197 protein-coding genes, 5 tRNA genes, 3 pseudogenes and 2 other annotated features (1 of these 207 cut by a window edge) are annotated in these 230,686 nt (G+C 47.6%); of the genes and pseudogenes, 62 read left to right on the top strand and 143 right to left on the bottom strand.

Annotated features, from left to right (window positions below; all coding sequences use genetic code 11):
- Positions 1 to 202 (top strand): annotated as a pseudogene (locus tag GVI43_RS00005) (IS4 family transposase); the annotation flags it as partial.
- 82 nt (positions 203 to 284) lie between these two features.
- Here GVI43_RS00005 and GVI43_RS00010 read toward each other — a convergent pair.
- Both GVI43_RS00010 and dbpA read right to left on the bottom strand, forming a co-directional pair.
- A complete protein-coding gene (locus GVI43_RS00010) occupies positions 285 to 575 on the bottom strand; it encodes a putative quinol monooxygenase (RefSeq protein ID WP_159564155.1) in 291 nt (96 codons plus the stop codon).
- 217 nt (positions 576 to 792) lie between these two features.
- Positions 793 to 2,178, bottom strand: a complete 1,386-nt coding sequence (gene dbpA / locus GVI43_RS00015) for an ATP-dependent RNA helicase DbpA (protein WP_159564157.1) — start codon at positions 2,176 to 2,178, stop codon at positions 793 to 795.
- A gap of 291 nt (positions 2,179 to 2,469) precedes the next feature.
- Positions 2,470 to 2,573: a sequence feature (Trp leader region), on the top strand.
- 55 nt (positions 2,574 to 2,628) lie between these two features.
- On the opposite strand from dbpA, the gene GVI43_RS00020 reads away from it, so the two are divergent.
- Genes GVI43_RS00020 through trpA form a run of 6 tightly spaced genes read left to right on the top strand, consistent with a single transcriptional unit; the run spans position 2,629 to position 9,200 of the window.
- Positions 2,629 to 4,191: an anthranilate synthase component 1 gene (locus GVI43_RS00020; RefSeq protein ID WP_159564159.1), complete on the top strand. Its 1,563-nt coding sequence runs from the start codon at positions 2,629 to 2,631 to the stop codon at positions 4,189 to 4,191.
- A complete protein-coding gene (locus tag GVI43_RS00025; RefSeq protein WP_159564161.1) occupies positions 4,191 to 4,775 on the top strand; it encodes a glutamine amidotransferase-related protein in 585 nt (194 codons plus the stop codon). The genes GVI43_RS00020 and GVI43_RS00025 overlap by 1 nt, the downstream gene beginning before the upstream one ends.
- A 10-nt stretch (positions 4,776 to 4,785) precedes the next feature.
- On the top strand, positions 4,786 to 5,784 hold the full coding sequence (gene trpD, locus GVI43_RS00030) for an anthranilate phosphoribosyltransferase (RefSeq protein WP_159565031.1): 999 nt from the start codon (positions 4,786 to 4,788) through the stop codon (positions 5,782 to 5,784).
- Positions 5,785 to 5,787: 3 nt separating this feature from the next.
- Positions 5,788 to 7,152 carry a bifunctional indole-3-glycerol-phosphate synthase TrpC/phosphoribosylanthranilate isomerase TrpF gene (gene trpCF / locus GVI43_RS00035; protein WP_159565033.1) on the top strand — a complete coding sequence of 455 codons (1,365 nt, stop codon included), beginning with the start codon at positions 5,788 to 5,790 and terminating at the stop codon, positions 7,150 to 7,152.
- A gap of 51 nt (positions 7,153 to 7,203) precedes the next feature.
- Positions 7,204 to 8,394 carry a tryptophan synthase subunit beta gene (gene trpB, locus GVI43_RS00040; RefSeq protein WP_159564163.1) on the top strand — a complete coding sequence of 397 codons (1,191 nt, stop codon included), beginning with the start codon at positions 7,204 to 7,206 and terminating at the stop codon, positions 8,392 to 8,394.
- A complete protein-coding gene (trpA, locus tag GVI43_RS00045) occupies positions 8,394 to 9,200 on the top strand; it encodes a tryptophan synthase subunit alpha (protein ID WP_159564165.1) in 807 nt (268 codons plus the stop codon). Before trpB ends, trpA begins: the two co-directional genes overlap by 1 nt.
- Positions 9,201 to 9,598: 398 nt before the next feature.
- Here trpA and phoR read toward each other — a convergent pair whose 3' ends face one another.
- Together phoR and phoB are read right to left on the bottom strand one after the other, a co-directional pair.
- Positions 9,599 to 10,894, bottom strand: a complete 1,296-nt coding sequence (gene phoR, locus GVI43_RS00050; protein WP_159564167.1) for a phosphate regulon sensor histidine kinase PhoR — start codon at positions 10,892 to 10,894, stop codon at positions 9,599 to 9,601.
- A 24-nt stretch (positions 10,895 to 10,918) separates the two neighbouring features.
- Entirely contained in the window at positions 10,919 to 11,608 is a 690-nt protein-coding gene (phoB, locus tag GVI43_RS00055) for a phosphate regulon transcriptional regulator PhoB (protein WP_159564169.1), read from the bottom strand.
- 241 nt (positions 11,609 to 11,849) lie between these two features.
- Between phoB and sbcD the strand changes: the two genes are divergently transcribed.
- Both sbcD and GVI43_RS00065 read left to right on the top strand, forming a co-directional pair.
- On the top strand, positions 11,850 to 13,109 hold the full coding sequence (sbcD, locus tag GVI43_RS00060) for an exonuclease subunit SbcD (RefSeq protein WP_159564171.1): 1,260 nt from the start codon (positions 11,850 to 11,852) through the stop codon (positions 13,107 to 13,109).
- Entirely contained in the window at positions 13,106 to 16,798 is a 3,693-nt protein-coding gene (locus GVI43_RS00065; RefSeq protein WP_159564173.1) for an SbcC/MukB-like Walker B domain-containing protein, read from the top strand. The genes sbcD and GVI43_RS00065 overlap by 4 nt, the downstream gene beginning before the upstream one ends.
- A gap of 113 nt (positions 16,799 to 16,911) precedes the next feature.
- On the opposite strand, the pseudogene GVI43_RS00070 reads toward GVI43_RS00065, so the two are convergent.
- Positions 16,912 to 17,075 (bottom strand): annotated as a pseudogene (locus GVI43_RS00070) (nucleotidyl transferase AbiEii/AbiGii toxin family protein); the annotation flags it as partial.
- Positions 17,075 to 17,842, bottom strand: a complete 768-nt coding sequence (locus GVI43_RS00075; RefSeq protein ID WP_159564175.1) for a type IV toxin-antitoxin system AbiEi family antitoxin — start codon at positions 17,840 to 17,842, stop codon at positions 17,075 to 17,077. The pseudogene GVI43_RS00070 and the gene GVI43_RS00075, both read right to left, overlap by 1 nt.
- Positions 17,843 to 18,404: 562 nt before the next feature.
- Here GVI43_RS00075 and GVI43_RS00080 point away from each other — a divergent pair.
- Complete coding sequence (locus tag GVI43_RS00080; protein ID WP_159564177.1) at positions 18,405 to 18,584, top strand: hypothetical protein; 180 nt, start codon at positions 18,405 to 18,407, stop codon at positions 18,582 to 18,584.
- Positions 18,581 to 18,856 (top strand): helix-turn-helix domain-containing protein, encoded by a 276-nt coding sequence (locus tag GVI43_RS00085; RefSeq protein ID WP_159564179.1) that lies wholly within the window; start codon positions 18,581 to 18,583, stop codon positions 18,854 to 18,856. The genes GVI43_RS00080 and GVI43_RS00085 overlap by 4 nt, the downstream gene beginning before the upstream one ends.
- Before the next feature lie 90 nt (positions 18,857 to 18,946).
- Here GVI43_RS00085 and ppsA read toward each other — a convergent pair whose 3' ends face one another.
- The gene (gene ppsA / locus GVI43_RS00090) at positions 18,947 to 21,328 is read right to left on the bottom strand and encodes a phosphoenolpyruvate synthase (RefSeq protein ID WP_159564181.1); all 2,382 of its coding nucleotides are present in this window, start codon (positions 21,326 to 21,328) and stop codon (positions 18,947 to 18,949) included.
- A gap of 322 nt (positions 21,329 to 21,650) precedes the next feature.
- Between ppsA and ppsR the strand changes: the two genes are divergently transcribed.
- The gene (ppsR, locus tag GVI43_RS00095; protein ID WP_159564183.1) at positions 21,651 to 22,472 is read left to right on the top strand and encodes a posphoenolpyruvate synthetase regulatory kinase/phosphorylase PpsR; all 822 of its coding nucleotides are present in this window, start codon (positions 21,651 to 21,653) and stop codon (positions 22,470 to 22,472) included.
- Between the two features lie 204 nt (positions 22,473 to 22,676).
- Positions 22,677 to 23,723 (top strand): 3-deoxy-7-phosphoheptulonate synthase, encoded by a 1,047-nt coding sequence (locus GVI43_RS00100; RefSeq protein WP_159564185.1) that lies wholly within the window; start codon positions 22,677 to 22,679, stop codon positions 23,721 to 23,723.
- Positions 23,724 to 24,057: 334 nt separating this feature from the next.
- Here the strand turns inward: GVI43_RS00100 and GVI43_RS00105 are convergent, their stop codons facing one another.
- From GVI43_RS00105 to GVI43_RS00125, 5 genes are all read right to left on the bottom strand, one after another.
- The gene (locus GVI43_RS00105; protein WP_159564187.1) at positions 24,058 to 24,789 is read right to left on the bottom strand and encodes an AbiTii domain-containing protein; all 732 of its coding nucleotides are present in this window, start codon (positions 24,787 to 24,789) and stop codon (positions 24,058 to 24,060) included.
- A gap of 888 nt (positions 24,790 to 25,677) precedes the next feature.
- Entirely contained in the window at positions 25,678 to 26,694 is a 1,017-nt protein-coding gene (gene lplA / locus GVI43_RS00110; protein ID WP_159564189.1) for a lipoate--protein ligase, read from the bottom strand.
- 85 nt (positions 26,695 to 26,779) lie between these two features.
- On the bottom strand, positions 26,780 to 27,175 hold the full coding sequence (locus GVI43_RS00115) for a VOC family protein (RefSeq protein WP_159564191.1): 396 nt from the start codon (positions 27,173 to 27,175) through the stop codon (positions 26,780 to 26,782).
- 93 nt (positions 27,176 to 27,268) lie between these two features.
- A complete protein-coding gene (locus tag GVI43_RS00120) occupies positions 27,269 to 27,958 on the bottom strand; it encodes a helix-turn-helix transcriptional regulator (RefSeq protein WP_159564193.1) in 690 nt (229 codons plus the stop codon).
- A 31-nt stretch (positions 27,959 to 27,989) separates the two neighbouring features.
- Positions 27,990 to 28,454 carry a C40 family peptidase gene (locus GVI43_RS00125; protein ID WP_159564195.1) on the bottom strand — a complete coding sequence of 155 codons (465 nt, stop codon included), beginning with the start codon at positions 28,452 to 28,454 and terminating at the stop codon, positions 27,990 to 27,992.
- Between the two features lie 320 nt (positions 28,455 to 28,774).
- On the opposite strand from GVI43_RS00125, the gene ltaE reads away from it, so the two are divergent.
- Entirely contained in the window at positions 28,775 to 29,830 is a 1,056-nt protein-coding gene (gene ltaE / locus GVI43_RS00130; RefSeq protein WP_159564197.1) for a low-specificity L-threonine aldolase, read from the top strand.
- Positions 29,831 to 29,958: 128 nt separating this feature from the next.
- Here ltaE and tssE read toward each other — a convergent pair whose 3' ends face one another.
- The 33 genes from tssE to cydH all read right to left on the bottom strand — a co-directional run bounded on the left by tssE (position 29,959) and on the right by cydH (position 70,578).
- Entirely contained in the window at positions 29,959 to 30,372 is a 414-nt protein-coding gene (gene tssE, locus GVI43_RS00135; protein ID WP_159564198.1) for a type VI secretion system baseplate subunit TssE, read from the bottom strand.
- 45 nt (positions 30,373 to 30,417) lie between these two features.
- Positions 30,418 to 30,963: a type VI secretion system lipoprotein TssJ gene (tssJ, locus tag GVI43_RS00140; protein ID WP_159564200.1), complete on the bottom strand. Its 546-nt coding sequence runs from the start codon at positions 30,961 to 30,963 to the stop codon at positions 30,418 to 30,420.
- 10 nt (positions 30,964 to 30,973) lie between these two features.
- Positions 30,974 to 31,942, bottom strand: a complete 969-nt coding sequence (tssG, locus tag GVI43_RS00145) for a type VI secretion system baseplate subunit TssG (protein WP_246201379.1) — start codon at positions 31,940 to 31,942, stop codon at positions 30,974 to 30,976.
- Positions 31,943 to 31,971: 29 nt separating this feature from the next.
- Positions 31,972 to 33,738, bottom strand: a complete 1,767-nt coding sequence (tssF, locus tag GVI43_RS00150) for a type VI secretion system baseplate subunit TssF (protein WP_159564204.1) — start codon at positions 33,736 to 33,738, stop codon at positions 31,972 to 31,974.
- Between the two features lie 456 nt (positions 33,739 to 34,194).
- Positions 34,195 to 35,772: a type VI secretion system protein TssA gene (tssA, locus tag GVI43_RS00155; protein ID WP_159564206.1), complete on the bottom strand. Its 1,578-nt coding sequence runs from the start codon at positions 35,770 to 35,772 to the stop codon at positions 34,195 to 34,197.
- Complete coding sequence (locus tag GVI43_RS00160; RefSeq protein ID WP_159564208.1) at positions 35,762 to 39,355, bottom strand: ImcF-related family protein; 3,594 nt, start codon at positions 39,353 to 39,355, stop codon at positions 35,762 to 35,764. The genes tssA and GVI43_RS00160 overlap by 11 nt, the downstream gene beginning before the upstream one ends.
- A 32-nt stretch (positions 39,356 to 39,387) precedes the next feature.
- Positions 39,388 to 40,572 (bottom strand): hypothetical protein, encoded by a 1,185-nt coding sequence (locus GVI43_RS00165; RefSeq protein ID WP_159564210.1) that lies wholly within the window; start codon positions 40,570 to 40,572, stop codon positions 39,388 to 39,390.
- Positions 40,573 to 40,621: 49 nt separating this feature from the next.
- Positions 40,622 to 40,885 (bottom strand): PAAR domain-containing protein, encoded by a 264-nt coding sequence (locus tag GVI43_RS00170; protein WP_159564212.1) that lies wholly within the window; start codon positions 40,883 to 40,885, stop codon positions 40,622 to 40,624.
- A gap of 269 nt (positions 40,886 to 41,154) precedes the next feature.
- The gene (locus GVI43_RS00175) at positions 41,155 to 42,138 is read right to left on the bottom strand and encodes a DUF6708 domain-containing protein (protein WP_159564214.1); all 984 of its coding nucleotides are present in this window, start codon (positions 42,136 to 42,138) and stop codon (positions 41,155 to 41,157) included.
- Positions 42,135 to 44,816: a T6SS effector BTH_I2691 family protein gene (locus tag GVI43_RS00180; protein WP_159564216.1), complete on the bottom strand. Its 2,682-nt coding sequence runs from the start codon at positions 44,814 to 44,816 to the stop codon at positions 42,135 to 42,137. Before GVI43_RS00180 ends, GVI43_RS00175 begins: the two co-directional genes overlap by 4 nt.
- 1 nt (position 44,817) lies before the next feature.
- A complete protein-coding gene (locus GVI43_RS00185; protein WP_159564218.1) occupies positions 44,818 to 45,690 on the bottom strand; it encodes a DUF4123 domain-containing protein in 873 nt (290 codons plus the stop codon).
- Between the two features lie 11 nt (positions 45,691 to 45,701).
- On the bottom strand, positions 45,702 to 48,803 hold the full coding sequence (locus tag GVI43_RS00190; RefSeq protein WP_159564220.1) for a type VI secretion system tip protein VgrG: 3,102 nt from the start codon (positions 48,801 to 48,803) through the stop codon (positions 45,702 to 45,704).
- 4 nt (positions 48,804 to 48,807) lie between these two features.
- The gene (gene tssH, locus GVI43_RS00195; RefSeq protein WP_159564222.1) at positions 48,808 to 51,552 is read right to left on the bottom strand and encodes a type VI secretion system ATPase TssH; all 2,745 of its coding nucleotides are present in this window, start codon (positions 51,550 to 51,552) and stop codon (positions 48,808 to 48,810) included.
- A gap of 182 nt (positions 51,553 to 51,734) precedes the next feature.
- Positions 51,735 to 52,223, bottom strand: a complete 489-nt coding sequence (locus GVI43_RS00200) for an Hcp family type VI secretion system effector (protein ID WP_159564224.1) — start codon at positions 52,221 to 52,223, stop codon at positions 51,735 to 51,737.
- A gap of 206 nt (positions 52,224 to 52,429) precedes the next feature.
- Positions 52,430 to 53,341: an OmpA family protein gene (locus GVI43_RS00205; RefSeq protein WP_159564226.1), complete on the bottom strand. Its 912-nt coding sequence runs from the start codon at positions 53,339 to 53,341 to the stop codon at positions 52,430 to 52,432.
- Positions 53,230 to 54,129, bottom strand: a complete 900-nt coding sequence (locus GVI43_RS00210; RefSeq protein ID WP_159564228.1) for a hypothetical protein — start codon at positions 54,127 to 54,129, stop codon at positions 53,230 to 53,232. Before GVI43_RS00210 ends, GVI43_RS00205 begins: the two co-directional genes overlap by 112 nt.
- 80 nt (positions 54,130 to 54,209) lie before the next feature.
- The gene (tssL, locus tag GVI43_RS00215) at positions 54,210 to 54,863 is read right to left on the bottom strand and encodes a type VI secretion system protein TssL, short form (protein WP_159564230.1); all 654 of its coding nucleotides are present in this window, start codon (positions 54,861 to 54,863) and stop codon (positions 54,210 to 54,212) included.
- Positions 54,860 to 56,212 carry a type VI secretion system baseplate subunit TssK gene (gene tssK, locus GVI43_RS00220; RefSeq protein WP_159564232.1) on the bottom strand — a complete coding sequence of 451 codons (1,353 nt, stop codon included), beginning with the start codon at positions 56,210 to 56,212 and terminating at the stop codon, positions 54,860 to 54,862. The genes tssL and tssK overlap by 4 nt, the downstream gene beginning before the upstream one ends.
- A gap of 147 nt (positions 56,213 to 56,359) precedes the next feature.
- The gene (gene tssC / locus GVI43_RS00225) at positions 56,360 to 57,895 is read right to left on the bottom strand and encodes a type VI secretion system contractile sheath large subunit (RefSeq protein ID WP_159564234.1); all 1,536 of its coding nucleotides are present in this window, start codon (positions 57,893 to 57,895) and stop codon (positions 56,360 to 56,362) included.
- Positions 57,896 to 57,935: 40 nt separating this feature from the next.
- On the bottom strand, positions 57,936 to 58,448 hold the full coding sequence (tssB, locus tag GVI43_RS00230; RefSeq protein WP_170324298.1) for a type VI secretion system contractile sheath small subunit: 513 nt from the start codon (positions 58,446 to 58,448) through the stop codon (positions 57,936 to 57,938).
- Positions 58,449 to 59,241: 793 nt separating this feature from the next.
- Positions 59,242 to 60,000, bottom strand: coding sequence for a vitamin B12 ABC transporter ATP-binding protein BtuD (gene btuD, locus GVI43_RS00235; RefSeq protein WP_159564236.1), 759 nt, complete (start codon positions 59,998 to 60,000; stop codon positions 59,242 to 59,244).
- Complete coding sequence (gene btuC, locus GVI43_RS00240) at positions 59,984 to 60,985, bottom strand: vitamin B12 ABC transporter permease BtuC (protein WP_159564246.1); 1,002 nt, start codon at positions 60,983 to 60,985, stop codon at positions 59,984 to 59,986. Before btuC ends, btuD begins: the two co-directional genes overlap by 17 nt.
- Positions 60,986 to 61,080: 95 nt before the next feature.
- Entirely contained in the window at positions 61,081 to 61,377 is a 297-nt protein-coding gene (gene ihfA / locus GVI43_RS00245) for an integration host factor subunit alpha (RefSeq protein ID WP_159564248.1), read from the bottom strand.
- A gap of 4 nt (positions 61,378 to 61,381) precedes the next feature.
- Positions 61,382 to 63,769 (bottom strand): phenylalanine--tRNA ligase subunit beta, encoded by a 2,388-nt coding sequence (pheT, locus tag GVI43_RS00250; RefSeq protein WP_159564250.1) that lies wholly within the window; start codon positions 63,767 to 63,769, stop codon positions 61,382 to 61,384.
- A 16-nt stretch (positions 63,770 to 63,785) separates the two neighbouring features.
- Positions 63,786 to 64,769 (bottom strand): phenylalanine--tRNA ligase subunit alpha, encoded by a 984-nt coding sequence (gene pheS / locus GVI43_RS00255; protein ID WP_159564252.1) that lies wholly within the window; start codon positions 64,767 to 64,769, stop codon positions 63,786 to 63,788.
- A 169-nt stretch (positions 64,770 to 64,938) separates the two neighbouring features.
- Positions 64,939 to 65,062: a sequence feature (Phe leader region), on the bottom strand.
- A complete protein-coding gene (gene pheM, locus GVI43_RS16000; RefSeq protein ID WP_159565037.1) occupies positions 65,014 to 65,058 on the bottom strand; it encodes a pheST operon leader peptide PheM in 45 nt (14 codons plus the stop codon). It overlaps the preceding feature by 45 nt.
- A gap of 144 nt (positions 65,063 to 65,206) precedes the next feature.
- Complete coding sequence (gene rplT, locus GVI43_RS00265; RefSeq protein WP_029095033.1) at positions 65,207 to 65,563, bottom strand: 50S ribosomal protein L20; 357 nt, start codon at positions 65,561 to 65,563, stop codon at positions 65,207 to 65,209.
- Positions 65,564 to 65,597: 34 nt separating this feature from the next.
- Positions 65,598 to 65,795: a 50S ribosomal protein L35 gene (rpmI, locus tag GVI43_RS00270; RefSeq protein ID WP_029095034.1), complete on the bottom strand. Its 198-nt coding sequence runs from the start codon at positions 65,793 to 65,795 to the stop codon at positions 65,598 to 65,600.
- Between the two features lie 99 nt (positions 65,796 to 65,894).
- A complete protein-coding gene (gene infC / locus GVI43_RS00275) occupies positions 65,895 to 66,437 on the bottom strand; it encodes a translation initiation factor IF-3 (RefSeq protein WP_071605873.1) in 543 nt (180 codons plus the stop codon).
- Positions 66,438 to 66,440: 3 nt separating this feature from the next.
- The gene (gene thrS / locus GVI43_RS00280) at positions 66,441 to 68,369 is read right to left on the bottom strand and encodes a threonine--tRNA ligase (protein WP_159564254.1); all 1,929 of its coding nucleotides are present in this window, start codon (positions 68,367 to 68,369) and stop codon (positions 66,441 to 66,443) included.
- Between the two features lie 347 nt (positions 68,370 to 68,716).
- The gene (locus GVI43_RS00285; protein WP_159564256.1) at positions 68,717 to 69,586 is read right to left on the bottom strand and encodes a fructosamine kinase family protein; all 870 of its coding nucleotides are present in this window, start codon (positions 69,584 to 69,586) and stop codon (positions 68,717 to 68,719) included.
- Positions 69,587 to 69,808: 222 nt separating this feature from the next.
- Positions 69,809 to 70,354: a YniB family protein gene (locus GVI43_RS00290; RefSeq protein ID WP_159564258.1), complete on the bottom strand. Its 546-nt coding sequence runs from the start codon at positions 70,352 to 70,354 to the stop codon at positions 69,809 to 69,811.
- Positions 70,355 to 70,488: 134 nt separating this feature from the next.
- A complete protein-coding gene (gene cydH, locus GVI43_RS16005) occupies positions 70,489 to 70,578 on the bottom strand; it encodes a cytochrome bd-I oxidase subunit CydH (RefSeq protein WP_159564260.1) in 90 nt (29 codons plus the stop codon).
- Positions 70,579 to 70,824: 246 nt separating this feature from the next.
- On the opposite strand from cydH, the gene purR reads away from it, so the two are divergent.
- Positions 70,825 to 71,841 carry an HTH-type transcriptional repressor PurR gene (gene purR, locus GVI43_RS00300; protein WP_159564262.1) on the top strand — a complete coding sequence of 339 codons (1,017 nt, stop codon included), beginning with the start codon at positions 70,825 to 70,827 and terminating at the stop codon, positions 71,839 to 71,841.
- 71 nt (positions 71,842 to 71,912) lie between these two features.
- On the opposite strand, the gene htpX is transcribed toward purR, so the two are convergent.
- The 9 genes from htpX to pgpB form a co-directional block, all read right to left on the bottom strand.
- On the bottom strand, positions 71,913 to 72,788 hold the full coding sequence (htpX, locus tag GVI43_RS00305; protein ID WP_159564264.1) for a protease HtpX: 876 nt from the start codon (positions 72,786 to 72,788) through the stop codon (positions 71,913 to 71,915).
- 252 nt (positions 72,789 to 73,040) lie between these two features.
- The gene (gene prc, locus GVI43_RS00310) at positions 73,041 to 75,077 is read right to left on the bottom strand and encodes a carboxy terminal-processing peptidase (protein WP_159564266.1); all 2,037 of its coding nucleotides are present in this window, start codon (positions 75,075 to 75,077) and stop codon (positions 73,041 to 73,043) included.
- 19 nt (positions 75,078 to 75,096) lie between these two features.
- Positions 75,097 to 75,783, bottom strand: a complete 687-nt coding sequence (gene proQ, locus GVI43_RS00315; RefSeq protein ID WP_159564268.1) for an RNA chaperone ProQ — start codon at positions 75,781 to 75,783, stop codon at positions 75,097 to 75,099.
- A 128-nt stretch (positions 75,784 to 75,911) separates the two neighbouring features.
- Positions 75,912 to 76,376 carry a GAF domain-containing protein gene (locus tag GVI43_RS00320; protein WP_159564270.1) on the bottom strand — a complete coding sequence of 155 codons (465 nt, stop codon included), beginning with the start codon at positions 76,374 to 76,376 and terminating at the stop codon, positions 75,912 to 75,914.
- 92 nt (positions 76,377 to 76,468) lie between these two features.
- Positions 76,469 to 76,795, bottom strand: a complete 327-nt coding sequence (gene yciH / locus GVI43_RS00325) for a stress response translation initiation inhibitor YciH (protein WP_159564272.1) — start codon at positions 76,793 to 76,795, stop codon at positions 76,469 to 76,471.
- A 6-nt stretch (positions 76,796 to 76,801) separates the two neighbouring features.
- Positions 76,802 to 77,509 (bottom strand): orotidine-5'-phosphate decarboxylase, encoded by a 708-nt coding sequence (gene pyrF, locus GVI43_RS00330; RefSeq protein ID WP_159564274.1) that lies wholly within the window; start codon positions 77,507 to 77,509, stop codon positions 76,802 to 76,804.
- Positions 77,510 to 77,568: 59 nt separating this feature from the next.
- Entirely contained in the window at positions 77,569 to 78,738 is a 1,170-nt protein-coding gene (gene lapB, locus GVI43_RS00335) for a lipopolysaccharide assembly protein LapB (RefSeq protein WP_159564276.1), read from the bottom strand.
- Between the two features lie 6 nt (positions 78,739 to 78,744).
- A complete protein-coding gene (locus tag GVI43_RS00340; protein WP_159564278.1) occupies positions 78,745 to 79,056 on the bottom strand; it encodes a LapA family protein in 312 nt (103 codons plus the stop codon).
- Positions 79,057 to 79,248: 192 nt separating this feature from the next.
- A complete protein-coding gene (gene pgpB, locus GVI43_RS00345; protein WP_159564280.1) occupies positions 79,249 to 79,989 on the bottom strand; it encodes a phosphatidylglycerophosphatase B in 741 nt (246 codons plus the stop codon).
- A 241-nt stretch (positions 79,990 to 80,230) separates the two neighbouring features.
- Here pgpB and ribA point away from each other — a divergent pair, with 241 nt between their 5' ends.
- A complete protein-coding gene (gene ribA, locus GVI43_RS00350) occupies positions 80,231 to 80,821 on the top strand; it encodes a GTP cyclohydrolase II (RefSeq protein ID WP_159564282.1) in 591 nt (196 codons plus the stop codon).
- Positions 80,822 to 80,858: 37 nt separating this feature from the next.
- Here the strand turns inward: ribA and cysB are convergent, their stop codons facing one another.
- Entirely contained in the window at positions 80,859 to 81,833 is a 975-nt protein-coding gene (gene cysB / locus GVI43_RS00355) for an HTH-type transcriptional regulator CysB (protein WP_159564284.1), read from the bottom strand.
- Between the two features lie 227 nt (positions 81,834 to 82,060).
- Positions 82,061 to 84,664, bottom strand: a complete 2,604-nt coding sequence (gene topA, locus GVI43_RS00360; RefSeq protein ID WP_159564286.1) for a type I DNA topoisomerase — start codon at positions 84,662 to 84,664, stop codon at positions 82,061 to 82,063.
- A gap of 388 nt (positions 84,665 to 85,052) precedes the next feature.
- Between topA and GVI43_RS00365 the strand changes: the two genes are divergently transcribed.
- The gene (locus tag GVI43_RS00365; RefSeq protein ID WP_159564288.1) at positions 85,053 to 85,304 is read left to right on the top strand and encodes a YciN family protein; all 252 of its coding nucleotides are present in this window, start codon (positions 85,053 to 85,055) and stop codon (positions 85,302 to 85,304) included.
- Positions 85,305 to 85,512: 208 nt separating this feature from the next.
- Here GVI43_RS00365 and sohB read toward each other — a convergent pair whose 3' ends face one another.
- Positions 85,513 to 86,559, bottom strand: coding sequence for a protease SohB (gene sohB, locus GVI43_RS00370; protein WP_159564290.1), 1,047 nt, complete (start codon positions 86,557 to 86,559; stop codon positions 85,513 to 85,515).
- 143 nt (positions 86,560 to 86,702) lie between these two features.
- Here sohB and GVI43_RS00375 point away from each other — a divergent pair, with 143 nt between their 5' ends.
- Positions 86,703 to 87,461, top strand: coding sequence for a YciK family oxidoreductase (locus tag GVI43_RS00375; RefSeq protein WP_159564292.1), 759 nt, complete (start codon positions 86,703 to 86,705; stop codon positions 87,459 to 87,461).
- Between the two features lie 218 nt (positions 87,462 to 87,679).
- Positions 87,680 to 88,063 (top strand): hypothetical protein, encoded by a 384-nt coding sequence (locus tag GVI43_RS00380; protein WP_159564294.1) that lies wholly within the window; start codon positions 87,680 to 87,682, stop codon positions 88,061 to 88,063.
- Between the two features lie 270 nt (positions 88,064 to 88,333).
- On the opposite strand, the gene GVI43_RS00385 is transcribed toward GVI43_RS00380, so the two are convergent.
- From GVI43_RS00385 to rnm, 14 genes are all read right to left on the bottom strand, one after another.
- On the bottom strand, positions 88,334 to 89,605 hold the full coding sequence (locus tag GVI43_RS00385; RefSeq protein WP_159564296.1) for an amidohydrolase: 1,272 nt from the start codon (positions 89,603 to 89,605) through the stop codon (positions 88,334 to 88,336).
- 21 nt (positions 89,606 to 89,626) lie between these two features.
- Positions 89,627 to 90,931: a C4-dicarboxylate transporter DcuC gene (dcuC, locus tag GVI43_RS00390; RefSeq protein ID WP_159564298.1), complete on the bottom strand. Its 1,305-nt coding sequence runs from the start codon at positions 90,929 to 90,931 to the stop codon at positions 89,627 to 89,629.
- 636 nt (positions 90,932 to 91,567) lie between these two features.
- On the bottom strand, positions 91,568 to 93,508 hold the full coding sequence (locus GVI43_RS00395) for a BglG family transcription antiterminator (RefSeq protein WP_159564300.1): 1,941 nt from the start codon (positions 93,506 to 93,508) through the stop codon (positions 91,568 to 91,570).
- 192 nt (positions 93,509 to 93,700) lie between these two features.
- The gene (gene dagF / locus GVI43_RS00400; RefSeq protein ID WP_159564302.1) at positions 93,701 to 94,441 is read right to left on the bottom strand and encodes a 2-dehydro-3-deoxy-phosphogluconate aldolase; all 741 of its coding nucleotides are present in this window, start codon (positions 94,439 to 94,441) and stop codon (positions 93,701 to 93,703) included.
- A gap of 3 nt (positions 94,442 to 94,444) precedes the next feature.
- Positions 94,445 to 95,557: a DgaE family pyridoxal phosphate-dependent ammonia lyase gene (locus GVI43_RS00405; RefSeq protein ID WP_159564304.1), complete on the bottom strand. Its 1,113-nt coding sequence runs from the start codon at positions 95,555 to 95,557 to the stop codon at positions 94,445 to 94,447.
- The gene (locus GVI43_RS00410; protein ID WP_159564306.1) at positions 95,541 to 96,680 is read right to left on the bottom strand and encodes an amidohydrolase/deacetylase family metallohydrolase; all 1,140 of its coding nucleotides are present in this window, start codon (positions 96,678 to 96,680) and stop codon (positions 95,541 to 95,543) included. Before GVI43_RS00410 ends, GVI43_RS00405 begins: the two co-directional genes overlap by 17 nt.
- A gap of 47 nt (positions 96,681 to 96,727) precedes the next feature.
- Positions 96,728 to 97,384, bottom strand: coding sequence for a DUF4310 family protein (locus GVI43_RS00415; RefSeq protein ID WP_170324304.1), 657 nt, complete (start codon positions 97,382 to 97,384; stop codon positions 96,728 to 96,730).
- 83 nt (positions 97,385 to 97,467) lie between these two features.
- Entirely contained in the window at positions 97,468 to 98,265 is a 798-nt protein-coding gene (locus tag GVI43_RS00420) for a DUF4311 domain-containing protein (RefSeq protein WP_159565041.1), read from the bottom strand.
- A 33-nt stretch (positions 98,266 to 98,298) separates the two neighbouring features.
- Positions 98,299 to 98,595 carry a DUF4312 family protein gene (locus tag GVI43_RS00425; protein ID WP_159564308.1) on the bottom strand — a complete coding sequence of 99 codons (297 nt, stop codon included), beginning with the start codon at positions 98,593 to 98,595 and terminating at the stop codon, positions 98,299 to 98,301.
- The gene (locus tag GVI43_RS00430) at positions 98,595 to 98,960 is read right to left on the bottom strand and encodes an SFCGS family glycine-rich protein (RefSeq protein ID WP_159564310.1); all 366 of its coding nucleotides are present in this window, start codon (positions 98,958 to 98,960) and stop codon (positions 98,595 to 98,597) included. The genes GVI43_RS00425 and GVI43_RS00430 overlap by 1 nt, the downstream gene beginning before the upstream one ends.
- Positions 98,961 to 98,976: 16 nt before the next feature.
- Positions 98,977 to 99,315 carry a transcriptional antiterminator gene (locus GVI43_RS00435; RefSeq protein ID WP_159564312.1) on the bottom strand — a complete coding sequence of 113 codons (339 nt, stop codon included), beginning with the start codon at positions 99,313 to 99,315 and terminating at the stop codon, positions 98,977 to 98,979.
- Between the two features lie 392 nt (positions 99,316 to 99,707).
- A complete protein-coding gene (rluB, locus tag GVI43_RS00440; protein WP_159564314.1) occupies positions 99,708 to 100,592 on the bottom strand; it encodes a 23S rRNA pseudouridine(2605) synthase RluB in 885 nt (294 codons plus the stop codon).
- Between the two features lie 106 nt (positions 100,593 to 100,698).
- Positions 100,699 to 101,319, bottom strand: coding sequence for an L-threonylcarbamoyladenylate synthase (locus GVI43_RS00445; RefSeq protein ID WP_159564316.1), 621 nt, complete (start codon positions 101,317 to 101,319; stop codon positions 100,699 to 100,701).
- 84 nt (positions 101,320 to 101,403) lie between these two features.
- Positions 101,404 to 102,249, bottom strand: a complete 846-nt coding sequence (gene rnm / locus GVI43_RS00450; RefSeq protein ID WP_159565043.1) for an RNase RNM — start codon at positions 102,247 to 102,249, stop codon at positions 101,404 to 101,406.
- A 681-nt stretch (positions 102,250 to 102,930) separates the two neighbouring features.
- Between rnm and GVI43_RS00455 the strand changes: the two genes are divergently transcribed.
- A complete protein-coding gene (locus GVI43_RS00455) occupies positions 102,931 to 104,055 on the top strand; it encodes a ribosomal protein uL16 3-hydroxylase (RefSeq protein ID WP_159564318.1) in 1,125 nt (374 codons plus the stop codon).
- Positions 104,056 to 104,152: 97 nt separating this feature from the next.
- On the opposite strand, the gene dppF is transcribed toward GVI43_RS00455, so the two are convergent.
- The 6 genes from dppF to pepT (GVI43_RS00485) all read right to left on the bottom strand — a co-directional run bounded on the left by dppF (position 104,153) and on the right by pepT (GVI43_RS00485) (position 111,633).
- Positions 104,153 to 105,169, bottom strand: a complete 1,017-nt coding sequence (gene dppF / locus GVI43_RS00460; RefSeq protein ID WP_159564320.1) for a dipeptide ABC transporter ATP-binding subunit DppF — start codon at positions 105,167 to 105,169, stop codon at positions 104,153 to 104,155.
- Complete coding sequence (gene dppD, locus GVI43_RS00465; RefSeq protein ID WP_159564322.1) at positions 105,166 to 106,146, bottom strand: dipeptide ABC transporter ATP-binding protein; 981 nt, start codon at positions 106,144 to 106,146, stop codon at positions 105,166 to 105,168. The genes dppF and dppD overlap by 4 nt, the downstream gene beginning before the upstream one ends.
- Positions 106,147 to 106,158: 12 nt before the next feature.
- Positions 106,159 to 107,049 (bottom strand): dipeptide ABC transporter permease DppC, encoded by an 891-nt coding sequence (gene dppC / locus GVI43_RS00470; protein ID WP_159564324.1) that lies wholly within the window; start codon positions 107,047 to 107,049, stop codon positions 106,159 to 106,161.
- Between the two features lie 10 nt (positions 107,050 to 107,059).
- Entirely contained in the window at positions 107,060 to 108,079 is a 1,020-nt protein-coding gene (dppB, locus tag GVI43_RS00475) for a dipeptide ABC transporter permease DppB (RefSeq protein WP_159565045.1), read from the bottom strand.
- Positions 108,080 to 108,318: 239 nt separating this feature from the next.
- Positions 108,319 to 109,911, bottom strand: a complete 1,593-nt coding sequence (dppA, locus tag GVI43_RS00480; protein WP_159564326.1) for a dipeptide ABC transporter periplasmic-binding protein DppA — start codon at positions 109,909 to 109,911, stop codon at positions 108,319 to 108,321.
- Positions 109,912 to 110,394: 483 nt separating this feature from the next.
- Positions 110,395 to 111,633 carry a peptidase T gene (gene pepT / locus GVI43_RS00485; RefSeq protein WP_159564328.1) on the bottom strand — a complete coding sequence of 413 codons (1,239 nt, stop codon included), beginning with the start codon at positions 111,631 to 111,633 and terminating at the stop codon, positions 110,395 to 110,397.
- Positions 111,634 to 112,004: 371 nt separating this feature from the next.
- Here pepT (GVI43_RS00485) and potA point away from each other — a divergent pair, with 371 nt between their 5' ends.
- From potA to GVI43_RS00515, 6 genes are all read left to right on the top strand, one after another.
- Positions 112,005 to 113,117, top strand: coding sequence for a spermidine/putrescine ABC transporter ATP-binding protein PotA (potA, locus tag GVI43_RS00490; RefSeq protein WP_159564330.1), 1,113 nt, complete (start codon positions 112,005 to 112,007; stop codon positions 113,115 to 113,117).
- A complete protein-coding gene (potB, locus tag GVI43_RS00495; RefSeq protein WP_159564332.1) occupies positions 113,104 to 113,976 on the top strand; it encodes a spermidine/putrescine ABC transporter permease PotB in 873 nt (290 codons plus the stop codon). The genes potA and potB overlap by 14 nt, the downstream gene beginning before the upstream one ends.
- Positions 113,973 to 114,749 carry a spermidine/putrescine ABC transporter permease PotC gene (gene potC / locus GVI43_RS00500; RefSeq protein WP_159564334.1) on the top strand — a complete coding sequence of 259 codons (777 nt, stop codon included), beginning with the start codon at positions 113,973 to 113,975 and terminating at the stop codon, positions 114,747 to 114,749. Before potB ends, potC begins: the two co-directional genes overlap by 4 nt.
- Before the next feature lie 77 nt (positions 114,750 to 114,826).
- Positions 114,827 to 115,867 carry an extracellular solute-binding protein gene (locus tag GVI43_RS00505; RefSeq protein WP_159564336.1) on the top strand — a complete coding sequence of 347 codons (1,041 nt, stop codon included), beginning with the start codon at positions 114,827 to 114,829 and terminating at the stop codon, positions 115,865 to 115,867.
- 502 nt (positions 115,868 to 116,369) lie between these two features.
- Positions 116,370 to 117,611, top strand: coding sequence for a Zn-dependent hydrolase (locus tag GVI43_RS00510; RefSeq protein ID WP_159564338.1), 1,242 nt, complete (start codon positions 116,370 to 116,372; stop codon positions 117,609 to 117,611).
- A 482-nt stretch (positions 117,612 to 118,093) separates the two neighbouring features.
- Entirely contained in the window at positions 118,094 to 118,276 is a 183-nt protein-coding gene (locus GVI43_RS00515; protein WP_159564340.1) for a hypothetical protein, read from the top strand.
- 143 nt (positions 118,277 to 118,419) lie between these two features.
- Here the strand turns inward: GVI43_RS00515 and GVI43_RS00520 are convergent, their stop codons facing one another.
- From GVI43_RS00520 to lolC, 8 genes are all read right to left on the bottom strand, one after another.
- Positions 118,420 to 120,540 carry a peptidase domain-containing ABC transporter gene (locus tag GVI43_RS00520; protein WP_159564342.1) on the bottom strand — a complete coding sequence of 707 codons (2,121 nt, stop codon included), beginning with the start codon at positions 120,538 to 120,540 and terminating at the stop codon, positions 118,420 to 118,422.
- Entirely contained in the window at positions 120,533 to 121,831 is a 1,299-nt protein-coding gene (locus GVI43_RS00525; RefSeq protein ID WP_159564344.1) for an HlyD family secretion protein, read from the bottom strand. The genes GVI43_RS00520 and GVI43_RS00525 overlap by 8 nt, the downstream gene beginning before the upstream one ends.
- A 127-nt stretch (positions 121,832 to 121,958) precedes the next feature.
- Complete coding sequence (locus tag GVI43_RS00530; RefSeq protein ID WP_159564346.1) at positions 121,959 to 122,192, bottom strand: hypothetical protein; 234 nt, start codon at positions 122,190 to 122,192, stop codon at positions 121,959 to 121,961.
- A 250-nt stretch (positions 122,193 to 122,442) separates the two neighbouring features.
- A complete protein-coding gene (gene cobB / locus GVI43_RS00535) occupies positions 122,443 to 123,273 on the bottom strand; it encodes a Sir2 family NAD+-dependent deacetylase (RefSeq protein WP_159564348.1) in 831 nt (276 codons plus the stop codon).
- Positions 123,274 to 123,389: 116 nt separating this feature from the next.
- Entirely contained in the window at positions 123,390 to 124,301 is a 912-nt protein-coding gene (nagK, locus tag GVI43_RS00540) for an N-acetylglucosamine kinase (RefSeq protein ID WP_159564350.1), read from the bottom strand.
- A 43-nt stretch (positions 124,302 to 124,344) separates the two neighbouring features.
- Positions 124,345 to 125,598 (bottom strand): lipoprotein-releasing ABC transporter permease subunit LolE, encoded by a 1,254-nt coding sequence (gene lolE / locus GVI43_RS00545; RefSeq protein ID WP_159564352.1) that lies wholly within the window; start codon positions 125,596 to 125,598, stop codon positions 124,345 to 124,347.
- Complete coding sequence (lolD, locus tag GVI43_RS00550) at positions 125,598 to 126,302, bottom strand: lipoprotein-releasing ABC transporter ATP-binding protein LolD (RefSeq protein WP_159564354.1); 705 nt, start codon at positions 126,300 to 126,302, stop codon at positions 125,598 to 125,600. Before lolD ends, lolE begins: the two co-directional genes overlap by 1 nt.
- Complete coding sequence (lolC, locus tag GVI43_RS00555; RefSeq protein WP_159564356.1) at positions 126,295 to 127,497, bottom strand: lipoprotein-releasing ABC transporter permease subunit LolC; 1,203 nt, start codon at positions 127,495 to 127,497, stop codon at positions 126,295 to 126,297. The genes lolD and lolC overlap by 8 nt, the downstream gene beginning before the upstream one ends.
- Before the next feature lie 451 nt (positions 127,498 to 127,948).
- On the opposite strand from lolC, the gene mfd reads away from it, so the two are divergent.
- A complete protein-coding gene (gene mfd, locus GVI43_RS00560; protein WP_159564358.1) occupies positions 127,949 to 131,395 on the top strand; it encodes a transcription-repair coupling factor in 3,447 nt (1,148 codons plus the stop codon).
- A gap of 423 nt (positions 131,396 to 131,818) precedes the next feature.
- Here mfd and GVI43_RS00565 read toward each other — a convergent pair whose 3' ends face one another.
- From GVI43_RS00565 to GVI43_RS00595, 7 genes are all read right to left on the bottom strand, one after another.
- Complete coding sequence (locus tag GVI43_RS00565) at positions 131,819 to 133,123, bottom strand: NAD(P)/FAD-dependent oxidoreductase (protein ID WP_159564360.1); 1,305 nt, start codon at positions 133,121 to 133,123, stop codon at positions 131,819 to 131,821.
- Positions 133,124 to 133,364: 241 nt separating this feature from the next.
- Entirely contained in the window at positions 133,365 to 133,904 is a 540-nt protein-coding gene (gene ycfP / locus GVI43_RS00570) for an alpha/beta hydrolase YcfP (protein ID WP_159564361.1), read from the bottom strand.
- A 78-nt stretch (positions 133,905 to 133,982) separates the two neighbouring features.
- Complete coding sequence (gene nagZ, locus GVI43_RS00575; protein WP_211959057.1) at positions 133,983 to 135,026, bottom strand: beta-N-acetylhexosaminidase; 1,044 nt, start codon at positions 135,024 to 135,026, stop codon at positions 133,983 to 133,985.
- A gap of 115 nt (positions 135,027 to 135,141) precedes the next feature.
- On the bottom strand, positions 135,142 to 135,996 hold the full coding sequence (locus GVI43_RS00580; RefSeq protein WP_159564365.1) for a phosphotransferase: 855 nt from the start codon (positions 135,994 to 135,996) through the stop codon (positions 135,142 to 135,144).
- Positions 135,983 to 136,558, bottom strand: a complete 576-nt coding sequence (gene lpoB / locus GVI43_RS00585; RefSeq protein WP_159564367.1) for a penicillin-binding protein activator LpoB — start codon at positions 136,556 to 136,558, stop codon at positions 135,983 to 135,985. The genes GVI43_RS00580 and lpoB overlap by 14 nt, the downstream gene beginning before the upstream one ends.
- Before the next feature lie 33 nt (positions 136,559 to 136,591).
- A complete protein-coding gene (hinT, locus tag GVI43_RS00590) occupies positions 136,592 to 136,942 on the bottom strand; it encodes a purine nucleoside phosphoramidase (RefSeq protein WP_159564369.1) in 351 nt (116 codons plus the stop codon).
- A gap of 104 nt (positions 136,943 to 137,046) precedes the next feature.
- The gene (locus GVI43_RS00595) at positions 137,047 to 137,199 is read right to left on the bottom strand and encodes a hypothetical protein (RefSeq protein WP_159564371.1); all 153 of its coding nucleotides are present in this window, start codon (positions 137,197 to 137,199) and stop codon (positions 137,047 to 137,049) included.
- A gap of 272 nt (positions 137,200 to 137,471) precedes the next feature.
- Between GVI43_RS00595 and GVI43_RS15940 the strand changes: the two genes are divergently transcribed.
- Complete coding sequence (locus GVI43_RS15940) at positions 137,472 to 137,594, top strand: hypothetical protein (RefSeq protein ID WP_281350964.1); 123 nt, start codon at positions 137,472 to 137,474, stop codon at positions 137,592 to 137,594.
- Positions 137,595 to 137,770: 176 nt separating this feature from the next.
- On the top strand, positions 137,771 to 138,001 hold the full coding sequence (locus tag GVI43_RS00600) for a DNA polymerase III subunit theta (protein WP_159564373.1): 231 nt from the start codon (positions 137,771 to 137,773) through the stop codon (positions 137,999 to 138,001).
- A gap of 52 nt (positions 138,002 to 138,053) precedes the next feature.
- On the opposite strand, the gene GVI43_RS00605 is transcribed toward GVI43_RS00600, so the two are convergent.
- The 9 genes and pseudogenes from GVI43_RS00605 to icd all read right to left on the bottom strand — a co-directional run bounded on the left by GVI43_RS00605 (position 138,054) and on the right by icd (position 144,479).
- Positions 138,054 to 138,470 carry a hypothetical protein gene (locus GVI43_RS00605; RefSeq protein ID WP_159564375.1) on the bottom strand — a complete coding sequence of 139 codons (417 nt, stop codon included), beginning with the start codon at positions 138,468 to 138,470 and terminating at the stop codon, positions 138,054 to 138,056.
- A gap of 274 nt (positions 138,471 to 138,744) precedes the next feature.
- A complete protein-coding gene (locus tag GVI43_RS00610) occupies positions 138,745 to 139,173 on the bottom strand; it encodes a universal stress protein (RefSeq protein ID WP_159564377.1) in 429 nt (142 codons plus the stop codon).
- A 134-nt stretch (positions 139,174 to 139,307) separates the two neighbouring features.
- On the bottom strand, positions 139,308 to 140,114 hold the full coding sequence (locus GVI43_RS00615) for a sulfite exporter TauE/SafE family protein (protein ID WP_159564379.1): 807 nt from the start codon (positions 140,112 to 140,114) through the stop codon (positions 139,308 to 139,310).
- Between the two features lie 372 nt (positions 140,115 to 140,486).
- Positions 140,487 to 141,146 (bottom strand): metal-binding protein ZinT, encoded by a 660-nt coding sequence (zinT, locus tag GVI43_RS00620; RefSeq protein ID WP_159564381.1) that lies wholly within the window; start codon positions 141,144 to 141,146, stop codon positions 140,487 to 140,489.
- Between the two features lie 95 nt (positions 141,147 to 141,241).
- Positions 141,242 to 141,433 (bottom strand): annotated as a pseudogene (locus tag GVI43_RS15825) (hypothetical protein); the annotation flags it as partial.
- A gap of 144 nt (positions 141,434 to 141,577) precedes the next feature.
- Entirely contained in the window at positions 141,578 to 141,859 is a 282-nt protein-coding gene (locus GVI43_RS00630) for a hypothetical protein (protein WP_159564383.1), read from the bottom strand.
- Positions 141,771 to 142,082, bottom strand: coding sequence for a hypothetical protein (locus tag GVI43_RS00635; protein WP_159564385.1), 312 nt, complete (start codon positions 142,080 to 142,082; stop codon positions 141,771 to 141,773). Before GVI43_RS00635 ends, GVI43_RS00630 begins: the two co-directional genes overlap by 89 nt.
- Positions 142,083 to 142,415: 333 nt before the next feature.
- Complete coding sequence (locus GVI43_RS00640) at positions 142,416 to 142,901, bottom strand: anti-virulence regulator CigR family protein (RefSeq protein WP_159565047.1); 486 nt, start codon at positions 142,899 to 142,901, stop codon at positions 142,416 to 142,418.
- A 324-nt stretch (positions 142,902 to 143,225) separates the two neighbouring features.
- Entirely contained in the window at positions 143,226 to 144,479 is a 1,254-nt protein-coding gene (icd, locus tag GVI43_RS00645; protein WP_159564387.1) for an NADP-dependent isocitrate dehydrogenase, read from the bottom strand.
- A gap of 131 nt (positions 144,480 to 144,610) precedes the next feature.
- Here icd and rluE point away from each other — a divergent pair, with 131 nt between their 5' ends.
- From rluE to purB, 5 genes are all read left to right on the top strand, one after another.
- Entirely contained in the window at positions 144,611 to 145,231 is a 621-nt protein-coding gene (gene rluE / locus GVI43_RS00650) for a 23S rRNA pseudouridine(2457) synthase RluE (protein ID WP_159564389.1), read from the top strand.
- Positions 145,224 to 145,694, top strand: a complete 471-nt coding sequence (locus GVI43_RS00655) for an NUDIX hydrolase (RefSeq protein ID WP_159564391.1) — start codon at positions 145,224 to 145,226, stop codon at positions 145,692 to 145,694. Before rluE ends, GVI43_RS00655 begins: the two co-directional genes overlap by 8 nt.
- A gap of 105 nt (positions 145,695 to 145,799) precedes the next feature.
- Positions 145,800 to 146,903 carry a tRNA 2-thiouridine(34) synthase MnmA gene (gene mnmA / locus GVI43_RS00660; RefSeq protein ID WP_159564393.1) on the top strand — a complete coding sequence of 368 codons (1,104 nt, stop codon included), beginning with the start codon at positions 145,800 to 145,802 and terminating at the stop codon, positions 146,901 to 146,903.
- Positions 146,904 to 146,905: 2 nt separating this feature from the next.
- A complete protein-coding gene (gene hflD / locus GVI43_RS00665) occupies positions 146,906 to 147,529 on the top strand; it encodes a high frequency lysogenization protein HflD (protein WP_159564395.1) in 624 nt (207 codons plus the stop codon).
- A 26-nt stretch (positions 147,530 to 147,555) separates the two neighbouring features.
- Positions 147,556 to 148,926 carry an adenylosuccinate lyase gene (gene purB, locus GVI43_RS00670; RefSeq protein ID WP_159564397.1) on the top strand — a complete coding sequence of 457 codons (1,371 nt, stop codon included), beginning with the start codon at positions 147,556 to 147,558 and terminating at the stop codon, positions 148,924 to 148,926.
- A gap of 71 nt (positions 148,927 to 148,997) precedes the next feature.
- Here the strand turns inward: purB and dcuC (GVI43_RS00675) are convergent, their stop codons facing one another.
- Together dcuC (GVI43_RS00675) and pepT (GVI43_RS00680) are read right to left on the bottom strand one after the other, a co-directional pair.
- Positions 148,998 to 150,389, bottom strand: a complete 1,392-nt coding sequence (dcuC, locus tag GVI43_RS00675; RefSeq protein ID WP_159564399.1) for a C4-dicarboxylate transporter DcuC — start codon at positions 150,387 to 150,389, stop codon at positions 148,998 to 149,000.
- Complete coding sequence (gene pepT / locus GVI43_RS00680) at positions 150,386 to 151,639, bottom strand: peptidase T (RefSeq protein ID WP_159564401.1); 1,254 nt, start codon at positions 151,637 to 151,639, stop codon at positions 150,386 to 150,388. Before pepT (GVI43_RS00680) ends, dcuC (GVI43_RS00675) begins: the two co-directional genes overlap by 4 nt.
- 455 nt (positions 151,640 to 152,094) lie before the next feature.
- Here pepT (GVI43_RS00680) and GVI43_RS00685 point away from each other — a divergent pair, with 455 nt between their 5' ends.
- Entirely contained in the window at positions 152,095 to 152,751 is a 657-nt protein-coding gene (locus tag GVI43_RS00685) for a DedA family protein (protein ID WP_159564403.1), read from the top strand.
- A gap of 44 nt (positions 152,752 to 152,795) precedes the next feature.
- Here GVI43_RS00685 and GVI43_RS00690 read toward each other — a convergent pair whose 3' ends face one another.
- From GVI43_RS00690 to tusE, 11 genes are all read right to left on the bottom strand, one after another.
- Positions 152,796 to 153,047 (bottom strand): hypothetical protein, encoded by a 252-nt coding sequence (locus GVI43_RS00690; protein WP_159564405.1) that lies wholly within the window; start codon positions 153,045 to 153,047, stop codon positions 152,796 to 152,798.
- A gap of 199 nt (positions 153,048 to 153,246) precedes the next feature.
- Positions 153,247 to 153,477 carry a hypothetical protein gene (locus tag GVI43_RS00695; protein ID WP_159564407.1) on the bottom strand — a complete coding sequence of 77 codons (231 nt, stop codon included), beginning with the start codon at positions 153,475 to 153,477 and terminating at the stop codon, positions 153,247 to 153,249.
- Positions 153,478 to 153,770: 293 nt separating this feature from the next.
- Positions 153,771 to 153,857 (bottom strand) — tRNA-Leu (locus tag GVI43_RS00700).
- A gap of 11 nt (positions 153,858 to 153,868) precedes the next feature.
- Positions 153,869 to 153,942: transfer RNA gene (locus GVI43_RS00705), tRNA-Cys, on the bottom strand.
- A gap of 31 nt (positions 153,943 to 153,973) precedes the next feature.
- A tRNA-Gly gene (locus GVI43_RS00710) sits at positions 153,974 to 154,049 on the bottom strand.
- 157 nt (positions 154,050 to 154,206) lie between these two features.
- A complete protein-coding gene (pgsA, locus tag GVI43_RS00715) occupies positions 154,207 to 154,761 on the bottom strand; it encodes a CDP-diacylglycerol--glycerol-3-phosphate 3-phosphatidyltransferase (RefSeq protein ID WP_159564409.1) in 555 nt (184 codons plus the stop codon).
- Positions 154,762 to 154,825: 64 nt separating this feature from the next.
- The gene (gene uvrC, locus GVI43_RS00720; RefSeq protein ID WP_159564411.1) at positions 154,826 to 156,658 is read right to left on the bottom strand and encodes an excinuclease ABC subunit UvrC; all 1,833 of its coding nucleotides are present in this window, start codon (positions 156,656 to 156,658) and stop codon (positions 154,826 to 154,828) included.
- On the bottom strand, positions 156,651 to 157,307 hold the full coding sequence (uvrY, locus tag GVI43_RS00725) for a UvrY/SirA/GacA family response regulator transcription factor (protein WP_159564413.1): 657 nt from the start codon (positions 157,305 to 157,307) through the stop codon (positions 156,651 to 156,653). The genes uvrC and uvrY overlap by 8 nt, the downstream gene beginning before the upstream one ends.
- Before the next feature lie 593 nt (positions 157,308 to 157,900).
- Complete coding sequence (locus GVI43_RS00730) at positions 157,901 to 158,629, bottom strand: phage N-6-adenine-methyltransferase (RefSeq protein ID WP_246201382.1); 729 nt, start codon at positions 158,627 to 158,629, stop codon at positions 157,901 to 157,903.
- A gap of 1,190 nt (positions 158,630 to 159,819) precedes the next feature.
- Complete coding sequence (gene hspQ, locus GVI43_RS00735; RefSeq protein ID WP_159564415.1) at positions 159,820 to 160,137, bottom strand: heat shock protein HspQ; 318 nt, start codon at positions 160,135 to 160,137, stop codon at positions 159,820 to 159,822.
- Positions 160,138 to 160,251: 114 nt separating this feature from the next.
- A complete protein-coding gene (tusE, locus tag GVI43_RS00740) occupies positions 160,252 to 160,581 on the bottom strand; it encodes a sulfurtransferase TusE (protein ID WP_159564417.1) in 330 nt (109 codons plus the stop codon).
- Positions 160,582 to 160,789: 208 nt separating this feature from the next.
- On the opposite strand from tusE, the gene GVI43_RS00745 reads away from it, so the two are divergent.
- Positions 160,790 to 160,877: transfer RNA gene (locus tag GVI43_RS00745), tRNA-Ser, on the top strand.
- 950 nt (positions 160,878 to 161,827) lie between these two features.
- On the opposite strand, the gene GVI43_RS00750 is transcribed toward GVI43_RS00745, so the two are convergent.
- From GVI43_RS00750 to GVI43_RS00790, 9 genes are all read right to left on the bottom strand, one after another.
- The gene (locus GVI43_RS00750) at positions 161,828 to 162,694 is read right to left on the bottom strand and encodes a winged helix-turn-helix domain-containing protein (protein WP_343032119.1); all 867 of its coding nucleotides are present in this window, start codon (positions 162,692 to 162,694) and stop codon (positions 161,828 to 161,830) included.
- A 542-nt stretch (positions 162,695 to 163,236) separates the two neighbouring features.
- Positions 163,237 to 165,303, bottom strand: coding sequence for an ATP-binding cassette domain-containing protein (locus tag GVI43_RS00755; protein WP_159564421.1), 2,067 nt, complete (start codon positions 165,301 to 165,303; stop codon positions 163,237 to 163,239).
- Positions 165,304 to 165,337: 34 nt separating this feature from the next.
- On the bottom strand, positions 165,338 to 169,405 hold the full coding sequence (locus GVI43_RS00760) for a beta strand repeat-containing protein (RefSeq protein WP_159564423.1): 4,068 nt from the start codon (positions 169,403 to 169,405) through the stop codon (positions 165,338 to 165,340).
- 48 nt (positions 169,406 to 169,453) lie between these two features.
- The gene (locus tag GVI43_RS00765) at positions 169,454 to 173,521 is read right to left on the bottom strand and encodes a beta strand repeat-containing protein (RefSeq protein WP_159564425.1); all 4,068 of its coding nucleotides are present in this window, start codon (positions 173,519 to 173,521) and stop codon (positions 169,454 to 169,456) included.
- Between the two features lie 37 nt (positions 173,522 to 173,558).
- Positions 173,559 to 174,827, bottom strand: a complete 1,269-nt coding sequence (locus GVI43_RS00770; protein ID WP_159564427.1) for an HlyD family type I secretion periplasmic adaptor subunit — start codon at positions 174,825 to 174,827, stop codon at positions 173,559 to 173,561.
- On the bottom strand, positions 174,824 to 175,321 hold the full coding sequence (locus tag GVI43_RS00775; protein ID WP_159564429.1) for a hypothetical protein: 498 nt from the start codon (positions 175,319 to 175,321) through the stop codon (positions 174,824 to 174,826). Before GVI43_RS00775 ends, GVI43_RS00770 begins: the two co-directional genes overlap by 4 nt.
- A 15-nt stretch (positions 175,322 to 175,336) precedes the next feature.
- Complete coding sequence (locus GVI43_RS00780) at positions 175,337 to 176,821, bottom strand: TolC family protein (protein ID WP_159564431.1); 1,485 nt, start codon at positions 176,819 to 176,821, stop codon at positions 175,337 to 175,339.
- Positions 176,822 to 176,925: 104 nt separating this feature from the next.
- A complete protein-coding gene (locus GVI43_RS00785) occupies positions 176,926 to 178,506 on the bottom strand; it encodes a MotA/TolQ/ExbB proton channel family protein (protein ID WP_159564433.1) in 1,581 nt (526 codons plus the stop codon).
- A gap of 698 nt (positions 178,507 to 179,204) precedes the next feature.
- Complete coding sequence (locus tag GVI43_RS00790; RefSeq protein WP_159564435.1) at positions 179,205 to 179,624, bottom strand: CoA-binding protein; 420 nt, start codon at positions 179,622 to 179,624, stop codon at positions 179,205 to 179,207.
- 195 nt (positions 179,625 to 179,819) lie between these two features.
- Here GVI43_RS00790 and GVI43_RS00795 point away from each other — a divergent pair, with 195 nt between their 5' ends.
- The gene (locus GVI43_RS00795; RefSeq protein ID WP_159564437.1) at positions 179,820 to 180,278 is read left to right on the top strand and encodes a methylglyoxal synthase; all 459 of its coding nucleotides are present in this window, start codon (positions 179,820 to 179,822) and stop codon (positions 180,276 to 180,278) included.
- A 48-nt stretch (positions 180,279 to 180,326) separates the two neighbouring features.
- Here GVI43_RS00795 and helD read toward each other — a convergent pair whose 3' ends face one another.
- The gene (gene helD, locus GVI43_RS00800) at positions 180,327 to 182,381 is read right to left on the bottom strand and encodes a DNA helicase IV (protein ID WP_159564439.1); all 2,055 of its coding nucleotides are present in this window, start codon (positions 182,379 to 182,381) and stop codon (positions 180,327 to 180,329) included.
- A 211-nt stretch (positions 182,382 to 182,592) separates the two neighbouring features.
- Here helD and GVI43_RS00805 point away from each other — a divergent pair, with 211 nt between their 5' ends.
- Together GVI43_RS00805 and yccS are read left to right on the top strand one after the other, a co-directional pair.
- Positions 182,593 to 183,045, top strand: a complete 453-nt coding sequence (locus GVI43_RS00805; RefSeq protein WP_159564441.1) for a YccF domain-containing protein — start codon at positions 182,593 to 182,595, stop codon at positions 183,043 to 183,045.
- A 128-nt stretch (positions 183,046 to 183,173) separates the two neighbouring features.
- A complete protein-coding gene (yccS, locus tag GVI43_RS00810; protein WP_159564443.1) occupies positions 183,174 to 185,363 on the top strand; it encodes a YccS family putative transporter in 2,190 nt (729 codons plus the stop codon).
- Positions 185,364 to 185,374: 11 nt separating this feature from the next.
- Here yccS and GVI43_RS00815 read toward each other — a convergent pair whose 3' ends face one another.
- Complete coding sequence (locus GVI43_RS00815; RefSeq protein ID WP_159564445.1) at positions 185,375 to 185,986, bottom strand: TfoX/Sxy family DNA transformation protein; 612 nt, start codon at positions 185,984 to 185,986, stop codon at positions 185,375 to 185,377.
- Between the two features lie 211 nt (positions 185,987 to 186,197).
- On the opposite strand from GVI43_RS00815, the gene sulA reads away from it, so the two are divergent.
- Positions 186,198 to 186,698, top strand: a complete 501-nt coding sequence (gene sulA / locus GVI43_RS00820; RefSeq protein ID WP_159564447.1) for an SOS-induced cell division inhibitor SulA — start codon at positions 186,198 to 186,200, stop codon at positions 186,696 to 186,698.
- 823 nt (positions 186,699 to 187,521) lie between these two features.
- Positions 187,522 to 188,604, top strand: a complete 1,083-nt coding sequence (ompA, locus tag GVI43_RS00825; RefSeq protein ID WP_159564449.1) for a porin OmpA — start codon at positions 187,522 to 187,524, stop codon at positions 188,602 to 188,604.
- A 105-nt stretch (positions 188,605 to 188,709) separates the two neighbouring features.
- Here ompA and matP read toward each other — a convergent pair whose 3' ends face one another.
- The gene (gene matP / locus GVI43_RS00830; protein WP_159564451.1) at positions 188,710 to 189,168 is read right to left on the bottom strand and encodes a macrodomain Ter protein MatP; all 459 of its coding nucleotides are present in this window, start codon (positions 189,166 to 189,168) and stop codon (positions 188,710 to 188,712) included.
- A 198-nt stretch (positions 189,169 to 189,366) separates the two neighbouring features.
- Here matP and GVI43_RS00835 point away from each other — a divergent pair, with 198 nt between their 5' ends.
- From GVI43_RS00835 to ppx, 4 genes are all read left to right on the top strand, one after another.
- Positions 189,367 to 191,118 carry an AAA family ATPase gene (locus tag GVI43_RS00835; protein ID WP_170324299.1) on the top strand — a complete coding sequence of 584 codons (1,752 nt, stop codon included), beginning with the start codon at positions 189,367 to 189,369 and terminating at the stop codon, positions 191,116 to 191,118.
- 99 nt (positions 191,119 to 191,217) lie between these two features.
- On the top strand, positions 191,218 to 191,736 hold the full coding sequence (gene fabA / locus GVI43_RS00840) for a bifunctional 3-hydroxydecanoyl-ACP dehydratase/trans-2-decenoyl-ACP isomerase (protein ID WP_159564455.1): 519 nt from the start codon (positions 191,218 to 191,220) through the stop codon (positions 191,734 to 191,736).
- A gap of 233 nt (positions 191,737 to 191,969) precedes the next feature.
- The gene (gene ppk1 / locus GVI43_RS00845; protein ID WP_159564457.1) at positions 191,970 to 194,063 is read left to right on the top strand and encodes a polyphosphate kinase 1; all 2,094 of its coding nucleotides are present in this window, start codon (positions 191,970 to 191,972) and stop codon (positions 194,061 to 194,063) included.
- A gap of 8 nt (positions 194,064 to 194,071) precedes the next feature.
- The gene (ppx, locus tag GVI43_RS00850) at positions 194,072 to 195,604 is read left to right on the top strand and encodes an exopolyphosphatase (RefSeq protein ID WP_159564459.1); all 1,533 of its coding nucleotides are present in this window, start codon (positions 194,072 to 194,074) and stop codon (positions 195,602 to 195,604) included.
- A 105-nt stretch (positions 195,605 to 195,709) separates the two neighbouring features.
- Here the strand turns inward: ppx and ompW are convergent, their stop codons facing one another.
- On the bottom strand, positions 195,710 to 196,360 hold the full coding sequence (ompW, locus tag GVI43_RS00855) for an outer membrane protein OmpW (RefSeq protein ID WP_159564461.1): 651 nt from the start codon (positions 196,358 to 196,360) through the stop codon (positions 195,710 to 195,712).
- 394 nt (positions 196,361 to 196,754) lie between these two features.
- On the opposite strand from ompW, the gene GVI43_RS00860 reads away from it, so the two are divergent.
- Positions 196,755 to 197,522 (top strand): YciC family protein, encoded by a 768-nt coding sequence (locus GVI43_RS00860; protein WP_159564463.1) that lies wholly within the window; start codon positions 196,755 to 196,757, stop codon positions 197,520 to 197,522.
- Between the two features lie 71 nt (positions 197,523 to 197,593).
- On the opposite strand, the gene GVI43_RS00865 is transcribed toward GVI43_RS00860, so the two are convergent.
- Positions 197,594 to 199,291, bottom strand: a complete 1,698-nt coding sequence (locus GVI43_RS00865; RefSeq protein WP_159564465.1) for a SulP family inorganic anion transporter — start codon at positions 199,289 to 199,291, stop codon at positions 197,594 to 197,596.
- Between the two features lie 370 nt (positions 199,292 to 199,661).
- On the opposite strand from GVI43_RS00865, the gene GVI43_RS00870 reads away from it, so the two are divergent.
- Both GVI43_RS00870 and yciA read left to right on the top strand, forming a co-directional pair.
- Positions 199,662 to 200,237: a septation protein A gene (locus GVI43_RS00870; protein WP_159564467.1), complete on the top strand. Its 576-nt coding sequence runs from the start codon at positions 199,662 to 199,664 to the stop codon at positions 200,235 to 200,237.
- Between the two features lie 177 nt (positions 200,238 to 200,414).
- Entirely contained in the window at positions 200,415 to 200,834 is a 420-nt protein-coding gene (gene yciA / locus GVI43_RS00875) for an acyl-CoA thioester hydrolase YciA (protein WP_159564469.1), read from the top strand.
- Between the two features lie 67 nt (positions 200,835 to 200,901).
- Here the strand turns inward: yciA and GVI43_RS00880 are convergent, their stop codons facing one another.
- Positions 200,902 to 201,558, bottom strand: coding sequence for a TonB family protein (locus tag GVI43_RS00880; RefSeq protein ID WP_159564471.1), 657 nt, complete (start codon positions 201,556 to 201,558; stop codon positions 200,902 to 200,904).
- A 331-nt stretch (positions 201,559 to 201,889) separates the two neighbouring features.
- Between GVI43_RS00880 and GVI43_RS00885 the strand changes: the two genes are divergently transcribed.
- A complete protein-coding gene (locus GVI43_RS00885) occupies positions 201,890 to 202,186 on the top strand; it encodes a YciI family protein (RefSeq protein ID WP_159564473.1) in 297 nt (98 codons plus the stop codon).
- A gap of 65 nt (positions 202,187 to 202,251) precedes the next feature.
- Here the strand turns inward: GVI43_RS00885 and GVI43_RS00890 are convergent, their stop codons facing one another.
- Complete coding sequence (locus GVI43_RS00890) at positions 202,252 to 202,431, bottom strand: YciY family protein (protein ID WP_159564475.1); 180 nt, start codon at positions 202,429 to 202,431, stop codon at positions 202,252 to 202,254.
- A 198-nt stretch (positions 202,432 to 202,629) separates the two neighbouring features.
- Here GVI43_RS00890 and cls point away from each other — a divergent pair, with 198 nt between their 5' ends.
- The gene (gene cls, locus GVI43_RS00895) at positions 202,630 to 204,090 is read left to right on the top strand and encodes a cardiolipin synthase (RefSeq protein WP_159564477.1); all 1,461 of its coding nucleotides are present in this window, start codon (positions 202,630 to 202,632) and stop codon (positions 204,088 to 204,090) included.
- A 50-nt stretch (positions 204,091 to 204,140) separates the two neighbouring features.
- Positions 204,141 to 204,470: an HI1450 family dsDNA-mimic protein gene (locus GVI43_RS00900; RefSeq protein WP_211959062.1), complete on the top strand. Its 330-nt coding sequence runs from the start codon at positions 204,141 to 204,143 to the stop codon at positions 204,468 to 204,470.
- Between the two features lie 94 nt (positions 204,471 to 204,564).
- Here GVI43_RS00900 and GVI43_RS00905 read toward each other — a convergent pair whose 3' ends face one another.
- Positions 204,565 to 205,212 (bottom strand): YchE family NAAT transporter, encoded by a 648-nt coding sequence (locus GVI43_RS00905; RefSeq protein ID WP_159564481.1) that lies wholly within the window; start codon positions 205,210 to 205,212, stop codon positions 204,565 to 204,567.
- A gap of 472 nt (positions 205,213 to 205,684) precedes the next feature.
- Here GVI43_RS00905 and adhE point away from each other — a divergent pair, with 472 nt between their 5' ends.
- Together adhE and hns are read left to right on the top strand one after the other, a co-directional pair.
- Entirely contained in the window at positions 205,685 to 208,357 is a 2,673-nt protein-coding gene (gene adhE, locus GVI43_RS00910) for a bifunctional acetaldehyde-CoA/alcohol dehydrogenase (protein WP_159564483.1), read from the top strand.
- A 1,103-nt stretch (positions 208,358 to 209,460) separates the two neighbouring features.
- Positions 209,461 to 209,868, top strand: coding sequence for a histone-like nucleoid-structuring protein H-NS (gene hns, locus GVI43_RS00915; RefSeq protein WP_159564485.1), 408 nt, complete (start codon positions 209,461 to 209,463; stop codon positions 209,866 to 209,868).
- Positions 209,869 to 210,190: 322 nt separating this feature from the next.
- On the opposite strand, the gene GVI43_RS00920 is transcribed toward hns, so the two are convergent.
- From GVI43_RS00920 to rssB, 4 genes are all read right to left on the bottom strand, one after another.
- A complete protein-coding gene (locus tag GVI43_RS00920) occupies positions 210,191 to 211,195 on the bottom strand; it encodes an NAD-dependent epimerase (RefSeq protein WP_159564487.1) in 1,005 nt (334 codons plus the stop codon).
- Positions 211,196 to 211,203: 8 nt separating this feature from the next.
- Entirely contained in the window at positions 211,204 to 212,547 is a 1,344-nt protein-coding gene (locus GVI43_RS00925; protein ID WP_159564489.1) for a UDP-glucose dehydrogenase family protein, read from the bottom strand.
- Between the two features lie 33 nt (positions 212,548 to 212,580).
- The gene (gene galU / locus GVI43_RS00930) at positions 212,581 to 213,498 is read right to left on the bottom strand and encodes a UTP--glucose-1-phosphate uridylyltransferase GalU (RefSeq protein WP_159564491.1); all 918 of its coding nucleotides are present in this window, start codon (positions 213,496 to 213,498) and stop codon (positions 212,581 to 212,583) included.
- A 242-nt stretch (positions 213,499 to 213,740) separates the two neighbouring features.
- Positions 213,741 to 214,751, bottom strand: coding sequence for a two-component system response regulator RssB (gene rssB, locus GVI43_RS00935; RefSeq protein WP_159564493.1), 1,011 nt, complete (start codon positions 214,749 to 214,751; stop codon positions 213,741 to 213,743).
- Positions 214,752 to 214,948: 197 nt separating this feature from the next.
- On the opposite strand from rssB, the gene GVI43_RS00940 reads away from it, so the two are divergent.
- The 6 genes from GVI43_RS00940 (at position 214,949) to GVI43_RS00965 (ending at position 218,852) form a co-directional block, all read left to right on the top strand.
- Positions 214,949 to 215,416: a YchJ family metal-binding protein gene (locus GVI43_RS00940; protein ID WP_159564495.1), complete on the top strand. Its 468-nt coding sequence runs from the start codon at positions 214,949 to 214,951 to the stop codon at positions 215,414 to 215,416.
- An 82-nt stretch (positions 215,417 to 215,498) separates the two neighbouring features.
- A complete protein-coding gene (purU, locus tag GVI43_RS00945; RefSeq protein ID WP_159564497.1) occupies positions 215,499 to 216,332 on the top strand; it encodes a formyltetrahydrofolate deformylase in 834 nt (277 codons plus the stop codon).
- 197 nt (positions 216,333 to 216,529) lie between these two features.
- Positions 216,530 to 216,614 (top strand) — tRNA-Tyr (locus GVI43_RS00950).
- 185 nt (positions 216,615 to 216,799) lie between these two features.
- Complete coding sequence (locus GVI43_RS00955) at positions 216,800 to 217,372, top strand: LOG family protein (RefSeq protein WP_159564499.1); 573 nt, start codon at positions 216,800 to 216,802, stop codon at positions 217,370 to 217,372.
- A gap of 171 nt (positions 217,373 to 217,543) precedes the next feature.
- On the top strand, positions 217,544 to 218,350 hold the full coding sequence (xthA, locus tag GVI43_RS00960; RefSeq protein WP_159564501.1) for an exodeoxyribonuclease III: 807 nt from the start codon (positions 217,544 to 217,546) through the stop codon (positions 218,348 to 218,350).
- A gap of 79 nt (positions 218,351 to 218,429) precedes the next feature.
- On the top strand, positions 218,430 to 218,852 hold the full coding sequence (locus GVI43_RS00965) for a pyrimidine (deoxy)nucleoside triphosphate diphosphatase (RefSeq protein ID WP_159564503.1): 423 nt from the start codon (positions 218,430 to 218,432) through the stop codon (positions 218,850 to 218,852).
- Positions 218,853 to 218,868: 16 nt separating this feature from the next.
- Here the strand turns inward: GVI43_RS00965 and GVI43_RS00970 are convergent, their stop codons facing one another.
- The 4 genes from GVI43_RS00970 to GVI43_RS00985 form a co-directional block, all read right to left on the bottom strand.
- Positions 218,869 to 220,809 (bottom strand): DNA topoisomerase III, encoded by a 1,941-nt coding sequence (locus GVI43_RS00970; protein ID WP_170324300.1) that lies wholly within the window; start codon positions 220,807 to 220,809, stop codon positions 218,869 to 218,871.
- On the bottom strand, positions 220,809 to 221,933 hold the full coding sequence (gene mnmH / locus GVI43_RS00975; protein ID WP_159564505.1) for a tRNA 2-selenouridine(34) synthase MnmH: 1,125 nt from the start codon (positions 221,931 to 221,933) through the stop codon (positions 220,809 to 220,811). The genes GVI43_RS00970 and mnmH overlap by 1 nt, the downstream gene beginning before the upstream one ends.
- A complete protein-coding gene (gene selD / locus GVI43_RS00980) occupies positions 221,933 to 222,976 on the bottom strand; it encodes a selenide, water dikinase SelD (protein ID WP_159564507.1) in 1,044 nt (347 codons plus the stop codon). Before selD ends, mnmH begins: the two co-directional genes overlap by 1 nt.
- A 269-nt stretch (positions 222,977 to 223,245) precedes the next feature.
- Positions 223,246 to 223,794 carry an NAD(P)H nitroreductase gene (locus GVI43_RS00985; protein ID WP_159564509.1) on the bottom strand — a complete coding sequence of 183 codons (549 nt, stop codon included), beginning with the start codon at positions 223,792 to 223,794 and terminating at the stop codon, positions 223,246 to 223,248.
- A gap of 171 nt (positions 223,795 to 223,965) precedes the next feature.
- On the opposite strand from GVI43_RS00985, the gene sppA reads away from it, so the two are divergent.
- Complete coding sequence (gene sppA, locus GVI43_RS00990) at positions 223,966 to 225,822, top strand: signal peptide peptidase SppA (RefSeq protein WP_159564511.1); 1,857 nt, start codon at positions 223,966 to 223,968, stop codon at positions 225,820 to 225,822.
- 212 nt (positions 225,823 to 226,034) lie between these two features.
- Here sppA and msrB read toward each other — a convergent pair whose 3' ends face one another.
- Positions 226,035 to 226,442, bottom strand: a complete 408-nt coding sequence (gene msrB, locus GVI43_RS00995; RefSeq protein WP_159564513.1) for a peptide-methionine (R)-S-oxide reductase MsrB — start codon at positions 226,440 to 226,442, stop codon at positions 226,035 to 226,037.
- 362 nt (positions 226,443 to 226,804) lie between these two features.
- Between msrB and gapA the strand changes: the two genes are divergently transcribed.
- Positions 226,805 to 227,800, top strand: coding sequence for a glyceraldehyde-3-phosphate dehydrogenase (gene gapA / locus GVI43_RS01000; protein WP_159564515.1), 996 nt, complete (start codon positions 226,805 to 226,807; stop codon positions 227,798 to 227,800).
- A gap of 111 nt (positions 227,801 to 227,911) precedes the next feature.
- A complete protein-coding gene (locus GVI43_RS01005) occupies positions 227,912 to 228,793 on the top strand; it encodes a D-hexose-6-phosphate mutarotase (RefSeq protein WP_159564517.1) in 882 nt (293 codons plus the stop codon).
- A 94-nt stretch (positions 228,794 to 228,887) separates the two neighbouring features.
- Here the strand turns inward: GVI43_RS01005 and GVI43_RS01010 are convergent, their stop codons facing one another.
- The 3 genes from GVI43_RS01010 to pqiB all read right to left on the bottom strand — a co-directional run.
- Entirely contained in the window at positions 228,888 to 229,643 is a 756-nt protein-coding gene (locus GVI43_RS01010; protein WP_159564519.1) for a MipA/OmpV family protein, read from the bottom strand.
- A gap of 71 nt (positions 229,644 to 229,714) precedes the next feature.
- The gene (gene pqiC / locus GVI43_RS01015) at positions 229,715 to 230,275 is read right to left on the bottom strand and encodes a membrane integrity-associated transporter subunit PqiC (protein ID WP_159564521.1); all 561 of its coding nucleotides are present in this window, start codon (positions 230,273 to 230,275) and stop codon (positions 229,715 to 229,717) included.
- Positions 230,272 to 230,686 carry the 3' end of an intermembrane transport protein PqiB gene (gene pqiB, locus GVI43_RS01020; RefSeq protein ID WP_170324306.1) on the bottom strand. 1,217 nt of this gene lie beyond the right edge of the window, so the window shows 415 of its 1,632 coding nt (coding positions 1,218–1,632); its start codon lies off the right edge, out of view; the stop codon is at positions 230,272 to 230,274. Before pqiB ends, pqiC begins: the two co-directional genes overlap by 4 nt.

Consider the following 230,686-nt stretch of genomic DNA (forward strand, 5'->3'; position numbering starts at 1 on the left):
TGGGATGGTGATGCGGATGCTGATGACGTTACAGGGTGCGTCACCGGGCCGTATCCCTGAGTTGATGCGGGATCTGGAGAGTATGGGAAAAATGGTGAAGCTGCCGGTACGAAGAGAAAGGGCCTTTCCGAGAGTGGTGAAGGAAAGGCCGCATAAATATGGCAAAGCTAGGAACAAAAAAGCCAGTCAGTTGCTTAACTGACTGGCATTACCGCTTAATAGGCGGGTTTTTTTATGCTGCGTAGTGCTACATAAGTACAGTAAAAGTACCGTAAACGTGGTTATCAGTAAATCTTGGCCATTAAATTAATCGCCAGAGAATCTACTTTTCCATCGGCAAACTGACCAAATGCCACAAAGTGTGCAGACTGGTTATGCGCATCCACAATCGCCTGAGACGCCCAGCGCTCAATAAAAACGTAAACTAGCGGGTTTTGGTTATCCTGATGAAGATCGTACTGCAGGCACCCTTTCTCAGCCCTGCTGCTATCAACCAGCTTTTTGAGTTCGCTCACTAATGCCGTCTGATAAGCCGACTTTACCGTTAGCGTTGCAACGATAGTTATTTCATTCATACAACAATCCTTATGTTTGTCACTGAATACCAAAGTACATGGTATGAGAGCCGGACATTAATTGATAGTTGAAATAGAAGAAAACCGATCGGGCGAGAAGTTACATTATTGACCGGATGGATTGATCGAAAGAATTGATCGGAGATAGCGCTCAGAAACTACCGCAGCTGGCCGTTCAGGCCATAGGCTACGGTAGATTATTCAATCAGAAGGTAAACTACTTAATTAACCAAACGCGGTAATTTTTACCTTTAATTTTTCCGCTGCGTAAACGTTCAAGCGCCGTTTTGGCACTTTTCCGACGAATAGCCACATAGGCCTGAGTATCGAACAACGCAATCTTACCCACTTCGGCGGCGGTCAATCCGGCATCGCCGGTTAATGCCCCCAGAAGATCGCCCGGGCGAATTTTTGCCTTACGCCCACCGTCAATATTCAGCGTCAGCATATCAGAAACGATGGTAGTGATTTCAACGTTCGCCATGGTTTTCGGATCTTTCCAGTCCGGCGACTCAGATAAATAATCTTCAATAGCATGAGCGCGCTGCAGTTCATTCACGGTACAAAAACTGATCGCCATCCCTTCTAGCCCGGCCCGACCGGTACGGCCAATACGGTGAACGTAAACTTCAGGATCAAAAGGTAGTTCAAAGTTGACAACCAACGGCAGCTCTTTAATATCCAGCCCCCGGGCCGCCACGTCAGTCGCCACCAGAATTCGACAGCTTTGGTTAGCAAACTGAACCAGAACCCGCTCGCGATCGCGCTGTTCCAGATCGCCATGCAAAGCCAATACGCTGCTACCCGCGTTGCTCAGCGTATCGGCAATCTCTTGGCAGTCGCGCTTAGTGTTAGAGAACACCACGCAAGACATCGGCTGGTAATGAGAAAGCAGCTTTTGCAGCAGGGTAATTCGATCGTTTTTAGCCACTTCGAAAAACTGCTGTTCAATATGAATTCTGTCATCCGCCGTTTCAACGCTTACCCGCTCAGGCGAACGCTGAACGCGCGCGCTCATCTTTTCAATGTCTACCGGATAGGTAGCGGAAAACAGCAGAGTCTGGCGCGCTTCTGGGGTACGAGCAATAATGTCATTCACTTCGTCAGAGAACCCCATATCCAGCATTCTGTCGGCTTCATCCAGCACCAGAATACTGAGATCGTCCAGCGCAAGATTACCTTTACGTAAATGATCCTGAATACGCCCCGGAGTTCCTACAATGATATGGGCCGGATGCGCCAGAGAATCAACCTGTAGCCCCATCGGCTGGCCGCCGCATAGGGTCAGAACCTTAATGTTTTGAGTGAAGCGGGCAAGACGACGAACCTCTTTGCTCACCTGATCGGCCAACTCGCGCGTCGGGCATAGAATCAGCGCCTGAGTGCGAAACACGTTAACCTGAATCGCGGCCAGCACGCCAATGCCAAACGCCGCCGTTTTACCACTACCGGTTTTAGCCTGCGCCACCACGTCCTTCCCCTGTAAAATCAAAGGAAGCGACGCTGACTGAATCGGCGTCATTTGCGCATAACCTAGTTCATTCAGATTAGCGATTTGTTCTTCAGGCAGCGGTAAATTAGCAAATGATAATGTTGGGCTCACGGGCAGGCTCTTTAGCAGAAAATGGATAGGCTGACGCAGCGCGCCAAACGAGTTCAAATCATACCAGATTTACCTTATTCGAAGGCATATTAGTTTCTTGGTTATCCGCATTAATGCCCGCGACGCGCAGTTTTTTACCGGAACCAATAAAATTTCTACCTTTTTTCATATTATTCCCATCAAAATAGTTGACACCAATCCATTAAACTAGTTAACTAGTACACAGATTCAGCAACGCATAATGCAACATCAGACAGAGGCTATATCATGACGAACGCAAACATCGTTTCAATTTGTTGGTGGCAACTCCTCCCTTAGCGGGCGGCCTACTTGCACCAATTTGTCATCTGATAAAGCAAATAGCCAATAAGCCCGCACTTAGCGGGCTTTTTAATGCATGAACAGCGTGCAAATAAAAAAATAATACTGACATAAATGGCGTAAATACCGATGCAAACACTCAAACCAACGCTACAGCTACTCACCGCACAAACGCCTTACCGCAGCGATCCGACGGCAATCTTTGCTCAGCTCTGCCACGATCGCCCTGCGACGTTGCTGCTGGAATCTGCCGAAGTCGACAGTAAACAAAACTTAAAAAGTTTACTGGTCATCGACAGTGCACTGCGCATTTCTGCCGAAGGCCGCAGGGTAACGCTACGCGCCCTCACCCAGAACGGTAATGCTCTGCTATCTCTGCTAGATAAGCGCATGCCGGCAGAGGTTGAAAACCATATTTCCGACCGCCAACGCCTGCTGGTTTACCCTCAGATTAACGGCATGCAGGATGAAGATGCCCGCCTGAAGTCAACGTCGGTATTTGACTCTCTGCGCCAGCTATTGGCGCTAGTGACCGTTCCGGAAGATCGGCGTGAAGCCATGCTGCTGGGCGGCCTATTCGCCTATGATTTAGTGGCCGGATTTGAAGATTTACCTGAGCTAATCAACGACAGACACTGCCCGGACTTCTGTTTTTATCTGGCCGAAACCTTACTGATTCTCGATCATCAAAATGGCATTTCCCGCCTACAGGCCAGCCTGTTTACGCCCGACGCATCGGAGCAGCAGCGTCTGGAAAATCGACTGGTGCAATTACAGCATCAGTTAGGACACGCGGCTTCAACCATTAGCGCGTCGACGTTAGAAGACATGGTGCTGAACTGTGACCGCAGCGATGAAGAGTACGGCAACATTGTGCGTGAGCTACAGCAGGCCATCCGTCAGGGCGACATTTTTCAGGTGGTTCCGTCGCGTCGTTTCACCCTGCCTTGCCCGTCTCCGCTGGCCGCCTACCAAACGCTGAAAGAAAACAACCCAAGCCCCTATATGTTTTTTATGCAAGATGAGGCTTTTACCCTGTTCGGCGCATCGCCGGAAAGCGCCCTGAAATATTCAGCCGATAGCCGCCAGATCGAAATCTATCCGATTGCGGGAACCCGCCCAAGAGGCCGCAATGCAGACGGCTCATTAGATAAAGATCTCGACAGCCGCTTTGAACTGGATATGCGTACCGACCATAAAGAGCTGGCTGAACACATTATGCTGGTCGATTTGGCCCGTAACGATCTGGCGCGCATCTGCCAAGCCGGTAGCCGCTACGTGGCCGACCTGACAAAGGTAGACCGCTACTCATTCGTCATGCATTTGGTTTCCCGCGTGGTGGGCACGTTAAGAAGCGATCTGGACGCCCTGCACGCCTATCAGGCCTGTATGAACATGGGCACCTTAAGCGGTGCGCCAAAGGTTAAAGCCATGCAGCTCATCGCCCAATATGAAGGCATACGCCGCGGCAGCTACGGCGGCGCGGTTGGCTATTTCACCGCTCATGGCGATCTGGACACCTGCATTGTTATCCGCTCCGCCTACGTGGAAGACGGCATTGCCACCATTCAGGCCGGAGCCGGCGTAGTTTTAGATTCAAATCCACAGGCCGAAGCCGACGAAACCCGCAATAAAGCCAGAGCCGTATTACGGGCCATTGCCACAGCCCATCAGGCAAAGGAGATTTTCTAATGGCGGAGATTCTACTACTCGACAACGTCGACTCATTTACCTACAACCTGGTCGATCAGCTACGCTCTAGCGGACATAGCGTAACGATTTACCGCAATACGTTGCCCGCTGAGCTGATTATTCAGCAAATTAACCGCATGAATAAACCGGTACTGATGCTGTCGCCGGGTCCGGGAAAACCGTCTGAAGCGGGCTGTATGCCGGAACTGCTGGCATCGTTATTAGGAAAGCTGCCGATTATCGGAATTTGTCTGGGCCATCAGGCCATCGTTCAGGCCTACGGCGGCAATGTGGGTCAGGCGGGCGAAATTCTACACGGCAAATCATCACCCATTACCCACGACGGCCTCGGGATGTTTGACGGTTTACCTTCACCGCTGCCGGTTGCCCGCTACCACTCACTGGTGGGTACCGACGTCCCGGCCGAGCTTACGGTTAACGCCCATTACAACAATATGGTGATGGCGGTTCGCCACGATAGCCACCGGGTTTGCGGCTTTCAGTTTCATCCGGAATCCATTCTTACCACTCAGGGCGCGCGTTTATTAAACCAAACGCTGTCATGGGCTTTGGCGAACCAATAAGGAAACTATGATGCAATCGATTCTTAATAAGCTGTACCGTGCCGAATCATTGACTCAGTTGGAGAGCCAAACGCTGTTTAGCAGCATTGCACGCGGTGAGCTAGAGCCATCGCAGCTGGCCGCCGCGCTGATCAGCATGAAGGTACGCGGAGAAACGCCCGACGAAATCGCCGGTGCCGCTAACGCATTTTTAGCCGATGCGCAGCCATTCCCTCGCCCTGATTACGATTTTGCCGATATCGTTGGCACCGGCGGAGACGGCACTAACAGCATTAACATCTCAACGGCCAGCGCCTTTGTCGCCGCCAGCTGTGGCATCAGTATTGCAAAACACGGTAACCGCAGCGTCTCTAGCCGTTCTGGCTCATCAGACCTGCTGGCGGCCATGGGAATCAAACTGGATATGCCGGCAGCGCTTTCCCGCCAGGCGCTCGACGACTTGGGCGTATGCTTTTTGTTTGCGCCACAGTACCACTCCGGATTCCGACACGCGATACCGGTTCGCCAACAGCTCAAAACCCGTACGCTGTTCAACGTACTGGGCCCGCTCATTAATCCGGCTCGCCCTCAAAAAGCCCTGATCGGCGTATATAGCCCTGAACTAGTCGTTCCGATTGCCGAAACGCTCAGCGTGTTAGGCTATAAGCACGCGGCGGTGGTTCACGGCGGCGGCATGGATGAAGTGGCCATTCACGCGCCAACTCAGGTCGCTGAGCTGCGTGATGGTAAGATTGAGTGCTATCAGCTGACCCATAAAGATTTTAGCTTACGCCAGTACGCTCTGTCTGACCTTGAAGGCGGATCGCCGGAAGAAAATCGTGACATTTTATCGCGCTTGCTACAAGGTAAAGGGGAACAGGCTCACGCCACTGCCGTCGCCGCTAACGTGGCTTTACTACTGCGGTTGTTCGGCCAAGATGACCTACGGATTAACGCACAGCGCGCGATGGACGTCATTTACAGCGGCGTCGCATTCGATCGGGTAACGGCTCTGGCCGCAAGAGGATAAATGATGCAAGAAACGGTTTTAACGCGCATTGTTCAAGACAAACGGCTTTGGGTTACTGCGCGTAAACAGCAGCAACCGCTGGCAAGCTTTCGCCATAGCGTAGTTGCCAGTGAACGCAGTTTTTATCAGGCGCTCACTAGTGATAAAGCGGTGTTTATTCTAGAGTGCAAAAAAGCCTCTCCGTCTAAAGGATTAATTCGCCATAACTTTGATCCAAGGGCGATTGCCGAAAGCTACCGGGACTTTGCCTCGGTAATTTCAGTATTAACCGATGAAAAATACTTTCAGGGTAGCTTCGATTACCTAACGCTGGTCAGTAATCAGGTCCATCAACCGGTGTTATGTAAAGACTTTATTATCGACCCGTATCAGATTTATCTGGCCCGCTTCTACCATGCTGACGCCGTTCTGCTGATGCTATCGGTACTGGATGACGAAGAGTATGTAGCACTGGCCGAGGTTGCCAATTCATTGAACATGGGCGTATTGACCGAAGTCAGCAATGAAAGCGAGCTTGAACGTGCGATAGCCCTTCAGGCCCGAGTGGTCGGTATTAATAACCGCGACCTACGGGACTTATCCATCGATCTTAATCGAACCCGAACCATGGCACCGAGGTTATCGGCGTCCACCATTGTTATCAGTGAATCAGGTATTCATCACTACGGCCAAATCCGTGAACTTAGCCAGTATGCTAACGGCTTCCTGATCGGCAGCGCCCTGATGTCTGAGCCTGAGTTAGATCTGGCTGTCAGGCGGGTTATTCTGGGTGAAAACAAAGTGTGCGGCCTGACTCGCGCTGAAGATGCCGCTGCCGCCTATCAAGCCGGTGCGGTGTATGGCGGGCTAATTTTTGTCGGTAAATCACCGCGTTATATCAACCTGGCTCAGGCACAAAAAGTGATTGCCGGTGCGCCGTTACGCTGGGTTGGCGTATTCAGCAACGCCCAACGCGAAACCGTCTGCCTAACGGTAGAAAAGCTTCATCTGTTTGCCGTTCAGCTGCACGGCAACGAAGACCCCACCTACGTTGCCGACCTGCGGGCGCATCTGCCCGAAGGCTGTCAAATATGGAAAGCGCACAGCGTTGAGGGCGAGTTACCCGAGCTAAACGATTCAAACATCGACCGCTACCTGTTAGATAACGGTGCTGGCGGCAGCGGCCAAAGCTTTGACTGGCAAATGGCTAAAGATAAAACCGTTGGTAACATGATGCTAGCCGGTGGTTTAAACCCTGACAACGTAGGTCAGGCGGCCAAGCTGGGCTATAAAGGCCTCGATTTTAACTCCGGCGTTGAAAGCGCTGCCGGAGTAAAAGATATCGTTAAGATTAATTCAGTATTCAGCACCTTACGTAGCTATATGTAACTATTAATCACATGCTAATAATGACTAATATCGAAAACAAGGGAATTTGAAATGACATTGCTTAACCCCTACTTTGGTGAATTTGGTGGAATGTATGTACCCCAAATTTTAATCCCGGCGTTAAATCAGTTAGAAGAAGCGTTTGTCAGCGCTCAGCGTGACCCAGCGTTTCACCGTGAGTTTCAGGACTTACTGGTCAACTATGCTGGCCGCCCCACGCCGCTGACCCTATGCCGCAATCTGACTGCCGGAACCAAAACCAAACTTTACCTTAAGCGTGAAGACCTGCTGCACGGCGGCGCACATAAAACCAATCAGGTTTTGGGTCAGGCGCTACTGGCCAAACGTATGGGAAAAACCGAAATTATTGCCGAGACCGGAGCCGGTCAGCATGGCGTAGCTTCCGCGCTGGCCTGTGCGCTGCTCGGGCTAAAATGCCGTATCTATATGGGTGCCAAAGACGTGCAGCGCCAGTCGCCAAACGTATTCAGAATGCGCCTGATGGGGGCGGAAGTGATCCCGGTTCATAGCGGTTCATCGACTCTGAAAGATGCCTGTAATGAAGCCCTGCGCGACTGGTCGGCCAACTATGCCACGGCGCACTATATGCTCGGCACCGCCGCAGGCCCGCATCCGTTCCCGACCATCGTGCGCGAATTCCAACGCATGATAGGCGAAGAAACCAAGTCGCAAATGAAACAGCGCGAAGACTGCCTGCCGGATGCGGTCATTGCCTGTATTGGCGGCGGTTCCAACGCCATTGGCATGTTTGCCGACTTTATCGACGAACCTTCGGTCAGACTGATCGGCGTCGAACCGGCCGGGCTAGGCATTGAAAGCGGCCAGCACGGCGCACCGTTAATGCACGGCCGGGTGGGTATCTATTTCGGTATGAAGTCGCCGATGATGCAAACCAGCGAAGGCCAAATTGAAGAGTCTTACTCCATCTCTGCCGGTCTGGACTTCCCGTCCGTAGGCCCTCAGCACGCCCATCTGCACAGCATTGGTCGCGCTGAGTACGTTTCTATTACCGATGACGAAGCGCTCGACGCCTTCCAGCTATTATCCCGCCAAGAAGGCATTATACCGGCGCTGGAATCCGCTCACGCGCTGGCCTATGCGCTGAAAATTATCGCGGCTGAACCAGAAAAAGAGCAGATCCTAGTGGTTAATCTGTCAGGGCGCGGCGATAAAGATATTTTTACGGTTCACGATATTTTAAAACAGCGGGGAGAAATCTGATGGAACGTTATCAACAGCTATTTGATCGCCTTAAAGCCAACGGTGAAGGCGCTTTTGTTCCGTTCGTTACCTTAGGCGATCCTAACCCTGAGCTCTCGCTGCAAATCATCGATGCGCTGGTTGAAGGCGGTGCTGACGCCCTTGAAATCGGCATTCCGTTTTCAGATCCGCTGGCAGACGGCCCAACCATACAGGCAGCAGCGCTAAGAGCATTCTCGGCCGGAGTGACGCCGTCACTTTGCTTTGAGCTGCTGGCTAAAATTCGGCAAAAGCATCCGCAAATCCCAATCGGATTACTGATGTACGCCAATCTGGTGTTTTCCCGCGGAATCGATGAGTTCTATGCGCTGTGCGCCAAGGTTGGCGTAGATTCAGTACTGATCGCGGACGTTCCCCTTGAAGAGTCCGCGCCCTATCGTCTGGCCGCCCAGCGCCACGGAATTTCGCCGATCTTTATTTGCCCGCCAAACGCCGACGACGAGCTAATTCGCCAAATAGCCTCCTACGGCCGAGGCTATACCTACCTGCTGTCCCGCGCTGGCGTAACCGGCGCAGAAAATCGCGCTATTCAGTCGCTTGAGCATCTGGTGACCAAGCTACGGGATTATAACGCCGCCCCGGCCATTCAAGGCTTCGGCATTTCTGAACCATCGCAGGTTAAAGCCACGCTGGCCAGCGGCGCAGCCGGCGCTATTTCAGGCTCAGCGGTGGTTAAGATTATCGAACAGAACTATCAGCAACCAAAAATCATGTTGGAAAAACTGACCGAGTTTGTTCGCAATATGAAGGCCGCGACCAAGAAGTAACTCGAGGGTTATTTTGATTAACGCTGGAACGGCCCGCAGGATTAAACTGTGGGCCGTTTTATTGAGCAAAAAAAGAATTAGAGACTCTAGATAAGAATTGTAAAGAATTCGGTCGTTAAATGTTCATCGTTTCCATAACCTACGTAACTCACGACCGACAAGGAGGCGTAAGCGCGCCTCCTTGACCTGCGCCTCCGCACGGGAACTCAGGTCGCTTAAGCGACTTCCCGCCACAAAAAATTAGTCTTAACGCACCGACAGAGAGCCGCTCCCGGCGTCGCTCTGCCTTTCGCAGCATCCATGCTGCTCATACTAACTAATTTTTTATGTCGGCTGAGTTCAAGTGCTCATTGGATAGGTCAAGGGCTACTGACCCAATAAATAATAACCAAAAAACCTTACCATTTCCCAATCACCAACCCCTCTGGCAAAACAAATCTAAACTCGCTGCCCTTGCCCGGCTGGCTGGTAATATTCAAATGAGAATCATGGTGATTCAGCGCGTGTTTAACAATCGCTAAGCCTAAACCACTACCGCCGGTTTTACTCGAGCGCGACGGGTCAACGCGATAGAAACGTTCGGTAAGGTGAGCAATATGCTCGCTTTCAATGCCGGGGCCATTATCACTAACGCTAAATAACGCCCCTTTCGCCGTCCTTTTCCAGACAACGTTAATAACCGTCCCTTCGGGGGTGTGATTAATAGCGTTATACACCAGATTAGACATCGCGCTGTACAGCTGTTCCTGATTGCCCAGTACCTGAAGATGCGGATCGGTATCAAAGTGGATTTGCTGCTTACCGGCGCTAAGAATTAATGCTTCGTGGGATAAAATCTCTAATTGAGCCGGTACGTTAACCGTCTCAGTTAGCAAATAGCGAGGAGCAGCTTCAATGCGTGATAAAACCAGCAACTGGTTCACCAAACGGCTCATTCTCTCGGTTTGCCCCTGCATACTGTCTAAGGCTTTCTGTTGAATCGCCGGGCTGACCTCTTCTTCAGCCCCCAACATCTCGAGATACCCCTGAAGCACGGTTAACGGCGTTTTTAACTCGTGGCTGACGTTGGTAAAGAACTTGCGCCGAACCTCTTCCAGCTGGCGAACCTGCGACACGTCGCGGGCGGAGATCAGCATCAGCCCTTCATCATAGGGCATCACCCGAAACTCAATATAGCAACCGTTATTAAACTGTAGCGTAAGCGGTTCGCTGAAGGCCTTCTTATTGATAAACGCGGCAAACTGAGGGTAACGGATAAGATTAAGAATTTGCTGGCCGCTATCTTCCGGCCAGCGAAAGCCCAGCATTTGCTGAGCTAAACGGTTACACCAAAAGATATGACCGCTTTCGGTGCTCAACACCACCGCATCGGGCAACGACTCCGCACCGCTGCGAAAGCGTTTAATGAGCGAAGCCAGCTCGCGGCGACGCTGCCGGTTACGCTGTTGCATCTGACGCAGGCCGTAAAACAGCGGCTCCCAGCTACCCCAGCCCTGCGGCGGCATAATGCTGCGATCGAGCCACAGCCAGTGGGAGAGCTTAAGTAAATTGTAAAAATGCCAGAGTAATGCGCTCAATACCGATATCAGCAATAGCAATGCCAAATGGCCGATAAAAAGGCTTAAGATCAACGCAGGAAGACAAAATAACAACAGCTCGACGACTATTCGTTTCCATGACAGGCGTTCTAACACAAGGGAATCCCTAAGTTGATGCGCTTAAAAACGCGTTGAAAAACGATAGCCGGAGCCCCGAACGGTTTGCAGCATTTTGTCATATCCGCCGACCTCAAGAGACTTACGCAACCGCCGGATAAACACGTCTACCGTACGATCTTCAACATAAACGTTGGTTCCCCAAACCTGATTCAATAGCTGCTCACGGCTATACACCCGCTCAGGATGGCTCATAAAGAAGTGCAGCAGCTTATATTCAGTTGGCCCCATATCTAAAGGCTGCTGGTCAGCCATCACCCGATGGGAGGACGGATCCAATATTAGCCCGTTGAAGCTCAGCAATTCATGTTCAATAACCGGAGAGCTACGGCGCAGCACCGCGTTGATTCTAGCAACCAGCTCTTTGGGGGAAAACGGCTTAGTCACATAGTCATCAGCGCCAGACTCCAGACCGTTAACCCGATCGTCTTCCTCACTGCGTGCGGTCAACATCACTATGGGAATTTGCCGCGTCAGGGCTTCTCGTTTAATGCTTTTAATAAACTGAATGCCGGAACCGCCCGGTAGCATCCAGTCCAGTAAAATAAGGTCGGGAAACGGCTCGGTTAATCGCGTTTGTGCGCTGTGAATATCCGCGGCTTGCGCCACGTCAAAACCATTTTGTTCAAGTACCAGAGAAATCATTTCCCGAATAGGTGCTTCATCCTCAACCACCAGTATGCGTTTCATCATGCGGGCTCGCCCCCTGTCATTTCAATAGTTCGCCGGTAGTATGCGACAGATATATGACATTTTTATTACGTTACCAATTTTTCCAACCAATTGAAAAACTATATCAAAAAATTATTCAGGCCGTAGCCAACGCAACGGCGGCGTGGAAACTGTCACGGGCATAAGTTGATTGGTCCTGACCCGCTTACCTGCGTATAATTACCCATCCTGACAACTCGCCGTTTGCTGGCAAAGAGGCACTATGCGCATCATCCACACGTCCGACTGGCATCTTGGTCAATATTTTTTCACCAAAAGCCGGGCGGCGGAACATCAGGCTTTTCTTAGCTGGCTAACGCTTCAGGTAGAGCAACATCAGGTTGATGCCATTATCGTCGCCGGCGACATCTTTGACACCACGTCGCCTCCCAGCTACGCGCGCGAACTGTATAATCAGTTTATTGTCCGCTTACAAAAAACCGGCTGTCAGTTAGTTATCTTAGGCGGTAATCATGATTCTGTCGCTACCTTGAATGAATCCCGAGAGCTGTTAACCTATCTAAATACGCAGGTGATCGCCAGCGTATTAGAACAGCCACAGCGACAGGTTATTGTCTTGAACAACCGTCAGGGAGAACCGGCCGCCATTTTGTGTGCCATTCCGTTCATTCGCACTCGTGACATTGTCACAAGTCAGGCAGGCCAATCGGTCAGCGAGAAGCACCACGCGTTACAGCAGGCCATTGCTGACCATTACCAACAAATTTATCAATTAGCGCTGGATACCCGCCGGGCCTACTCTCAGCCGCTGCCAATTATTGCCACTGGCCACTTAACCACCGTTGGCGCATCAACCTCTGATTCAGTTCGCGAGATCTACATCGGTACGCTAGACGCCTTCCCGGCGCAGGCCTTTCCCCCAGCCGATTATATTGCGCTGGGCCATATTCATCGCCCGCAGACGGTGGCTAAATCAGAACATATTCGCTATTCCGGCTCGCCGATCGCACTAAGCTTTGACGAAGCCGGGCAACAGAAAAGCGTGGTACTGGCTGAGTTCCAGCAGGACAATCTGGCGGCGGTCACCCTGCTCGCCGTGCCTGAATTTCAGCCGATGAGGCTGATTAAAGGTGATATCAAACAGATAGAAACCGAACTCGCCGCCTTTGCTCACTATCAGGGCGAGCGCCCGGTGTGGCTGGATATCGAAGTGGTTTCTCAACACTATTTAAACGACGTTCAGCGCCAAATCCAGCAATGGGCCGAACCGTTGCCGGTTGAAGTGGTGCTATTGCGGCGCAGCAAAGATTCATCACACCGGTCGATTCAACGACAGGCGCGGGAAACGCTGGCAGAGCTGACGGTTAACGACGTCTTTGAACGCCGCCTTGCGCTGGATGAACCCCAGAGCGACGACGACAGGCAACGCCAGCACCGAATAAAGCATCTATTTCTTAATCTGGTCGATAGCGTGGCTAATGATGCTGAAAGCACCGATAAAACCGGAGGCTTAGCCCAATGAAAATTCTCAGCCTGCGTTTAAAAAATATCAACTCGCTGAAAGGCGAATGGAAAATCGATTTCACCCAAGAACCCTTCTGCGATAGCGGCCTGTTTGCCATAACCGGCGCCACCGGCGCGGGTAAAACCACCCTGCTGGACGCCGTCTGTCTGGCGCTCTACCATAAAACCCCGCGCCTCAACGTATCGCCAACCCATAACGAACTGATGACCCACCACACCGCCGAATCGCTGGCCGAAGTGGAGTTTGAAGTGAAAGGTACCGGATACCGGGCGTTCTGGAGCCAGCGCAAAGCCAAAGGCAGCGCTGAGGGCAACCTGCAGGCCCCGAAGGTTGAGCTGGCCTACTTAAGCGACGGCAAAATTATTACCGACAAAGTGAAAGACAAGATCGAACACATCGCTAAAATCACCGGCCTTGATTTCAGTCGTTTCACTAAGTCAATGATGCTGTCTCAGGGGGAGTTTGCCGCCTTTCTTAACGCGGAACCCAATGAACGGGCAGAGCTGCTGGAAGAGCTAACCGGCACCGAAATCTACGGGCTGGTTTCCGAACGGGTATTTCAGGCGCATAAAGAGGCTAAAGCGCAGCTCGACGGGCTATACGCCCAGCTCGGTGGCGTACGGCTGCTAACCGACGACGACAGGTTAGCGATGGAGCTTCAGGTTAACCAACTACTGGCTCAGGAAACCGAGCTCGGTCGGCAAATAGCCCAATTACAGGTAAATCAGCATTGGCTAGAGAAGCGCAGTGAATACGCGCAGGCCGCACAGCGCAACCAACGGCAGTTAAATCAGGCCCAACAGCAGCTTGAACAACACCAAAGCTCACTGGAAACGCTAACCCAAAGCCTACCTGCCGAAAAACTTCGCCCGATGTATACAGAGCTGGTCCGACTACGCCAAGAACAGGTCGACATCGACCGCGATCTGCAACAAACCGCCAATAGCCAAACCGTACTGGAGCAAGAGGTTAAACAGCGTTCAGACCAGTACCAGTTAACCATGCAGCAACGGGACCAGCAGCGTAAAGCCGATGAACAAACGGAAACGCTGATGGACAAACAGGTTGCGCCATTAGACTTACAGATTAGCCGCAGGCAGCAAGATCACCGGCGGCTGGCGGCAGAACAAACCGCGCTCCAACAGCAGCTCAGCGTTCAGCGCCAGTCCTGCGATTTAGCCCGTAAACAGCATGCGGATTTACTGGCACAGCAGGCCGCTCTTGAAGACTTCTTTAACTCACATCAGCAGCGTCAAGGCTTAGGCGAAAACCTGCCGCTCTGGCAGCAACAGTTATCTCAGCTAGACCAACAGCGCCCGGCCCTTACCGCGCTACAGGCTCAAATAGCCCAGCACCATCAACGGCTGGCACGGCTCAATTTAGAGCTATCTCAGGCAACCGAGAGCCAGACTCAAGCACAAGCGGAAATCAGCAGCCTACAACAGGCCTTTAAGCTGGCTGATGAGCAACACGCTCAACGGCTCAATCAGCAAGATTTAACCGAACTGAAACGCCAGCGCGATAGCTTTATTGAACGCCGCGACGACCATCAAAGCTTAATGTTGCTACATCAACGCTATCTGGAAGCCGATAAAACCCGGATTACCCAGATAAAACAGCTGTCCGAACTATCATCCACCCTTAAGCAATTGAATGCTGACCAGTTGCTAAAGCGTAAGCAGTATGCGGATAAAAAACAGCATTTAGCCGACCTCAAAAAGCTGTATGAACAGGAAAAGTTAATCGTTGGCTTTGAACAACAAAGAGCCCAGCTCCAGCCCGACACGCCCTGCCCGCTGTGCGGCTCAACGCAGCACCCGCTGTTAACTGAATATCAGGCCGTTAAGCCATCGGACACCGAGCTACGGTTAAAGCAGTTAGAGGCCGAAACCGCCCAAATGCACGACGACGGCACGGAACAAGGCAGCCGGATAAAGCTACTCACAGAACAAAACGACCGGTTGCAGCAAGATATCGAACTCGGGCAACGCCAAATTACCCAGCTAACCGAACAGTGGCAGCAGCTTTGCCAACGCTTAGAACTGCCGTTGAGCATTCACGAGAGCCAGCAGGTTAACGCCTATACTGAAGCCCTCCGCCTGCAAGAGCAGCAAATCAACCAGCGCGTTACCGAACTGGAACAGTCTGAAAAAGCCTGGCTACAGGCCAAAGAACGGCTCAACCAGCGCCAATCGGCCTTAAGTGAAAGCGGCCAAAGGCTAACGCTGTTAACTCAGAACATCACCCATCTTCAACAGAATATTGAACAGACTGAACGTGCGCTTGAAACCCAGCAGCAAAGCTATCAATCATTAGCGTCAGACTTACGGTCAGCGCTGGCGCTACAGGGGCTTATGCTGCCGGAAGCGGAGCAACACGACCCATGGTTAAATGCCAGAAAGCAAGAGTGGAGCCACTGGCAAACCCAGCTTGCCGAACGGCAGCGGCTCGAACAGCAGCTTTCACAGCTCAACGCCGTAATGGCCGCCGATCAGGCCCGGCTAGACAGCATTAGCACTCAGGTAAAGGAGTTAGACGATCGGGCTGCGCTGTGCCAGAGCGAACTGGCTCAGATTTCGTTACAACGTCACGATATCTTTGGCGATCGGCAAATTGAAATGGTTCAGCAGCAAATGCGACAACGGCGCCAGCTATTAGAGCAGCAGCTGTCTGACGGCCAGAAAGTTTGGATGGAAGCAAACGACCGCCTCACCGCCTTGGTCGCCCAACGCGCCACCCTGACTCAACAGTCACGGAGTAAGCAACGGGCGCGGTTAGACTGCGAAAACCAGTTTACTCTGGCGTTACAGACCACCCCGTTTGCCGATGAAGCGGCCTTCACCGCCGCCCTGCTGACCGAAGAGCAACGGCAACGGCTTACTGAGCTAAAAGAACGGCTGACAACTGAACTCACCCGGGCACAAACTCTACTGACCGAAGCCCAAAATAGCCTGAATCAGCACGTGGCAAACCCGCCGTCAGAGCTACTGATTGAAACGCCGGTAGACGAGCTGATTCAACGTTTAGCGTCGTTGAATTCAGCGCTGAAAGACAACGGAATACGTCAGGGTGAAATCCGCCAACAGCAGGAAAGCGACCGCCGTAATCAGCAAAGCCAGCAAGAGATGATTGCCAACATTGCCCGACATCAGCAGGATGTCGACGATCTGGCCTACCTCAATAATTTAATTGGCTCCAGCGACGGCGCTAAGTTCCGCAAATTTGCTCAGGGGCTCACGCTGGATCATCTGGTTTACTTAGCCAACGACCAACTCGCCCGGCTCCACGGCCGCTATTTATTACAGCGAAAAGAGAGCGAAACCCTTGAACTTCAGGTGGTTGACACCTGGCAGGCCGATAATATTCGCGATACCCGAACCCTTTCCGGCGGTGAAAGTTTTCTGGTGAGTCTGGCGTTAGCACTGGCGCTGTCCGATCTGGTCAGCCATAAAACCAGCATTGACTCGCTGTTTCTTGATGAAGGCTTTGGCACATTAGACGCTGAAACGCTGGACATCGCCCTCGACGCCCTCGACAACCTCAACGCCAGCGGTAAAACGATTGGCGTGATTAGCCATATTGATGCCATGAAAGAACGGATCCCGGTACAGATCCGGGTGAAAAAGATAAACGGGTTGGGGATTAGTAAGCTGGATGACCGGTATAAGGTCAGCGTGCGCGAGTAAGGGGCGTTATCTCGTTGAAAAACCGGAGCCAGTCGTTGACCTCGACCTTAATTATGTTAATAACTTTCCAGAACGGCCTTAAGCTTTTCATTCTGCTCATGCCAAGCATCGGGATTATCTTTGGTAAGATCGATATCAACGGACAACCTTGGCATATCACGCAAAAAGAGATTTATTGCGTTGCGGTGCCTCCATGCAGGGCAAAGCACCCTTCTTTCGCCACTTCTGGCAAAACGTCTAAAAGCAGCTGAACCTGCTTTTTATAAGCGTCGTTCATTATGCCAAGCCCAGTTCTTTAGGCACGGTTATCTGGTATTTAGAGATATATACCCCCCCATCAACAATGGCCCGCTTTCCCGTTCCCAAATCAATATTTTGCATAGCAATGTGGTTAAGCCATTCGTGGCCAGCTTTTTCAGCTAAATACAGGAATAACCGTTTTACTTTCACGGAAGAGCAGCTTTCCAGCAGGGGTTGAACCGTTGCAGGTCGTAAATTATTTAACCCCTCCATAAGTTCATACACTTCTATCAGAGGTTGGCTATTGGGGGCCAGATATAGGCACTCCATAATGGCACGAGCCGGGCTGGATACTTTTACGGTGAAACCCTTATGCGCTATCTCCACAAGGCCGAGCTCCGCAGGAAGGAAGCTGGATAATTTACAATCTATGTTTATGCCCCACTGATGCTTATCAAACCATGTGGGTAGCTTTTCCCCAGGGGTTCCGAACAACAAGGCCTTTTTCTCCGCAAGTCCCAGATAATGGGCCTTCCCTTGTAACGACAGGGCAGTTTTTGCCCCCGGATGTATAGACAATCCCAACTGTGACTGCAGGGCATAGATCCCGCCAAGGTAATCAACCCGATCGCCGTTACGGATCAGTGCACCCGTTCCAATCGAATTAAACCATTGGCTTTCTTTATATTTTTTCTGCAAATCAAGGCTATATCCCTGTTTCGTTAACCACGAGGAAGTAAGCGCAATCCCAGAAGGGAGAGCGCTTAACAGGGTGTTTATTTTTGATAGTTTTTCAGTACTCATAGCACCTTTATGGATATTTTTTTAAACCCGACCAGCATGACTGGTTTAAATTATTTACTTTTTAGGTACCAATAGTACCTTTATATGAATATTATTCAACCACAGGCAATGAATAAAACAACTTTAGTTTGCGATCGCGGCGTAACCCCTACCGAGCCGAATTAAACTCATCCTTATCTCAACTTTTTAACTGGGTATCTACCAGTAATATTCAAGCGTTCTAATACGGCAATCTGTTCTTGGTTCACCTTTTCTGCGATCCATTTCCAGAATTTCAAATTTTTTCTCTGTAACTCGGGTCATTTAATTGACCCGTTCGCTGTCTATCCATACTGTGGTTGTGCGCAATTATATCTGCGTAAATAGCGAAACCCCGCAGTGCGAGAACACTAACGGGGTTTCTGACCAACAAGTTACAAGAAGAGGTAACTCATGGCTGTAATAGAGCATACGCAATCTCGCCCTCAATTTGTACCGGGAATTTTATCGAATAGTCGATCCGCCTCGAAGAATTTGTATTTAATGTCAGTCTGTGACTCTCGGTTTATGGGAGGAATACCCCATGTTTAAACTCATCGACAGTGTACGGATAAATACAATAGAACTGGCGGAACAATGCCTTGCGCTGGCCAATGCCTTAGCGAGCATTGAACACCCGGCGCTAAACGAGTCACTGACATTCATACCGCAGGAAAAGCAGCGTGTACTGTTGTCTCTGCTCGGTGCAGGAGGTGGAGAATGACCATTCAACCCGACTGGCACACCGCCGATATCATCGCCGCACTGCGTAAAAAAGGCACCACGTTAGCCGCCGTCTCGCGCTTAGCCGGGCTGAGTTCATCTACGCTGGCGAATGCGCTATCGCGCCCTTGGCCCAAGGGTGAATCACTGATAGCCGACGCAATAAACGTGCACCCATCGGAGATATGGCCTAGCCGCTATTACGACCCGGTAACGGGTAAACCGAAAGAAAGAAAAATACGAGCAGCCATAGCAGATCAATATCTGGGCTAACCTCACATTCAATGATTAGAAAAGCCACAGAAAATCACTCTTCTGTGGCTTTTTCTATCAACAATAAAACCTGTTTATCATAAAACCTATCTATGCCGTTTTTGCCGCCAGCGCTACCCAGGTTTTAATCACGGTATCGGGATTCAGCGAGATACTGTCGATCCCCTGCTCCATCAGCCATACGGCGAAGTCTTCGTGGTCTGAAGGCCCCTGACCGCAAATACCAACGTATTTACCCTGCGCCTTCGCCGCTTTAATCGACATCGCCAGCAGGGCTTTAACCGCGTCATTGCGCTCATCAAACAGCGCCGAGACTACGCCGGAGTCGCGATCCAGCCCCAGCGTTAGCTGAGTCATATCGTTAGAGCCGATAGAGAAGCCGTCAAAGTACTCGAGAAACTGCTCGGCTAGCAGCGCATTCGATGGGATCTCGCACATCATAATCACCTTCAGGCCGTCTTTACCGCGCTTCAGCCCTTCGTGCTCCAACTGTGCGATAACCGCTTTAGCCTGATCCACGGTACGAACAAACGGGATCATAATTTCAACGTTGGTTAAGCCCATCTCATTGCGCACCCGCTTAACCGCTTCGCACTCCAGCGCAAAGCAGGCTTTAAAATCGTCGGATACATAACGACCGGCACCGCGAAAGCCTAACATCGGGTTTTCTTCGTGAGGTTCATAACGGCTTCCCCCCACCAGATTGGCGTATTCATTGGACTTAAAGTCAGACAGCCGAACGATAACCCGCTTAGGCCAGAAGGCCGCCGCCAGCGTAGCGATACCTTCGGACAGGCGACCAACGTAGAACTCAACCGGATCGTTATAGCCGGTCATCAGCTCGCGAATTTCCTGTTGAACGCTCTCGTCCTGCAGGTCGAACTCCAGCAACGCTCGAGGGTGAACGCCAATCATGCGGTTGATAATAAATTCTAAACGGGCCAGACCAACCCCTTCGTTCGGCAGGCGGGCAAAGTCAAACGCCCTGTCAGGGTTGCCGACGTTCATCATAATCTTCAGCGGGATATCAGGCAGTAAAGCGAGCTGGGAGCTTTGAACGTTGAAATCGAGAATATCCTGATAGATAAAGCCAGTATCGCCTTCAGCACAGGAAACCGTTACGTTTTGCCCTTCGTGCAGCAGGTCTGTGGCATTACCGCAGCCGACCACCGCCGGAATGCCCAGCTCACGGGCAATAATCGCCGCGTGGCAGGTACGCCCGCCGCGGTTGGTAACAATGGCCGATGCCCGTTTCATGATCGGCTCCCAGTCTGGATCGGTCATGTCGGTGACCAGCACGTCGCCCGGCAGAATGCGATCCATTTGGCTGAGATCGGTAATCACTTTAACCGGCCCGGCTCCAATACGGTGGCCGATCGCCCGTCCTTCGGTCAGAACGGTGCCCCGGTTGGTCAAGAGGTAGCGTTCCATCACCTGTTCGTTAGAACGCACGGTTTCAGGCCGCGCCTGAACGATATACAGCTTACCGGTGTGGCCGTCTTTGGCCCATTCGATATCCATCGGGCGACCGTAGTGCTGTTCAATCAGCAACGCCTGACGGGCCAGCTGTTGGATCTCATCGTCATTCAGGCTGAACTGCTTACGGCAGGCTTCGGGCACGTCTTCAATACACACCTGTTTGCCGTGTTCCCGACTGTCGGAATAGACCATGCGAATTTTTTTAGAGCCAATGGTGCGGCGCACAATCGCCGGGCGGTTATTCAGCAGCGTCGGCTTATGCACGTAGAACTCATCAGGGTTAACCGCGCCCTGCACCACCATTTCGCCTAAACCGTAGGCTGAGGTGATAAATACCACCTGATCAAAGCCCGATTCGGTATCAATGGTAAACATCACGCCGGCGGCGGCCAGATCAGAGCGCACCATGCGCTGAATACCGGCAGACAGCGCAACGCCGCGGTGGTCATAGCCCTGATGGACGCGGTAAGAAATCGCCCGGTCGTTAAACAGCGAAGCAAACACGTGCTTCACCGCCACCATCACCGCATCGATACCCTGAACGTTAAGAAAGGTCTCCTGCTGACCGGCAAAGGAAGCATCGGGCATATCTTCTGCGGTTGCGGAAGACCGGACGGCAAATGAAGCGCCAATATTACCTTCAGAAAGCTGCTGATAGGCCTCACTGATAGCCTGCTCCAGCTCGGGCTGGAATGGCGTATTAATAATCCACCCACGAATCTGAGCCCCGGCGTCGGCCAGCGCGTTGATATCATCAACGTCAATCCTGTCGAGCAATTGATATATCTTCTGGTTGACGCCGCTTTGCTCCAGAAAATCATTAAACGCCTGAGCCGTGGTGGCAAAACCATTAGGGACGGACACGCCCAGTTCAGTCAGATTAGCGATCATTTCGCCCAAAGAAGCATTTTTGCCCCCGACGCGATCAACATCATTCATTCCCAGTTGGTTATACCAAACGACGCTATGTTGAGGACTATTTATATCAGGCATTTGTCATGTTCCATTAATTGAGTTAATCAAACGGAAAGCGTTGTGTCTCAGGTCACATAAACCTGTACATTCGGCAGCTTACACAGCAATCATGCGCTTATGAAATGGTTAATCGTTTCCGCATTTAAACTTAGTTTTCCAGAGCTTATCAATGCGCTACCTTGTTCGTAATCGCGCTTTTTATGCGCTATGTTAATCAGTCAGCGCCGATAGATTTAGCGGTTAGCTATATCTTTAAATATAGTTAAATATAGTTAAAAATAGAAAAGACAGAATCACTTGGCTTGATTCTCACGTTTTACACGTTGAAAGGAGTATGTGAATGGAACGTACCGTTTTTTTTATTTCTGACGGAACCGCAATTACCGCCGAAGTGTTGGGCCATGCGGTGTTATCTCAGTTTCCGATTTCGTTAAACCAATTCACCATTCCTTTTGTTGAAAATGTAGAAAAGGCCAGAGAGGTTCGCCAGCACATTGATGAGCTGTATCAGCAAACCCAGCTCAAACCGCTGGTGTTCTACTCCATCGTTTCGGCCGACGTTCGCGAGGTTATTGAGCAAAGTCAGGGCTATTGCCAGAATATCGTTCATACCTTAGTGGCCCCGTTACAAAAGGAATTGGGTATCGACCCGATGCCTGCCGCTCACCGTATACACGGTCTGACTGCCAATAACTTAGTGAAGTACGATGCCCGTATCGCTGCCATTGACTACACGTTGGCCCACGATGACGGCATTTCGCTGCGTAATCTCGAAGAAGCTCAGGTAATCTTGTTAGGCGTTTCCCGCTGCGGAAAAACCCCCACCAGCCTCTATTTAGCCATGCAGTTCGGCGTTCGGGCGGCTAACTACCCGTTTACCGCCGACGATATGGATAACATTCAGCTACCGGCAGCGCTAAAACCGTTCCAGAATAAGCTGTTCGGCTTGAGCATTGACCCTGAGCGCCTGTCGGCAATTCGCCAAGAACGCCGCGAAAACAGCCGCTATGCCTCACTGCGCCAGTGTCGGATGGAACTGGCTGAAGTCGAAGCCCTGTACCGTAAAAACAACATCCGCTTTATCAACACCACCAACTACTCCGTTGAGGAGATTTCAACTAAGCTGTTGGATACCTTAGGCATGAATCGTCGCATGTACTAGTTCAAGAGTATTTCTCTCTAAAAATGGGATCCGGCAATAACATCTCTCGCTTAGCGCCGGTTCCAGCAAATGATGTTGTCTATTTACTGAAATGCAGTGAATTAGTGGCTTCAGCTATTTGCAAGCGAATATCTTTCCGTTATTGTTATGCCCATCACTTCCCGGTATATCACCGCAGCGAAGACCCAGATTTAGAGAATTAACATGAACAAAACTGATGAGCTCAGGACCTCGCTGATCGACAGCCTGGTAACGCCTGCGCAGCTGGCACAGCTGTTTCCGCTTACCGCTGAAATCAGTGCCAACATTACCCATTCGCGTAAACGCATAGAAAATATCCTTCACGGTGAAGACCGCCGGCTGTTAGTGATTGTCGGCCCCTGCTCTATTCACGATGTTGACGCCGCGCTTGATTATGCCGAACGGTTGAACACCCTGCGCGTGCGCTATCAGGATCGGTTAGAAATTGTTATGCGCACCTATTTTGAGAAGCCGCGCACCGTGGTGGGATGGAAAGGCATGATCGCCGATCCGCACCTCGACAGTTCATTTCAGGTCAATCAAGGGCTACAGCTGGCCCGCGAACTATTGCTGAAAATCAATCGGTTAGGCTTATCGACGGCGACCGAGTTTCTGGATATGGTGATCGGTCAATATATTGCCGATCTGATCGGCTGGGGTGCCATCGGGGCACGTACCACCGAGAGCCAGATCCACCGGGAAATGGCCTCGGCCCTGTCGTGCCCGGTCGGGTTTAAAAACGGCACCGATGGCAATACCAAAATTGCTATCGATGCCATTCGCGCCGCCCGATCCAGCCATATGTTCCTGTCGCCGGATAAGTCAGGCCAAATGAGCATTTACCGCACCGGCGGTAACCCCTACGCCCATATTATTATGCGCGGCGGCAAAACGCCGAATTACCATGAGTCAGACATTGCAACCGCCTGCGATAATCTGCGCCAGTTCGAGCTGCCGGAGCACTTGGTGGTGGACTTTAGCCACGGTAACTGTCAGAAGCTGCATCGCCGCCAGCTAGACGTGTGCGAGAACGTTTGTCAGCAAATCAAGGCGGGTTCAAGAGCGGTGGTTGGCGTGATGGCAGAGAGTTTTATCGTTGAAGGCACTCAAAAGCTGCATCCGGAACAGCCCCTGACCTACGGCCAGTCGATTACCGACCCCTGTTTGGGATGGGCCGATACCGAGAGCATGCTGTTTAGTTTAGCTAATGCGGTGGATAGCCGATTTTAAATAATCTTCAGGTAAGAATTATTAGTCAAGGGTGAGCATAAGAGAATGCGTTACTCTTGACTAATTAAAACATTTTAATACTTGCTATAAATTGTAGTAATCACAATGAAGCTATGAAGCAGATAGAATCTGACAGACACCGATAAAGATGAGCTAGTACACATTATCTATTCTCAAGGTAGCTTGTGATCAACTTAGCAATTACGCCGACTGCCACTACTCCACTAACTTTTAAGCCCCCCTGCATAGCCTTTGTTGAAATTTTTCCAATCCAGTCAGAAATACTCTGACTAAATCCTTTATCTGTCAGTGGTTGTTCACTGGATTCAATTGCCTAATTCAATTCATTAATTTCATCATTACTTACTCCGATCTTTTTTAATTCATCATTGAGCACGTCAAATGATCCCACAGACATTGTGTTCTCTTGTATAACATCACCACCAGTGGATGAAGCCAGCACACCATTATTGTTGATAACGGCACCATTGAAATTGTTTTTGAACACCATGTTTGCTATCTCTTTTTCTCTGAATGAAAAATTTACACCTTTGCCAAGTATTTCCTGCTTTTCCAAATCAAGCGACCAAGTAAGAATTCTTCCTCGCACCGTGGCAAGAATGCCACTTAATGACACAGAACTAAACCGCCAACAAATCTTAAATCTGGAGCGAGAATTATTACCAGCATAGAGTATTTCTTGTAGCCCATCAGGCATACGGACTTCCAGCCCACCGGAATCAACCACATGCTTCTCAACATTAGAGATGGACTCTTGTATATAGACGGTTGTGAATTCATATACAAGATTTGCAGGCATATTCCCAAAATTGATAGGAATCCACCCAACAAAGGGGTTAAATGCCTGAGGCTGGCAACTAAATTTTCTATACGGAGGAACCTGAGCGCGTGAGGGATATCCCTCGGACTCAAACTCAATCCATTCAGTTATATCTTCCAAACCTAACTTAGCAGCGACCAGCTTAGCCTTCATTAATAAGCTATTAATACTGGTAGAATCGTCAATTGCTTCGGCTTGAAGCTTGTGTGCGAGTGATTTAGTCACTTAATTAAAATCTCTGCGATAGCTACATGAAAATATAATACATCCTTTGGCAAAATTTTTTCATTAGTAATTTCAGTAAGAAAGTAAATTCTCGATTGCATGGTGATGAAACTTAGCATTTTAGATAAGTAGTTAGCCCTATAGACCAAATTAACAAACTTCATCCTATAATATTTGAGTTCCCACATCGATTAGAATTAATGGCCTGAAGATAATTATTTAAATCAGCATTAGTTTACTCAACAAAAATACGCTCACCCCGACAGGCATCTTTTATGATTGCGCTGTGCTATTTTATATTAGTTCACTCTTCTTTTGCTTTTAGTCCATTAGTTTTATCGGAAACATTCAACATAGTTGATATCACTGGAATAGAAAAAACAATAAAAAATAATAAGTTAGATGTGAAACTCGTATAAATAGCCATATCGACACTTAGCCTACTTGATATGCTCTCTATTTTAAGCAAAAAATGAGATAAAAGAATAAAAGTCAAGGAGGAAAGCCAATAGTGAGCATAAGATAAAAAGATACAACAGAAAAGAAAGGTGCAATTACATTTTGTGTTTTTCCTTACAAATCTAAAACTACTATAATATTCACTGAGAATAGACTGAATTTCTTTATTTCTTATGATGAATAGTAAAATAGAGAAAGAAAAACACATTAATATAGTGAATATATTCTGGACTTTAACAACAAATGGCAAATCTGGATAATAAGTATAGAAACTATAAGCAAAATTAATCACCCCAGCCATAGATATCAAAAATAGTAAGCTTCTAACTGTAAATGCGTTCACTTTCATATTATTTCTGCTCCAAGTCCATGTGTTCCTATTGTGATATCTCCCCCCGCGACTGCGGAGGCGCTGTTTTAGACGCGGAGCTAGCGCACAACTCCAGCGATCCAACATCCTAATTCTTTAAGCTCTTTTTGCTGTTCAGGATAACCGGCAATCAAACTCTCGCACTGTTGTTTCAGCGCATCACTATGATAAATACAGCCGATCAAATTCTTCTCCAGTTGCTCTAACGGGGCCGGGTTCAGGCTGTCGGTAAAGATCTGGCTACGGGTGATATGGCCTTTTTCTACGTCAAAGTGAATCTCTAGGCCGCCCCAGACGAAGCGCTGGTCTAATAAATGGCTAAAGGCCGGGGCCTGTCCGAAGTTCCACTCCCAGCTGCTCTGGCGGGCAAAGGTTTCAACAAAATTGGGTAAATCCGGTAAGGCATCAGGAGAGATAATCTCAGCCGTCGTTTGCTCACCGTAATGGTCAAAAAAGGATTTAGTGACAGCGTCACAGATTGCACTATGGCTGATTCCCGGCAATAGCTCACTTAGATTAGCCACCCTACCGCGCACCGAGGTAATTCCCTTGGCCTGAAGCTTTTTGGCATCGGGGTTAAGATAATCAGCTAAACGAGTCAGATCGGCATCAAGCAACAGCGTTCCGTGATGAAACCCTCGGTCCATGGTCTCTTTATAGGCTGAACCGGATACTTTTCTCTCGCCTTCTGGCGTGGCTACCACCAAATCGTTTCGCCCCGATGCATTGGCATTGACCCCAAGCGCCTTTAGCGCATTAACCACAATCGAGGTAGACACGGTTTTATCGTATTCCGGCTTACCGGCCATAAAGGTAAAGCAGGTATTGCCCAAGTCGTGAAACACCGCGCCGCCGCCGCTGCTGCGACGGGCCAGCTTGATGCCGTCTTGATCCATTCGCCGGGTATTACACTCTTTCCATGGATTCTGAGCCCGCCCGATAACCACGGTATCCGCATTGCGCCATAAAAACAGCACTCGCTGAGTTGCCGGCATTTGGCGGAAAATACACTCTTCAACTGCGAGGTTGAACCAGGGATCGTAAGAATCAGAAATCAAAAGGCGCAGCGAAGACATAGGCAATCAATCCGGTTGGAACGAATGGCTGGATATTAGCATAAATGGGCGCTTAAACTCGCCCATTTGCGTTGTCCGAGACCTGCTACTGGCAATATCTAGGGTTATTCATGCATTCAGGCATTGAAAATACGCGTAAACGATGGCCGTCAGGATCGGTGGCGGTAAAGGTGTAGCCACATTCCTTATGCTGCGGTTGCTGAATAATAGTGATGCCCTTGCTGCTCCAGCGCTGATGGTATTCATCGACTATCGAGTCAGACTCAACCGAAATAGCATATTCACCGCTGGCGGTAATCTGCCCGACCTTTGGTTCCACGGTATGCTTAGACCATAAGGCCATCATTGCGCCGGATGACAGGCTGAACATCACAAAGGTCGGCGATGATTCCACCACCGTCAGCCCGAGCAGCTCCTGATAAAAATCTTTGCTGGCCGTTGGGTTATCAACATAAAGAATAAATAGGCTAGGTTGTGACATGATGTTCTCCTTGAAATTAATATGCGTATCAGGCCGTCCTGATAGCGAAGAGATTAAGTCAACGGAGTGACAGTTTTTGTCAGTAGGATGTCATCACTGGCGGGAGATTTTATTTTGCTGGTACCATTGGTTTAACAGCTGCTGACGACGGCGCGGATAAGGTTCAGCCGTTACTATCATGCTTTCAATGCGATCGATTCTGAAATGGCGGATATCATTTCTTAGCTCACACCAGCCAACGACGACCCTCACACTGTCAAAAAATCCAATGGCAAACGGCCAGATCGTACGCTCTGTCTGCCGAAGGTCTCTATCGGCGTATCGGATAATGAGCTTATATTCAGACTCTATCGCCTGCCGGATTTCAAGAATTTGCTCCAGATAAAGCCTGTCCGACTCTGTCGGGCCTATCAATAGCGGAGACTCTTCTAATCGATAGCGTAATTCAGGGGTAACCACGGCCGAGATCTTGGCTAACGCTTGGCGTGCCCCTTCTGCCAGTTCAACGTCTGCCCGTTCTGAAACCCAACGGGCACCGAGCACCAGCGCTTCTATTTCATCGGGGGTAAACATCAGGGGCGGTAAAACAAACCCGGCACGCAGTACGTAGCCCAGCCCCGCTTCGCCCTCAATTGGCGCGCCCTGAGCCTGCAGGCTACGGATATCACGGTAGAGCGTACGCAGACTGATGCCCAGTTTAGCGGCAAGATCGACGCCGCTCACCGGATAACGGTGGCAGCGCAGTAGCTGGAGTAGTTCAAGCAGGCGTTCAGAACGGGACAATGCCGGTTTCCTTAAGGTTAAGCCAACCGGCTTATAAACGACGGGATTGCCAGTAAGCACTCTTCCAATACGGGCTATCGAGCGATGAGATCATCACCCCTTTACTGGTTGATGCGTGTAAAAAAGCGCCGTCAGCGTCATATACGCCAACATGTAGGCCATTCTCCCCGCTCCCGGTTTTAAAAAACACTAAATCCCCCGGCATCAGCTCATCACGAGAGACTTTTGCACCAAGCTCAGCCTGAAGCTTGGTGGTACGCGGGAGATTAATATTAAACTTGTCGTGAAAGGTGCGATAAACAAAGCCGGAACAGTCAACGCCGTTGCGGGCCAGACCACCATAGCGGTAAGGCGTTCCGCGCCATTCACGATGCTGCTCTTTTAGCTGAGCCAGAACAAATATAGGATCCGACAGTTTGCCGGTCGGCGGCGGCGCGTGGCTGGAACAACCGGCAAGCACCAGTAATGCCAGCATCAATAAGTAACGTAAATGCATTGCTCCGCTCATCTCCACGCTTTATGCACACAATGGCTAATAATTAGCCTAAATATCGGGGGAATACAATATATCTATGGTGGATATCTGTGATATGGGCGATATTTTGGATGATTAAGGTTTTTTATTCAATGAATTGATGATTTCATCGGCCACATCCTGTGGCAATACAGTACAAAAAAACGACCGTTATTCTTAACGTTTAGAGACGAATAGTTGACTATGGATATCCTTTATTTGATATAAAGAATACGACTCATATAAACAGATAACCGCCTTATACCACTGTGCGGTTTTACAATAATAAGGTACCCGCCAATATGATAGACCTACGAAGCGATACAGTAACCCAACCGAGCAAAGCCATGCGCCAAGCTATGGCTGATGCCGCCGTTGGCGATGATGTTTATGGTGACGATCCCAGCATTAACCAGCTAGAGCAAGAAGCAGCAGCGCTTTCAGGTAAAGAAGCGGCGCTGTTTTTACCCTCCGGTACGCAGGCCAATCTGGTTGCCCTGCTGACCCACTGCCAGCGCGGCGAGGAGTACATCGTCGGGCAAAAGGCCCACAACTATATGTATGAAGCCGGCGGCGCAGCGGTATTGGGCAGTATCCAGCCTCAGCCTATCGAAGCCGCTGCCGACGGCACGCTACCGCTCGACGTGGTTGCCAGCGTAATCAAGCCGGACGATATCCATTTTGCCCGCACCCGCCTGCTGTGCCTAGAAAACACCCACAACGGCAAAGTGCTGCCGCTGGACTACCTGCATCAGGCATGGGCTTTCACCCGCAAGAAAAATCTGGCGCTGCACGTTGACGGAGCCCGCATCTTCAACGCCGCAATAGCCATGAAAGTCCCGTTAACCACCCTGACTCAGTACTGCGATACGCTGACTATCTGCCTGTCGAAAGGTCTGGGAGCTCCGGTCGGCTCACTGCTGTGCGGCAGCGCGGAATATATAAAACAGGCACGGCGCTGGCGTAAAATGGTCGGCGGCGGAATGCGTCAGGCCGGAATTCTGGCCCAGGGCGCCATTTATGCCCTGCACCATAACGTAGAACGCCTGCGCGAAGACCACGACAATGCCCAATGGCTAGCCGAACAGCTCGCATCATTAGGCATAGAAATTCAGGCTCCGGGAGCCCAAACCAACATACTATTCCTGCGGCTTCCGGCCAACGAAGCCAGCCAGCTAGGCCCGTGGATGAAACAACGCGGAATTTTAATCAACGCTGGCCCGGTTACCCGTTTAGTAACGCACCTCAACGTTTCTCGTGAAGAGCTACAGCGAGTAGTGGATTTATGGCGGGAGTTTAAAGGCAGAATTGCCACTCCGGGGAGTGGTGATGGGGGTTCGAAGACGATTTACGGGTAAAATATTAGCGTTAAAAAGCCTGAGGGGAATGCCTCGGGCTTTCAATCATTCTCCCATTTTAATGGAGAACACGTACTGCCGTGGCCTGCTTAGATGCTCGTAGCTTTTTACGCTTACTCAATCAATACCTACCGCGCCGTCCAGCGCCGTAACACCGCCCGGCCTTCGGGCATAAAGTAGGTGCCGTAACGGACCAGGCCGACTTCTTTCAGGTGGCAGGTGAGCATATAGTGCAGGATCATATCTTTGTCGCCCGGCTCAAGCGTGAGCTCCACGCCCAGCAGGCGGGGTTCATATTTCAGCAGGGTGTGTTGAATGGCCCGCATCAGCGTGTGGGCTGAGGAAGGCAGTTCCTGATAAATCAGGCTCATATCCGGCAGGCCGTAGTCGGGCAGGTATTTTATCGCACCGGCCCGGCTATTGAGGATGCGCTGGATATTATCCATCACGCTAAGAATGGTCTGGGTTTGTTCGTTGACTTCATCCAGCTCAATGCCGGACTTAAAGGTTCCCATCAGGGTTTCGTACAGCGAGGGGCCCATCGGTCGGTCTCCTTATCCTATTTCTCAGCGTCTATTTCTTAGCGCTTATTTCTCAGGCACTAGCCCAATGGCTGAGTGGTTAGCTATCAGTAACCTTGGCTTATCGGCATCCAGTTCATCGCGCTTAATCACCACTTTCCAGCCGCCTTCATCAAGGTTTGGGGTACGAAATAGCGTGACGATACCAACAAAGCGGGCTTCTTTATGCATCGGTACATCGAGTGAAACCGCCGATGCCGGATGTAGCACCACTTCGCTGGTCGATAGCCAGTCGCCGCCCAGCGCTTTCTGATCGTCTTCCAGCAGTTGCTGATAGGTGGCATTGTCAAAATTCTCGATTTTGCCCAGCTGATAAACCCGGATAACCACCGAAGACGGCGCATCGCCATCGCCGGGGTTTAACTGCGCCCGGGCGGCGAAGTCCAGATGAAGCGTTTTAATATCTTTAATAAAAATCGCCTTGGCGGCGTCCACGGTGCTCTCTTTCGCCGACTGAATAACCCCACAGCCGCTGAGTAAGCCCATAAGAAGAAACACACCGACTTTCAGTGAGGTCATTGCTTTGTTTTTATGTTGTTGATTCATCATCATTCTTTTTTCCCTATCCGGCTTTTAAGCCCACATAACGACCAAGATTAACCACGATCGCCCGCCGTTGCTTTTCGGCCTGATCCATCGCCAGAACGGCGGTTAAACCTAAACGAACTCTGGAAGCGCCAAGCTGTGCACGGGGCAGCAGCGAACGTTTAACTTTCATATTGATACAGGCATCAAACCGATACCCCAGATAAGCGCGCAGCAGTGCCATCAGGTCGGCATGTATCGACTCTCCGGGCAGTAATCCCTCAACCTGTTGGATATCGGTCGGCGAGATGGTGACCTGTACCGTGCTGTTGCTGTCTTTAAAACGCCGACCAAGAATAGCGCTGCGCTGTAGGCTGATTTTTTCATACTTGGTTAGCCTTGCTGGCTGTTCAAGGTTCACCCACTGAGGATAGAATTCGTTGATTTCCACTTTGGCACCGGGCAGCAATAAATTCACCACGCCGGTTAGGCCATCGCCGGTACGGGTGCGCTGAGTGATCGGCCCCATCAGGGCTAAGAATCGCGACGGCGGCGCAGCAATCTGTTCGCTGGCGCCTTCAATGCCAAAACCGGCTAAGCCAAGCAGGCATTTGGACACCGGATCGCTGCCGCCTTCGCGAAACCCGGCCGGATAGTAGTATTTCAGCCAGATGCGGTAGTACTGAGTCATCACCCGATGGTTGAAGATATCCAGAAAGCTTTTCAGCGCCTCATGCCCTTCCTGACGCTGAACGATATCATCCAGCCAAGCGTAAGGCAGAACCGCATCAACGCCGTACAATCCTAAAAAAGTGGTGCGTACCGTTGGCGGCCGTTCGGGAAATTCATCGTTCCACTCGACCCGCTTCATTTCACTGGACGGGAAACCCATATCCGGCACCGGGCAAAAGCGGATCGGATCGGTGGCCGGCGTTTCTGACTGACCCAGCGGCGGTAATTCAGGGTGTTGTTGCTCAATATATTGGCAAAAGCGGTAAAAGTTCATTCGCGGCACTTGCCGGAACAATCCCTCCATTAAAGGGGAGAACGTACTATTTTGCTGTCTGTCCATTTTAAACGTTTCCCAGTAGGTAAAAGCACCAGCGTCAGACGGGTAAAGAGATTGAGGTCGGCATACAGGGCAAAGAACTGGTGCAACAGCTCACCGAACAGCGTGATATCGCCTTCCCCTGAAAACAGGTGAGAATTCAGCGTAACTTCAATTTCTACGCCGCGCTCCAGCATGCCTTTAACCATGCGTTGCACCGGATGGTGTTTCACGTCGGCAATGCCTTCAAGGCGGCGGCGGTTAAGCTCATTGTCAGTCCAGTCGTACAGCGCCAGCGTGCCGCGCAGCACTTCAGCGTTCATCAATGACAGGTAGTTCGGTGCCAGATGAGACAGCACCCGCCAATGGAAACGGTCGTTAACCGGCGGATAGCACGGCAGCGTAGGCGCACACAGGTTACGCACCGACACCACGCCGGTTTGGCCGTCGCAAATCTGATTAATCGATGCGTTGCGCAGCGCTTTGCGCGGCAGCATTCCGTTAGTGCCGGTAATGCGCAACGAGAGGGTTTCGTCGTACACCTCTTCTGCCCGCTCCCACACTTGGCCACCGAGGATTAGCCAGGTGTCATGCAGCCCCGATGCGCCCCGGCGAACCCGGGTGTGATAATAACGTTCGGGAGCATCGTGACGCAGCATTCCGCCGCGGTGGCGAAAGCTGGTAAACGGCACGTAAACCGCCCGGCCGGTACGGCTGATCGACTGCACCGCATCGACTGAATAAATCTCAATATGACCGTCTTGCTGAAGCAGCGGGCGAAGCAGGTATTCGCTGTCGAGCTGGTTAACCCTGACCGGATCGGCTTCCAGCGGAAACAGATTAATTACCGGCGTACAGTGCAGGCGAATGTTTTCTGCGCTAAACGGTAAATCATTCTGCCAGGCTTCGCTTAGCACCAGTTCAAGCTCAAACGCCCCGACGTCCTGAGGCATTTGATTTAGGTTCAGCCCTTCTAAATCAATAAACATGAATTTTTCGCGAAAGCTGAAATACTCCAGCAGAAGCTGGTAGCCGCCAAAGGCGTTGTCCGGCTTAAGCCAGAGGCGTTCATCGGCTGAAAAACCGGCCGGGGTTATCCTGCCGTTAAAGGGGATAGCCGCCCCATCGTTATGGCCCGGGAAGCGGATTTTCATACCGGCAATCTGGCGGGTCATGGCCCGGTATAGGGCCGATGAAATCGGCGTGTCGGCGTTCAGATACAGGCGTAGCTTAGAGATATCCATTTGCTTCCAGTCCGCCATCGGGCCGAAATCAAATCGCATATAGATAACCGAACGCCCGTCCTGCTGACTGCGAATACCGGCTTTGGTGATTTTTAGCGGTTGAAGCTCAACGGTTTGGGTGGTCTGGTATTTACAGCGGGTTCTGGCTGGCCCAATCGGCCCGGACTGCACGCCAAAGCCCGGTTCTACCACCTCTTTACGCGCCAGCGTGCTGTGGTCAGGCGACAGCTCCACAATCGACAGCGAAGGAATAATGCGTAAATAGTGAGGCCACAGCAGGCTGACCACCCCTTCGGTCAGCTCGGGTAGGTCATCGTCCAGCTTCTGGCGCAGTTTGCCCATCAGGAAAGCAAAGCCTTCAAACAGGCGTTCAACGTAAGGGTCCCGATCGCCGACCCGGTCGAGGTTTAACATCCCGGCACGGTCAGGATGAACCTGAGCAAATTCTTTCCCCGCTTCTCGCAGGTAACGCATTTCAGATTCGTAATAGCGTTTAATCAGATCGTCCATTATTCGGGTGTCCGTTAGCCTGTAGTGACAGGCGAAGTAATAAAATGAATAACATAATTGACTAATTCAGGCTTCAGCAAAACTTCTGTGTATTCGGTCAAATTGATTATTGAGTCTGTTTCGTCCGCATAGAGAACATTGGAATATAGCCGCTACTGAGCGGCCAAAGGGAAGGTATTGACCTTAGCTTTTGACCCTAACCCCGAGCATAACGAATGTTGCCGAAGCCATCAGGAAGATAGCACGAGCAGCATGGATGATGCTGGAGGTGCGTTAAGTCTTCCTGATGGCTGAGGTTGCCGCAGCAATGCTGCGGTCAACGTGTCGTAGCGAGGCCGGGGAGGTGCAAGAGGGGGTCGGCACCCCTTCTTGCTCGGCCGCGTGCAATGTGGTCTATTCGACCGATTTACTTCTAGCGGACGAAAATCACACCAAAGTTAATTCAGTAACTAGTTACTAAAACGCCAATGCCCGCGCCGGAGACAGCACCGTCAGCTCCTCCAACAACCGCTCAGCCTCTTTACCCAACCCCTCTTTATCGGCATCTTTCAGCATCGCTTTCTGCTGAAGCATTTTTAACAGCCGAGCTTTCACGTCAAACACCAGATCCGGCTCCCAGCCAACCAGCCGGTAGCTATCGCAGCGGCCGTTCAGAGCCTTAAGCAGGCGGATCGCCACGTCTTTCTGCCCGTGCTGTTCAGCCAAACGCGCCATCAGCATACGGTGCAGATAGTGCTGGCGATCGGTCACAATGGCGGGTAACGCGTTGAGCCAGTTAAATGCCGCTTCCAGCCCGTCGCGCCCGGCTATTTCGGTCGCCTGTTGTTCCATTTCGCCCCAGTTATTGCCGCCGTCTACCGGGATCGGCGCCAGATCGTCACCCTCATCTAAGCGACGCATGGTGGCTGAGGTGGCAATCCACGACAGGGTTTCATCATCGGCAAACGGCGTACCGTCGCTGTAGGTCAAGCGCTCAATGCCTTTAAGCCTGTCGAGCATGAGTGCCACGTCGGTCAGGCACACTTCCTGCCACGCCGAATACGGCGCACCGGCATTGACCATTGCATCACAGGCGTAGCGCTGAAGGTCAAACCAGAAGTGGTTGGCCGCTTCAGAAAACGCCCGCTCAACCTGCTCCAGCAGTTCAAGCCAGTTATGCTGAAGCCACAGGCGATTCAGATGCTGTTTCAGTTCAACCCGCGGCGGCATGAGCCGGGTTAAGTATTTGGCATCGTGAGGCGGCAGCGCCGTAACCGTGTCCCAACGAACGCTGCGCAGCAGGCGCACTGAGGCTAAATGGCCGTCGGGCTTTTCGCGTAAAAAAGCGGCCATCTGGCGCGCCTGATCGAGCACTTCACGCAGCGAACGAACTTCGTCTCGTTTAGCACCCATGGCCGATAGCGCAGGCGCAGTCGTTTGGGAAGCTGGCGCAGACGGCAAGGGTTCCGGCTCCGGGCTTTCGAGCTTCGTCTCAAAAAAACGCGCCAGCCCCTGCAGGTCCGGGCGGGCATTCTCCGGCCACTGATTGGTGTATTTCAGCATCAGAGACAGCGCAGAAATTGAACGCTCAAAGTCCTCGTGCTGGAACCCTTCCTGAGCTTCCAGCAGATCGAGAAACTTTCTGCTGGCCAGCCACTCAACGGCGGACTTTTTACTTTCCACCCGCTTAGGAAAAAGGTCCTCACCGTAGCGGGCAACCAGACCGGCCATCAGCTCAAGGCCGTCGGCCAGACCTTTAGTACCGTCAAGGCGCAAGCGCGCCCAGGCATAATAAGAGGCAACGCGGATATCTTTGGTGCGCCCATACAGCAGCCCTTCGCTGATAGCCACAATCTGAACGGCATCGATACCGGATAGCTTTGCGATCTCCTCTTTAATCATCTGGAAGTCATCGTCATAGCCGGGATCGGCACCCGTCGGGTTATCGTCTTCAATCGGCTCCAGCCACGCCTGCCAATGTTGCTTGATCCGTCTGTTGACGCCTTCTTGTGGATTACGTTGGCCGAACAGAGTTTGTAATAAATTAGTTAGCATCGAGTTCCCCTCTCATCATCTTCATCGGCTCCACTTTTACTGGCTCACTAACCGGTACGGGGTCAGGCGTGGCTACTGCCGCCGTTATCGGCTCCGCTTCTTTTTTAGCGGCTCCGGCCTTCACCGGCCTGACCGTTGACGCATCGGCGGTTGACGCCGGTTGTTTACGTATGGTTAGCGCAGGCGCGGTCTCTGGTTTAACCGGTTCAACGCTATCATCGGCAACATGTGCCGCGGGCGTTGTCGGTGCGTTATCTGGGGATGACGTGGTTTCAAACACCGAGCCCGGCAAAGAAAAACCTTTTAGCTTCAGCAGTTCCAGCGGCCCGGCGTTAGTCTGGGAACGCAGCACATAGTTCAGCTTACGGCCGTCTTCGGCCTCCCAGCTAACCCAGTAGCGGCTGCTGTCAAGCTGCTTCACCGCGGCTTGCTCCAGCAGGCGGATCCAGCCCCAACTGCCTTTCGGGCTATCATACAGGCGCATGCCGGTTTCGGCGGTGCTCCAGCTAAGCTGAGCCCCCGGCGTATAGGTTTCTCCCGGCCAGATCATGGTTTTCCATGTTTCCATCTGGTTAAAGTAAACCAGCGACTGGCCGTCGATCGTCAGCTCGCTTTTAACCACCAGATTGCTTGGCCGGGCCATCAGTTCGAAGCCCATTCCCGCGTCGCCGTTGGCATACAGCATGCCCGATACCCGGCTTAGCTGATTGAGCGCAGCAATAAACTGTGGGTTAAAGGTTAGCCCCTGTGAGTTCAGCGGATCGGCAACCCAGATATCCCCTTGCTTGTGTAGGATCCCGCCAAGCTGGGAAGTGACAAAGCGTTCAATCATGCCGCTGTCAGGCCGCAGGAAGCGCCCCAGCTCCGGCAGTGACGCATCGTTACCGGTAGCTTTAAACGGATAACGACCGTTAAACGCCCGGTACCATGGGTCGGCAATGCTTTCGCGCCATGCGTTATTAAAGCTCATAGCGGCCGGTTCCAGCACCGCCTGCCACGCCTGTTCCAGCGGTTTAACAAACAGGTTACTGCCAAAACCGGCCCACTCTTCGCCCATACCGGCGGCAATCAGGCTGCCGTAGTCGCGGGTATCGGTCAGGTCAATGGCTTTACCTTCAAATACCGTTTTTGCCAGCGCCTGAGTCATGGCCTGCGGATCCGGTGCGGCGGTGATTTGCTGTAGCTTTAAACGCACGCGGGTTACGCGGGTTAAATAGGTTTGCAGGCTCAAGGTACTGTCGCCGGACTCCTGCGGGGTACCCTGAACAATGCGTAACACCGGGCCGAACGTCTGGTCTAGCGGGCCTTTTGGCGTGTCGTCATCCATCGGAATGGCGTCGAGCTTTTTGGCCTTGCTGCCAAACACTTCTTTGGCTGACGTGACCAGCGTTTCAGCCAGTGCTTTACCCTTCTGTGCCGTTTGCCCTTGGTACTTAACGGTATTCATCAGGGCGATTAACGGTGACTGACGGGCGTCGGATAACAGCGTAAGTTGGTCGATAACGTCAGAGATCGACTCTGCCCGCTGCCAGCTGATGCCGTTAAGGAAGTTCAGCCACGCCGCGCTGTAGTCGGTAAAGTAGCGGTCGGTTAAACGCGTCTGGAGCATCTCCGGTGAGATGTCGCCGCCAATCTGTTTTCCGCTGTCGGTCAGCACCCAGTCGATCTCTTCACGGCGGTTTTTCGCCGCTTTTTCGATCTCTTTCTCGACCATGCCTTCCCAGGCTTCGCGAGTGAATATGCCGGGGATCTCTTGATCGGTAGTAAACAGCGTGCGGCTGTCCATGCCGTTGAGCACCTGCTCTAACGACAGGTTGCCATAGTTTTGAGCAACCCGTTTAAGAATGCCCTGATAAATCGCCGTTTCGGCATTTTGCATACCGATTTGGTTGATCAGCACCTGACGGGCATCGGTTACCAGCCCTCTGTCAGGCTTGAGCACCCACTCCGGATGGCGCGACAGGTTATACGCATAAAACTGCATCAGTTCCGGACCGGCGCTGTGCCAGATCCCCTCAGAGACGGTAGCCGGCGGCGTTTTATTATTCTCGACTAAAATTTTAGTCAGCAGCGGCGCGTCCACTTTGTCGGGCCGAGACAGCATCAGATAGGCTTTTAAGCGGTCATAGCCCTCTTTCGCCAGCGCGGCACGCTCAGGGTTATTCGGTGACATTTGAACCAGTACGGTCAATTTATCGGATAAGTCGGCCACCAACGGCGTTTGAATATTCTGCTGATTGGCTTTGTGGTAATACGGCCACAGGGAGGTCAGCAGTTTGTCGTTCTGATTGAGCCCAAAGCGTAAGTACCACGGGCTGCCGTGTTCGACCCGATACTGTAGCTGAGAGATTTGCTGTTTAAACGCCTGCTGGCGGGTTAAGCGCTCGGACATGGTGGCTTTAAAGTCGTTGCTCTGCTTAGCCAAGCCTTCAGCGGACGAGATCAAACTGCGGTTGCCAATATAAGAGACCACGCTGCCCAGCCCAAATAGCACAATCACCCCCAGCGCAACGCCGGTGGCGGTGTTCACCCACTGCACGCCGATGCCGCGGCCTTTGGCAACGCGGCTGTCATCTATCACGGTTTGCCACGCGCTGGTCGGCAGGAAGGCGCGATCGGCTAGGGTTTCTGGTCGGGTAACCTGCGGGCTAAAAATCAGCCCACGCAGTTGATTCCCGCCCTGCGCGGTTAAAAAGGCCGGTAGCCAGCCTCTTAAACGCGGAATATCGCGCTGGCTCAGGTCTTGCGCCAGCTGCAGTAAAAATGCATGTTTGTTATTGACCATCACCTGATGCATACCAAAGTCGGTGGTGTTCTTCACGAGCGACAGTAAAGATTGCATCAGGGCTTCAGGGTGAGGCTTGGCGGGAAAAATCGTCCCGACCGGCTGCTCTTCCCGATCGGACTGATCCCATTTAGAATCACGAATATCCAGCAGGTACAGCGGCGCGGCCCAGCCCAGTATTTTATTGCGGGCATGCATTTGCCACAGGGTCTTATCCTGCAGGGCTTTCTGTTCTTTCGACGGTTCGTAATAGCTTGGCGAAACTACCCACACCTGTGCATCTATCGGCTTACGCCAGCGCAGTTTACGCAGGGACGTTAGCCAGTTTTCATCCAGCACGGATTTACTCGAGCCACCCCAGATCAATAGCGCATCGTTACCAATTTGCCAGCCTTGGGCGATAAGACCGGGGGCGACTTTCTCGACTTCGTTAGACTCGCCGGTGACGAGGATCCAGCGGAGTTTGTGGCACCAGAGGGGGCCGTAGCGGTGAAATAGTTGATCTCTTATTTGTTCAGCTAACGATCTTACCTTAGCTGATTCAGGGACATTATCCTTAATAACAATACTTTTATCACTGGACTTAAAAAAGAGCAGCGATACTTTATTAATGGCCAATCCCCCTATATCTCTCAGTAATATAATGCTCAGGATGATTACACAATAAACCGCCGTGGCTAATGATTTGGCTAATATTGAATCTAACAGTTCGATATTACCCAACCAGATAAATGCCACTATACCGACGCATATCGCCAATAATAAAAATATAAGAAAGTACGAAATCCATTTTTTCATCTTTACTGTCTCTTCAATAAGAAGGATATATCTCAGGCGTTATTTGAAGGGTTAACCATCATAAAAACACGACTATTACTGCTATAAGATACTAATTGTGGAAGTCCAGATAGTTGGCACCGTTCAATAGCAATGGCTAATGTTAGCCAGCCAGCGACAGCTCCGGCATAGCCAAGCGCTGAATTAACCCGATGTACATCCGGTAGCTTTCCGGCAATGGCATTAAAGGCGATTAACATATCGGTGATATAAGGGAGCTCTCCTTCACTGCACCAGATGGCGCTGACCGCTGACGATTTCTGTTTTCCCCAAAGCACTGCATCATCTAATGCCGATTCAGTTTCACCCTCAACCGGGCGATGAACTTCAATAATCCCTTGTTCTGCCAGGCCTTCAACCTTCATGCCGGCAAACAGCATCGCCGTTGCTGCCTCGGCACTATTCATCTGAGCTTGTTCATAAAGCTGTACGCTAACGACCAACAGGTAACCATAATCATTTTTTAATTCATCTAGCCATTCATCCAGAACCATTACGCCCCGATCTTTTTTAACCAATTCTATCGTCACGTCAGGCGGTAAGCTTTTACTCCAACAGGTATTCCATACTTTTTGAACTTCAGCGTCGTTAAGCCCGGAGTCATGTAATAGCTTGACGTTTAGTGGATGGCCTTTAAGTATTTCGATGTCGGGTAATTTAAGATTATTTTTCAGGCTCACAAATATATAAGTTAATAATGCAATCTGAGATCCGAAGCTATCATCACGAGCAATGGCCGAATGCGGAATCGGTACCTGCCCGTTAATCGGCTTAGTTGAGGCAATTTTTATAAGATTATTCGATATTGCCTGAGCATGGCCATAGGTACCAGCACCGCTAATCATTGCTGAAGAAAGCAGAACTAAGGGGCGCTGGGCAAACTTAATCAGTTCATCACGCCGGTGTTCATGATGCTGATTCCAGGATTTGGCATAAATAACGTTTCGCTCATAGATATGAAACCGAAGGACAAAAATTAATAACCACGCCACCGCCGGCAATATAATAGCCTGACACCAGAACCATAAATTATGATCGTCATTTTTAGCAGGGAAAACGAATGTAGCTATTACCACGCCGGTTAATAACATTAAAAATAGTAGAAGCAGCCAAATAGATAATTTTAACGGCTTAAGTGCTTCTTTTTTCTCTGGAATAAGAGAGAGAATAACGGGCATAAATATGTCCCTACGTTACCGAGTTATTTATATTTTGAGTACTGATAAATTATTTATTACCGACTGTCGGTAGTGACGATATTAATTTACAACCACAGGCCGCCTTATGTTCGTCAAACGCAATGGCTATACCCTGATCCATAACCGTTGAACTCCCTTGAATAATAGGATTAACACCGTGCCCCGTTTTCGGGCAGGTCACCATATCACCCACTCTGGCTACGCCCTTTCCTGAACAAATAAAGGTCGATGATGCAGAGATAACTTCTCCACCGTGATCTGTTTTATCGCCTAAGCGGATTATTCCTTTCATAGATTCCCTGATAGATTATTTAATTTCATATATAAAACTTCATTAACTTAGAAATAAATATTATTTCAATTAGTGATTCAAAAACCAGAACGAAATTAGCATTCAATAATAAATAAAGTATCTAAATATTTAATTTTAATTTTAATTTTAATTTTAATTTTAATTTTTCTATAAAGGCTTACACCCAACTGTCGTAAGAAAACATAAAATGCTATTCGTTATTTAAATAAATTCGTGCTAACTCAATAATGATTAGCACGAATACATACTTATTCGTTAATGCCCCTATTGGCGGGAAACCAACCCTTTCGCCACGTCCAGACGGAGCTATTTTCAATGCCCAAATTAATCGAGTCATTCGGTTCAATCTGGCATTGTTCTTCTACCTCCGGTGGCCATACCGGAATTTTGCTGGTTTTCATTGCCACAAACCGCCCTAGCGCAGAGGTAGAATGAATGAGTGCCATAAACACCCCACTCAGTGAAAAAATACCGCGAGGATTACCTGGTGCAAACAGATGCACAAACCCTTCGATAAACGTCTCTTTCCGCTTTTCTACGGGGATATAGAATGGGATAGCATCCTGAACCGCTTCGGGGCCGTCTTCCATATAGCGGCGGATAAATTCCCAATAACTGTCGACCATCGGTTTTAAAAATGAGCTGTAGCCCAGTTGAAATGTGAGTTCTACCTGCTTTTTATCTTTAGACAGAATATGACCGGAAATTCCCCACTGATTAGCGCCCATCATGTACATAAATTTATCAGAGCAGAAAATAATCTCATCCCACGGCGCGGAGATAACTTTACCTTTACGTAGAAATATGTAAACCATACGATTTTTCCGATTGAATCGGATGGGGTAATGGGTGTACCGAAAAACATCTTTAAAAATTAGAATAATAGAAAATGAAAAGGCCAATAAGAATGAAATGGCACAAACAGAAATAATTCGCAAATCATAATCTATTTTAGAAAGGAACTTATTATATCCAACGGAAGCCACCCCCCAAACAAAAAAAGAAAAAATAGATAACACAACTGAAAAACAAATTAACGCAGTAAAGGTATCAGTTCCCCGCTCATCATATTCCCTGTCAGCCGTTTCTAAATAGGTAGAACTTAGTCGAACAGTGGCATGCCCTACATCTAAAAAAGTTGTTTCTAGCTTCGCTTTTTCATTTTGAGAATATCGGCCAGTTATTTCAGATGTTCGAAGCATTTTCCTCACTTTACTGTCATAGTAAATCATAAATAAACTCCCTGCTGGAAGCCTTCATAGATAGCATCATTAAACTCCTTATCTTTTTTCTCTTTCTCCTCATCCTTCTCTAACCCCATTAGGATCCGATACTGTTTCTGCTCAGCCGCACCGTCTTTGAATTTAATCACGGTAGTGTCAGATGGAATGCCCCAACGTGTACGCATCAGCCATTTTTCAATATCATCACCTTTAATTTCATCAATTAGATAACTAACAAACAGGGCTATTCCAATAATAACCAAGGCAGGCCAAAAACCTAAGCTCACACCAACCCAACCACTTACAATTCCCATAACCGTTGTTGATGAGGCCAAGACTGCTAGACCACCTAACGCAGCGGAAGCCGCATAAAGTCCAAATAACTTCATGTTGTCCGCCTGAAATTCTTCAACAGCCCTAAACCCATCATAAATAGCAAGCCCTATCCCCGCAGCCATCCCCAATTTCTTCCCAGCAGCAGATAGCTTTAGCATTTTTTCTTTTTCTATTGAGGACAATACCCTATACGCATAGGCTAAATCAGCCCCTAACTCAATAGCCCCACCGGCCAAAGCGGCTAAACTCAATCCAGCAAAAACAGTTTCAGGTCTCCCGTTCCTCGACCATTCATTCTTATCATTAATAAATTGCAGCACTTGAGCAGCCTGAAGTACAACGACAAATCCCCTTACGCTTAAGTGTGCTCCCTGCACTTTCGCATTCGTTCTCTGCATACGAGCCGCAGTATCCCGGGTAAGATCTCGATACTCTTCCCAAGGTATTCCTTTTTTTATTATTTCTTCTATTCTATCGAGGCTTTTTTCGTCTAACGCAATAAAGTAGCGCTTTATCTTTTTATCTTTACCGGCAACCTTTACACCTTTAATTGCCAAGCGCTGGAGTATGTCCCTGACTTGCTTATCCGTAATATGATCGCTGGAGTTTATCCCGGTCGCAATTCGAACAATCTCGGCAATAAACGCTTTCTGTTTACCCGTTACATTAATCGGTATAAACGCCCGGTACTGCGAAACACCTGCACCGATAATAGTTTTCGATATTTTATTAATTAATGTCGAATTCTGTTGCAACGTTTCAGAAAAGGGACTGGCTATGATTTTAAGCAGCGCATCATTCAATTGACTGATTTCTTTATAGTCGACGTTATTTCCCAGAGCTTTTTCTGCCACATCGATAAACGCTTTCAATTGGCCAAAATAATCGGCCCAGGGAATTTTATCGTAACCCACTTTATTTTTAACAGCCTGATCAATATCTTTTATCAATGCAGCATTGTTAAATAATAATGCGCGGTTCAGTGGATTATATTTATCAGTATCGTCATCCATCCATTGTTTATACACTGCCGCACAGGTAGGGCTTTCCTGTGTACCGATAATACAGCTTGAAAAGAGCTTTACATATACGACGCTGTGCTTGGGGTTTTCCCCATCAAAGTGCCCTTCAAACTGCTCACTAAATATATTTGAAGCCGTAATTTTGGCATGCATATCATCGATAGGCTTGATAATATTTTCGCCTATCTTTTTATATTCAGCTGCATACGTCTCTTCAAATAACGCTTTTTTACTCCCCTTTCCACTTTCAATTCTTTTACTATATTGTACCCAAGCTTCATCTTCAGCCAGACTGATTTCTTTTGCTAACTGAGATCTTTCCTCATCCCTTTTCTCTTCAATATCTTCTCGTTGATCATCATTCTTACCATACAATTCTAGATCTTGACCTATCGACCCCATACTCTGAGCTGGCCTTCCAAGATTGTAATGATCATCGCTAAACTCTTTTGCCGCTTTTTCCCTGATGTTCACTTCAAGCTGAGTGATAGCACCGACTAAAAATAAACCATCTTTAAATTCTTGATTCTCAAACAACCTGTCATCTAATGCGACTCGTCTTAGCGAGGCCAAATCGGTGGTCACTCCCGTTGGATCTTGCACATTGAAAATAGCACCACCGTGGAATAAAACCTTATCGGCCGCAGAATGGATGTAATTGATCAGTTTTGGCGGCTTACTGAAGAAATTAGTCAGGCAAAACCGATTAAATTTCTCCGTATTGCTTTGCGCACTTTCAGCATACTCCGCAACAACAGTGGCTAACGAGCGCATGCCTATACAGTTAGGAACATTCGACGGTTCCTCCTGCTTTGACATCACATAGTCATACCATACCCCGGAATTAAACACCTGCATAAACTTGTTACGGTTCTCTGCATCTTGATACATGGTCCAGACTTTATCCGTCCATCTGACCGGCGACCATGCCAGCCGCGTAACAAAATCTTTATGTGCCTTTACCGTAATAAACGAAGCCATTCCTTCATGGGTTGGATTAAACGAACAGTTAAACGTTTTTGCACTCAGCATCTCGTCTGAAACTAAAGCATCCTTCTTTAACGGGAAATAATATCCCCCTTCGTTAATAAGATATTCTGACCAAATTTTATCTTTTTCATCATAAACATAGAGAAACCCCTTGTTTAGAATTCTGGATGTGTAAGCAATTTCACCACTGGCCTCAGCCAAGACTTGAAAGTTTTTAGGTAATACCGGTGTTTTTGCACCCAACGGAGAGATCGCCGCCCTAACAGGCATCAGCGGAATTGACATGCTATCGTCATGTTCGATACAACCACAGGACTTTTCTTCTTTTAACGCTCCCATATTACATCTTCTCCTTTGTATGCTCGTGCGCTAACTGATCGTTGATTAATAACCAATCAGGGGGTGAAAAATTCCCTGTGAAAGTGGTATACCGCATATTATTTTGTTTGCCATTGCTTATTGCTTTAGCCATGAAAGGCGTTTCGTCAAACCCTTCACCAACCGTAACGCAATGGTGCGCAAAAGCAATGCGGTCTAACGGGTTTACAAAACCGTATTGATCTTTGGCCGTTACTAAATAGCCGTTAACTTTTTGGCTTAGATGAATGTGATCTTTAAGATGAGCCTCTTTAGGCAACACCGAAAAGACACTATTAATATCACCAATATTCAACAATGTTTCTTTACTATTTCTTACGGTGCAGTCTCTTACATCGTCTTCATTTGTCTCAATCTCAAACGAATGCCAACCACCGTTCAGATAAATAGTCCAACTAGAACATCTAGTTTCCAACTCAAATGCCCGCCACTCTTCATCAGAAAACATCCAGAGTAAATGGCTGATAACTCTCGGATCGTAATAACGCAGTACATAATATTTATCGTCATACTTTCTGATAAGGCGTTCTGCCAATATCTGACATAAAGTTTTAGGCAAGAGTCTACTGGTGAAAAAAACGCTGCAAAGTAAAGGTTCTGACAATGCTATTTGGCCTGCAATTGTTTCATTCAGTGCGATCCAACTAGCGTCATCTAATTCATCCAATAATAATAAATAGGGGTATAAATGCGCCTGTGCCTGCATAGTGGGCATAACAACCTCCAAGACAGGAAGAGTTTTCCCTACTTGATCATAAAAAATGCGGTCAATAAATGCATAATTGTGAGAGCCAAGTTCAGAGGGCCGAGGCAGCAGTTTAATATTCTTCATCATAATCAGAACTCCTAGCCCAGAGGAACAAGCCCATTGCCATCAGCGGCACTTTTTGTCGCTAATTGCGCACATTGTTCAAACCCCGTTATTGCCACTTTGCTATCCTGTGGACCTTCAATAGAAAAAGAAGCGCTTTTAATAATCACATCGCCTAGCGTTCCGATCTCTATTTTGGAGCCATCAAGAGTAATGTAAGAACCGTTGCAATTTAACGTAATTTTTTTGTTAGAGGAGATAATAATTTCCTCACCAATACTGGTTATATTGACGTTTTTATTAGCAATAACATCAATGGCATCTTGATGAGCTTCAATACTCACATTACCTTTCGCTGAAACCAATTTAATACCTAAACCACTAGCGAAAAGGGTGATTGACTTTTTTGCAGCCGCAATGAAGTTGTTAAGCACCGAAAATGTCATATTCTTCTGAGCAGCAACAACATAGTCTGCATTGGTACTGTGCTGAATATTCTCAGAAGAGGAGAGAGAAATCCCTGCTGGAGATGTTGCAATAACTGCAGGCTGCTTTAGTTCCTTAATTGACTGTGTAAGAAAACGTTCCTGAGCATCAACATCCATTGGCTGAATGCCTGCAGTTTCTAATTGCCTTGCAAAACTACGGGCAAGCCCCAGTGCATTTTCTAAATGAGCTATGGTTTCGTCGATATCTAGCTGGTTACCCTGCGCTTTATCCCTAGAATAAGAAGATAAAAGTACGCCCTTAGCCGCCCTTATCGCCCCCCACTCATCGGTCCTCAGCTCAAACCCTTCCCCACGCTGTTTACGTTCTCCGTCCACTAAGTGGCCGATATTCAGCTGAGTCTTGCCGTACTCGGTCGAGACCTTGATGTGCTCTTTGCCGCGCTCGTCGTCCATGCGCAGCTTATTGTTGGCCGGGGTGCGGATGACGTTGCGTTTGTGGTTGGCGGCGGTGACTAAGTCCGGGTGGCGGGAGTCGTGCATGCCGTGGGCGATATACGGCCGGTCAGGGTTGCCTTCACTAAAGGCAACGGCGACTTCGGTGCCGTCTATCAGCGGGAAGTGCATGCCGTAGGTTTCGCCGGAGTACGGCTTGGCGAAGCGCATCCACAGGCTCTCTTCCCCTTTGCGCCACTTATCGTTCAGGTCGAAGTCCATCTTCACCCGATAGCGGCCCTGAGTGTCTAAGTAACCGTAAGTGTCGTTGTCCGGGCTGGTAACCCGCGCCGGGACGGTGCCGCCAATGGTTGGCCACGGCAGCAGCGCCGGGCGGTACGGGCGCAGGGCGTCGTAAGGGATGGCGGTGAAGTGAATATGATAGGCATTCTGGCGGTCGCCCGCCGATTCGATAGAGACAATCAGCATACCCTGACCGGCTTCACCGATCGGCGAACCCGATACGGTGAGGATGTGGCCCGGCACTAGATGAGATAAGGTGGTTTTTCCGCGAATGGTGACCTGCTCGGTCAGATGGCGCTGATGGCGCAGCCTGCCGTACCATGAACCCTGACCGACTGAGTTCGGTTCGTCTGAACCCGCGTCGCTGCCTTTATCGACCAGCCCGCCTAACGAACCGCTTACGCCTTTGGCCTGCCCCATGACGCCCTGAGCCGCGCCGCTGACGGCGAAACCGACCGAGCTCGCGGCACCGGATACCGCAGAGCCAACCGAACCGGCCATGCCGCTGACGCCGCCCATTGAGCTACCGGCATTGCTGCCCATTATACCGGTTGGCGACGGTAACCCGCCTAATCCGGAAGCGGCTGAGCCCCCCACCGCGCCTTTAACCGAACCTGCCGCGCCGCTTAAGTCGCTAACGCCTGGAATATCGCCCAGCCCGCCCGGCAGCAGATTGCTGAACTGGCCAGACATCTGGTCCTGAGCGTTGCCGTTGCTGATGGCTTCGCCTTTGTCGCGATAGTGTTCGCCGTAAAGGTACTGCTGACCGCGGGTGGTTTTATCTTTCTGCGCGCCGTTGACTTCGACCTTCATACCGGCCTGCGCGTTACGGTAGTTGTAGTCTTGCGTGAGCACGCTTTGCGGTACGGTTTTGCGGGTAATCGCCATGTCCCACACCGACTCAATCCCGCCGTCGTTATTGCCGGAAGGCTGATGGTAGTTGGCCGTCGGGCCGTTCTGATATTGCTGTTCGGTGTCGCCAAATAGCACCACGTCACAGCTGTGTTTGACCTGCGTTTCGAAGCGGAACCAAATGCCCGCATCGGCCAGCAAGCGGCGGATAAAGGCTAAATCACTTTCCTGCCACTGGGTGATGTACTCTTTGCTCGGATAGGTGTCGGTCAGGTCAAAAGCAAAGTCTACGCCGGTGAACTCATGCTTGCGCAGCACGGCTTCCACCACCTGCGGCACGGTCTGGTTTTGATAAATCGCACAGCCCTGTGTGTTGTCCAGTAAGGCTAAGCGCGGTGACAGGGTAACCTCATAGCGGGCTTCGTCATTAGAGTTCGATAGCTGACTGAATGCGGTGACAATGCCGTAAAGAATACGCGATTCACTGCCGTCGCCGCCCAATGACGCCAGCGAGGCCATGCCGGAGCTGACGCCGCCCAATAACCCCGAGGCCTTACCCGCTATGCCGCCCACCGAGCTGGCCATATTCCCCAGCTTACCGACCGCTGAACTAGCCTGACCGGCAACGTTAATTCCCCGGCTGGCCAACTGGCTGACGCTGTTGATGGAAAATCCACCCACCGGCGCATTCATCACGCTACCGACTTTATCGCCGAACATCCCGCCGAAGGCGTTAAACGCCGACATCAGTTGATTGCTAAGCTGGCCCGCCGCCCCGCTCAGGGCGCTGACGCCACCCGGTGCCAGCGAGAATATCGCTTTCTCACTCAGCACCTGCTCCATGGTCAGGCCGTGCTGGGCGGTAAACTGAATAACGTACTGCCACGGTTCGCTCAGGTGCTCGTAGCCTGTTACGCTTAACACCGATAATGACGCGCTCAGCCCGTCTACCGCCAACTGATAACGATTCATGCCGTCGCTTAGCGACCCGGTTTGTGAATCACTGCCGTTGCTTCCTTTACCGAGGAGTCCGCCTAAGCCGTAGGCCTGAAGCTGTTCATCCAGCAGGCCTTTACCTTTCGTTATCAGTTGGTCTGTCATTCAGTTATTCCTTTTCTGAGATTTTTTCAGCCGTTTTTTCTGCTTCATCAGCAACAGAACTCGTCGTTGAGTTCACCGCTTGTTCGATAATATCCAGCGTAATGCCTTCCGTTTCGCTATAGCCCAGCGCCAGAGTTTGAGCTTTACGACGATCGGCCTGAAGCTGGAGTAAAGTTTGTGATAGAACCGGTAGGATCTGCTGGTTAAGCAGGCTATCGATATTGCGTGCGCCGCTGTCTGGCAGCAGGCAGGCGCTGACCAGTTCGTCAAACAGGGTCTCTTCTACTTTAAATTCGATACCGTAATGGCGCTGTAAACGGTCGGCCACTTTGCCCATCTTGATGGCAACGATTTTACGTAACGCAGCGGCCCCCAGCGGACGATAGATGATGGTCTGGAAGCGGGCTAACAGCGCGGGCTGGAAGTGATCGCGTAGTATCGGATGAATCACCTCATGCAGCGTTGAAGTACTGGCATCGGGCTGCTGTTCCAGCATGGCCATCATATGGTCGCTGCCCAGGTTGGCGGTCATGACGATCACGGTATTGCGGAAGTCGATTTCCCGGCCTTCTCCGTCGCGCATAAAACCACGGTCAAATACCTGATAGAACAAATTGATCACGTCGCGGTGGGCTTTTTCGACTTCGTCTAATAACACTACGCTGTACGGGCGACGGCGAACGGCTTCGGTTAATACGCCACCCTGTCCGTAACCGACATAGCCCGGAGGAGAACCCTTTAACTGAGAAACGGTATGGGCTTCCTGATACTCTGACATATTGATGGTAATCAGCGAGCGTTCGCCGCCGAACAGCATATCGGCAAGGGCCAGTGCGCTTTCGGTTTTGCCCACGCCCGACGGCCCCACCAGTAAAAATACGCCCAGCGGCCCTTGTTCCGGCGTAAGCCCGGTCTTGGCTGCCCGCAGGCGCTGGGCCAGCGAGATCAGCGCTTCGTCCTGCCCGATAACCCGTGCAGCCAGTTCGTTTTCCAGCGCCAGCAGATTGCTTTGTTCATCTTTCAATAAGCTTTCTAGAGGAACGCCGGTCCAGTCGGCAATCACGCTGGCTACGGTGCGGCCGTCTACGTCTAACGACAGCAGCGGATTACCACCCTGTAGCTGATGTAGTCGCGCCTGAAGCGCATTAATTTGGGTGGTGACAATTTGGTTGGCGTTATGATTTGCGTCGCCGGCGGTTAGCTGGCTGCGTAGCGTAATCAGCCGTTCGACGATCTGCTTTTCAGCGTCAAACTGTACTTTCAGCCTAGCGGCGCGTTCGGTTAAGCGGCCCTGTTCAGCAACGATCTCATCGAGACGGGATTGCGCTACGGTTTCTCCCAGATTGCGATCTTCATTCAGGGCAATAAATTCGCATTCCAGCGCCGATAGCTGAGCTTCCAGCAGGGTGATATCTTCCGGTACGGTATCCAGCCCCATACGAACGCGGGCCGATGCGGTGTCTAATAAATCAACGGCTTTGTCGGGCAGCTGGCGGCCGGTGATATAGCGACGCGACAGCGTAACGGCCATGCGCACCGCTTGATCGAGGATATGTACGCCGTGATGCTGAGCATAGCGGGACTTCAGACCGCGCAGCATCAGGCTGGCGGTTTCATCATCCGGCTCGTCGACCTTCACCATCTGAAAACGGCGTTCAAGCGCCGCATCGCGTTCGAAATATTGCTTATATTCAGACCATGTGGTGGCGGCAATGGTACGTAGCTCACCCCGGGCCAGCGCCGGTTTTAGTAAGTTAGCGGCATCGGCACCACCGGCCTGATTACCGGCACCGATAATGGTGTGGGCTTCATCAATAAACAGTAATACCGGAATTGGCGACTGTTGTACCGCTTCAATCACGTTTTTCAGCCGCTGTTCAAATTCACCTTTAACGCCCGCTCCGGCCTGAAGCAGACCGAGGTCTAGCGTATGAATGTTAACCAGCTTCAAACTATCGGGTACGTTGCCTTCCGCAATGCGCAGTGCGAGCCCTTCTACCAGCGCAGTTTTACCCACGCCCGGCTCACCCACTAAGATCGGGTTGTTTTTACGGCGACGGGACAGAATGTCGACCATCTGGCGGATTTCAACGTCGCGGCCAAATACTGGGTCTATTTTTTGTTCTTTGGCACGTAGGGTCAGGTTAACGGTAAAGCGGTCTAACGCCGTTGGCTGAGCGCCAGCGGTGGCGCTATTTTTTGTCGGTTGCCCGGCGGGGGCCGTTGCGGGAGCAGTCGGTTCTGCCGAGAGGTATTCAGGCGCATTAACGCGCTCGCTGCTTTCGTCAGAAAGATCGTCGAGAATAGGCAACAGGCGCTGAAGCTGAACCTGCGACAGGCTTAACAGCGGCCATGCCTCGCGAGCTTTTAGCCATTGTGGCGTGTCCAGCAGGGCCTGAAGCAGGTGCGCTGAACGAATAGATTCTGAGTGATTTTCCAGTGATGCAATCAGCCAGGCAGATTTTAATAGTTCTTGAATAACGCCGGACAATGCGGGCTTTTGCGAAACGGTATGGGGTAATGATTCCAGCTGATTAAGCAGCGCCTGCCAGATACCGTCTAAATCCAGTTCATAGCGACGGGCAATCACGGTCAGGTCGCCACATCCTTGTTCCAGAAGCTTCAGCAACCAGTGCTCTAGGGTAATTTCAGGATGGGCTCGGGTTTGGCACAGGCTGGCGGCAGCTTCTAACGCTTTAGCACAGTAAGGATTGAGTCGACGTAGTAAAACGGAAGGATCGGTGATCATTGGCTGCTCCCTGGCACAACGTAATATCTAAATAGTATTCTTGAGATGATGCACCGACGAGAACCGCCGGTGCATGTCGCGATAATGCCCAAAGTCATTGGAACCATGGCAAGGCAGCAAGTAAGCGATTCGGGTGAGTGAACGCCGCTAACGCCGCTATGGTTTCAAGGACAACGGGTATTTTAGCTACGGCCTTCGTTCCAGCTATCCGAGTGGATAATGTTGCCATCTTTGTAAGTCCACGTGATTTTTTCATAACGCACCTGTACTTCTTCTAAGTGGTTATAACGCTCTTTCAATGGATCTTTGATGTTGTGCATAATTTGCTTAACGGAAACCACTTTTACGGTATCCATCATGGTGTTGAAATATTCAACTTCCTGGCCTGCATCATCAATACGGAACCATTTGATTTCAGCTGACTTCAGCGTTTGGCCGGTTGACACCGCTTTGTATAAATAAGGAGATGATGAATCCACTTCTTTATAGAAAGTCAACGGTGCATGTACGCGGGTGCCGGTCAGTTTGCCGGTATTGCCATCGGTAGGAATATAGATGTGATGCTCGAACTCAACCACTTCAATACTGCCTTCGCGACTTTGTACTGATACCGATCCTTTGATGTTTGCACCGCCATCATCTTTAACAAATAAATATGCAGGTATTGCCATTTTTCTCTCCTTGTATATACCCTTCGCCTTTGACGTTATAGCTGTGTTAGCCGCGTTCGCTCACCCGAATCACTTACTCAGTAAGCTCATCCCCATCTATGGGCCACGCCTCTTCGAGGCCGCTGCAAGCAGCGTTCAAATCTGTTCCAAACAGATTTGTCGTTCACTTGCTGCCTTGCTATAACGTCAAAAAACTTTTAGGTATTTTATTGTGACGTTTGGCGTTCCGGGCCCGGCTGACACGCCGATGCCTCAGGCACCAAACTGATTTCCACTCGGCGGTTTGCTGCTCTTCCGTCGGCCTTTTCGTTACTGGCAATCGGTTGAGTCGCTCCATACCCCTGAATGGCGAAACATGTTGTCGATAAATCACTGGTTTGAATCATCCAGTCGCGAACGGATTCCGCTCTGGCTAGTGACAGTAGCTGGTTGCGATGTGGATCTCCGGTGGTGTCGGTGTGGCCCGCAATCAGTATTAGCCAGCCGGGTTTGGCTTTAATGTTAATTAATGCATCCACCAAAACTTTAGTGGAACCCGGTTTTAGCTCTGACCTACCGGCATCAAACAGCGACATGCTGTCAAGACGCACTAACTTAGGCACTTCCACTACCGGCGGCGGTGGAGGCGGTGGCGGTGGTTGATAATTTTTGATGGCGATATCCAGCGGAATAATCAGTCGCCAACCGGTATATAACCCCATGCCTAAACGCGCTGACTCACCTTCACGATAGTATTTATCTAACTGCTGCCGGTCGGTCTTCAGTAGGTTTAAACCGGTGAGCTTCTGGTCATAGCTGTCCATCGGGATACCGTTATAAACCTTGAGATCGTCTGCCATATGGCTCAGTAGCCGAACGTTGTTATAAGCCGACGAGCACAGTGCAATAGCAACAAACAGCGCGGTAAGCATTAACCCGTGGCACACAGCCCTTTTCTTGGCCGGCATTGGGCAATAAACCGGCATCTCCTGTATTAGTCGTTCAGGTAAAGAGACGGTGCTCTTGTCTAACGCTGACGCAGGCAGGGATAAGGTGGTGATTTTCCGTAAATAGCTTTGCCATACGTTACCGTTAACGCTTTGATGACTGACAGGCACGCTACCGCCCCCGGGATCCACGGAGGAACCGGCTGTTGTATGTCACTAAGCACCTGAAGAACATGGGTATCTAGCCATTGCTGTAGCGTTTTTAGCAAAATCGCCAAATGCCGCCGTTCGCTATTTTCACCGTTTCCGTTATTGCACCAGCGCGTTAACGGGGTTTGGCATTCGTCTAACAGTCGTATTTCCGGGCTTTTGTTCGTCCACCAAAACCAGTGCGGCGCGGGTGGCTTAACGTGATTCAACCCGGTACAGACAACTAAATAACTCGGTAACTTATAGCCAGACGTTCTACTGGCATCGGTCCAGGATTGGCGGAAAGTCTGTAAATACCCCACCAACCCCTGCTGTGTTTCATAGCGTTCTGGCATGAGGGTAAACAGCACGCCGATTCTTCCCGCCATCTCTGGCCAGCGCCCGCTTAACGCGTCGGCCGTCAGAGAGAGTTCCGTAATATCCGGAACCACAACCCAGATCCCCTGCCCGGTGATGGCAACGCTTCTGTTCTCCAGTTCAGAGAAGTAGTGCGTAGCAGCATCTCCGGTAATCAGTAGTAACGGTAAACGACGCCGTAAACGTTCCGGCAAAGCTTCCAGCTCTTGTTCTAACGCATCCAGATGAGGTGAGACATTTTTCACCTGTCTGGAATAACGCCAGATTCGCCATCCTTTATATCCGCTGACTAGCAGCGTCAGCACACAACCTATAACTACCCAGCCGGTTGGCAAAGGTAGGAAAAACAGCAGCAACGCCAAACAAAGCAACGTGGCGTACAGCAGCTGTACTCGCCAAGGGTAATCACCCACATTCACATCCTTAATTTCAGCGTAAGTCGTTATCCCCTGTAAAACGCCTGAATCCGCCGTTAGCTCGGTTCAAAATAACGTTATGCACCCTGCAATAGCTGAATCAGCGTACCGTCCAGATGTTGACGTAATGCCCAAAACAGCAAAGCGACGACCGCCAACGAAGTACCGGTCCAAAATAATAACGAGGTGTTGCGCCAAAAGCTGCGCGGCCCCTGAAAGGCGTTAAGCATAGAGATGTCGTTTACCGGCTCTTTCGGCAGTAAATCCCGAACTTCCATCACTAACAGTTCTCTTTCTGCCTGTGGCGCAGATAGGTAACGCCCTTGAAAACCTAAACCGAGCACGCGGTCAAAGCAGGCTAGCACCAGCTGGGCACCATCCGGATGACGTATCCGTTGACGGATACGTTCAAACAGTTCATCACCGGCCTGATAGGTTTTAAAGAAAGTGACCTGCAGCGGAATGCCCTGCCATACGTCATATCCACCGTTATTGCGTAACAACACGGTTTCATCCAGCAGCGCACAGGCGGCGTAGCTGATGTCATCAACCACATCTTGGCTATGCTGCCCTTCAGTTAGCTGCTGGCGCAGTGAGGTTATTTGGTCGACACACTTTTTATACAGCGTTTCGCCCTGTTCGACGGTAGAGCCCACCCGCAGGTGAACCACGGTTAATGCGATATCGCGCAGCAGCTCATCGATGGAGAAATTTGTTATGCTCTGACTCATGATTTAAGTACCGCAAAGAGTTCCAGAGATACGTCAGGCAACGAACGAGGAACATAAAACTCACAGCAGCGGGCTGCCAGCATGCTTTGTGCCGCCGGATGGGTTAAATCTAAAGCAAAATACTGATTGTCTAGACGTAACGGAATCGCAGCCGGTACATGGCTTAATGCTTTTAGCGGGATCCCCGACAGCGCGGAGTTGATGATTTGGCTAACGTCGTCCGGTGACCCGGCTTTACACAGAACGGGGAACTGTTCCAGCATCTGGTGGGCCGGTAATGACGACCTAACGGAGAGGTAAAAATCGGCCTCTTCCGTTAAGCGGCTGTCCTGCAGGCGCCCTGTCCAGCGAGTGCCCCGATCCTGCATCAGTTCGATGGCAATCACTCTCGACGGCAGGCTGGCTTCCAGCAGGTTACCGATCAGCTTAAACAACGGCGGAAAAACCAGATTCAACTGATTGTGTTGATATACCGGAATCGCCTCAACGTCGTGCTCTAGCGAGAAGGTCAGTAAAGCCCCGGCAAGAGAAACTAACCGTTGGTAAAGATGCTCTGGGTGACTAACCGGATATTGCTGTATGAATTTAAGCAGCGGCTCGTGGCTGTTTAACGCATTGAGTAGCCAGAATAACGACACGTCAGCCACGGCAAATTCGGCCATTTGCTGATTCCGTTCTCTGCGCATGCCCATCAGACGCTGTCTTTTAGACTGAACCTGAGTACACAGCATATCTAGCTGCTGGGGCAAAATGCCGCTACTGGCGGCCAGGCTGAGCATCGGAGGCAAAAAGACGTTGTCGATGGCAAACAGGCCGTTGGCATCGCGCTTCATGCGCACTAGTGGGCAGGTCAGATAATCGCCCTGCTCTTCAAAATCAAACAGCAGAGTTAGCGCGTAGCGTTCAACCGCGATTGACTCATTACCCTGACCAAACAGGTCTTGGATATCTACCCATTCCTGACGATAGCGCAACGGTCGCTCTGAATACGCCCCTTCCTGATGACAGTTACCGCCGTTAGCGTGTAACAGCGGTAGCCCAAGAAGAACCGTAACCTCGGTGCGATCTGCAGGAATACTCTGAAGTAAGTCGCGCGCCGGCGGTAGTGCATCAGATACATCGGTATCGATCCACGTACCATCGGGAAAGCGCACGCTTAGGCTTTCAGCATTCAGTTTGTTCAGCGATAGGGCTTGTGAATCAAAAGCAACTCGTTGAATACCCCAAGGGTTTGCCAGACTAAGCCGGGCAATTTGATCGTTACTAAACGCTTCCCATCGGCTTTGCTGCTGAAACTGTTCCGGCGACAAAAACGCACCTTCGCTCCATAACGGGCGGTGGATCTTCATTATTTCAAACTCCAGATATCCCCTTCGTACCTGACGTTTCCGGGGTATTGCTGCCTTCACTTCCCCCGAATCACTGACTTGCGTCAGCTCATCGGGCTTCACTCGTTTGCGGCTTACCGGCAATGCCAAGCACTTTGGGTATAAAAATTAGGCCTTGGCTTTCGGCATTTGCGAAACCATAGATAAATTGATATCCATGCCTTCGATCTGGAAGTGAGGAATCAGGAAGGTCTTCACGCGGAAGAATCCTGGGTTATCGTCAATATCTTCAACGATAACTTTGGCCTGACGCAGCGGATGCGATGCCTGAACTTCATCGCTTGGATCGGTCATTTCAGTCACCAGATTGTTGATCCAGGCGTTCAGTTCCAGCTCTAATACGCGGCGATCTTTGGTGGCACCGATATTTTCACGCTGAATAACTTTCAGGTAATGGGCAATGCGCGACAGTAAGAAGATATAGGGTAAACGAGCATTAATACGGCTGTTGGCCGTGGCTTCTTTGGTGTCGTACAACGCCGCTTTCTGCGCTGAGTTAGCCGAGAAGAAGCACGCGTAGTCACGGTTTTTATAAAATGACAGCGGGATAAACCCAAGGTTAGCAAACTCAAATTCACGGGTTTCAGGGATCAGAACTTCAGTCGGGATTTTCACCTGATTACCGGTACCCAAATCATAAAGGTGGATAGGTAAATCATCGACTAAACCACCGGCCTGCGGGCCACGAACCTGTACACACCAACCGTTGCGCACGAAGCTTTTCACCATATTGGCAGCAAAAGCAAATGAAGCATTGGTCCATAGGTAGCGGTCATGATCCGGCCCTTTAACCTGTTCGATATAGTTAAAGTTGCGCACGGGAACGGTATCCGGGCCGTATGGCAAGCGGGCCAATACGCGCGGTAGGGTTAAACCGACGTAGCGAGAATCATCGGTCTCGCGAAAGCTCTTCCACTTGGTGTATTCAGCGCGGTCAAAGTAGTTAGCAATATCTTTGATTGCGGCCACTTCTTCCATATTTTCTTTACCAAAGAAAGCAGGACCAACCGAGGCGATAAACGGCATGTGGGCGGCAGCGGCAACCTTAGAAATATTGCGCAGTAACGCGATATCCTGCGGGCCACGGTCAAACTCATAGTTAGAAATTGTCACGCCGATAGGTTCGCCGCCTGGGGTGTCATATTCCTGAATATAAGTATGGCGGAAGAAGCCGGTTTGGATGGTTTCAGGCGCGTCTTCGAAATCTTGCTGTAACGCTTCTTTCGATGCATCCAGCACTTCGATTCTGACGTTGCGACGAAAATCGGTGCGATCGACCAGAAACTTCAGGCCACGCCAGGCTGATTCAATAGACTGGAATTCAGGGTGGTGCATGATGGCGTCTAGCTGCTCGCTTAGCTGTTGGTCGATTTGGCTAATATGGTAATCAAGCAGGCTTTTATCCAGTTTGTCGACCTTCTGCGCTGACTGCTGAACCATGTTCAGAAAAACGTTTACCGCCATGGTTACGCGTTCGTCGGCGGAGGCTTCGGCTAAGGCATCGTTGTCCTGAAATTTAACGATATCGTCAAACTGTACAACCGGAGTCAGGTTAATTTTATCAAACAGAGACTGATAAACGCTGGTGGCCTCTTTCACCATGCTACTTCCCGCTTTTGGAGCGTCGATATTTTTCGTAGACATAAATCTATCCTTAAATTAATACGTATCAAGAAAGTGGCAATTACTGAGGTTCAGAACCGTTAGGTAAAGTGCCAATCGCAGCAAGCTCAGCGCGTAAATCGTCTGATAATTGCTCGTCTTTCAGAATGCGTTCGAGTTCCAGGCGGAAAGTTGCGTTGTCGAGTAAATTAGATTTGAGGTCGCGTAATAAATTACGCATGGCAAGCAGGGAACGCAGCGCGGGAATTTGTTTAGCAACCTGCTCTGGTTCAAAATCTTTCATCTCTTTAAAGCTAAGGGAGATATTAGTCTCAGTATCATCACCGGCTAACGTATTCTTAATAGTCAGCTTAGCTTTAGGGTTTAAATCGGTCAGAACGGCGTTAAAGTTATTCTTATTAATGGAAATCTTTTCCCGCTCAGCAATCGGACGATTTTCCTGGCCATGGCTATAATCTCCCATGACTAATATCTTAAGCGGTAGCTCAACCTTCTTCTGGGCGCCACCGGTGTGTAGATCTAACTTTATATTGATACGGGCTGCGGGAACTTCATTTTGAAAACTATCGGCCATAATATTAGTCCTGATCCTTGTTGATAAAATATTCCACAATTACGTCCCTATTTCCTTGTGTATAACATCATCGAAATATCCGAATATCGGATGGGGTTATCCCCCACGGTCAATATCTGTGGCTCTGCTTATCGATTTATATAGGTGGTTGATATAGTTACTTAATCACGCGCGTTTATTGATCAAAAACAGGCATTCAATATTTATCAATAGAGTTTTAACCACGTATAATTCATTAGGTTAGGAGAGATATAATCACCCGACTCAATTCAACAAACTAAACAACTATTCAGAAACATTGGCTTATGATTATCAGTAGAACAAGTTATTGCTTTATAGCAGAATTAGAATTTCATGAATACCTGTCAACTTTAACAGCTATCATTTTGTATAATTTTATGAACATAGAGGGGGTCAAAATAAATAATTTAAATTCTAAAAAGTGTGGTCATTTAAAATATTTATATTTATTAGTTAGTAACGTTAATTGAATTCCAATGGTGAAGATAATCGCAATCACTAACAACATTATTTTTATACAAATAATGACTATTAAAGCATCGTTATAGTGATTGTATTTAATGAGATTGGAATACAAAAAAGACGGTTTTTATATATCTATACTCTGATTTTAACCAAAAAATCACTAAATGCGCGGTGGGAAAAATTAATATTGAGGATATTTGTTTGTATTAATGAAATATGACCATTAATTTATCTATTAATAAATTCAGCTCAATATTCAAAATAGTTATTAAACTAAACTGTAACATATAATTTTATATCAACTGGGTCAGTTAATATCCTTTGGTATTAACCATCTTTGATTGCCAGCCTGAAAGAGCTCAAATTTTACATTAAAAACGTTCTCAATATTTTCTGGCTGCATGACATCAACGGTATCCCCTGCAGCAATTAAGATGCCTCGTTCCAATAACCAGACCTCATCAGCATAGTGTAATGTATGGTTCAAGTTATGGGCGCTGACGATCGCCGTTCGTCCCTGTGCGCAAAATAATCGAAGTAATCGGTTAAGCGCTGACTGCTGAGCTACGTCCAGACTATTCATGGGTTCATCAAGCAGCAACATGTGGCTATCAGGGTTAAGCGATGGCCAGACCTGAAGAAAAATAGCGGCAAGACGCACCCTTTGCCACTCACCGCCGGACAGCTGGGATAGCGGGCGTTCAAGTTTATCGGTCAGTTCCAAATGCTCAGATAAAAACATAACGGTTTGTTCAATATCACCGGCATTGGCTGATTTTGGCTGATGAAGCGCAATGTACTGGAATACCTGCATCATAGAACGGTTATCCTGCTGTTGGCTTAAATAAGCGCGCAGTCGAGACAGCTCTGCCCCGCTATAACCACTCAGTTTTCGATCGTTTAGCTCAATTGCCCCATCGTAAGGTAGTAGCCCGGCAATACAGGAAAGCAATGTGCTTTTCCCTGCCCCATTCGGGCCGATAATGTGAATCAGTCTTCCCGGTTTTGCTGAAGTGCTGATACCCAATAACCTTGGCGATAAACTGACATCAATAAGTTTTAACATTGCGCAATAGCATCCAAATAAACAAAGGAGCACCCAGCGTTGAGGTGATCACCCCGATTGGCAACTCTGCCGATGAGAGAACAATCCGCGACATCAGATCGGCCAGTAAGAGAATGCTGGCACCGGATAACGCGCAGCCGGTAAGCAAATAGCGATGATCGGTAATTCCTGACAGGCGCAGCATATGAGGAATAATTAAGCCAATAAAGCCGATGATACCGGCCAGCGCCACGCTAACACCCACCACCCAGGCTATCATCAACACGAATATATTACGCCAGAGGACCAAAGGGACGCCCAACTGGCGAGCCTGATTTTCTCCTAGCGAGAGTAAATTGAGTTTATTTCCTTGATAGGTTAGCCAGATAATCGCCGGGAAGAGCGCCAGAATCAGCCATATTTGTTGCCAGCCGATGCCACCGAAGCTCCCCATTAGCCAGTAAAGCAGCTGACGGAGGTCTAGGCTAGAGCTGAAGTAAACCGCCCATGTCATGACGGCGCTACAGGCAATGCTTAGGGCAAAGCCGATGAGTAATAGACTGGCGCCAGATAGCAGTTTTCTTCTGGAAAGTGCTAATAGAATCAGGGTTAAAACCAGCGCGCCGATAATCGCATTCAGGCTGAGAAGCCAAACGGGAAGTAGCCCACCGCCAAGCAATATGGTGAGCACTAAGGCCACGCCGGCACCGTTAGCAACGCCCAATAAACCGGGTTCAGAAAGTGGGTTATCAAACAAAGACTGCATCACCGCCCCAGACATCGCAAGGCCAGCACCGACCATAATCACGGCGAACGTTCTGGGTAAGCGAAGCTGCCAAACGAATAGCTGAGCCCGCTCGCTCATCCATTGGGATGGCGGTAACCAGATGTCACCAACGGATAGGCTGAGTACAAAAGTGACAGCCAATAACAAACCCAACAGGCCAAGTTTAAGCTTATCCCGCTGTTGTTGCCGTTGCTGAAGATGAGTAAAGCGCAGGGTCATGTTGTATCTACGTAAGGCTTTAGCGTTAAAAATTTCAGATATCGAATAATACAAAAGAAAAAGGCTGCTTGCGCAGCCTTTTTGATCTAATGTCTTTATTCTTTAGGAGTAGCGTTCTCAACCCGGCTCTTTAACTTCTGCCCCGGACGGAAAGTAACTACCCGGCGTGCAGTGATTGGAATATCTTCGCCGGTTTTCGGGTTACGCCCCGGGCGTTGACTCTTATCACGCAGGTCAAAATTACCGAATCCGGAAAGTTTGACTTGCTCACCATTTTCTAAAGCTCTACGGACTTCTTCAAAAAATAGTTCTACGAGATCTTTTGAATCACGTTTGCTCAAGTTCAACTTTTCGCATAAGTGTTCAGACATTTCAGCTTTAGTAAGCGCCATAGGTTCAATCTCTCAAGGATGCTTGGAATCGCTGTTTCAGTGCCTCTACGCATTCAGCAACCGTAGCGGCAATTTCCTCTTCTTCTAGCGTACGCGTGGTATTCTGTAACGTTAGGCTAATAGCCAGACTCTTATAGCCGTCTGGTACGCCCTTGCCACGGTATACGTCAAATAAGTTTACGCCAACCGTCTGATTTACGCCAACTTTTTTGCATAATTCTAATACATTGGCAGCGGGCACGCTTTCAGCCACAACAATTGCGATATCTCTGCGGTTCGCCGGGAAGCGGGAAACCTCTTTAGCCAGCGGTACTTGACGCTCTGAGAGCTTGTCCCATAACAGCTCAAACACCACTGTACGACCGTTTAGATCGAGCTTACGCTCTAGCTCAGGGTGCACCACACCGATGTACCCAATGTGTTTACCATCAAGATAAATAGCCGCACTCTGGCCTGGATGTAATGCCGGGTTTGCTTCGACTTTAAATTCAATCTCAGACAATTTACCCGTTAACTCTAACACAGCTTCAAGATCGCCTTTTAAATCATAGAAGTCAATTGCTTCACGCGCAAGATCCCAATGTTCCTCACAACGATTGCCCGCGATCACACCGGCCAGCATTAGTTCTTGTTTAACGCCTAAATCCGAAGCGGCATCAGGCACAAAGCGTAATCCGCTCTCAAACAGGCGCAGCCTGCTCTGCTGACGATTTTGGTTATACACCACCGCGCTTAATAAGCCAGTCCAAAGAGACAGGCGCATGGCGGACATTTCAACTGAAATCGGGCTAGGTAAAATCAACGCTTCTTGATCAGGATGCAGCAGGCTTTGTACTTTAGGATCGACAAAACTATAGGTAATGGCTTCCTGATAGCCGCGATCGACCAGCAGCGTTTTCACTCGCCGTAACGAAAGAGTTGCTTCGCGATGGGCGGTCATGACTAAATCAGCCCGAAGCGGTACGTCCGGAACGCTGTTATAGCCATAAACGCGGATAATTTCTTCGATCAGATCTTCTTCAATCGCCATATCGAAGCGCCAGCTTGGTGCAACAGCAGTCCAGCTATCGCCGTTATAAGTCACGTTACAACCCAGACGCGTAAGAATGTCAGTCACTTGCTCATCGGGGATAACATGACCCACTAATCGGTCGAGCTTGTGACGGCGCAGCACAATCGTCGCAGGTTTAGGCAACTGGGCTTTATCCGTTACGTCAACAACCGGCCCCGCTTGCCCACCACAGATTTCCAGCAGCAGCGCTGTCGCTCGTTCAATCGCGCGTTCTTGAAGAGCAGGATCCACGCCGCGCTCATAGCGATGGGAAGCGTCGGTGTGCAGACCATAACGACGCGCACGGCCAACAATGGCAAGCGGATTAAAATAGGCGCACTCAAGGAATACGTCTTTGGTCTCTTCGTTAACGCCGGAATGCTCACCGCCAAAAATGCCGCCTAATGCCAGCGTTTTTTGATGATCGGCTATCACAACGATATCTTGATTAAGCTTAACCTTGTTGCCATCAAGCAGAACCAGCTCTTCACCCTCTTTCGCCATGCGCACAACAATTCCGCCGTCGATACGAGCCAAATCAAACGCGTGCATAGGATGACCCAGTTCCAGCAAAACGTAATTGGTCACGTCAACCACCGGATCGATAGAACGAATTCCGCAGCGACGCAGCTTTTCACTCATCCACAGCGGCGTAGAGGCTTTAACGTTGATACCCTTTACCACGCGGCCTAAATAGCGCGGACAGGCTTGTGAAGCGTCGACCTGAATAGATATCGTGTCTGGTATAGTAGCCATTACCGGCGTCATGTCCGGTTCGATTAACGGTAATTTATTAATAACCGCAACGTCACGGGCTACGCCGATAATGCCTAAGCAGTCGGCACGGTTAGGCGTAACGCTAATCTCGACGGTCACATCATTGAGTTTCAGATATTCACGCAGGTCTTGGCCAATGGGGGCGTCTTCTGGCAGCTCAATGATACCGTTATGGTCTTCGCTGATACCCAGTTCAGAGAATGAACACAGCATACCTTCAGACGGCTCACCGCGTAGCTTAGCGGCCTTAATTTTAAAATCACCCGGCAGTACTGCGCCAACGGTGGCACAGGCCACGGTTAGCCCCTGACGACAGTTCGGGGCCCCGCAAACGATATCCAGCAGCCTATCGCCGCCAACGTTAACTTTGGTTACCCGCAGCTTATCGGCATTAGGATGTTGACCACACTCAACCACACGCCCGATAACAACACCGGTAAAGTCGCCGGCGACAGGCTCAACGCCGTCAACTTCCAAGCCAGCCATGGTGACCTGCTCTGATAAAGCTTCACGACTAATTGCAGGGTTGACCCATTCACGCAACCAGGATTCACTGAATTTCATGTTTTGGCTCCCGCTATTATTTGAATTGTTTTAAGAAACGAAGATCGTTTTCGAAGAAAGCGCGTAAATCAGTGACACCGTAACGAAGCATAGCTAAACGCTCCATTCCCATGCCAAAAGCAAAGCCCGAATACACTTCGGGATCGATGCCAACCCCGCGCAATACGTTAGGGTGAACCATGCCACAGCCTAGAACTTCCAGCCATTTACCATTTTTGCCCATCACGTCAACTTCAGCTGAAGGCTCGGTAAATGGGAAGTAAGACGGGCGGAAACGGATCTTCAGATCTTCTTCGAAGAAGTTAAGCAAGAAGTCGTGGATGGTACCTTTCAGGTTGGTGAAGCTGATATCTTTATCAACAATCAACCCTTCCATCTGATGGAACATTGGCGTGTGGGTTTGATCGTAATCGTTTCGATAAACCCGACCCGGAGCAATAATACGGATCGGTGGCTGTTGGTTATTCATGGTACGAATTTGTACACCAGAAGTCTGAGTGCGCAACAATCGCTTAGCGTCGAACCAGAAGGTGTCGTGATCGGCTCTGGCCGGGTGATGGGCCGGAATATTCAACGCATCGAAATTATGATAGTCATCTTCGATTTCAGGGCCGTTGGCCACGGCAAAGCCCAGTTCACCAAAGAAATCTGCGATCCGATCAATCGTGCGGGTAACCGGATGAAGGCCACCGTTTTCCTGACGACGGCCGGGCAGAGAAACATCGATGGTTTCCTGCGATAAACGGGCATTCAGTGCGGCTGACTCTAAGATGTTTTTACGGGCGTTCAGCGCATCTTGAACGTCCTGTTTAGCCTGATTAATCACCTGTCCTGCGGCAGGACGATCCTCTGCGGGGACATCGCGCAGAGATGTCATTTGCAACGTCAGGTGACCCTTTTTGCCTAAATATTCCACGCGAACTAAATCTAACGCGGCAACATCATGGGCTTCATCTATAGCGGCCTTTGCATTGGCAACCAGTTCAGCGAGATGTGGCATTATTTTCCTCTTCTTCCGGTTCCGGAAATCTAATTATTAGGTAATCAAACCCTGTTAAATGTTATATCCGTCATGCTTCAAGCGGCTGTTGCGTTGGCCTACCACCATCCTGCCGCTCGAAATATTTGGCTATATGATACATAAATACTTCACGACTAAATTTTAAAACAACAAAAAAGCCTCCTGATAGGAGGCTTTTAGCGCTAGTTTTCGTTTATTCTCTTACGCGCAAAGCCCCTTGAATTCAGGCGCTAAAGTAAAAAAAGAAACGGAAAATAACGGTACTCATGATGGTGTTACCCTGTATCGGTTTGAATATAAAGCGTTTAAAGTTTGCTTAGACCGCATAATACTACGTTTAATTACTCGCTATTACCAACAATTATATGAGCAATTAAAAGTAAAAGAGGGAGTATAAACTCCCTCTTCTATCTGGCTTACGCTAGAACTGATTTTGCTTTTTCTACTAAAGCAGCAAATGCCACTTTGTCGAATACGGCGATATCAGCCAAGATCTTACGGTCGATTTCAACAGAAGCCTTTTTCAGGCCATTGATGAAACGGCTGTAAGATAAACCATTTTGACGTGCAGCAGCGTTGATACGTGCAATCCACAGCTGACGGAACTGACGCTTACGTTGACGACGGTCACGGTAAGCATATTGTCCTGCTTTGATTACTGCCTGAAAGGCAACACGATATACGCGCGAACGGGCACCGTAGTAACCTTTCGCTTGCTTTAATATCTTCTTGTGACGTGCACGTGCGATTACACCACGTTTTACGCGAGCCATATGCTCTCTCCTATCGTTATATCTGAATTAAAAGTTATGCGTATGGCAAACATGCCACGACCAAGCCTAAATCTCCTTTAGAGACCAGACCTTTTGGACGTAGATGACGTTTACGCTTAGTTGCTTTTTTGGTCAGAATATGACGTAGGTTAGCGTGCTTACGCTTAAAACCGCCAGAGGCAGTCTTTTTAAAGCGTTTGGCCGCGCCACGCACTGTTTTGATCTTTGGCATAGTAAATATATCCACTTCGCATTGTTAATAAAACGAACCAGTTAGGCGAATAAAACCCGAACGGTATAAATACCATTCGGGTTTCACTACTTGTATGCCTTACTGTTTCTTCTTAGGGGCGAGCACCATCACCATTTGGCGGCCTTCAATCCTACTTGGGTAGGATTCAACAACTGCCAATTCGGCGAGATCGTCACGGACGCGGTTAAGCACTTCCATACCAATCTGCTGATGCGCCATCTCACGACCGCGAAAACGCAGTGTGATCTTAGCTTTATCGCCATCTTCCAGAAAGCGAATCAGGTTGCGTAGTTTGACCTGATAGTCGCCATCATCTGTACCAGGACGGAATTTAATTTCCTTGATCTGGACAACTTTTTGTTTTTTCTTCTGCTCTTTTGTAGCCTTACTCTTTTCATAGAGAAATTTGCCGTAATCCATCACACGGCAAACTGGCGGCTCAGCATTTGGACTGATCTCTACCAGATCAACACCTGCTTCTTCTGCTTTCTGCAGCGCTTCATTCAGACTGACAATCCCAATTTGCTCGCCATCGATGCCAGTTAATCGAACTTCACGGGCGCGAATCTCTGTGTTAATGCGATTAGGACGCGCTGTTTGAACTCTTTTTCCGCCTTTAATACTTTATTCCTCCAGTTGATTAAGACTACGACTGCGTATTTCTTGTTGCAGTTTTTCAATCACGTAACTTACGTCAAGACTGCCTAAGTCTTTTCCGCGGCGGGTGCGCACAGCAACGTTGCCAGCTTCAACCTCTTTATCGCCACAGACTAACATATAAGGCACGCGTCGTAGAGTATGTTCGCGAATTTTAAAGCCTATTTTTTCATTTCTCAAGTCTGCTTTCGCACGAATGCCCGCAGCCTGCAGTTTTTTGGTTAATTCACTGACGTAATCCGCCTGAGCATCGGTGATATTCATCACCACAACCTGCTGCGGCGCTAACCATGTCGGGAAGAAACCGGCGCACTCTTCAGTTAAGATGCCGATAAAGCGCTCTAATGAGCCTAAAATGGCCCGGTGAATCATAACCGGCACGTGGCGCTCGTTATCTTCACCTACGAAAGAAGCACTTAAACGCTCAGGTAATGAAAAGTCGAGTTGCACAGTACCACACTGCCATGCGCGATCCAAACAATCGTGTAAAGTAAATTCAATTTTAGGTCCGTAGAACGCACCTTCACCCGGCTGATAGTCAAACTCTAAACCGTTTGCGGTTAGCGCCTCGGCTAAATCGCGCTCTGCGCGATCCCACGTTTCATCGCTGCCAATACGCTTTTCAGGGCGGGTAGACAGTTTCACGCTGATATTCTGGAAGCCAAAAGTGCTGTACAGGTCGTAGACCATTTTAATACAGCTGGTTACTTCAGTACGTACCTGTTCTTCAGTACAGAAAATATGGGCATCGTCTTGAGTAAAGCCACGAACGCGCATCAGGCCGTGTAGCGAGCCTGATGGCTCATTGCGGTGGCAGCAACCGAACTCTGCCATTCTTAGCGGCAAATCGCGGTATGATTTTAAACCCTGATTGAAAATCTGGACGTGGCCCGGACAGTTCATGGGTTTAATGCAATATTCACGGTTTTCAGAAGACGTGGTAAACATCGCGTCTTTGTAGTTTTCCCAGTGCCCGGTTTTTTCCCACAGCACGCGATCCATCATAAACGGACCTTTTACTTCTTGATAATCGTATTCTCTAAGCTTCATACGCACGAAGGCTTCAAGCTCACGGAAGATAGTCCAGCCGTCATTGTGCCAGAACACCATGCCTGGCGCTTCTTCCTGCATATGATATAAATCTAATTGCTTACCGATCTTGCGGTGGTCACGCTTGGCGGCTTCTTCTAAACGCTGTAGATAAGCGCTAAGCTGCTTTTTATCCGCCCATGCGGTACCGTAAATACGCTGCAGCATTTTATTATTGCTGTCGCCACGCCAGTATGCGCCCGATACTTTCTGTAGTTTGAAATTATGGCAGAAACGCATGTTTGGCACGTGCGGGCCACGGCACATATCGACATACTCTTCATGGTGATACAGCGCCGGATGAGCGTCACGGCCGATATTTTCATCAAGAATACGTAATTTATATATTTCACCGCGGGCTTCAAAGGTGTTCCGAGCTTCCTGCCAGCTGACTTTCTTCTTAATAACGTCGTAATCTTTTTTAGCCAGTTCCAGCATACGCTGCTCAAGTAAATCGAGATCTTCCTGATTTAAGGCTCTGTCGAGATCGACATCATAATAGAAACCGTTGTCAATGGTCGGACCGATCGCCATTTTGGTATCTGGCCAAAGTTGCTGGATGGCATGCCCCAGCAGGTGGGCGCATGAGTGGCGAATAATTTCTAAGCCATCTTCATCTTTAGCCGTAATAATTTCTAATTTAGCGTCGTTCTCAATTAAATCACAGGCATCGATACGTTCACCGTTAATACGACCAGCGATGCAGGCTTTAGCCAGACCGGGGCCGATATCACGGGCGATATCCATCACTGAAACTGCATTATCGTATTGACGTTGGCTTCCATCAGGAAGAGTTATAACCGGCATGACATTTCCTTATTTACAGTGGTGACCCACACGACAGATCGCATGTAAAAAATTATTTATAATTAAATCAATGGATTGATATTACCGTTCGATTCACGAGTATCGAAACGGTACACAATGATGTACGCACACTGATTTGTAGTTATCGGTAGTTATCGTTTCCCAAAAAACGAAAGGCGGATTTTAGCACTGTGATTAGTGAGTTGATAGTGCAAGATTACGATTTAACCAATTTCAATCAGGCTGCCGTTGCTCTTGTTGGTTGAACCTGTAATCGCTTATGTCACACTCGTAAATATAAACACCGGAATTAGCTCCGGTGTTTATCGTTTATCAACCCAATTAAACTATAGCTCAGCGCCAAACAGCCGTTCAACGGTGTGCAGTGCCGCGTCAATATGATCGCCACCGAACAGATTAGCCCGGTTTAATAAATAGTACAGTTGATACAGCGGCTGACGTTCAATAAAGCCTTGAGGCAGAGGCCAAATGCTTTGATAGCCATCATAAATTTGAGCGGGTAAATGCGGATACAGCGGCAGCATGGCTAAATCACATTCGCGATCGCCCCAATAGCAGGCAGGATCGAAAATAACCGGACCAAGCGTACTAACGCCACAGTTAGCGGGCCAGAGATCTCCGTGTAACAATGAAGGCTGCGGATGGTGGCTCTTCAAGCGCTGTTTAACAAGGCCAATGATAGTATCAATATCACCATAGTAGAGCCCTTTTTCATTGGCCAGCTGTAATTGCCAGCCAATGCGCTGTTCGGCAAAAAATACGTTCCAGTAGCGCTGCCAGGCATTAGGCTGAGGCGTGGTGGCTAAATCACTATCAAAATCTAGCCCGAACTGGGGCTGATCGCTCCATTGGTGGAGTTTAGCTAATTGCTGACCAAGGCAATAAGCGTGATGGGCATCCAGCGGTTTCTGAGGTAAATACTCAAGCAGTAGAAAACTATGGTCACGGTCATAGCCAACGCCATAAACCTCTGGCACCCGAACCGTTTTACTTTTAGCCAGCATGGCTAACTGGTCAGATTCGGCGGTAAATATGGGTAAAATGTCGCGCGTGTCATACTTAATAAAGACGTCTTTTTCTCCGTTGCTGGCCCTGCGAGCGTGATGAATATCTCCTCCCGGCAATTCCCCTTTCTCAGTGATGGTATAAGCTTCACCCCAATACTCACTCAATAAATGACTGACGGATTGCCACATGACATTACCCCAAGGTTATGATCAAGATGGTCTCAGGTTAACCTGTTGATGGCTGAGAAACCTCGATCTAAAGCACAGCTTTGGCTTAAAAGACGCGTTTAACCAGCGCGCTGGTCCCACCATTGTATGGACAGAATGAAGAAAGCAACATAAGAGGAATGTTATAGGCTAGTGTAAATTCGCTAACCTATAATATTAAAGGTAGAAGAGAATGTGGAAATATTAAAGCATATCGATCATGCGTAGGATGGCATAAACAATCACACCCCAGATAACCGGTGAAACATACAGTAAACCAAACTGAGCAAAGATCGAGGTATTAGGAATCGAAACCAGCGCCTGAAGCTCTTCACGGCCACGCCCTTCTGCACCATTCATCCCTTCCAGTGCAGCCCGCTGAATTACGCCTTCTCGAATAGCGTATACACGCTTAGTTAAGCGGGCTCCGGCAGCCTGTAGCGCTAATCCAACAAAGATTAAAGCAAAAATGACGATAAACCACAGTGAACAACTCGAAGACCAGTTGCTTAGGTTTGGAAGCGGCGAATTAACCCAAAAGTACTCACAAAAACCCGTGTACTGACGGACAATATCGACCATGACATTAATAAAATCCATAACAACAGCAGTCATTTCACGCACCTGCTCTTTAGGCGCAACGAGATATTTGAGCAACGAAATAATCGTTGAAACTAATGCCGGAATAAAAATGACTATGCCAACAATGCGTTTGATTAACGCAACAACGTTGGCCTGATGGTGAGTCATACTGCCTCCATGTTGAAACACCTGATTTCTCATTAGAATAAGAAACCCTTTCTGAGCCTGAAATAATAGCTAACCCAAATTTCAGACAATATAAAGGCCCGGTATGATAATCAGTACCGGACCTTCTTTTTATTCTAGTGTAGAACAGCGATTAAGCTATAAGTTACTATTAACGCTAGTGCAAAAACGGTGGTGGTTAAAGACCATTTTAAATCAGAACACATATCGTTTTTCCTTAAGGTAAACTGACGCTGAGTGATAAACTCTGGCTAAGAACTAAAAAATACGCCAAAATTCACCGCCAGTTATCACTGAAGCCTTTAATTAAGGCTAACTACAATGACGATAACTTAAATTCTACACCGTTTTGCTTTTAAAGTGTAATCCGTTAACCGAAAGAAAAAGCAATCGTTAACTTATCCGTTTACACTCTATTTAATACTAGTGAAAGCTCAGGAGTACTCTGTCTTATGGCAACAATAAAGGATGTGGCTAAACATGCTGGCGTCTCTACAACAACGGTCTCCCACGTTATTAATAAAACTCGTTTTGTAGCTGAAGATACCAAAACGGCCGTCTGGGCAGCCATTAAGCAATTGAACTATTCTCCTAGCGCCGTTGCCCGTAGCTTAAAAGTCAATAACACTAAAACTATTGGCCTGCTCGCGACATCAAGCGGCTCACCCTATTTTGCCGAAGTCATTCAGGCAGTAGAAGCAGCCTGTTACAAAAAAGGCTATACCCTGATCTTATGTAACTCACAAAACGATCTGGAAAAGCAGGAATCCTACCTCGCCATGCTGGCTCAAAAGCGGGTCGACGGCATGCTGGTTATGTGTTCTGAATATCCGGCTCCGCTGCTCAATCTATTGCAGAATTACCACAATATCCCAATGATGGTAATGGACTGGGGTAAGCACAGCGATTTTACTGACAATATTGAAGATAACGGTTTCCACGGTGGATATCTGGCTACCCGCTATTTGATCGACCGCGGCCATAGGGAAATTGCGACCATCACCGGACAGCTTAATGAGCATACCGGGCGTGAGCGGCATAAAGGCTTTTTATATGCGCTAAAAGAGGCCAAAATTGCTATTCCTGATGAATGGATTATCGAAGCTGACTTCCAGCCGCATGAAGGCTATGAAGGAATGATGAAGCTGCTTAACGTGTCCAAACGCCCTACCGCACTATTTTGTGGCGGCGACGTGATTGCGATGGGTGCGCTTTGTGCCGCCGGTGAAATGGGGCTTCAGGTACCGGAAGATATTTCCGTTATCGGATATGACAATATTGCCAACACCCGCTTCTTTAACCCACCGTTGACCACCATTCAACAGCCGAAAGAAACGTTGGCTGAAATGGCTCTGGATATGCTGCTGGATAAGATCATTAATAAGCGTGAAACCAACAATTCGATTGAATTACATCCCGAGCTGGTTGAACGCCATTCAGTCACTGACGGACCTCACTTGAATAAATAGTAATTGGAACGTTGAGTTAGCTATACCAGAAGGCACCTTTACCGGTGCCTTCTTAGTTAATATACCTTCAATTACTTCAGATATTGGCCCGAACGCAATGCTTCAATACGTTTATCTAAGGGAGGATGCGACAAAAACAGCTCGCTAAATGCCTTCGATTTACCGTTAATACAGAAAGCCAGCATCGTTGACTCTTCCTGAGGCTCATAGCTGGTTTTTAACCGCTGTAACGCAGCAATCATTTTTTCGCGACCCACTAAGCTTGCCGATCCGGCATCAGCCCTGAACTCACGGTGGCGTGAAAACCACATGGTGATAATATTGGCCAGAACGCCAAACACCAGTTCAAGCACCATCGACACCGCAAAGTAAATCATTGAGTTACCGGACGAGTTTTCATTACCCCGATTAGACAGAAAACCCGCAGCAATCTGAGCCAAAAGCCTCGAAATAAAGATAACAAAGGTATTTACTACACCTTGCAGTAACGTCATTGTGACCATGTCACCATTAGCAATATGGCTAATCTCATGGGCCAATACCGCTTCAGCTTCATCACGGCTCATGTTTTGCAATAAACCGGAGCTAACAGCGACCAGCGAAGCGTCACGCCTTGCGCCGGTGGCAAATGCATTGATATCCGGCGCCTGATAGATAGCAACCTGGGGCATGGCAATACCGGCCTGTTGAGATTGGCGCTTCACCGTATCGACCAACCAGCGTTCAGCCTCACTGCTCGGTTGCTCAATAACCTGCCCGCCAACGGCGCGTAAAGCCATCCATTTAGACAGCCACAGTGAGACAAAAGCACCGCCAAAGCCGAACAGCCCTGACATAATCATCAGTCCTTGAACGCTGCTTCCCTGAATACCGGTCAGGCTCAGTACCAGCCCAAAAACCAGCATAACCGCAAGGTTAGTTAATAAAAAGAGCGCTATACGCATCATAAAATGACATTTCCTCAGAGAAGTAAAAATAGTTAGTACTATCCTGATCTTATGGGTTAATAGCTGAAATTCAAGGGTAGCTGGGCAATCTTTAACAATCAGTTCATAACTTTACAATTGTGAATAAATAGCTGCACGTGGCGAACCGTCTACCACTCAATCGCCTGTCTAAGTATAGCCCGATTAAACGCTGGTAAAAAAATAAGGCGCACCCTGTGCGCCCTATTTAACTAAACTAACTTATTGAACTGGTTAATCTTTCTTTACTGCTACGTCTACTTTTTCTAACGTAGCCAAGTCCAGAGCGATTAACACAGTTTCATCCAGATAAGGATCTGCATCTTTATAATCTTTAGGCAAATCTTCAAGGGATTTTAACGGCTTCTTACCATCGCGGGCTAAACGCTCATTAATACGTTTTAACCGGATTGCATCGTCTTCATTGCTCTCTTTTTCCCGCTTAGCGTAGTTAAGCGATATCGAGGCACGCTTATCTTTATTGGCTTTATAGCGGGCAATATCCTGCATGATGAACTGGAACTCAGGATCGTTTACGATGCGCTCATCGTGATCTTTTATCAACGTTGGAATATAGCGGCGCTCATCCCCCTGAAGGGTATAAGTTGCTTTATCGATGCTATCCCAGGGCAGTGCGTTATCTTCGAAACTTTCACCGGTTTCAACAGGATCAATCCCCGTTGGCATAATGATATCCGGCGTTACGCCTTTACGCTGAGTACTACCACCGTTGATCCGATAGAACTTCTGAATGGTGTACTGTACCGACCCTAATTCAGGCCAGTCAGGGCGAAGCATTTGATCGTAGATACGGTTTAAAGCACGATGTTGCTGAACGGTACCTTTACCAAAGGTAGGTTCACCGACAATTAATGCCCGACCGTAATCCTGCATTGCTGCGGCAAAAATTTCTGATGCAGAGGCGCTAAAACGGTCAACTAAAACCACCAGAGGCCCTTTATAATAGACAACGCCGTCGTTATCACTGTCTTCGCGAACTTTGCCATTGTTATCACGAACTTGAACAACCGGGCCACTTGGAATAAACAGCCCTGACAAAGAAACCGCTTCAGTTAGTGCACCACCGCCATTGGAACGCAAATCGATGATAATACTATCAACATTTTGCTTAGTCAGTTTTTGCAATTGCGTTTTTACGTCATCGGTTAAACCAACGTAGAAGCCCGGAATATCTAATACGCCGATTTTCTTTTTATCAATGGTCTTCAACGTCATCTTAACGGCGCGATCTTCAAGGCGAATTCGTTCGCGGGTTAATACCACGGTTTTGGCTTTAGCGCCTTTACCCGCAGGTAAAATTTCCAGACGAACCTTACTGCCTTTCGGACCTTTAATCAGTGCAACAACGTCATCAAGACGCCAACCGATAACGTCAACTATTGGCTTATCTTGCTGACCTACGCCAACGATCTTATCGCCAACGACAATCGATTTGCTCTTAGCCGCAGGGCCACCGGCAACCAATGAGTTAATTTGAGTATAGTCATCTTCCATCTGCAACACGGCACCAATACCTTCTAATGAGAGGCTCATTTCGGTATTAAACTGCTCAGTATTACGCGGTGACAGGTAGTTGGTATGAGGGTCAATTTCGCGAGCGAATGCGTTCATCAGCGTTTGGAAAACGTCTTCACTCTTAGTTTGAGTCAACCGTTTAATCGCCGACTGATAGCGTTTGGTCAGAATTTCTTTGATTTCTGGCCATTGTTTACCTGCCAGCTTAAGATTCAGCGCATCATATTTAACTTTGGCATACCAAAGCTGGTCCAGCTCTTCTTGCGTTTTTGGCCACGCCGACTTACTTCGGTCAACTTCAATCGAGTCATCACCGTCAAACGTCATCGGTTTTTCCAACAGCGTCAGAGCATACTGTAGACGTTCAAAACGACGCTTCTGGGAAAAATTATACAGCGCATAGACCGTATCTAATTCACCCGATTTCAGCTCTTGGCCCAACGTCGCTTTTTTATCCGCGAAGCTTGCCACATCGGATGCCAACAGCACATTGTGGCTAAAGTCCAACATGTTCAGATAACGATCGAAAATTTTCGCTGAAAAAGCATCATCTAGCTCAAATTGCCGATAGTGAGAACGGGTAAAGCGAGCCGTAACGCGCTCACTCACCGTGGCATGTTGAGCTTCCTGTTTTAAATCAGGCAGCTGATCGATGCTGTACGTTGTGTCTTTAGCATAACTTAATCCCGCTAGAAATAAGCCTGCAATTGCCGTTAACCGGACTAAGTTATTCATGCCCTGCCAGACCTCCGCCTCAGAACTGTAAATGTTCCGCACGTACAATCATTGCTAAACCAGAAGCAAGCTGTACGCGCACACCGTCTTTTGCGATTTCAAGCACTGTGGCATCCATAGCACTTTTACCCGCACGAACCCGTACATTCTGCCCGGTTTTCAACGCAGCCATGTCTGCGGCTGACGCAGTGCGCGTTTTCTCAACCTCTTTCACCGGCGCGGCTACGCGAGGTGCAACTGGCTTAGATTTTGGCTGCGATGGAGTGCGGGAAGGCGCCTGATCCGCGTTTGGTGCTGGTTTCTTAGCTGCCGGGCGAGGACGACGATTTTGCGTAGCCTCTCCTGACTCGCGACGCTGAGCCGCACGCTGCGCCTGAACGCGGGCTTTCGCCTCTTCCAGTTGCTTGCGGGCGTGTTCAACGTGTTGTTCTTCTAATGCGCCACAGTCCGCGCCGTCAAGATCTACGCGTTGAGCATCGGCTTTAATACCGTGAAGATAACGCCAGCTTGATGTATATAAACGTAACGCGGTGCGTAGCTGTGTTTTGCTAAACAGCGTTTCTTCAGGCAGGCGCGTAACCACATCCTGAAAAATACCGATCTTCAGCGGACGAGCGTCCCCTTCTGTGGTGAAACAAAGAGGGAACTTTTCTGCCAGATAGGCAATGACTTCTTTACTGCTGTTCAACTTAGGTTGATTTTCCATGAAATTTCCTGATTACAACGAGCTTGCCAACCAACGCAGGCATAAATTACGCGCCATTATAATGACGCTCTCAGTAAAAGCTACGTTATCCGCACTACAAGTTTAAACTCATGATAATAAAAAAACCCTTAGCTTTGTGAAATGTGCTTGGAAAGCACGTCCACAAAGGCCTTGAGGCCCCTTTCGTCATCATTGTCAAAACGGTTAAATACCGTACTATCGATGTCTAAAACACCAATAATATCGCTGCCTGCGTAAACAGGTAGCACAATTTCAGCATTGCTTGCACTGTCGCAAGCAATATGTCCTTCAAACTGATGGACATCTCCAATTCGTTGAATTTGTTTTTCTGCAACTGCCGTACCACACACGCCCCGACCAACAGGAATACGGGTACAGGCAATTTTTCCTTGAAAAGGTCCTAACACTAACACATCATTTTTTAATAAATAAAAGCCGACCCAGTTGATGTTTTCAAGCCGTTCAAACAATAAAGCGCTGCAATTAGCCAATGTGGCTATTAGATCGTATTCTGCATCGATCAACGCGCCCAAATCTCTTTGCAGTTCAGTATAAAACTTTTCTTTATTCATCTTATCAACATAAACCATTAAATAATTCGTTCTACAAGCGGAATAAATACATTTTAAATATTAGCTATATCGACTTTGGCTGCGTTTAATATTTAGCCACCCGCCAGTTTAACTTTAAAACCTTTCAATTCTAGCAGGACTTTTAAGTCATCGCGCTTATCACCCTGAATTTCAATCATTCCGTCTTTAACCGCCCCGCCGCAACCGCATTTCTTTTTCAGCTCTGCAGCCAGTTTTTGAAGGGCTTCGTCATCAAGGTCTACGCCAGAAATAATACACACGCCTTTGCCTTTTCGCCCGCTGGTTTGGCGCTGAATTCTAACAATTCCGTCGCCTTTAGGGCGTTGAGCCTTGGTTTCATCTTGTGTAATCCGGCCAGAATCGGTGGAATAAACTAATCGGCTATTATTATTCGTCATGGTGAATTAACTCAAGCTGGCCAGAATATCCCGCAGGGCCTGAGCAGGATCGGCGGCCTGCGTTATCGGACGCCCTATCACCATATAGTCAACGCCAGCAGCCTGCGCCTGTGGCGGTGTCATTACCCGGCGCTGATCGCCCAAATCGCTGCCTACCGGGCGAATACCCGGCGTGACTAACTGGAATGATGCACCAAACTGAGATTTCAGGTGCCCGGCTTCGTGGGCGGAACAGACTACACCATCTAAGCCATTATCTTTAGATAATCGGGCTAACCGCTCTGCATGTTCTTGTAACGAAGCGTTAATGCCAATGCCGCGTAAATCGCTTTCGTCCATGCTGGTTAATACCGTCACCGCAATTAATTTAGGCGCGTCGGTGCCATAAGGTAACAATGCTGTTTTAGCCGCTTCTAGCATTCTTGCTCCGCCGCTGGCGTGCACATCAACCATCCAAACGCCTAGTTCAGCCGCGGCTGCCACACTCTTGGCCACGGTATTAGGAATATCATGAAATTTTAAATCAAGGAAAACGTCAAACCCGCGATTGTGCAGTTCGCGCACCAGTTCAGGCCCGCACAGAGAGAACATCTCTTTACCAATTTTTAAGCGACAATCTTTTGGCTCAATTTGGTCAGCAAGCGCAAGGGCTGAACGTTGATTATCATAGTCCAGAGCGACAATAATGGGTGAAGCCGACGTCGACATGTTCATTTCCTGTAAGGCTATTTACACGATGTCCCGGATAACCAGACACCAACAATTTTATTCAATTACTGACCATCCAACCCGCGAATAGGTTTAACGGTTGACCATGCCCGACAAGACGGGCAGTGCCAGTAAAGCGAATTGGCCGTCAGGCCGCATTTCTCACAACGATAACGCGGTTTGGTTCTGATTTGTTCACCGACCATATTTTGTAAAACGATCAGGCTCTCTTTGGCCCGCCCTTCCTCAGCATCTGCCAGCTGATAATCCATCAACCGATAAAAGCCTCGCGTCGTCGGGCGATGCTGTAGCTGGCGGTTAATGTAGGTTTGAGCAACATCACGACCGTCACGCTGCTCTAACTCGTCGGCTAACATTAATTCTGCTGCCGATCCGGACTGTTCCGCAACGCAACGCTTCAGGTAATCCATCCACTCATCGGGCCGGTTTAATCGCTGGTAGCATTCGTACAGCATCGGTATGGTTTCGCTAACAAAGTCTTTATCCTGCTCGATAACCCGTTTTAGCTCGTTAATCGCGTTAATATCGTCGTTGCGGGCAATCCAGATCCTTCCCAGCATAATAGAGGCTCTGGCGCAGTTATTATCGGCCGCCGAGGCCTTTTTTAATAACCCCATAGCTTTATCCAAATCGTCAGATCCCATTGCCTGAAGGGCTAGTTCGCAGTAAAAGTGAGCAACTTCAACGCGCAGAGCCTCTTTACCCGATTTGATCAGCTTTTCTGCAACATCAATCGCCTGTAGCCAGTCGCTGGTAGCCTGATGAATAATCAGTAGCTGCTGCAAAGAGACTATTCTAAAGTCTTCTTCATTAATGAGCTGAGTGAACATCTGTTCGGCGCGGTCATACAGCCCGGCAGCCATGTAGTCACGCCCTAGCTGTTGAGTCGCCAAAAGGCGTTGTTCAAAAGACAGTGAGGCACTTTCCATCGAAGACTGGTGAATTCTTATCGCGCGGTCAACCTCGCCTCTGGAGCGGAACAGATTGCCTAACGTGAGGTGGGCTTCAAAAGCGCCGCCGTCTTCTTTAAGCATATCAACGAAGAGATCAACGGCTTTATCTTGCTGATTAGAAAGGAGGAAGTTCACACCGTCCACGTAACCACGGGACAGTTTATTTGCTTCTTGTTGCCGCTCCTGCTGGACGCCCCTTCGGCCCATATACCAACCGTAAGCAGCGGCTACGGGCAGTAACAGAAACAGCAGTTCAAGCATACAACATTATTCCTTATTGGATGACGGAGTCAGCACGGGCGAACTATTAGCCGATGCAGATGAGTCAGTTTGTTGTAAACGCTTAATTTGACGCTCGGCACGGCCTAAACGTAAACGCAGGCGTAAATAGAAAAGTCCACTGACCAGCCACCCCAAAACAAGACCACCGCCGAACAAAACGGCCAGCAGGGTTGATAGCGTATAGTCTCCCTTAGCAACTAAAAAGTTGAAGGTGACAACTTGTTCGTTATGCGCACCCAGCGTTACGGAGATAACCAGGATAACGATAACCAACAACACAATTAGTAAATATTTCACATTGCTATCCAACATAGAGATAAACGGATGAATTGTACCAAGAATACTTTACTTTTGTCCGGCTTAACTTAGCATTTCTATTGATAGATAGAAAATTGAATTCTATCTTACAACCACTTTGCTATCTGTTAATAATACTATCACATAATCAGCTATGCCTTTTGTCATAGTATTTATTATTCCTCACACTTATTAAGTCTTGCAATGTGAAGGCGCTTCATTGAGCGTCATCACCCGGCGATTGATAACCCCACAGGCCGCAAACGCAAACAGCCCGCTAAGAAGAATTGAGACGATTAAATCCTCCGGCCAGTGCATCCCCAATAATAAGCGACTTGCAGCAACCGCCGTGGCCCAAACCATCAAAACGGTGGCGCTAACATAACGACGACGAGGCCACAGCAATCCAACGCCTAACAATGCCCATGTGGCGGTGAATAGCGTATGTCCAGAGGGGAATGAGTAACCGGTTTCACGTTCCCAATGTTTAGATAACCACGGCGGAACGCGGTCTTCCTGCTTTAACCGTTGCTCAACGACCTTAGCCCTCTCTTTACGCGACAGCGAATAAAAAGCGGTATCGTCAATATGGAATTCATTTTCCATCCACAGAACAAAAGGCCGGGGTTCTTCTACCGTCTCTTTAATTGCGGACTTTATCGCCTGCCCGCCCACAATAGTGACGGCCAGAATAACCATCAGATAAATGCCTTTTTTCATTGACAGTTGTAGACGCCAGACGAACCAAAGCGCCAGAACGGCACTGGTCAACGCCCCCCAAGGGGAACTCGAGGTTTCAGTTATCCAGAATAATGGTCGAAGAAACGGATTATTTTCCGAAGGAGTCCAAAACCAGTCGCTAATCCAAACGATCAATGGCATCGCTAAAAGAATGAAAACACCACAGGCCGTTCGTTTTGCCAGATTTAACATGCTCAGTCCCAACTTGGATCTATTGCGGCCGCATATAATCCCATAAAATGGATGAAAATAATAAAAATACCGTAATCGGGCGAGCTGATTTTTTATTAACTATCGAGCAACAAAATCAATCTGATTAGATTATACTTGTGCGCCTCATTGCGTGGATTAACCGGATAGCATTAAAAACGTTAGGTTAATGGCGGATATAAATCAAAACGCATCGCGTAATCATTAGTTATTGGAGAATATCATGCAGCTAAAAAGAGTGGCAGAAGCAAAATTACCGACCCCATGGGGAGATTTTCTTATGATCGGTTTTGAAGAGCTTGCCACGGGGCATGACCATGTTGCACTCGTTTATGGTGATATCAGCGGCAACCAGCCGGTATTAGCCAGAGTTCATTCAGAGTGTTTGACCGGTGATGCGTTATTCAGCCTACGCTGCGACTGTGGTTTTCAGCTTGAAGCCGCATTACAGCACATTGCGGAAGAAGGTCGCGGTGTATTAATTTACCACCGTCAAGAAGGCCGGAATATTGGTTTGTTAAATAAGATCCGGGCCTATGCTCTTCAGGATAAAGGGGCTGATACCGTAGAGGCAAACCATCAGTTGGGTTTTGCCGCCGATGAGCGTGACTTCACACTGTGCGCTGACATGTTCAAATTACTGAATATTCCGTCGGTAAATTTACTCACCAATAATCCGAAGAAAGTAGAAATACTGACTGAGGCAGGGATTAATATTGCTAATCGCGTACCGCTATTGGTTGGCCGTAATCCTAAAAATGAGAAATACCTCGATACCAAAGCCGCCAAAATGGGGCATTTACTGACTAAATAAGCGTTTCCTAGCCCGCTAACCACGGGCTGAATGCTTATTAACGCGTCGGTAACTCGATATTTTCAAATAGCGCGTCGATGTCTTCAGGCGCTCTCAGCGCGACGGCTTTATCAACAATATCTCGGGTTAAGTGCGGAGCAAATCCTTCGATAAAGCTATACATATAGCTTCTCAGGAAGGTGGTACGCCTAAAGCCAATTTTAGTGGTGCTGTGCGGGAAAATATGGCTGGCATTCAATACTACCAGATCGGGATCTTCTATCGGGTCTATCGCCATATTAGCCAAAACCCCCACGCCTAACCCCAAACGGACATAAGTTTTAATCACATCAGCATCGGTGGCGGTGAACACAATCTTAGGCGTTAACCCTGCCCGGCTAAAGGCAATGTCCAGCTCTGAGCGCCCGGTAAAACCGAAGGTATAAGTGACTAACTGATATTCAGCCAGCTCTTCAATAGTAACCTGCTTTTTACCGGCCAAAGGGTGATCTGCTTTTACTACCACGGCACGATTCCAGTGGTAACAGGGTAACATCACTAAGTCGTCATACAAATGCAGCGCTTCCGTTGCTATCGCAAAATCGGCACTTCCCTTAGATACCGCTTCGGCAATTTGCGTGGGCGAACCCTGATGCATATGCAAAGAAACGCGTGGGTAACGTTCAATAAAAGATTTTATCGCCTTAGGCAGCGCATATCGGGCCTGCGTATGGGTTGTTGCCACATACAGCGACCCTTGATCCGGATAGGTATGCTCACCGGCTACCGCTTTAATTGCGTCAATTTTTGACAGCACTTCACGGGCGATACGTATGACTTCAAGCCCGGCCGGAGTCACCTCGGTTAAGTGTTTACCGCTACGGGTGAATATTTGAATACCCAATTCATCTTCCAGCATCCTGACCTGCTTACTGATGCCCGGCTGAGAGGTGTAGAGGCGTTCTGCCGTAGAAGAGACGTTCAGGTTATGATTGACCACTTCCACGATATAGCGAAGCTGCTGTAATTTCATGCTTTACACCACCAATTAACGATTATCAAAAACACTGATAAAAAATAGGCATCACTTTTTCAGTTTGACGAGGCTGAACGCTTAAAAACTGAAACTTATAGCGTACCGCTGGCGAACGCAATAGCAGACAAACGTTTGCCAAACGCTCAAAACAAAAACGCCCTACGGTTAAATTATATGCAGGGCGTTATATATCAAGCAATATTCAACTTAACCGTTGAATTTGATTACTTTTTAGCTTCTATCCACTTACCATCGACATAAAACATGGACCAACCGGTCGCTTTTCCGTCTTTCTCTGAAGAGACATACTGCTGCTTTGTCTTACGGCTAAAGCGAACAATTGACTTATTGCCTTCAGGATCGGCCAGCGGCGCATCGGCCAAATAGCTTAACTTCTCGGGTAAGCGATCTTTAAACCGGCGCAGCTCTTCAACAGACGGTGCCCGAGTTTCACGTGATTTAGGAAAGGTATTTGCCGCTAAAAACACGCCGGCCGCGCCGTCACGCAGAACAAAGTAAGCGTCAGACTTTTCGCAGGCAAGCTCAGGCAACGGAACCGGATCTTCTTTTGGTGGCGCAATGTCACCGCTGCGTAAAATCTTACGGGTATTCTTACAATCAGGATTAGTACAGCCCATGTATTTACCAAAACGCCCTACCTTCAGGTGCATTTCGCTACTGCATTTTTCGCACTCAATCACCGGGCCGTCATAACCCTTAATGCGGAACTCGCCCTCTTCGATCTCATAGCCGTCACACTCAGGGTTATTACCGCAAACGTGAAGTTTACGCTTGTTGTCGATTAGGTAGCTGTCCATCGCCATACCACACTTATCGCAGCGATGACGGGCGCGCAGCGCGTTAGTTTCAGCCGCGTCGCCTTCAAGTACGTTCAAGACTTCAGATTCAGGAATCAGGTTAATGGTTTGCTTACAACGCTCTTTCGGTGCTAACGCATAGCCAGAACAGCCTAAGAATACGCCGGTACTGGCGGTGCGAATTCCCATTTTGCGACCACAGGTCGGGCAATCTAATGAGGTTAGAATAACCTGATTCGGACGCATTCCGCCCTCTTCGGGATCTTTTTCAGCCATGCCCAACTGACTGCTAAAATCGGCGAAGAAGTCGTTTAATACGCCTTTCCACGATGCTTTATTGGTTGCAACGTTATCCAGATCGCTTTCCATGCGCGCAGTAAAATCGTAGTTCATCAACTCGCGGAAGCTCTCTTCCAAACGGTCAGTGACTATCTCACCCATTTTTTCAGCGTAGAAGCGGCGGTTTTCAGTATGAACATAGCCGCGATCCTGAATGGTTGAAATGATTGACGCGTAGGTTGACGGGCGGCCAATGCCGCGTTTTTCCAATTCTTTAACCAATGACGCTTCACTAAAACGTGCCGGCGGCTTGGTAAAATGTTGGCTAGGCAGCAGTTTATCCAAATTAAGCGCAGTACCGACGGCAATTGCCGGTAGCGTTTTATCTTCATCATTTTTACGTAATGCAGGCAGTACGCTAGTCCAGCCGTCAAAACGCAGCGTACGGCCTTTGGCCTTCAGCAAGAAGTCGTCAGCTTTCACCGTTAGGGTGGTTGAATCATACTTAGCCGGTGTCATCTGACACGATACAAACTGACGCCAGATCAGCTGATACAAACGCTGAGCATCAGACTCCATATCTTTCAGCTGTTCAGAAACCACGTTGACATCAGAAGGACGAATCGCTTCGTGCGCCTCTTGTGAGTTCTCTTTGCTACTGTATTGATTCGGCTGTTCCGGTAAGTATTTGTTGCCAAATTTTTCGCCGATATAGCCGCGAACCATGGTTAACGCATCCTGACTCAGGTTGGTTGAATCGGTACGCATATAGGTAATATGACCGGCTTCATACAGACGCTGAGCCATCATCATGGTTTTCTTCACGCCAAAGCCTAAACGGGTGCTGGCAGCCTGCTGTAGCGTAGAGGTAATAAACGGTGCCGACGGCTTACTGCTGGTCGGCTTATCTTCACGCTCCAATACCTCGTAGCGGGCCTTTTGCAGCAACGCAACCGCAGCGTGAGTTTCATCATGGGTGACGGGCTTAAAGGCTTTATCATTACGGTGAGTCACCTCCATTTGCAGAGTAACATCACTGCCGTTATTCAGATCGGCATGCAGTTCCCAATACTCTTCGGGAACAAACGCTTTGATCTCACGCTCACGCTCAACCACCAAACGAACGGCAACCGATTGAACCCGACCGGCAGATAAACCGCGTGCGACCTTTTTCCACAACAGTGGTGAAACCATATAGCCAACAACCCGATCCATAAACCGGCGGGCCTGTTGAGCATTAACCCGATCGATGTTTAGCTCGCCCGGCTGTTCAAATGCCTGTTGGATGGCATTTTTAGTAATTTCGTTAAACACCACCCGACGATATCGGCTATCGTCACCGCCAATAACCTCCCGCAGGTGCCATGCAATGGCTTCCCCTTCGCGGTCAAGGTCGGTTGCGAGATAGATGGTGTCAGCTTTTTCAGCTAACGCTTTAAGTTCAGCGACGACTTTTTCTTTGCCCGGCAGAATTTCATAGTGCGCAGCCCAGTCATGATAAGGATCGATGCCCATACGGCTCACTAACGCCTGCTCAGCATCCTTTTTGACTTTTTTAGCTTTACCGTCTTTATTTTTCGCAGAGGCGCTGCTTTTGGTAGTTGCTGACCCACTTGTAGGCAAATCCCGGATATGACCAACGCTGGACTTAACCACGTAGTCATTTCCTAGATATTTATTAATCGTTTTGGCCTTTGCCGGGGACTCCACAATGACGAGCGCTTTACCCATAATATTGTTTACCTAAATTAGCCTTGAATGACTGAAACACGGCATTTAAAAATTGCGCGGGTTAGTGAAGAAGCATGCCTTCTATATTGTAGCGAAAATATAGAATCTCAATAGCCATCCTGCACAGCGCAACGTTAAGTCTGCGCCAAACCTCGGATAACCATCGGATATTTGCTAACGGCAGTGCTAGTTCTACACCCGAAAGCCCATAACTCTACCTGATAAAAACCACTACGCAACAAAATTAGCTGCGCAACTATTTATTTAGCGATATTTTTTAATAATCATCAATCACGCAGGGATCCCGACGGTTTGCCGTTTACGCGTTGATCTGGCTTAGCCATAGGACTAAAATAACCCACTCCAAATTTCTAACCTGAGCGATTTTATGCGTAATGATACCGTCCCTATTTCCCGTCAGGCGTTACTCGCCGAAGCTAATCAGATAATTCAAAATCATGAAGACTTCATCCACGGTATCGAAGCCTCTGGCGTAGAGCAAAAAGGCAACGTTCTGGTTTTTCGCGGTGAGTTCTTTCTTGATGAGGATGGATTACCAACGCGCAAAACAACGGCCGTATTTAATATGTTTAAGCATTTGGCTCACGTTTTGTCTGCCAAGTATCATTTGGAAGAGTGATAGCGCTTCGGGTGAAAGTCAGGCTTGTAATTTGATTTCAGCGTAAGTTTCGTCCGCATCGTCAACGCCGGAATATTGATTCTTCCTAGCGGCCGAAGGGCGGCGTTTTTAAGACTGAACAATGTCTTATCAAGGTTTGTCATCAACATAAAAGGGGCCTGTTTTGGCCCCTTTTATATTTTGAACGTTTGACTCAGTCGCTAATCGATCAGACTAACGGCTTCTGGCCGCGCTGCCACCAGCGTAACAGCAAGCGATCGGCCCCTTCGGCTAAGCTGCCGCTCAGGCGGTCAAGCAGGCGTTTACGCTGCGCATAGCGCACGCTGATAACATCACGATCTTTTATTTGGGCAATCACTAAATCATCGCTGGTACCGATAGCATCAATCAACCCTTTCTCCATCGCCTGAGAGCCAAACCAGTGTTCTCCGGTCGCTACGCTGTCGATATCTAACGACGGGCGCTGTTGGCGAACGAAATCCTTAAACAGCTGATGAGTTTCATTCAGCTCTTCTCTGAACTTCTCTCTGCCCTGATCGGTATTTTCGCCGAACAGCGTTAAGGTGCGTTTAAATTCACCGGCCGTGTGTAGCTCAACGTCAATATCATTCTTTTTCAATAAACGATGGAAGTTAGGCACCTGAGCAACCACGCCAATAGAACCAATAACCGCAAAAGGCGCAGCCACAATGTGGTCAGCCACGCAGGCCATCATATAACCACCGCTGGCGGCAACTTTATCAACCGCGGCGGTTAAACGAATTCCGGCTTTGCGTAGGCGATCTAGCTGGGAAGCAGCCAAGCCATAGCCATGCACCATTCCACCCGGGCTTTCGAGCTTCAGTAACACTTCATCACCCGGTTTGGCGATAGCCAGAACTGCGGAGATCTCTTCGCGCAGCGCCTCAACCTCATGGGCATCAACGCTGCCTTTAAATTCCAAGACGTAGACGCAGGTTTTAGCAGCCTTCTGCTCGCCGGTTTTGGCGGCCAGCTTAGCCTGCTTCGCCTCGGCTTTGTCTATTTTCTTTTGCGCTTTGTTCCATACTTTTTGTTCAGCATCGTTCATGCGCGCAAACTTCATCGTCTCCTGCATTTCGCGGTACTCTTCGCCTAAATCAACCAGACTGAGTTCACCCCGACGCCCCGATTTGCGCTGTTTGGCACTGATAATCAGTAACGCAATAACGGCAATTGCGACAGCAAAAGTAACGATTTTTGCTAAAAACAGACCATACTGATAAATCCACTCCACAGATATTTTCCTATAATATTGACAGAACCGGTGATAATCCAACGCCAATCAAGCAGGTGACATGGTTTACTGCTACGTTGATTACGCTGCACGTTTATCTGAGATACTCAAAGTACCAATAAATATACAGTAAAGGAGAGATTATGCACTATCAGGCACCGAGCGATTTGCTTAACCAAAAAGTTATTATGGTCACGGGCGCCAGTGACGGAATAGGAAAAGAAGCCGCTCTAACATACGCTCGCCATGGTGCACGGTTAATCCTGCTCGGACGTACCAAATCCAAGCTTCAGCAAGTACAGCAGGCGATTGCCCAACAGGGAAGCCTACCGGCAACCATCTACGCTGTTGATTTATTGAACGCCAAGCCTGCAGATTACCACGCGCTGGCTGAAAAAATTGCTAAAGAGTCTAACCATCTGGACGGATTGCTGCATAGCGCCGGGGTACTGGGAGAAATTACCCCGCTGGCTGAACAGGATCCGCAACAATGGAATCAGGTGATGCAGGTCAATCTGAACGCCGGGTTTATGCTCACGCAAGCGCTCATTCCCCTGCTGTTACAGGCTCCCAAGGCATCGCTAATATTTACCAGTTCAGGGGTTGGGCGCAAAGGGCGACGCGGCTGGGGAGCTTACTCTGTATCTAAATTTGCCACCGAAGGCTTAATGCAGGTCTTAGCCGATGAGTATCAGGATTCTAACCTGCGGGTTAACTGTATTAATCCCGGCGGAACCCGAACGTCAATGAGAGCGTCAGCATTTCCTGAAGAAAATCCGGATAATTTAAAGACACCGGCAGATATCATGCCAACCTATTTATACGTGATGGGTGATGATAGCCAGAATGAGTCTGGCGTCAGCTTTGATGCGCAACCGGGGCGTAAACCGGGTCCGGCGTGAAAGCGGATTGAGTTTATCGACAACAAAAAGACCTCACCGTGAGGACATAAATTATTTATAGGCGTGGAGATATTCAACTATAGTTTTTCAAAACAAATTAAATCCAACTATATTGAATACAAAATGAACCGGAGACCGGTATGTAAATGCATATTATGTGTAATGCTCTATTTATTACTCTTTTATTATCAGGATGCGGGAATGGCTCAAGTTATCGTATGAAAAATGATAATTTCGATAAAGCTAAACTCATAAAAACTAGTGATTATTCAATGCATAAACTCAGCAAAACAAAACCTATTGAATTTTTTGAAGTTAACCCCCTTAACGCCTTAGAAAATTTGTGTTCAGAGTATAATTTTTCTCCTGAAGATCGCAAAAAAGAAATAATGACAGTATTAGCAACCTCCGCTCAACAGCCGCTGCAAACTCATGTTACAAATGATGACATGGAAAGAGTTATCCAAACTATTTCAAGACAAGAAGCTGATTTCGCATTTCAAGTATGCATGAATGCTTATAGAGATAAAAATGGGATGAATAAAATAGAGGTAAACCTGAAGAATATTGAATCTTACGAATATGATAATTGGACAGAATAATTTTCTCATTGTCCAGTTTGGTCCGGTTTTCATACATATTCCCTCTCAGCAAGAGCCGTATTTGCCGCTTTGAATATGGTGCAGTGGTCTTACTTATCATCTCGGTATGCAGTTGAAAACATTTAGGGGGAAACAGAAAACCAGTATGGAAGCAAGAAAGGTGAAATTATGGGAAAATAGAAATAAAGGACAGAACCCCACAAAATCGTAGGGTTCTTCAGCCACCAGAGGCCATCCTCACGAATAGCCTTTTTAATACTCATAAAGATATTACTTAACCATCAACTTCTGCAAACAGCCAACAAACAGTTCAACGCTGGTTTTTAGCTGTTTCTCATCAAAATCAAACTCGGCCTGATGGTGGCCTGCTTTAAGATCGGCGCCCACGATAAAATAAATGGATTTACCGCCGTGACGCTGTACCCGCTTAGCCAGTATAGTGGCATCTTCGCTGCCGCCGAATGAACGCTGTGCAACGGCCGTCAGTTCAGGATGCTGTGCAACTACGTCGGCTAATAAATCAATCAGCTCAGGGTCATTTCGCAGATCGACCGCTTCACCCATCACTTCGCTTTCTAAACGCAGATCAAAGCTCTGTGCTACACCTTTAGCCATACGCTCAACCTGTTCGGCCATAAAGGTATTGATTGACTCATCTTCACCGCGAACTTCTACCTGAATTTCACCGTAGGCTGGCACCACGTTACGGCCTTCACCGGCGCGGATAACGCCAACGTTGATGCGCGACATGCCTTTACCGTGGCGAGAAATACCCAGCATTTGCGTTGCCGCATGGCAAGCGCCTGCCAGCGCGTTGCGACCAATATGTGGTTCTGCGCCCGCGTGAGCGGGAGCGCCGTAGAAACGGAAATCATACTTAGTGGTACACAGAAAGTTATTCGGGTTAAGAACAATTTCACCGGTTTTGGCAATAAAACCGATATGCATACCTAGGAAGTAGTCTGCATCGTCAACGATACCGCTTTCAGCCATCGGTCTGGCACCGCGAACGCCCTCTTCCGCCGGTTGGAAAAGCAGCTTCACTTTTCCGCCCAGTGAACGGCTATTCTCCACTAACCATTTGGCAATGCCCAGACCGATGGACATATGCCCATCGTGGCCGCAGGCATGCATCAGGCCAGCGCTTTTCGATGCAAAATCGCCGCTATTAGGAATATGGTCACCGGCAGCGCACTCCTGCACGGCTACGCAATCAATATCAAACCGCAGGGCCACCGTCGGGCCCGGCTTACCGCTGTCAAATACCGCCATGCATCCGGTCAGGCCGTCCATCTCATCCAGCAACGCCTGAGAGATGCCGCGCTCTTGAGCCAGCGCTAAGCCACGCTCAACCACGTCCGCTTTACGGCCACGAACGAACTCACGATTAATCACGTTAGGCCCGGCAAGAACCTCAAGCCCCATACCGCGCAGTTCGGTAATTAAACGTGCCGTAGTGGTAAATTCGGACCAGCCGATTTCTGGAAAGCGGTGAAGTTCACGACGCCACGTGACCAGTTGGCTTAAATCAATTGTCGACATATCCCTTTTCCTTATCTGTCGTTACAGCATAACCAAAGCAACAAATATGACCGCAACAATCATTGACGGAGCCGTACGTTTTACTAACTCCACCGGGTTAACGTTAGCCAGACCGGCACAAACGATAACCACGCCAGCAATCGGAGACATAGTACGCCCCAGCGCGCCGGTAATAGCGGCGGCCATTCCTAAGTCAGGAATGGTGTACCCCAACTCAAGGGCATGACGCGTTACCGTGCCGTTAAAGGCCAACGCGGCAGCGTCACCAGAGCCGGTAATTGCTCCCATCAGGAATGGACCAATAGTTCCGCCCCAGCGGGCCATTTCAGGATGCACTTTTAAGAAGGTAATGAACGTTTCGATCAGGCCCGATGACTGCAAACCGGCGGCAAACACGCCAGCGGCGATGATAATACCGAGCACGTCACCATAGGCATGACCCATACCGCTAAAAAATTGCTTCGTCATGGTACTTGGGTTGCAGCGGGTAATAATCAGCGCATAAATAGCACCAATAATCATCGCTGCCGGTACGCCCATTTTCACGCTACCAAACCAGGTGGTTAAACCCGCGATCAGCAGGAGAATTAGCGGAACAAACGGGGCCGTTGCGTATAAATAGTTGGTTTTAACCGCGACTGGAGCCTCACTGCCGGTTGCTACCGTTGCGCTCTCGGCTAGCTCAACGCGGTACTCTTTACGCACTAAAGCAACAATAGATAGCCCAACCGCCGCGATACCACCGATAGCAAGGCTATATGGCGCATGGTGTTTGATTAAATCAACAATAGACATAACCTGGAAACCATCGGTCCCTTTCATCACCTCATTGTAGAGGTTACTCACGAACGCATTATGGGAGAACCCGGGGCTAAGGAACGAACCGATGGTTCCGCTCAGTACGGCAGCACCCGCGATAGCCGGATGAATTCTGGCGCCAATCAGTAACGGAATTAAGGTTGCACCTACCGCAGCCGCACAGCCCGCAGCGGAAGGAATCGCGATATTGATAAAGAAAGTCACAATAACCGTGGCCGGGATCAAAAAGAAGCCCAGCCTATTCATCATGCTTGAAAGGGCACGAACCAAATGCATATCGCACTCGGTGTACTTCATGACGTAGGCAAAACCCATACTCGCACAGATAGCCTGAATCAGGTTAGCGGACGTCATACCAACGCCAAAAGCATCAAGCGCAGTCATAGGGGAAAGGTTTAACAGGCACAGGGCAATACCTGAACCGATTAATACCATGCGTGTTTCATACTGTTTTATCAGTAAAAATACTGTGATTGCAACAATCACCAGAGCAACAATTTGAACCATATTAGACTCACTATTTGCTAATTAAAATTGCAATCAATAAGACTGCGTCCATACCCTTTTTACACATATCTATAAATATAAAAAATAGAAAAAAACGGTGTCTAACTAATAAACTATATCTTAAAATTATATTTTTGCACCGACGCACTATAGCAATTGACCAACGGATATCGGTGATGGATGTCAAAAAATGATAAATTCAATGTTCCAAAAAGACGCTCGCATCACATTACGACGATCGCAACGCAATGGAAACGAAAACCATTGAACAACAATTCATAACACATTGTAATTTAATGAAATGACAAAAGGCACACAATTAACATTAATTAACGAAAATTGTAACAAGAATAGAATGTTTCAATTGCACCAACCGGCTAAAAAGCGTCAATTTGGCCATTTTTAGTACATTATTTGTGCGCGAAGAATAACGGTTCAGGTAGGATTATTGATAAGGCGATAAACATATAAATAATAAGTTTAGTTCGCTGATACGATTAGTGGATATTATTTTTATAAGCGTGTTACCGCATTGTTATAAACAATATATTTATATAATAAGTACACGGACTAAATTTGTATCTAAATAATCATAAAATAGAGCAACGGCCTGAAAATATATCGACAAAAGAATCATCACACGCTTCGCCCAAGGCTATCTTTGGCAATCACCTGAAAATCATTAAAACTTTTGCTATTTAACAGCCGCTTGGTCGCCTTTTCTCGCACGAAGGTGACGAACAGATCGTAAATCGCCATCGCTTCTTCATATTCAGCCTTGCTAATTACCAGCAGGAAAATAACGTTAGCGACCTCTTTCTTCTCTTTATTCCACTCAATACCGTTTGGTGCCAATATGGTAACGACGACGGTTTTAGTGGCTAATAACCCCAGTGAATGCGGTAAAGCGATACCCTCACCCAGCAAGGTCGACACTATCGATTCACGCTCAACCAGCGACGGGTAAAAATCTTTTGTCACATAGCCGTCAGACTCCAGCTGCTTGCAAACCTTTTTAAACAGGGCTTCCTGGGTCATTTTACCTTTGACGATCATGAAATTTCGCTCATCAAAGAAGCGTTCCAGAATATACGGTTTAGTGCGATCGACCATCGCCAAGCGGCCAACCTGCTCTAACTGATAGGGCGTGGGAAACGGCGCTATTTTAACGATAGGCTTATTTTTTTCGCTTAGCCTGACGGTAGTAATAACAAAGTCTTCATCAACCGATTCTAGCTCTTCGTATTCCCGCAGGGCGATAACACGTTGTATTTTCAACTGCGGAAATTCCCGCACTATTTTGGCTTCAATCACCCGAATGGTGGCATTACCCGAATCGGTCACTAACAGAACGAGAGGATGGCGGGTATAGCCAACGCTATAATTACGCTCAAGCCCGACGCCAATATGCACCGCCAGATACCCCATTTCATCTTCACTAATAGGATACGGAATGCGATCCTCCATATTTGCCATTGCGCTAAGCGTGACATCGTAGGCAAACGGATAATACTGTTTGATATCAGAAAGCAGAGGGTTTTTGGTGTTTATCTGATAACGCACCCGAGTCATCATCGCGGTCAGATGGGAAGCCAGATCGGTTTTAAGCTTAACGTCATTGCGTAAATCATAATTATAGGAATCATTAATGTAGGTGAGAACGTAGTCCACCAGCGCATCGCCGCTGTGTTCACCCTGCTCACTCACGACGGCATTCTGATGACAAGGAATTCGGCGGGCAGAGATCTGAATCGCTAAATACGCTTCTTCTGCCGGCGAAATACCGCTGCCTAAAAAGAAGGCAAACCCTTTGGCGATTTCATTCACCGCATTATTCATCACGCAGTCCATGGGATCGGCGGCGAAGTCCACCAGCTCATGACCGCGGGTAATGCGTAAAATAGAAACGGCGCAGTTAAAAATCAGATACTGACGGCCTTCATTAGTCAGGCGAATATCAAAACGGTTAACGCTGTTTTGCAGAATTTTTTCGATATAGGCCAAATCGATGTTGGTCAGAATGTCCTGCTTGAAGTTATTGACCGAACGCTCGTTTTCCATAGAAAACAGCTGCCATAAAATATCGGTAATACAGGTTCGGATTACGTGTTCAGCCCCTTCCAGCTTCATGCCCTGACGAGGCACGGTATCAAGCACAATCTGATACTTATTCAATTGCTCACGTACAGAAACTATGTCGTGCTGTAAGGTTCCACGGCTGACAAACCACGCTTCGGCAATATCGTCCAGCTTGATCGGTAACGATGCCATCAAAAACTTGAGTAATAGCGCGTCGACCCGCTCTTTAGAGGTACGGGGAATGGTTTTAATCTGGTGCTGCTGCATCGGCAAACTGGCAAACGCTTTTTCATCATCAACCTTGAGTTGGTAGCCCAGCCCCCGCTCATAAACAATGCGAGCACCGTAGCTAACCAAAACGTCATTCAACGCGGCGACATCGGTACGAACGGTACGCGTTGACACATTGAAACGCTTCGCCAGCTCTTCCTGCGGCAGAGTTTCGGATTGAATAGCATCAAATAAATAAGCGAGACGTTGATAAGGAAATAGAGCCACAGCCGTACCTTTACCCTTTGATCTGATAAGCAACGCTGAAAATCGTTAACCATGGATTTCCATTGAATCTATGGAAAGGTTTACAGGCTACGTCCCGTAGCCCGCCCTTCGCCGCGAAGAAGAGGTCATTTTCCACCCCGACCTTCGCGAACTAAACTTACGCTCAATCAGATTAAGCCCATTGACTATATATTAACCGATCAGCTTTTTGGTCATCGCCAGCAAGGTTTTTACATCGTCAGGACGAGTATTACCGGTTGCTGAATCAATGATCGAGCTATAAATATGAGGAATAATTTTCTTCACGCCCGCGTCCAGAGCAATCTTCATAATTTCTTCGAAGTTGTCTAAATCGATACCGCCGGTCGGTTCCAGATAAAAGTCATGCTGTGCGCAGGCTTTCGCTACGCAGGCATACTCTTCTTTATATTTCAGGCCGCTCATATTGAAGAACTTGATTGAGCTAGCGCCCATGTCTTTCAGCATGGCGATGGCCGTTTCAACCGGAACAATGGCCTCAGGAGACTGAGAACTGAGCGGACCGGTAGAAATTTTAACCAAGCCGACTTTGCCGCTCGGTGAAACCAAGGCGTTAACCACGGTGTCGTTCTGGCCCAACAGCGCACGGCTGGTCGCCGCGCCGGTAAACACTTGATTAACGTGCTGGGGTTGAATCACTTTTGCAATCTGAGAAACCATCTCAGACTGGTTAGGATCGCCCGCGCCCAGGCCAATCGACAGCGCATTTTCAACGTCGTTAGCATACTTTTGCATATCGTCGATAGCGCTGGCTAAGTCCGAATAGTTCTTAGATAACACCCCAACAACCACATGGCCTTCTGCGGCAGCGTAGATATCGCGCGCATTTTCCCGAGAACCGGCCAAAACGTTTAAGCAAACGCGATCGTTATAATAGTTAGGACTTAATTGCATGGTTTACGCTCCGGTGACCAGTTTACGAATATGAGAAGAGATAACCTCCAGCTGCGGTGGCGTTACGCTACGGACATCGGCTTCAACTTTACCTTCATTCGCTTTGTATTCACGGAAATAGATTGCGGTGGCGCCCTGTTTCAGCTGGCGCATAATCTCAAAGGTATTTTTACCAATGGCTTTTTCATCAAAAGAGATTTCGGTTCTGGCGATATCACGACCGGCAGCGTCCCAGACGATTTTGGCTGAAATTCCTGGAATAGCGTTAAGATCGCGGATAAACGGCGCCATTTTCTCAACCATTTCCTGACCGGTCTCTTTCTTAGCCGTCAGATAAACTTCAATGGCGTGAGTCAGGCCGAGAATGCCCTCTTTACCAATCTTCATGGCACGGCCAATGCCGCTAGACTGAAGCTTCACCCACTCAACGTATTGCTTACGGCCGGTGACCAGACCGCTGGTTGGCCCTTCAATGGCTTTACCGCCGCTGTAGATAACCAGATCGGCGCCCATATGATAGTAAGCGGTTAAATCTTCTTCCGCGGCCGCATCAACGATCAATGGCAGATTATGCGCTTTGGCTACAGCAGCCGCATCGGCCACGCTGAGCATGCTTTTCTGCACGGTGTGATGAGATTTGATATACAGAATTGCGGCGGTCTGAGGGGTGATTCTGGCAGCAACGTTGGCGGCACTGCACTCATTAGCAAATCCGGCTTCAACCACTTTACCGCCGCCCAGAGCAACCATGGTATCTACCGGCGCACCGAAGTTTACGTTATGGCCCTTAGGCACGATAATTTCACGCGCTACCTGCTTATCAGAACTGTGCAGGTTGAGCAGTAAGTCGGCGTCATCTTTAATAATAACTGCGGCAACCGTCTGGGCAATACCGGCCGATGCGCTGGCAACCACCACCGCCCCCTCTACGCCCAGTAGCTTCGCGATGTACTCGCCGGTTTTATTCACCAGATCTTTCAGTTCAAAGTAGTGATTCATACCGTAATTAACCACCTCGACAACTTCAGCCTTGGGGGTAGATACGCCTAAGGCGGTCATGCGTCCTGATGCATTAATAACGTTTTTTAAATGATATTTTTCATAGATTGATTGCATAAATTAACTCGCCTTCTTTAGTTGCAATACATTCACCCGCCACAATGGCGGCGATGGGAATAAATCGTTGTTTTCCGGTCCTCTTCTGGCCATCGGCGTCCGAAAGCTCAATGTCGCCGTCTTTAATGTCAAACACGGTGATGTCGCCGTCATAGCCCGGCTGTAAATAGCCTTTACCTTTCAGGTGTAGCAAATCGGCCGCTTTCGACGTCACACAGTCGAGAATTTGTTTCGGCGCAAAGCCCATACATAAGAACTTAGTCATCACCGCCGCCAGGCTGAATACCGGCCCGTTAATGCGATTGCGGTGATAAATATCGGAGCTTATCAGGTCAGGATAGGTGCCAATCTTCATCGCCTGTTCGGCAACGGAGAAGCTAAAGCTCTCGCCGCCGTGGCCGACATCGAGAATGACACCGCGGGCTAAGGCTCGTTGAATCGACGGTTTCAGATTACCGTCGGCATCTAAAATACGGTTAGGTTTACCGTTAAAACAGTGGGTAATGATATCGCCCTTGTCTAACAGATTGGCAATGTCATCTAAATTGGGTGGGTTATTACCGATGTGAACCATCAGCGGTAACCCGTTGTGTTTTTGCATCTCTTTGGCCCGTTCCAACGGCTTAATACCATTTTCACCAACCACGCTTTTACTCATGCGCGCTTTAATTCCCACCACAAATTCAGGGTGACGTTTAACCGCGGCCTGTAAACAATCATTATCAATGTTGTTCATATCAGACAGTTCGTTCTGCGCAATAATACCGATGCGCGAGATATTCAAAAACGAATAGACGTTAGTTTTGTAGTTACCCGTCAGTGAATAAAAACGATCGACATCGTCTGCGCCAACGCTACCGGCGTCAATCACCGTCGTCACCCCGCAGGCAGCCCCGGCTAAGTCCGGCTCATCGTGATAAATCGGTGACTCCGGGTAGCAGTGAGTATGAGCATCGATCCAGCCAGCGCTGATAAAATATTTTCCGTTAAGGTCGATTTGCTTACGTGCCGTTTGGCTGCCAGCAACCGACGTACCTATTTCACAGATTTTTCCATCGTTAACCACCACGTCAACCACGTCGCCGTTAATCAGTTTTGCTTGCTTAATGATTAAATCATTCATGACGTTTGCTCACCTCTCACGCTAACAAAAACAGCTTATTTAACCATCTATTTAACTATCAGCGGGAAGAAATACCCGAACAGCATGGCACCCAAAATAGCCCCACCGGCAACCGGCTTTTTCCATATGTAGAAAATCAGAGAACCGATTAATGAGCCCACGCCGATTGGAATAGACGCGGCCATGGCGGCAAGGATAATCAAAGGCCCCAAGAAGCGCCCAGAGGTATTGCCCGCGCCCATCATGATATCCGCACCGTAGGTTGAGTTACCCTGATTCACGGTAAATTTGCGCGCCAGAATAATCACCAAACCAACGGCAACGCCCAACACCATGCCGGTCGCTAATGCAGCATAGAAGTTAGTGACCAGAAAGCCAAAGCCACCGGCTAACAGCAGTGCCGGAACGCCAAGGCCCAGGCCGGTCTGAATCGCACCGCCAATGTCTAAAATACCCACCAGTGAACCTTCGATAATTCGGGCAAACAGGAAGCTGGCACCGAATGCCGCAACGGCACCGTAGGTACCGGTATCAAGGCCTGCACGTAGCATGGCCACGAAGGCCACTTCGTTAAATGCGCCAAAGCCATAAACTACATACATATGGGTACCGGCGAAAACCCCGGCTGACAGCAGGCCGACAAAGATCGGGAACGTCCACTCGGCATACCAAGCATCACTTTTTAAATCGTTTGTTATATCCATCATCAAATCCTAGTAATTGTTTTTACTGGTATCGTTGATTAGTAGTATTACCCGAAGAGCGATTACGCCTCTCCCGGTTAAAATTACTTACCGCTTAACACGTTGTGCGCATGCTGCAACCAATCAGGTACACCCAGCATGAAAGACTGCAATAACTTGAGGTCAAAGCCACGGAAGAAGCCGCTCAAGACGAACAGCGCAATAACGGCAACCATCATCGTTTTAGTGACTTTGGTCCAACCGTTGTCGTCTACGCCTTTACCAATCAGGATACCCAACACTAAGCCCGGGATAGCGTTGCCCATGATTAACTGAGCACAGCCGCCAAACAGGGTGGCCCAAAAGCCAGAACGACGACCGGCATCCATTGCCGCAAGCCAGAAAATAACCGGCATGACGGTGTTAACCAATATGTTAGCGGCAGGAACTAATACGTTAGTGGCGGTAGTTTGCAGCGATGCAGGCACCGCTGAAGCCGTAGTATTCAGGAAGGCAACAACCAGCGCACCGATGATGCCGCAGGCAATAGCCATCTTCTTAGGATTGTGTAATGTTTCAGCCACATTACGGTTTCGGGTCATTAGCGCCGCCGCACCCCAGTGAGGGATAATGCGGTGGTCAACGTCTTGAGTAAATGCACCGGCGGCAACCGACGATGCCCATGCGTTGAAGAAGAAGCCTAAGCCAAATGAGAAGTGAGATGCAGGATCCCCCTCGCATGAGTTCAGCTCGCCTAAGGTACGAAATGCGCCCATGCCCTGAGTAGTTGGCGCATGGAACATACGCGCGGCACCGGCACCAAGGCCGAAACCGCACAGACCACCGATAATTAATGACTTTATCAGGACCTCAAAAACGGAATACGTGGTAGTTACATCCATCATTTTTTCCTCTAAACCATTTCAGCCGATCGATTAAACCGATACGAAATGAATCTCTTGCACATTAAGCAATGTCACATCTAATGAAACATCCAAAACAACGGAATAAAGCTCACGCTTACGGGGTAAAAAGACAAACAGGAACTTCTCGGTAGTCGCTTTTACGCTAGCGCTAACGATTTCTACGTCCTGAGGTTCAATACGTAGAATGATATTGCTGGTATCTTTTAAGACCGTTCGTTGCACAGAATTTAACGCGTCAGCGATAGCTTTTTGTTTAGTGTCGCCCTTACCGCTCACGCGTACCGATGTCTTAAGATGTTCTTTCATTATGCGTTGCCGTATTTTTTATTGAATGCTTTAACCAGGCGCTCGCCCAGCTCTTCTTTGTCCATAAAACCAAAACCTAATACCGTACAACCGTCTGCGATAGCGGTTTCGCCTTCTTCAATAGAACGCATACCGTGACGCACTTTATAGCCATATTTATTCTGCGCGGTAATCGCACCGGCACCGCCGCTTCCGCAAAAAGAAATGCCTAAATCAGCCTGTTCAGCGTTCATCATGTCACCCAGTTTCATATCAGCAGCAACGCCCGGGATCACAATGGCTTTACCACCGGCCGCGTCAACGCCTGCCCCAACTTTCTGCCCTTTGCCTAAACGGTCACCGATAACAACGACGATTTGCTTCATGTTTCTTTCTCCAAAATTAGGTGTTTGAACGTGCTATTTCAAAATGAACCGACAGTAAATACGCCTCTTCAACCGGCAAACCCGGCAGGGTATTTACTACGCGCTTAGCTAATTGCATTGACTCTGATGAAATCTCTTCAAACAGAGATTGATCAACCTCAGGCAATGGTTCGCCCGTTTTCGCCCGAAGAACCATGGCCTTAACGTGAGACTCCAACATTTGCTGTTGCACGTCTGTGGTATAAGCCCCTTCTTCTTTTAGCCAACCATCGATAGTCATCAGAAGCTGTTTAGTCACTTCTGCTGGCTGTAGGTTGTCTCCTACCATGTTGAAACGAATATGGCTCTCACTCATAAAACAGCTCTCTAATCAAATGCGATAATTATGGACGAAGAAGTGAATCTTGCCGTTCAAGGCTGAAAGCAATTTCCGATTGTTCGGTTCATCCGGCTAAATTGACGATGGAGCCACCCTACACATTTTAATTTGCCGTTAGTAGACCGACTTTTTCCGGTTCAAAGTGGAAATAAAGTGGAACAAAGCGTTGTAGTTAATGTGCTAAATGGAAATAACTGGCAGTAGCGAATAACGTTTTTTCGCGGATAACAATGGAGAGGTTTAGCCTACAGCTGACAAGAATTAACTTATTGGTTAATATAGAATTTGATCTTTTCCTTTTTGACTGAGCGGGCTGATTTTAGACAAAAAAATAGCGCCATTTCCGGCGCCATTTTTAGCTATTTTGACTAACCACGCTTAGTTTGATTGGTCCTTTTGGAGGTACTTCTGGAAGCGGGTCTTTGGCTATGCTTCTTCACGGCGCGACGAATCTGATTTGCTTTCGTGCGACGACGATCACGTTCCACCGGGATCTTACTTTCGGTTTCCGGTGCCAGCTCGACTAGCTTACGAAGATAGTTAATGGCACTCAGTTCAAGCTCATTATAGCCACCGCGCGGTAGCCCTTTCGGTAAACCAAGGTCACCATAGCGAACCCGGATTAATCGGCTAACCTGAACGTCAACCGCTTCCCATAGACGACGAACCTCACGGTTACGGCCCTCGGTCAGAGTTACGTTATACCACTGGTTAATGCCTTCGCCGCCCTGAAAACTGATGGTTTTAAACGCGGCCATGCCGTCTTCTAGCTGAACGCCTTTTCTTAGCTGCTTGAGCTTATCTTCGTCAACCTGACCGAACACCCGCACCGCATATTCGCGCTCAACCTCACGGCTAGGGTGCATTAAGCGGTTTGCCAGCTCACCATCGGTGGTAAACAGTAACAGGCCGGAGGTATTCACGTCTAAACGGCCAACGGCAATCCAGCGGGAACCGCGAATTTTGGGTAAACGGTCAAATACCGTCGGGCGACCTTCCGGATCTTTACGGGTACAAAGTTCACCTTCCGGTTTGTAATAGGCTAAAACCCGGCAAATGTTCTCTTCCGTTTCACGAATAGCCACCACGTGACCGTCAATACGTATTTTAACCGACTGGGTGACTTCGATACGATCGCCAAGGGTAGCAATTTTACCGTCAACGCTGATTCGCCCGGCCTGAATAATCGCTTCGATTTCCCGGCGAGAACCGTGGCCAGAGTTGGCCAGAACTTTTTGTAACTTTTCGCTCATTGAGCTACCTCTGTTGTCGCCTTCACAGGCGTCAGATATGGGGATGAATAAAATTTAGGACCGATAACCCGTTTGCACAGAATAATACCTTATGCGCCCGTTCCCATCAACGAAACGGCGTTAAATCGCCAGCCCCTTCACGAAGAATGACCGGTGAATCATCCGTCAGGTCAATCACCGTTGTCGGCTGTTGGCCTAAGTAACCACCGTTAATAATTAAATCGACGTGCTTAGATAACGTATCGCGAATCTCTTCCGGATCGGATTCAGCAAAATCATTACCTGGCAACATCAGCGTTGTGGACATTAACGGCGCGTTTAACTCGCCCAATAATGCCAGAGCAATAGGATTGGACGGTACACGTAGCCCAATAGTTTTACGCTTATCGTTCATCAGGCGGCGCGGGACCTCTTTGGTCGCCTTAAGAATAAAGGTGTAGTTACCCGGGGTATTATTTTTAATTAAGCGAAACGCCGCATTGTCTACGTGAGCATAGGTAGAAAGCTCAGACAAATCGCGGCATACCAGCGTGAAATTATGGTTATCGTCTAGCTTACGAATGCGGCAAATACGCTCCATGGCGTGCTTTTCTTCTAGCATGCATCCTAGTGCATAGCCAGAATCAGTCGGATAGACAATCACCCCGCCCTGACGCAAAAACTCTACCGACTGGCTAATCAGCCTCGGCTGAGGGTTATCCTGATGGATATAAAAAAACTGACTCATGGGAATTCCTTTAACGCTTACCGGCACTCAGTACCGATAACTCACAAACCGTTTAGCGTAGTATCAATAGGGTATCGCTGCTGGCTATTTAAACCAGTCCTGCCATACGGGAATCACTTTATCCGGCAATGATAACCGGCGGCCTAACTCAAGCCACGCACAGGGACCGTGAAAATCAGAGCCCTGAGAGGCGAGTAGCTGGTATTCTTCTGCGTAGCGGGCTAACTGAGTGCGTTCATCAGGCGCCTGCTGACACTGGGCAACTTCTATTGCATCACCGCTGTCTTGCTTGAAATTAACGATTAATCGCCTCAACCATTTAGGCGACAAATCATAGCGGCTCGGATGGGCTAACGCCGCCTGCCCACCGGCAAGGTGAATAGCGTCAACCGCCTCTTTAATTGTACACCACTGAGGAGGGACATAGCCCGTTTTACCTTTGGCCAGATACTTCTTGAATACCTGAGCCATATTCGACGCTTTACCAATCTCAACCAGATAACGGGCAAAGTGCGCGCGGGTAATTCCGGCATCACCGGCAAAGGCTTTCGCCCCGGCCAACGCATCGGGAACCTGGTTCTTCTCTAACCGCCGGGCGATCTCTTCCGCCCGCTTCTGCCGCCTTATCGCCTGATCGGCCAACAGCGCCACCATCGCCGATGACTGAGGGTCAATACCGAGCCCGAGAATGTGAATATCAAAGCCTTCCCAAGCGGTAGAAATTTCGACGCCGTTAATCAGGCGTAGCGGTAAAGCCAACCGGCTAATCGCATCCGCCGCCTCAGCCAGCCCCGCCGTCGTATCGTGATCGGTAATCGCCAATACGCTAACCCGCATCTCCACCGCCCGCTGAACTAACTGAGTAGGCGTAAGCATGCCATCGGACGCCAAAGTATGGCTATGAAGATCGTAAATCGGAAACCGAGGCATCTCAGCCGGCGCATTATCGAGTGGTTCTAAATAGGGTAGTTCTATGGGTATATCGGTCAAAAGAGGTCCGGGGTATGCAGTTAAGTCGTTGCTAAATTTAAAGGGTATTGATATCACGAAGCAGATAAATACCATAACGGCCCATATCATAGCGCTTTACTCAGGTTAACCATAATGGTTAATCAGAAATTATTCCACAATGCGTTTGTTGTTAAAAAGCAATTGACCTCGAACTTGTCGTTGACCTGTCCCTTGACCTTCACCTCGAGCATGACGAATGTTGCCGCAGACAACGGGAAGGTAGCATGCCCAGCAGGACGCTGGGCAAGGCACGGCTTCGTCTGGAATGAATCCGTGCCGGTGCGTTAAGCCTTACCGATGGCTAAGGTTGCCGCAGCAACGCTGCGGTCAACATTGGTAGCGAGGCCTCCGGGTGCAGGGGCTCTCGGCCTAGAGCCCCTGCTTGGCCGCGTGTGGCTTGGTCAAGAAGATCGTTGAACCGTTAGCGGACAAAAAATGCGCCGGACTAATCTTTTAGAGATTCATCATGCATTCGCTCCCTTTACCAATGACACCAACTATTCCAATCAAAAATTAAAAGAAACTTCTCATCCCATACAACATTCTTCCCCAACCTTCGATATAATCCCCCCAATCTCCTGCTAAACGGTAACTTAAACTATGGATTATCAACTCGATCTCGACTGGGATGACTTTCTGGCACGCTACTGGCAAAAGCGCCCGGTGGTTCTAAAGAACGTTTTCAAAAACTTTATTGATCCAATATCCCCTGATGAATTAGCAGGATTAGCCATGGAGAGCGAAGTTGACAGCCGTCTGGTTAGTCAGCCTAACGGTCACTGGCAGGCCAGCAATGGTCCTTTTGAAAGCTACGACCACTTGGGAGAAAAAGGCTGGTCGCTGCTGGTTCAGGCGGTTAACCACTGGCATGCCCCTTCGGCTGCGCTGGTTAAACCGTTCCGTAAACTCCCGGACTGGCGTCTTGACGATCTGATGATCTCGTTCTCGGTGCCCGGCGGTGGCGTTGGACCACATATTGATAACTACGACGTATTTATCGTACAGGGCATGGGCAGCCGCCGCTGGCGCGTGGGCGATATCGATAAATCGCTGAAGCAATATTGCCCGCATCCGGCGCTGTTACACGTTGAACCGTTTGAACCCATCATTGATGAAGATTTAGAAACCGGCGATATTCTGTATATTCCACCGGGGTTTCCGCACGATGGCTTCACCCATGAAACCGCAATGAACTACTCTATCGGTTTTCGCGGCCCGAACGGTCGCGATTTGATCAGCAGCTTTGCCGACTACGTGCTGGAGCAAGATCTGGGCGGTGAACACTACAGCGATCCAGACCTGAAGCTCCGAGACCATCCGGCGGAAGTTCAGCCTCATGAGCTTGAGCGCCTGCGTACCATGATGTCTGACTTAGTCAATCAGCCGGAAGAGTTTAACCAGTGGTTCGGCCGTTTCATTACACTGTCACGTCACGAGCTGGACCTCGCTCCCGCTGAACCGCCTTATCGTTCTGATGAAATTTATGACTCGCTGGTTCAGGGCGAAAGCCTGATTCGATTAAGCGGCGTACGCGTACTGCGGGTTGGTGACACCTGTTACGTTAACGGTGAGCCGATCGATACCGACTTTATCGATGCCGCCGACGCCATGTGCCGTTACCCGTTAATCGGCCAGAAAGAGCTGGGCGAAGCGCTGGAAGATCCGGCATTTGTTTCCATACTGGCCGGCTTCGTCAACAGCGGTTACTGGTATTTTAACGATTAAACACCGCGTTTGTTGAGCAAAAGCCCGTTAAGTCGTCAGATTTAACGGGCTTTTTACTTTAACGTTTACCTTAATGCTCACTTGAATAAATAGAAAGCTAACCGGCCGCTGGCGTTTTTATCGCTTCAAGCAGCCCTTCTTCCCGATCGACGGCAAAACAGGCAATCAGCTGGTCATGATATTTTTTCAACGCTGGCTTAACCTCAAAGCACTGGTCAAAAGCCCGGCGACAGCGGGCGTTAAACGCACAGCCCTGAGGCGGGTTCAACGGGCTTGGTAGTTCACCGGTTAGCTTAATTCGCTCACGTCGGGCATCCGGATTTAGCCGCGGCGTGGCCGACAGCAGCGCCTGAGTGTAAGGATGACGCGGGTTATTAAAAATTTCCGCCTTCGGCCCTTGCTCAACGCAGCGACCCAAATACATCACCATCACCTCATCGGCAATGTGTTCTACCACCGAAAGATCGTGGGAAATAAACACATAAGACAGGCCCAGCTCCTGCTGCAAATCCATCATCAGATTCAGCACCTGCGCCCTGACCGACACGTCTAACGCTGAAACCGGTTCATCGGCAATCATAATTTCTGGATTCAGCATCAGCCCTCTGGCAATGGCAATGCGCTGGCGCTGCCCGCCGGAGAACATGTGTGGGTAGCGGTCATAATGTTCGGTTTTCAGCCCGACTTTATCCATAATCGCCTGAGCGCGTTCTTTGCGTTCTGAACGGGATAGATGCGTATTGATAATCAACGGCTCCTCCAGAATATCGCCCACCTTCTTGCGTGGATTCAGTGAGGCGTAAGGGTTCTGAAAGACAATTTGAATTTTCTGCCGCCGTAGCTTTTGCGCGGCCGGATCGTGCTTCAGGATATCTTGCCCCTGATAGTAAATTTCACCGGCAGTCGGCGTTTCAATCATGGTCAGCAGGCGTCCGAGGGTTGATTTACCACAGCCCGACTCGCCGACAACCGCCAGAGTTTTTCCCCGTTCCAGCGTAAAAGAGACGCCGTCCAGCGATTTAACCTGCTGCTTCGGTGAAAACATTCCGCTTTTCACCGAGTAGTATTTTTTCAGATTAATAGCCTGCAACAGCGGCGAATTGTTATGACTCATAGCGTTGGCCTTCCGCGTTCGTCGAGCGGTGTATGACACTTAACCTGATGTCGGCTTTCACCGCGTAGCTCCGGCTCGGTTTCTCGACACAGGTCGGTTGCATAAGGGCACCTTGGGCTGAGCAGGCAACCGTTAGGACGATCGTATTTTCCGGGTACCACCCCCGGCAGCGAGGTTAACCGGCTCCTTTCTCCGGCGAATTCCGGCAAAGCCCGCAGCAAGGCTTGGGTATAAGGGTGGCGCGGCGCACGAAAAATTTGATTGGCTTTTCCGCTTTCCATCACCTGCCCGGCATACATCACGATAATATACTGGGCGGCTTCCGCAACCAGCGCTAGGTCGTGAGTAATCAGAATCAGCGCCATATTCTCTTTTTGCTGTAACGCCAATAATAGCTCGATGATCTGAGCCTGAATGGTCACGTCTAGCGCGGTAGTCGGTTCGTCGGCAATCAAGAGCTGTGGGCGGCAAGCGATGGCCATGGCGATCATCACCCGCTGGCTCATTCCGCCGGAAAGCTGGTGCGGATAGCTATCCAGGCGGGATTCCGGTGCCGGAATGCCCACCTGCGTGAGTAAATCAATCGCCCGCTGGTAGCGGGTTTTTCGGTTTCCGCCCTGATGTACCTTGAGCGCTTCCATAATCTGATAGCCCACGGTATAGCAAGGGTTCAGGCTGGTCATGGGGTCTTGAAATATCATGGCGACTTCATCGCCCACTAGCTGGCGGCGCTCTTTTTCAGAAATATGCTGTAGGTCCCGTCCGTCAAAGTTCAGGCCTTTAGCCATCACTTTGCCGGGGTAATCAATCAACCCCATGATGGCCAGCGAACTGACCGACTTTCCGGAGCCGGACTCACCAACAATGCCGACCACCTCGCCTTTTTCAATGCTGTAGCTCACTCGGTCAACGGCTTTAAACGGCGCGTTATCTTCACCGAAGTGCACGGACAGTTGATCAATATCTAATAGTGCCATGTCTCACTCCGGTTAATGTTTAAGTTTAGGATCGAGAGCGTCGCGCAGCCCGTCGCCCATCAGATTAAAAGCCAGAACCGTAAACAGAATCGCCAGTCCGGGAAACGTCACCACCCACCACGCGCTTTGGGCAAACTGCAACACAGAAGACAGCATGGTTCCCCACTCCGGCGTCGGCGGCTGAGCGCCCATGCCGAGAAAGCCCAGCGCGGCCATGTCCAAAATGGCGTTAGAGAAGCCCAGTGAAGCCTGCACAATCAGCGGCGCAACGCAGTTCGGTAAGATATTGACAAACATCTGGCGCATCGGGCCCGCACCGGCGACCTTAGAGGCGGTAACGTAGTCACGGTTAACTTCGGACAGTACCGCGGCCCGGGTAAGGCGAACGTAGTGAGGCAACGCCACGAAGGTGAGCGCTAAAGACGCATTGACAATCGACGGCCCAAAAACGGCGACCAGCACTAAAGCTAGCAACAGGCTGGGTAGCGCCAGCATAATGTCGGCTAAGCGCATGATAGCAATATCAATAATTCCGCCGATGTAACCAGCAATCAGTCCTAGCACTACGCCGAGCAGCAGCGATAGCGTAACCACCAAGCACCCAACCAATAGCGATAGCCGGGCGCCGTACATTAGCCGGGTCAGAATATCGCGCCCCACGTCGTCAGTACCGAGAATGTGTTGCATACTGCCGCCTTCCTGCCAGACCGGAGGGGTCAGCAGCGAATCACGAAACTGCTCCGCCGGTAAGTACGGTGCCAGCCACTGCGCACCGGCGGCGACAATCAGCATCATAGCGATGTACAACATCCCCACTACCGCGCCTTTATTGCGTTTAAAGTAGTACCAGAACTCTTGCAATGGAGTCATTGGTTTTGGGGCAGATACGGTAATTGTACTCATATTAAGCCCCTTATTTTCTATAACGGATACGCGGGTTAACCACGCCGTAGAGCAAGTCGACCAACAGATTAATCACAATAATCATGGTAGCAACCAGAAATACGCCACCCTGTATCACCGGATAATCACGGCGCTGCAGGCTATCAACCAGCCAGCGCCCGAGTCCCGGCCAGGAAAATATGGTTTCGGTCAGAATGGCACCGGCCAATAAAGTACCAATTTGCAAGCCGATAATGGTCACTACCGGCAGTAGCGCATTGCGCAGCGCGTGCACAATAATCACCCGTAGGCGGCTAAGCCCTTTGGCCCGTGCGGTACGAATATAATCCTCGCCGAGCACTTCCAGCATCGAAGAGCGGGTCATACGTACAATGACCGCTAAAGGAATGGTGCCAAGCACCAGCGCAGGTAAAATCAAGTGGTGCACCGCATCCCAAAAATCACCCGCGTCACCATACAGTAGCGTATCAATCAGCATCAGCCCGGTCAGTGGCTTGCTGGTATCAAGAAATATATAGTCGCTGATCCGCCCGGAAACCGGCGTGAGATTGAGGTGCACAGATACCAGCATAATCAGCATCATTCCCCACCAAAAAATCGGCATGGAATAACCGGTAAGCGAGAGGCTAACGGATACGTGATCAAACACTGAACCGCGTTTAACCGCCGCCAGAACCCCGACGGGGATACCGACCGCAATAGCAAACAGCATGGCACAGAAGCCCAGTTCGGTGGTCGCCATAAAGCGCGGAACAAACTCATCCCACACGGGAATTCGGGTATTAATCGATACCCCTAAGTCACCGCGTAGTAAATTACCGATATAGTGAAGGTATTGCTCATAAAGCGGTTTATCTAAACCAAGCTGCGCCATAACCTGAGCATGACGTTCAGCCGAAATCCCGCGCTCGCCGGCCATAATCATCACCGGATCGCCGGGAATTAAATGAATAAACGCAAAGCTCAGCAGCGTGATCCCAATAAAAGTCGGAATAATCAGTCCGAAACGTCGGAGAATAAATTGCAGCATAATGGCAATCTCAATAATTATTATCATTCAGCCATCGCGAAATTTCGTTCGCCGGTGACGCTATCCCCCCCGTTCTTAGCGCTAACCCTGAGCCTGATATCAGTCAACTGATAAAGCATCGGTCTCTCGCCGCTGGGGAACAATAGAGCCGGTCAATACATCAATAGCGACGAAACATACGCAGAACCAATCAATACCCCGTGATGACAATTTCCACCACGGGGCTGACATCAAACAGCTTACTTAGCCACTTCCACCGTAGCAAAAGAGTGCTTGCGGCCGTCGATCACATAGCCTTTAACCTCGGTGCGCACCGGCTCTGAAACCGTGGAATGCGCAATCATCAGCGCCGGAGCCTGATCGTGCATCACAACCTGAGCCTGTTTATAAAGCTCGATGCGTTTGTCGTGATCGGATTCAACCCGGGCTTTTTGAATCAAGTCTTCAAACGGCTTATAGCACCAGCGTGAATAGTTGGAGCCGTCTTTAGCTGCCGCACAGCTAAACAGCGTAGCGAAGAAGTTATCCGGATCCCCATTGTCGCCGGTCCAGCCAATCAACATGGTCTGGTGTTCACCGTTTTTGGAACGCTTGAGGTACTCACCCCACTCGTAGGTCACAATGTTGGCTTTCACGCCAATCGCCGCCCAGTCAGACTGAATCATCTCAGCCATCCGGCGGGCATTTGGGTTATACGGGCGCTGAACCGGCATAGCCCACAAATCGATGGTAAAACCATCGGCCAGTCCGGCTTCCTTCAACAGCTCTTTGGCGCGCGCCGGATCGTAGGCGTAATCCTGAACGGCATCGTTATAGGACCACATTGTCGGTGGGATCAGGTTTTTAGCCGGTTGACCGGCCCCTTGGAATACCGCGTCAATAATCGATTTTTTATTCACCGCCATGCTTAATGCCTGACGAACTTTCAGATTATCCAGCGGCTTTTTGGTCATATTGAACGAGAGATAGCCAATATTCAGCCCGGCTTTCTGCTGCAGAACAATATCTTTGTCCTTCTTCATTTTTTCCAGATCGGCCGGATTTGGGTACGGCATTACCTGACATTCATTCTTCTGAATTTTGGCATAACGCACCGAGGCATCGGGCGTAATAGAGAAAACTAAGCGATCGATTTTTGGCTTAGTGCCCCAGTAGTTATCAAATGATTTGTACAAAATGCGGGCGTCTTTCTGGTATTGCACCAGTTCAAACGGACCGGTGCCAATCGGCACGAGGTCAATCTGCTCTGGCGTACCGGCTTTCATCATGGCGTCAGCGTATTCGGCAGAGAAAATAGAGGCAAAGTCCATCGCGATATCGGCAATAAACGGCGCTTCCGGACGAGTCAGAATGATTTTAACCGTGTGGTCATCGACTTTTTCTACGGTTTGAATCAGGTCTTTCATGCCCATATCGCCAAAGTAGGCGTAGTTACCGCCAGAGACTTTGTGGTACGGATGGCTATCATCTTTCTGACGCATAAACGAAAACACCACATCGTCAGCGTTAAAATCGCGAGTAGGCGTAAAGATCTTATTACTCTGGAACTTCACTCCCTGACGCAAATGAAAGGTATAGGTTTTACCGTCCGGACTTACTTCCCACTTTTCAGCCAGTCCGGGGATGGTTTCAGTGCCACCAATTTTAAACTCCACTAACCGGTTATAAATCGGTACCGAGCTGGCATCAAACGAGGTTCCGCTGGTGTATAGCTGTGGGCTAAAGCCTTCAGGAGAACCCTCAGAACAATAGACCAGAGTATTCGCCTGCGCTGCGGCCACCATGCCAAGCGCTGCTAGGCCAATACTCAGATTGAGTAACTTCTTTTTCATTATAAACTCCCACGGTAATAGGACGTTGTGTGCTGGCTGTGTATGCAGTCGGGTTAATGACAGGTCCTGATATCGCTGGCGTTATTCCGTTTGGTGAGTTCCATTCAGAATTTCAACGCCAAATACCCATCGCTTAAACGAACATTTCATTAACATTTACGCCAACGGAGTATAGTAAGAAAAGACAAACCCATAAGATTGGAGACCAAACAAAATAATCACATTAGAAACCGCACACAATTAAACTTAAAAACCGTTCATTGGTAATTACATGGGATTTAATGAAATTATTTAGCTAGATTTTGATTTTTATATCGTAGAGAGGAGAAGATTCTAAGCGTAAGAGCTTAAGAAACTTTTAAAAGTCTGCAATTCATCACACTTTCAGCCCGCTTAGCCTTCACTACCGATAGATAAATTAAAGGCCCGCAGTGACAACGTCACTACAGGCCTTTAAACTCAGCGACAGCGCGGTTCTAACCGCTATTTCGCGTTTTTGGCATATTCGGCGGTTAATTCGGCAATTCTGACAATCACCGACACCGCTTTCTCCATGCCTTCCACCGTCACAAACTCGTGTTTACTATGCGGATTGTAACCGCCGGAAAACAGGTTCGGACAAGGCAGCCCCATATGGGAGAGTATCGCGCCGTCAGTGCCTCCGCGAATAGGTTCGACTTTCGGCTCGATCTGATTATCAATCATTGCCTGCTTGGCAATTTCAGTGACATGCGGATATTTAGCCACCGGATCCCGCATGTTGTAATACAGATCTTTGATATTCACTTCGATATGGCAATCGCGGTGTAGCCCATCGCCCACCTGCTTCGCGACGTCAATCAGCGTTCTTTTACGTTTTTCAAACCCGTCGCGCTCAAAGTCACGAATGGCATAGGTCATTTCCGCATAGTCAACGCTACCGCGCATGGAATTTAGATGATAAAAGCCTTCATAACCTTCAGTGTGCTCCGGCGATTCCAACACCGGCAACGCTTGCTGAAAACGGGCTGCCAGGCTTAGCGCACTAACCATCACCCCTTTCGCCTTGCCGATATGCACCGCATTACCGACAATTTTTACCGTCGCCAGCGCCGCATTAAAGTTTTCACACTCCAGCTCACCGACTCCGCCGCCGTCTATGGTATAAGCCCACTGAGCGCCAAACTGTTGCACATCGAAATTCTTCATCCCTTTACCGACTTCTTCGTCTGCGGTAAACGCAATGCGAATATCACCGTGCGGTTTATCGCTGGCTTTAAGCCGAGCGATGGCGGTAAGGATTTCAGCAATACCGGCCTTATTGTCAGCGCCTAACAGCGTTTTACCATCGCTGGTAATTAACGTTTGGCCAAGGAGCTGGTGTAAAACGGGGAACATGACCGGCGATAGCACTTCGTCGCCGATGCCCAGTGCGATATCACCACCGCGGTAGTTCTCAACGATCTGAGGCCTGACCCCTTTTCCCGAAATCTCTGGAGAAGTATCCATATGGGCCAAAAAACCAACGCTAGGAACAGGCCAGTCGACGTTAGACGGTAACGTCGCCATTAAACAACCGGTCTCGCTCAATACAATGTCTTCCATGCCCATTTCTTTAAGCTCGCGCTGTAATGCCTTTGCCAGAGCCATCTGCCCTTCCGTACTCGGTACCTGACGGGCATTTGCTCTTGATTGGGTGTCAAAAGACACATAATGAAAAAAGCGATCCAGTAATTTATCCATCTCTCATCCCCTCAAATATTCAACCTTCATTATGCGGGTAGCGTCACATTAAATATTGCGTCAGGTCAGTTTTAAATCGCTTTTACATGATATTGAAAGGAAATAATGCATAATATAGTCATATTAGATCCTTACGCTCATCTTTTTAGCAACTTATTGTTAACCTTAAATTTATTATTGATAAAAAAAAGAGCGATTAAACGGCTAATTAGGCTTTCATTTATTGACGGCAAGGTCTATTATCCGCGGTCATTAAAAAATGAATGGGGCCACTGGTTTCGAATAAACGGCTACACTAATGTTTATTCCTGCAGTCTTTTCCAGTGGTGGTTCTATCTGCCTTACTTTACGGGATAGAGTAGCGAAATTAAATGACTGATAACTCTTCGTCTTTACCGGTTGTCGAACTAAAAAACGTGCGTAAAGCGTTTGATGGCCGCGACATCATAAGCCAATTTAATTTAACCATTAATGATGGCGAGTTCCTGACAATCCTTGGCCCTTCTGGCTGTGGCAAAACCACCGTTCTTCGTTTAATTGCCGGCTTAGAAACCGTCGATGACGGCCAGATCTTGCTAACCAATCAGGATATTACTCATCAGCCAGCTGAACAACGTCACGTTAATACGGTGTTCCAGAGCTATGCGTTATTCCCGCATATGAACATTTTTGACAACGTGGCCTTTGGCCTGCGGATGCAAAAAGTGCCGGCTGACCAAATTACGCCTCGCGTAATGGAAGCGCTGAAAATGGTGCAGTTGGACGCATTCGCCCAACGTAAACCGCATCAGCTTTCCGGTGGTCAACAGCAGCGAATTGCCATTGCCCGTGCGGTTGTCAATAAGCCAAAAGTTCTGTTGCTGGATGAATCACTGTCTGCACTGGACTATAAGCTGCGTAAACAGATGCAAAGCGAGCTCCAGTCTTTGCAACGCCAGCTAGGCATCACCTTCGTGTTTGTTACCCACGATCAGGAAGAAGCCCTGACCATGTCGGACCGTATCGTTGTAATGCGCAATGGACGCATTGAACAAGACGGCACACCGCGTGAAATTTATGAAGAGCCGAAAAACATGTTTGTCGCCCGCTTTATCGGCGAAATCAACGTGTTTGACGCAACCATCATTAATCGTCTGGATGAGAAACGCGTTCTGGCTAACGTCGAAGGCCGCGAGTGCGGTATTTTGACCGAACTGGACGTTAATCCGGGCGACAAAGTAAAAGTATTGCTTCGTCCTGAAGACCTGACGGTCGTCGCCGTTAAAGAAGGTCAGGAAGTTGATGGCTTAGTTGGCTACATTCGTGAGCACAACTATAAAGGCATGATGCTGGACTCGGTTGTCGAATTAGAAAACGGCAAAATGGTGATGATCAGCGAATTCTTCAACGAAGACGACCCGGACGTTGATCACTCATTAGATCACAAAGTTGCCGTAACCTGGTCTGAACGTTGGGAGGTGGTGCTGGCAGATGAAGGCATATAAACCGTCGCAGCGTAAGCTGTTTCAGAAGTTTGCCATTACGGTCATCGTTTCATGGTTAGTACTGTTCGTTTTTGTACCTAACCTGATGATCGTCGGCACCAGCTTTCTTACCCGCGACGATGCCAACTTAATCTCGCTGGTATTTAGCCTGGATAACTACGCCCGGTTATTTGATCCGATGTATGCACAGGTGATGTTGCACTCGCTGAATATGGCGCTGATCGCAACCTTCTTCTGTCTGCTTATCGGTTATCCGTTTGCCTACTGCATTGCCAGTATGCCCAAGCGCACTCAGCCCATTATGCTGTTTTTGCTGATTATTCCATTCTGGACTAACTCTCTGATCCGTACCTATGGGCTGAAAATTTTTATCAGTACCAAAGGCGTGTTAAATCAGATTCTGTTGGGCCTCGGTCTAATCGACGAACCATTGCGCATTATGTACTCTCAGCAAGCGGTTATTATTGGTCTGGTCTATATTCTGCTGCCGTTTATGGTACTGCCGCTCTATTCCAGCATTGAAAAACTGGATAAGACCTATCTTGAAGCGGCCAGAGACCTTGGCGCAAGAAAGTTCCAAACCTTCACTCGGGTGATTATTCCGTTAACCATGCCGGGCATCATTGCGGGCTGTTTATTAGTTCTGCTTCCGGCTATGGGCATGTTTTACATTGCCGATCTGCTGGGCGGCGCTAAAAACTTATTAGTCGGTAATATTATTAAAAATCAGTTCCTGAGACTACGCGACTGGCCGTTCGGTGCTGCTACCAGTATCTGTCTGACCATTATCATGGGTTTCATGCTGTATATTTATTATCGCGTCAGTAAGTTACTTAACCGGAAGGATGAGCTGGAATGATAGGACGCCTGTTCCGTGGCGGCTTTATGACCGCCGTTTATGCCTTTTTGTATATTCCGATCCTGATACTGATCGTTAATTCGTTTAACTCCGCTAAATACGGCGTTACCTGGAATAGTTTTACCACCCAGTGGTATGAAATATTGTACAACAACGACAGCCTGTTACAGGCGGCCGGCCACTCGGTGGTGATAGCCACGTTTTCAGCCACCTTTGCCACCCTGATTGGGTCGCTGACTGCCGTAGCGCTATATCGCTATCAGTTCCGCGGTAAGCACTTTGTCAGCGGCATGCTGTTTGTGGTGATGATGTCGCCGGATATCGTAATGGCAATCTCCCTGTTGGCGCTGTATATGCTGCTTGGCCTGTCGCTAGGCTTTTGGTCGCTGATGCTGGCTCACATCACCTTCTGCCTGCCTTTTGTGGTGATTACCGTTTATTCACGGCTAAAAGGGTTTGACGTCAGAATGCTGGAAGCCGCCCGTGATTTAGGCGCATCAGAATTTACTATTCTACGTAAAATCATTCTGCCAATCGCTATGCCTGCGGTGGTTGCCGGCTGGTTGTTAAGCTTCACGCTATCGATGGACGACGTGGTGGTCTCTTCATTTGTTACCGGGCCAACGTACGAAATATTACCGTTGAAGATTTACTCAATGGTGAAAGTCGGTATGTCGCCTGAAGTGAACGCACTGGCCACCATCATGATGGTGTTCTCGCTGATACTGGTGTTAGCCAGCCAGCTTGTGCTGCGCGATCGTAACACCAAATAAACCAAATAGGTGCCGGGGTTTAACCGTTAAACCCCGGTATCATTAGCTACCTGCTCCCTTTTAAGGAGATACCCTGAATGAAAAAGTGGTCTCACCTGCTCGCCGCCGGAGCAATGATGCTCTCCATCGGTATGGCCCACGCGGACAAAGACGTTGTCTATTTCTACAACTGGTCTGAATACGTTCCACCCGGGCTAATGGACGACTTCACCAAAGAGACCGGTATTAAGGTTATCAACTCATCCTTTGAGTCGATTGACACCATGTATACCAAGCTGAAAACCTATAAAGAAGGCGCTTATGATTTAGTGGTGCCTTCCGCCTATTTCGTGGCGCGTATGCGCGATGAAGGTATGATCCAAAAGATTGATACCAGTAAGCTTAAAAATTTCAAAAATATCGACCCAGCTCTACAGTCTAAGGCGTTTGATCCGACCAATGAATGGTCAATTCCTTACACTTGGGGAGCAACCGGTATTGCGGTGAATACCGACGTTATCGATCCAAAAACCGTGACCAGTTGGGCAAGTCTATGGGATGAACGCTTCAGAGATCGCATTTTGATTCTGGACGACGCCCGTGAAGTGTTCCCGATTGCGTTAGCTAAGCTCGGCTATTCGATTAATACCACCGATCCTCAGCAAATCAAAGAGGCTTACGAAGAGCTGCGTAAGCTGATGCCAAACGTAGTGGTATTTAACTCCGATGCCCCGGCTAACCCGTATATTGAAGGCGATATTGATATTGGTATGCTGTGGAACGGTTCATCGTATATGGCCCGCCAAGAAGGCGTGCATTTGCAGTATATCTGGCCGAAAGAAGGCGCGGTGCTGTGGATGGACAGTATGGCGATCCCGTCTAACGCCAAGAACGTTGAAGGCGCTTTGAAGCTTATCGATTATTTACTGCGCCCTGAAGTGGCGGCAAAAATCGCCAATGAAATTGGTTACCCAACGCCAAATCGCGAAGCCAAAAAGCTACTGCCTAAATCTCTGACTGAGGATAAATCCCTCTATCCGGATGAAGAAACAATCATGAACGGCCACTGGCAAGGTTCGGTTGGCGAAGCCGGGTTGCTCTATGAGACGCTGTTTCAGAACCTAAAGGCCGGCGGCTAACGCAGAGCTTGAGTTAACCGTTGTAATAATCGAAAGGGAAAGCCGAGCTGGGCTTTCCCTTTTTGCATATTGGCGCTTAGAAATAGAGTTTATATCTGATGCTGCGTAGGTTTCGTCCACAAAGGCGGCATCAGAATATAACCATTTTCGAGCGGCCGAAGGCCAGCGTTTATTCGGCTTATCAACATGCTTGAAATGGTAATCTGCTTGACTATCATCGGTCCCTCCCCGTCATCACCCCGGCGAAAGCAGGGGTCCAGTCTTTAAGCCACGTGCAAATATGTTAGCTAAAATCTGGGTCCCGGCTTTCGCCGGGATGACGACAAGGTAAGACGACATTATTCTATTTGCGCACGAAGCTTACGCAGCAGCCAAATGACTTACAGTGTTTCACATGTGTGGGTTTATTTCGATTAGCTTTTCCTGATATAACTGATACTGGCAGCGTTAATTACTTAAGGCTCACCCTGCACCCATCGCGGATAACACGAGGATATTTGGAATGGTTCAAGCATTAACCAAACGGTCAGCACTCGATCTATTTGAACAAATTACCGCCTTTCGCGTAAATGATTCTACGCCGGGGATTACCCGCTTAGCCTACTCCAAAGAAGACGAACAGGCCCATAGGCTGATGATCGACAGGATGCAGGCCATGGGGCTACAGGTTCGCCAAGATATGATGGGCAACGTTTTTGCTCGCCTGCCGGGGAAAAATCCTGAACTGCCCGCTATCGGTACCGGATCGCATATTGACTCTGTACCACAGGGCGGTGCCTTTGACGGCGTGATCGGTGTGATTGCTGGCCTGTATGCTATCTCCCAGTTTAAGCCACGGCAGCTTAAGCGTTCCCTTGAGCTGGTTATCTTTCGGGCTGAAGAGTCGAGCCGCTTTGGCTTCGCCTGTATGGCCAGCAAAGTGATGTCGGGTCAGGCCGACTTGGCTAAATGGGCTAAAAACGTTGACAGCGAAGGCAATAATATCCAGCAGGTGCTGGACAACTGCGGATACCAAAGCGCGAAGCTCGATCAATGCCGCTTACCGGCAAACTATTTCGACGGCTTTATAGAAGTTCACATTGAACAAGGCAAAGTGCTTGAGCATCAGCAAAAGCGCATTGGCGTAGTTAACGGCATCGCTGCACCCTGTCGTTATAAAGTGGACGTTCACGGTCATGCAGACCATTCCGGCGCAACGCCGATGTGCCAACGCCACGATGCATTAGTCGCCAGCGCAGGCATTATTACCGATATTAACAGCGCTGCGGGCTATGAATCAGCCTACGGCACGGTCGGTACCGTAGGCCGCCTAGACGTGACGCCAAACGCCATTAACGTGATCCCGGGTGATGTGACTTTCTATGTCGATATCCGTGGCGTAGATAAAGCCAGCGTTGACCGCGTAGTCGCCAAGTTCTTCGCCTCCGTTGAACACGCCAAGGCCGTGCAGGATGTGGCAATTAACGTCGCAGAGTTAGCAAACGATATGCCGGTGCTGATGACCAGCGATATTGTTCATCGCTTAGAACGCATCTGTCAGGAAAGAGGCGTTCCGTTCACCACCATGATGAGCGGCGCAGGCCACGACACCATGTACATGGCACAAGACTTCCCTGCCGGTATGCTGTTTATTCCGTCTAAAGACGGCGTAAGCCACCACCCGGATGAATACAGTGAGTTTGACGACGTGATTCTGGCGGCGGAGATTCTTCAGCAGGCGCTGGGGGAATTGGCGGATGGTTGACGGTGATTAATTAACGGCCTGAAACCACACACTATGGGTGGAATGCCGATCGTTCAAAATATTTTGGACGATCGGCATTACTTTATATATGAAGTAGATTCTTACTATCATCAAAAAATCATACTTACTGCACTATCGCCATCAGCCAAATATTTCCTTGGTACTAAATGGTCCTTTTTGCGATCTATTTCCACAATTTCAAATTTTCGCGCGAAATAGCGCACCGGCCAATTGACCCTTTCGCTGCATATCCATACAGTTGCTTTGCGCTAATTTTGGCACAACAGGCAAAACCCCGCAGTGCGACAACACTAACGGGGTTTCTAACCACAACGTTAACAGGAGTAACATCATGGCTGCGAAACAGCATACTCAAACTCGCCCTCAATTCACACGGGATTTTTTATCGAATAGTCGATCTGCCTCGAAAATTCTATGTTTAGTTTCAGTTCGTTACTCTCAATTTATGGGAGGAAGATCCCATGCTTGAGCTAATCGATAATAGCCAACTGAATACGGCAGAACTGTCAGAGCAATGCTTGGCCCTGACTTATATATTGTCGGTAGTTGAACATTCGGCGCTGAAAGAAACCATCACCTTTATTCTATTGGAAAAGCAGAGCGCGCTTCGGTTTTTGCTGTGTACGGGAACTGAACATGAATAAGCTTATTGCCCCTCGGCCGCTAGGGAAAACAAATATTCCGATATTGATTATACGGACGAAAATTACGCTGAAATCCAATTAGGTCCCCTTGTCAGCAACATCAAACCGGCGAAAGCCGGTTTTTACTTACCTCACTCAACGCCTCACTCCCCACCCATAGCATCATCACCAATCTGAATAACCCTATCGGCAGAGGCTATTGTCGAGGGCCGATGGGCAATGATCACCCGAGTAATGTTCAGCTCGGAAATTGCCTGATTAATTTTAGCTTCATTATCAATATCCAAGTGGCTGGTCGCTTCGTCCAAAAATAAAATCTTCGGCCGTCGGTAAAGCGCTCTGGCGATCAGCAGCCGCTGGCGTTGCCCGCCTGAAACGCTGCCCCCCAGCTCGCCTAGTAGAGTCTGATACCCCATCGGCATCGCCATAATCTCATGATGAATATGGCTAAGCTGAGCGCAATAAACCACATACTCATGATCCATCTCACCGTCAAACCCGGCAATATTCTCCTCGATAGTTCCGGCAAACAGTTTGTCATCCTGCAATACGCAGGCAATATGGCGACGATAGTTATCAATTCCTACTTTATGAATATCCAAATGGTTAACAAACACGCTACCGCTATCGGGCTTGGTCAGGCCGGAGAGAATTTTCATTAACGTGGTTTTTCCTACGCCAGAGTACCCAACCAGCGCCACGCTTTCTCCTGCCGCAATGTTAACGTCCAACCCGCTAAAAATCGGGCGAGAAAAGGCGTCATATTGAAATACAATATCCTTGGCGCTCAGGGAAACTGACTGATGCTGGTCAAACAGGTTAATCAACGGGCTTTCGGGTTCGGCCTTGGTCAGGGCGATATCGGCCACCCTCTCGCCGTGTAGCGTCAGCATTCTCAGCTGAAGCAGCGTATTGACTAAATTAACCGTGCGGGCAGAAAACTCGCCGCGATAGGCGTTAAAGGCCACAAACATACCGAGCGACAGAGACCCCTCAATCACCAGACCTGCACCCAGCCAAAGAATCAGCACCTGATCGACGGTCGATATCAGCGAACTGGCACCGCCAAACAGCATATCGAACTTAGTAATACGAATGCCGCTGTTGATGGCATCCACTTTCAAATTTATCCAGTGGGCGGAACGGATGCGGGTAAGGTTAAGCGCTTTAATCGTTCCCATGCCGTAAAGGGTTTCCATAAAGTGGGAGGTCACCCGGGCATCGTTAACAATTTGCTCCTCGGATATCTGCCGGTAAAGCCGATAGGTCGCCAGCCGCATCAGTACGTAGACTGCCATAAAGCCGACGACCACCCACACCAGCCAACCGCCGTATAGCCACATCATAATCAGCAGGCCGACGGTCATAATGCCGTCGATAACCGTATTGACGATGCTGGTGGTGAAGACGTTGCGCAGCATGTCTAACGAGAAGAACCGGGACTGTATATCGCCCTGCTTCCTTTTTTCAAAATAGTCCAGCGGCAATCGAATCAGGTGCTCAAACAGCTGATTACACCACTGAATATTAATCATCGAATTAATCGCCAGCGTTATCCATGCCCTGAACATGCCAACCAGCGTTCTGAACAGAATAAAAAACAGCAGCCCCAGCGAAATTAGCGCCAGCAGGTCGTAGTCTTTCGCGATAATCACGTGGTCCATCACCAGCTGAGTGCCCACCGGCAGCAGCAGGTTGATAGCTTCAATCACCAGCGACAACGAGAATATTTTGACTAAAAATGGCTTAAAACCGGCCATATTACCCAGTAACGAAGAGAGTTTTAAACGCTGGCGCGCCTCTTTCGGCTCGAAGTTGGCCGCAGGCCACATCTCCATAGCCACGCCGGTAAAGTGGCCCGATGCGCTGTTAAAACTGAGCTTTCGCCTGCCCAGTGCCGGATCCTGTATCACTATCCCCTTGCGTCCGACCGACACCAACACCACAAAATGGCACAAATCCCAATGCAGCATGCAGGGGGTTTTTAGCTTACCCAGCTCATTGAGCTCTAACCTTACCCCTCGGGATTTAAAATTCAGCGACGAAGCCACGTCCATCAGCTGTTTAAGATTACTGCCCTGAGACGAAAGCCGATACTGATGCCTCAGGCTCACCATATCCACATTAAAACGGTAGTAACCCGCAATCATTGCCAGACAGGCCAGCCCGCATTCAGAGGCCTCTGACTGGAGAATTTGCGGTAACCGACGGCGAAAGCCTAAATTCAGGCGATGAACAATAGATATCGGCGCTTGCTTACTCACTTAACGGCCCCGTCATGCTGTGGTTGATTTTATATAGCGGAGAGAGCATCCACTGATAGAGCGGCCTGCTTTCAAGAAAGAAGGTAGCCTGAGCCTTCATACCGCTGGAAACGTTAAGTTCACCGTCGGCATAAGAGAGCGTTTCTCGATCCAGCTTCACGATGGTTTTGTAGTAAGAGGCGATATGGGTACGGTCGCTATTTAGCGGGCTATTCTTATAGCTATTAAGCTCATGTACCGAAGCAGGAATGGACGATACCGAGACAACTTCGGCGGGAAACTGGCCAAATTTCTCAAACGGAAAGGCATCATAACGAACGTTGACCGGTTCTCCCGGCCTGACAAAAGGCAATGCGTCGTTTGGCAGCCAAAATACCAAATACGCCGCCCTGCTTTGCTCGCGGGCAATTTGCACCATGGTGTCGCCGGTATTGACCATCTGCCCCTCGGTGACCACCATGCTTTCAATTTTACCCTCCATCGGCGAAGTGATAACAAGGCCACCTTTTACTTCAGCATCGGAATACTCACGCTTTAGGCTCTCCCGCTGCGATTCGCTTTGTGAAATTTGATTGTCAAACTCCGCCGACTTAACGGCTATTTCACTTTGTATATTAATCAGCTGAAGGGCGTTACCGGTATTTTGTGCATACAGGTTGTTATACACACTCTGCTGTTGCTGATACATATAGCGTTGGTTATTCAATTGGTCTTTGGTGATCAAACCTGACTTGATGTATCGGCTATATTCTGACAGCGTTTTTTCCATATCGCTGGTTGCCAACAGCGAGTCGGCCAAAACCGAACGGGACTGTTGATAAGCCTTTTGGTAATAATCGAGCTGGTGTTTTAGGTTGGTAATGGTTTCCTGCTTACTGGCAGTCAGCTTATTAATCACGTCCTGATTTTTAGCAAGCTGCTGGCTAATGGTTTCTACGTCTTTCTGGCTGGCATTACCGGAACTCGTCACTCGTGACATATCAATCTGATACAGCTTTTGCCCCTTGTTAACCCGACTGCCAACCTCAATGAAGCTTTTCTCAACGATGCCCGGATATGCAGCAAAAACCTCAACCGGATGAGGGTAGATAATCGCCTCTCCGGCAACGTTTACCCGCCGAATAAAGCTGCCAAAAATAAGAAAAAGCAAAAAGGCAACCAAGACAAAAAGCGAGAACAACGCAATTACCCAAGCAGGGATCCGGCTAATCAGGGTTATTTTGCCCAGCCAGACGTTTTTATTATGGTCAATGACCTCTTGGCGGAAAAGGCGAACCGGTGCATTAGTCATTAGCGAAAATGATATCCAGAGTAGTTATAACAAGAGTAGTCATAATAATTGAATAGGAAATAAAATATGGCTTCCCGAATAATCAGTGAAGCCATGAATAATAAATCTGGCCATGAGCCTTAATAACTTATTTAGGACTGCCCGGTAGGGTAAATAAGTTAGAGTAATAGTTAAGAATGCCGCCTATTTTAATAAAAGCATCGCCGATGGCTTTTAATATATATTCAAACTGCTTAGCAAAATCGCCTTCAACGTTACTGACATATACCCAACTGACTGTAGACTTTTGTGTTTGACCAAGATTAGACTGCGAACCAGATCCAGACACCATCTCAATTTCGTTCTGACTTAAATCACGCATAACTTATATCCTTATTGATCGGAAATTAATTTTTACCACCTAAAAATCAAAAGAAAAAGAAGAGCTTATAGCACCTCTATTCCAAGAATGATTATATTCTGATTAATTTCACACTCTATCTTGGCGCTTATAAATTACCGTAATCTTTATTTTAAATTCTTAGCCCGATCGCAATATTCCTTATAACTTCTCAGCAAATAATTCAGCAGCTATATTCAGGTTCTGGTGCTTCCTGAATATAGCCCAACACTTATACCGCCGCTGACAAAAACGCTCGCTCAATAAACTCCGGTACGACGTGACTGGCCAGACCATAGTGTTTTTCAGCAAAAGCGCTACCAATCTGGCTTGGTTCCAGATTCAGCTCAACCGTATGAGCACCGTACAGGCGGGCGCTGCGAACAAAACCGGCGGCCGGATAAACGTTACCCGAGGTGCCGATGGCAATAAAATAGTCGGCCTCGGCAATCGCCTGACTAATAGTCGCCATTTCCAGCGGCATTTCACCAAACCATACGATATGCGGGCGCATAGGCTGAGGAGTCGGGCAGCAGCTACAGCCATCGTTAACCGTCAAATCGCCGCGCCACTCGGTAACCTTCCCTGACAGAGTACAGCGCACTTTGAGTAACTCACCGTGCATATGAATGACCCGCAAATTGCCGGCCCGTTCATGTAGGTTATCTACGTTTTGGGTGACCAACAAAAACTTGTTACCCAGCACCCCTTCTAGCCTGGCTAACGCTTTATGAGCGTCATTCGGGCAGATATCGGGCTGAAACAGCTGACGGCGACGAGCGTTATAGAATGTCTGAACCAGTTCAGGATTGGCTTCAAACCCTTCAGGGGTCGCAACCTCATCAACTTTATGATCTTCCCACAGGCCATCGGAGGCGCGAAAAGTACGAATGCCGGACTCAGCGGAAATACCGGCACCGGTCAGAACCACAACCGACGGCATTTTGTCCTCTTTCTCCTGCTCACAGGCTGAAAACAATCCGGAGTGAAAATAGCGCATACGGCGGCGCTGATGGCGAAAGTGTTTCGTTTGTGAACTAAACAAACGGCGATGAACTCGCATAACGGCAAACTCCTTGTTGGTTGCCCGGAATTAAAATCGGTACCTGAATTTATCACGAAAAAGCGCGGCGGCGTTTGTTGCCCCTAGCCTGCTGCCTTACATGATTAGGGTATAGCTCAGTCCAATAAGTTGAGGAAGGCAGCGCCGCGAACGCCGCCGGAATCGCCCCAGCGCGCTTTCTCAATGCGAGGAACTTTGGCTACGCTGAGCAGATGCGGCTTAATCTTTTCGGGCAGCAGAGGATACATCTCATCGAAATTTGATAATCCTCCGCCAATCACCACCAGATGAGGATCAATAATCGTTAGGATATTAGCCAGACAAACGGCCAGAAGATCTAAAAAGCGCTCAACGTGCTCAACGGCTTTCACCTCACCGGCCCGATAGCGTTCAATGATAACCTTGGCCGGTAGTGCCTGTTGGTAAAAGTGGTTATAGACCCACTCAAAACCGCGCCCTGAAATATAGTTTTCGATACAGCCGTCGTGGCCGCAGCCGCAGTGAACTCGGGGAATGTCCCGGCCAAGAATATCTAGCCCGTCGACCGGCAGCCTTAAGTGGCCAAACTCACCGGCAATATAGCTTTTACCGGTAAAAATCTTACCGTTAATTATCAGACCACCGCCCACGCCGGTACCTAAAATAATGCCCAGCACGCTGGGGTATTGGCGAAACTCGCCGTCCCATGCTTCAGACAAAGCAAAACAGTTGGCATCGTTATCAATACGAATCGGGCGATTAAGCCGTTTTTCTAAATCGGCCGCCAGCGGTTTTCCCATTGCGGCAGGCACATTGGCGGTAAACAGCGCTCCGGTTTCGCTATCGGGCATGCCCGGAATACCGATACCGATCTTTCCCTGACTGCCAAGCTCTGAGTCCGCATCAAGCGTCAGTTGCGCAATCACATCCAACAGCGCCTGATAATCGTCCCGGGGGGTTGGAACCCGCTTTTGAATTAACCGATTGTGGTCTGCATCAAAGGCACCAAACTCAATCTTGGTTCCCCCCACATCAAAACCGTAATACATCGCGCGTTCCTCCAAAATATCAGGCGTCGTTGATGAAGCGTCTTTACTGCCCGCTCAACACTCTTGCTGGATCAATCCGGCTTGCTCGCCGGGCCGGATACCAGCTGGCTAACAGGCTCAAAATAATGGCGGTAACTAATACGCTAACCACGTCAAACGCCCGTAATTCAGACGGCAAAAAGTCGATAAAATAAACGCCACCCGACAGGAAGTGATGGCCCACCAAATTTTCAATCATCTTAATAATATTAGTTAACTGTAGAGAAACAATAATACCCACCACAACGCCGCTGACGCTGCCGATCAGGCCGGCCATCAGGCCATACCAAATAAACACCGAGCGGATCAACCGGTCTTTGGCACCCAAGGTACGCAACACGGCAATGTCGGCACTCTTATCTTTAACCGCCATCACCAGCGTAGAAACGATGTTAAAGCAGGCAACGCCAATCACCAGAATCATGGCTAAATACATAATGCTGCGGATTAACTGAATATCGCGGTACATAAAGCCATAGGTCGAGATCCAACTGCGGTAGTAAGCGTATTTGCCGCTGGCGTTTACCGCATTTTTAGCCACCACGTTGGCTGAAAAGACGTCGCTTGCTTTAAACGCAATACCCGTGACACTGTCACCCATATCTAAATACTGTTGAGCATCGCTCAGAGGAACCATGCCAAAGCTATGGTCAAGTACGCCGCTCAGCTGCAGAATGCCGGTTACGTGCAGGCGAATACGCTTAGGCTGACCAATTTTCATTTCGCCGGTTGGGTCGTTATTGGGGATCATCACCGTCACCCAATCCCCCTGCTTAACGTTCAGCTCGTCGGCAATGCCTTTACCCAAAATCAGCTGCTGCTCACCGGGTTTAAACTGTTGCCATGCGCCGTTAAGCACAAACTGCGGCAACGCGCTGAGTTGCTGCTCATGCTCTGGCTGAACGCCGCGAACCTGAATAGCCCTGAGCTGAACGCCACTCTCAACCAGCCCGGTAAACAGAATGTATGGCGCAGCGGCTTCAACGCCGTTGGCTTTTTCGATTCGTTCTTTCGCCTGCGGCCAGTCGTTAAACGGCTGATCGACGGGCTCTACTTCACCGTGAGGCACCACGGCCAGAATGCGGTTTTTTAACTCGCGCTCAAAGCCGTTCATGGCGCTCAGGCCAATAATTAATACCGCTACGCCCAATGCAATACCAATGGTGGAAATCACCGAAATCAGCGAAACCATACCGCTACGGCGGCGGCCACGGCTAAAGCGTAAAGCAATCTTTAACGATAGAGGCACGGCGGACATTACTCGGCCTCCAGCATCATGGCGTGCTGGTTAAGGTGCCCGTCGCGCATTTCAAGCTGTCTGTCGAGGCGCCGGGCCAGTTTCAGGTCATGAGTGACCACTAAGAAAGCGGTACCTTGCTGACGGTTCAGGTTGCCCAACAGTTCAAAAATGCTATCGGCAGTGCGTTGGTCAAGGTTTCCGGTTGGCTCATCGGCCAGCACTAACGCCGGATTATTCACCAATGCCCGGGCAATGGCTACCCGCTGCCGCTCGCCGCCTGACAGCTCAGACGGGCGATGAGCGGCCCGATGTTCAAGGCCAACGGCGGCTAACATCTGACGGGCGCGATCCTGCGCTTCTGACGGTTTTACCTGACCAATCATCAGCGGCATGGCGGTATTTTCCAGCGCGGTAAAGTCAGGCAAAAGGTGGTGGAACTGGTAGATGAAGCCCAGTTGAGTATTGCGTAAATCGGCCTTGTCGCCCGAGTTCATGGCGCTGATGGAACGGCCTTTAAAAATAACGTCGCCGGAGGTCGGCGCATCCAGCCCGCCCAACAGATGTAATAACGTGCTTTTACCCGAACCGGAGCTGCCCACTATCGCCATCAGTTCACCGGGCTGCATGGAAAACGCCACGTTTTTTAATACTTCGGTTTTTAACTTACCTTCCTGATAAGTTTTGCAAAGATCGGCACATTGCAGTAACAAAGAATTATTCATAGCGTAAAGCCTCGGCGGGTTGAACGGCGGCGGCGCGCCATGACGGATAAAGCGTAGAAAGAAGTGCAATGCCCATGGAGAACAAAGCAATGACAATAACCTGGGTGTAGTCAATTACGACCGGCAGAGCAACGCCTGCGATCGACTTACCAATAAATGGCATCAGCAAATTGAGATTTTTAGACAGTAATAGTCCGAACAGCGAGCCCAATAGTGCGCCGATAACCCCGGCGCTGGCTCCCTGTACCACAAAGATGCTCATAATCTGGCGGCGTTTTAACCCCAGCGTTTTCAAAATGGCCACTTCACCCTGCTTTTCCATCACCAGCAGGCCCAAAGAGGTAATAATGTTAAACGCGGCAACCGCAATGATCAGGCCAATAAGCAGCCCCATCATGTTTTTTTCCATTCTGACGGCCTGAAACAGTTCGCCCTTGCGATCGCGCCAGTCTTTCATTATCAGACCGTTCGGCAGCGGCTGCTGGCTCAGTGCTATCACCTCCAGCGGCTTAGCCATATATAAACGCCAGCCGCTGACGTTGCCAGCGGTATAGCGCAATAGGCGCGAGGCATCCTGCTGGTTAACCAGTAGCTGGTTGCTGTCGACCTCACTGCCGGCAGAAAAGGTTCCTACCACGGTAAACAGGCGCTGGCTGGGAATGCGCCCCATGGGGGTAAACTGGCTGGCGCCGGTCACCATAAGGCGGATATTGTCACCGATCTTAATGCCTAGCTGTTCAGCCAGCTTATCGCCCAAAATCGCGTTATAGCCACCGGAGCTTAGCTGAGACATGCTGCCAGCATAAACGTATTTGGCCAACGGGTCGTTATCCTGCGGATTTACGCCCAGCATCACGCCAACGGAGAGGCCTTTGGCACTTTGCAAAATAACGTCACCGGTGGTTAATGGCGCTACGCGAGTGACGCCCGGTAGCTGATTTAGCGACGCGGAGGAGAATTCCTGAGGATTAAGCTGCCCGTCTTGGGTTGTGACTAACGCCTGCGGCATCAGCCCCAAAATGTTATTTTCTAGCTCCTGCTCAAAACCGTTCATCACCGAAAGAACGGTGACTAACGCCATGACCCCCAGCGTAATGCCGATAGTGGAAAGCCAGGAGACGAACTGGCTGAAGCGGTCTGAAGCTCGCCCGCGCATGTAGCGCAGACCTATATATAATGCGACGGGCTGATACATTAAGATCTGTTTACTCTTTTTATGGGCGCTTATTGCAGAAAAATCATGCCATAAGCGACTCTGCCAGTGATTAAAATAGCGCTGTTATTCCCAGAATAATTGGAGCCGCGCAGCCAGCGGGTGAATAAGCATCGCTAACGCTGTGACAACTTCAAGTCCGAAGGGTATATTGCTAAGCTACAGCGTTCAAGGATAATAAAGGGTCGCTTGGCTTAATGGAACTATTAAGCAGCTATCCCGTAATATTTCTATTATCAATGCCAAATTAGCCTGCTCATCGTGCTGATTTTACTCATTTAACCGGACAATTCTAAGCGGTTAGATTAAAATACGTTCATAGACACTGAGCGGCGTTAGCGTTTATTGCGCGCGTAGCGTTACATAATTTGAATCAGATTGGAATGGGACAAAGCCTAAGTTCCTGCCGAATAAAGAGATTGTATATAAACTTATGTCCCTTCAACACCGTTTTACCCTGCCTGAACGTTCAGGCGACCTACGTCAGCTAGGTCAGCTATATGGTTCATCAATCGCGCTTATCAGTGCCGAAATCATTAACCGGCACAACGGCCCGGTGATGCTGATCGCCTCAGATATGCAACAGGCCTTGCGCCTGAACGATGAGCTGGGCCAGTTTACTGATAAAACCGTCACCGCCCTGCCAGATTGGGAAACCTTACCGTACGACAGTTTTTCTCCCCATCAGGAGATCGTTTCTTCGCGGTTATCCAGCCTGTACCAACTGCCTCAACTGCAAAACGGTGTCATGATCCTGCCGGTCAACACCTTAATGCAGAAAGTTTGCCCGCATTCATTCCTGATGGGCTATGCGCTGGTGGCGAAAAAAGGCGATCGCCTGTCCAGAGAAACGCTAAGATCGCAGCTTGAGCAGGCCGGATATCGGGCGGTGGATCAGGTGCTGGAACACGGCGAATTTGCCACCCGGGGAGCCCTGTTGGATCTGTTCCCTATGGGCAGTGAAGAACCCTATCGTTTAGACTTCTTTGATGATGAAATCGACAGCATCCGGCTGTTTGACGTTGATACACAGCGCACGCTCAATGAAGTCGACCGCATTAACTTGCTACCGGCCCATGAGTTTCCTACCGACAAAGCCGCTATTGAGCTGTTTCGCAGCCAGTGGCGTGAGCAGTTTGACGTGCGGCGCGACGCTGAGCACGTTTATCAACAGGTCAGTAAAGGCACGTGGCCTGCGGGCATTGAATATTGGCAGCCACTGTTTTTCAGCCAACCGCTTCCGGCGCTGTTCAGCTATTTACCGAAAAATACCTTGTTAATCAGCCTGGGTGATATCGAAGCCTCGGCCGAGCGATTCTGGCTTGACGCCTCCCAACGTTTCGAGAACCGCCGCGTTGATCCAATGCGCCCGATCCTGCCGCCGGAAGCCCTTTGGCTGCGCGTCGACCAGCTATTTGCCGAGTTAAAAAACTGGCCGCGAATTCAGCTGAATAGTGACACCGTAACCAAAAAGACCGGTAGCCAAAATTTAGATTATCAAGCGCTGCCGGACTTAGCCGTTCAGCATCAGAATAAGTCGCCGTTAGATAACCTGCGCCGTTTTGTCGAAAGCTTCAGCGGCAGGATTATCTTCTCGGTAGAGACCGAAGGCCGTCGTGAAACGCTACAAGAGTTGCTGGCGCGGATAAAGTTAAAACCCACGTTAATTAATAAGCTGGAACAGGCTGAACGGCCGGGCCAGTACCTAATGATTGGCGCCTGTGAGCACGGTTTTCTGGATAACCAAAGCCAGACGGCGGTCATTTGCGAAAGCGATCTATTAGGCGAACGGGTTATTCGCCGTCAGGACAACCGTCGGGCGATTAATACCGACACGCTCATTCGCAACTTGGCCGAATTAAAACCTGGCCAGCCGGTGGTCCACTTAGAACACGGCGTAGGCCGTTATGCCGGTTTAACCAGCCTAGAAGCCGGCGGCATTAAGGCTGAATACTTAATTTTGACCTATGCCGGTGAAGATAAACTGTACGTTCCGGTCTCTTCCCTGCACCTTATCAGCCGCTACTCCGGCGGTGCTGAAGAGAATGCGCCGCTGCATAAGTTAGGCGGTGAAACCTGGACTAAGGCCCGCCAGAAGGCCGCTGAAAAAGTGCGCGATGTGGCCGCCGAACTGCTGGATATTTATGCCCGTCGCGAAGCCAAACCGGGCTTTGCCTTCAGGCAGGATCGGGAGCAGTATCAGCAATTCTGTGAAACCTTCCCTTACGAGCCGACGCTGGACCAGACTAATGCCATTGGCGCCGTGCTGGGCGATATGTGCCGGGCCAACGCCATGGACCGCTTAGTGTGCGGTGACGTTGGCTTTGGTAAAACCGAGGTGGCGATGCGCGCAGCGTTTGTTGCAGTGATCAATACCAAACAGGTGGCGATTTTAGTGCCGACCACCCTGCTTGCTCAGCAGCATTATGATAACTTCCGCGATCGCTTTGCCAACTGGCCGGTGCGCATTGAGGTGATGTCTCGTTTTCGCAGTGCCAAAGAGCAGCAACAGGTTCTGGAAGCAACCGTCGAAGGGAAAGTCGATATCCTGATCGGCACCCATAAGCTGTTGCAAAGTGATTTACGCTGGAAAGACTTGGGGCTGTTGATTGTCGATGAAGAGCACCGGTTCGGGGTTCGTCAAAAAGAGCAAATCAAAGCCATGCGCGCCAACGTCGACATACTGACCCTAACGGCAACGCCGATTCCGAGAACGCTGAATATGGCAATGAGCGGCATGCGCGATCTCTCCATTATCGCCACCCCGCCAGCCCGCCGTTTAGCGGTAAAAACCTTCGTGCGCGAATATGACGATCTGATTATTCGTGAAGCGATCCTGCGCGAAGTGCTGCGCGGCGGTCAGGTTTACTATTTGTATAATGACGTAGCCAGCATTAATAAAGCCGCCGAGCATTTAGCCAAACTGGTACCGGAAGCCCGGGTTGCCATTGGCCACGGTCAGATGCACGAGCGCGACCTTGAGCGGGTAATGTCAGACTTTCACCACCAGCGCTATAACGTGCTGGTGTGTACCACCATCATTGAAACGGGTATCGATATTCCCAACGCCAACACCATTATTATGGAACGGGCCGACAAATTCGGCCTAGCTCAGCTTCATCAGCTACGCGGGCGGGTTGGTCGTTCGCACCATCAAGCCTATGCCTATTTGCTTACGCCGCATCCAAAAGCGATGACCACCGACGCCGTGAAACGGCTTGAAGCGGTAGCGTCATTGGAAGACCTAGGCGCCGGGTTTGCGCTGGCGACTCACGATTTAGAAATTCGCGGTGCCGGTGAACTGCTGGGCGACGACCAAAGCGGCCAGATAACCACCATCGGTTTCTCTTTGTATATGGAGCTGCTGGAAAGCGCCGTTGACGCACTGAAAGAAGGCCGTGAGCCGTCATTAGACGATTTGACGGTTAATCAGGTTGAGGTTGAACTGCGGGTTCCCGCGCTGCTACCCGATGACTATATTCCCGACGTTAATACCCGGCTTTCGTTCTACAAGCGGATCGCCAGCGCCCCAACGGCATCAGAGCTGGATGAGCTGAAAATCGAACTGATTGACCGTTTCGGCACCCTTCCCGACGCCGCCCGTAACCTGTTGCAGGCGGCGGCTATGCGCCAGCAGGCTAAAGCAATGGGTATTAAGCGTATCGAAGGCAATGAAAAAGGCGGTTTTATCGAGTTTAATCAGAAGAACAGCGTCGACCCGATGTACCTAATTGGCCTGCTCCAGCAGCAACCGCAGTGTTATCGCCTTGACGGCCCGAGTAAGCTCAAGTTTAACGTCGATCTCACCGATCGGCCTAAGCGGCTGGCGTTTGTTAATTCGCTGCTGAAGCAGTTTGAAGAGCATCAATTAAAGCGATAAATATAGGGTGACCCCGGATAAATACGGTGAAATATTCGGTCGCTAAACGCGGATCGATTCCATTACCCGCGACACACGCAACCGACAAGGAGGCGTAGGCGCGCCTCCTTGACCTGCGCCCCCGCACCGTATGTTGACCGCAGCGTTGCTGCGGCAACCTCAATCAGAAAAAAGGCTTAACGCACCGGTACGGACGCGTTCCCGACGCGGCCGTACCTCGTCCCGCATCCCTGCGGGACGTGCTACCTTTTTTCTTCCTTCGGCAACATTCGTACGCTCGCTGGGAGGTCAACAGCAAACAGGCAGGGAATTATTTATGGGGAATTGCCCTCGGTCGCGTGTATTGCGGGTGATGGGACCACCTCACATTTAGCGACCGAACATTACACCGAACCGATCTAGAGTCACCCTAAAATAACCTTATTAGTGAAGCTTCAATTTCGGCCGGATGATCCGATTAATACTCCCCACTAACATCATCAACCCAGTCTTAATATATCCAATCGTCGCCACCTGATGCATACGATACAACGATATATACGCCAGACGGGCCAGCCGGCCTTCAATCATCATTGAGCCTCGGGTTAAATTCCCCATCAGGCTACCCACCGTGCTGTATTTCGACAGGGAAACCAGCGAACCGTGGTCGGTATAACGGTAGCTTTTCAGCGGCTGTCCGTTTAACAAAGCCAGAATATTGCTATGGCACAGGCTCGCCATTTGATGCGCAGCCTGAGCTCGAGGAGGAACCGGCGTTCCGTTTTCCTGCGTGCAATTGGCGCAGTCGCCTAATGCAAAAATCGACGGATCGCGGCTAGTTTGTAAGGTCGGACCAACGACTAACTGATTGATGCGGTTAGTTTCTAGCCCGGCCAGCTGTTTCATCAAGTCAGGCGCTTTAATACCTGCAGCCCATACCATCAGATCGGCCTGAATGTAATCGCCGTTTTTAGTGTGTAGGCCGTTTGCGTCAGCGCTGGTCACCATGGTCTGAGTCTGTACGTTAACGCCAAGATTAATCAGCTCTTGCTGAGCAGAAGAGGAAATTCTTACCGGCAAGGCGGGTAAGATACGCTCACCGGCTTCAACCAACGTTACGTTTAACGCATTGTTATCCAGCCCTTGATAGCCATAGCTGTGCAGCTGTTTTACCGCATTGTGCAGTTCAGCTGAAAGCTCAACGCCGGTGGCACCACCGCCCACAATGGCAATATTAATGCGCGCTTCATCGTTTGAGTGGGAAGAGAACTTCAAAAACAGGTTGAGCATTTTATTGTGAAACAGCTGCGCCTGCTTTGGATTATCCAGATAGATACAGTTTTCTCTAACGCCCGGGGTGCCAAAGTCATTAGACACGCTGCCTAAGGCCATTACCAGAATATCGTAGGCAATATGGCGCTCAGGCACCAGCTGTTCGCCCTTCTCATCATCGATCCGAGCAAGGTGAATCACTTTCTCTTCACGGTTCAGGTCAACCAATGAGCCGAGCTGGAAATGAAAACCGTTATTCCGGGCGTGCGCTAAATAGCTTAACGAATCGATACCCTCATCTAAGGCTCCGGTAGCGACTTCATGCAGCAACGGTTTCCAGAGATGGCTATGGTTACGATCGACCAGAATGATTTCAGCCTTTTTTCTGCGCCCCAGCTTTTTACCTAGGCTGGTCGCCAGTTCAAGCCCACCGGCACCGCCACCAACGATAACAATCTTTTTCATTTCATTTCCCATCAGCGTTATCTCACTAAAAATAAACCAAAGACCTTAGCAAGGGATTGAATGAATAACTTGTAAGAACATGAAGTTAACTTAATCCCTCCAAAAAATTAACGCCAGATTATCATAATTGGACATGTGGTTATACCAAAATTGATATATATCAATTTTTGGCAATTTATGTCGATTAATAAATAGAATTTGAGGCAAAAAAACGCTGATACCGGAAGATATCAGCGTTTTTATTTAGCGATAATTAAAGCTGTTTAAAGCTCTTTATCGCCATTAAATGCGAGGAAATTTGTTTAAACTTATGGCTTTGCTGCTCGTCCCAGATAATATTGTAATATTGATTCAGCGCATCGGCAGTGCGCTGGCTGTCTAGAACTTCATCCTGACGAGATAAGATAACCAAGCAGTTATCTTTATTTTTGGTTCTGAATTCCGCAATACACTTAGTCGCAATATCCAGATACTCTTCCGGCCGGTCGATTTTCCCGGTCATGTTTTCGTGCGGAAACAAATTAGGATTAATCATCGCCTGACGAATTCCGCACAAAAAACCGATCCGTTCAGCCCAAAAACCCCCGAGGCCAACGCCGCAAATCAGAGGATTGGCATCATCGCTTTGCTGAACGGCCTTATTCGTCTCTTTCAGCAAGTGTTGCATATCGTGGCGAGGATGAAGCGTACTGTAGCTGATAAAACGGACGTCCGGATCGATAAACTGAAGCTGTAAGACCTTCTCATGGTTTCCTGGACTGGTTGAATCAAAACCGTGCAAATAAATAATCATCTCTGCCTCACTGCCTGCCAATATAAGATCAATATCTTGAACGTTTAGACCATAGCGCTAAAACCACAAAGCCGAAAATTAACGGTTTTCTTCGCTAACCTGTTGCTTATGCTGTTCCCAACGCTCGCTTAACTCTGTTAAATCCTTATTCGCTTGCTTCCAGCGCGAGGAAGCCAGTAAATCACGACGAGTTCCTTTATTGCGGTGGAACAGTCGGGCAACCGATTCAGCGCGAATGTTTGGCGATAAATTATCCAACACGCTGACCGCACCCTCACGATTATTGCACACCAGAACCATATCACAACCGGCATCTAGTGCGGCCTGACTTCTTTCAGCATAGCTGCCCATCATCGCCGCCCCTTCCATTGACATATCGTCAGAGAAGATCACGCCATCAAACGCCAGCTTCTGGCGCAACACCGTTTTGAGCCAGTATGGAGAACAACTGGCCGGAAGCGAATCCACCTCAGGATAGATCACATGAGCTGGCATAACCGCTTCCAGCAATCCAGCCGCTGATAAATGACGAAATACCGACATGTCTTGCTGATAAAGCTGCTCATAGGAGCGCGGGTCAACCGGCGTTTCTTTATGTGAGTCTGCAGAAACCGCGCCGTGCCCCGGAAAATGCTTACCGGTAGCTTTCATGCCCGCGCTGTTCATGCCCTGAATAAAACGGCTGGCCAGCAGGGTCACGGCTTCAGGATCGCGATGAAATGAGCGCTCGCCGATGGCGGCACTGATATGGCCAACGTCAAGCACCGGCGCAAAGCTGATATCAATATCCATGGTGGTCAGTTCAGAAGCCATCAGCCAGCCGGCCTCTTGCGCCATATTCTCTGCCTGATGGTCTTCCAGTAAAGCGGCAAATGACTGGGCCGCTGGCAGTCGGGTAAAGCCCTGACGAAAACGCTGTACCCGCCCGCCTTCCTGGTCGACAGCAATTAATAGACGGTGGCGGGAGGCCTCTCTGACTTGGCGAACAAGTTCAGCTAGCTGAACAGGATCGTGAAAATTACGGGCAAAAAAGATTAAACCACCCACCAACGGATGCTTTAATACTTCGCGATCCTCGGCATCCAGTTCATAACCCGCCACATCTAACATCACTGGTCCCACGCTAACCTCACTTTTATTGCTGCTGCCTGACTGATTAAATATCATTGGCTTTGGTTATTTTAACCTTAGCCATTATGGAAAAACGCCGTCCATTCTAATCAGAGTTCGCTAATAACTAAATACCATAACGCACTCTTATTGGCTGGCTATCAATAATATATTGTGGATTTTTAGTCTGTTGCCAGCGGGTTTCAAACCACATCAGCATTAAATAATCGACGTAAGGTTTCCATCTATCGACCTGCCGGGTTAGCTTTTGTGCGTTATGGTAACCACCGGCATTAATATAACGCTGTATCAAATCGCTTTCTAACGCTTTATTCCAGCCGTTACCGCAGCCGTTACTATAGAATAACGCCGCCAATTCAAACGCAATATCCGTATCGGCCGCATATTCCCAGTCAATAAACTTCAGGCCGCCGGGAGTCTGAATAGCGTTGTCTCCGTGCAGATCCAGATGAGCCGGTGCCAGCTTTAACGCCCGGGGTAAACCGGCCCGTAAAAAAGATTGATGAAGGGAGAGCCAGCGCGGCGATAGCCGTTTGCGGTCGATCCCTTGCATATAGCGAATAAATCGCGCGGTTAGGTCAAGTGGAAACCCAATCAATGGCCGTTGGTGCAGCCTAACCAGACTGCCAGCAAGATCGGGATGCCGACTAAAGCCTTCGCCGATAACCGCCCCATCAACCCAAGAGGTAATCAGCCATTGGTCGGTCAGTAGCACCGGTACAGGAGAGAGCCCGGAGCTAGAAATACGCCGGAGCGTGCGGTACTCCTGACGCCGGTTAATGCCCAAAATATGTTGAGATGGTAGCAAAGCTTTAGCCAGCCAGCACGGTTGATGATCATCATCAATACGCCAGCTGGTTCCGGTTAGCCCATTCAAACGAGTCAGACTCAGCCGTTGTGACAAATAGCCCGGCATATGCCGGGCTATCAGTGACTGCAGTTCAGGATTAACGCTGGACATTGCCCTTACCGGACCAGAGAATTTCCCCCGTTTGGGCCTGCAGTAGCTGAATCACAATTTCCGGCATGCCCGGGCTGCCGTTGGCTGAAGCATAAATAATATACTTGGCGCCAAGATAGCGGGCCAGCCCAATCGCCTTAGAACGTGAAATTAAACTGTCATCACCCTTTAGCTCCATAGCCTCACGGCCTTCAAGCAGTTTACTGTCAGAGACTAGGCTAAAGCGTTTCGTCGCCAATAACGTTTCTTTTAGTACCGCGGTCGCATCAGCCGTATCGACTTTCCCGGAAGTATTATTTTTGACCTGATCCAGCAGGATTACGCCGTTATTGGCATCCGGTGATGAACTCAGCATGTTAGAAACCAGCGGTTTAATGCTGGCCATCCAATTAAGCGGTTCCGGAGGCAACTGAGGCGGTGGCTGAACGGGAGGTGTCGGCACCACGTCTACCGGTGGCCGATCGGGGTTAACCGAGACCGGAGGCTTTTGCTGCTTAGGTCCGGTTCCGGGGCAGCCGGCTAATAGTGCGGCTGCCAGCGCAACCAATAAAAGCTTTTTCATTCCCATCTCCAAAAAATATCACTATGCCGCTAATTAGCGCGACAGCATCGGACCCAGCGTCTTCCCACCCAACAAATGCATATGTATATGGTAAACCTCTTGCCCACCGTGACGATTACAGTTAACGATCAGCCGGTAACCCTCTTGCGCAACGCCTTCCTTTTCCGCAATTTTAGCCGCCACGACCATCATTCGGCCTAAAGCCAGTTCATGCTCAGGCTTTACGTCATTGACGGTAGGAATCAGTACGTTGGGAATAATTAGAATGTGGGTTGGAGCCTGAGGTGAGATATCGCGAAAAGCGGTAACCAGCTCGTCCTGATAGACAATATCAGACGGAATTTCGCGACGAATAATTTTACTAAAAATAGTCTCTTCAGCCATGTTATTTCCCTTGTATTACTAATCGGTAGAAACGTTATTGTTCAGTATGAGTGAGATTAGCCTGCGCTTTCAAGCGGCGTCGGCTACTGCCGAGAATTAGCCAATCACAGCGAACTGAATGCAGAAATAGCCAACGTTAACCCTGCAATCGCCGCAATGGCAATAAGAAAATAGCGCAAATGGAACTGAGTTCCTCTGGCCGCTAGTGCCAGACAGCCGACCAAAATAACAATACGAAAAATAGAATCTGAATCCATGCTATCTACCTGTATAACCGATAAAAACGCTCGAGCCTTTTCGAGTAATGGAGCCGATTATAGCCCGTTTCCCCTATTTTCACTATGAATCCACAACGGGATTAGTCAAGTAGTAGTATGCTAACCAGCAATATTAACCATGACGGCATTAATCAGTTGTATCTTCCTTTAAGAATCAAATCGATAGATGAATTCAATGATTATACCTTGATTTATACCTCTCTTTGGTTGCATATAGAGAGCGGTGCCATAACGTCTACAAGAGAGGATTTATGAGTAAAGGTCTGGATAAAAAGAAAGACAGTAAGAAAAAACCACTGACGACGCCGGCCGAGAAAAAGGCCGAAAAGAAAGCGAAGAAAGATAGAAAGGGTTCAGAAAAAGATATTGTCTAGTCGGTGAGTTATCTTCAATACAACAACGTATATTGATAATATTTCCGGCTCTTTATGAGCCGGAAAGCTCAGCGTCAAGTAACAGGCTAGCACCCGCCCGCAATGAATATAAAACTTCACAATGAAATCATCTCTTCAGTTCGCTATAATCACCGCGGATCAAGAGGAACTCCATCATGAATTATAATCTGGCAGAACTTCCGCGCGAACAGCGCGACATGTTAGACGTTGACCTGCATGCTTCAGGCATTGCCTATAAAGAACGTTACGGCATGTCGTTTAACTATCGGGACATTGAAGCGCTTATCCCTTCTAACCTTAAAGACTACTTTAAACAGCGGGTTGAATTCTTCAGAGGTAACCCCTACCAGTTGAGCAAGTTGCCCTACATGGCCAACGATAAATAGTTCCGATTGCTATTTAGAGCAATCGGAAAACAACTGACGATATGGGTGAAACTTAATGGATTCCGCGAATCGGTATACCGTTAACGCGAGTGCCCGTTTGCGGCGATGAAGATGCGGGTTCATCATTATAGTCTTCATCGTCATCAACATTTTTCGATTTCTTTGTCTTTGACGTGGCGGTTGCGTTCCCTTTCTTAGTAATGCCAGCTTTGTTAACACAGTATCTCGCTGAATCTTCAAGTATTTTCTTCACCTGAGCCTGCGTGGGGTTGTTCATGGCCTGCATTTTTTCCAGATCTTTTTCATTACGCTCTTCAGTACACTCACAGAGCGTTATCGCCTGTTTTCTAGTTATTTGATTATTCGCTTGCTGCTGCTGGAAGTCAGCGCAAGCATTAATATAATCGCTGGCGCTAAGTGCCGGATAGCTGCACAGAAGGCCCAACATTAATAAAACCCGCTTTAACATATATTTTCGTCCTTGTGGTGTAAATTAAATACAACAATAAAATCAATATATTAAAAAAATCTTAGCGTTCAAATTATAGCTAAAAATTTTAATAAAATATATTAATTCAACACATCTACTCTATATCCAAAATAATTCGAGATGCAGGACAAAAAGACCCTAAGCATTTTTGAACAGTCCAGAGCGCTGGCTTCGGAGGGAATAGGACTTCATCAGTTGGATAATAGTAACTAACTAAAAACCACCTTTCGATGGTTTTCAGCAAATCAGTATGTCACCTGACAACCAGAACCGACGCCTTAGCATATCGCACAATACCTGACGCATTAGAACCTAATAGGTGAGTCGTGATATTTGGCCGTCTGGAAGCAATAACAATCAGATCTGCTTCAACTTCATCGGCCATGGCAACAATCTCATCGCGCGGAGAGCCAAACGCGAGCGCATAAGACAATTGAGCCTCAGGAAGATCGATGCCCTTAACCAGTTTCTTCAGCTCATCTTCAGCCTTAACCGAAGCCTGATCCTTCAGCTCGGTGTAACCCATCGCATAAGAGTTAATAATGGCCGACGATATGGGCAAAACGTGGAACAGCCTAACGTTAGCTTTTGATAGTTTTGCTAAATAGACTGCATGGTTTATGGCGCTACTTGTTAATCCCTCTTCCAGAATATCCACAGGTACCAGAATTGATTTATACATATCATATCTCCCGTTTAGATAAGCCCAAAGCAACCACATCTTTATTATTGTATTGCACAGGCCAATATTTATTGTGAGCAACTTAACTGATTATGGATATAACTCTGATTAACGCCATTGATTATCAAAAAGGTTTAACCCATAAAAATGGTTTGCAGCATCTTTAGACTCAGCAAAATTAATAGCCCGGCAAACACTTTCTTTAACGTACCTACAGGCAATTTATGCGCCAAACTAGCACCAACCGGCGCCGTGAAAAAGCTAACAACAGAGATAAGAATTACGGCAGGGAAATAAACATAGCCAACGCTATAGTCAGGCGTATTTGATGCACCCCAACCGTTAATCATATATCCGATACTTCCAGCAAGAGCAATCGGCATACCTACCGCCGCAGAAGTACCAATAGCTTGCTGTATTCGCACGTTACACCATGTCAGGAATGCGACAGTCAGCGAACCACCACCGATTGCCACCATTGCAGAAATCCCGCCGATAGATAATCCGGCTAGCGATATCCCCACCGTTCCGGGTAATTGACGGCTAGGTTTAGGCTTTATATTCAAGATCATTTGTAAAGCAACATAGGCCATAAAGCAGGAGAAGAAAATACCGAGCACGGTTGTTGGTAATAGTGCGGCTACCCACGTCGCCAATAGTGTTCCAATCAATATTGATGGCGTTATTTTCCACACCACCGGCCATAGCACGGCCTGATGGCGATGATGTGCACGTAGGCTAGAATAGGCAGTTACAACAATTGAGGCCATTGACGTACCCAGAGCCATGTGGACTAAATGCTCTTGAGCAACGCCTTGAGCTGCAAACAATGCCGTTAAAATGGGGACCATGATCCCACCGCCGCCAATTCCTAACAGCCCGGCCATAAACCCAACGACGGCACCTAACATTAAATACGCCAAAATCCATTCAATATCCATTGAATACCCTTTGTGAAAAATTAACTGAACGCGTTCTAATTCTTGAATCTAGTGAGAGATATGAAACCCGCTAAGGTTGCCCATTGCAAACAAAATTTTATAGTTTTTAACACCAATTAGTCAGTTGCTTACATCAAACGTCAGCCTATTATATTCATCGCACTTTATGATAAATGCGTTGGCTATTCTGGCCCTATGCGCGGAGGCTTACTAACGACAATAATGGGGATTTCCAACCTGTTAGCCGGTAACGGTAATCGCACCGCATGAGAAGAGATAATTCAGAATAATATACGGCAAAGCGTAATAACTTAGAAATAGCAGATATCACTCCCGCCCCAAAGAGCGGGAATGACTAAACTATCAAAATATTTAGTGCTCTAGCATCTCATGAACGAGTTGCTCTTTACTTAATGAGTATGGGTAATATGTTGGCCAGTTATCCATTTGTTTTAGCATTTTATCGTGGGGTTCATTACTCATATAAATATGAAAATGAGAAGATTTATGAGGTTCGATAATATGATCGCTAAACTGAACGTATTTAGGCGCTTTTGAACTACTATCTTTGCAGTCAAATAAATAACGAACGCCTTTCTTTCCTGAAGCGTAATTTAATATCTTGAAGCCCGAATAGGTATATTTACAAGAATCTACTTCCCCGCGCGAATGGAATTCTATGACACCATTCTCAATTCCAATCATATCAACGTCGGTCGCATAGCCCTTTTTATAATACGCTCTATATTCCTCAACGGTTTTATCCTTATTGTTCTTTGCTTTCTCAGCTAATACCGGATCCAAGTCTCCATTGAGTAAGTAAGGATTAAGCGATTGCCATACGCCATCCCAGTCACTAAGGCTGCGGTCTTTGGCATCTTTATCATCAAAAACACCTTTACTTGCTTTAAGCGCTTTCTCCGATTGATTATGACCATGATCGTGTGAATTAGCAGCCACAGACTGAAAGCTGATAAGCAGGAAACAAGCGCTAAATACCATTGCTGGTAAACGGTAAAACGTTCTATTCATAACTTCATCCTATAAATGAAAAACAACGGTGAAGATATGTTATAACATAACATTAAATAATATTACCAGATATTTTGACGTGGCTTGGAACAGGGCTACAGAGGGCTGCTAATGAAGGGAAAGGCGGTGATTCTTGGTGAAGTTTGTTTATTACCGAGCACCGCCATTAAGCGTTCAAAGTCGTAAGTGACGGTTTTATTTTTAATCGCCCCTTCCATTCCTTTAACAATTAAGTCGGCCGCTTCAAACCAGCCCATATGGCGCAGCCTCATAAAGAGCGAAGAAATTTAACTCATTGATAAGTTTTACTATTAAGGCAATAGATTACTGAGTTAAGCGCCTTTTTATTGACATTTAAAACCCTTCATTATTAGTAAGATACAATTAGTTTTGCAGGAGATTTTTCTGCAACTTTAGTCATTACTCACCAACTATAAAGATAAGTCCTGCTTACCTTGAGCCATCGTTTGCTGGATAAGCTCTTCAACAGTGGGTTGTACCGACTCTTGAAATAATGCTTGCTGTACTTCACTATTTTCAGCAAACCCTTTGATGCGGGGATCTTGACGTAAATAGGCGGGAGTATCGAGATTGCTGTACTCTTCTTCTGGGGAAGTTTTCGGTTCAATTAGTCTTCTGATTGATTTGAATTCCAGTGGCCCGGCTTGCTTGCTCCGCCAAGCCGCCAGCAGCCATACCTCCCAATCCTTCATTTATCACTCCTTTCATCAAATCCTGGTTAGGATTGGCGTCTTGAAGAGAATAGTTTTCAGCCATTTTAGATAATGTTGATTGTGGCAATTCTTCTAAAATACCTTCAACAACAGCTCCTTTCATAAATCGCTGAATAAATTTTTGACTTGCCTTGCCCGCTAAAATCTTGGCAATGACTTTATCACCTTGACCACCGAACATAGCAGTAGCTGCCTGATTCATCCTTCAATTTCGTTGTATTCGAAAGCGTGCTGGTCCTAATGGCTGGCAGGGTAAAAAATACGGCATTCTGAATAAAGAAACTTGGCGCGAAGATTTAGCAAGGGGATTTAGCGAGGCGTTCCGAGTGCTGAAAAACGGCGGAACATTAATTTTCAAATGGAATGAGATACAGATTAAAACCGGTGAAATTTTGACACTCACTGACCGAAAACCGGCGTTTAGCCACTTATCTGGTAAACGCTCTGATACTCACTGGATTTGCTTTATTAACGACTCACCGGCCCATTAGGAGTACAGCAATGAGCGTATGTTTTCAGTAATCCGTTTTGAAAACTAGTTAAATACGCTTTCGAGAATAGCATTAACAACTAGAGTCGTAGCGGCTACAAGAACTAAATCATTACCAACCATATACCAATCATATCCTGGGTAATGAGGTAAGCCGCCTAACATGTTTGCTGGGACCATTTTTTTAGCAATACCGGGTGGCAATGGCTTGCCTCTCGCTAGATTTTTAGCGATTCCTGGAGGCAGAGACTGATAGCCGGTCAAACCATAGGTTACAGCTAAGCCTCTGGCCTGATCTACGGAAATAGTAATGCTTGTCGGACTACCGTCAGAGTGGCCATTTACTTTATTTGAATTACCCTTATTGCCTTTATTACCTTTATCGCCCTTCTCTTTATGCCCTTGCTGCTTTTGACTATTACCATTTTGATGGCCTTTTCCATTGCCGCCCGGGTCAGCGATTACCGATGATGAGAGCAAGATTAAAGACGCAATAGCAACAGATAGTCCTACCGTTATTTTGTTGTTCATTTTCAAAATTCTCATCAAGCAATATTACCTACAAATATAGTTCATTTTTATTAACACAACATTCTTTAGTTTGGGTTAATAACATCAAGGATATCTAGCATGAATAATAAACTCAGCATTAATCCTAAACAAATATTAGGTCATAAGAGTCAACGTCAGACAGATAGATATGATGACATTCGTGACAAGAATTGGATAAAAATCACTCACAGATCCGTATGAATTTCATACAGTTTTGCAGAAGAATTTTGCAGGAGAACTTTTCTTAGAGTGAAAAAACAATCGGAGACCGAAGCCCCCGAAGATTTTATCAATACCGAAAAATTACATATTATCGATAATGTCCTGACCAAACTCACTACATTTCCGTAGCTTAGCGCCATCCATTAAACGCTCAAAGTCGTAAGTGACGGTTTTATTTTTAATCGCCCCCTCCATACCTTTAACAATTAAATCGGCCGCTTCGAACCAACCCATATGGCGCAGCATCATCTCAGCGGAGAGGATAACGGAACCCGGGTTCACTTTATCCTGACCGGCATATTTAGGCGCGGTGCCGTGGGTAGCTTCAAACAGTGCGCAGTCGTCGCCAATATTGGCTCCCGGGGCAATACCGATTCCACCAACCTGAGCCGCTAATGCATCAGAAATGTAGTCACCGTTCAGGTTCATAGTAGCAATTACGTCATATTCGGCAGGACGCAACAGGATTTGCTGTAAGAAAGCATCGGCGATAACGTCTTTAATCACGATGTCTTTGCCAGTTTTAGGATTCTTGATCTTCACCCACGGGCCGCCGTCAATCAGCTCACCGCCAAACGCCTCTTTCGCTAACTGATAGCCCCAGTCTTTGAAAGCGCCTTCAGTGAACTTCATGATATTGCCTTTGTGTACCAACGTTACCGATTCGCGGTCATTCACAATGGCATATTCAATTGCCGCTCTGACTAAACGCTTCGTCCCCTGCTCTGAACATGGTTTGATACCAATACCGCATTGCTCAGGGAAACGGATTTTCGTCACGCCCATCTCTTCGCGCAGGAATTTAATCACTTTATCGGCTTCTACCGTGCCCGCTTTCCACTCTACGCCAGCATAAATGTCTTCGGCGTTTTCACGGAAAATAACCATATTGGTTAATTCTGGCTGTTTTACCGGGCTTGGGGTGCCTTCATAATAGCGAACCGGACGCAGGCAGATATAAAGGTCTAGCTGCTGGCGAAGCGCAACGTTTAAAGAACGAATGCCTCCGCCAACCGGCGTAGTTAAAGGGCCTTTAATTGCAACGCGATATTCACGAATTAGTTTGAGAGTCTCTTCCGGTAGCCATACGTCTTTACCGTATACGTGGGTAGACTTCTCGCCGGTATAGATTTCCATCCAAGAGATTTTGCGCTCACCGCCATAAGCTTTCTTTACGGCCTCATCAACAACGTCAATCATCACAGGTGTTACATCAACACCAATGCCATCACCTTCAATATATGGGATGATAGGATCGTGCGGAACTGCGAGTTTACCATTGGTATCAACCGTGATTTTTTTACCTGCGGTCGGAACAACAACTTTGCTTTCCATCAAACTCTCCTCTGAGGACATGTTTGTTAATTTTTTGTAAGATGCTTAAAGATATTACTTCAATACTGAAAGTCCGCCAACCAAAAACTTTTTCAACTATAATGGTTTAACGATTCAACACGCAAAATCACATGTTAAAATTAGCAATTAAAAAAAATTCTGCCAATCTGAACAGAAAAAAAACCAAAAGCCGCGAATCTAAAGGCCCGACGCGTATCATTCTGTTTAATAAACCTTATGATGTGCTGCCTCAGTTTACCGATGAAGCGGGCAGAAAAACCCTAAAAGACTTTATTTCACTGCCGGGGGTGTATGCCGCCGGGCGATTAGATCGTGACAGTGAAGGCCTTTTGGTACTGACCAACGATGGAAAACTTCAGGCACAGTTAACACAACCGCAACATAAAACCGGCAAAGTTTATCTGGTTCAGGTGGAAGGCATTCCCAACGAAGCAGCGTTGGTTCAGTTGAGAAACGGCATTACCTTAAACGATGGGCCGACCCTACCAGCGGGAGCGGAAACGATCGCAGAGCCTGAATGGTTATGGCCTAGGGATCCGCCGGTCAGGGAAAGAAAATCGATTCCTACCGGTTGGCTTAAAATCACCCTGTATGAAGGGCGAAACCGTCAGGTCCGTAGAATGACGGCGCACGTGGGTTATCCTACATTGCGCTTAATTCGTTACAGTGTGAATAACTGGACGCTTGACGGTCTGGCCCCCGGAGAATGGAGAGAGATCGAACATGGCTGATACTCAATTTAAACCCCACGTTACGCTGGCCTGCGTTGTTCAGGCTGAAAATAAATTTTTGATGGTTGAGGAACGTATAAACGGTCGCCCGACGTTAAACCAGCCAGCGGGCCATTTAGAAGCCGACGAGACTCTGCTTCAGGGAGCTCAGCGAGAGCTGTGGGAAGAGACCGGCATATTTGCATCGCCTCAATCTTTATTGCAGATTTATCAGTGGATTGCCCCGGACAAAACGCCGTTTATTCGCTTCACTTTTGCTATCGATCTGCCGGAAATCGTAGCGACTCAGCCTAACGATAGTGAGATAGACCGCTGCCTGTGGCTCAGCTATGACGAAATTGTCAATGCGCCCAATCTTCGTTCACCACTGGTACGACAAAGCCTACTGCGCTACCGGCAGCCACAGCGTTACCCCTTGTCATTATTAGAAACTTTTGAATGGCCGGAAAACCTGTTGCCTTAGGCGATGCGTCTGCGCCAGCAACGTGCTAAAATCCTGCGTTGTTATTCATTACCTGTTTCATTGTTACCTGTTTCATCTTTAGCCTTAACGATACGCGAGAGCCCCATGTCAGAGAATAACCAGAAAAAAGTCATTGTCGGAATGTCCGGCGGCGTTGACTCCTCCGTTTCAGCCTATTTGCTTTTACAACAAGGCTATCAGGTGGCCGGTTTATTTATGAAAAACTGGGAGGAAGATGATTCAGACGAATACTGTTCAGCCTCTGACGATTTGGCCGATGCCCAGTCCGTTTGCGATAAATTGGGCATTGAGCTGCACACCATTAATTTCTCATCCGAATATTGGGACAACGTATTTGAGCACTTCCTTGCCGAATATAGGGCTGGTCGTACGCCTAATCCCGATATTCTGTGCAATAAAGAGATTAAGTTTAAAGCCTTTCTCGAATTTGCCGCTGAAGATTTAGGCGCAGATTACATAGCAACCGGTCACTACGTTCGTCGCCAAGATGTTGACGGTAAAAGCCGCCTGCTGCGCGGCGTTGATACCAATAAAGACCAAAGCTATTTTCTCTATACGTTAAGCCACGAACAGGTTGCCCAAAGTCTGTTTCCGGTGGGTGAATTAGAGAAACCCGAAGTCCGTCGTATCGCCGAGCAGCTAGATCTAGTCACGGCAAAAAAGAAAGACTCAACCGGAATATGTTTTATCGGTGAGCGTAAATTCAAAGACTTTCTTGCCCGCTATTTACCCGCACAGCCGGGCAAAATTGTGACCGTCGATGGCGAAACCATCGGGCAACATCAGGGCCTGATGTATCATACTTTAGGCCAGCGTAAAGGCTTAGGCATTGGCGGTTTGAAAGACGGAGGAGAAGATCCTTGGTACGTCGTCGATAAAGATCTAATTAACAACCGCCTTATTGTTGCACAGGGCCACGACCACCCTAGCCTGTTCTCGACCGGACTGATCGCGCAACAGCTACACTGGGTCGATAGGCTGACCGTTAATCAACCATTCTGCTGCACGGTAAAAACTCGCTATCGGCAACAGGACGTATCCTGTACCGTAACTCCTCACGGTGATGACCGTATCGAAGTTCGCTTCGATGAACCGGTTGCCGCGGTAACGCCGGGGCAATCCGCCGTTTTCTATCAAGGTGAAGTTTGTCTTGGTGGTGGTGTTATCGAAGAACGCTTAAAGGATTAATCGTGGCTAAAAACTATTACGATATTACCATTGCGCTGGCGGGCGTTGCTCAGTCAGCCCGTTTAGTACAGCAGCTTGCCCATGACGACCAATACAGTCATGAAGCGCTCTCTATCTCATTAAAAAGCATTTTAATCACCGATTCCCCGTCTACGCTCTCCGTTTTCGGATTGGAAAAAGATCTGCGAATGGGGCTAGAAAGCCTGCAAAGCGCATTAACCGATAACCGACAGGGGTTAAGCGCTGAACTGACGCGATATCTATTAAGCATCATGGTGCTAGAACGTAAACTATCGGCCAATAAACCGGCGTTAAACGAGCTATCTTCACGTATCAGCCAGCTCGATCGCCAGTTAGCCCACTTTGACGTGGAATCCGAAACCATTACCAGCGCGCTGGCAGCGATCTACATCGATGTTATCAGCCCTATAGGGCCAAGAATTCAGGTCACCGGTTCACCCGATGCATTGCAACGACCGCTGGTACAGGCAAAAGTCCGAGCCGCGCTTTTAGCCGGAATACGTGCTGCGGTACTATGGCAACAGGTTGGCGGCAGCCGTTTACAGCTTATGTTTTCACGCAATCGCCTGTTGCAACAGGCACAGAAAATACTTGCCCATAGTTAAATTATCAGACTTCAGGAGTCTTACTGATGGAATTATCTTCACTGACCGCCGTATCCCCGATTGATGGACGTTACGGTGATAAAGTCAGCGCATTACGCGCTATTTTCAGCGAATTTGGTTTGCTAAAATTTCGCGTTACGGTAGAAGTTCGCTGGTTGCAGAAGTTAGCAGATTGCGCAGAAATTAAAGAAGTTCCGCTTTTTAGCCGTGAAGCAAACGTTTTCCTTAACCATATCGTCGACAACTTTAGCGAAGCCGATGCTCTGCGGATTAAAGCTATCGAACGAACAACCAATCACGATGTGAAAGCGGTTGAATACTTTTTAAAAGAAAAAGTGGCCGCTATTCCTGAGCTGCACGCGGTAAATGAATTTATTCATTTTGCCTGCACCTCCGAAGACATTAATAACCTGTCCCATGCACTGATGCTGAGCACTGCCCGTCAGGAAGTACTCATTCCAGCATGGCGTAACATTATTGATTCGATTAAAAAGCTGGCCAGCCAGCATCGGGATATCCCCCTGCTCTCCCGCACGCACGGGCAACCGGCAACGCCAACAACCGTTGGTAAAGAGCTGGCTAACGTGGCATACCGTATGGAACGTCAGTATAAGCAACTGACCCAGGTCGAAATTTTAGGTAAGATCAACGGCGCGGTTGGCAACTACAACGCCCACATCGTTGCCTATCCTGAAGTCAACTGGCACCGGTTCAGCGAAAGTTTTGTGACATCGCTGGGTATCAGTTGGAACCCCTACACCACGCAAATCGAACCTCATGACTATATCGCAGAGCTGTTTGACTGCATCGCACGTTTTAACACCATTCTGCTGGATTTTGACCGTGATATCTGGGGTTATATTGCTCTGAACCACTTCAAACAAAAAACCATTGCTGGCGAAATCGGTTCATCTACCATGCCGCATAAGGTGAACCCGATTGATTTTGAAAATTCAGAGGGCAATCTTGGCCTGTCGAACGCCATTCTTGGCCATTTAGCCACCAAGCTACCGGTTTCACGCTGGCAGCGCGATCTGACGGATTCAACCGTACTGCGTAACCTTGGCGTTGGTCTGGGCTATGCGCTGATTGCTTACCAGTCCACCATGAAAGGGCTCAGTAAGTTAGAAGTGAATGAAGGCAACTTGCGTAACGAACTCGACCATAACTGGGAAGTTCTGGCGGAGCCTATTCAAACGGTGATGCGTCGCTACGGTATTGAAAAGCCTTATGAAAAGCTGAAAGAGCTGACCCGAGGCAAACGCGTAACGGCCGAAGATATGCAGGTATTTATCGATGGTCTGGCACTTCCCGACGCAGAAAAAGTACGCCTGAAAGCCATGACGCCAGCCAACTATATCGGCTATGCCACATCAATGGTCGATGAACTGAAATAATATTACGCTTACCGTTTCCACAAAAAAACGCGCAGTTAGCGCGTTTTTTATTGCAACTTATCGAACCGGTATCAGAGGCTAGCCGCTGGCCCCGTAAAGAAAATACCGACAATCAAAGTATGAACCACTAACCCGACCAACAGTGGAATCGCCGTTCTTTTGACCACATCAAACGGCGACAGCTTCGCTCCGCTAGAAACGGCAATCACCACGCCGGAAACCGGTGACATTGCCCGCCCCATATGAGAAGCCTGTTGCATAGGCAGAATCATTCCCACCGGATTAACGCCCATACTATGGGCAATTTGAGGGATAAGCTCAACAAAGGCCAGGAATGGCGCATTGCCGGAGCCCATAATAATAGCGGCAGCAAGCGTAACGATAGCAAACACAATTGCCATGGCAAACGGAGGTAGCCCAACGTGCTGAGCCATCATAATCAGTTGATCAATAGCGCCGATAACTTTAATGCCGTGCGCAAACACGCCGGCGGCAACTAACAGCCCGACAACGCCGGTAAATGCGCTGCCCATGCCCTTCAAAAACTGATTAAACCCGTCACAAACCTGTTTGAAATTTCTGGTGCGTAGAGTTTCTATCAACATACAGACAAACATACAGATCAAAACAATCGTAACAACGTCTAGATTAATATCTTTAACGAACAGCTTAGAGAAAACGATCGCCATGATAATCGGCAACATCGGCAGCAAGGCATAAAAACCGGGTGCGCCTTTACCTTCACTGACCTGCTCGTCTTCTTTCCCCAGCTCCGCGAGGATCCCCAATTTACGATCGCAGTGACGCTGCCAGAATACGTGAGTAATACCCACGGCCAGTACGGTGGCAATGGCGGCCGGCCCCTGAAACGACAGCACGTAGCCAACCACGTCTTTTCCCATACCGACGGCATCGGTAGCGCGAATGGCATCTACCGCCATTGGCGTATAGGCCACGCCAAGCGAAGTCGCAATCACGCCCGCAGCAGAAGCAGGTGACAGACCAAGACCGATCATTATCGGGAACATCGTCCCCATCAGTAATACGGCAAGCCCCGTGGCAGAAGGAATTGCCAGTTGAAGTGCGCTGGCCAGCAGGAAAGAAAAGAACAGCAAAATATAGGGTGAACGTAATGATTTCAGCGGCCGGGTAGCTACCCGAACAACGGCTTCATTGGCGCCGATATGGTCCATGTAATGGGCGAAGCCCATCAGGGCCATAATCATTAATCCTAAGTCGGCTGCGCGAGTACTGAATAAATCCCGCATCACTTCAAAGATATCAAAAAAGGTGATGCCGGTGGTTTTCAGGCTCTTGGGTAAAATAGTACCCCAGCCAAATATCATGGTGCAAATCATCAAGACTATACCGGCAGCAAAAAGTACCGGTTCAGCTTTATAACCTTTTAATATCAGCCGTGCGACTACCACAATAACCAGTAGAGCAATAATAACCTGAATCATACGTTCCCACCGTTGGCAAAGCGATCGTGTGTCAATTTGACGACTTCAACTAACACATCGCTGGCAGCTCTAAGAGACTTCACCGGCAGGTATTCATAGATAGAGTGAAAATTATGTGCGCCAGTAAAAATATTTGGACAAGGTAAACCGTTCTGAGACAACGCAGCACCGTCATATCCGCCGCGCATTGGCGTCACTTTGGGTTCAATACCCTGATTACGATAGGCCTGAACCGCAATATCAATAGGATAAGCGGAGTCACCCTGCAGGCTATTGAACACATTGGCATAGCGATCGGCTAGTTTACATTTGATGCTATCGGCGCCCCATAGGGCCGCACAGCTTTCAGCCAGCGTGGCTAAGAATTTCATCCGGCTTGAATAGCCTTCTTCGGTGAAATCCCGCACGTCCATCTGTAGCACCGTTTTAGCACTATTGCCCTGCATCTGTTTAACCCAATAATAACCTTCACGGCCATCGGTATATTCCGGCGCTTCGCCGCCCGGTAGCATTGAAATGAATTTATGCGCCATCAGCAGTGAGTTTTTAAGCTTACCTTTGGCCGACATCGGGTGGGCAGATTGTCCGGTAAAGATAATTTCGGCGTCTCCGGCGTTCCAGTTTTCATACACCAGTTCACCGATACCACAGCAATCCAGCGTATAGGCAAAGTCAGCGCCAAAGCGCTTCACGTCAAACACTTTGGAACCTCGTAGCCCTTGTTCTTCGTCGGGAACCAGACCGACTTTAACCGGCCCGTGCTTGATTTCAGGGTGCTGTAATAAATACTGGATTGCATTGACGATAGACGCGATGGCCGCTTTATCATCGGCGCCAAGCAGGCTGGTGCCGTCAGTGACAATAATGTCGTCACCGATGTAATCATTCAGTTCAGGAAACTCACTCTGACGTAAAAAGATCTGTTTTTCTGCATTAAGGCAAAGATCGCCGCCCTGATAAGGCAATATTTGCGCGTTAGTATCGTTGGTTTGCTCGGCGCTGGTATCAAGATGACCAAAAAATGCAACGGCAGGCAGCGGGTAATCCACATTACTCGGCAGCGTGGCGGTGACGATCGCCTTTTCACTAACCTGTACATCATCCAGCCCTAACGCTTTAAGTTCATCCGCCACTTTATTAGCCAGAACCCGTTGCCCTTCAGACGAGGGCATTATGCCAGCAGCGCCTTTTTCTCTATTCGTTGTTGTATTAATTTTAGTGTAGGAAATGAACCGCTCGACAATATCCATGGATATTTACCTTTGATGCTGAATGAAAAGAATTTCTGTCACATTAACATAGCGAAATAAATGGGTTAATAATATGCTTCCAAATAGTTGCTATTACTATTTATGCGATAATAGCAATCGTTTACTTTAAATTTCATTGAATTAGCTCACAATAATAATTATTAATTCAAATAACATCCTGACGATACAGAAAATATATATCTATTCTGCCGGTCATGAACGGTCCATTTAACTTACCCACCCACTATCACCTCGGGTTTGAATATCCCGGAGAACCGGGATCTCGCCCGGTTAGCAAAACGAGCGATCGCCGCCGTCAGCAAGCGATTGCCTGTTATAGTTAAAGGTGATGGTGCTAAACTAACGGCCTGACTCGATATTTTTGTATCACCGCTTATTGCATTAGCTTTGCCTGAAGATCGGACGTCCGGTTAATGTCACGTATAGGAAAAAAAATGGGTTTGATATCAGATTTATTTCAGGCGCTTATTCATCAAGACTTCAAAACCTTGGCCAATCCAGAGTTTCTTTGGGCAATTTATGGCGTTCTATTTCTCACTATTTTTCTTGAAAACGGTTTATTACCTACCGCATTTTTACCCGGTGATAGCCTGCTGCTGCTTTCCGGTGCGTTAGTTGCTCAGGGTTCGCTTCATTTTGCGCTAACGCTTATTGTGCTTACCGCTGCCGCGGGGTTGGGCTGTTGGTTTAGCTATCTTCAGGGAAAATGGTTAGGTCGAACAAAAACGGTGCGAGGCTGGCTGAATAAGATCCCCGCCAACTATCATCAGCGTACCCATCAGCTATTTCACTACCATGGCTTCTTTGCCCTACTGATTGGCCGTTTTCTTGCCTTTGTCCGAACGCTATTACCAACGATTGCCGGGCTATCCAATATGGATCCTAAGCGCTTTCAGATATATAACTGGCTTAGTGCTATTCTGTGGGTCGGGGTTGTTACCGGATTCGGCTATTTGGTCAGTATGACGCCATTGTTTAAACACTATGAGCGTGGAATGATGACAGGATTAATGATTTTGCCTATCGTGCTTCTGGTCGGTGGTTTGATTGGCTCAATCATAGTGATACTGAAAAAGAAATCCTCTAAATAACAAACGGGAAGTTTTTAACCTTCCCGCGCTGATAATGTTCTTATTTATAATCGCTTACGCAAAGCGTCATCGGCGCTAAACCACCAGAGCTCAGGCGCTTTTTGCGGAGAAAACCGCACCTGATAAGCATTTTTAGGCGGTTCAAGCTTCCAACGAGAGCGACGTTCCTTTTTCACTACTAAAAACCGACGCCACCCCATGCTCTTTATGGCTCGGTTTTCCAGAACCCAGGCAACAGACGCTGACAAAGGTAAACGGGTATAAACATCTTCAACGCTGATATCACAGATACACACGGAGGGATTCCCTTCTTTCAATAATAAATGCTAACACTACAATACGGTCTGTTTCACGGACTAAGACATGGGGCATGATCCTAACCAGCATCCGAACAAAATACAATATGCAATCTCTTCAGAAACGGCCAACGCAGCATCGTTTGGCGATAACACCGGCAAAATGAAGGAATAACCGTTAGCGCCGTACAGACAACGGCTAGATTTGGTTCTCAATCGCGGCACTACAGCCAGAAAAGAACACGCTAATTGCTTCATCGTAATTCAGCTCTTTAAGCAAAATTGCCCGTTTAAATACCCTTTCAGACCCGGATTGATCTTTCCACGACCACCGTACCATCAGCGTATTTTTGTCTGGCTCAATGTCTACCAAAACGCTGGCTTTCAAATTCACCTGCTGTGCACACCGTATAAAATCAGTAACGTCCATACTATCCTCAAATGGTAATACTCATATACATTGAGCCACCCAGCCAGTACCAATCACCAAATGTTAACATAAGCATCATCTGGCAGTAGTATCGTTACGGACATAGCCCATTATTAGCTCTGATGTTTAACTACAGCGTGTTGATGAACGTTGAAAATCTCAAGTTTATGCAGGATGACGGTGCTGGCCTACCGAGATGAACCGGTGTGAGGCTTGTTGATAAAATTGGGGCACAAAAAAACCACCTTAAGGTGGTTTGTTGCTAAATCTGCTGCTGAATTCAACCAGCTTTATGGTGCCCGGGGCGAGACTTGAACTCGCATGGCGTTGCCGCCGAGGGATTTTAAATCCCTTGTGTCTACCGATTTCACCACCCGGGCATATCTAAAACTGGAGGCGCGTCCCGGAGTCGAACCGAGGTAGGCGGATTTGCAATCCGCAGCATGGCCACTCTGCCAACGCGCCTTACTCCTTAATACCATTGCAGATATTAAATTGGAGCGGGAAACGAGACTCGAACTCGCGACCCCGACCTTGGCAAGGTCGTGCTCTACCAACTGAGCTATTCCCGCGCCCTTAAGTATCACATCAGAACTTGCTGATTTGGCTACTTTATCTTTTGACACAGCCTGTCGTCATCAGATGGTGTGCATTCTACTTACCTGACGAAGTGAGTCAATAGAATTATTAAAACATTTCGTTCGTTTGATGCTTTTTCCGGCGTATCGTTCACGGTTCCAGCAAATCGGCCTTAGAGGCTTTCAGATATTGAAACATTGACCAGAATGTTAATACCGCGGCGATATAAAGCAAAACGAAGCTCAGAACTTCAATAATGTTATTCGGCCGCCAAAGTAAGCCAATCAGCGCCAACATTTGGGCCGACGTTTTTACTTTAGCCACCCAAGATACCGCCACGCTGCTTCGTTTACCTATTTCAGCCATCCACTCTCTTAACGCGGAAATAATAATCTCACGAGCAATCATGGTTGCTGCCGGTAGTGAAATCCACCAAACGTGGTAATACTCACAAACCAGTACTAATGCAGTCGCAACCATAACCTTATCGGCAACGGGGTCAAGAAAGGCACCAAACCGGGTGGTTTGCTTCCATTTACGCGCAAGAAAACCGTCAAACCAATCGGTGATTGCTGCGACAACAAAGATGCCGGCGCAAACCATTGGAGCCCATAAGTATTGAGACGGTAGATAAAAAGCCACAACAAAAAATGGAATCAGTATGAGACGAAAAAGCGTAAGCAAGGTCGGTATATTAAGTTGCATAGTGCCCAGATGCCCTATTGCTGTCTAAAATCAAAAGACGTAGGTATATGTTGCTACATCGCCTTCATTGTTTCAATGCATTGTGTATCTTTTCTGCTAAAGATTGCGAAATTCCCGGTATTTTTGCTAGCTCATCGACCGTAGCGTTCAAAAGTGGCTGTAATCCGCCCATATATTTGAGTAATGCCTGACGCCGTTTTGGCCCGACGCCTTCAATATGTTCTAGCGCGCTGGTATTTCTCACTTTAGCCCGGCGCTGGCGGTGGCCGGATATCGCATGGTTATGAGAATCATCGCGAATATGCTGGATCACATGTAGCGCAGGAGAATCAGGCGGTAACGCAACGCCCTCGCCTTCAGCCTTAAAAAATAGGGTTTCAAGCCCGGCTTTACGATCGGTACCTTTTGCAATACCAATCAGCCGCGGTTTGGTTTTATCCCAATCGACGTTTAACTCATTGAATACATCAATGGCCTGACCAAGCTGGCCTTTACCACCATCAATAAAAATAACGTCTGGAATTTTTTCACTTGTTAACGCTTTACCATACCGACGCCTTAGTACCTGAGCCATCGCGGCGTAGTCATCACCGGGGGTAATTCCGGTAATATTATAACGACGATATTCAGAACGCAGCGGACCATTACTGTCAAAAACCACGCATGAAGCAACGGTCTCCTCTCCCATGGTATGGCTAATATCAAAGCATTCCATGCGGTTAATTTGGGCCAATTTTAGAACATCGGCCAATGAGGCCAAACGCTGATGAATAGTCGACTGTTGAGACAGCTTAGTCTTTAACGCAATAGTGGCGTTGGTTCTGGCTAACTTTAAGTAGCGGGCACGATCGCCTCTTGGCTTACTCTGAATCTGAATTTTTCTGCCGGCAACCTCAGTCAAGGTATCTTCCAGTGCGTTTCTGTCCGGTAAAGAGAAATCGAGTAAAATCTCGCCGGGTAACGATCTTGACTGACTGCCTTGTAAATAGAACTGCCCAACAAAGGTTTGAACCACTTCATCTAGTTCAGTACCTTTGGGTATCTTAGGATAATAGCTTCGGCTACCCAGCACTTTCCCCTGTCGAAGAAAAAGAACGTGCATACAGGCCATGCCTGACTCATAAGCAACGCCGATAACATCGAGGTCATCGCTATCGCCTGAAACAAACTGCCGCTCAGTCACGCGTCGAATAGCCTGAATTTGATCGCGAATACGCGCAGCTTCCTCAAAGTTTAAAACCTGGCTGGCCTTTTCCATGCCAGCAATTAATTGATTTAAAACCTGTTGATCTTTGCCTTCAAGAAATAGCCTAACGTAATTGACCTGCTTCTGATATTCCTCATCACTAACAAGCCCGACTACGCACGGCCCTAGGCATCGGCCAATCTGATACTGCAAACAGGGTCTGGAACGGTTTTTATAGACGCTATCTTCACACTGCCTGATGGGAAATAGTTTTTGCAGCAATGCCAGCGTTTCTCTTACCGCACCTGAATTAGGAAAAGGACCAAAATACTCGCCTTTTGCATGCTTCGCGCCACGGTGTATTTTTAACCGGGGATGCGCATCTGAGCTGAGGAAAATTAGGGGGTAGGACTTATCGTCGCGAAGTAGAACATTATAACGAGGCTGATATTGTTTAATGTAGTTATGTTCAAGCAGCAACGCTTCTGTTTCCGTATGGGTAACGGTAACATCGACGTTCATGATGCTTTTAACCAAAGCTTCGGTTTTACGGCTGGCAACGTTTAGACGAAAATAGCTGGAAAGCCGCTTTTTGAGGTCTTTTGCCTTTCCTACATATATAACAACGCCAGAGGCGTCGTACATACGATAAACCCCTGGCTCATGCGTAACGTATTTTAGAAAAGCTTGGCTATTAAAACGTTCAGTCACTATTTAGCAATTTATCTGAAGTCACAATGCCATGACGAATTGCAAGGTGCGTCAACTCAACGTCTCCACTAATGTTCAGCTTACTGAACATCCGATAGCGATAACTATTGACGGTCTTAGGGCTAAGATTCAACGTTTCAGCGATCTCATTAACCTTAAGCCCTTTGGTAATCATCATCATAATCTGCAATTCACGTTCAGAAAGGCTGGATAACGGCGTATCCGTTTCCGGCTCTAGCTGACTTAACGCCATTTGCCGGGCAATATCTGCCCCGATATAACGCTGACCAGAAGCAATTGCCCTGATGGCGCTGATAACCTCTTGCGGTGCAGCACCTTTACTTAAATAGCCGGAAGCTCCTGCCTGCATGACTTTTGCGGGCAACGGGTTTTCGGTATGAATAGTCAACATGATGACTTTTATATCTGTTGAATAACGTAAAATTTTACGAGTTGCTTCTAAACCACCAATGCCCGGCATATTCATGTCCATAAGGACAATGTCCACGCTGTTGGCTCGACACCATTTAACGGCATCTTCACCACATTGAGCTTCGCCAACGACTTTTATTCCCTTGACATCTTCCAGAATGCGTCGAATCCCTGCGCGCACCAATTCGTGGTCATCAACAAGAAGAACGCTTATCAAAAGAAAGTCTCCAAATAGTAGTAATAGGCATAGCAATATTTTTAATCACAAGATGGATCATTATAAAGCGATCAACAAACATATTGATAATACTTATCTTTTTTAATGAAATCACTTTGTATATAAAAAGAGCAACTTCGGTAAATGGGGGATATGTCTATAAACAACAATCCAGACATAATAGCACTCAGGTTTACATATCTTTAAGCTAAACTCAATGAAAAGATGTAATAACGATCATCATTTTACCCAAATTATATCGGCATTAGCACAACCCGTCTGAAACAATTATCTAATACATTAATAATATTGGTAGATTGTCTCAGTTTATCTTCTTTTAAGATGCTGATATGAAAATTTAATAGGGTAAGAAATATTTGCTCTCAACGGCCAATGCCGCTTAACGTTGTACTTTCTGCCAACCGGTTCCCAAAAGTTTCCGATCTGCAATTCTCTGCAATAAATGGTTATTATCGACTATCACCCATTATTTATTACCAAAAAGAGTTGGTGACTTATTGTTTAATCCAGAAATCATTAGAAAACAACAATAAATAATCAGAGAAAATTATGACCGCTACTGTGGGTTTTTCTCAAGCCGCAACGATAATATTTTTCCGTTGCCCCGCCCTGTTAGCTATCAGGGCCCTTCCCCGCTTCAATAATTCATCTCGATAAAGATAACTTATTTGCGGCCCTGCCCAAGTTTTATCAAATATTATCACCGCAATGCCAAACGCTGCAGTCGTCACTTCTTGGCGTTTATTTGCCGCAACAAACCACTTGGGCAAAACAAAAGGGACTCTTCCTCGAATAAAAGCAATGTGATCGGCTTTTTCTCCCGGCCACCACACTTCAGAGGTCGCAACTTTTACCAGATAAACATAGCGCCCACCAATTTCTCGCTGAGCAATGGTATGACGCATAATATGGGCCATACCGGTAATATAATGCCCCTGATATTGCTTTACTCTTGAGTATGGTGGGTTAGCGAATGCCCCTCCACCAAGTTGCTCTAGCCTTAACGCCCACTCTTGATTCAGTGCATTATCAGACTCAGTATAAAAGTGCGGACACTTGCTATTCTCACCGTCACTAAATAAATCGAGAACCAATGGGCCATACAGATCGTTAATAGCGAGAAATAGCGCCTCTGGCGTGCACCACTGATCGCCGACATCTTTTAATAAATGTTTCGGTTTAGATCTTAAATAATTAATCTTTTGTAAATATTCTGTATTAGAAAAATCAATCATTGCCTGCCCCCCTAACGCGTTGGATACCAGTCGGTAATACCAAATCGATTCGATACTTTTTATCATTACTTTGCTCATTTAGAACAAAAGTATCTATAGAAAGCAGCACTTCCCTTAATCTGACCTTGATAGCCGTTTAAACATAATGCTATTTGAACTCATTATAGTGCACTCTTGAATTTCAACAGCCATTAGCCATTAAAAATTTAACAGATCATATCTATATGATTAATCCCATAGCTCAAATATTCATCAATTACATTTATAAGCTCATCAGAAAAAACGGAATTAGTTATTTTACAAATACCAATTTGATGCAAATTAATAACATTACTCAGCATTATATTTTTAACTTCAACTTATTAATAACATATTATAATATTATGATCGAATGACCATTCGCAGAACGGGATTGTAAAATAGCATTAATAATCATCCAGATAAAGAACGCCAAGGCATTTATTTTTGGCAACGCATAAATGAAAATTTTAATAGTAAAATGTTTCACCCATGTTATAAATAGTTACAATATTAATAATAAAATAAAGTTACTATATATCATATAAGAGCTAGCTATTTGATAGCTGATTTACTACAACTCACCGTATAAAAGAGTTAGCCCATCAATATACCCATACATAAATTATGGTATTTATATAAAATATCACCAGCACTCTAGCTAAGCAAGTTAACCGCCCGAAGTAATATTTAATTTATAAAAATACGGCTTATACGATATTTCTAGCCATCTTCAGATAATAATTATGCACATCTACATTATTGTGCCATTTTTTCATCACGACACAGGCTCGTCCCAAAAATGCACTTTTCCACCGATTAATCGCGATCATAGCAGTGAAATAAAAAGAATGTTTTTAAGACCAAAATCTCAACACCAAACGAATTTAACGACAAAAATACCCTATTGTTTTGTAATTATTAACAAAAATGGCTTGAGTGAATGAATTATTTTCAGCAAAGCCAGCTAGATTTCCACTGTTAAAACTAGTGTTTTTACCAGCTTGTTTTACATGTCAAATTTCAGAGATAATTAATCTAACGTTTCATCAATTGGAATTGACTGGTTTTGGTTTGCCGTGAAACATACTCCACACTATTTGGTTTCACGGCTATTTTTTTGTCTATTTTTCATACTAACTATCCTTCATCAATAGATATCATATCTAGCGCAAACGAATCTCTTTTTTTTTGATACAAAAAACCACTCGGTCTCCCGAATGGCTTGTCGCTATTTGTTAGTTCCTCAATCGGGGAGCCAGAAGCTGATTACGAATCGACTGAGCAAGCTCGTCTAAAGAAGGCTGTTCCGGATGGGTGTCGTCCTCTTCGCCTGCCAGCTGAATCTCTGCCAGATAAGTATGAACCGGCCGCCCCTCTTCGTCTTCCATTACAACATGATACCAAGGCGAGTCTCTCAGATTATCATTTGCAGCAACCTCATCAGTCGCGGGCTGCTCAAGGGAATACTCGGCATCAATATCAATAATGACGCCTAAATTGCCAAGTAGCTTATGCCTGACCTGTTGCCCTATAGAAAATTTACTGGTAATCATTGTAGCCTCCTCGATATGCAGGTGCCGCCTTTCCTTAAATATGAGGGGTTGTTGGTGAATTTCAAGTAAAAAGAGGCAATATTCGCAATCTTGACCGGAATTTACATTCAATGCTCAAATACATTTCACGGGTTTAGGCAAGCCAGCAATCTTTGTTGCTTGCTTCGCGGGGCCTTTGACAAACAACCGATACAAATAGCGGCTATTGCCCCTTTCTTCACCATACTTTTGCGCCATGGCTTTCACTAACATACGGATAGCGGGAGAAGTATTAAATTCCTGATAAAAACCCCGAACAAAGCGAATAACCTCCCAGTGGGCCTCCGTCAGCTCGATTCCCTCCTGCTGTGCTAAAACAACCGCCAGCGGCTCACTCCAGTCATTACTGTTAGTCAGGTACCCTTGGGCATCGGTTTCAATCATGCGCCCCTCAAACTCAACCATATACCCTCAATATCAATCGCCGTTTTGGATATTGTATCTCAATTTTTATTCCGAGTGGTTACCGGATTATTTACAATAACCTGATACCCAATGATGAAGAAATCATCAAAAATCAACATTTCTGGTGTTTTTTCAGCCGAACGATCAAATTAGCTGAATTAACCCCTTTACAAGGTACCTCAAGCTGTTCTATATTTCACGCCGTTGCGGAGGAGTGGCCGAGCGGCTGAAGGCAACGGTCTTGAAAACCGTCGATGGGTAACCATCCGTGAGTTCGAATCTCACCTCCTCCGCCAATAAATTCAACGGGTTAGCTTAGGCTAGCCCGTTTTGCTATGTGCCACTTAGTATATTGTTGGTATATGCAATTAGTATATTTATTCTTTCCCCCTCCTCTTGTTGAGATTGCTGAGCTGAGTTCTGACCAAAGCTATCAGCATGCGTAACGACCAACAGTCACCCGGTTTCAACAGATAACTGCCAGTCGAAATAGCAATAACAAATGCTTAATAATTTATTCTCGAATGTAAAACTCAGCCGTTCATTGTGGTTGGATTATTAGAACAAGACTCAGCGTAATGGCTGCTTTTCGCTACCTTAGAATCCTTTGTTTCAGGCTTGCTAATATCATAGATATACTTAATCTGGAACGTTCTTACACAGTAAGTACAATAATATCGCTGCATTTTTGTTGACTTACCGCTGCCATGTTTACGAACATATTCTACATTCCCGCAATACCTACATGGAATATTCTTCATTTTCATTTTATTCGTTCCTTTTATTTAATAAATTTCAATTATTAATTACATAAGACAAAGAATTGATAATTACAAAAGTAAACCATAAGCATTCGATGCTATTAGTCTTGACAAACGCCTTTATTAATTCAGGATCCTCATTACTTATTGCGATAATCGGAAATGGTATAAATCGATTATAGTAACGGTTATCACACGAAACCAAGCTTAATATTAAAACTCAAACTTTATAGATTTTAATTTTAATAAAATCAGCACGTCAAGATAAAACCCCAATAAATCATGTGAATTATTTAATTAATTTCATAATCAGTAACACAAAATGATGATAATTCACTAACAGGAGCCATCTAATTAAAATTATTGTATAAAGTTAAAAAGGTGAGACCCCTCTCTAATTAAAATATTATTGGTAGTTATTAGCCTAGCCACGAGCTGATTATATAACGCTACGATCCTGTATCTTTAATGTAGAAATTACATCGTTACGAATTAATCACAGAGCACGAAAACGATCGCTCTTCAACGGCCGAGCAAAGAGATGTCACGGTCTCATTGACGTAATTAACCATAATGAACTGGCCGTGCTCACAGCTTATATTGTTCTCTCTGATAACCGTCTCGATCTCTTTTTCAAGCGTTCCTTTGGCATATTCAGATATTGAATAAAATATATATATCGGACACGTTGTGGCCACAAACAAAAATGAATGTTTTTGATTCTCTTTTTTTCCTAATGTGAAAAAGAGAGAAGCAGCGATTAGCCCGCCCAAAACAGCAGCTAAGCTAACGATATAAAAAAGCTTACGTGATTTTTTAGCCTGCTTTTCCCGATTGGCAGTATTGTGATTCGCGTCATGCTGTACCACGCTCAGATCTGGCTTTTGACTACTAACAACTAACTCATTTCTATCATGCGTTTCAGATAAAACCGTTCTGGTCAGGCCATCAAGTTCTTTATCAATCGATATTGATAGCTCCTTTACGCCTTCAACCCGAGGCGTTTTTCCATCATTATCAAGCAGCATAACGGGGATTTCTTCACTAAATTTGAATCCTATTTTGGGCACGGTGATAATCACCTTATCCGACAGACCAAAGGAAATAAGGGCCTTTCTTAGCTGGCTAATATAATGATTAAGATTACTGTTTGAAGAGACTAATCCATGATTGTCCCATACGTTCTGAAACAGAGTATCCCGGGAAACCGTTTGACCATAGTTACACAGCAATTCATACAGCAACCGATTTGATGAATTAGATAATATCGTAGCCGATAGTTCATCTTGCTGCATAACCAGCGTTCTATCTTCTGTATTAAATATAATATTATTATTGATGACATATAACATAATAATCTCATTTGCATATCATATTTCATTAGGAGTTTATTTACCCTTAATGGAAACTTTGAAGAAATTAGTTTTTACAGTTTATATATGTAATAACCCACTATTTAATAAGAACGTTAAGCTGTATTTTTAAGACAAAATCATAAACAAAACCATCCTCATCAATAATTTTAATTATATTATCAAAAGCCAAAGAATAAACATTAATGCATAAAATGGCCAACTACAGATGAAAACACTACAAAGACTACGTGCTTTATACTTTCACCCCAAATTTAAGGTTTAAATTATATTTACACACCAAACAAACAAGTGGGTTATCATATTAATCAACCGTAACACCAAAAAGAACATAGTCCCCAGACTACTGTTATCACTTAGGCTGATTCTAAATAACGCTGAAATAATAATGCTACAAAGGAAGACAAAATGAGCGATAACTTAAGACGACCACTATAAATTTATAAAAAATAGAAAAGCCAGCCTAAATAACATTAGCTGGCGGAGTACAAATAAAATGAGCATACGTGCAGAGCTGTTGGTTAACTATGTCTACGCGATTGGAGAAACGCACTGAAATTCTTTTTATTACCGTCAAAAATGATATTTCCTGAGTTAAGCATAATAATCCGGTCAACTAAGGCAATCAAATTGGCCCTGTCGGTAACAATTAACATGCCCTCACCTTCTGAGGCTCGTTTCTTTAATTGCTCGATTAGAACCGCTTCAGATGCGGGATCTAAATGAGCGCTTGGGTTATCTAATATACAAAACTTTCTTTGCGACAATAGCAGACGCGCAAGGGCTAATTGCTGCTTCTGTAAAGCGGTTAACGGTATTGGCAGACTCTGCCATTGAGTTTCTAGCCCTTGATTAAGAAAGGGCAGCAAGCCGTTTAGATAAACCATTTTCAGAATATCAACGATATCTTCTAGTTTATCGGGCATGGGGTTATTCAGTGAAAGGTATTCATATAGTGTATCGCCAATCACTTCGCTATCCTGCCAAGAATAGTAAACGCTGTTACGCACTGCATTCACGTTACCGGACGAAAGCAATAACCCATTCCAGGTGATATGCCCGCCGTTCGGGGCCAAAATGCCAAGCAGAAGCTTTAACACGGTAGTTTTACCTGCCCCCGCGCCGCCAACGATGGCAACCTTTTCTCCGGGCTCAATTTTAAAACTCAGCTGACTGAGACAGGGTAAAGCGGCATGATAGCTAAAGTCTAGCTGTGCAACACCCCAGCCGCTTTGAGGGCCGTGATAGCCCATCAGCTCGGTATCTTTTCCTTTATATTGCTGTTTTAACAGTTGGTTTGTCTCGGCCATTGACTGGCGCATGCGCTGTAAAATGGGCAATAAGTGCATCAGGGAAAAAATAGGCTGGCCTAAACGCCCGGCAATAATAATGGTGGCAAATAGCCCGGCGGGCGACATTCCGCCACTCTGAACCAGATAAAATGCGCCAATTACCGCCAGTACCGTTTGTAGGTTCATCAATGCCATCAGCGCAGCGCTGCATCGGCTTTGGGCAATAAAGCGGGCCTGTTCAGACCGTTGAGCTTTTTCATTCGCACAAAGGAAACGCAATGATGCATTCTTATAGGCAACGGTAGCCTGATAGTTTTCCAGCGAACCGGTGGAAAAAGGAACCTGTGCATGAATAGTGGGAATATTCTCACTTTCCATATGAAAAACCACTACCCGAGCAATAGCGCAAACAAAGATAAATAGCGGAACCAGCACCAGCCACCCGGCGATAGCGGCAATGACGATAAAATAAATAATGCAGAAAACCAAATCCAGAGCTGAGCTGGAAAATAGCCCTAAACACTGCATGCGAAAGCGATTCCAGCTATTCATCGCTTCCAGAACGCCTCTTCCCCAGCGGTTATTCTGGTCAGGCGAGACGCGAATCAGATCCCTGATCAGACCCGGCTCGAGCCGTTGCTGCATTGCCGTTAGAAAGTGACAGCCCGTTTTAACCCTTTCCATGCGAAAAACATATTCCACCAGCAGCGCTAACACCACAACCGCCGAAAGCGTCCATAGCGAAGCATCCGCATGGCCGGGAATAACCCGGTCATAAATGGCGTTTAAATAGAGAGGCATGACAATGGCTAGCAGGTTGATGACCAGCGTCGACCACAGTAAGCGGGTAACGACCTTACCTTCCTGTTCACCGAGTTTGAACAGAGAGCGCCAGTTCAGCGGATACGCTTGTTCCAGCGGAACCATGCGCCAGATCTGTTTATCCGGCAACGAGAGGCATTGACCATTGGCACCTTTTAGCTGCTGATTACCACCGGCTTTTGCCGTTTGCCATCCGTTAGTCGTGCACAACAGATAGATCGCGCCGTTTAATATTTGGTGCTCCGGGCTACAGGGTATTGCCTCAAGGTTCAGGCTCTTTTTTGCCAGTTCAAACCAGATTTCCGGTTCACAATCGGGCGACAATTTATCTGAATTTTGCTGCCATTCCCAACGCGCAATAGGAAGAGACAGCATATTGGCCGCCTGAGCCAGGCTATCGCGCAGCGTAAAACTATTCGCCGATAACCGGGCTGCGTGCTCACCCGATTCCCGTTCAATAAACTCAATGCTCATAAATACGTTTCTCTTCAGATACCCGCAGGCACATCTATATCCATGACCAGCTAAAGTTCTGCCCGCCGTGGCTCCATGTTTCATGGCTACTATCGCTGAAAGTCATGCTCCATCCGCTACCGTAGTGAATATTGACCGTATCTCCGGCATCGGTACTTAGGCCAATCGAAGCATTGGGAGAAGATCCATGAAACAAACCAGAAAGGTCGAGGTTAAGGGTGTCATTGCGCCCATCGGCAAAGTCCAGCCTTTCAATATTTGAGATATGGAAGCTACCGTCGCCAAGGGTAAACAGGCCACCACCGCCGGATTTCTTAATCGCATCGTTTCCGGCTCCGCCATCAAGGGTATATTGGTGGAGATCCAGACTATTGGCTATTTCAAAAATATCGTCTTTTGCAGAACCGGTAATTTTTGAAATAAAAATCAGCGTATCCAGGCTGCCGTAACCATCATGAACCTGACCGGTTGATAGCTTGGCCACGATACCGGCAGGTGAAAGGCTATAGTCAGCCGTTACAAAACCGTCGCCGCCGATTAAGGTATCGTTACCGCCCAGGCCGATAACCACGTCATCACCGCCGCCGCCATTCAGTACGTTACTGTCGCTGCTTCCTTTTAAGACATCGGCATATTGAGTACCAGTAACGTTTTCAAAGCTGCTCAGCAAATCCGTGCCGTTAGCCCCTTTGCTCGCCCTGTTGCTAGAAAGATCAACGTTAACCAACGCGTTTAACGGGCCGTAATCGATAATATCGGTACCGCTTTCACCGTATAGGGTGTCATTGCCACGGCTAGCGTATAAATAGTCATCGCCTGCCCCTAACCTGACGATGTTATTATCATTATTGCCATACACCCTGTCTTTATAGTTGGTTCCGACAACGTTGTTGATCCCAATGAGCTGGTCGTGCAGGCCATAGCCATCTTCAGTGGTGATACCGGCCCGCAGGTCAACGGTGACGCCTTTATTGGTGTTTACCGAAGCATAGTAAGCATAGGCCGAAGTATTGTTATTACCGTTTAACCTATCGTTTCCGTCACCGCCTTCAAGGTTTCCGCTACCGGATAGCACATCGTCGTATGACGACCCTCTGAGATGGCTAATGCCGTTTAGCATATCTTCACCGCCGAAACCGTTATCGCTGCTAAACCCCGGCCCAACGCCATTGTGGTTTAGATTAACGTTAACGCCGTGGAGCGCACCGATGTATTCAACCCAGTCAGCGCCGCCACCGCCGGTAATCACGTTATTGCCACCGTTCGGGCGGAAAACGTCATTTCCGGCGCCACCAACAAATTGATTATTGTCCGTTAAGTGGCCAACAAAATGGCTCCCGGGTCCAGCGCTAATGACCACCTTTTCAATACCACTGAGCTGCACGGTTCCCATACCATGGTTAGTCCCGTTACGCCCGACAGCGGTACCGGCATCCAGATTGACGGTTAGACTTCCAAGCATAGTGCCAAAATCTATGCTGTCGAAACCGCCTCCTCCATCAACAGAAGAGACCCCGGCAGCCACGCTAAAGGAATCATCCAGCGCGGTACCGACAAAACGATCGAATAGCATAAAGCTATCGGTTCCACCGGCTCTCTTGAGCGCCTGCCCCGTAGCCATATTCACGGTCACACCGTCGGTCAGCCGGCCGTAATCAAGGGTATTACTGCCCGCTCCTCCGTCAATAACGTCATCGCCTTTAGAACCGTATACCCGGTCATCCGCGGCTCTGGCACTGATGTTGTTATTATCATCATCGCCTTCTATCGAATCATTCCACGCCGAACCAATGAGGTCTTGAATGTTCGACAGTACATCATGGCCGCCGAATCCGTTCTGCAACGCCATACCCTGTTGCAAACTGACATCAATACCAACGCTGGCATTACCGTAGTCCAGCGTATTGATACCGCTACCGCCATCAACAACGTTATTGCTGCCAGCGCCCGAAATAATCAGGTCGTTACCGCCACCGGCATGAATAATCGCCCCCTCACCGCCAAGTTCAATACGGTCATCAAACCCAGAGCCGACAATGCCGGTAATTCGATTAAACTGGTCGATACCGCCAAACCCGTTTATATAGGCCCGGCTATCTTTCATGCTAATACTAGTACCGCTGAGCGCACTGCCGTAATCAACCGTATCAGTACCGCCACCGCCGATAAACGCATTGTAGCCATAGCCCGCGATAAACCGATCGTCACCCGCACCGCCGTCCAAAATGGCCCGACTGCGGGCGTTGCCGCCAACCATCAGTACATCGTTACCCGCCCCGGCATTGATGGAAGAGCTGCCATTAGCGCTAACGATCCGATCGTCAAAGCCTGAGCCGATAATGCCTTGAATATTGATTAAGGTATCCATTGCGCCAAAACCGTTGCTGACGCGATTAGTGGTTAAATCGGCCTGAATAGCTGAGGTTGAATTCACATAGCTGGCGGTATTAACGCCGCCACCGCCGTCAAGGATATTGTCGCCGCCCATACCGCTAAGAACGTCATCACCGGCCTCGCCGTATAGGGCGTTATTATTGCTATCCCCGACAATCAGATCGTTAAACTGGCTGCCGATCGCCTGCTGAATATTGCTGATGTGGTCAGCGCCGCCGTGACCATTATTTGATGCCTGATTCTGGCTCATATTAACGCTAACCCCGGCAGAGGCAGTTTGGTAACTCAGCGTATTCAGACCAGCCCCGCCGTCGAAAATATTATTGCCGCCGCTGTGGTGTAGGGTATCGTCGCCTGCGCCACCCTGTAGATGATTATCCTGACCGTTGCCGATCAACACGTCTGCGAATTCGGTACCAATAATGTGTTGAACGTTGGTGAGACCGTACTGGCCGCCGCCGGTAGCGGTACCGTTAAGTAAATCAATCGTTAACCCGGCGGTGGATTTGCTGAAATCAACGCGGTTGCTACCCGCTCCGCCGTTATAGCTATCGTTGCCCTTTCCAGCAAGAATCAGATCGTCGCCAAAACCGCCTATCACGCTAACATTGTTCGGGGTTGCCGCCAGTTGAATATGGCCATCGCTATTAATCAGTGACGTTGGGTTATCCACCACGTTAAACGCCATATTCTGCCGTTTAGCTTCACCGGATGCATCGGTGAAAGCGACGGTGACCGTAAAGCTATGGTACTGAGACTGAGGATAAATCAGCAGAACTTCGCCCGGAAGCAAACCGTATTGGTTGCCGCTTTCGCTACCGCCAACGATGGCCTGATAGCTGGCCGGTAATCCGGTTAGGCTCACCTGACCTACCGCCTCATCAAAACGAATAATCCGCGCCACAGTGCCCTCGGCAAAGCGCTCAGAATTTCGCGCATCGATAGTCCAGTTAGCGTTTTCCTGTGACAGGTCGGCAAGGGTTGGCTGATATTGATGGAGAATGCTACCGTCTGACCGTGCGCTGTCGCTACCGCTTCCAACCTGATAAACGTGGGTAGTGTCGTCACGCCATCCGCCAATTTGTAACAGTGTCACTTTTGGAAAAACGATGGTAGGCTCAACCGGTGACGGCGGTGTCGGGGTAATCGGCGTAGGAATGTCGCTGACCTGCGTATGTTCGACGGCCGGAGAACCCGCGCTCTTCTTCACCAGCACAATGGAGTCATCAATCGGCTTGAGCTTAACCAGTGCAGCCTGAACCGGCACCTCCAGCTCGGCATAGGTTGAATCGTCGGCCTGTTCAGTTTCGCCGCCCCCTTTGCTGTTAACCGTGATAATTTCTTCTACTACCACCTGTTTAACCACTACCTTTCCGTCCGGGTGTGCGGTCGGGCTGCGGCTCTCCGACGCTTTATCTCTTTCTGGTGAAACGTCCTGAATATTAGCCAGCGCCATGATCTCTTCTGAATCCAGCGTTTTGCCATCGCTGAACGTCAGCTTAAACAGCCCTGTATGCAATGAAGCCAGCTTAGCGCCCATGGTTAACGTCAATTGTTTACCGCTTGCCGTGGTAATAATGAGGTCCGGCCCGTTGATCAACAGCCGCACGTCATCTTTGTGCCAGGACAGCGGAATCGGGTTTTCCGCATAGGTGAAAGGCACCATAGACACCGGCGTATTTTCTGATAACGATAAATCATTACTCATCTTGGCACCCTCTTCTTTGTCTCATTCTTTATGGCCCAACGTCAGCGCTTAAGCCCAGCTATGGCTGAAGGTCTGACTAGCGTGAGCCCACGTTTCACTGCCGCTATCGTGGCTCACCATTAGCCAGCCGGAGCCGGAAAGATTCACGGAATCAGATGCGTTAGTATTCAGGGAAATAGCGGCGGTTGCGCTATGCCCGGCAAACAAAGCGTTAAGGTCAATATGGATATTGTCTGCTGCCCGATCGGTAAAATCGAATCGTTCGATATGGCTGATATGAAAATCCGGGCCGGTCAAATTGACCGTTTGGCCTGCACCGCTTTTTTTCAGCGTATCGGTACCGGCACCGCCGTCGATAGCGTAGGTTTGAAGGTCACGGTTACTGGAGATGGTAAAAGTGTCGTTGTACGACGTTCCCTGAATTCTGTCGATTTGAACCAGCGTATCAGTGCCGCCTAACCCATCGGCCACCGTTGCGGTATGTAGGTTGGCATGAATACCTGAGGTGGACGTTTGGTAGCTGGCGGTGACCGATCCGTTCCCCCCGATCAGCAGGTCATCACCCGCGCCGCCAATCAACATGTCGTTACCACCCCCGCCGGTCAGAATATTGTTGCCAGCATTGCCGCTCAAAACGTCATCAAATACCGTTCCGGTCAGGTTTTCTATCGGCGTTATACTGTCTTTTCCGTTCACGCCTTTATCGGCAATTTTGGTCAATAGATTGGCGTTAACTCCGGCATCCAGCAGGCTATAGTCGATCGTATCACTACCGTCGCCGCCGTTAATCGAATCGTTACCTTTGCTGCCGAAGATCAAATCGTTGCCGTTATAGGTATTAATCAGGTTAGAGCTATCATTGCCATACACGATATCGCCGCTGTCGCTGCCGTAGATCCGGTTAATGCTGATTAACTGGTCCTGACGTCCGTAGCCGTCATTACTGACAGTGCCCGTGCGGAGATCGGCCACAATACCTCGGCCGACCTCTCGGTAATAGGCGAGAGCGTTAGCGCCGGTACCTTCCAGAATGTCATTACCGTTACGCCCGTTGAGTATGTTGTTACCGGCAAGGTAGTCGTCATAGCTCGACCCTTGTAGATAAGCGATGCCGTTCAGAACGTCTTGGCCGCCATAGCCATTTACCGTTGCCATGCCATTATTACTGGCATCAACCCTGACGGTAACCCCGGATTTGGCGTTAGCATAGGAGACCCAGTCTAGGCCACCTCCGCCGGTGAAGGTATTGCTTCCGCCCATCACATAAAAGGTATCTGCACCGTTACTGCTTACCGCCCAAAGCCCGCCGCTATGTGAGGTATAAACCACGCTACCGTTGCCGGATATCACCTGAGGTAAGACGATTTTTTCTATCGAGGTAAAATACTGAGTGCCAAAGCCGGCATTGGCGGTATCGTACGCAGAAGCCCGGCCGATGCGAAAATCAACGGTAATTCTGGCACTGAACTGACTGTAATCTATGGTATCGGTTCCGCTACCGCCGTTAATCGTAAAGTGACCTTTAGACATAATGAAATGGTCATTACCCGCAGAGCCGGTAAATTGAGTGAAATCAGATAAGGTATCCACGCCGCCCAGTGACTTGGTGCTACGGCTATTCATCACATCGATAGTGACACCGCCGGTCAAACGGCTATAGTCGAGACAATCGTTACCGCCGCCGCCGGACAGAACATCGCTGCCCAGCGAGCCGAACAGCAGGTCATCGCCTTCACCGGCATATATCGCGTCATCACCGTTACCGCTGGCAATCACGTCATTAAAGCCGGTACCTACGATCCGGTTAATATCGGTTAGCCGATCCTGACCGTTAAAACCATTATCGCTGACCGTACCGCTAAGCAGATCGACGCTAATGGCGTTGACTGCGCGGCCGTAATCAAGGGTATTGAACCCGGTTCCGCCGTCGACAACGTTATTTCCCGTACCGGCAATAATGGTGTCGTCACCGTCTCCGGCTTCAACGTAACGATGGTCATTTCCTAATACAAAGCGGTCAGCAAACCGAGTACCAACAATGGCCGAGATGCCGTCCAGCGTATCCATACCGCCAAAACCGTTATCATAGACCTGACCGGTTTCAAGATTGACGTCAATGCCGCTTCGGGCCTGACCATAATCGACTTTGTCAAAGCCGCCGCCGCCGATAAACTGATTAACGCCGTTACCGGCAATAAATAGATCGTCACCCGACCCGCCGTCCAAAATAGCCAGACTGGCGATATCGCCGTGAATAATCAGCCTATCGTTACCCTCACCGCCGCCGATGTGGGAATATCCGCGGCCGCTGCCCAGAACGTCAGCAAAAGATGAGCCGATCGCCTGCTGAACGTTGACCAGCGTATCGGTTCCACCAAAGCCATTGTTCGCCGTTCCGGTCAAAATATCGACCCGCACGCCGGCGATATCGCGCTCATAGCTCACCGTATTGGTACCCGCACCGCCATTCAGCAGGTTATTACCGCCCAGCCCCATCAGAAGGTCATCACCGCCACCGCCCTGAATATGGTTATTGCCGTTATCTCCCACCAGCACGTCGTTATAGCGACTAGCGATAATATTGTGGATATTCAGTAAACTATCGTGCCCACCTAGCCCGTTATTGCTGGCTACGCCGCCGCCTAAATCAACAAAAACGCGACCGGTAGCATCCGCATAGGAAACGCTATTCACGCCGGAGCCGCCGTCCAGCAGGTTGTTACCACCACCCCCGGCCAGCCGGTCGTTACCCATACCGCCGCGCAAAACGTTATCAAAGCCGTCGCCCAATAGCGTATCGTCGTGGTTTGAACCAATAGCTTCCTGAATATTAGTCAGGCGATGTTGTTGAGTTCCGTCAGCGGCAAATACCGTCTCGCCTTTAGCCAAATCAATAACTAAGGCGCGGCCAAACCCAGAGTAATCCACCCCGTTATGCCCGGATCCGCCGTCATAAATTCCGAGCTGATGCCCGGCAATAATGCGGTCATCGCCGCTGCCGCCTAACACGCTGACGTCGTTCATTACGGAAGCGAGTTGAAAGCGGCCATAGTTATCGATATTGGTACTTGGATTATCAACAACAACAAATTTGGCACTCTCTTTAACCACGGAGCCGTTGGGCAAGGTGTAGGTGAAATTCAGCTCAAATGAGGCTTTATTACCCTGCGGATAAATCAGTAATAACTCATTCGGCTGCAGGTTAGACCATCGCCCTTGGGCGCTATCATAAGTAGTGATTGAATATCCGTGGGGCAGCCCGCTGACGCGGATGCCGGTGCTGCCTTCGCTTAGCTGCAGCACCCGACCAACCATGCCCTGTGGGATAGTCTGAGCGTTATTCACGTGAATGGTCCAACTGGCGCTTTCACCAAAGAGATCGATCTTAGTCGTAGCATACTGAACGCCCCAGTCGCTGGACCTTACTGCGGCAGGATTTCCCGTTCCCCCCAGCCAGACATGGTTTTGCATATCCGCAACGCCGGAGGTTTGAGTTAACGCCAGTGGCATAGTGGTTACGTCGTTCCCTACGGTGTTTGGCGTTTTATTTGGTGGAACGGAGGGCTCTACGTAGTCTCCCGTTCCGGCAATTTCCGGGGGAGAACCCGATGACTTCGACATGACTCGCGGCTGAGCCGTTGGCGGTTTGTCCGGCTGAGGCAAGGCATTATCGGCCTGAGTAATGGTCTGTTCTTGCTGCCCTTGGCTCTCATCTTCGACGGCCCCACCCGCGTTCTCGTCGATGACGACTTGATTAACGACCTCTTTAATGACTATTTGGTCAGGTGGAGCCTCGGTGGTCGGGCTGGCTTTATGCTCCTTTCCCGCCCGATTCATGCCGGGCGCTTCCGCCTCAATGAGTGATTGTCTTAAGATATCGTCTGAATGGATAACCGTTCCGTCGCTAAAGCTCAGCGTAAACAACCCCTGATTTAACGAAGCAAGCTTAGCGCCAAGCGGCAGGATAAGCTGGTTATCACCCCGTTGAACAATAAGATCCGGGCCACTGACCAATAGCTTAACCCGATCGAACGCGATCGGAATATGGTTATCGGCATAGGTAATCAGAATAACTGAAACGGCCGGTGATGCCGGTAATGGAAGCGCATTGGTCATGATTCGTTCCTTTCTCTGATATTGTTCAACGTTTCTCTTATGGCTCTGACAGGGCTATTTTTGTGTTATTTAATAACGGCTTGATAAAGTATTCTAACGGCGTTCGTTTGCCGGTAAGCAGGTAGGCATCGACGCCCATTCCCGGATAAATGATTTTTTCATGCTGCCGTGCGGGCGCTTCAATGCTGACCAGATAGTAACGACCGTTTTGCTCATCATTGATAGCATCTGCGCTGATAACCGTGATTTTTCCCTCCAGCGTGTTGGCATAAGAAGAGCCAAATGCGCTGATATGCAGGCGAGCGGGCATTTTTTCCCAGATAAGGTCTCGGTCTTCCGGGCGAATTTTAACCTCCGCAATCAGAGGGACTTTGGACGGCGCAATTTCAATCACTTCGCCGCCCGGGTTAATCACCGCGCCGCTGTGGGCTACAAACAGCTTTTGCACAATCCCGTTTACCGGGCTCACGATGCGCGAGTTAGCCCTTCGCCCTTCACTGGCCAAGTTCTGTACATCAACCCGGCTCAAATCAACCTTGGTCTGGCTTAGCTGCTTTTGAGCATCAGACATAAAATCGGCCTGAGCCTGATTTGAGCGCGCCTGATATTCATCTAATTCGCTTTGAACTTTCGGTAGCCGCAGCCGGGCTTCGTTAAGCGAAGTCTGAACCTGCTGTAGCTCTGAACGCTTTTGCAGCAGAGAACCTTCGGCCGCCGCACCTTTGGCTACCATTGAACCGTACAGATTGACCTGACTTTGCGATAGCGCCAGCTGTTTAGTTAAATCGATCACTTTGGTCATTAGCTCAATTTGCTGAGCTTTACGCTGTTCTAACTGCGCTTTATTTACCTGCTGTTGCTCATGCAGAGCCGTTTGGCGGGATAAGTAGAGTTGATACTCACTGCGGACAATGTTGTCAGTTTCTTCATCACCGGTCAGCGCCAGTTCAAACGGCGTTGCGCTCAGTTCATGCTGTAAACGCTGCTCACGAATGCGCAGCGTTTTGCCTTCCACTTCATTTTTAGCAAAATCTTCACTCACCAGACTATTATCGATGACTGCGATTAGCTGACCCTGAGTCACCGTTTCGCCTTCGTGTACTAATAATTGTTTTACCACCCCGCCTTCGGGGTGCTGTAACAGTAGGTTACGGCTCTCTACGCGGATCACTCCGCTGCCTTTAACCAGCACATCAAGATGAAAACTGAATGCCCAAATGAAAAATAGCAGCAAGGCCAACAAGGTATATCCGGCGATGCCCTGCGGAAACCATCGGGCTATTTTATTGCAAAGCGGGATGTTCACGGGGAAGCCTCCGGCTCTTTAACGTAAACGGCGGCAATATCTTCCTGAAAGACGTTGACGGTGGCGTTATTAACCGTCACTTTTTCCGTTGAAATATTATTCTGTTGCATCACCCGTAGCACTTCCAGACAGCGATCGTATTGCAGCGTCAGGCTAACGCCCATCTGCTTACCTTCCGTTGCCGCGGCGTAAACGATCGCACCGTTCAGCTCAATATCCTGCCGGTTCTTTTCTAACCAGCTAATCAGCGCTTTCTGGTTGGCGTCACCCAGATAGTTCTGATTCACGTCAAGGGCCATACGTAGCTCGCCCGGTCTGGGAGACGGAGAGATAGACCGTATTTCGACCTGACGTTGTTCACTGAGTTTGATACCCACATTCTGTTGAGCGACGATCAGTAACACCTGAAAGATCATTGAAATAAGCAGATAAACCAGTAAAAGTACCGTCATCATGTCGACGTAAGCTGGCCAAAAATGTCCATTTCCTTTCATATCGTTATTCCCGGGTTAGCGTAGCTGGAGCGTTTTAATACCGTAATCGACCCGCCCGGCAAGCAAATACAGCCCGAGTACCGAAAGGTAATAATCATATTGAGATGTCACCCGACCCGCGTTGGCGTTAAAAAAGTCGCTCTGTACGCTAATGAGGTCATTCAGGCTGCGGGTACCCAAACGAAACTCATCCAGATACAAATCTTTAGTCCGGCTGGCGTCGGCTTTGGCTTTGCCCTGAATGATCCACCTATCTTTCGCGCTGACCGCATCGTTAGACAAATTGAATGCCATCTCGCTGATGTCGCGCTGTAGCTGACCATAGGTCGCTTCAGCGGCGCGTAAACGGGCCTCAGCCTGACCAATGCGCGAACTGTTAATGCCGCCGTCTAATACCGGAATGCTGATCTGTAGCGCAACGTTGCTGCCGAGATAGTTACCGTCTAAACCGCCCGGATTCTGAACGGGCTTTTTATAGGCACCCACCGCGTCAATACTTGGGTATCGTGCAGCTCTTGAGGCTAAAACATCCTCTTTTGCCCCGTTCAGCTCGGCCAACCGCGCTTTAAGATTTGGGTTGTTTTGCTGAATGCTGGCCACCATCGCGTTAAAATCTGCCGTTGCCGGAATATCATCCAGCCCGATGGTTTCTACCGAGATCTCTTGGCCCAGCAGGCTGCGTAATTTCTGTTTTGCTTTAGCAAGCTGTAGGTCAATAGTTTTTTGCCGGTTTTGCGCATTGGTCAGCGCCAGTTGGCCGCGGATCAGTTCAGATTGCGGAGAGCCACCGCCCGCTACTCGAATATTTAGCGTATCGACCAATGCTGACGTTACGTTGACGTGATCTGTCGCCGCGGCCAACAGTAGCGTGTAACGACGAACGTCGAGATAAGCCTTGACGGTATCAAACGTAACTGAATTAGTTTCACCGTCGGAACTGAAAGACGCTGACCTATGGATCTCACTTGCGCTTCCTAGCGCATGGGTGGTGCGGCCGAAGTCCATCAAATTATATTGCAGCGTAAGTTGCATTTGAGCGTATTCATCAAACGACTTCTCTATCTGAGAGCTTCGATCGGAAACCCAGTCAGACGTTTTTGCCATGGCCTGCAGCTTGGGGTAGTAACCGGCCTTTGCCTCGTCGATGCGCCGCTGTGCTTCCTCAAGGCGGGCACGGCTAATAACCGTACGTAAAGAGTAATCCTGAGCCTGCTTTAATGCTGCCGCCAGCGAAAACGTACCCACCGCTGACGGTGGTCTAAACATTTGGTCGGCAGAGTCCCCCTGACTGAGTACCGGCGGGGATAAAACGGCACCGGACAAATCCGGAACGCCTGCGGTACCGTTGTTTGTCGTGATAGTATTTATCGCGATCGTATTCGTCGCGTTGCTATTTATCATGGTGCTATTTATCGTGGTGCTATTCACCGAGGTGCCGCAGCCCGAAACAAACAGGGTACACAAGGCTGAATATGCCAATTTTTTTATTTGCATCTTCATGGGTTACCCTAACCTTCTCGGTGACGTTATTTGTATTCAATTCTTGGCGAAAAAACCGTTTTTCCGTACGCGGCTAATTCATAAAACGCTTGATAAGCAGCAAACTAGTTTATTTCTGTCAGTCCGTTTTCTTGGCCGTCATTTTGCGTATTCCGGTATTTGGCCGCTAGCATTTCACTGGCTGAAAGTAGCGACACTCTGGCTTCTGTCACTTGACGAACGCACTCCAGCAGGGCGTGGTTCTGTGATTTAACCGCCTGAACAATACTTTCTGAGCCGTCAGAGCCCATGCGTAAGAGAGATTCAAGCGTGAGTATCTGCTGGCGTCCGCCTGCCATTTCAGTCCGCAGGCCTTGCAGACTTTCAGCTACCTGTTCAAAGGTGTCACTCACCTGAATGCGGTTTTGGTTAAGGTAACCGGTACACTGAATAACCGACTGGTTCATCTGTATTACGGCAGCACCGGTATGCTTTGCGTAACCAATCAGTTCGTCCTGCTTTTGGCTTTGTTTCCCGGCCTGCAGATTGAGCTCACTTAGCTCATCATTGACGCGTTTTACCCCCTGATAGAGGTTCTCGTGAACGTTGAGAGACCGCTGAAGCAGTGCGCCGCTTGCCGCTAAATGGGAGTTTGTCGTTTGTATCGCGGTCACCAAACCAGACTGTTGATTAAGCGACCCCTGTAAAATTTCGACAATATGCTGATTGTGAACATCGATAATATCCATCAGGTGTTGATGATTATTTTCGATGTTTTCCAGCGTACTCTGCTGCCCCTCGGTAATCGCTTGCTGGCCGGTAAATAACTTCTCTTGGCAAGCCAATAGCTTGTTCAGATAGTTAACGCTTTCGTGCTGCTGGGCCTGCTGAACTTCGGTGAACTTTAGGATCCCCCGTAAAAGGCGTTCAACCTCGTAATTCGCACCAATACCGCTTGGCGGAGCATAGTGACTAACGCCGGGTTTTCCGTCGGCCAGAGTGCTGCTAAAACCCCAATTTTGAACGTTACTTTCAGCCAGTTGGGCGTGTACCCAGCTATCAATGTCTGAATATAAATGCTCGGAAGTGGTGTTGAGCATATGGGCAATTAGCCCCATCACTAATGACCCTAATAGCCCTAGTAGAGAGGCGGTAAATGCCGCGGACATACCGCCCAACGGAGCCGCCAGCCCTTCAAGTAACGCAGAAATTTCACCGTTACCGGAGCTCATCACGCCGATGGCCTCTTTAATACTGCCCATGGTCATAATGAGACCGATAAAGGTACCCAACAGGCCAAGCCCAACCAACAGCCCGGAAAGATACTCGGTACCGGTAACTTTGCGCGAGAAAGATTCCCGTACCGTTTGTAATAGGGCGTTTCTAACTTCACTGTTTGAGTGCGCCAGATCCGTGACGCGTTTTTGCAGCATGCCAACCGCACCGCGCAAACGAACGGGAGAAGAGTTTGAAGAAGTTTTTTGTACAAAACGCCGCCAGTCCTTGATGCCAATCACCAGCGAAATCGCAACGAAAAACGAGTAAATAACACCGATAATCTGAACGCCGATGATACTGGAGTTAACTAACGGCGAGTGATCGATAGCGACCAATAAATCGTCGAAAAAAAGGAAATAACAGCAAACGATGACTGTAAGGATAATAAACACAAACCGTAATGACTGATTTGCTGATTTTAACGACATAACTGCAATCCCTTAATCGATCGGTTAATTTAGTTTCGGTACTTTAGTTTTGCTACTTACGCTATTCTAAAAAAGTAAAAAATTACGAGTTAGATAATTGAATAATCTAACCCGAAATAATTAATCGAAACATTCAAATGCATCTAAAATAATCGTTAAGAGAACCAGTAATATATAAATAGTTAACATTCTGATTATTACCCTGACCTTTAATTAGCCGTATTACGGATAAACCGCCAGCCAGACCTACTGGTACCGCCAAATGATAGCAGCAACGGCCGCAGGAGCCAGAGCTTAACTAGCGCCTCACATATATATAGATTTTTATTCTATACAGAAAGCCACAAACGCTCACCGAAACAATAAATTCATAAAATTAGATGATTTAATATTTTTCATAATCTAAGGCTGAAATCAATTCCGCCTTATTATTTTGCTAATATATAATATTTCTAAGCGATTAACGTTACGTATTCATATTACTCATAATAGTAAATGTGACGGTAATAGGTATTTATCCGGTTAGCCCGGCAACTTTTCACCTTTATTTATTCAAGAGCCATTGGTAGTGATATTGGTAGTGATTTGGAGCGATGCTTTTAGCCATTCGTTTCGCTGACGAAGCTGATGCAGAAATCAAATTAGACCACACTGTCAGCGGTTTAAAGCCGGTATACCACCGGCTTGTAGACCACGACTCAATATGACTTTTCTAAACCTAAGCGTCTAATTTCAATCTTAGGGCAAAGATCCATAATCACGTTAAGCCCGGCCCGTTGAGCCATTTTTTCAGCCTGATGGTTAACCACGCCAATCTGGAGCCAAAGGACTTTGGCTTTTATAGCAATGGCTTCTTCCGCCACTTCATAGGCCGCATCAGAATTACGAAAAACGTCAACCATATCTATGGTAATAGGAATATCTTTTAGACTCGCATAAACCCGCTGCCCTAACAGCGTTTCTCCCGCCAGTTTCGGGCTAACGGGAATAACCTGATACCCTTGAGCAAGTAAAAAAGCCATCACTTTATAGCTATCTCTGGCGGGTTTATCGCTGGCACCGACTAACGCAATGGTCTTCACCTGCTGCAAGACGGCCAGAATTTCATTATCTTTCATTTCAAACTACTCCGGCAGAATGATGGGAACCTTAAATAAGTTTTAGCGTTGATGCCACGTTCAGTCAAACGGTATAAGAATAATCAGTGGGTTAATATCAACAGGATGCACACTTTTATATTTTATTGCTTCTTTATGAAACCGAGTTTCAGTAATCTATAGCGCATAACTATTTAAATAGGGACTTTATTACACATGCAACTGACTACCCGCACAATTCCGGTAAGAAAACATATTGCACTGGTTGCCCACGATCACTGCAAACAGGCGTTATTAGAATGGTCAGAAAAGAACAAAGCCACTCTCGCCCAACACGAACTCTATGCCACAGGAACTACCGGTAATCTGGTTCAACGGGCTACGGATATTAAGGTGCACAGCATGCTCAGTGGCCCCATGGGCGGAGACCAGCAGATTGGCGCACTGATTTCAGAAGGCAAAATTGACATACTGATTTTCTTTTGGGATCCGCTGAACGCCGTTCCTCACGACCCTGACGTTAAAGCGTTACTAAGGCTGGCAACCGTTTGGAATATTCCCGTTGCAACCAACCGTTCGACGGCCGATCTACTGATTAAATCCGGCCTGTTTGAGAAAGAAATTGTGATCGAAATCCCTGACTATCAGAAATACCTTGAAGACCGGCTGAAATAGTTTTCTAACCGATTCCCTTGGTTCATAGCCCTAGAAGATATTACGCTGCTAGGGCTTTCTTTTAACCGCTACGCCGATATCAGAAAGTTGCTTAACAAACGCCGACGGCGACGCCGTATTTTGCATCAGCCAGACCTGATTTTTCGCTCTGGTCAATGCGACATACAGTAAACGCCGCTCTTCTGCATCAGGAAAGTCATCGCTCTGAGGCAGCAATACCCGTTCAATTACCGAAGAACTCTGGTTGGCAGGGAAACCGTCTCTTCCTGACTGTAGCCCTACCACTACAACGTAATCAGCCTGTAGCCCTTTACTGGCGTGAATGGTCATAAACTCAATATGCAGTTTAGGCCAGCGGGTTGAGGCTTTGGCGAGTATTTCCGGGCGGGAATAGTGATAGCGCCCCAGTACCATTATCTTCTCATCGGGTTTGACATAGCTGCTGAGTTTGTTAAACAGCGCTTCCAGCTGGGTATCCGGCAAAACGGTAATCGAATTTCTTTCCCCTTGGAACAGGCTATTCATCGTTCTCTTTAACTGGGCCGGATTTTGTTGAATATAGCGACTGGAAATATCACTGATTTCCTGACTGAAACGGTAAGTCGTGTCGAGTGAGCAGCGATCGCCAATGCCAAAAATACGGCTGAAATCTGAGGTTAATGCCTGTTCTGAGCCGCTGAACCGATAGATAGACTGCCAATCATCACCAACCGCAAACAGGCTGGTCTCCGGGTGGCGATCGCGTAATGCGTTAATCAATGCGGCGCGCTGCGGCGAAAGGTCCTGAAATTCATCAATTAGAATATGCCGCCACGGGCTGACAAATTTACCTTTGTGAATAAAATTAATCGCCTGATGGAGTAAGCCGGAAAAGTCTACCGCGCCCTCCGCTTTCAGAGCTGACTTCCAGGCTTTTAATAAGGGTGAAAGTAGCCGGATTTTCTTTTGAAAATCGCTGCGTAACTCTTCCGGCGCCATGGCGATTAAATCCGCCTGACTCGTGCCGTGAGTACGAATTAGCCCTAACCAGTAGTCTAACCGTACGGCTAACCGCTCGGACAAATAGTCGTTTTTCCAGAACGCATCATCATCTAATTCCCAGCCTAAATCCTGAGATAGCCAGCTCTTCCAGCCGGAAGCCTGGCTCTTCTGTTCGCTACACAGCCGTTGCCATTGTTGAATAAGGAACCGGCGACGCTGCGCGGTCTCAGTTTCCAGCTTGCTGATAACCGGCACATTTTTGCTACATTGTTCAATAATCTGTAATGCCAGAGCATGAAACGTTTTGGCCTGAATATCAGGCTGTTTCAACCGCTGTTGAATGCGTTGATTCATTTCATCAGCGGCTTTGCGCCCGAAGGCTAATAAAAGTATCTCATCAGGCTTCACGCTGTCGTGGTGTAAAAGCCACCCGGCCCTCGCCACAATCACCGAGGTTTTACCGCTTCCGGCCCCGGCTAACACTAACGCATTCTTCTCACCGGTGATCACGGCGCGGCACTGTGCTGAATTTAGCGGTTTGGATTCGATACGTTCAAAGAAGTCACGGTGTTTGGTCAGCATGGCCGCTACCCACGCGTTATTCGCCATGGATACCAGTTTTGTACCTGACTCAAGCCATTGCTGGCATGACTCATATAACGCTTTGCATGAGGTAAACTCAGTCAACCGGCCAATAGGTAAAGGCAGTGAACTGAATACCGATTGAACTTCCACCTGAATATGGTCGAGATCTTGGTGGGTCAGCCAGCGCTGTTGATGTAAACGTTCCGCGATGCGCTGAGACTGCTGATTTAGCACCTCAGCGGCAATGAGGCTCATTTCATCACTCCACTGCTGCCATACGCCATTGAGATGGTGGTAGAAATGTTGGGTTTCGCGCCATTCAGTTCCATGAAGGCGAACAACCTTTTGATCGGGGAGCTCAAACTCTAGTTCTCCCCAGACTAATCCACGCTTGCAGCGAATGGCCAGGAGCTGATTAAAAGGAATGGTATAAGCGTGTTTTGAACCGCTGATTTCAACGCCCGCGTTAAGCATTTTGACTTTATTATAGGGATGCTGAGCCAGGTGCTGGCCGACAGAGGTTGATTTTAGTTCCATAGCGTTATGCAATACCCGTTCTTATATCATTCGCCCGATGGTATCCAGTTTACTCTTTATTACCACTGTCGCTCTAGCCGAAATGCAGAAAAGAAGCGACTTTATCTTCTAAAATAACAAATGGTAACGCTTTCTATTGAGTAAAGCGGCCTCAACCGTGACAATAGCGCACGGTTTATAGTGGTTCATTATTCTTGTTTGGGGTTACTTGATGCGCAGTATATTAAATATACTCAATTTTATTCTCGGTGGATTTGTCACCACGCTAGGTTGGTTGCTGGTTACCATATTAACGATTGTGTTCATTTTCACGTTACCATTAACCCGATCTTGTTGGGAAATTACCAAATTATCACTGTTTCCTTTCGGTAATGAGGCTATCCACGTTGATGAGTTAAACCCTGAGAATCGCAATTCGCTGAGAAACGCCGGCGGTACCGCACTGAATATATTCTGGTTGGTGTTTTTTGGCTGGTGGCTATGTCTGAGCCATATTTGCGCGGGTATTATGCAATGTGTAACTATTATTGGTATTCCGGTTGGCATTGCTAACTTTAAAATTGCCGTCATTGCGCTTTGGCCGATTGGTCGCAGAGTGGTTTCCGTTGAAGTTGCCCAGCAGGCCAGAATCGCTGAGGCAAAGCGCCAGTTTGAACAACGTTAATTTCAGCAGCGCTATACCCTATAGACTTCAGGCTACAGCAAGGTAATCAGTAAAGGTGAATAGCCAGTTCGCTGGTAGCTTGAAAAATGTAGGGTATAAGTTGCGCCAGAGAAGTAAAAAGGACCGATGTGACGTCATTTATATTAACGCTGCGACGCTATTTCTATAACAGCAATTTGCTGTATAGCATCCGTATCTTTATTGCTTTAAGCGGCACGATTTTTATCCCTTGGTGGATAGGCGAACGTCTGTTAACCATTCCGCTGACGTTGGGCGTTGTTGCCGCGGCATTAACCGATCTTGACGATCGGCTGTCGGGTAGGCTACGTAACCTGGTCATTATTTTGCTGTGCTTTTTTATTGCATCCGTCTCTATTGAACTGCTATTCCCCTACCCTTGGTTGTTTGCACTGGGTCTACTCGTTTCTACCGGCGGTTTTATTCTATTGGGCTCGCTGGGCCAGCGGTATGCCACCATTGCCTTTGGCGCGCTGCTGATTGCTATCTATACCATGTTGGGCGTATCAATGTACGACTCGTGGTATCAGCAACCGGCGCTGCTATTAACCGGCGCTATTTGGTATAACCTGATTACCCTGTTGGGGCATCTGATTCTTCCCATTCGCCCACTGCAGGACAATCTGGCCCGATGCTTTGAAAAGCTAGCCCAGTATCTCGATGCTAAATCGGCCCTGTTCGATCCCGACGAAGAACGGCAGTTTACCGATCAATTGATTCAGGCAACCATGGCAAACGGTAACCTGGTTGAAACGCTGAACCAGACTAAAACCTCACTGCTAACCCGCCTTAAGGGCGACCGGGGCCAGCGTAATACCCGCAGAATGCTGCATTATTACTTTGTAGCTCAGGATATTCACGAGCAGGCCAGCTCTTCTCACGCCCAATACCAGCAGTTAAGTAAGACATTACGCTATACCGATATTCTTTTTCGCTTTCAGCGCCTGCTGACATTGCAGTCGAAAGCCTGTTCAAACATTGCCTATTCGATCCGCTTTCAACAAAAGTATGTTTACGATACCTATCTGGCTCAGGCTTTAGCTCATCTTGATAAAAGTCTGTCTAATCTTGAAGATAACCAAGATTTACCTCAATTGCTAACTCAGTCGCTACGCCATTTACTTAAAAATTTGAAGGCGATCGATAATCAGCTTAGCAATATTGAATCAGAACAAACGGTGAATACCGAAACAACTCAGGACAATACGCTGGCTGAAGATAAGCTCAGCGGTTTAAAAGATATTTGGTCAAGAATTTCGCACAATCTAACGCCGCAGTCGGTTCTGTTTCGCCATGCGGTGAGGATGTCCGTCGTACTATGCGCGGGTTACGCTATCATCCAACTGGCTGACTTAAAGAATGGTTACTGGATTATGTTAACCAGCCTGTTTGTGTGCCAGCCAAACTACAATGCAACCAAAATTCGCCTAACGCTAAGAGTGTTCGGTACTTTGGCGGGAATCGCGTTAGGACTACCAATCCTCTATTTTGTCCCTTCTCAGGAAGGCCAGCTTATTTTGATCGCGATCAGCGGCGTATTGTTCTTCGCGTTTAGAAACGTCCGCTACGCCTATGCCACCATGTTCATTACGCTTCTGGTGTTATTTTGTTTTAACCTGTTAGGCGAAGGATTCAGCGTTGCGCTGCCAAGAGTTGTAGATACCTTAATCGGCTGTGGTATAGCGTGGGCCGCGGTGAGTTTTATCTGGCCGGACTGGAAGTTCAGGCACCTATCGCTGGTTATGGATAAGGCCATTGACGCTAACTGCCGCTATCTGGATGCTATTTTGCAACAGTATCATCAAGGAAAAAATAACGGCGTTGATTATCGAATTGTGCGCCGTAATGCGCATAACTGTGACGCTGAGCTGGCGTCGGTAATTTCCAGCATGGCCGCAGAACCCAGAAAGGATAGAGAACAGGTAGATCAGGGGTTTCGCTTACTTTGCCTCAACCATACCTTTCTCGGCTATATTTCAGCGTTGGGAGCCCATCGAGAGCAACTGACTAATAGCCCGGAGATATTAGAATTATTGGATGACGCCGTTTGCTATATTTCTGATTCACTACAGGCAAGCCCGGATGAAGCTGAGCGCGTTTGCCCCCTACTGCACGATGTAAATCGGCGGATAGTCGATCTGGACAATACCTCTAAAAGCAAAAATCAGTTAGTCACACAGCAGCTAGCGCTGATCGTCGGGTTGTTGCCGGAGTTTATTTCACTATTACGTGATATCTGCCCTGTAACGCACGACAGAACCCCACAACCAGAAATAACAGCGCTACCGCCTGAGAAATAGCGTTACTTAATTCACCCGCAAGAACACTTTAAGTGGTCCAACAGTTCATCACGTATTGCTTCTGGCAATGCGGCTGAGTGACACCCTTCTATCGCACCAGCCAGAGAAAAAAGTAAATCGGGGCTCACGTCCTTTTTTATCGTACGAATTCGGATGTAACTATTTATCGCACCCAGACTAATCAAATCGTCTACGCTGACAATACCCACTCTTCTTAGCAAGCGCTCTACTGAAATATTCAGGTTAGGCAGATCTTTCAGCCTTGCGGCGTCTTGCTTAGTTTTCTCTTCAAGATCGTTAACCGCCGCTGAGAGTGAATAGTTAACTAATGCATCTAATACGGCCTTCTCTTTCCATAACGATTCATGAACGTGGAAATAACGCAGCAGAACCGGAATACCTCTCTTACTGTAGATAAACTGGGCCATACCGTGAGTAATAAATACCTGTTCTAAATTTCTATTCGCCCTGAGATAGAATTTATTATCGGAAACCAGCCCAAACATCACCTTATTTTTACAAATTCCGTATCCGCCAAACATCGAACGAGAGGTCAGTGTTCCTAGCCCGTTAAGATATTCGATTACATCAGTGACTAGCTGTTTCGTCTCTTTTCTGTTCATCGCGCCTCCTGTTATCAATGTATTAGTAATGAATTAGTCGTACTATTTACCTGAAAAACTAATTCTCAACATAACTAAATTACAAAAAATATCTAGTATTAATAGTCAGTTAACCGTCATTACATTGCAAATATGCGATGCGTACTGAAAATAGTTGATTTTCTACAACACCTTCTATACTGTATATCCATACAGTCAAACAGGAGGAACTATGATTAGCTACTTAACTAAGCAGAGTAATAAGCAAAGTAATAACAACGCATCACACGCGATGGCTCAAACAATCGGTGAGAATTCTGCCCATCAGTACAACACCGGTTTAGTCAGTGAAATTGTTTATGACCCACAGAATCCATTTACTTTTCACCTGCTTTTGCCTTTTCTACAGCAGCTGGGCCATCAACCCCGTTGGCAGCTTTGGCTTTCTCCAGACAGCAGAATGAATCGTTATTGGATTAATAGCCTAGGACTTCCGACCCAAAAAACGGTTAGCCTGAATAAGCTATCTACAGAAAAAAGCGTTGAGATGATGGAAAAAGCGCTACGCAGCGGTAACTTCAGTACGGTTATTGCTTGGTTACCCGTTGTTAGTCATGAAGTTAAACAGCGGCTACAGCGTGCGGCCCAGCAGGGCGATTGCTATGGATTTATCTTGCAACCGAGTTCAATGCCTCAGGCTAACCCACATTATAATCACGTACATTGGCACTAGTTAACCTTGAATGTGTGACTGTTAAAGCTAGACGGGTATATCTGATACCCCTATGCAGCGATCGCCTATATATTGTCTTAACTATATGGATGTTAAATTCACTTTTATTTTTATTGGTATTCAGGCTAGGCCAAAAAACGTTACTTCTGCCATCTATAGAGCTGCCATAAAAATATTAAAAGAGCATACTTATAGCATCTGAATAAATAGCTAGTTATCTAAGATATTATCACCTTATTTTATGAATAATAGGCTATCAATAAGTCAACTGACATTTTATTATTTCATGTGATTTAATGATTTTGGCTTCTAAAGCTTAACTTCACTTCCTTAGAGGATTAAGATTTAACCATTAATTTCAAATAGTTAAAATAAACACCCTTTCATATTTGCTTAACTCCCCTTTTATTCTACATAATTAATTTAATGTAATTTAATGTTACAAGTAATGATACTCGTGTAACACTCATTTCTAAATTTAAGCAACAGATATGTTGCTCTTTTATCTTAGATTCGCATTTAATAAAATCATTTAGCGACTATTCTTGTCACCCTATGTAGGTACTCATTAAATAAGTGCTATTAGCAAGTTAGATATGTTAATATTTGAATCAATCAAGATATTTTTTGTACTTTATAGTACTCAAGACTTGTAACTTTTCTTACACGTTGTAAACTTTACCTTGATTGGGTTGCTTTATGGTTCTAGATTCTCGATGTCAGTCAAGGATTGATGGGAGTACTTTAACTTCGAACTTTAAAACTAGATCTATAAAGCATTAACTTATATCAATAACTATTTTAGATGATAACGAGGCGCAAAATGAAAAAGACAGCAATTGCACTAGCAATGGCATTAACTGGTTTCGCTACTGTAGCGCAAGCAGCTCCACAAGATAATACTTGGTACACCGGTGCTAAAGTTGGTTGGTCTTCTTACCATGACACTGGCTTTTACAATGGTGCACTGAATAACGACAACACTCACCCTAACCAATTAGGCGCTGGTGCTTATGTTGGTTATCAAGCGAATCAATACGTAGGTTTTGAATTAGGTTATGACTGGTTAGGTCGTATGACTTACCGTGGTGATGACAGCGGTGCTTATAAAGCACAAGGTATCCAGCTTACTACTAAATTAAGCTACCCAATCATGAACGACCTTGACCTGTACACCCGTTTAGGTGCTATGGGATGGCGTGGCGATGCTAAAATCCATCCATCAGCAGCTAATGGTGGCGGCGAATATAAAGCGCACGAAACTGGCGTTTCTCCACTGGCAGCAGTTGGTGTTGAATATGCAATCACCCCAAGCATTGCTACTCGTTTAGATTACCAATGGGTTAACAACATCGGTGATGGCGACAGCGTTGGTACTCGTCCAGACAACGGCATGCTGAGCTTAGGCGTTGCTTACCGTTTCGGTCAGAACAAGCCTGCAGCTCCAGTTGTAGCTGTTCCAGTTGTTGAAACTAAGCGTTTCACGCTGAAATCAGACGTTCTGTTCGCATTTGCTAAATCAAATCTGAAACCAGAAGGTCGTCAAGCCCTTGATCAACTGTATGGTGAGTTAAGTTCAATCAACCCACAAAACGGTTCTATCGTAGTTCTTGGCTTTACTGACCGTATCGGTTCAGAGCAATCTAACCAAAAACTGTCTGAGCAACGTGCACATTCAGTTGTTAGCTATTTAGTATCTAAAGGTATCCCAGCTGATAAGATTTCTGCCCGTGGTTTAGGCGAAGCTAACCCAGTTACTGGCTCTACCTGTGACAACATTAAAGCTCGTGCAGCTCTGATCGACTGTCTGGCTCCAGACCGTCGCGTTGAAATCGAAGTTACTGGTGCTAAAGACATCGTGACTCAGGTTAAAGAAGTTGCTCAAGACCCTAAATCAAAGATGTAATTTGATTTACTCTTGATACAAAAAACCCCGCTTCGGCGGGGTTTTTTTATTAATAAAGAGTATTAATGCTCAAAGTTGAATTTTTATCGGCAGATAAAGGGAAGTTTACTTGCTCTCTGGCGTCAGAATCGCTTTCAGGTCCTGTTTCAGTAATAACATTTGATTGGCGTACTGCTCTTTTCTCTCGGCATCTTCAATCAATTGAACGATGGTTTCTGAAAGAGTAATTCCCCGGCGCTGTGATAGGCCAGAAAGCCGCTGCCAAACCATAAATTCAAGATCTATGGATTTCTTACGCGTATGCTGTTGTTCAGCATTAAAATGGCGCTTACGCCTAGCCCTGATAGTCTGCTTTAAACGATTATCTAAGTCTGGATTAATGTGCGTATTAATCCACTCCAGCACTTTATGAGGCTCATTTTCTAGTCGTAATAGTTCATCAACAACCTCCTGAGCCGCGCTCAGCTCAAGGTATCGAGTTATTGCTTCACCTTCCCGATGCTTTTTGACCAGATATTTCCATTTCCAGCCGCTTTCCAGATTATCCAATTGCTGATATTTCATAAAACACCCGTTGAGTGACCGCGTAACGTTTTTAGCATAGCAGCTTTTACCCCCTTATCAACAGCCTAATCTGATAAGTTTGCCTATCATTAACTATAATTTTTACTCTACAACCCGCTAACTGCATTACTGGTGGTATGAACTCTGCGCGATTCTTGTATAATCGCGTTTTCCTTTTTGAATAAAACAGCGAATACTTTGACTATCAACCGACTTGAATGGCAACAGCTGTTGCCAAATACCTTTGACTATGCGGAAATATTCGAACGAGATTATCGTCGCGAACCGCTGGACATTGAAACAACACAGCCGCGCCTACAAAAGTCTTTGACCAAGTTCTGTAGTCAGCACCCAATGGCCTCACCGTTTATGATAGTGAAAGCGGTGGATAGCCGAGCATACCTGTCTTTAATTCATGAATCGGTTACCCGTTTATTACCTGCGCGAACCGACATTATTGGCAGCCGCTATGATATTCAAAATGGGGTGGTAACTCGTTCAGATGCCAGCAGCGCTGATGATAATTTTGCTGCAACAGGCGGTTGTTTATATGAAGAGTGGCTGGAAACAGAACAACTATTCGGCTGTTTACGTAAATATGAAAGCGGCTATAGCCTGGAGCCCGGACTAGTTCATAAAGCTAACGGCGGCATCCTGATTTTATCGGTACGAACGCTATTGGCTCAGCCCCATTTATGGTTTCGTCTAAAACAAATCATTACCAGCCACTGCTACCAGTGGTTCACTAACGATGAAAGCCGGCCGCTACCCCTTTCTATTCCATCAATGCCCCTTAGCCTTAAGATTATTCTTATCGGCGATCGCTACGGGCTGGGCGACTTACAAGAGCTAGAACCAGAGCTAATCGAGCGCGCACTGTATACTGAGTTTGAATCTGAGCTGTCGATTACTGAAAGCGAAGATGTCGCGACATGGTGCACATACCTTAACGCGATAGCCGATCGTTACCAACTGCCAGAATTAGCCAGCAGTGCTTATCCAGCGCTGTTAAAAATAGCCGTCAGAGAAAGCGGCGATCAAGAAAGATTACCGCTTTGCCCACAGCTACTGAGCAGTCTATTAATTGACGCAGCCCAATATACTGACTCACAAATTACTGCAGATTCCATTGCTCAAGCAGAGCAGGAAAAAATCTGGCGTGAAAGCTATCTGGCAGACATGGTTCAGGACGATATTGCCCTAGGACAAGTTCGAATCGAAACTGAAGGATACGTTATTGGCCAAATCAACGGGCTTTCAGTACTGGAATATCCGGGCCATCCTAGAGCAATGGGCGAACCGTCACGCATTAGCTGCGTGGTTCATCTTGGTGACGGCGAAATTATGGATGTCGAGCGCAAAGCCGAGCTAGGGGGAAATCTGCACGCTAAAGGCATTATGATTATGCAGGCCTTTCTTGCGTCAGAGCTGGCTTCCGATCAGCAATTTCCTTTCTCCGGCTCAATTGCTTTTGAACAGTCCTACGGTGAAGTTGACGGTGATAGCGCTTCACTGGCGGGGCTATGTGCGCTGATCAGCTCTCTGTCTCTACAGCCAATAAACCAACAGTTTGCCGTAACCGGCTCGGTCGATCAGTTTGGTAACGTACAAACTATCGGCGGCATCAATGAAAAGATCGAAGGCTTTTTCGACGTGTGTAATGACCGCGAGCTAACCGGTACGCAGGGTGTCATTTTACCCCTAACCAATGTGCGTCATCTGTGTTTAAAAAATGAAGTGGTTGAAGCAGTTAAAGCCGGCCAGTTCCATCTGTGGGCAATTGAACACGTCCATGATGCATTACCACTGTTGATTGGCCTGCCGTACATTGATGAAAATAAGCCCAGCGTACTTAGCGCGATTCAAGAGCGTATTGTACTGGCTGGTGGCGGCGATCGTAGCCGACTGCCATGGCCACTACGCTGGATAAATTGGTTTAGTCGTGGCTGATCGGACTTGTTCAGCTTACAAGTGTAAGCTAGTCTAAGGGCAGAATACCTAAAGGGTATACTGCCCTCTTACATATTAAAAAATAAGGTTAGTTGAATTATGGTTGAGAAACGCGAATCCTATACAAAAGAAGATCTCCTGGCGTCAGGCCGTGGTGAACTGTTTGGCGCAGAGGGTCCTCCGCTACCCGCACCCAATATGCTGATGATGGATCGCATTATAAAAATGTCTGAAACCGGCGGCCAATATGACAAAGGTTATGTTGAAGCTGAGTTAGATATTCATCCTGACCTATGGTTTTTCGCCTGTCACTTTATCGGCGATCCGGTGATGCCTGGCTGTTTAGGGCTGGATGCAATGTGGCAGCTAGTTGGTTTCTACTTAGGCTGGCTGGGTGGCGAAGGTAAAGGCCGGGCTCTGGGCGTTGGTGAAGTTAAACTAACCGGGCAAATTCTTCCAACCGCCAAAAAAGTCACCTATCGTCTGCACCTAAAGCGCGTCATCAATCGCCGCCTGATCATGGGAATGGCTGATGGTGAGGTTTTAGTCGACGGTCGCGTAATTTATACCGCCACCGATCTTAAGGTTGGCCTGTTCAAAGATACTAGCGCATTCTAAGCTAGCGTTTTCTACCGTAAAGGCGCGCTCAATTAAGAATGACGGCGCCTTTACTGTTTAAACCCCAACACCGTTTTTAGTTTTCACCACTTCACCACTTCACCAAGCCTCCCGGTTATAGACTAAGTTTCACTACGCTTAATGCTATACAATAAATCCTGTTAGGTATCAGTAGACTTGCCCCCTAACAAATCGCCATAATGCTACTATTAGCTAGTCACCACGGAGTCATGATGAATCAGGAAAAACTCTATATTGAGAAAGAACTGAGTTGGTTATCGTTCAATGAGCGGGTTTTACAAGAAGCGGCAGATAAAAGTAACCCACTCATCGAGCGAATCCGTTTTTTAGGCATCTACTCCAGCAATCTCGATGAGTTTTATAAAGTTCGCTTTGCCGATGTTAAAAGGCGCATTCTGATTAAGCAGGAACAAGGCTACGCATCTAGCTCAAAGCACGTTCTGAAAAAAATTCAGTCAAAAGTGCTCAAGACCGATCTTGAATTCGATAATCTGTACAATGAGCTGCTGCTTGAAATGGCCCGTAATCAAGTATTCTTGGTTAATGAACGCCAGCTGTCTGAAAATCAACAGGTATGGCTGCGCCACTATTTTAAAAATCATCTGAGACAGCACATCACCCCAATACTGTTAAATAGCGATATTAGCCTGTTGGAATTTCTAAAAGATGACTACACCTATCTGGTGGTTGAAATCATCATTAATTCAGAAAATACACAGTATGCGCTGTTAGAAATACCGTCAGATAAAATTTCCCGGTTTATTACCCTACCGCCAGAACCGCCAAGAAGACGCAAGCCAATGATCCTATTGGATAACATTCTTCGCTTCTGCCTAGATGATATTTTTAAAGGCTTTTTTGACTATGAATCGTTGAACGCCTATTCAATGAAAATGACCCGGGATGCGGAATACGATTTAGTCAATGAAATGGAATCCAGCTGGCTTGAATTAATGTCTTCCAGCCTGAAACAGCGTTTGACCGCAGAGCCCGTCCGTTTTGTTTACCAAAGAGATATGCCGAATGACATGGTCGAAACGTTACGGCAAAAGCTAGGAATTTCATCCTATGACTCAGTGATCCCCGGCGGGCGTTACCACAACTTTAAAGACTTCATCAGCTTTCCTAACGTAGGTAAGGCCAACTTAGTCAATAAACCATTGCCGCGATTGAGGCATATTTGGTTTGATAACTTCCGCAATGGCTTTGACGCTATCAGAGAGCGGGATGTTCTGCTTTACTACCCTTACCACACCTTTGAGCACGTACTGGAATTAGTTCGCCAAGCCTCATTTGATCCAAGCGTTTTGGCAATTAAAATCAATATATATCGGGTAGCTAAAGATTCCCGCATCGTCGAATCAATGATTAATGCAGCGCACAACGGTAAAAAAGTTACCGTTGTCGTTGAGCTACAGGCTCGGTTCGATGAAGAAGCTAATATTCACTGGGCGAAACGTTTAACTGAAGCCGGAGTTCACGTTATCTTCTCCGCTCCGGGGTTAAAAATCCACGCGAAGCTGTTTCTGATATCACGCCTTGAAGACGGTCAGATCGTGCGCTATGCCCATATCGGAACCGGCAATTTCAATGAAAAAACGGCCCGTTTATATACCGATTTTTCTTTACTCACCGCCGACTCTCGTATCACTAATGAAGTACGCCGGGTATTCAACTTCATTGAAAACCCTTACCGTCCCGTTAGCTTTGAGCATCTTTTAGTTTCCCCGCAAAACTCACGCCCGATGCTCAATAAGCTGATCGATCGCGAAATAGCTTACGCTCAGGCCGGTTTAAACGGCGGCATCACGCTAAAAATTAATAATCTGGTAGATAAAGAGCTGATCGAACGGCTGTATGCGGCATCCGGTGCCGGCGTCAAAATTCGTCTGATTGTCAGAGGGATGTGTTCTTTAGTGCCCAATATTCCCGGTATCAGTGAGAATATTCAGGTAATCAGCATTATCGATCGCTATCTGGAACACGCCCGGGTTTATATTTTTGATAATCAGGGCGACAGTCAGGTATTTATCTCATCCGCTGACTGGATGACCAGAAATATTGACTACCGCATAGAGGTTGGCGTAGCTATTTTGGATCCGGTACTGAAACAACGGGTTCTCGATATTATCGAACTGCAGTTTTCCGATACGGTTAAAGCGCGGATTATTGATAAAGAATTGAGTAACCAATACGTTATGCGTGGAAACCGTAGAAAGGTCAGATCGCAAATCGCTATCTATGAATATTTAAAGGCGCTGGAGCAACCGGTCGTCATTCCAGAACAGACAGATCCAGCTGAGTAATCATCACTATGCCATTAAATGATTCATCATCCGTTAAGCCGCAAGAAATTGCCGCTATCGATTTGGGTTCTAATAGTTTTCATATGGTTATTGCCCGGGTGGTTAACGGCGCATTACAAATATTGGGCCGGGTAAAGCAACGCGTTCACTTGGCCGACGGTTTAGACAAAGATAACTATCTTAGCGAAGAGGCAATCGAACGCGGGTTAGCCTGCCTAAGCTTATTTTCCGAACGGCTTCGGGGCTTCTCCCCCGACAGCGTTCGGATCGTCGGTACGCATACCCTGCGGCTAGCGGTGAATGGTCAGGATTTTCTTAAACGAGCAAAGCATATTCTGCCCTACCCAATCGAAATTATTTCGGGTCAGGAAGAGGCTCGTTTGATCTACATGGGCGTAGCCCATACTCAGCCGGAAAAAGACCGCAAGCTGGTAATTGACATTGGTGGCGGTTCGACAGAATTAGTCATTGGTGAAGGCTTTACGCCAATACTGGCCGAAAGTCGCCGCATGGGATGCGTCAGCTTTTCTAAACAGTTCTTTCCCGGTGAAGAAATTGATAAACAACGTTTTCAACGCGCGCAGATTGCTGCTGAACAGAAATTAGAAAATCTGTCTTGGCAATATCGCACGCAAGGATGGCGATTTGCGCTGGGCGCATCCGGTACCATTAAAGCGGTACATAACGTATTGGTTGAAATGGGTGAGAAAGACGGAATTATTACCCCTGAGCGTTTAGCCCTGATTGTTGAACGGGTGCTCCAATTCAAATCGTTTAACTCCATCGAGTTGCCGGGGCTATCATCAGATCGCCAAAGCGTGTTCGTATCCGGGCTGGCAATTTTATGCGGCGTTTTTAATGCATTATCCATCAAAGAGTTGAGATTATCACACGGGGCTTTGCGGGAAGGCGTGCTGTATGAGATGGAGAGTCGGTTTCGGCATCAGGATATCCGTAGCCGAACTGCGTTAAGTCTGGCTGAGCACTACAATATAGACAGAGAACAGGCCGGAAGAGTACTCGAAACAACGCTCAGCCTCTATTCCCAGTGGATCGTGCATAATCAGGATTTAGCCAACGTTCAATTAGAAGCATTGCTCGGTTGGGCCGCGATGCTGCATGAAGTCGGGTTAAGCATTAATTACAGCAGTATGCAGCGACATTCGGCCTATATATTGCAAAATACCAACTTGCCCGGTTTTAATCAGGAACACCAGCTATTAGTCGCCACTCTGGTACGTTTTCACCGCAAAGGCATTAAGCTCGATGAACTGCCGGGATTTAATCTGGTTAAAAAGCGTCAGGTTATTCCACTTATTCAATTATTACGCCTTGCCGTACTGCTAAACAACCAACGGCAGGCGACTACCGCGCCGGACTACCTTTGCTTAACGACCGACGGCTATCACCTGACCCTGTGCTTTCCCTATGGTTATCTGGAAAAAAACGCATTAGTTTTAGCCGATCTGGAGCGAGAGCAGGAGTATTGGGATAACGTCACCGGCTGGAAACTGTATATCAAAACGGACGAAGAAAAATAGCGCTACTATCGTAAACGGAGCCGCATAATGGCCGATAAAACAAAAGCCCCGACTTCTCATCGGGGCTTTTGTCTATCAGTGGCAGACTAGCTTACTTGGCACATTTTAGAACCTGTAGCCAACGCCAAACATAAATGCGAACGGGTCAAGGCGCGTACTAATACTGTGGTTAGTACGGTTACCGGAGGCATCCGTTGAGGTAAAGTTTACGTCGGTATCAATATTCATCCACCAAACGGAAGTATTAACCATCCAGTTTTTGTCGATGTTATAGTCAACGCCCGCTTGTAAAGCTACGCCCCATGAATCATCAACGCTTAGGTTACTTAAGCCAGCACCTTCGCCCGTATCGTTGAAATCTTCGCTGAAGAACGTGGTGTAGTTAATACCTGCCCCCACGTATGGACGCCATTGGCTTTCTGCGTTGCCCAAATAGTACTGGGCCATTAATGACGGAGGTAACTGTTTAACCGTCGCGATCGTTCCGGTAGGCCCGGTACCAACATCATGCTTAAACGGCGTAGCACCTAATAGTTCAATTCCAATATTGTCAGTGATCATATAGCCAAAGGTTAAACCAAGCTGAGTATTATTACTGACGTTAAATGACCCCAAGCCTAATACGTTATCAGAACCTTCATTTGGCCTAACGGTTACCGAACCTGCGCGAAATAAAAAATCACCGGCCTGATGAGCAAAAGTAAATGAAGGGACTAATGTTGCAGCAATTAAGCATACCAGTGGGAGTTTCTTCATTATCCATATTCCTTTTAGGGTTATAGGTCAAAAAAATATACCCCGTAAGCGGTAAAATTGATTTAACTCGGATCACAGTTTTTGGCTAAATTTGATAAATCAGTGAATTTATCAAATTATCCATTATTCATTATTTTTATTTATTTGATTGGAATCAACAATAACCACAATGCAACGCCTTATAATTAGCCGTCGAATAGTTAATCTTTAAATAGTAGGTTTAATTAATAGCTACAACGCCTACGCTTTGATTATTTATCGGGCAGTCGGTGCTTTAGTAAAATAAGACATCTCGACCGAGTAAAAAGGAAGCAGAGTAATAATAAATACATCAAATATACGATCGGGTTACAATCAGCCGGTATTACTTTCCCCAGACAATTCAGGAGTCGTTATGCCCATCACGGCCAATTCACTATCCCGTGACAGCCTCAACTTTATGCGTAACCAACTTTCCAGCTTCCTTATGCTGGCATTACTCACCTCGTTTATTATGGTTACGCTATTACATATTATGATGCCCGAGCTATCAGGGCTGCAGAAACTAGTCAGCGACGCTGTCGGTGGCACAGCTCATATGAGCCAAAGTGAATTAAAGTCAGCCGTAGATGCGATACCGAAAGAACAACAGTTAGCCATCGTTCAGGCTAGCATCCCGATGGTCATCGCGACCGTGGTGAGTTTCTTAGTGAGTAATGTATTGTTAACCGCCGGCGTTATCACATTGGTATTTCAGGTATCAAATCAGCAAGCTACCAGTGCGCTTCGGGCTTTGGGAGCCTCAGCCAGAGGATTACCTAAACTGCTAATACTGTCTATTATCTCCTCGCTGATTATTCTGACGGGCCTGTCATTCTATGTTTTACCGGGCGTGTTTTTCACTTATGCATTAGCCCTATCGCCGGTTATTTTGCTCGGTTCTTCGCAAAGCATTGTTGATTCTATAACCAATAGCTGGAAATTGGTTCTCGCGAATACCAAAATCATGCTGCCAATTTTTCTGCTCACCTTCTCAATAAAATCTATCTGCTATGTGCTGGCGATTAAATTGGCCATGAGCTCTCCGGTTATCGTCCCGATACTATTAATCGGTGCAGCCAATCTGGTAACCGCCTATTTTTTGACCTATCTCTACCGTGCTTATATGCTGCTCAAACCATAAATAATAAGAATAAGGCCGGTCTGTTTCACCGGCCCTATTACTCGTTCACTCGATTCCCCATTCATTGATATTCACAGGGCGTGTTCCTTACTTTGAATGAGCTTAAGCGCCAGATAGAGGTCCGGTACTAAAAGAATATCGTCTTCTTTCATGTTTGGTCGATTATCTTTAAACCAGCGGGTGAGTTCAGTTCTTCTGCCAGCCAGAACGATTTTAATCTGGCGGTTTTTCAAATCGCGCTTTAATTCATCAATCGCCGCTAATACGCTGATATCTGCGTAGGTGAAGCTGGCTACCGCATCGATCACAACCCACCTTGGCTGGAAAGGCGTACTATCAACCAGATTAAGGATCCGACGTTTAAAATAGGCAACGTTAAAGTAGGTCAGCGGAGAATTAAAACGATACATCATTACGCCCGGTACCGCCTTAACGCCGGTTGAGTTGCCGAGTGAATGAATCATGCCGTCTTCGTTAATGCCCAATAATTGCTCAGTAGGCCGGAAAACCGTGCGTAAGAACTGTAATAACCCCAGTAAAACCGCCAGACCAATACCCTGAATGACGCCAATAAGCAGCACGCAAACAAAGGTAAAGCAGGCCAAGCGGAATGCAGATTTATTGCGTTTTCTTAACCCCCAGATACTGCGCAGATCCATTAATGACCATGCGGCGTAGACTAAAACAACGCCTAACGCAGATACGGGTATATATTTTAACGGCTGAGTGAAAAACAGAACGACCAAAGCAATAATTAAAGCGGCAATAATTGAAACCAGCTGGCTTTTCCCGCCGTTAGCATCATTAACAGCGGTTCGAGAATCTGCTCCGCTAATGGCAAAACCCTGAGATAAACCAGACATGATATTAGCAATACCCAGCGCTCTGAACTCAACGTCGGCGTTAATTTCATAGCCATTTTTAGCGGCAAAACTGCGCGCTGTCAGCATTAAACTCACAAAGCTGATTAATGCTAAGTTCAGTGCAGGAATCACCAATTCACGCATTAACCCAGGCTGAAATTCGCCCCAATGAACCACCGGCAGACCAGACTCAAACCCGCTACCGCCGATAGTTGCCACGCCATATTGTTGAACCGAGAAGCCCCATGCCAGTGCAGTAGTAATGATGATAGCTATCAGTGGCGCAGGCCACTGGCTACGAAAATGTTTAACGGCGGCTAAAATAGCCAATGTTAAAACTGACATTCCTAACGTCAAAATGTGGCTATCCAAAATATGGCCGGGTAGCGCAATAACCTTTTCGATTACCTGATTAGCATCGAGCTGAATGCCCATGATCTTTCCCAATTGCCCGACAATAATGGTAATTGCAACGCCATTGAGCAGCCCGGTAAGGATCGGGTGTGAAAGTAAATCGGCCAAAGCCCCTAAGCGAAATTTACTGGCGAGAATGCACCATCCGCCCATCATCAGGGTCATCATAATGGTCAACTGCCAATGAAGCTCCAGATCGCCTGCCGCCAGCGGCGTAACCACGGCAGCAATGACGGCACAGGTGGTGGCATCAGGCCCGACAATCAACTGACGCGAAGAGCCAAATAGCGCATAGGCAATCATGGGTAATACGCAAGAATATAAACCCACAATGGCACCAACGCCGGCCAGTTCAGCGTAAGCAATGGCAACCGGAAGCGCCACGGCAGCGACGGATAGCCCAGCCCGGATATCAGATTTCAACCAGTTTCTATCGTATGCCAGCAGGTTTTTTAATCCCGGCATCCAATTTAAAAGAACTCTTGCGAACATATGCCCCTCTGGCAGCTACGATATACTGGCTAATACTTAGAGTTTATTATGTCAATGATAGAACATAATGCGTTGCCGGATGGGTACTGACAAGGCTGATTGTTTATATTTTTCCGTTTTCAACCAGAAAGTTACCTATTCATCCTATTTTGCCACTTTTCCCTCTAGTCTAAAAAGAATACGATAGGCCTTCTTATCCTTATGAATATTACTCATGGCTAAGATTAGTTTTATCAGACTTGGCGACAATGATACCGAAAGGAATTCACGTTGAAGCAAACCCGGCAACAACGACAACTTCAAGCCTCAGGGTATAAACCTGCCGCCAAATTCGGTATAGTCAGCAACCAACTGACCAATGGAAAGATTTATGAAGCAGTTTCTTGATTTTCTACCCCTGATCGTGTTTTTTGCCGTTTACAAACTGTATGACATTTATATGGCATCCGGCGCGCTTATTGCCGCCACGGCCTTAGCCGTTGTTTACAGCCTGATTAAATTTCGTAAAGTAGAAAAGATGATGATGGTGACATTTGTCATGGTCGTCATTTTTGGTACGTTAACCATTGCCTTCCACTCACCGGATTTCATCAAGTGGAAAGTTACGGGTATCTATACCCTATTCTCTTTAGGCTTATTATTCAGTCAATTCGTGCTGAAAAAGACCTTAATAAAAAGCATGCTCGGTAAGGAAATCACCTTACCAGAACGCGTTTGGACCAAACTCAACATTGGCTGGGCGCTGTTCTTTCTCGCCTGCGGGCTACTGAATATCTACATTGCCTTCTGGCTGCCTGAAAACATTTGGGTAAACTTCAAAGTATTCGGCCTAACGGGGCTTACATTGATCTTCACGCTGATCAGCGGCGTTTATATCTATCGCCATATCCCCGAAGAGCAAAAAAATCCTGCCACTGATAAGCAAGATAAAAAAGAACCGTTTTAGATTTTTACCAGCGCGCTTTAACCATCGGCTCTAAATAGATTCACATCGTTCAAAGTACAGGAAGGCGGTAGGCGTAAAAGTTCCAGTTAGCGCGGCTAATCCGACCTCCGGCTTGAAAGATAGAGAATTTAGAGCCATTATTTTTTTAACTTATAATAGATCCAATCAGAAAGTACTATGAGCAAACAAGAACGAACTCCCCACGGAGAACTGGTACTTCGTACCTTAGCAATGCCCGCAGACACGAATGCCAACGGCGATATTTTTGGTGGCTGGATCATGTCACAAATGGACATTGGCGGAGCCATTCTGGCTAAAGAGATGGCCCGTGGTCGGGTTGTCACCGTAGCCGTTGATGCCATCACCTTTCTTAAACCCGTCACCGTAGGCGATGTGGTTTGTTGCTACGCTCACTGTATTCGTACAGGCCGTAGCTCGATTACCGTCAATATGGAAGTTTGGGTTAAGAAGGTATCTTCAGAGCCAATCGGCCAACGTTATTGCGTCACTGAAGCCATATTTACCTACGTTGCCGTCAGCGATGAAGGTAAGTCCAGAGCGCTTCCTGACAATAAAAGAAATTACAACGCAGAATAACGCTGATATAAACAGAAACGGGTCACTTGATGTGACCCGTTTCTGTTTATAGAAATCGATAAATTAGCTATTGAATTTTAGTCCCGCCATCGATATTAAAAATAACCGTTAGGGTTTTATCTTTGACCACCACAGGAGTGTAGCGCCACTTTTTCAGCGCCACTTTCACCTCGCGGTCAAACAATCTTGGTGGGTTAGACGATACGATGCGTATATTCTCAATTCGACCGTCTTCATCGATATCAAACATCACCCTGACTTCACCTTCAATGCGGCGATCGGATGCCTGTTTGGGATAGGCGGGTTCAACCTGCTTTAACACTTTAGAACCGGTAGAAGGCGCAACGCCAGTAGCCGATGAGCTAGGCCCGCTAGCCACCGGACTCACGTTATTACTGACCATTGGAGAGGTTGCCGGTTTATCAAGTTCAGCCTTTTCTACCGGCTCTTTCTGCGGTTCTCTCTTTGGCTTTGGCTGCTTTTTTGGTTCTGGTTTTGGTTCTGGCTTGGGCTTCTCTATTGGTTTTTCTGCTGGCTTAGGCTCTGGGATTGGTTCAGGAATAACGACAGGTTCAGGGATAGGCTCTGGTTCACTTTTAGCTTCGGTTGCCTTACTGTGTTCTTCAGCCGTTACTTCTGGCGCGGCAAACATAGCAGGATTAACCATTACAACGTTCATTGGAGCTGCACTTTCCGTTACCGGTATTTCGATCCGATCTTTCATTGAAGCGAAAACAAGCCCGCCAATAAGTGACGCATGAAGGCAAACAGAAAAGGTGATTGGCCAGGAAAAATGACGCGCTAAAAAGAACTTTTTCAAAAAATAGCCATTCCAATGTTCTAACGTAGTGAGGATTCTAAATGAAAATGGTAATGATATTCAATATCAATTTACCCATGGTATATAGAGAAACAGCTTTAAACTCACTATTTATAGGGCTATCGGAGGGTTTGATAAATACAAGCCTACGCGTGAAATTCCCATTGATGAATAAGGCCAAATCACATAACTTAACATCAACAATTTTTCCCACCATAACATTAAGGATAGTGCCGTGTTATACCTAATCTATGCGGAAGATGTAGCAAATTCATTAGAACAACGTCTGGCGGCTCGCCCGGCCCATTTAGCCCGGTTACAGCAGCTAAAAGATCAGGATCGGCTGATTGTCGCCGGACCTACTCCCATTGCCGATAGTGAAGACGCCGGCGCAGCAGGCTTTTCCGGTTCGACTATTATTGCCGAATTCTCAAGTTTGGCTGAAGCCAAAAATTGGGCGGATAAAGATCCGTACATCGAGGCCGGTGTGTATCAAAACGTCACTATAAAGCCATTTAAACGCATTTTCTGACTTTTATGGGTTCCCGAGCCACATAGCGTAGGGAACCTTAAACAGCACCACTACAGCGCTTATTTTCACCACTTATAATTAGTCGCATAAAGCAGCGAGCGTTTCTGGCGGCCTAACTGCCGGTCTACTCTGATACGTTGAATACGGCTATTTCTGCGAGATTGACCTTCCAGCCAACGATTACGGCGCCGCTGAGCCTGACGTAACAGCCGCCAGCGGCCAACTTCTGTTCGGGTTCTTTGCATGATAATCAACAGTATGTTTAACCAATAAAGAGACGGTAAGTGTAACGCATACGCCCTGCCAAGTAGCGTAGTTAAATCAAAATCTAGCTAACGAGAACCTATAATCAAATAACAGAAATGTTTTTACCTTTTGCTAAGTCTGCGTACACTCAGTGAGCTTAACTTTGTTTTTGAAGGAAACAGGATAACAAATTCACAATGACCACTTTTTATACCGTTATGAGCTGGCTACTAGTATTTGGTTACTGGTTATTGGTCGCCGGTGTAACTCTAAGAATATTAATGAAACGACGCTCAGTGCCGTCTGCAATGGCATGGTTGTTGGTTATTTATATTCTACCGCTGGTCGGAATTATTGCTTACCTGTTATTCGGTGAACTTCATCTGGGTAAACGTCATGCAGAACGGGCGCAAGAAATGTGGCCTTTTACCGTTAGCTGGTTGGGTGAGCTAAAAAACTGCAAACAGGTTTTCGCCACTCAGATTAGCACCGTCTCAGAACCACTATTTCAGCTGTGCGAGCATCGCCACGGCATTCCTGCCGTTAGAGGCAATCAACTCCAACTGCTAACCAACTGCGACCAAACCATGAAGTCATTAATTCATGATATCTCGCGGGCTGAAAATACCATCGAAATGGTGTTCTATATCTGGCAGGCCGGAGGCCAAGTTGATAACGTTGCTGAAGCTTTAATGGCGGCGGCCCGACGAGGCGTACGCTGTCGAGTAATACTCGATTCGGCAGGTAGTATGCACTTCTTTCGTACGCCCTACCCTGAACTGATGAGAAAATCAGGCATACAGGTCGTTGAAGCGCTAAAGGTCAACGTGCTACGGGTATTTTTACGCCGTATGGACCTTCGCCAACACCGAAAAATTGTTCTTATTGATAATAACATTGCCTATACCGGCAGTATGAATATGGTCGATCCTCGCTTTTTCAAACAGGGTTCCGGCGTAGGACAATGGATTGATTTAATGGCTAGAATGGAAGGCCCGGTAGCCACTATTTTGGGTATCATTTATGCCTGCGACTGGGAGATTGAAACCGGTAAACGAATACTGCCAGAGCCGCCTCAATTCACGATGCTGCCGTTTGAGGAAGAAGCTGGCCATACGGTGCAGGTTATTGCGTCAGGCCCGGGTTTCGCTGAAGAGATGATTCATCAGGCGCTACTGACTTCAGTTTATTCCGCACGTAGCCAGCTCATCATGACGACCCCCTATTTTGTCCCTAGCGATGACTTGTTACATGCCATTTGCACCGCAGCCCTCAGAGGCGTGGACGTCAATATCATCGTTCCGAAAAAGAATGATTCAATCATGGTCGGCTGGGCTAGCCGTTCTTTCTTTTCCGAACTGCTAGAGGCCGGAGTCAAAATTCACCAGTTTGAAGGCGGGTTATTACACACCAAAAGCGTTTTGGTTGACGGTCAACTCAGCCTGGTTGGAACGGTAAATTTAGACATTCGCAGCCTCTGGCTTAATTTTGAAATCACCGTAGTGGTAGACGATCGAGCATTTGGCCAAGACCTTGCCTGTGTCCAAAGTGATTATATTGCCCGCTCAACGCTATTAGATCCCAACGAGTGGATTAAGCGCCCAATGTGGCAACGCATAATAGAACGTTTATTTTATTTTTTCAGTCCGCTACTATGACAAACAGGCAATAGCAAAAAATTAATCTACCGATGGGATCCCTAATGGATATGACCGACTTTGATATAAATAACCGCTTAGATGAAGATGAAACGCTTGATCAAGCTTATGATATCTTTTTAGAATTAGCCGTAGATAACCTTGACCCAGCAGATGTCATATTATTCAATCTGCAGTTTGAAGAACGTGGCGCAGCGGAATTGCTGGACCCATCTGACGAATGGCTGGAACACGTTGATTTTGATTTAAATCCAGACTTCTTCGCCGAAGTCATTATCGGCCTGACCAATGAGCAGGATGAAATCGATGATATCTTTGCCCGGATATTAATCAGCCGTGAAAAGAATCATAAATTCTGCCATATCTTGTGGAAACAATAGGTTAAACCGCAGTTCTGACTAATTAATTGGCTACTGAATACAAAAAAACCGCAGCGAGAACCGGCTGCGGTTTTTTGTTATCGGTAATAATCAATCAGCTTAATAAGCCCGGAAACGATGCTTTTACGCCGGTAACAATAAATTCAATACCTAAAGACATCAGCAACAGCCCCATAATACGGGTAATAACGTTAATACCCGTTTGTCCGAGCAGCCGGACTAATAACGGCGCGGCTCTAAAAAGCAACCAACAGCAAAATGAAAACAGCGCTATCGCGACAAAGAAGCCCAGATAATCCAGCCAGCTGTTATAGCGAGTGCTCCATACGATAGTCGAACTGATCGCGCCTGGCCCTGCCATTAACGGTAGCGCTAATGGAACTACGCCAACGTTGTCACGGATCGCCGTTTCAGTTTTTTCCTGCTTATTCTGCTTATCTTCACCGAGCTTGCCACTGATCATTGACATAGCAATTGTCACAATCAAAATGCCGCCCGCAATGCGGAAAGAGTCGATCGAGATCCCAAAAGTACGCAGTATCGTATCGCCTAGAAATAATGAACACCAAAGAATAATGGCCACGGACAAATTTGCCGTTAAGTTAGTTTTATCTCTGGCTGCCGGCGACTGGTAGTTAGTCATGCTAATAAATACGGGCAAGATCCCCACTGGATTCACTAGCGCGAACATACCTACAAGAAACTTAATGTATCCGGACAAATCCAGCATGGTATGGCCCATTGAGAACTCCCGATTATCTAAAGCAGAGGGGTAATTTTACTGGCGCTAATGTAATAGAATTATCTTTTGGGATCTAGCCTAAATAACCGGATACAACGCCCAGTTATACAAAAAATCTAAGCATATAAAGCTAATATAGCCAAACTGATTTGAATGAACCTAAACCATGCCCCAAAAGAGGTAATAAAATAGCAATATCGCCTTTGCTGAAAGGTGTCAGCATGCAAATATTGTGATTCAAATCACAATATGGCCACAACTTAATCGGTAAGCTGTAATCAATCTGTACGGAAATAAGAAAATATAACTCGATAAGGCTGTTGTTAATTATCTAAATTTTTAAATAATAACAATATGTTAAGTTAAACTTTTTCAGTAAGTAAATCGTATTGAGCTGACCAACTTTTCCTATACTTAATACTTGTATCGCGACTTACTCACTAAAAAAGTTTATCAATCTTAGGAGAGTCCCATGACAGTAAGTAATATCAGTGAACTGAATGCGCTGGTTGCCCGAGTGAAGAAAGCTCAGGTTGAGTATTCGAATTTCACTCAGGCGCAAGTCGATAAGATCTTCAGAGCTGCGGCACTCGCCGCTGCAAATGCCCGCATACCGTTAGCCAAAATGGCCGTTGCCGAATCGGGCATGGGCATAGTGGAAGACAAAGTCATTAAGAACCACTTCGCATCTGAGTATATTTATAATAAATATAAAGATGAAAAAACCTGCGGCATTCTTGAAGAAGATGAGACGTTCGGTACCATCACTATCGCAGAACCGACCGGCATTATTTGCGGTATTGTTCCCACGACAAACCCTACGTCTACAGCAATATTTAAAGCCCTTATCAGCCTGAAAACCCGCAACGGCATTATCTTCTCGCCTCATCCAAGAGCTAAAAATGCCACCAATGAAGCGGCAAATATCGTTCTGCAGGCGGCAATTGAAGCCGGTGCACCTAAAGATATTATTGGCTGGATTGACGTTCCAAGCGTCGAGCTCTCAAATCAACTCATGCACCATCCTGACATTAATCTGATTCTGGCTACCGGTGGCCCGGGTATGGTTAAAGCAGCCTATAGTTCGGGTAAACCGGCAATTGGCGTTGGTGCAGGTAACTCACCGGTTGTTATTGATGAATCGGCTGATATTAAGCGCGCCGTTGCCTCTATTCTGATGTCGAAAACCTTCGATAACGGCGTTATTTGTGCTTCAGAACAATCGGTTATTGTTGTCGATAAAATTTATGATGCAGTGCGTGAGCGTTTTGCCTCCCACGGTGGTTATTTGTTGGTAGGTAAAGAGCTGAAGGCCATTCAGGGCATCATTCTTAAAAATGGCAATATCAATGCAGATATCGTTGGCCAACCTGCCGTGAAAATTGCAGAAATGGCGGGCGTCACCGTACCATCAACAACCAAAGTGCTGATTGGTGAAGTCACTGTCGTTGACGAATCAGAACCGTTTGCCCACGAAAAACTATCGCCAATGTTAGCGATGTACCGCGCTAAAAACTTTGATGACGCAGTAAATAAAGCCGTTAAGTTAGTTGCGATGGGCGGTATTGGCCATACTTCAGCACTGTATATTGATCAAGACAACCAAGGTGAACGCATCGCTTACTTTGGCGATAAAATGAAAACGGCCCGTATCTTAATCAATACCCCAACCTCTCACGGGGGTATTGGCGACCTGTATAACTTTAAGTTAGCGCCATCGCTAACATTAGGTTGTGGTTCATGGGGTGGTAACTCCATTTCTGAAAACGTCGGTCCTAAGCATCTGATCAACAAGAAAACGGTAGCTAAGCGAGCTGAAAATATGTTGTGGCATAAACTCCCAAAATCAATCTATTTCCGTCGTGGTTCTTTACCTATTGCTTTAGAAGAAGTTGCCACTGATGGCGCAAAACGCGCATTTATTGTTACTGACCGTTTCTTATTTAATAACGGCTATGCAGATCAAATAACCAAAGTATTAAAACAGCACGGCATTGAAACCGAGGTTTTCTTTGAAGTTGAAGCCGATCCAACCTTAAGCATTGTGCGAAAAGGCGCGGAACAGATGCACTCCTTCAAACCGGATGTAATCATTGCTCTAGGCGGCGGTTCACCGATGGACGCGGCTAAAATCATGTGGGTTATGTATGAACATCCTGAAACTCATTTTGAAGAGCTGGCGCTTCGCTTTATGGATATCCGCAAGCGTATCTATAAGTTCCCGAAAATGGGCGTAAAAGCCAAAATGATCGCGGTAACTACCACGTCAGGTACCGGTTCGGAAGTAACGCCGTTCGCCGTAGTAACCGATGACGCAACCGGCATGAAATATCCTTTAGCCGACTACGCATTAACGCCAGATATGGCAATAGTTGATGCTAATCTCGTGATGAATATGCCTAAGTCACTGTGCGCATTTGGTGGATTAGACGCCGTTACTCACGCATTAGAAGCTTACGTATCCGTATTGGCAAATGAATACTCTGATGGACAGGCGCTTCAGGCTCTTAAACTGCTGAAGGAATTCTTACCACAGAGCTATAAAGAAGGCGCTAAAAACCCGGTTGCCCGTGAACGAGTGCACAATGCGGCCACTATCGCTGGCATCGCATTTGCCAACGCCTTCTTGGGTGTTTGCCATTCAATGGCGCATAAGCTGGGTTCAGAATTTCATCTGCCACACGGTTTAGCGAATGCCTTATTAATCTGTAACGTGATTCGTTATAACGCCAACGATAACCCGACTAAGCAAACTGCATTCAGCCAATACGATCGCCCGCAATCGCGCCGTCAATACGCTGAAATAGCGGATCATCTGGGTCTGTCAGCGCAGGGAGACCGCACCGCAGCCAAGATAGAGAAGCTATTAAACTGGTTAGAGGCCATGAAGAAAGAGTTGGATATCCCGGCATCAATCCGCGAAGCAGGCGTTCCTGAAGCAGAGTTCTTAGCTAAAGTAGATAAATTATCTGAAGACGCATTTGACGATCAATGTACCGGAGCCAACCCGCGTTATCCGCTAATTTCTGAGCTGAAAACAATTCTGTTAGATACCTACTATGGCCGTAGTTATGTAGAAGAACAGAAATTGTCCCCCGAGGTTGAAACTAAAGCTAAAGTTGCAACTAAGAAAAGTAAGAAATAGTTATTGAATGTTGTTTGATAAAGGCCGCCATCAGCTTCTGGCGGCCTTTATATTTATGATGCCCCGGTTGTATCATTTGGCCGCTAATTACCGCCAGTAGGCTAACAAACCTACATTTATGCAACTTTCTTTACATAGAAGTTATATAGCTTCAAAAATCACACAATGCGTTGCACGACCCTATATTGGTATTCATCTATGTATATGTACGATTGACCGAGAATAACCCATTGTTTCAAAATATAATAAGCTATTAACGTTCACTACACTAAAACTCAACAATAAAGTAATTATTACTCACCTATCTAAAACGTAAAATGTGGCTAATAGAAGCAAAACCTCACCACAGACTACCCATCAGAGCGTTATCTTTCCGGCGATAAGTTCAACAACCCTATTTAACCCACATCAGCGAACCGTATTGGCCTTATCGCTGCTTATATCCACAACCATTAGCTACAGACCCTAATTACCTCTAAAAATGCAAAGAGCAATCCGATAGCTAGCACGGAGCCATTTACTAATAAGCTCTTTTATATAGAGTTATTAAAGATTATTAGCTAAGTATTTTTATTCAGCAAACTTACCACTGAGGTAACTCTACTTAGGATAAGGCAACATACCCCGCAAAAGAAAAGCCATACTTATTTCAGTAATTAAAGAAAGCATATTCAATATATTGCCTAAGATATCAGCGACTCACTCAGAAAATATACAATGGATTTGTAAGAATCACGACCTGTTACAAATAGTGATATAACAGCATGTAAAATCTTTTACCAAACCCCTGACGCAGGTTATAACTAACCATTATTAGGAATAAAAACAAAGTTATTAACAAAAAACAACCATGGACAGGGATATATCACATTGACTAACGGTCTGTTTCAAATAAATATACCGAGCATAGGATTAGTCATATGGAGCATAAAAACGTGTCAAATTGAACAAAGTGTTTTGCTGTATTAACTAACTTTACTCCCATATTTGACTCTGCTTAATAAATAAATAAGTTTATTTATGTCATGCCCTATTGCAGAAATTAATTAAGCGTTTTATTATTACTTAAGATTTCAATCCATAATTAATTTGAGAACTATACAATGAGCGAAGCATTAAAAGTCCTTAACAACATCCGTACATTGCGTGCTCAAGCAAGAGAGTGCTCTCTTGAGACTTTAGAAGAAATGTTAGAGAAAATGGAAGTTGTAGTAAAAGAGCGTCGCGAAGAAGATCAGGCTAGTCAGGCTGAAATTCAAGAACGTACTCGTAAGTTACAACAATACCGTGAAATGTTAATTGCTGACGGTATCGATCCTAATGAATTGCTTCAGTCTCTTTCAGCCACTAAAGTAATTGGTAAATCTAAGCGCGCAGCACGCCCGGCCAAATATCAGTTCACTGATGAAGATGGCGAATTAAAAACCTGGACTGGCCAAGGCCGTACTCCAGCGGTGATTAAGAAAGCTATCGAAGATGAAGGCAAATCACTAGACGATTTCCTGCTGTAATTAGCCTGTTAGTGCTAAAAAGCCTCTTTTATCGGAGGTTTTTTTATATACAAAATTCCATATTTACCTAAAATATCTTCTATTTAAATCATCATTAGTCCACTAATAAGTGGACATTTTTAGTAATTACCCCCCCATTTAGCTAACCGAAAGATCATACGACAGAATAGTTGCCATAGTAATAATATAGATTTGAGAGAAATACGGGGAGAAAGTTGTTCTATAAAATAAGACCAAATAATACGAACAAATATCCCCATAAAAAAGAGGGCTAATGCCCTCTCTCTCTTTGCGTTCATATTATTTGATGGCTAATTAGCTATTAGTGGTAGAAATGCTTATACCAATCAACAAACCGTTGAACTCCATCAACAACAGAGGTTTCCGGTCTAAAATTTATAACGCTATATAATGCTGAAGTATCTGCGCTAGTTTCCATTACGTCACCAGGCTGCATTGGTAACAGATTTTTAGTTGCAGTCTTGTCCAACGCTTTCTCAATTGCCTCAATGTATTCCATCAGACGAACTGGCTGGCTATTACCAATATTATAAACTTTATAAGGCGCTGAACTTGTTGCCGGGGAGCCAGTTTCAACCGTCCATGAAGGATCGGCCTCAGGTATTACCGCCTGCAAACGAACAATCGACTCAACGATGTCATCAATATAGGTAAAGTCACGACGCATATCACCGTGGTTATAAACATCAATACTCTGTCCGGCAATAATGGCTTTGGTAAACTTAAGCAAAGCCATATCAGGACGCCCCCAAGGGCCATAAACGGTGAAAAACCGTAAGCCCGTTGTCGGCAGGTTGAAAAGATGAGAATAGGTATGAGACATCAGCTCATTCGCTTTCTTGGTTGCCGCATATAAAGACACCGGATGATCAACGCTATCATCGGTGGAAAACGGTAATTTACGGTTCAGTCCATATACGGAGCTCGATGAAGCATATAACAAGTGTTCAACTTGACTATGCCGACACCCTTCCAGAATATTAAGATGCCCAATCAAATTCGCTTCCGCATAGACATGCGGGTTTTCAATCGAGTAACGGACACCGGCCTGAGCGGCTAAGTGAATAACCCGCTGAAAATGAGATTCAGCAAAAAGCCGGGAGATTCCCTCTCGATCGGCCAGATCCATTTTAATAAAGTGAAACTGTGGCTGTTTTTCTAAAATAGCCAAGCGCGCTAGCTTGAGGTTAACGTCATAATAATCATTCAGATTATCAATACCGACAACCTCATGACCCAACGATAATAAGCGCTGAGCGACGTGAAAACCGATAAATCCGGCGGCCCCCGTAATTAGGCATTTCATATTTAACCTCAAATCACCGGATTAATCGAAGCGCCACGACCAATACCATAATAAGTGAACCCACGCTGGCTCATACGTTCTGGCTCATAAAGATTGCGCCCGTCAAATACTGCTGGCTGGTTTAATGTGGCTTTAATCAAATCAAAGTCTGGCGCACGGAAATTTTGCCACTCGGTACAGATAACCAATGCATCTGCCCCTTGTAACGCGTCTTCTTTAGTCGTAGCTAAAACTAAGTCACTGCGATTGCCATAAATCCGGCGGGCTTCTTCCATTGCCTCTGGGTCAAAGGCCTGAACGTTAGCCCCTGCAGCCCATAATGATTCCATCAGTACTCTGCTGGAGGATTCTCTCATATCATCGGTATTAGGTTTAAATGAGAGCCCCCATAGGGCAAAAGTACGGCCTTTCAGATCGCCGCTAAAATGGCGGTCAATGAAGCTGAAAAGCTTATGTTTTTGTTTGTCATTAACAGATTCAACGGCTTTTAACAGCGTTGGCTGGTATCCAATATGTTCTGCCGTACGAATAAGCGCCTGAACGTCTTTAGGAAAACAGGAACCACCGTAACCACAGCCCGGATAAATAAAGTGATAGCCAATTCGGGAATCAGAACCAATGCCCTGACGGACTTTTTCAATATCCGCACCAAGCAACTCGGCCAAGTTTGACATCTCATTCATAAAGCTAATTTTGGTCGCTAGCATGCAGTTAGCGGCATATTTGGTCAGCTCAGCGCTACGAATATCCATAATGACCATTCGATCGTGATTACGATTAAAAGGCGCGTACAGTTCACGCATCAGGTCTAATACCTGATCGTTGTTAGTACCAATAATGATGCGTTCTGGCTTCATACAGTCAGAAACTGCGGCACCCTCTTTCAAGAACTCTGGGTTTGAAACCACGTCAAAAGGGATATCAGCATTACGCTGTTTTAACGCATCGCTGATAACCTTTTGAACTTTATCGGCAGTACCAACCGGAACGGTTGATTTATCAATAACCACTTTATAGCTCGTCATATGCTCTGCAATGGTGCGGGCAACCGCAGTCACATATTTCAGATCCGCAGAGCCATCTTCATCCGGCGGGGTTCCGACGGCAATAAACTGAATTTCTCCGTGCTCAATGCCCTGTTTAGCATCAGTAGTAAACGTCAGCCGACCAGCCTGATAGTTTTCTTTCACTAACGGCGCTAACCCGGGTTCAAAAATAGGAATAATCCCATTCTTAAGGCTAGCCACCTTTGTTTTATCAATATCGACGCACATTACGTCATGGCCTACTTCAGCCAATACCGCTGCCTGAACTAAACCAACATATCCAATACCAAAGACTGTTACTTTCATCGCGTTGTCACCAAAATTAAATTTTATTATTCACTAATTTTTTGTCGATAACTGGAGCTGCTGTAACCAAGAATTAAAGTTATTGCCCAACGTCCCGTGACGTAAACCATATTCAACAAACGCTTTCATGTATCCCATTTTATTACCACAGTCATGGCTACGCCCTCTGATGTGATAAGCATCTACCGGGTGTTTTTCCATCAGCATCGCAATGGCGTCCGTTAACTGAATTTCATCGCCTGCTCCCGGCGGAATTCGTGACAATAGCGGCCATATATCGGCAGAAAGAACATAGCGCCCGACAATCGACAGGTTAGATGGCGCTTCAGCTACGCTCGGTTTCTCTACAACTTTGGCGATCGGAGTGCTTTCCCCTACCGTAAGCGCGTAGCCATTACAATCGACGATGCCGTAATCGCTCACCTCATTAATAGGTACCGGTTCAACCATAATTTGGCTACGTCCCGTCTCGTCAAAACGCTGGAGCATTTCACTTAAATTTTCAGTCTTCAGATTAGACTCATACTCATCGATAATGACATCCGGCAGTATGACCGCAAAAGGCTCATTGCCGACCAATGGCTGAGCGCATAAAATCGCGTGCCCAAGGCCTTTCGCTAGCCCCTGACGAACCTGCATCATCGTGACATTACTAGGACAAATAGACTGAACCTCATTAAGTAGCTGCCGCTTGACGCGCCGCTCCAGCATGGCTTCAAGCTCAAAGCTGGTATCAAAGTGGTTTTCAATGGAGTTTTTAGAAGAGTGAGTTACTAAAACAATATGATTAATACCCGCCGCAATACATTCATTAACGACAAATTGAATTAACGGCTTATCGACCAGTGGCAACATCTCTTTAGGGATTGCTTTCGTCGCAGGCAGCATCCTTGTTCCTAAACCCGCTACCGGAATAATCGCTTTTTTAATCTTAGATTGTATCGCTGACATAATCAGTTCTCACTATTCAAAAACATCGGATAATCAGTCAGATGTTTTGCGTTTGCGTAGAGTTAAAAATATGGGAGTTGCTCCTCAAGCGTTACCTTAACGAATCGAATACTGACGTTAAAGGCAGTGATATCGCTTTCCAGAACAAGCAGTTATTATAGTATATCAGCTAAGACTGTATTCTCCGATAGGCTTAATACAGCCTAGACCAAAGTTAGTCTACAAGAATGGAAATACGTAATTCACACTGAGGCATTCAGCTGTAATCGGCCACCGGCACCCCAAATTTGGCACATCCACTGGCCGGTAATTAAACGAGTTTGGCTGGAAAAAATGGAATCTAACGTGCCAAGCGGAACGCTGTCATTTAAGTCATATTTGCGCTTATTGGCCTCCACTTTCACATGCAAACCTGCCGAAACAATCAGGAGCTCTTGTTTTGGCACATGATAATAGCCCGCCAGAAATGGAAATTGCCCTTCTAAGTAGGACTGGTGCAAAAGTTTATTAATTTTGTTCAGAACAGTTGGCATTTGGGGAAGAGATTCAGACTGTTCCGCTATGTGTTCTTGTAATAAGTTATTGAACAATGCCCGTAATAATAACGCCGCTAAAACACCTTTATCGCCAGCGAGTGAAATATCAAGGCAGTAAAAAGCAAAGTCATTTTCTGATAGAGGAGCAATATCCAAGACGATGCCGGAACGATCGGCTAACGTCAGTTGGCGATAGTTAACTTTGCAGCCTGAAATCACCTGCTGAGCCGGAGGCTGTAACTGCCTCAATAATTGAATGGCTTCCTGTGGTTTTTCACTTAAATTGGCCCAGTCGTCAAGCAACGCCATTTCATCGCTGGCCGGTGAAGAAAAAAGATAAGGGTAAAAACAGCTCAATAGCGCATCACGTAGCGTGGTCAGATCGGAAATCGGCTTAAGTAGGACATCGTGCACACCCAGACGCAGCATTTTATCCACGTCAGTCATTTTTTCCGTCGCAGAAATGACAATCACCGGAACCTGACACCCCTGATGCCGGAGATTTTCGACCAACGCAATGCCGTCCATATTTGGCATACCTAAATCGCATATCAACAGATCTGGCCAGTGATTCTTGACGTAAATAAGAGCCTTCTCACCGTCTTCAGCTTCACCGGCAGTCGCGCCAAGGGAAGTTAGGTAGCCCGCCAGCATAGAGCGAAAAACCGGATCGTCTTCGACAATAAGAATATGTTTGTTAGCGAGAGGGGGTGTCATTGTCAACTTCCATGCTTGCTGTTTATTATATATTGGTTCAAATTTTGCACTTGTGCCTGCTAAATCTATAACTTATTGTTGTTAAAAATTGTTGCTATGTCTACTAAACAAGGAATATGTAGATATTTGTACCATTTTTTAATTTTATTATCCTTTTTTTCAACAAATTACGATGTTCATATTTTACGGAGCTTATTGTGTTTAAACCGTGCCCGTGTGGAAGCTTAAAAAACTTTACACAGTGTTGTGATTCTTTACTATCAGGACACAGCGTAGCCCAAACTCCCGCAGAGTTAATGAGATCCCGCTATAGCGCTTATGTTGTCCAGAATGTAGAGTACCTTATCTCAAGCTGGCACGTTGATTATCGCATCGTCAATATGGCGCAATCGCTCAGCGCCAGTTTTGAACATACTGAATGGCAAGGATTAACGATTATCGATGAGGTTGCCGGTAGTAACGACTGTGAGGGCTACGTCGAATTTATTGCTAAATATCAGGATACCAAAACAAATATTAAAAACGTTATCCATGAACGCTCCCACTTTATCAAACAGGAAGGCCGTTGGTATTATACGTCCGGCATAAAGCCACAGACGGGTCGCAATGATTTATGCCCCTGCGGTGGTGCGAAAAAATACAAGAAATGTTGCGGGCGTCATTAAATAAAGCGCCAAAGACCAAATTTTTATATCACTTAAAACCCGTTCACTAGAAAAATAAATATATCAAAAGGTTAAAACAGCAATGCAACGAAAAATCTTACGTACTATCTGCCCCGATGCAAAAGGACTGATCGCTAAAATTACCAATATTTGCTACAAGCATCAGCTCAACATTGTACAGAATAATGAATTTGTCGATCACCGCACTGGCCGCTTCTTTATGCGCACTGAGCTAGAAGGCATTTTTAACGATGAAACGCTGTTAGCCGATCTGGATGGTGCTTTACCGGAAGGTTCAATCCGCGAGCTTAACCATGCGGGCAGGCAAAAAATTGTCATTCTGGTTACCAAAGAAGCACACTGCCTCGGTGACCTGTTAATGAAGAGCACCTACGGTGGGCTGGACGTTGAAATAGCTGGCGTAATTGGCAACCACGACACGCTAAGAACGCTGGTTGAACGTTTCGATATTCCCTTTCATCTAATTAGCCATGAAGGTTTAACCCGCGAAGAGCATGATTCTCAGGTTGTTGACCTCATTGACACTATTGCGCCTGATTACGTAGTGTTAGCTAAATATATGCGCATTCTGACGCCGGACTTTGTTCGCCATTTCCCTAACAGAATTATTAATATCCATCACTCATTCCTGCCAGCCTTTATCGGAGCCCGGCCTTATCATCAGGCCTATGAGCGCGGCGTTAAAATTATTGGCGCAACCGCTCACTTTGTTACCGATAGCCTGGATGAAGGCCCAATTATTATGCAAGACGTGATTAACGTCGATCATACATACAGCGCGGAAGATATGATGCGCGCCGGTCGTGACGTAGAGAAAAACGTATTAAGCCATGGTATTTACCGGGTGCTGGCCCAGCGCGTTTTCGTTTACGGCAACAGAACGGTTATTCTTTAGCGGCAACAGCCAAAACAAACCACGTCAAACGTGGTTTGTTTTTTTTATCCATGCGCAGTAATCCAGCACGCTAAGCATAAAAAAACGCCAAACAGTAATGATTTAAAACATAAGGCTTTACTGTGCTAAAGCTTTTGGTATGATTCGTCCCCTTGCTGAATATCAGACTAAAACATCAGGCAAGACCAGCAACATATGGTGGGATACCCAAGCGGCCAAAGGGAGCAGACTGTAAATCTGCCGTCACAGACTTCGAAGGTTCGAATCCTTCTCCCACCACCATTTTAGCTCGTTGCCTCTCAAAAAATCGCGTTGCCAATAGCTAAATAGCCCAAACAACCATTCATCCTTCAAAAATCTACGATTAATTTCATTCAGCTATTTTGATGAAATTTCGTGCCCCTACCTTGAAGCTCCCGATTAAATACGCTATACAAGCCCCTTGTTTTAATTTATCAGGAAGCCTCATGCGTAAGAATATTTGTGTTTATTGTGGTGCAAGCACCGGAAATAATCTCGCCTATACTGAAGCAGCACAACAGCTTGGTCAGACTATTGCCCAACAGGGGCGTCGTTTAATCTATGGCGGCGGCAACAAAGGCCTGATGGGCATTCTGGCTAATGCGGTGTTAGAGGCCGGTGGTGAAGTAATCGGCGTTATTCCTGAACGTTTAGTCGAAGCTGAAACGGCTCATCGTGGATTGACTCAGTTAGAAGTCGTACCCGACATGCATATCCGTAAAGCCCGTATGAGCGAATTAGCCGATGGTTTTATTGCGCTTCCTGGCGGAATTGGCACCTTCGAAGAGTTATTCGAAGTCTGGACCTGGAGCCAAATTGGCTATCACACCAACCCGGTCGGATTACTTAACATCAACCAATTCTATACGCCAATGAACGCTTTTCTTCAGCACGTCGTTGATGAAGGTTTTGTTCGCCAGAGCTACTTCAATACGCTGCTAGTCGGCAATTCTGCGGCAGACCTGCTCACTCAGTTTGACCAATATCAGCCACACAATTTAAATCGCTGGGCAAAATAGTTAATTTCACCGTTTACGGCCGATAGCTGGCTCAGAAATACGATATTCAACGTCAGACGAGCTGCGTACCCGCGGCCTGAAGTATGAAAGGTATATCGGCCAATATGACAATGCTCGCTAATCTCTGTTACCATTGGTCACCACTTCTCCTGCATAGAAAAGACGCGACATATGAAATTTATCTCTTTCAATATCAACGGACTAAGAGCAAGACCGCACCAGCTTGCCGCTATCATAGAACAACATCAACCGGACGTTATCGGTCTGCAGGAAACCAAGGTTCACGATGATATGTTTCCTTTGGAAGCAGTCAGTCAGTATGGTTATCACGTCTTTTATCATGGGCAGAAAGGTCATTACGGCGTCGCATTGTTAACTAAACAGCAGCCTATTGCGGTTAGAAAAGGTTTTCCAACCGATGACGAAGACAGCCAGCGCCGCATTATTATGGCCGATCTGGCAACGCCAATGGGAACATTAACGGTGATTAACGGTTACTTCCCGCAGGGCGAAAGTCGCGATCATCCGACTAAGTTCCCGGCTAAACAGAAGTTCTACGCTGATTTACAGCATTACTTAGAACAGCAGCTAACCCCTGATAGTCCGGTGATTGTTATGGGTGACGTGAATATTAGCCCAACCGATTCTGATATTGGCATCGGTGAAGACAACCGCAAACGCTGGCTGCGTACCGGAAAATGCTCGTTTTTACCGGAAGAGCGTGAATGGATGCAAAAGCTAAAGAACTGGGGGCTGGTCGATACCTTCCGTCATGCCCATCCTGACGCGACCGATCGCTATTCCTGGTTTGACTATCGTTCTAGCGGATTCGATGAGAACCGCGGGCTACGAATTGATTTAGTATTAGCCAGCCGGTCTTTAGCACCCCACTGCATCGCAACCGGTATCGATTATAATATCCGCGCTATGGAAAAGCCGTCTGACCATGCGCCAATCTGGGCTGAGTTTACGCTTTAAACCTTCCACACAGAGGCGCGGTTTATTAAATACATCGCGCCTTTTAATTTAATTAAATGTAACCACGCTTTAAGACAACATGAAAATAGCCAGTGACGTTAAAGTCATTAATGTAGTTGCCGCCATTATTGAAGACGGTAGCCCCAACAACTGCAGGATCCTGATTGCCCAGAGGGATGCCCAAAGCGATTTGGCGGGCTATTGGGAATTTCCCGGCGGGAAAATTGAAACCGGTGAAACGCCGCAGCAAGCGTTATGCCGGGAGCTTTATGAAGAACTGGCAATCAGCAACGTACAGGTCACTGACTATATTGCCACTAGCACCCTTTATCAGGCTGAACGCACTCTGCATTTACAAGCGTGGCGAGTTACGTCCTTCAGCGGAACCATTCAGCTCCGCTGCCATAGCCGTTTTCTTTGGTTATATCCTGAAGAGATTGAAAATTACCCATTAGCACCGGCAGATATCCCCCTGCTAGCAGCCTATCGGCAACGGTGCTAGCGAGAGTTCAACGCCCTCACTCTTCGGCTTTTTTCTTGACTGCTTTTGCCCTTTTCTTCTTTGGCTTAGCATCGTCCGCGGTAGCGGCTGACTGCTGTTGCTGAATACCTTTAAATACCGGTGGAACCCGGTTACGTTTAGCCTGATAGATCAACTCTTGAAGCGTCACGACCATTGGCTGCATAAAGTCCTGATAGCGACACTGTTTTTCACTGATTTGAGTGAGCGTCGACTCCCAATGGGCGGTCATATCCGGTCTGGCGGCAATTTCAGGTAAACAGTGAATTAGCGTCCTTCCTGTCTCTGTTGCCGTTATGGTCCGACCCTTTTTCTGCAAAAAACGACGCTTAAATAGCAGCTCAATAATACCGGCCCGGGTCGCTTCGGTCCCAAGCCCGTCGGTTGCCCTCAGCACTTTTTTTAGCTCTTTATCCTGAACGAAGCGGGCTATACCGGTCATCGCTGACAGTAACGAACCGTCGGTAAACGGTCGCGGTGGCTGAGTCTGACGTTCAACCACTTCGCCTTTTTCACACAGTAACTCATCGCCTTTAGCGACTACCGGCAGCGGGGTTCCTTCATTTTCTTCATCGCGCTCTTTGCTTCCCAGTAACGTTCGCCAGCCGGCTTCGGCTAAAAAACGCGCCTTGGCGATAAATTTACCACCAGCAATGTCCAGTTCAATAACGCACTTGCGATAAAGCGCATCGGGGCAAAACTGCATCAGGTATTGCAAAGCAACCAGCTCATAAATCTTGCGCTCATCTTCAGAAAGAGAAGTTGATGAACTGCGGGCGGTAGGAATAATCGCATGGTGAGCGTCGACCTTTTTGTCATCCCAGCAACGGTTACGCTTTCCGGTATCCAACAGCGGTAACGGAAACAGGTTAGGCTGATGAATTTCAATCGCGGCCAGAACGGTATGCCGTTCGGCAAAATGCTCTTCCGGCAAGTAGCGGCTGTCTGAACGAGGGTAAGTGATCAGCTTATGGGTTTCATAAAGGCGCTGACACAGGTCTAAAACTAATTGAGCGCTAAAACCGTGGCGTTTAGAAGCCTCAATTTGTAACGCAGAGAGTGAAAACGGCAGCGGCGCGACTTCAGACTCCCGTTTGTCATTATAGTCCGTTACCAATGCTGGCTGGCCGGTAATTCTCCCGACAACGTGCTCAGCAAGCGCCCGATTTAACAGGCGACCTTCCTCATCCAGATAGGACTCACAGGATTCACTCGGCTGCCAGACAGCGGTAAAACGCTCATCTAACGGGGTAATGACGTGGGCTTTAACTTCAAAGAAATCTTTCGCTACGAAATTTTCGATCTCTTCATCGCGACGAACCACCAAGCCTAACACCGGTGTTTGTACTCGCCCGACGGATAAAACGCCGTCATAGCCAGCATTTCGCCCGAGAATGGTATAAGCCCGGGTCATATTGATGCCATACAGCCAGTCGGCCCGAGCACGGGCCAGGGCGGAAACGCAAAGCGGAATAAATTCGCGATTCTCTCGTAGCTTATCTATGGCCCGGGTAACCGCCTGTGGGTTTAAATCGTTAATCAAACAGCGGCGGACCTGCTGGCGTTTTTCAGCGTTCAGTTCAAGATAATCAAGAACTTCATCAACCAGCAGTTGCCCTTCTCTATCAGGGTCACCGGCGTGAACCACTTCGCTGGCATCGGCAAGCAAACGCTTAATCACATTAAGCTGCTTAGCCACTGACTCCCGCGGCTTAAGCTGCCATTTTTCAGGAATAATGGGTAAATCGGCTAATGACCAGCGGGCGTAGCGGGCATCATATTGATCTGGCTGTGCCTGCTCGAGTAAATGGCCAACGCACCAGGTAACCACCTGATCGTTACCACAAACAATGTAACCATCTTGGCGTTTATGAGGCTTAGGCAAAACGTCTGCAATAGCCCGGGCAAGGCTTGGCTTTTCGGCAATAAATAAACGCATCAGGCTTTATCTTGTACTAATACATTGTGAGATAACGCATCGTGTAATAAAAACTCACGAACCGCGGCATAATCTCCCCGAAAAATAATACGTTCAGACTTCTTACCCAGCTGGTAATTATACATCGGATCATAATATTCATTGAGCAACGGGACCAGCCAGTTTTCGTGTTTTGAACTGCCCTTCCCTGACTGATGATATTCAAGAGCTAAATCGAGCTCGTTAAGCACAACCTGATACCGTTCCATACCCAAGCGTTTACGAATAGCAAACAGACCGTGATGTAGATATTCACTAAACTGTACCCAGCCGTATTCCGCGCCGTAAGCACGTTCAAAATCAGCGCTCATCGAGTCAATATATTCCAGCTGCAAGCGGCCAAGACGAATATCTAAAGGATCGTCAATCACTACAATGCCAGCGCGCTGCATCCCGTCATAAATCTCTAAAGGTACATGGTTTGCCCCGATGGCTTTACCTTCATCTTCAATCACCCAGTGGCAAACGCCCGCATGGCGCTTTTTCAATAGATCGACCGCCAGTCGGTTTTCAAAATTAATTTGGGTGCTTTGACCGGCAATGGTTCGACCAAAAGATGAGCCCCGGTGTCTGGCAGCGCCTTCAAGATCGACGCCGAAAGGTAGCTCGCGCACCATCAACGTTTTACCACTGCCGGTATTCCCGCCAATAATACGCATTGGCATGGTGGCCGAGCGGCAGTTTTCAGCGATCAGAAAGTTTCTCAACGCTTTATATCCTCCCTCGATCAACGGATAGTCAACGCCTGCTTCACTCAACCAGCGCTGCGCGATGTGAGAACGTAAACCGCCGCGAAAACAGTACAGAAAGCCATCAGAATGCTGCTGACAAAATGCAATCCACCGTTCGATACGCTGCCGCTTAACATCGCCGCTGACTAAGCGCTCACCGAGTTCAATCGCCTCCTGTTGCCCACGTTGCTTATAACAAATGCCAACGCTTTCCCGCTCATTATCTGACATCAGGGGTAAATTAGTCGCATGGGTAAAAGCGCCCTGAGAAAACTCAACGGGAGCACGCACATCGATTAAAGGAATATCATTCAGAAATATATGACGATAATCATCACTATCACTACGAAACATTAACCAACCTCAATCAGTGCACGATCTTGTTGGGGCTCAATCAGCTCACCGATAGCCGTTAACGTCATCTGGTAACGTTGCGCAATCGCCTGAACTTCCGGCTCAGAACCCGGCAATACGGCAATCAGTAAGCCACCGGAAGTCTGAGGATCGCACAACAGCTGGCGCTGTAGATCGGTCAGGGAGCCCACCATATGGCCATAGCTATCAAAATTACGCTGAGTCCCACCGGGAACGCATCCTTGTGCAATATACTGTTCTACGCCCGGCAGTTTGGGGATCGTATCAAACCAAACGTTAGCCTGAACGCCTGAGCCCTGACAAATTTCACTTAAGTGGCCCAATAGGCCAAACCCGGTGACGTCGGTCATGGCCGTGACGCCTTCAATTTTGGCAAGGTCGGCACCCGGTTTATTAAGCTGACACATGGTCTCAGTCGCAACGCCCTGATGAATAGCCTGTAGCTTGCTTTTCTTCTCTGCGGTTGTCAGAACGCCAATACCCAACGGTTTAGTCAGGTAAAGTTTACAGCCAGCTTTAGCCGCGCTGTTCTTCTTAATTTGTTCAGTACTGACCATACCGGTAACGGCTAAACCAAAAATGGGTTCAGGCGCATCAATCGAGTGACCGCCCGCCAGCGAAATACCGGCCTGCTGGCAAACATGGCGCCCACCATCAATCACTTTTTGCGCAATCTCCGGCGCTAGCTTATCGACTGGCCAGCCCAGAATAGCAATCGCCATGATGGGTTTACCGCCCATGGCATAGATGTCGCTGATCGCGTTAGTCGCCGCAATACGGCCAAAATCAAACGGGTCATCGACAATCGGCATAAAAAAATCAGTAGTACTGATAATACCAATACCGTTGCCGATATCATAAACGGCGGCGTCATCGCGGGTTTCATTACCAACGAGCAGATTAGGGTCGATGAACTTCTCTCGCTCAGTATGGAGTATGGTTTCCAATACCTTAGGTGAGATTTTACAGCCACAGCCAGCGCCGTGGCTATACTGCGTTAAGCGTACGCTTTGTTGTTCCATTTTCGATTCCCCTTTCCGGCGTGAGCCACGATCTTGAATTAATCTTATATAGTAACGCGCCCGGCCCCTATTGATAAGATATACCGTCTATATCCTGAATATTTTGCACAAACTTCCGGGGTAAAAAATCGATAGGATGGGATATAAAACAAAACCCGAACGCGTCGGGTTTTGATTAATCAGTAAAACAGTAACCGCCGGTGAAGGGCTTTAACGGAAGAAAGTTGAGATCGTCGTTAAGCGAAAAGCCCCATCGCGTTTAGCCTGTATCAGAAATATGAAACGAAAGGAGTGGTATCAGGTGCCTTAACCTTCACCGGTTGAACTACCGGAGTACCTAAGTAGAGAAAACCAACGATAGCGTCGTGTTTCCGACAGCCAAAGGCTTGCCGAACGATGCCGTTTTCAGTCCAGAAGCCACTTCGCCAAATTCCGCCAAATCCCTGCGCAACCGCGGCCATTTGCATCGCCTGAACCGCACAGCTGGCTGACGCAATCTGTTCCCAGTATGGAACCTTATGCGCTTCAGTACAGTGGGCTACCACGGTAATAATCATCGGAGCACGCAAAGGACCTACTTTCGATTTTTCCTGAACGGCTTCATCTTGCCCTTCATCCAGCGCGGCGGCCAATAGTAAGTCACCAAAGCGTTCACGAGCATCACCCTGAATAATCACAAAACGCCAAGGTTGGAGAGTGCCATGGTCCGGGGCTCGCATACCGGCACGAATAATGTTCTCTAACGCTTCGCCTTCCGGCGCCGGTTCGGCTAAACGAGACGCTGAACGACGATTTAATAACAGTTCTAATGCATCCATAAACACTCCTGATGAAAATAGCCTGATGGAAATATGCAGGCTATTGTAAGTTAAATATTTGTAGCAAACACAAAAATAACGTAACAGTTTAGCTATTTAACACTGACTTTTTTGCCATCAACCTTTAGGATAAGCCTAATTATTATCAACGGCTCAAACACCGGAGCAGACATGCGGTCACTATTCGAATTTATTGGGGTTCTATTTAAATGGAGCTGGCGGACACTAAACTTTATCCGTCAGGCCTTTTTAAACATTATCTTTATCATCATTGTTCTGGTCGGCATTGGTATCTATTTTCAAATGCAGTCAAGTACCGCGCACCCGGAAACCGGCGCATTACTGGTGGATTTGAGTGGTTCTATTGTAGACACCCCGAGCTCCGACAATAAGCTACGTCAAATCGGACAAGAGCTGATGGGCTCTAACCGGGATGCGCAGGAAAACTCTCTGTTCGATATTGTTAAACAAATTCGTTATGCCAAAGGCGATCCAAAAATTACCGGTATCGTCTTATCCCTGAATAACTTCTTAGGTGCCGATCAGCCATCTCTACGCTATATCGGTAAGGCATTAAAAGAGTTTCGTGACTCCGGTAAGCCTGTTTATGCTGTCGGTGATAGCTATACCCAGAGCCAGTATTACTTGGCCAGCTTTGCCAATAAGATTTATCTATCCCCTCAGGGGACTGTCATGTTACAGGGCATAGCAACCAACAACCTTTACTACAAGTCTTTGCTAGAGAAGCTGAAAGTTACCACCAATATCTTTCGGGTAGGTACCTTTAAGTCGGCTGTTGAACCAATGATCCGTGATGATATGTCTCCGGAGGCCCGCAAGGCAGACAGCCGTTGGGTCAATGCGCTATGGTCAAACTACTTAACCGACGTGGCCGCTAACCGGAATATTTCCACTGTGACACTTTATCCCACGATGGATGTGTTGATTAAGCAGTTAAAAGATAACGACGGTAATACTGCCAGTCTGGCATTAAAAAATAAGCTGGTTGATGAGCTGGCTTCTCGCCCCGAAGTTGAAAAACGGCTAACGAAAGATTTTGGCTGGAATAGCGAAAACAAAAACTTTAATTTCACCAGTATCTATAACTATCAGGTACCTGAAACGGTAAAAGAACAAGCGGCCACGTCTGAAATTTCGGTGATTTTTGCCAACGGAGCCATCGTTGATGGCCCTGAAATGCCCGGTATGGTCGGCGGAGACACTACGGCAAAACAGCTGCGAGACGCTCGCCTGAACAACAAAGTAAAGGCGGTGGTTCTTCGGGTTAATAGCCCCGGCGGCAGCGTTACCGCGTCTGAACTTATTCGCGCTGAAGTTCAAGCGCTGAAAGAGTCTGGCAAACCCGTGGTGGTTTCCATGGGCGGGCTTGCGGCTTCGGGCGGATACTGGATATCAACGCCGGCTGATTATATTGTTGCCAGCCCGAGCACGCTGACCGGCTCTATCGGTATCTTTGGCGTCATCAATACCATTGAAAACTCGTTGGAGTCCATCGGCGTACATACCGACGGTGTATCAACGTCTCCGATGGCCGATGCGACCATTACCAAAGCATTGTCGCCCGAGTTCTCACAAATGATGCAGATGACCATCGAGAATGGCTACAACACCTTCATTAATCTGGTGGCTAAATCACGTAACCAAACGCCAGAGCAGATTGATAGCATCGCGCAGGGCCGAGTCTGGATTGGTTCTGATGCCAAAAACAATGGGCTAGTCGATGAGTTGGGTGATTTTGACGATGCGTTGAAAAAGGCAGCAGAGCTAGCGAAGCTGGATAATTATGAAATTAACTGGGTCACCAGTGAACCTAAGCTGGATGAGATTTTACTCGGACAGGTTTCAGTTTCAGCTCAATCCCTGCTGCCTGACGCAATAAAGGCCCAATTACCGGCACCGTTTCGTCAGGTTGCCAGCCAGCTTCAAAATCAACCCGGCTTTTTCAGCAATATGAACGATCCCGGCCATCGCTATATTTATTGTTTAAGCTGTAGCTACAGCCAATAAACAACACTCAGCGTTAGTTCCAACAATAAAAACCCGGTTAAAACCGGGTTTTTATTGTTAATCAGTCCCTCACCCGTTTCCCTATCATCTGATCTTTAGCATTCCCAATAATTGATGCGACAAAGCAAAAATATAAGCGGTACCTCTACCCTACTTCTACTATCTAGGTCATTTTGTGCTGAATCGATTTTGTTAATAATTGGGATGAAAAATCAACCAGAGGTTTTTTCTCCCGTCTCTTTGTCAATAAATTGCATCGACGCGGAGTTAATACAATAGCGCTTTCCCGTCGGCGGAGGACCATCGGGAAAAACGTGTCCTAGATGAGCATTGCACTGATTACAAACGATTTCTACCCTATGCATATGGTGAGAATAATCATCGATATACCGTACTGCATCGGGGGTCACTGCTTCAAAAAAGCTAGGCCAGCCACAGCCAGAATCAAATTTAGTATCTGAGTCAAAAAGCGGCGAATCACAGCAGATGCAGTGATAAGTCCCCAATAGCTTGTTATGCAATAGCTTTCCGCTATAAGGCGCTTCAGTTCCCCGTTGCTGAGTAATAAATTGCTGTATATCAGTTAGCGTATTCGATTTGTTATTCAATGAATTAGACACTTATTACTCCTTTACCCAACAATTACGGTTTATGCCGTTCGTGGAACTAACCATAACAATATATTAACAAAAAATAGGGAATAACGGGTCTAACATTTATCAATTTGTGTGCACTGGAACCAATAATTACCCTATTGTTTCTGAAAGTGGTTATAATTAACTAATCGGTACCCGATGAATCCCTGTTAGAGTACAAAAAACCATCAATCTCAGGCACGGTATGAACTCAAATCTGGCGTCCATTTTGTGATTTTCAGCAACAATTGACACGATTCCGCTTGACGTTTTGCAAGGTTTTTGTAATTTTACGGGTAGGTTATGAAATTCACTTCATTCACTAACAACCAAGCTGGTGGAACAATATGACTATCAAAGTAGGTATTAACGGTTTTGGCCGTATCGGTCGTTTCGTATTTCGTGCTGCTCAAGAGCGTTCTGATATCGAAGTTGTTGGAATCAACGACCTGCTCGACGCTGAATATATGGCGTACATGCTGAAGTATGACTCTACTCACGGTCGTTTCAAAGGCACCGTTGAAGTGAAAGACGGTCAACTGATCGTTAACGGTAAAAAAATTCGCGTAACTGCAGAAAGAGATCCAGCTAACCTTAAGTGGAACGAAATCGGCGTTGACGTTGTTGCTGAAGCAACTGGTCTGTTCCTTGACGATGAAACCGCGCGTAAACACATTACCGCTGGCGCTAAAAAAGTCGTGTTAACTGGTCCATCTAAAGATAGCACCCCAATGTTCGTTATGGGCGTTAACTGCGGAACTTATGCTGGCCAAGACATCGTTTCTAACGCATCTTGTACCACTAACTGTTTAGCACCAGTTGCAAAAGTACTGAACGACAAGTTCGGTATTGTTGAAGCGCTGATGACCACCGTTCACGCAACTACTGCGACTCAAAAAACCGTTGATGGCCCATCTCACAAAGATTGGCGCGGCGGCCGCGGTGCAGCTCAAAACATTATCCCATCATCTACTGGCGCAGCTAAAGCAGTAGGCAAAGTTATTCCTGAGCTAAACGGTAAATTAACCGGTATGGCTTTCCGTGTACCAACTCCAGACGTGTCTGTTGTTGACTTAACCGCTCGTTTAGAAAAATCTGCAACTTACGAAGAAATTTGTAAGGCGATGAAAGATGCTTCTGAAGGCGCTCTGAAAGGCGTTCTGGGTTACACCGAAGATGACGTTGTTTCTACCGACTTCTTAGGCGAGAAATGTACATCAGTATTTGATGCGAAAGCAGGTATCGCTCTGAATGGTAACTTCGTAAAAGTTGTTGCTTGGTACGATAACGAAATCGGCTATTCAAACAAAGTATTAGATTTAATCGCTCACGTTTCTAAATAAGACGTTAGCGAGTATCTGATAATAAAGGGCAGCTTATGGGCTGCCCTTTTTTTTAGCTATATTGAGATAATATTATTCAGTAACTCAGAATGACTAAAAGGATAGCAACAGATGTCAGACTTTCTTTTTTCCTTACCCATAGACCAACGTATTACCCCCTGCCTGACCTTACATAAGAAAGATGATATATCTATCATCGTCATTAACCATCCTAAAGCTAAAGGTGCGATATCGCTACAGGGTGCCCACGTCTTATCATGGCAGCCTGAAGGTCAACAACCGGTAATATGGCTTAGCTCTGAAACCAATTTTAAACAGGGTGTTGCCATTCGCGGCGGCGTTCCTATTTGCTGGCCGTGGTTTGGCAAAGTTGCCGACCCTATGCACGGGTTTGCAAGAAACCAAGAATGGCAGTTAATTGCGCATGACGAAAACGAAGAGTGTGTGTGGCTCACTTTCTCGCTGGAAGATAATGAGCAAACCCGGAAATTATGGCCTCATTCGTTTAATCTGATAGCGCGAATAAAAATGGGTGAAACCTGTGAAATAGAGCTTGAGCCACACGGTGATTACACCTTTACCGCGGCCCTGCATAGCTATTTTAACATTGGCGATATCGACCAAACTTCGGTATCCGGTCTGGGCCCTGACTACCTTGATAAGGTTGCCGGTGGAGAACATTCCACAACGGATAAGACGCTGAAATTTAGCGGATTGGTTGACCGGGTATATACCAAACCGGAGTCATTTAGCCTGATAGCCGATCCGGCTAACGGCCGCAGCATTGAAATTCATCATAAAAATGCCAGCGATGTTGTTGCTTGGAATCCGGGTTCTGAAGCGTCAAAAGCGATGGCTGATATGCCGGATGACGGATATAAAACCATGGTCTGCGTGGAAACTGCCTACGTAACTCATCCAAAAACAATTACTAGCAACAAACCACAGTACCTATCTGCCACTATCCGCTGCCATAAAAATGAGCAGAAGTAACGGTTAATTAACCAGTCTCAGTGGTTGAAGACAGAATAAGGCCGGCCGATTTTACTTGGCCGGCCTTATTTTTGGTCAGTCGAGCGCTATAGAATTAGAAGCTATAGGTAACGCCCGTTGCAATGAAGGCGGAATAAGACTGATCGACCATCGGGCTATCTTTAACTTCGCTGTCTAAGACGGTATAACGACCGGATGCAAAAACGCTCCAGTTATCATCAAGCGCATAATTAGCAGTCAGTTCGGCGTAAGGCGCCCAGCTGCTGCCAGCCTCATACCGGTCTAGTCCGCTGCGACGCGATTCATTACCGCTGACACCATAGTAGTAATCGTTGAAATTGCCGCTATACCAGCTAGCGCCTACTCCTGGAGTTAATTTTAGATTATTTAACTTGATAGGATGCAAATAGGCTGCGTCAGCATATAAACCGTTGCTGGTATTAAGCATATCGGCAGAAAGCGAGGTGCGAATGGTTCCCCAATCGGCAATGTGCTTATAGCTCACGCCACCCATCATGGTTGAACGGCGCTTATCCAGCTCCTTCATCTGACGGTCATCGCTGTTGCTTGGTTTAAAGTGTAATGGAGAATAGAAAAGGTTCAGCGCCAGCTGATTTTCTTTATCATTCCATAAATAAGCACCCGCTCCGGTACCACGAACAAAGAAGTTATCACCTTCATAACTGATTGCCGGAAAAGGCTTAACTTCGTTATCAACGCCTTTATAAGGGTATAACTCAAATGTTGCACTCGCGCCTAAAGTCCATGTTTTATCCGCCGCATTAACCACGGGAGATAACAGAGAGGCACTTAAAACAAACGAACCCAAAATAACCTGATTAAACTTCATTGAAATCAAACTCCTTTCTTAATATTAGTATGATACCCAGAACCCAACGGTCACATTTTTGCACGGTTAACTTAGTTTTTTAATACTCCGGCAATTGCAACGGCTTCTTTTTGCCAAGCATTTGCCAGAGAATAAACCAGTTCATCGTAACCGTCTTTCTGCAACGGCATTTCTATATTAAATGGTTGACGAATAACTTTATTATCACTTTGTAGCATCCAGTGACCGCTAACAACGGCATAGCCATCATAGCGCCCTTGGAACCCGGTCACCGTAACGTTCAGAACGTCGGCATCGTGACCGTTGACTAGCTGCCCTGAAATAATCCGCCCCGGTAGCAGATTGCTTAGGTTATCAGCCAGCGTCTGTTTTAACTGTTGATCCAGACCGCTGCCCCAGAGATTATTCTGGGCAACCGTGTATTTCACATCGCTGGTTTGATAGGCAATACCCGGTCCGCTAAGAAAATCAGCCACGGTGACGTTCTCAATCCACAACTGCTTAGTGGTATTGCTATTCAGGCTAACAGCCTGTACGCCTGCGATCGGGGGCAGTTGATAATAAGAAACCTCACTTTGACTACTACAGGCGCTGAGCAACAGCGCGATAACGGCAATGTTCCATTTCATCATTTATTGGCCTTCTTCGGCTGAGGATCTTTAGCATTCGGCGCTTCGAACACCAGTGCGTTGCTCTTCTGATTTAGCGTTTGTAATATCGGTTGTAGTTCACGCATCACCCGATCGAGGCGTTGCATATCTGAAACCATATTACTGTATGCAGACGATCCCGGCTGGAATCCTTTCAGACTACGATTGAGCTCTTCCAGCGTTTTCTGCATGTCTTTCGGTAAGTTGTTCACTTCCTTACTGGCCAGAATGGCATTCAGGTTAGCCATAGTGCTACGGGTCTGTTTTAGCGTCTCGGTCATTTCATTCAGCATCGGCTCAATCGGCATTTTATTAACCTTATCCAAAGTCTGGAAAAGCCGTTGCTGAATTTCCGCCAGACCACCGCTAGCCGTTGGAATCAATGGATAGTCA

This window comes from Budvicia diplopodorum, from assembly GCF_009800925.1.
Classification (GTDB): Bacteria; Pseudomonadota; Gammaproteobacteria; order Enterobacterales; family Enterobacteriaceae; genus Budvicia; species Budvicia diplopodorum.

Coding starts and splice junctions, on each gene's coding strand:
- ppx (WP_159564459.1), top strand. CDS start 194,072: ATGCCATTAAATGATTCATCATCCGTTAAGCCGCAAGAAATTGCCGCT.
- GVI43_RS00190 (WP_159564220.1), bottom strand. CDS start 48,803: ATGACAGACCAACTGATAACGAAAGGTAAAGGCCTGCTGGATGAACAG.
- GVI43_RS00880 (WP_159564471.1), bottom strand. CDS start 201,558: ATGAAAGATCGGATCGAAATACCGGTAACGGAAAGTGCAGCTCCAATG.
- GVI43_RS00790 (WP_159564435.1), bottom strand. CDS start 179,624: ATGAAAGATAATGAAATTCTGGCCGTCTTGCAGCAGGTGAAGACCATT.
- GVI43_RS00530 (WP_159564346.1), bottom strand. CDS start 122,192: ATGCGTGATTTAAGTCAGAACGAAATTGAGATGGTGTCTGGATCTGGT.
- GVI43_RS00320 (WP_159564270.1), bottom strand. CDS start 76,376: ATGAATAAAGAAAAGTTTTATACTGAACTGCAAAGAGATTTGGGCGCG.
- GVI43_RS00730 (WP_246201382.1), bottom strand. CDS start 158,629: ATGATAAAAAGTATCGAATCGATTTGGTATTACCGACTGGTATCCAAC.
- rluE (WP_159564389.1), top strand. CDS start 144,611: ATGTTAAAATTAGCAATTAAAAAAAATTCTGCCAATCTGAACAGAAAA.
- GVI43_RS00515 (WP_159564340.1), top strand. CDS start 118,094: ATGCTTGAGCTAATCGATAATAGCCAACTGAATACGGCAGAACTGTCA.
- proQ (WP_159564268.1), bottom strand. CDS start 75,783: ATGGAAAATCAACCTAAGTTGAACAGCAGTAAAGAAGTCATTGCCTAT.
- GVI43_RS00165 (WP_159564210.1), bottom strand. CDS start 40,572: ATGCCCGTTATTCTCTCTCTTATTCCAGAGAAAAAAGAAGCACTTAAG.
- GVI43_RS00510 (WP_159564338.1), top strand. CDS start 116,370: ATGGTTCAAGCATTAACCAAACGGTCAGCACTCGATCTATTTGAACAA.
- lplA (WP_159564189.1), bottom strand. CDS start 26,694: ATGTCTTCGCTGCGCCTTTTGATTTCTGATTCTTACGATCCCTGGTTC.
- GVI43_RS00525 (WP_159564344.1), bottom strand. CDS start 121,831: ATGACTAATGCACCGGTTCGCCTTTTCCGCCAAGAGGTCATTGACCAT.
- GVI43_RS00750 (WP_343032119.1), bottom strand. CDS start 162,694: ATGTTATATGTCATCAATAATAATATTATATTTAATACAGAAGATAGA.
- GVI43_RS00785 (WP_159564433.1), bottom strand. CDS start 178,506: ATGTCGTTAAAATCAGCAAATCAGTCATTACGGTTTGTGTTTATTATC.
- ompW (WP_159564461.1), bottom strand. CDS start 196,360: ATGAAGAAACTCCCACTGGTATGCTTAATTGCTGCAACATTAGTCCCT.
- lolE (WP_159564352.1), bottom strand. CDS start 125,598: ATGTCCGCCGTGCCTCTATCGTTAAAGATTGCTTTACGCTTTAGCCGT.
- GVI43_RS01005 (WP_159564517.1), top strand. CDS start 227,912: ATGTCAGACTTTCTTTTTTCCTTACCCATAGACCAACGTATTACCCCC.
- GVI43_RS00025 (WP_159564161.1), top strand. CDS start 4,191: ATGGCGGAGATTCTACTACTCGACAACGTCGACTCATTTACCTACAAC.
- yciA (WP_159564469.1), top strand. CDS start 200,415: ATGAGCAAACAAGAACGAACTCCCCACGGAGAACTGGTACTTCGTACC.
- rnm (WP_159565043.1), bottom strand. CDS start 102,249: ATGCCTCGGTTTCCGATTTACGATCTTCATAGCCATACTTTGGCGTCC.
- GVI43_RS00405 (WP_159564304.1), bottom strand. CDS start 95,557: ATGCAATCAATCTATGAAAAATATCATTTAAAAAACGTTATTAATGCA.
- GVI43_RS00200 (WP_159564224.1), bottom strand. CDS start 52,223: ATGGCAATACCTGCATATTTATTTGTTAAAGATGATGGCGGTGCAAAC.
- GVI43_RS15940 (WP_281350964.1), top strand. CDS start 137,472: ATGAGTAAAGGTCTGGATAAAAAGAAAGACAGTAAGAAAAAACCACTG.
- GVI43_RS00080 (WP_159564177.1), top strand. CDS start 18,405: ATGTTTAAACTCATCGACAGTGTACGGATAAATACAATAGAACTGGCG.
- GVI43_RS00455 (WP_159564318.1), top strand. CDS start 102,931: ATGGATTATCAACTCGATCTCGACTGGGATGACTTTCTGGCACGCTAC.
- pgsA (WP_159564409.1), bottom strand. CDS start 154,761: ATGCAACTTAATATACCGACCTTGCTTACGCTTTTTCGTCTCATACTG.
- pheT (WP_159564250.1), bottom strand. CDS start 63,769: ATGAAATTCAGTGAATCCTGGTTGCGTGAATGGGTCAACCCTGCAATT.
- GVI43_RS00075 (WP_159564175.1), bottom strand. CDS start 17,842: ATGAGTACTGAAAAACTATCAAAAATAAACACCCTGTTAAGCGCTCTC.
- GVI43_RS00760 (WP_159564423.1), bottom strand. CDS start 169,405: ATGAGTAATGATTTATCGTTATCAGAAAATACGCCGGTGTCTATGGTG.
- GVI43_RS00425 (WP_159564308.1), bottom strand. CDS start 98,595: ATGAAAGAACATCTTAAGACATCGGTACGCGTGAGCGGTAAGGGCGAC.
- tssE (WP_159564198.1), bottom strand. CDS start 30,372: ATGGGCCCCTCGCTGTACGAAACCCTGATGGGAACCTTTAAGTCCGGC.
- GVI43_RS00160 (WP_159564208.1), bottom strand. CDS start 39,355: ATGAAAAAATGGATTTCGTACTTTCTTATATTTTTATTATTGGCGATA.
- GVI43_RS00900 (WP_211959062.1), top strand. CDS start 204,141: ATGACCGACTTTGATATAAATAACCGCTTAGATGAAGATGAAACGCTT.
- sbcD (WP_159564171.1), top strand. CDS start 11,850: ATGCGCATCATCCACACGTCCGACTGGCATCTTGGTCAATATTTTTTC.
- lapB (WP_159564276.1), bottom strand. CDS start 78,738: ATGCTTGAACTGCTGTTTCTGTTACTGCCCGTAGCCGCTGCTTACGGT.
- GVI43_RS00870 (WP_159564467.1), top strand. CDS start 199,662: ATGAAGCAGTTTCTTGATTTTCTACCCCTGATCGTGTTTTTTGCCGTT.
- prc (WP_159564266.1), bottom strand. CDS start 75,077: ATGAATAACTTAGTCCGGTTAACGGCAATTGCAGGCTTATTTCTAGCG.
- xthA (WP_159564501.1), top strand. CDS start 217,544: ATGAAATTTATCTCTTTCAATATCAACGGACTAAGAGCAAGACCGCAC.
- lolC (WP_159564356.1), bottom strand. CDS start 127,497: ATGTATCAGCCCGTCGCATTATATATAGGTCTGCGCTACATGCGCGGG.
- GVI43_RS00185 (WP_159564218.1), bottom strand. CDS start 45,690: ATGATGAAGAATATTAAACTGCTGCCTCGGCCCTCTGAACTTGGCTCT.
- pepT (WP_159564328.1), bottom strand. CDS start 111,633: ATGGATAAATTACTGGATCGCTTTTTTCATTATGTGTCTTTTGACACC.
- lolD (WP_159564354.1), bottom strand. CDS start 126,302: ATGAATAATTCTTTGTTACTGCAATGTGCCGATCTTTGCAAAACTTAT.
- GVI43_RS00365 (WP_159564288.1), top strand. CDS start 85,053: ATGCGTAATGATACCGTCCCTATTTCCCGTCAGGCGTTACTCGCCGAA.
- dcuC (WP_159564298.1), bottom strand. CDS start 90,931: ATGGTTCAAATTGTTGCTCTGGTGATTGTTGCAATCACAGTATTTTTA.
- phoB (WP_159564169.1), bottom strand. CDS start 11,608: ATGATGAAACGCATACTGGTGGTTGAGGATGAAGCACCTATTCGGGAA.
- cobB (WP_159564348.1), bottom strand. CDS start 123,273: ATGCGAGTTCATCGCCGTTTGTTTAGTTCACAAACGAAACACTTTCGC.
- GVI43_RS00085 (WP_159564179.1), top strand. CDS start 18,581: ATGACCATTCAACCCGACTGGCACACCGCCGATATCATCGCCGCACTG.
- ppk1 (WP_159564457.1), top strand. CDS start 191,970: ATGAATCAGGAAAAACTCTATATTGAGAAAGAACTGAGTTGGTTATCG.
- GVI43_RS00970 (WP_170324300.1), bottom strand. CDS start 220,809: ATGCGTTTATTTATTGCCGAAAAGCCAAGCCTTGCCCGGGCTATTGCA.
- potB (WP_159564332.1), top strand. CDS start 113,104: ATGAAGGCATATAAACCGTCGCAGCGTAAGCTGTTTCAGAAGTTTGCC.
- tssG (WP_246201379.1), bottom strand. CDS start 31,942: ATGAACTTTTACCGCTTTTGCCAATATATTGAGCAACAACACCCTGAA.
- GVI43_RS00805 (WP_159564441.1), top strand. CDS start 182,593: ATGCGCAGTATATTAAATATACTCAATTTTATTCTCGGTGGATTTGTC.
- GVI43_RS00380 (WP_159564294.1), top strand. CDS start 87,680: ATGAAAAATGATAATTTCGATAAAGCTAAACTCATAAAAACTAGTGAT.
- GVI43_RS00765 (WP_159564425.1), bottom strand. CDS start 173,521: ATGACCAATGCGCTTCCATTACCGGCATCACCGGCCGTTTCAGTTATT.
- tssA (WP_159564206.1), bottom strand. CDS start 35,772: ATGCTAACTAATTTATTACAAACTCTGTTCGGCCAACGTAATCCACAA.
- GVI43_RS00985 (WP_159564509.1), bottom strand. CDS start 223,794: ATGGATGCATTAGAACTGTTATTAAATCGTCGTTCAGCGTCTCGTTTA.
- ribA (WP_159564282.1), top strand. CDS start 80,231: ATGCAGCTAAAAAGAGTGGCAGAAGCAAAATTACCGACCCCATGGGGA.
- zinT (WP_159564381.1), bottom strand. CDS start 141,146: ATGAATAGAACGTTTTACCGTTTACCAGCAATGGTATTTAGCGCTTGT.
- GVI43_RS00640 (WP_159565047.1), bottom strand. CDS start 142,901: ATGAACAACAAAATAACGGTAGGACTATCTGTTGCTATTGCGTCTTTA.
- dppC (WP_159564324.1), bottom strand. CDS start 107,049: ATGAGTACAATTACCGTATCTGCCCCAAAACCAATGACTCCATTGCAA.
- potA (WP_159564330.1), top strand. CDS start 112,005: ATGACTGATAACTCTTCGTCTTTACCGGTTGTCGAACTAAAAAACGTG.
- trpCF (WP_159565033.1), top strand. CDS start 5,788: ATGCAAGAAACGGTTTTAACGCGCATTGTTCAAGACAAACGGCTTTGG.
- GVI43_RS00615 (WP_159564379.1), bottom strand. CDS start 140,114: ATGGATATTGAATGGATTTTGGCGTATTTAATGTTAGGTGCCGTCGTT.
- ltaE (WP_159564197.1), top strand. CDS start 28,775: ATGATAGACCTACGAAGCGATACAGTAACCCAACCGAGCAAAGCCATG.
- GVI43_RS00180 (WP_159564216.1), bottom strand. CDS start 44,816: ATGGGAGCGTTAAAAGAAGAAAAGTCCTGTGGTTGTATCGAACATGAC.
- GVI43_RS00920 (WP_159564487.1), bottom strand. CDS start 211,195: ATGAAATGCCTAATTACGGGGGCCGCCGGATTTATCGGTTTTCACGTC.
- mnmH (WP_159564505.1), bottom strand. CDS start 221,933: ATGTTTCGTAGTGATAGTGATGATTATCGTCATATATTTCTGAATGAT.
- sulA (WP_159564447.1), top strand. CDS start 186,198: ATGATTAGCTACTTAACTAAGCAGAGTAATAAGCAAAGTAATAACAAC.
- mfd (WP_159564358.1), top strand. CDS start 127,949: ATGTCCCTTCAACACCGTTTTACCCTGCCTGAACGTTCAGGCGACCTA.
- btuC (WP_159564246.1), bottom strand. CDS start 60,985: ATGACCCTGCGCTTTACTCATCTTCAGCAACGGCAACAACAGCGGGAT.
- GVI43_RS00695 (WP_159564407.1), bottom strand. CDS start 153,477: ATGGACGTTACTGATTTTATACGGTGTGCACAGCAGGTGAATTTGAAA.
- dppD (WP_159564322.1), bottom strand. CDS start 106,146: ATGGCACTATTAGATATTGATCAACTGTCCGTGCACTTCGGTGAAGAT.
- tssL (WP_159564230.1), bottom strand. CDS start 54,863: ATGAGTCAGAGCATAACAAATTTCTCCATCGATGAGCTGCTGCGCGAT.
- cydH (WP_159564260.1), bottom strand. CDS start 70,578: ATGTGTTCTGATTTAAAATGGTCTTTAACCACCACCGTTTTTGCACTA.
- GVI43_RS00285 (WP_159564256.1), bottom strand. CDS start 69,586: ATGTGGCAATCCGTCAGTCATTTATTGAGTGAGTATTGGGGTGAAGCT.
- GVI43_RS00010 (WP_159564155.1), bottom strand. CDS start 575: ATGAATGAAATAACTATCGTTGCAACGCTAACGGTAAAGTCGGCTTAT.
- helD (WP_159564439.1), bottom strand. CDS start 182,381: ATGGAACTAAAATCAACCTCTGTCGGCCAGCACCTGGCTCAGCATCCC.
- purR (WP_159564262.1), top strand. CDS start 70,825: ATGGCAACAATAAAGGATGTGGCTAAACATGCTGGCGTCTCTACAACA.
- rssB (WP_159564493.1), bottom strand. CDS start 214,751: ATGACACCCCCTCTCGCTAACAAACATATTCTTATTGTCGAAGACGAT.
- GVI43_RS00115 (WP_159564191.1), bottom strand. CDS start 27,175: ATGTCACAACCTAGCCTATTTATTCTTTATGTTGATAACCCAACGGCC.
- yciH (WP_159564272.1), bottom strand. CDS start 76,795: ATGACGAATAATAATAGCCGATTAGTTTATTCCACCGATTCTGGCCGG.
- GVI43_RS00415 (WP_170324304.1), bottom strand. CDS start 97,384: ATGGATATAACAAACGATTTAAAAAGTGATGCTTGGTATGCCGAGTGG.
- nagK (WP_159564350.1), bottom strand. CDS start 124,301: ATGTATTACGGTTTTGATGTGGGGGGAACCAAGATTGAGTTTGGTGCC.
- tssJ (WP_159564200.1), bottom strand. CDS start 30,963: ATGATGATGAATCAACAACATAAAAACAAAGCAATGACCTCACTGAAA.
- rluB (WP_159564314.1), bottom strand. CDS start 100,592: ATGAGCGAAAAGTTACAAAAAGTTCTGGCCAACTCTGGCCACGGTTCT.
- GVI43_RS00445 (WP_159564316.1), bottom strand. CDS start 101,319: ATGAGTCAGTTTTTTTATATCCATCAGGATAACCCTCAGCCGAGGCTG.
- trpA (WP_159564165.1), top strand. CDS start 8,394: ATGGAACGTTATCAACAGCTATTTGATCGCCTTAAAGCCAACGGTGAA.
- selD (WP_159564507.1), bottom strand. CDS start 222,976: ATGGAACAACAAAGCGTACGCTTAACGCAGTATAGCCACGGCGCTGGC.
- GVI43_RS00635 (WP_159564385.1), bottom strand. CDS start 142,082: ATGAATCAGGCAGCTACTGCTATGTTCGGTGGTCAAGGTGATAAAGTC.
- purU (WP_159564497.1), top strand. CDS start 215,499: ATGCAACGAAAAATCTTACGTACTATCTGCCCCGATGCAAAAGGACTG.
- topA (WP_159564286.1), bottom strand. CDS start 84,664: ATGGGTAAAGCGCTCGTCATTGTGGAGTCCCCGGCAAAGGCCAAAACG.
- GVI43_RS00100 (WP_159564185.1), top strand. CDS start 22,677: ATGAACAAAACTGATGAGCTCAGGACCTCGCTGATCGACAGCCTGGTA.
- GVI43_RS00580 (WP_159564365.1), bottom strand. CDS start 135,996: ATGTCCAGCGTTAATCCTGAACTGCAGTCACTGATAGCCCGGCATATG.
- adhE (WP_159564483.1), top strand. CDS start 205,685: ATGACAGTAAGTAATATCAGTGAACTGAATGCGCTGGTTGCCCGAGTG.
- GVI43_RS00655 (WP_159564391.1), top strand. CDS start 145,224: ATGGCTGATACTCAATTTAAACCCCACGTTACGCTGGCCTGCGTTGTT.
- GVI43_RS00905 (WP_159564481.1), bottom strand. CDS start 205,212: ATGGGCCATACCATGCTGGATTTGTCCGGATACATTAAGTTTCTTGTA.
- GVI43_RS00865 (WP_159564465.1), bottom strand. CDS start 199,291: ATGTTCGCAAGAGTTCTTTTAAATTGGATGCCGGGATTAAAAAACCTG.
- tssF (WP_159564204.1), bottom strand. CDS start 33,738: ATGGACGATCTGATTAAACGCTATTACGAATCTGAAATGCGTTACCTG.
- icd (WP_159564387.1), bottom strand. CDS start 144,479: ATGGAAAGCAAAGTTGTTGTTCCGACCGCAGGTAAAAAAATCACGGTT.
- potC (WP_159564334.1), top strand. CDS start 113,973: ATGATAGGACGCCTGTTCCGTGGCGGCTTTATGACCGCCGTTTATGCC.
- rplT (WP_029095033.1), bottom strand. CDS start 65,563: ATGGCTCGCGTAAAACGTGGTGTAATCGCACGTGCACGTCACAAGAAG.
- dppF (WP_159564320.1), bottom strand. CDS start 105,169: ATGAGTCATAACAATTCGCCGCTGTTGCAGGCTATTAATCTGAAAAAA.
- trpB (WP_159564163.1), top strand. CDS start 7,204: ATGACATTGCTTAACCCCTACTTTGGTGAATTTGGTGGAATGTATGTA.
- GVI43_RS00605 (WP_159564375.1), bottom strand. CDS start 138,470: ATGTTAAAGCGGGTTTTATTAATGTTGGGCCTTCTGTGCAGCTATCCG.
- GVI43_RS00565 (WP_159564360.1), bottom strand. CDS start 133,123: ATGGGAAATGAAATGAAAAAGATTGTTATCGTTGGTGGCGGTGCCGGT.
- GVI43_RS00755 (WP_159564421.1), bottom strand. CDS start 165,303: ATGAGCATTGAGTTTATTGAACGGGAATCGGGTGAGCACGCAGCCCGG.
- GVI43_RS00780 (WP_159564431.1), bottom strand. CDS start 176,821: ATGAAGATGCAAATAAAAAAATTGGCATATTCAGCCTTGTGTACCCTG.
- thrS (WP_159564254.1), bottom strand. CDS start 68,369: ATGCCGGTTATAACTCTTCCTGATGGAAGCCAACGTCAATACGATAAT.
- ompA (WP_159564449.1), top strand. CDS start 187,522: ATGAAAAAGACAGCAATTGCACTAGCAATGGCATTAACTGGTTTCGCT.
- galU (WP_159564491.1), bottom strand. CDS start 213,498: ATGTCAGCGATACAATCTAAGATTAAAAAAGCGATTATTCCGGTAGCG.
- GVI43_RS00290 (WP_159564258.1), bottom strand. CDS start 70,354: ATGACTCACCATCAGGCCAACGTTGTTGCGTTAATCAAACGCATTGTT.
- matP (WP_159564451.1), bottom strand. CDS start 189,168: ATGAAATATCAGCAATTGGATAATCTGGAAAGCGGCTGGAAATGGAAA.
- tssC (WP_159564234.1), bottom strand. CDS start 57,895: ATGTCTACGAAAAATATCGACGCTCCAAAAGCGGGAAGTAGCATGGTG.
- dppB (WP_159565045.1), bottom strand. CDS start 108,079: ATGCTGCAATTTATTCTCCGACGTTTCGGACTGATTATTCCGACTTTT.
- GVI43_RS00775 (WP_159564429.1), bottom strand. CDS start 175,321: ATGAAAGGAAATGGACATTTTTGGCCAGCTTACGTCGACATGATGACG.
- rpmI (WP_029095034.1), bottom strand. CDS start 65,795: ATGCCAAAGATCAAAACAGTGCGTGGCGCGGCCAAACGCTTTAAAAAG.
- GVI43_RS00125 (WP_159564195.1), bottom strand. CDS start 28,454: ATGCATTTACGTTACTTATTGATGCTGGCATTACTGGTGCTTGCCGGT.
- ppsA (WP_159564181.1), bottom strand. CDS start 21,328: ATGCCTGATATAAATAGTCCTCAACATAGCGTCGTTTGGTATAACCAA.
- cysB (WP_159564284.1), bottom strand. CDS start 81,833: ATGAAATTACAGCAGCTTCGCTATATCGTGGAAGTGGTCAATCATAAC.
- dppA (WP_159564326.1), bottom strand. CDS start 109,911: ATGAAAAAGAAGTTACTCAATCTGAGTATTGGCCTAGCAGCGCTTGGC.
- GVI43_RS00595 (WP_159564371.1), bottom strand. CDS start 137,199: ATGGATTCAGATTCTATTTTTCGTATTGTTATTTTGGTCGGCTGTCTG.
- hspQ (WP_159564415.1), bottom strand. CDS start 160,137: ATGATTACCAGTAAATTTTCTATAGGGCAACAGGTCAGGCATAAGCTA.
- GVI43_RS00410 (WP_159564306.1), bottom strand. CDS start 96,680: ATGAATGATTTAATCATTAAGCAAGCAAAACTGATTAACGGCGACGTG.
- gapA (WP_159564515.1), top strand. CDS start 226,805: ATGACTATCAAAGTAGGTATTAACGGTTTTGGCCGTATCGGTCGTTTC.
- GVI43_RS00965 (WP_159564503.1), top strand. CDS start 218,430: ATGAAAATAGCCAGTGACGTTAAAGTCATTAATGTAGTTGCCGCCATT.
- GVI43_RS00955 (WP_159564499.1), top strand. CDS start 216,800: ATGCGTAAGAATATTTGTGTTTATTGTGGTGCAAGCACCGGAAATAAT.
- ycfP (WP_159564361.1), bottom strand. CDS start 133,904: ATGATTATTTATTTGCACGGTTTTGATTCAACCAGTCCAGGAAACCAT.
- GVI43_RS00435 (WP_159564312.1), bottom strand. CDS start 99,315: ATGAGTGAGAGCCATATTCGTTTCAACATGGTAGGAGACAACCTACAG.
- pqiC (WP_159564521.1), bottom strand. CDS start 230,275: ATGATGAAATGGAACATTGCCGTTATCGCGCTGTTGCTCAGCGCCTGT.
- btuD (WP_159564236.1), bottom strand. CDS start 60,000: ATGTTAAAACTTATTGATGTCAGTTTATCGCCAAGGTTATTGGGTATC.
- GVI43_RS00170 (WP_159564212.1), bottom strand. CDS start 40,885: ATGAAAGGAATAATCCGCTTAGGCGATAAAACAGATCACGGTGGAGAA.
- hinT (WP_159564369.1), bottom strand. CDS start 136,942: ATGGCTGAAGAGACTATTTTTAGTAAAATTATTCGTCGCGAAATTCCG.
- GVI43_RS00925 (WP_159564489.1), bottom strand. CDS start 212,547: ATGAAAGTAACAGTCTTTGGTATTGGATATGTTGGTTTAGTTCAGGCA.
- GVI43_RS00685 (WP_159564403.1), top strand. CDS start 152,095: ATGGGTTTGATATCAGATTTATTTCAGGCGCTTATTCATCAAGACTTC.
- GVI43_RS00630 (WP_159564383.1), bottom strand. CDS start 141,859: ATGAAGGATTGGGAGGTATGGCTGCTGGCGGCTTGGCGGAGCAAGCAA.
- purB (WP_159564397.1), top strand. CDS start 147,556: ATGGAATTATCTTCACTGACCGCCGTATCCCCGATTGATGGACGTTAC.
- ppsR (WP_159564183.1), top strand. CDS start 21,651: ATGGAACGTACCGTTTTTTTTATTTCTGACGGAACCGCAATTACCGCC.
- GVI43_RS01010 (WP_159564519.1), bottom strand. CDS start 229,643: ATGAAGTTTAATCAGGTTATTTTGGGTTCGTTTGTTTTAAGTGCCTCT.
- ihfA (WP_159564248.1), bottom strand. CDS start 61,377: ATGGCGCTTACTAAAGCTGAAATGTCTGAACACTTATGCGAAAAGTTG.
- tssB (WP_170324298.1), bottom strand. CDS start 58,448: ATGGCCGATAGTTTTCAAAATGAAGTTCCCGCAGCCCGTATCAATATA.
- fabA (WP_159564455.1), top strand. CDS start 191,218: ATGGTTGAGAAACGCGAATCCTATACAAAAGAAGATCTCCTGGCGTCA.
- GVI43_RS00795 (WP_159564437.1), top strand. CDS start 179,820: ATGCAACTGACTACCCGCACAATTCCGGTAAGAAAACATATTGCACTG.
- GVI43_RS00385 (WP_159564296.1), bottom strand. CDS start 89,605: ATGTCGACAATTGATTTAAGCCAACTGGTCACGTGGCGTCGTGAACTT.
- pyrF (WP_159564274.1), bottom strand. CDS start 77,509: ATGAACATGTCGACGTCGGCTTCACCCATTATTGTCGCTCTGGACTAT.
- GVI43_RS00175 (WP_159564214.1), bottom strand. CDS start 42,138: ATGATTTACTATGACAGTAAAGTGAGGAAAATGCTTCGAACATCTGAA.
- GVI43_RS00610 (WP_159564377.1), bottom strand. CDS start 139,173: ATGTATAAATCAATTCTGGTACCTGTGGATATTCTGGAAGAGGGATTA.
- tssH (WP_159564222.1), bottom strand. CDS start 51,552: ATGATCACCGATCCTTCCGTTTTACTACGTCGACTCAATCCTTACTGT.
- GVI43_RS00430 (WP_159564310.1), bottom strand. CDS start 98,960: ATGAAGCAAATCGTCGTTGTTATCGGTGACCGTTTAGGCAAAGGGCAG.
- GVI43_RS00420 (WP_159565041.1), bottom strand. CDS start 98,265: ATGGATGTAACTACCACGTATTCCGTTTTTGAGGTCCTGATAAAGTCA.
- GVI43_RS00375 (WP_159564292.1), top strand. CDS start 86,703: ATGCACTATCAGGCACCGAGCGATTTGCTTAACCAAAAAGTTATTATG.
- GVI43_RS00020 (WP_159564159.1), top strand. CDS start 2,629: ATGCAAACACTCAAACCAACGCTACAGCTACTCACCGCACAAACGCCT.
- tssK (WP_159564232.1), bottom strand. CDS start 56,212: ATGAAGATCCACCGCCCGTTATGGAGCGAAGGTGCGTTTTTGTCGCCG.
- pheS (WP_159564252.1), bottom strand. CDS start 64,769: ATGCCACATCTCGCTGAACTGGTTGCCAATGCAAAGGCCGCTATAGAT.
- dagF (WP_159564302.1), bottom strand. CDS start 94,441: ATGCAATTAAGTCCTAACTATTATAACGATCGCGTTTGCTTAAACGTT.
- GVI43_RS00505 (WP_159564336.1), top strand. CDS start 114,827: ATGAAAAAGTGGTCTCACCTGCTCGCCGCCGGAGCAATGATGCTCTCC.
- GVI43_RS00815 (WP_159564445.1), bottom strand. CDS start 185,986: ATGAACAGAAAAGAGACGAAACAGCTAGTCACTGATGTAATCGAATAT.
- pgpB (WP_159564280.1), bottom strand. CDS start 79,989: ATGTTAAATCTGGCAAAACGAACGGCCTGTGGTGTTTTCATTCTTTTA.
- lpoB (WP_159564367.1), bottom strand. CDS start 136,558: ATGAAAAAGCTTTTATTGGTTGCGCTGGCAGCCGCACTATTAGCCGGC.
- GVI43_RS00890 (WP_159564475.1), bottom strand. CDS start 202,431: ATGCAAAGAACCCGAACAGAAGTTGGCCGCTGGCGGCTGTTACGTCAG.
- GVI43_RS00065 (WP_159564173.1), top strand. CDS start 13,106: ATGAAAATTCTCAGCCTGCGTTTAAAAAATATCAACTCGCTGAAAGGC.
- sppA (WP_159564511.1), top strand. CDS start 223,966: ATGCGGTCACTATTCGAATTTATTGGGGTTCTATTTAAATGGAGCTGG.
- htpX (WP_159564264.1), bottom strand. CDS start 72,788: ATGATGCGTATAGCGCTCTTTTTATTAACTAACCTTGCGGTTATGCTG.
- pepT (WP_159564401.1), bottom strand. CDS start 151,639: ATGGATATTGTCGAGCGGTTCATTTCCTACACTAAAATTAATACAACA.
- GVI43_RS00600 (WP_159564373.1), top strand. CDS start 137,771: ATGAATTATAATCTGGCAGAACTTCCGCGCGAACAGCGCGACATGTTA.
- trpD (WP_159565031.1), top strand. CDS start 4,786: ATGCAATCGATTCTTAATAAGCTGTACCGTGCCGAATCATTGACTCAG.
- hns (WP_159564485.1), top strand. CDS start 209,461: ATGAGCGAAGCATTAAAAGTCCTTAACAACATCCGTACATTGCGTGCT.
- cls (WP_159564477.1), top strand. CDS start 202,630: ATGACCACTTTTTATACCGTTATGAGCTGGCTACTAGTATTTGGTTAC.
- mnmA (WP_159564393.1), top strand. CDS start 145,800: ATGTCAGAGAATAACCAGAAAAAAGTCATTGTCGGAATGTCCGGCGGC.
- tusE (WP_159564417.1), bottom strand. CDS start 160,581: ATGGTTGAGTTTGAGGGGCGCATGATTGAAACCGATGCCCAAGGGTAC.
- GVI43_RS00860 (WP_159564463.1), top strand. CDS start 196,755: ATGCCCATCACGGCCAATTCACTATCCCGTGACAGCCTCAACTTTATG.
- dcuC (WP_159564399.1), bottom strand. CDS start 150,389: ATGATTCAGGTTATTATTGCTCTACTGGTTATTGTGGTAGTCGCACGG.